A 166,053-nucleotide genomic window follows, 5' to 3' on the forward strand; every position below is an offset into this window, starting at 1 on the left:
GATCAGATCGAGGCGGCCCGCATGGTGCTCGACATGCACAAGAACCTGATCGCGGCCGATGAAGGCAACGAGGCCAAGTTCCGCGACGTGATGGACATCCTCAAGCAGCAGCTTGGGGAAGAGTAGGGCGCTTGTTGACCATCCGGCCTACGCGTCGTCGGTGGCGCTGGCGGGCATCGCGATGCCTTTTTGTTCGCAATAGGCCTTCCAGCTGAAGTCGATGAGCGCCGATTCCATGAGGCCCTGCGTCACCAGGTATTGATCCAACAATTCCCACTTCTCCTCCCGGTATTCGTAGACGTAGGCGAATTTTTGGGTGTCAAAACGGTTGCCGATGCGGATGACCGCGTAGGCGTAGTTGCCGAGAGGGAGATCGGCTTGGTCGACGGAAACGGTAAAGAGCGTGGCATCTTCCCGGTCGATCGCGGGGGGCAACGGCGGACACAGGTCACGCACGGCGTTGCGCAGGTTGCGCCGAATACGCCGATCGTATCGATCGAGTTCATACATCATGCCCTCGGCCGCGTGTTCCCCATGCCAGGACCGGATGGCGGCCGCGATCACGGACTCTTCGGTCGGAGAGAAGGGGCGTGCGCCGGTGCCGAGGGAGGCCTGCGGGCGGTCCGAAGCGAGGGATGGCGGCGTTTCACAGCCGCTGAAAAGCAAGGCGCAACTACACAGGGCGATCAGTTCAACGAAGGGACGGGGCATGGCCGGATGAAAGCTGGAAGGTGAAGGCTGCGGATCGGGCTGTCGATTACGCCGGTGCTACTCGTTCAAAAACCGAACCGGTGTGAGGCCCGTCAGGTAATTTCGGGAGCGGAAATGAAAACCTTTGATCGAGGTTGAACAGATCGCGGGATTGCCCAATCCCAAGTGCGTGAGTTTTCGATGCCTTTACCCCCCGCGGGTCGTGGTCTCCATGACTGCGACGCTTCTCCTGGCCGTTTCGTCCCTGCGCGCGGCTGAACCGACCTTCAGCGATCGCCCGGAGGCGATGGAGTCCGCTTCGGTGCAGTCCTTCATCTCGGTCGACGGCAATCGCTTCGTGAACGAGGCAGGCGAGACGGTGGTGTTCCGCGGGCTGGCGTTCTCGGATCCCGCCTCGCTCCTCGATCGCGGAGTGTGGGGACGGCCCTACTTCGAGGCGGCAAAGAGCTGGGGCGCGAACCTCGTGCGCATCCCGATCCATCCGGCGCATTGGCGGGCGCTGGGCGAGAAGCAGTATCTCGCGATGCTCGATGACGCCGTGCGTTGGTCGGCCGAGCTGGATATGTATGTCATCATCGACTGGCACACCATCGGCAATCCGCTGACGGGCGTGTTTCACGGACCTGACTACATTACGTCGCGGGACGAGACATTCCGTTTCTGGCACACCATCGCCAGCCGCTATCGGGGCAATCCCACGGTCGCGCTTTACGAGCTGTGGAATGAACCCACCAACCGCAACGGCGCCTTTGGCCGCATGCCATGGGGCGAATACAAGGCTTTCATCGAAGACCTGATTTACATGATCAAGCACATCGATGAGGGGGCGGTGCCCATCGTGGCCGGCTTCAACTGGGGCTACGATCTGCGCAATGTGCTGCGTGAGCCGATCGAGGCCGACGGCATCGGTTATGTGGTGCATCCTTACCCGCAAAAGTCGCGGACAAACTGGGAGTATAACTGGGAACAGATCTGGGGTTTCGTGGCGGAGAAGTATCCGCTGGTCGCGACTGAGTTTGGCTTCATGAGCGAGGGTGAGCGCGGTTCGCATGTGCCGGTGATCGGTGACGAGGTTTACGGCGAGGCGATCATCAAGTTCTTCGAAGAGCGCGGCATCTCCTGGACGCCGTGGGTGTTTGATCCGTTGTGGACGCCGAATCTCCTGCTCGACTGGGACTACACCCCGAGCAAACAGGGTGAGTTCTTCCGCGCCAAGATGCTCGAGTTGAACGAGCGCTGAGTTGCGACCTCTCGTAAACAAAGAAGCCCGCTCCGTTCCGGAGCGGGCTTCTTGCGATGGGGCGGAGGTGCTGGATCAGCCTCGACCCTTGCCGTTCTTGGCAGATTTCTTGTCGGACTTTTTGCCCGATTTACCGGTATGCGGCTTGCCGGACTTCTGGTCGGATTTGCCGTGGTCGCGGCGACCGACCTCGCCGCCGAGTTCGCGGTAGATGTCGAGGTTGCGGCCACGATTGATCTCGAGCAGGGCGGCGACCAGATTGGCAACACGCTCGGCCGGGGTGTTGCCGGCGATCACGAAACCGGGGTCGCGGAACTCGACACGGAGGTAGGCCTCGTAGGCGTCGATGTCACCGGCCATGGCGGCGATCTCGGTTTGCAGGCCATCGATGAAGGCGTTGGCCGAATCGAGATCGAGCACGAGGCCGAGGATCTGCTGTTGCTGATCGGCGATCGTCGCGTTGGCGGCGGCGAGCTCGGCGGTGAGGTTGGCGACTGCGGCCTCGGAGGCGGCGAGCTGCGCTTCGAGGTCAGCCTTGTCTGCCATGCACGCGGTCAGCTGGGCGCTGAGGTCGTCGATCTGGGCGTTGGCGGCGGCCAGCGAGGCGCTCAGGTGTTGGTTGGCCGCGAGGGCGAGGTTGAGCTGATTCGAGAGCGCGGAGTTCTCGGCCGTGAGCACCGTGATCTGGCCTTCGAGGTTGGCGACGTCGGCCGCGAGCGCTTGGTTCGCGGCGTTGGCTTCAGCGAGCTGGGCCGTGAGGGTGGTGATGGAGCTGTTGGCGGCGGCGAGTTCGGACTCCAGCGCGGTGATCTGGGCGTTGGCGGCGTTGAGCTCGGCGGCGAGGCCCGCGGTGTTCGCGTTCGCGTCGTTCAACTGCGCTTGCAAGGAAGCGATGGTGGCGTTGGCGGCATCAAGCTGGACCTGCAGCGCGGCACCGTCGTCTTGGCACGCGTCGAGTTGGGCCTGGAGCAGAGCGACGAGGTCGTCGCAATCCGCGAGCTGTTGTTCGAGTTCGGCGATCTTGGCCTCGAACTCCGGCCGCGGATCGAGCGGGTTGGGATCGGAGCCATCGAGCACGCCGTCGCCATCGGTGTCGGGGTTACTCGGATCGGTGCCAAGGGTTTCCTCTTCGGCGTCGGTCAGGCCATCGACGTCGGAGTCGCCGGCTTCACCGAGGATGAAGCCCTCATCGGCGTCGACAGTGATGTCGATGCGGTAGTTGAAGCCGACGATGCCTCCCCAGTCAACGAGGGTGAGGTAGAGGGTGTTGAGGCCCGGGACGAGGGCGGTGCCGGGCGGGGTGAAGTTACCGCGGCCGTCGATCGTGCCGAGTTCTGTATCATTTAGCGCAACGATGCCGCGGTTGTCGGCGTTCATCTGCACAACGATGTCCGGCTCGCCGATCCACCCATCCGGCGCGATGAAGCGGATGCGGTAGAGGGTGGTGGAGTCGATTCCGACGGAGTTATCGGGATCAAAATTGACCCAGCTGGTGGTGCCTTCGATGAGGCCCCAGGGATGGGTGCCGGAAAGGTAGGCGGGCTGCCAGGTGACGCCATTGTCGCGCGAAGCCTCGGCGTAGAGGTCAACATCGCCGATGGTGCCATTGGCGCCCAGGACGGTGAGGGTCTGCAATTCGGCCTTGGCCGAGGATAGAAGTGCGCCAAGGCCGAAGACCAAGGCACAAACCGGACGAACGAATGAGTTTGGGAGTAGTTTCATCGAGTTTTGGTTAGTTGACGCTGGGAAAGTCGCCTTCGATTTTGGGGAAAGACGGCGATGTGGAACGCCGGACATGCGCAATCCGAATTAAGTAGGGGACACGGCCTACGAAGATTTTGGGGGTTGAGGGCGGGCACATCCCGGGGGCATAGGAGATAGGCGATCTAACCGAGCGAAACCCAATAGAATTGCCTGGATAGATATACCTATACGACCGCTAACCCAGTGGGTAGCCGGCGCGGGGGTGGCAAGAGCTCATTGCGGCACTCTGCATCTTTTTCGGCCCTATTAGTAATTTAATAGCAATAGGATACGAAAGGGTCCCTCGAAGAGGGTGCATACGGCCCCCTCGAGCTGTGTGCAGTTCGGTCGAGCGCGGGCTCGGTTATCGGTCGCTGGAAAACTGGCGGCCATACGGGCGCACCTAGCGTCGCCTTTGGCGTCACTGGAGGCGCCGCGGAGGAGGCTGCTGATGGCAGTCGCGACTGCCGGTCCCTCAACGCGCGCGTCGGCAATCCGAGCGCGACGCGCGCGTTGCGGGCCTTATCGTCCCGCCAGCGGCTACTTATTCTTGGGTTTGCCGCCTGGTGACTGGCTGGTTTCGCCGGTGAGGCCGCGGTAGATGTCGAGGTGGCGGCTGCGGTTCATCTCGAGCATGATGCCAACCAGGTTGGCGATCTTTTCGGCTTCGGTTTCACCGGGGATCACGAAACCGGGATCGCGGAACTCAGTGCGAAGGAAGGCCTCGTAGGCGTCGAGGTCGTTGCCGATGGCACTGAGTCGGGCAGCTTGCGCCGCGTTGATTGCTTCAAGATTTTCAATGGCGTTGTTGGCCGACTCCAAGTCGAGCACGAGTCCGGCAATTTGACCTGCCTGCGTGTCGATCGTCTGATTGGCGGAACTCAGCGCGGCGGAGAGGCTGGCCACTTCCGATTGGGAGGAGGCGAGGGCAGTCTGCAATGCGGCGTTGTCGGCTTCACTGGTCGCCAGGGCCGCGGTAAGGTCAGTGATCTCACCGTTGGCGTTGTCGAGGGCGGTTTGTAGCGCGGCACTTTGCGCCTGCGAATCGGTCAGCGACTGACTGAGCGCGGCGATACTGTCGTTGAGCGTGGCGATTTGCCCGTTGGCTGCCGCGAGGTCGGTCGTGAGACCGGTGATCTGGTCGTTGGCCGCAGTGAGGTCGGCCGTGAGCAGGGTGATCTCCTCGTTGGCCGCGGCGAGCTGGGCCTCGAGGGCCGTGTTCGTGTCGGTGGCTGTGGCGAGCTGAGCTTCGAGGTCGGCAACATGGGCTTCGCTGGCGGTCAGATCGGCGGTGACTTCAGCGATGCTGTCGTTGGCCGCGGCGAGCTGGGCCTCGAGTCCGACGATGATCGTGTTGGCTGCGCTCAGTTCGTCTTCGAGGAGGGAGTTGGTCTGCTCCGTTTGTTGGAGATCGACCTGCAGACTTTCGGCCAAGGCGTTGGCGGCATCGAGATCGGCCTGCAGCAGGGCGCTGGCGGCCTCGTTCGCGGCGAGTTGGGCGGTGAGGTCGGCGGTCTCGGCCAAGACGGCGTCGAGTTCCCCTTCCAGCGCGGTAATGGCAGCGGCGTCGGCTTCGGTCTGAGCCATCAGAGCGGCGGCCAAGTCGTCGCAGTCGACCAGCTGCTGCGTCAGGTCCGCGACCCGGGCCCGAAGCTCGGGCTCAGGGTCGGTGGGATTGGAGTCAGCACCGTCTTCGACGCCATCATTGTCGGTATCGGGGACAAGGGGATCGGTGCCGAACGCGACCTCATCGCCGTCGGACAAGTTGTCTCCGTCGGTATCCGGATTGTTCATATCCGTGCCAAGCAGATCTTCCTCGGCGTCGAACAGGCCGTCGCCATCGGAATCGGTGTTCCAAGGGGTTGGCCCCGTGTCTTCGAGGGTGAGCCAAGCACCCGGATCGCCGATGTCGGATGAGGCCGTGCCTGAGGCGCGAATATTGATATTCCGCAGGGCTACGCCCGCGTAGTTGCCGGCGAAGGAAGCGGGAATGGTGTCGGTAATCGTCAAGGACGTGAAGGACACAGGTGTTCCCGACGTCAGTTGCCCCGACCAATTGAAGTTCAAGAGTGCGCGGTCGTCCGGAGCACCGGGGCCGGAAAGGCTGACGCGGGCGTTGCCGTTGGTAACCGTCCCCTCGAGATCCGTGAAACTGAACTGAGCCGAGGAGTTGTAGTAGCGACCAGCCGTGTAGCTGGTGCTGCCGCCGCCAAATTGGGCGCTGAGGGAGGCGTTTTGAACTCCAGCGGGCGGGGTAACCACAAATTTTTTCCCGGCCGGTGCTTCCCACGTCACGGACCAGGTCACGTCACCGGCGGTGCTGAACTGGTAGCTGAAATTGCCGACGGAAGTGTCCTTCAGCAGAGAGCTCGTGGATCCCCCTCCAGAATAATAATCGAGATAGTAGGTGGAAGAGCTCTCGGTGGGCGTAACGGTGTGCTGAATCTGCGCAGACATTACTCCAGCCGCGAAAACGGAAAGGAGGAGGGTTAGGAAGCGTTGAGTCATCATGGGCAGGTGGTTTTCGCATTGGCCTACCGGAGGGAAGAGAGAGGGCTTGGTGTCCGATAGGGGCAGGGAAACACTAGGTGCAATACCCCAGCTTAGTGCCCATGGGTGACCCGTTATCCGGACAGATTCGATGTCGGATTGATCGGCGGTAGGAGACTTTGACGAACGGTTTCGTGGCGCCCGGTCGCTCGGTCCGGGCACAAAAAAGGCGTGCCGCGAGCGGCACGCCTGTAAATGAGTTCGGTATCCGGTGCGTGGTTACACCAGCAGCAGCGCCGGGCTTTCCAGCAGGGTCTTGAGGGCGACCAGGAATTCCGCGCCGACCGCTCCGTCGACCACGCGGTGGTCGCAGGAGAGGGTGAGGTTCATGCGGTGGCCCATCACGATCTGCCCGTTGACGACGACCGGCTTTTCGACGGTGGTGCCGACCGCGAGGATGGCGGCGTTGGGCGGGTTGATGATGGCCTTGAAGCTGTTGATGCCCATCATGCCGAGGTTGCTGACGCAGAAGGTGCCGCCCGTGAATTGGGCGGGGGTGAGCTTCTTGTTCTTGGCGGCCTTGGCGAGGGAGCGGACTTCCTTGCTGATGTCGAAGACCGACTTGTCATGCGCGTCGAACACGACGGGCGTGATCAGACCGTCCGGCATCGCGACCGCGAAGGATACGTTGGCACGGCTGTGGGCGCGCACCTGGCCGCCTTCCCAGGAGCAGTTGACCGCGGGAACCTTACGCAGGGCTTCGGCGCTGGCCTTGAGGATGAGATCGTTGACCGAAAGCTTCACGCCGTCGTCGGCGAGGCCGCCATTCAACTGAGCGCGCAGGGCGAGTAGGGGAGCGGCGTCGACCTCGATATCGAGGTAGAAGTGAGGGATCTGGGTCTTCGACTCGACCAGGCGGCGGGCGATGGTGGCACGCATGCCGGAGACCGGCGTGGTCTTGTCGGCTTGGATCGGACCCTTGCTGCGGTAGCCGCCCGGACCACCGGACTCGGCCGCGGCGATGACATCGGCGCGACGAATGCGGCCACCGGTGCCGGTGCCTTTGACGCGGGCAAGGTCGACGCCCTTTTCCTGGGCGAGCTTGCGGGCGAGCGGGGAGACCTTGAGGCGGGTGCCATCGACCACAGGGGCCGGATTGGCACCTTCGGAAACGGGCGCGGGAGCCGGCTCGGGGGCGGGCGCGGGCGCTGCCTCGGTCTTCGGTGCGTCTTCCTTGGAGGTTTCCTCCTTGGCTTCTTCCTTGGGTTCGGGCGCGGCTTTCTTGGCGGGGGCCTCGACGGTTTCGCCTTCCTGACCCACGGCGCAGAGGGCTTCGCCGATCGCGACCTGTTCGCCTTCGCCGGCGAAGATTTTAAGGAGCGTGCCGTCGAAGAAGCATTCGAGCTCCATCGTGGCCTTGTCGGTTTCGACCTCTGCGAGCATGTCGCCGGCGGCTACCTTCTCGCCTTCCTTCTTCAACCATTTGACCAGCGTGCCCACCGTCATGGTGTCGCTGAGTTTCGGCATTTCGATGATGTCGGCCATGGTGTGTGTCGGTGTTAGGCTTTCAGGGCTTGGCGGGCGGCGACGGCCACGCGGTTGATGTTCGGCAGTTGCTCGACCTCGACGGGTGGGCTGTAGATGGCCGGCGCGTCGATCGTGGTGACGCGGGTGATGGGGGCGTCGAGTTGATCGAAGGCTTCCTCCTGGATCATGAAACCGAGCTGGGCACCGACGGAGGCGAAGGGCTTTTGTTCCTCGACGATGAGCACGCGGTGGGTCTTGGCGACCGAGCGCAGCACGGTGTCGATGTCGAGCGGGCGGATAGAGCGCAGGTCGACGACCTCGATGGAGGCGCCGTCTTCCTTGGCGATCTGCTCGGCGGCGGCGAGGGAGTGCAGCACGGAGCGGCCGTAGGTGACGATGGTGAGGTCGGTGCCCACGCGCTTCACGTCGGCGAGGCCGAGCGGGATGAGCAGGTCCTTGTCGTCGGAGACCTCGCCCTTCTCACCGTAGAGCATCGTGTTCTCGAGGAAGAACACCGGGTCATTGTCGCGGATGGCGCTCTTGAGCAGACCCTTGGCGTCGGCCGGCGTGGCGGGCACGACGACCTTCACGCCCGGGTGATTGGCGAGCACGTTTTCCGGGGTGTGGGAGTGGGTGGCGCCGACGTTGGTGCCGCCGTTGGCGGGGCCACGGATGACGATCGGGCAGTTGATGAGACCACCGGACATGTAACGCACGTTGGCGGCGTTGTTCAGGATCTGGTCAAAGGCGACCGAGTAAAACGACCAGAACATGAGCTCCATGACCGGGCGGACGCCGAGCATGGAGGCGCCGATACCGGTGCCGATGAAGCCGGCTTCGGAGATCGGGGTGTCGACGATGCGCTTGGGGCCGAACTTTTCGAGCAGGCCTTCGGAGACTTTGTAAGCGCCGTTGAATTGGGCGACTTCTTCGCCCATGAGCATGACGTTCTCGTCGCGCTCGAGTTCTTCGGCGAGGGCGTGGCGAACGGCTTCGCGGTAAGTGATTTCAGGCATGGTGGAACGCGAAAAGGTTTAGCTGAAAAAGAGGCGACCCTTGGAGGTGCGCTGGTCCGGGTGATCGGTTTCCCAGTAGACATCGGTTTGGATGTCGGCCGGCGTCGGGAACGGGCTGTCCTCGGCGAACTTGGCGGCGGCTTCGGCCTCCTCGCGGGCAGCGGTGTCGATCTCCTTGATCAGGTCTTCGGTAAGCACGCCTTCGTCGGAGAGCTCGCTCTGGAAGACGGCGATCGGATCCTTGTTCTTGCGATACTCGTCGATCTCGTCGCGGGTGCGATAGGTTTTGTCCGGGTCGGCGACGGAGTGACCGCGGTAGCGGTAGGTGTCGATTTCGACCACGGAAGGTTTGTGATCGTTGCGGGCGAGCTCGAGGCAGTCGTGGATGCAGGCGCGCACCTCGTAGACATCGTGGCCGAGGCACTTGGCCCAGTGGATGCCGTAGCCGGCGGCGCGCTCGGCGAGGCCCGGGCCGGCGGAGGAACGGATCTGCGAGGTGCCCATGGAGTAACGGTTGTTCTCGATGACAAACACGCAGGGCAGGTCCCACAGGCCGGCGAGGTTCATGGCCTCGTGCACGGCACCCTGATTGACGGCGCCGTCGCCCATGAAGGCCATGGCGGCGCCCTTCTTGCCTTGGTATTTCACGCCGTAGGCGAGACCGGTGCCGAGCGGAATCTGGCCGCCGACGATGCCGTGGCCGCCCCAGTAGTTTTTGTCGGGCGCGAAGTAGTGCATCGAGCCGCCTTTGCCCTTGGAGCAGCCGGTGGCCTTGCCGTAGAGCTCGGCCATCAGCGGGCCGGTTTCCATGCCGACGGCGATGGCGTGGCCGTGATCGCGGTAGGCAGTGATGACGTGATCGTGCTCGCCCATCAGCGAACAGCAGCCGACGGCGACTGCTTCCTGACCGATATACAGGTGGAGGAAGCCGCCGATCTTCTTGGCTTGGTAGGCGCGCAGACTGCGCTCCTCAAAACGGCGGATGCGCACCATCTTGCGATAGAGCTCAATTTTGGCGTCGGCCGAGAGCTGCGCGTTGATGGCGGCTTTGGCGGCGTCGGTGGATGGTTGGGATGTCTTATCTTTGCTCACAAGGCAGGGTGAGTTGGTTGGTGAACCGGCGAGTGTTCGGTGGCCCCTAGGTGAGGCAAGTGAATTGTCCGTTGGCGAGGGGACCCGAACGCGGTTTGTGGCTCAACGCGAGGCCGAGGAGGAAAAACGCGGTCGGATCCGTCGCAATGTTTCACGAATCGTCGCAAGGTCCAGCGGCTTGGTCAGATAGTCGTCCATGCCCGCCTCGCGACAACGGGTGCGTTCGTCCTGCGCGGCGTTGGCGGTGAGCGCGATGATGGGAAGGTGGGAGGAGGCTTGGGCGGATTCCAGTTGGCGAATGCGTTGGGTGGCTTCGATGCCGCCTAGTTCGGGCATCTTCAGGTCCATCAGCACCAGGTCGTAGTGGTCGCGTTGCACGGCTTCGATCGCCTGCCGGCCATTGACCGCGAAGTGGGCCTCATGTCCGAGCCGTTGCAGCATCATCTCGGCAAGGCGGCGGTTCAGGCGATCGTCGTCGACCACGAGGATTTTGAGGGCGGAGTTGCTGGTGGTGTCCGCGGGGGGCGCGGTGGGCGCGACGGCGAGCGCGCTGGTGGGTTCGGCGACCATCACGGTCGCGGTGAACAAGGAACCGGACGTTGGTTTGCTGGTGACGGTGATCGTGCCCCCCATCAACTCGCACAAACGTCGGGAAAGGGCGAGGCCGATGCCGGTCCCGCCGAAACGATGGCGGATCGTTTCATTGGCCTGGGTAAAGGGGTTGAACAAGCGGTTGAGGTGTAGCGGATCGATGCCGATGCCGGTGTCGAGCACCTCGATCTGCAGGCGCCAACAGGCCTTGCCGGGCTGGCAGGCGTCGGAGCTCGTGTTCACGCAGCTGGCGGACACCCGCACTTCGACGCTGCCGTGGTTGGTGAACTTCACCGCGTTTGAAACGAGATTGGAAACCACCTGCCGCACCCGGGTCGGGTCCAGACGCAGCCGCGCGGGGAGTCGGGGCGCGATCTGGGTGGTGAGGCGGATGTTCTTCTGCTTCGCGGTTTCTTCAAAAAGTTTCACGGTTTGCCGGACCAAGGCGCCGGGCGCGACGTCCTGCGGATCCAACACGATGTTGCCGGTCTCAATGCGGGAGAAATCGAGCAGGTCGTTGAGCAGCTCGAGCAGCAGGTCGCCCGACGACGTGATCGCCTCCACGCACTCGGCCTGTTTGGCATCGAGTGAGGTGCCCTCAAGGATGCGGGCGAAGCCCAGCATGGCGTGCATGGGCGTGCGGATCTCGTGGCTTACGTCGGCGAGGAAAGTGTCGCGAGCCTTGGTGCGGGCATCGGCCTGGTCGCGAGCGGCGGCCAGTTCCAGCAGGCGCTTTTTATCGCGATCGATGTCGCAAAAGGTGCCGACGATGCGCAAGGGCCGTCCGCGTGGGTCGCGTTCGATCACCTGACCGCGGGCCTGAAACCACTCCCATTCGCCGGAGATCATGCGCAGGCGACCATCGATGCAAAAGACCTCGGTCTCGCCGCGCAGGATGCTGCGCAGGGTGTCCCGCGCGAAACGCTGATCCTCGCGGTGCAGGTGGCGGAGAAACCGCGGCCAATACAACGGACCGGGCCGCACGAGGTGACGCACCTTCTGGCGCAGGGCATCGTTGACCACCGGGCTGAGTTGGCCGGCCTCCCAACGAAAGACGCCCACCGAGACAATGTCGGTGGCCACGCGGTAACTTTCCTCGCTTTGGCGCAGGTCTTTGGTGCGATCGGCCACCACCTTTTCGAGGTCGCGGCGATGCGTTTGCAGCCGGCGCAGGGTCAAGCCGGCGAAGTGCGCCGGGACGCCCAGGCACAGGGCCGCGGCGGCCATCTCGATGAGGCTGCGCATCGCGTCGTCGAAAGCGTTCACGAAGGGGCCAAAGCCGCGCGCGGTGGCGAGCAGACCGTAGCAGATGAAAACGAACAAGCCGATGCCCAGCCCGCGGGAACCGCAGATGACTGTCGCGGCGAGCGCGTAGGGGATGCACAAATACAAACCGACCGGCGTGAGGTGGTAGCCGATCAATGCGATCGCGAGCACGGTGAGCAGGTTGAGCGCGTGGGCGATGCTTAGCGCAATGGCCTGACGCGTCCGATCGAAGGTGCGTTCGGCCAGGGCGATCGGCACGACCAGGAAAACGCCCAGAGTCGACGAGAGGGTGATGCTCAGGATGCGCTCCGCGATATCGAGCATCGTCGCGTTGGCGAGATAGCCCGCGTTTACGATCACGGCCGGAATCACCCAGGCCGTGAGCAGCGCAGGCAGAAAAGCCACGCCGGCGACAAAACGCAGAAACGCGAACGGATCGGTGAACGGATCGCCCTTCACCCAGCGCCGCCAGATGAGCACACCGATCGCCGGGCCGGTGGTGTTGGCGGCGGCCATGAGCAGGCTCCAGGGGCGGAAGCTGAGAAAGGAGTAATCGTTGGCCAGCGCGATCACCGCCCAGTGCGCCAGCAGGAGGGTGGGCAGGCAGGCGAAACCGAGCCGCGAGCGCAGCGCGAGCACGCCGATGCCGGCCGGCAACCAGACGACCGTCACATGGGTCGGCGGCAGCGAGATGAGATTCATCGCGATGAAGGCCGAGGCGATGATCCCACAAAACACGATCGCGTGCAGCACCGTGTCCTGCGCGACCCGTTTCCAATTCAACGCCGCGCCGGCATCGGCAAAGCGGCCGACGGTGGATGAGGACGAGCGGGTGGAAACGGGCATGTTGGCGAAGCAGTAAGGACAAATCAGGGGCCGGCTGTCGATACCCTGCCGACTTGCTTCGGCGATTCGCGCTTACGGTTTAGCCAGACGAAGCGATTTTCTGCTCCACCGTGATGCGCAGTGGGCCGGCGGGATCACAGTCCGCCCGCAAGGCGACAAAACCGTGACGGTGCTCGTCATAAATCGGCCAGAGCGCAGTGCGGTCGGTGTCCGGCAGGGGCAGCTCATCGATGGCCGCGCGGCTAAAGAACCCGAAATGCCCTTCCGCCATGGCTGGGGGCAGCGCGGCGATGGGTTTGGTGCAGCGAAACAGAAACAGCAGCCAATGGGAGCTGCCCTCGTAGGCCTTCTCGGCGATCATGCCGAAGAGGTGCAGATCGGCGGGCGTGATTTCGTGACCGGTCTCCTCCTGGGTCTCCCGCGCGGCACACTCAAAGGGGGACTCCCCGATGGCGGTCTCCAATTTCCCCCCGATCGGCGTCCAACGACCAAGGTTGGGCGCCTTGGCCCGGTGCAGGAGCAGTTGTTCGCCCGCATCATTTTCAATGAAAACCAGGACCGCGACCTTGTAGTCGAGGGGGGGAACGGAGGGAGCAGAAGTGGAATTCATACCTAAAACGCAGGCAACAGACCGGTTTTGAACGTGACGCCATGCATGGTCTCCTCAATGACTTTTTACCCGACGATGATCGCGCGCCCCGTTCTTTTGGTTCTATCGGCACTGGTCGGAACGTGCGGGGTGCTTTGGGCCCAGGAGGAAGCATCCATTCAGGTGTCCGAGGTGCGCTTCAATCCGCGGCGCGACGAAGCCGGTCAGACTTGGTGGGGGGCCGAGGTGGACCTCACGGTGCAGGCCGACGGTGGCGGGCGAGGGCGGTTCAGCGACCGGCTCGGAGTCACGCTGCAATGGGGCGTGGAATCGCCTCAAACCGAGGGCGGTTTCCTATTTCTGCGCGCCACCGCGATCTCGGCCACCGTCGAAGCGGGTCGGGTGGTCTACCGCTTTTATCTGCCGCCAGCGGTCGCCCAACGGGAACGCATCGAAAGCCCGCCGCGGTTCTGGGCGGTGCGAGTGGTTCACGGCAAGACCGTCCTGCCGGACACCCGCGCCAGTGTAGGCCCCGGATTGTCGGGACCAGAGGCACTCGCCAACTTTCGTCGGCAAGTGGCCGCGCGGGCGCCAGCCCAGGATGGCGTCCTGTTGCCGTGGTATCATTCACCGTTCGCCAACGTCGGGGGAGGCGACGCGCCAGTGCCGCTGCGCTTCGAAGCGGTCCCGGCCGGGCACTGATCGCCGCTCGCCCCGATACGCGTCATGAGTTTGCGGATACGAAAGTCCACTTCCTCGCCGGTGCGCGTCATTGAAATCGGGGTCGCGCATCTGGCGGCCGGCCGGATTGGGCGATCTGCGAGTGGGTCGCTGGAAGTGGATGCGACGTGGCGACAAACTTGGACAGGCGTGGAAGGCGAACCGGGACCGGCGCTCGACGAGGCGCTGGCAGATTTGCGCGCCGAGTGGGGCGAAGGCGGTCCGGTGCACGTCGTGATTCCGGGCCACCACGTGTTGACCAAATGCTTGCGCGTGCCGGCGACCGCCGAAGCCCAGCGCGACCGAATCGTGGCGTTTGAGGCCCGCCAGGCGATTCCGTTCCCGCTCGAGGAGGTGGTGTGGGACCACGCGCTGCTCGACGACTCGGGCAAGGAGCTCAGCGTGTTGCTGGCGGCCGCCAAGGCGGATGGGGTGCTGGGCCTGCTGCAGCGGGTGCGGGCACACGGTTTTGAGCCGGTGCGGGTTGTTCCGGCGAGTGTCGCGTTGCTGACCGCTTGGCAACAGCAAGCCGCGGCCGCGGGACCGGCGATGGTGCTCAGTCTCGGCGCGCGCTCGACGCAGATGCTTCTGGTCGACGACGACAGCTGGCAGCTCCGCACGCTCGCGCTCGGCGGCAACATGGTGTCGCGTGCGCTGGCCGAGCGCCTGGAGCAAAGCACGGCTGAAGCCGACCGACTGAAGCAGCAGGTGTTGGGCGCGAAGGTTGACCTGCCCACGGAGTCGCCGGTCGCTCAGGCGGTCCGCGCGGCGACGAAGGCTTACGAACAACGGCTGCTCGTGGAGGTCGCCCGCTCCTTGATGCTGCGGCGACAGGACGACGGCTGGGAACCTGCTGGTGTCTGGGTCACTGGCGGCGCGGCTGCCACGCCGGGCTTGGTCGAGGCCCTGCGCAAACGACTCGGCAAACCCACGGCGACGTGGACGGCCGATTCGTTGATGCCGGCCGAATGGTGGGGTGGGGCCCATGCGGCGATGGGCGAGGGAATGGCGATCAGTTTGCTGCCGGAGTCATTGGCCGCCGCGGCCATGGCGCGCCGTCGTCGGCCTCGTTGGTTTGCGGTCGCAGCGCTTGTGGTGGTCGCGTTGGTTCTGCCGGGTGTGCACTTCCGGCGCCTCGCCCACGCACGGCTGGCGGCAGCTGCAGGAATGCAGCGCCTGGTTGCGCCGCACCAGGTCCTGCAGGCGCAAATCAATGATGACGTGCTGGCGGTCGAGGCCCTCATGCAACAGCACCAGGAGCTTGCCAAACTGGTCGAGGCGCGGGGCGCATGGTCACGGTTATTGAGTGATTTAGGCGAGCGCATCGCGACGGTCGACGACACGTGGTTTGAACGCTTGCAGGTGCTGCCGCCGAGCGACGGCGAGACCACGACGCGCCTGCGTATCTCGGGGCGAATGCTCGATCGCGAGAACCCCTTGGCGCGGGTGAGTCCCGCGTCCTACGAGCGGGCGACCGCCCTGTTGGCGGGGCTGGTGGAGTCACCCTTTGTCAACGCGTTGGAAGGTGAGCGTTTTGATGCCGCCCAGCCCGGCATTCCGCGGTTCGATTTTACCCTGCAGCTCAACCCCGCGATGCCCCTATGAGCGAGCGGCGGAACTTGGCGATGCGATTGATGGGGCCGATGTTCCTTGGCCTGGTCGGAGCGGCGCTTTGGTTTTCCTGGTCAAGTCAGCAGAAGGCGAATGCCGCGCTCCGTCGCTTGAAGACGGCGGAGCGGGATTGGCAGGTTATGAGCCTGGCGGAACCTGTCCCGACGGCGGCGGTGGCGCAGGCATGGGCCGAGCGACGGGGATCGCTGGAACGCGAACTTCACCGAGTGCGACGTGAGCTCGGTGAAAACGTCAACCGCGACCCGGCGCCGACCCAGCGGGCGGAGGCCTTTTTTGCGATCGCGCAGTTTGTGGAAGCTCAACGCGAGATGGCGCGGGCGGCAGGTGTGACTCTGCCGGAAGGCTACGCGCTTGGGTTCTCGACCTACGCCAACAGCGGCCCGCCCGATGCAGAGCTGGCGATCGTGCACCGCCAACTGCGGGTGGCGGAGGCGCTGCTGTCCGTGCTTTGGCGCAGCGGCGCCAAGGAGCTCACGCGCGTGCAACGAGAAGTGCCGGCGAGCAAACTCCACGCCGCTCACGCCACCAGCCGGGCAGGACGTCCGGAGGATTTCCTGCAACAGGCGGCGGGCCGGAGTCTGGCGCGTGCTGGTATTGTGGATACGCTCGCGCTGCGGATCGGATTCATTGGCCGCACCTCCACCTTGCGCCGGTATCTGAACGACCTTGGGCAGCTTCCGCTCCCCTTTATCGTGCGGGCCGTCGAGGTTGAGCCCTTGGGCGCCGATGGCGCGGCGCGAGGCGGGGTGCGCACGCTCGCGGATCTTTTCGGCGAAGAGGTGGCAGCGAGGCCGGCGGAAGGCACCGAAGCGACCGCGGTGCCGGTCATTTCCGCCAACGAATCGGAGTTTCTTGTGACCGTGGAGGTGCTCGATTTTTCTCCGATGGACCAGGCGCCGCATGACCAGGTTGCGGAGGGCTCGCCGTGAAGGCTGCCGTGTTCAAGTCTGCCGACCAAGCGGCGATGCTTGTTGCCGCGCTGTTGTGTGTGGGCAGTGCCTTTTGGGCAGGATGGGGTGAGCGAGCCGTGACCCGCGTGGGGCAAAGGCCGTCGCCACTTGTCGGCTCGGTCGCGGACTTGTCCGGCGGGCCAGCGTGGAAGGTCAGTTCTTCGACGCAGACTTTGGCCCCTCCCAAGCAGGTCTCCGAGTGGGGCTTCGATTTGTTCACGCCGCCGGTGGTGTTTTATGATCGCGCCACGGGGCGATTCACGGTGAGCCCGGCGGAGGTCGAAACCGCGCAGGCCCAGGCGGCGGCCGGGGTTCCGTTTGGGCTCAGCTTGCTCGAAGTCGAACGGCAGAGTTATCCGCTGCAATTGGTCGGATACGCCGGCGAGCCCGGAGCGTATTTTGGCATTTTTCAAAACGAGACCACGGGCGAGGGGCTGGTGGCACAGGCAGGGGAGACGATCGAGAATTTGAACCTGCAGATTCGTTCGCTCGAGGTTCGTCGCGAAGACACGCTCGTGCCCGACAGCATGCCCCTGCGCGATATGGTTGCGGTGGCGGAGGTCTGGGATCCGGAGTCGGCGCAGCTTGTTCGTCTGTCCTCCGCGGGCTGGCGTTGGACCGACGCGCCGGTGGCGCGCGTGCGAGTCTCCGCGACCGGCATGGAGCGGGAGGTGCGTTCAGGCGAAGCGATCGAACTTGAAGGTGTTTCTTTCGAAATCCGGTCGGTCATCGCGGCGCCGCCCAGCATCGTGGTGGGCAAACACCACGACGACGGCACGCGGGAAACGATGACGCTCTGGCCGGAAGATCCGGCATCCGTCCCCTTTGAAAGCAACCGTCCCTTCGCAGCTCCTTAGTCCGATGATCAACCCGTTCCCGATGCCTCTTCCGCTCCGCCAGCCGAAACCGTTCATCCTCGGCGTTACCTTGATTGCGGTGGTGATATGCGGAACCGCCGCTCCCGCGCTGCAGGCACAGAGTGCGACCGAAACCAAGATACGCCTCATGGCCGATGCCCTACGAGCGCGGGACGACGGCGACTTGGAGGCGGCCGAGCGCAATCTGCTGGAATTGGCGCAAATGGCCCCGAACGATCCGGCGGTGGCTCGTTTGTTGAACAGCGTGCAAACGGCGTTGCGCGCCGAGCGGGAGCGCTTGCGCCAAGCGCAGCCGGTCGTGCCAACGGCTCAAAAGATCCCTGCGGCAGCGGAGCACGAGCAGGCTCTCCGTGATGCGGTCGCGGCTAAGGCGGTGATGCAGGCGGAGATCGCTGCGCTCGCAGCGGCGGAGGAACAACGCCAGCGCCAGCTCATCGACGCGGCGCACAGTCAACGCGACGACGCCCGGCGGCTCGCGCGAGACGGGCGCTTCGAGGCGGCGTTGGCCACCCTCGACACGGCGGTCCGTTCGATGCCGGAGAATCCGCTCACCTTGCCCGTGATTCGTGAGCTGGAGGAGGAACGCAAGGCGATCGCGACCGATCAAGCTCGTGCGCTCGAAGCCGCCCGCGTGACAGAGCACGCGCAACGCGCTTCTGCGGTCGGGCGGTCGCCGACGGCGGTCACGGTATCGACTCCGGCCCCGGCCGAGGTGCCGGGCGACCTGTGGCAAGCGGCGCGGAGTTTGTATGCGGTCGGGGATTTTGCGGGAGCTGAGGCCGAGTTGCAGATTTTATTGGCGCGGGAGCCGGATCACCGCGGAGCGCATCGCCTGTTGGCGCGCATCGGCGAGGAGCGAGTCGCCGCCGCGGCCACGCTGCGCGGCCAAACCCGCCAGACCATGATGCAGGAAGTCGGTCTGTCCTGGTCCCGACCGCGTGTCGCGGCAGAGCCAAGCGGTGTCGGGGAAGATGGGGACTCTGGAGAGAACCCGCTCTTTCAAAAGCTGGCGAACATCCGGATCCCGAGTGTGAGCTTCAGTTCGGTCGAGCTGCAGAAAGTGGTCAGCACGTTGAGCGATCTTTCGCGTGAGTTCGATGGAGCGAGTTCCAACGGTGGCGTGAATATACTTGTGATCGATCCGCAGAACCGTCGTCCGCCAGTCAGCCTGACGCTGCGCGATCTTTCGCTGAAACGGGTGCTCGATTTCATCACCGATTCAATCGGTTACCAATACGAAGTTCAGGCCGACGCGGTGGTGGTGCGACCGGGCGGCGAAACCTCGACGCTGGACACGGAGTTCTTCCCGATCACGCGCTCGACGGTCATTCGCATGACGGGCATCGGCGGCGGCCTGGCTTCGGGCGGAGCGCAAGTGGTGGATGATCCGTTTTCCCCGACCCCGGTCAACGCGGTGAGCGCGCCGGGCGGTGGTGGTGAGGCAACGGCCTTGCGGCAATTCTTGCAGCAGGCGGGCGTGGACTTTGAAGGCATCAACGGCGCCAGTCTGGCTTACGACGGCTCGGCGATGATTGTCACGCAAACCAGCCGCAACATTGAGCGCATTCGCAATATTCTGAACCGCTACAACGATGTGCGGCAGGTCGAGATCGAGGCGAAGTTCATGGAGGTGCAGGAAGGTGCTTTGGAGGAGCTCGGTATTCAGTGGGGTGTGACGCACGGCATTCGCGGCGATCCGCGTTACCTCGCGACGGGCGGCACGCAGAATCGCACCCTCAACGACGCCTTCACCAACACGGTGGCGGGCACGGTGGGGAATATCTTCCGTCCGGCGCGGGAACAAATTCTGGATGGTGAGGGCAATGTGGTTCAGCAGCAGTCCGACGCGCTCAACCTCCCCATCGTGAACAACCCGGCCTCGTTGCCCCGTGCGTTGGATCTCGGGGCCGACGCCGGGCCGATTGCCGACATCCAGGGCATGGTGGGCGAGTTTGATGTGAATGCGGTGATTCGAGCGCTGTCGCGCACGGCCGGCTCCGACCTGCTGAGCGCACCGAAGGTGACAGTGCTTTCCGGCAATCCCGCCACCATCACGGTCGCGCAGGAGCTGCGCTATCCCACCAGCTACGGAGAGGTGCGCAGCGAGGTGGGCTCATCGAGCCGCGACAGCTCTTCGGCCGGTGTCACGATCACGGCCGGCACACCGCGGGATTTTGAAACCCGCAAGGTCGGGGTGGAGCTGCGCGTTACGCCGACGGTGGAGGAGGACGACTACTCGATCAGTTTGGATCTGAATCCGAAGGTCACCGAGTTCGAAGGCTTCGTGGAATATGGCGGCCAAAGCGTGGCGATTTCCAATGACACCACGGTAACCGTGCCGTCTGGTTTTTATCAGCCGATCTTTTCGACGCGGGAGGTGTCGACCAAAGTCACGTTGTGGGACGGCGCGACCTTGGTGATGGGTGGCCTCACCCGGGAAGAGGTGAAAACGGTGAGGGACAAGGTGCCGTTCCTGGGCGACATCCCGGGGTTGGGGCGCCTCTTCCGCTCCGAGGGGGAAACGACGCAGAAGCGCAACCTGCTGATCTTCGTCACGGCAAACCTGGTGAGCCCGGGTGGTTCGCCGAAGAAACAGTCGCTGCGGGGGGTGGTGCCGAGCTCCGCCTTTCAAAACGGCACCGTGGTCACCCCGGCCGGCCCGGCAGAACGCGAGTAGGATGGCATTCGTGGGTCGACAAGGCCCGGTCCGTCCGTGAGTGGTCGGCACCGTGGTTTGTCGTTCCGCTTCTTCTCTGAGGTTCGCGATGCTCGTGCTGTGGGGCGCGAGCGGGCTTGGCCGTGCGGCGACGGAAGCGGCGCCGATGTCCGTAGCGGATTCGTTTGTGGTCATCCAGTTGGACAACGACCTCTTCACGGGCTCGGACCGGGATTACACCAATGGCATTCGTATCGCGGCGCTGAATACAGTGGCGGAATCCTCGGTTAATGACCTGCAAGGCGGCTTGTTGCGCTTGGGCGAGAAGTTGGACTCTTCGGTGCTGGGCTGGCTCGGCACGCAACTCGATCCAGCAACCCAATATGAGGTGGGCACGGGCTTGGCGCAGCTCATGTTCACGCCGGAAGACCCGTTCGCGCCGGCGGCGCCGCCCGGGCAGCGCCCCTACGCGGGGTGGCTGGGCATCGAGTATTCGGTGCATGCGAAGAACGCGGAGACCCTGTCTTCGATGATGCTGACCGTCGGTCTGACCGGCGAGGCGGCGTGGGCTGAAAAGGCGCAGGATTTGGTGCACAGGCACATCAGCGGTTCGCCCTTGTTTCGCGGCTGGGACAGCCAGGTGCCCGAGGAGGTGACGCTCAATCTGCACCTCGATCACAAACGCTATTTGGGGCAGTCGGCGGAGGACGGCCTGATGTTCGATGGCTACTGGGAATGGGGTGGTGCCTTGGGCAATTTCCGCACCGACCTCTACACCGGGGCGCTTTTTCGCGCGGGTTGGAATCTGCCGGTGCAATACGTCGCGCCCCGCATCCAATTGGGCAGCTATTCGCACGAGTTCTTTGACCGCTCCCCGGCCCGATCAGGGCGCGAGTGGTCGGTCTATGTGATGGCGGGTGGTCGCGGGACTTGGGTCGTGCACGACATCACGTTGGATGGACCGCTCTATCGAGACTACGCAGGTGCGGTGTCGTCGAAATCGCTCGTCGGTGAAGTGCTGGTGGGCGTGGGATTCCGGTTTCGCCAACTGACCTTTTCGGTCGCGCGGCTGTATCGCACGGCGGAGTTTGGCGGGCAGGACGGCGGGCACCGCTTTGGGTCGGTGCAATTGGGCGCGCGGTTCTGAATTGGGTTCAGCGCTGGCCGCGGAGGCGCGTCCAGGCGAGTCCGAGGTATTCGCGGGTGGCGATGGTGCTGCGTTCGAGGCCGAAGACGCTGAATCGGAACCAACTCGTGCCGGGGTTGCCGATCGGGGCGATGGCGTAGTCTGCTGGCGCGGGCAGGGCGTTGAGGTCGGCGCCGCGGGCGAGTCCAATGGCGCGCGGCATGTGCCAGGCCGAGGTCACGATGAGCACCGGTTCTTCGCCGGCGACGGCTTTGATTTCGTGGGCTTCGTCGTGGGTATCGAGCCCGGCCGGCAGTTCGGTGATGCGGTCTCGTTCGATGCCCAGTTCCACGGCGGCGCGGGCGAGGATGGTCGCGTGGGCGGGTGGGCCGTCGTCCGGAACAGGGCCGCAGACCAGCAGGCGGGCGTCGGGTAGGAGCCGGGCGAGGCGGACGGCTTCGGTGAGGCGGGAAAGACCGGACGGGGACAGGCGACCAAGGGCGGATTGTTGCGGATCGCGGGTGTGACCGCTGCCGAGCACGGCGATAAATTTGGCGGTGGCGAAAGGGGGCGGAACGTGACCGGTCCCGTCGAGGTAGACGGGTGGATTTTGACGCTCGAGGCGGTGCACGAGCCAGTTGGCCAGACCTTCATTGGTCGCGACCATGAGCAGAAGAATTCCGGCGATGGAACTGGTGGCGGCGGCACGGCGTTTGCGGCGGGAGAGCAGGGCGAGCGCCAGCAGTTGCAACAGCAGCACCAGCGAGAGCGGCATGAGCGCGGTGCCGATGATTTTCTTGAGCAGGAAGAGCACGGCGCGGACCTTGGGGCATGGCGCGGCCAAGCGAAAGGGTTTTGGTTTGAGCTGGCGCAACTCGCGCCGCTGACTGCTCGGCCATGTCCACCTGGTTGCTCGTTGATGGTTTTAATCTGGCCTACCGTTGCTTCTTCGCGATCCCCGAGCTGACCCGCTCGGACGGATTCCCGACCAATGCCCTGCACGGCTGGGTGAAGACCATTTGGAAGCTGGAGGACCAGGAAAAGCCGGAGGGCGTGCTGGTGTTCTTCGACCTCGGTGGGGCGCAGGATCGTTTGGCTTTGTTGCCGGACTACAAGGCGCAGCGGGAGGAGATGCCGGAGGCCTTGAGCCAACAGATTCCGGTGATCAAGGAGCTCACGCGCCTGATGGGCCTGGGCGGCATCGAGATCGAGGGCGTGGAGAGCGACGATCTGCTGGCCGCGCAGGCGGTCGCTCTGGAGAAAGCCGGACACACGGTGAAGATCGTGAGTTCGGACAAGGATTTTGCCCAGGTGGTGAGTGAGCGGGTCAACATGATGTTGCCGCCGCCGCCGGGAAATCCGCGGGCCGGTTGGCGGTCGATGGGACCGGCGGAAGTGGAAGCCAAGTTTGGCGTCGGGCCGGCGAAGATCGCCGAATACCTGGCGCTCGTCGGCGACACGGTGGACAACATTCCAGGCGTGGCGGGCGTGGGCCCCAAGACCGCTTCGAAATGGCTCAATGCACACGGTAGTCTCGAAGGGGTGATCGCGGCGGCCGCGGCGGGAGAGCTGAAGCCGGATCGTTTTCGTGAGGTGGTGGTGGCCGATGCCGATCGCCTGCGTATCAACCTGAAGCTGACCACGCTGAACCTCGATCTGCCGGTGCAACCGGCGGTGCGCTCGGCGGCCGACGGAGCTACCCTGGTGCGGCGGCTGGCCGAGTTGGAAATGAAGTCCACAACGGCCGAGGCTGAGAAGCGCTACGGCGGCCCCCAGGGCGAGCTGTTCTAAGTCTCCGTCCCGGCGTCGGCGCGGATGGCACGGCCGACCAGGCGGGCCAGTTCTTCGCCGGAGAAAGGTTTCCCGAGCACGTAGGTGTTGCTGAGCGTGTGCAGCTTTTCGAGGGCGTTCTCGCGGCCGTAGCCGGTGATGATGATGGCCGGAATGGTGGAGCCGGTCTCCCGTAACTTTTGCACCAGGTCGGCACCGGTGAGGTGGGGCATGGTGAGGTCGGTCACGATCGCGGAGAAGCGGTGCACATCGGTTTGGAACGCGGCGACGGCCTCGCGGGGATCGCTGAAGATGCGCGGCACGTAACCGAACTGTTTGAGACGTGTGGACACAAACTGGACGACGGTCGACTCGTCATCCACCACGAGAATCTCACGCGAAGCGCCGGCGTCGATGGTCTCGCTCTCGGCGGGTTCGGGCGCGACGGATTCGCCGCACACGGGGAAATACAATTCAAACGTGGTGCCGGTGCCCGGTTGACTGTGCACACGATGCGCGCCGCGGTGACTGGCCATGATACCCTGCACGGTGGAGAGGCCGAGCCCGGTGCCTTTGCCCTGTTCCTTCGTGGTGAAGAAGGGATCGAAGATGCGCTCCATGGTGGCGGCATCCATGCCGATGCCGTTGTCGGTGACGATGAGCACCATGTAAGGGCCCGGGTGGAGGTCGGGCATTTCGGCGCTGAGTTCCGGGGAGACCTGCAGGGGCTTGAGTTCGACCGAAATGCGACCGGCGTGTTCGTCGATGGCGTGCACCGAGTTGGTGCACAGGTTGAGCACGATCTGGTGAATCTGGGTGGCGTCCGCCATCACCGTGCCCGGCGTGAGATGTTGAATGATCTCGATGAACGACGGGGTCGACGCACGCACCAGTTTGAGTGCTTCCGCGACCGGGACCGAGATGTCGATGGCGGCGAGTTTGGAGTCGGCCTTGCGCGAGAAGGTGAGGATTTGCGAAACGAGATCGCGGGCGCGCAGGCCGGATTTGCGGATGTCGCGGATATCGGCGGCGACACCGGCTTCGGGATCGAGGTCGAGCAGCGCGATCTCGCAGTTGCCGAGTATGCCGGTGAGGATGTTGTTGAAGTCGTGGGCGATGCCCCCGGCGAGGGTGCCGATCGACTCGAGTTTGCGCGCTTGGAAAAGCTGGTCTTCGAGTCGGCGGTGCCGTTCCTGTTCGGCGAGCCAGGCGGTGATGTCCTCCTCCAGGATGAGCTGGAATCGCATGGTGCCATCGGCGCCGCGAATGGGGCTGATGCTGGAGCGGACGTGGACTTGGTGTCCGTCGGCATGACGATTGGTCAATTCACCGGTCCAGGTGGTGCCGGCCTCGAGCGCCGCGCGCAGCTCGGGGCCGCGGCGGTTGAGGACGTGATCCTGGCGCAGGTTGTCCAGGGACGTGCCGATCAGTTCGGACTCGGGTAAACCGGTGAGCTCGCAGGCGCGGCGGTTGGCGAACAGGATGGTGCCGTCGTTCTGGGTGATCAGCACGCTGACCGGGCTTTGATTGATCGCCTGGGACAGGATACGGATCTCCTCCACCTGCTCCTCGAGTTGTTCGTTGATCTCCTTGAGCTCGCCGGTGCGTTGTTTGACGAGGCCCTCGAGGCGATGGTTTTCGCGGCGCTCCAGCATGGTGGAGAACCAAACGGCGAGGCCGATCAGCGTGAGGGCCGTGATGCCGTAGCCGAGATAGGCGAGGTTGCTGCGATACCACGGTGGCAGAACGCGAAAGGAAATGGAGTCAGGCGGCGTCACGTGGTCGCCCACCCGGGCCCGCACCTGCAGGTTGTAGCTGCCCTCGGGCAGGCGGTTGAAGGTCGTGGAACCGGAGGAGCCGCGCGGTTGCCAGTCATCATTCTCACTGAGTTTTACGTCGAAGGTAACGGGCGGATGCAGGTCGGCCCGGGGCGCGGAGTAGTAGACGGTGACCGAGTTGTCCTCGTAAGCGAGATCGGGAAAGTGGTCATCGACGCGAAACACCGAACGATTCGAGACGGGAAACGCGAGGCGCGTGATGACCGCGGAGGAGGGGAGCTGCGGGGTGCGTTTGATCGCGGGGTCGAAGCGGACAATGCGGCGCTCACTGTGGAACCACATCACGCCATCGGCCTCGGCGGTGAACATGTAGGGCCGCAGACCGCTCGGCAAACTCATCGCGAGCGGGGTCCACGGATCCGTGCTCGTATCGTATACATGGATACCGTCGTTGCCGGCCGCCCACACTCGCCCGGCGGCGTCGCGCACGGGCCGGCCGACCACGTAGTTCATATCGGAGAATTGCCGCAGGTGGTCGGTGGCGGGGACAAGCCGTCCGGTGGTTTCGTCATAGCGGAAGAGGTTGTCGCCCACGTTGAAGGCCGCGCGTTCATCGATCGCGTAGGCCTGCACCCAGCCGTCGGGCACGCCTTCGGCGGCGCCGAGCAAGGTGAGGTCGAGTGAGCCGTCCGGTGCGATCTCCAGCCGGCCGAGAGAGCCCGACCCCAATTCGAGCCAAACGACGCCAGCGGGGTCGGAGCAGGAATCAAACGCACCGCGAAAATCGGGTAGTGGCATGGGGTCGAGTCGCAGGTCGCCCGCGGCGTCAAAATCGAGCCACCCGATCTCGCCGGCGGCGGAGTAGAGCCAGCGGCCATCGCGGGGTGGGGCATCGAGGAGGCGGAAGTTGACCGTGTCGTCTCGCGACAACACCCAACGCTCGTTCTTGAAATGGAATATTCCGTCATCGGTGCCGGCCAACACCTGGCCGGTGTTGGTCGAGAGCGAGAAAGCAAAGCCGCGCGGCAGTTCGGTCTCGGCGAAGCCAACCAGGCGGTCGGCGTCGTCGTATTGGCCCCGCAGGATCGTGCCGTTGGATATCATCCACAGTTTGCCTTCGTGCCTTCGCACGTTGACAAAGTCGGCGCCGGCCGGAAGCAGGGATTCGAACGTGGTGACCGGGGAAGGGAGCTCGAGTCGGGTGATGCCTTCTCCCAGCAACGCCCACAGCGCATCCTGGCCGTTGGACACGAGTCGACTGATGCGGGCGATGCGCGGGTCGCGGGTGCGATCAAAAACCTCGAGCAGCTGTCCGGTCGCGTCGAAATACACGACTCCGCCGCCGTCAATGGCCGCGACGAACCGATCGGCGGAAACGGCGTGCAAATCAATGATACTGCTGTCCGCCGCAAGGATGCCCGACCGCACAAAGGGACGCAGGGTTTCACCATCGAAGAGCATGAGACCCTTCGCGTAGGTGCCCACCAGCAAGCCATCCCCGAAGGGCACCGCGCAGGTCACCGCGTCGTCGGCGGTGAGTCGGCGATCGTTGAAGATGGGGGCGGCGGGCTCGCCGCTTTCCACCCGGAAAAGTTGGCCGATCACCCGATCACTCAGGTAGTAGTGGTCGCGAAACTTGAAGATCGCTTCAACCGTGCTCGCCTGACCGAAGACCGTTGCCGGGGTGCCGGGGCGCCACTGCATGATTTTGCCGCTTTCGCTGTGCCAGAACCACTCGCCGTCGACGTCGATGCAGAAGCGCGGAATTGGGGTAAGGTCGCGGACCTCGGCCGGCCAATCGGCCACTTTCTGCAGCGTCCAACTACCGTCGCTGTTGAACCGCACTTCACCGAAACCATTGCGCATACCGGCGTAGATGCGGCCATCGGCCGCGACCCCGACATTTTCCAGCGGTGCGCCCTCGTCGCTCGGGTTGCGATCAAAGACTTCCCAGCGGATGCCGTCGCCGAGGGCGACCTGCTCGGCGGAAATCACCAGGAGGCGGCCGTCCGGCAAGGCGTGCAGGTCACTGGGGGATGAGGTGAGACCAAGCGCGGTCGGACCGAGCACTGTGAACGGAGGCACGCCGGTCTCGAGTTGGCCGGGAGGCGCCGAAGGGATCACGGCGCGGCACAGCGCGGTGGTGATGAGGCACCAAGCGAAGGCTAGCCAGAGCGTCGGGGGGCGAGGCGCTCGACTGGTGGGGAGTTGGGGGGGCTCACTCAAACGGCCAGGTCGAGTCGATTGCGAAAAGGGGAACCGCGGGAAAGGGAGGGGCTATTCCGTGCTGGCGGCGCCGGACGGGTCAAAGATGTAGCCAACGCCATGCACGGTGCGGAACGCATCCAGCGAACGACCGTTGCGTTTGAAGAGATCGCGCACCTTCACGATGTATTGGTCGAGGGATCGGCTCTTCACGTCGGCATGGATGCCCCAGACGGAGTGGATCAAGGCTTTGCGCGTGATGACGATGCCTTCGTGCTCGTGCAGGTAGGAGAGGATGCCGAGCTCCTTGCGGCCGATCTTCTCGGTGTTCTCGTCGAACTGGATCTCCAGGCGTCCGGGATGAACCGTGCCGCCACAGATCTCGAACGGTTCGTCGGAAAGACGCGTATTCTTGGTGACCTTGAGGTCGTCGCGGGATTCCGATCGTCGCAGCACCGCGCGAATGCGCGCGATGAGCTCGGCGTAGCCAAAGGGTTTGGTGACGTAGTCATCGCCGCCAATCTCCAGTCCCTTCACCTTGTTGGTCTCAAGCGAGTTGCCAGTCAGGAAGATGGTGGGGATGGAAATGTCTTCGCGGCGGAGATCCTCGAGCAGGGCGAAGCCCGATTGGTCCGGCAGGTTGATGTCGAGCAACATCAGGTTGGCGAAGTTGCGCTTCAAGAACCGCGTGGCGTGCGCAGCACGGCCGCAGACTTGGGCCTGCATCCCCGCCTCCTCCAAGTGAACGGAAATGAGTTTGGCGAGTTCCTCCTCGTCTTCGACGACGAGAATGAGCGGCTTGGGTTCAGAACGCATGGACGGAATGGGGAAGTAGTGCACGCGATGTGCGGTAGCACGTGAATTTTTTACAAATTTAGCGAATGTCGACTGTCAAAGCAAAGCGGCGGCAGGTTCCGGTGGATTTGCGCGGGCACATCGAGCCGATGGAGGGGCGGGACGGGATCGCGGCAGCGCCGTCGACCGCCCCGAAGATTGGGCTTGAAGGGCGGGGAGGGCGCGTGTGCGGTGCCGGGCGTGTCTGCTTCCACACCTTTGCTCATGCTCGGACTGCCCAAGGGCAGCCTCGAGGAATCGACCAAAGCCCTCTTTGCCAAGGCGGGCTGGCGGATCACCACGAGCTCGCGCTCGTATCGTCCGGCGATCGACGACGCCGAACTCGACGGCCGCTTCGTGCGGGCGCAGGAGGTGAGTCGCTACGTCGAGCACGGCTTTTTTGACTGCGGTCTCACGGGCTGGGACTGGGTGCGTGAAAACGAGTCGGATGTCGTGGAGGTTTGCGACCTGATCTACAGCCGCGCCTCGACGCTGAAGTCGCGCTGGGTGCTGTGTGTGCCCGAGGACTCCCCGGTGCAAAAAGCCGAGGACCTGGCCGGCAAGCGGGTCGCCACCGAGCTCATGGGCACGGTGAAACGCTATTTCGAAGAGAAGGGCGTCGATGCCAAGGTCGAGTTCTCCTGGGGCGCGACCGAGGTCAAGGTGCCCGATTTGGTCGACGCCATCGTCGACATCACCGAGACGGGATCGTCGCTGCGCGCCAACAAACTGCGCATCGTCGACACCCTGCTCGAAACCAACACCAAGCTGATCGCCAACAAGGACAGCTGGGCCAATCCGGAGAAGCGCAAGAAGATCGAGACGATCGCCATGCTGCTGCAAGGCGCGCTCGAAGCCGAAAGCAAGGTGGGCCTCAAAATGAACCTGCCGCAGGCCTCACTCGAGGCCGTGGTCAAGGAGCTGCCTTCGCTGCGCAATCCGACCATTTCGCAGCTCAATGCCGAGGGCTGGGTCGCGCTGGAAACCGTGATCGATGAAAAGGTCGTCCGGCAGATCATTCCGCAACTGAAGGAACTCGGTGCGGAAGGCATTGTGGAGTATCCGCTCAACAAAGTCGTTTACTGATTCGCGATTCCCGCCGGCGCCATTCACGCTTTCTCCACCATGCGCAAAGTTACTCTCGGCCTGCTCCAGCACGCCTGCACCGGCGATCCCAAGGCGAACCTGAAGAAGACGCTTTCGCTCGCTGAAAAAGCGGCGAAAAAAGGCGCCAAGATCATCTGCACCCAGGAGCTGTTTCGCTCGCAGTATTTCTGTCAGAGCGAAGACCATGACAACTTTCTGCTGGCCGAATCCATTCCGGGGCCGAGCACGCAGGCGTTTCAAAAGATCGCCAAGAAGCACGGTGTGGTGATCGTGGCCTCGCTCTTCGAGAAGCGCGCCTCCGGTCTTTACCACAACACCGCAGTCATCATCGACGCCGACGGTGCGTTGTTGGGCATCTATCGCAAGATGCACATCCCGGACGATCCGCTCTTCTACGAGAAGTTCTACTTCACGCCGGGTGACACCGGCTTCCGCGCGTGGGACACCAAATACGGACGCATCGGCGTGTTGGTCTGCTGGGATCAATGGTATCCTGAGGGCGCGCGTCTCACCGCGCTGCAGGGGGCCGAGATCCTTTTCTATCCGACGGCCATCGGTTGGCACCCGGCGGAGAAAGCCGAATACGGTGAAAATCAGCATGGTGCCTGGGAGACCATCCAGCGCAGTCATGCGGTGGCCAACGGCTGCTACGTGGCGGCGGTGAATCGTGTGGGCCTCGAGACCCCCATCGGCGGCGATGGCATCGAGTTCTGGGGGCAGAGTTTTGTGGCCGGCACGAGCGGCCAGATCCTGCAAAAGGCCTCGGTCGATCAGGAGGAAATCCTGCTGGTGCCGATCGAGCTCGGCAAAGTGGACGTGACGCGCACGCACTGGCCGTTCCTGCGGGATCGCCGCATCGACGCCTATGGCGACCTGACCAAGCGCTTCATCGACAACACCTGAACGACCATGGCTGCCCTGCGCGCGGCGAAAGCACGTCCTCAGAAACCGGATACGCCGGCCTCGCTCGGTTTCCGCATGCCCGCGGAATGGGAACCGCAGGAAGCGGTGTGGCTGTCCTGGCCGCACAAAAAAGCCTCCTGGCCCGGTCTCTGGCGCAATATCCCCAGGCACTATGCGGCCTATGTCGCGGCCATCAGCCGCTACGAACAGGTGCGGATCAACTGCGGGGCGCCGTTGCAGGAGAAGGCCAAGGCCTTGTGTGTGAAAGCCGGCGCCGACATGGCCCGGGTCGAGTTCTACGACCACCCGACCAACGACGCGTGGTGCCGCGATCACGGTCCGATTTTTGTGAAGCATCGGAAGACCGGTGAGGTCGCGATCACCGACTGGATGCACAACGCCTGGGGGGGGAAATACCCGCCTTACGATCTGGATAACGAGATCCCGCCGTCGATCGCCCGGGCGCTGAAAATGCGACGATTCGAGAAACCGATGGTGATGGAAGGCGGCTCGATCGACGTGAACGGCAAGGGGCTGTTGCTGACGAGTGAACAGTGCCTGCTGCACCCCAATCGAAATCCAACCATGACCAAGGGGGAGATTGAACGCGCGCTGAAAGACATGCTGGGCGTGCGCAAAATTCTCTGGCTCGGGGAAGGCATCGTGGGCGATGACACGGATGGTCACATCGACGACATCACGCGCTTCTTCCGCCCGGACGGACTCATCACCTGTGTGGAGCGCAATCGTCGGGACCCGAACCACAAGCTGCTGGCGGCCAACTTGGAGCGGATGCGCGACTTCCGGACCCTGCAGGGCAAGCCCATCGACATTGTCGAGCTGCCCATGCCCAAACCGCACTTCATCAAGGGCGAACGGGTGCCGGCCAGTTACGCCAATTTTCTCATCATCAACGATGCGGTGCTGGTGCCCACCTTCGCGCAAAAACGCCGTGACGCCGAGGCCTGTGCAATCATCGCGAGCTGTTTTCCGGGGCGTGAAGTGGTGCCGGTCGATTGCGCTGAAATCATTTGGGGGCTCGGCACGTTGCATTGCCTGTCCCAACAACAACCGGCCTAGTTTCTCTCCGTGCTCCCGATGTCTTTTCGTCCCTTCCTCCTTACGGCGCTGGCCGGCCTTTTGCTTGGCGGCTGTGCCACGCTCGAGGACAAACGCGCGTCGCTGCAGCTGCCGGCTGCCCAGTCGCAGACGAACTACTTTGGCAGAGGAAAGGCGGTTGTGTTCGAGACCCTGGTGCAGGTGCTGGAGAAAATGGATTACACCATCGCCGAGGCCTTGCCCGCCCAGGGGGTGATTGAAGCCTACGGCCGCGTGCTCGAGGGAGATCGCCCCGGGGATTCCAGCCAGTTCCTGATTTCGGCCCGGGTGCGCAACGTCGGCGACGCGGAGACAAGCGTCGAGTTGACCGTGCGTGAAGCCTACGAGGGCAACTTCCGCGCCGGCGCGACGCGCCAGAGTTTCGCGCGGCATGGCCGCTACGACAGCATCTACGAAGCGTTGGAGTCCGCCTTGGGTGAAGATAGCTGGCGCCCGCCGAGTCAGCCCGCCGCGGCTTCACGTGATTGAGCGGATTGTTGGCGTCGTCGCCAAGCCAGGTAGCCGAAACAGCCCAGACCCAACGCGAGGGAGGTGTGCGCCGGCTCCGGCACAGCGGAAAGGGGTGCGGTTTGGGAGAGGTAGCCGGAGGTGAGACTGCGCTCAAAGTTGTAGTATCCTGAATAGCCAAAGCCCCAGTAGTTGAAGGGCACACTGGCGGTCTGGTAGCTCCCTTGCAGCACCCCGTCGGTGATAGCGGCGGCGATGATCTGAGAGCCATCCAGCAACGAAGTTTCCAGTTGGAGATTGAACAAGTAGAGCTCTCCGCCGACCTGCAGGAGCGTGCCGCTTTGGAAGTCGATCTGGTCCTCAGCCTGAAACTGGAGGTAGGGCTCATCCGGCTCCTGATCGAAGTAATAGGGGGCCGATACTGGGTTGAATCCGACGGCAATCTCTACCGGGTCGGGTGGATTGGTCGGCTCCCAGTGATAGAACTCCAAGTTGGTGACTTGCTCCAAGCCCACATCGTAGTCGAGGAAGCCCGTGACCTCGGCACCATCGTCAAAGAACATATCCACAACGTAATATCGCACGATCTGGGCGTTGGCGGCGAGGGTCGTGGCCAGGATCAATGTCGTGTGGCGGAGGAGGGTGCGGATGGTGGTTTGGCATGACATCGCAGCCACCGTAGCAACATCCATCGGAGGGCCGCCTCACCCGAGTGGGGGAGGGGATGTCATTCCGCCGGGGTAGCAGGGCGGCCAGCCGGATGTAATTACCGCTTGCGCTGCCTTCGAAAATCTGGCGATTCTGACCGTTCGCGGCCGTTCCTTTGATCGATCGGTGTCCCGCCGCGGTGCTCCCACCGGTCTTTTTTCTGTCAGTGTAAACCATCAACCCACGCTCCGTTTCGACGGGGCAACCCGGGCAACCAAGACCGTGGAGCGAGTCGCGGAAGTCCGTTACATAAAATGAGTTCCATCATGGAAGAACTCCTCGCGGAGTCGAACTTCACCCTCAATACCGAGGGTTCGATCGTCGAGGGTATCATCACCGAAATCCGCCAGAACGAGGTCATCGTTGATATCGGCGGCAAGTCCGAGGGCGTCGTGCCCGCGCACGAGTTCATCGACCTCGGCGACCTTCAGGTCGGCTCCCCGATCGAAGTGCTGGTCGAAAAAGTCGAGGACAAGGAGGGCAACCCCATCGTCTCCTTCGACAAGGCCCAGCAGAAGAAGAACTGGGAGAACATCCTCACCAAGTTCCCCGAGGGCACCGTGGCTTCCGGCCGCGTCCGCTCCAAGGTCAAGGGCGGCCTGATCGTCTCGATCGGCGTCGACGCCTTCCTGCCGGCTTCGCACATCGACGTGCAGCCGCCGAAGAATTTGGACCAATACGTGGGTCAGACCTACGACTTCAAGGTCCTCAAGATCAACCTCGAGCGGAAGAACATCGTGCTCTCCCGCCGCGAGCTCATCGAAGAGCAGCGCGCCACCAAGCGCCGCGAGCTCCTCGAGTCGATCGAGCCGGGTCAGGTCCGCAAGGGCGTGGTCAAGAACATCACCGACTTCGGTGCGTTCATCGACCTCGACGGCATGGACGGCCTGCTGCACATCACCGACATGAGCTGGGGTCGCATCTCTCACCCGAGCGAAATGCTCCGTCAGGGTGAGGAGATCGAGGTCATGATCATCGAGGTGAACCGCGAGAAGGAGCGTGTCTCCCTCGGCCTCAAGCAGACCACCAACAACCCCTGGGACGAGATCGACAAGAAGTTCCCGGTCGGCTCCAAGATCCACGGCAAGGTCGTCAACCTCGTTCCCTACGGCGCGTTCATCGAGATCGAGCCGGGCGTCGAGGGTCTCGTGCACATCACCGAGATGTCCTGGACCAAGCGCATCTCCAAGCCGTCGGAGCTCCTCCGCGTCGGTCAGGAACTCGAAGCCGTGGTGCTGGGTATCCAGAAGGACGAGCAGAAGATCTCCCTCGGCCTCCGCCAGCTCGAGCCGAACCCGTGGGACATGGTCCGCCACAACTACCCGGTGGGCGCCCGCGTCCATGGCAAGGTGCGCAACATGACCACCTACGGCGCCTTCATCGAACTCGAGGAAGGCATCGACGGTATGGTGCACGTCTCCGACATGTCCTGGACCCGCAAGGTCAACCACCCGTCCGAAGTCCTCAAGAAGGGCGACGAGGTGGACGCCATCGTTCTCGACGTCGACGCCCAGTCGCAGCGCATCAGCCTCGGCATGAAGCAGCTCGCCGACGATCCGTGGTCCGACATCGACGGCCACTTCAAGATCGGCGACGTGGTCAACGGCACCGTCACCAAGCTCACCTCCTTCGGCGCGTTCATCGAGCTCAAGGACGGTATCGACGGTCTCGTGCACATCTCGCAGATCAGCGAGGAGCGCATCGAGAAGGTGAAGGACGTGCTCAAGGCCGGCGACGAAGTCACTGCCCGCGTCATCAAGATCGACCGCGACGAGCGTCGTCTCGGCCTCTCGATCAAGGCGGCCAACTACTCGGAGGACGAACTCGCCGCCGAGACCGCCAGCTTCGAGGCGCTCAACCGCGACACCAGCGGTGATATGATGAACCTCGGCGACATCCTCGACGACGCTGTCGGCAAGGAATAAGCCCGGTCCTTCAACTGATCGTATCCAATCACTCAAGACGCCCCGCCCCGTGCGGGGCGTCTTTGTTTTTGTAGGGAAGGCACGGTGGCCGCGGCATCCGGCCGCGGGGCAGGGCCGTTGGGGCGCCGAGGCTGGAAGCTTCGGCCACGGTGCGGTGCGGCCCGGCCCGGCCGCGAGGCAAGCAGGCGGCCCTAGCGCGCGACCCGCAGGCGGCCGAACAGGGGCCAGTCCCAGTTGTTCAGGCCGCTCGGCCCGGGCCCGGTTTCCAAGATCAGGCGTCGCCCGATCCCGGTCGGGGCGGTGATGACGCGTGCCTGGAATCCGCGGTCCGTCGGTTGGTCGCGCGGGTTGATCACCTCGGCGTGTTGGCTCAGCACGGAACCGTCAGCGTCGACGACGCGCCAGCGCAGATCGTAGCCGTCGGAATTGCCGCCATCGCTCCATGATCCCGGGCGCGGACCGGTCAGCAGCGAAACGGTGCCGACCTCATCAGGCAGCCGGAAGGTCACTTTGGCGTTGGGTGTGAACTGATAAAAAACCGTGCCTTCGAAGGCGAAGCGTTCCGGCGCCACCAGCAGGTCCCAGGCGCTGGGTTGCAGGTCGAAGCCCTCGAGATGTTGCAGCGAGCGGGACGTGAAAAACTCATACCCCGTTCGCTTGGCGGCCGCCGCATCCAGCGTCGTGACGATGGAGGCCGTGGCGGGATCGAGATTCTGGTCACCCACCAGCGCCGACGCGTTCGCGGCGTTGGGGGACCAATAAAAGAGTTGGTGGCTCGCGGGCGTCCAACCGGAGTAACCGTTTACGGTGACGCGCCCGGTGGCCATGGCGGCGGCCCATGCATCGAGGTGCAGGGCGGCGGTCGATTGGTTGGTGTATCCCGGTGCCCACGCCAGGACGGGATGATCGCCGGCTTCGGCCCACGCCTGCACGATGGCGTCCCGCCGGGCATGCAGGTCGGCGACGGGAGTGCGGTGCTGATCGATCGCGACGGTCTCAAGCAGGAGCGTGGCGATGAGCGCGGTCGCCAAACGTGGATGTCCGGCCTTGGCCCAAGTCCACAGCAGCAGGCCGGTCGCGGTGAACAGCAGCGCGTGCACGAGTCCTGCGATGCGTCCCGCCGCCCGAAAGGCCCGTAAGGGTTCAATGACTTCGGCCAACGTCAGCCAGAGTGAGATTTCGCCGGGCCAGGTCGTGAAGACAAGGACCGTGACCAAGGCCGTGGCCGTGAGTGCGGCGGCGAGGCGCAACGGGGCCGTCGCCGACCGCTTGAATCCGAGTGCGAGCGCGAACACTGCACCGATCCAGGGTAGGAATCCGCCCAATAGCAGGCGCTCATCCGCGGCGGCCTCACCGCCGGGCCAACCGGCGGGATAGAGCCAATGTCCGCGGGGCGCGGCAAACCAAGCGCCCAGCGTCGGGGCGAGTTCGGCCAACTCGTTCAAAGGACGACTGACGCCGTGGCCGCGCGCCTGCGAATAAATCCAAAGGCTCACTCCGCCGGCCACCAGCCCGACTCCCGCCAGCATCAGATGGCAGAACTTGACTCGCCGGCCGGTGACGCCGCGACTCTGCCCGCCGGTTTCTGAGTTAACCCCGATGATCCGGCCGAGACCGAAGGCGAGCGTCGCCAACAGGCCGGTGAAGAACGCCAGGTAGGGCGCCGCCGCAAACTGCCAAGCAAGGCCCCCCGTGATCGCGAACCACCGCCATCCCTCGCGAGTCTGGAACCACGCGACGCCGTGCTGCGCGGCCCAAAGCGCAGGGAAGATGGGCAGCAACTGTGGATGTGTCCCCGTTGCCCAAGCCATGGGCAAGCCACCGAATGCGCCCACCGCTAGCGGTGGTGCCCAGCGACGGTCGACGCCGAGCCGGCGGAGTAGGGCGATGCCGGCGAGCATGTTGGCCCCCGCGCACACGAGATACCACACCTGCATGGCGTGTTCGGCGTTTGCGCCGAAGATTCGAGCGATGATGTAGATGGGCAGCGTGCCGAGATGCGTGTCGCTCCAGCCCAGCGTGTGAGTGGTGGGGTAAAACTGCCCCGGACTCAGCCACTCATAGACACCTCGCCACGAAAGGTAGCCGTGTTCCAGGACGAGGTGGTTGAAGCGCCCGTCGCCCAGATCGGCCGGCAGGGCACTGAACCCACTGGTCCAGATCGCTTGGGTGACATGGATGGTGCCCAGCAGCACCCACAGCAGCGGCCAGCAAACAGCGGCGGAAGATAGGCGGCGGGACGGCGACGGCATGGGGCGGAGTGCCCAACAGCACGCAGCGGCGCGGGCGCGGGTGCAACAAAAACGGCCGGGTCGCACGTGGCGACCCGGCCGGGATAAACGTCTACAAAAGCGGAGAGCGGATCAGTTGCGGCGCGCTTCGATGAACTCGCGGATGACCTGTTCGCGGGCGACCCGGCGGTTCTCGATTTCAATCTCCTCCGTGGTGCGCTGCGCGTGGTGTGAAGCCATCGCTTTGCGCATTTTGGAGAGCGCGATATTTTGCAGCTGGCGGATGCGCTCGCGGGTCACGTTGAACTTTTGGCCGACTTCCTCGAGCGTCAGCTCATCGTAGCCGTCGAGGCCAAAGCGGTAACGGAGAATTTCGGCCTCACGCGGCTCGAGCTGGTCGATCATGTGGTGGAGGTCGGACTTCTCGGACGTGTCCTTGAGGGTTTCGAGTGGATCGGCGGTGTTCTCGTCACCGACGATTTCGCCGAAGGTGGTGGAGTCGCCATCTTCGCCGACGGGGGCGTCGAGGGAGGCCGGGCGCACGCTGACACTCTTGAGGTGAGCGACCTTGTTGGTCGGAATCTGCAGCTCGATCGCGATCTCTTCGTCGGTCGGCTCGCGGCCGAGCTCCTCGGTGAGAGCGAGGGCGGTGCGACGCATCTTGGCGATCTTGTCCACGAGGTGGACGGGCAGGCGGATGGTTTTCGACTGGTTCGCAAGGGCGCGCTTGATGGACTGCTTGATCCACCACGCGGCGTAGGTTGAGAGCTTGCCGCCCTTGGTGGGATCGAACCGCTCGACGGCCTTCACGAGGCCGATGTTGCCCTCGCTGATGAGGTCGAGAAGCGGGAGGCCGAAATCCTTGTAGTCCATCGCGATTTTCACGACGAGACGGAGGTTGGCCGAGATCATGTGGTCACGTGCGGCCTTGTCGCCTTTTTGAATGCGCTTGGCCAGTTTTACCTCCTCTTGCGGCGTAAGGAGGGCGGTTTTGCCGATTTCCTGCAGGTAGAGCTGAAGGTGGCTGCGGTCAGAAGGGGCGGGACGTTCGGCCGGAGCGGGCTCGGGGCGCTCGAGGAACGACGGCGGCGTTGCGACATTCACTGTTGGAGCTGCCGCGACGGAGGAGGAGGAGGAACGATCGGTGCGAGCAAAGGTGGTCGAAATGGCCATGGTAGTTGAGGGAATGTGGTTCACGCTAAGAGCGAACGCCTGGCGGATATATTCCAGCAGGCGAGGTGTTCAGACTCGCCTGAATTAGAATGGTTCCAAAGTGACTAACCAAATGGTCAACTATTCGCAACAGATGCGTTGCGAATTTTGGAATATTAGCAGTTTGGATATTGTCCGACCCCTTTAGGAGAGGGACTAATGACCGCCTTTTCGGCTCAGAGTCGGTCGGCCAAACTCACCGCCTTGAAGAGGGCGGAGGCCTTGTTGATGGTCTCGAAAAACTCGGATTCCGGCACACTATCGGCGACGACGCCGGCGCCGGCCTGAATGTGGATCTGGCCGTCCTTCAGCAGGGAGGTGCGCAGCATGATACAGGAGTCCAGGTTACCATCGTAACCAAAGTAGCCGAGGGCGCCGGCGTAAAAGCCGCGTTGGACCGGTTCCTTGGCTGCGATGATTTGCATGGCGCGGATCTTCGGGGCACCGGAAACGGTGCCAGCCGGGAAGGTGGCGCGCATGAGGTCGTAGGCCGTCTTCCCTTCGGCGATGGAGCCCTCGACCTGCGATACGATGTGCATGACGTGGGAGTAGCGCTCGATCACCATCATCTCCGGCACGTGCACGCTGCCAAAGCGGCAAACGCGGCCGATGTCGTTGCGCGCGAGATCGACCAGCATGAGATGCTCGGCACATTCCTTTTCGTCGGCGAGCAGGTCTTTCTCCAACGCGACATCCTCTTCCGGCGTCGCGCCACGTTTGCGAGTGCCGGCAATGGGACGGATTTCGACGCGGTCGCCGGTGAGGCGCACATGCACTTCGGGCGATGCGCCGACGATGGCGTAGTCGACCGTATCGAGGATGAACATGTAGGGCGACGGGTTCACCGTGCGCAGCGCGCGATAGAGATCGAGTGGGGTGCGGTTGAACGGCTGGGAGAAGCGTTGCGACGGCACGACCTGAATGATGTCGCCGGAGCGGATGAACTCCTTGCACTCGTCGACCACCGCCTCGAAGCGCTCCTGGGTGAAGTTGCCCGGCGGCACGGTGACGGGCGGGAGCTCCACCAGCGAGGCGGGGGCAATCTGGTTGGGCTGGGCGAGCAGCGCGGCGAGCTCCTGTAGCTCGGCCACGGCGCGATCGTAGGCGGCGTTGGCGTCGTCGCCGATGTGGGCGTTGACGCAGAGGCGCAGGGTTTGTTTGGCGCGGTCGAAAATCGCGGTGGAATCGACCAGCATAAAATAGATGAGGGGCAGCCCGTGTTCATCGACCGGCGCGGTCGGCACGGTCTTTTCGATACGGGTCACGTATTCGTAGCCCACGAAGCCGACGGCGCCGCCGGTGAAGCGCGGCAGGTCGGGCGACGAGACCGGAGTGATGCCCGCCATCTCCTGCTCGATGAGGGTCAAGGGATCCGCGGGGGTGGCCACGTGTTGCTCAGAACCGTCGGCCAGGCGAACCGACGTGGTTTCGGGCCCGCAGGCGAAAATCTTGCGGGGGCGAATCCCGATGAAGCTGTAGCGAGACAGGTGCTCACCGCCCTCCACTGACTCCAACAGAAACGATGGTCCGGCCTGCTTGAGTTTGGCGTAGGCGGAGACCGGCGTTTCGAGATCGGCCATGAGGTCCGCATACACGGGAACGAGGTTTCCCTGCTGACTGAGCTGGGCAAAGGATTCGCGGGACGGTTTGATGTGCATGGGGCGGACGAGCGGAACCGGTATTGGGTCGGTGCCGGGGGTGGTGGCGCAACCCGAAATTGCTGGCGGCGCACCGTTGCCAATCCGGTTTAACGGCCGGCACAGTTACGGCCCATGCGGCGCAACCGGGCATCTTTCTTCGAACCGATCCCGATGCTGGCTGTGGTTCTGGCGATCCTGTTGCCGTCGGGAGCCGGGGCGGAGGACCGCGAGCTGGCGCGCAGCGAGGCGGTGCTGCTGGCTCTGCGCCGCGGCGACGCCGTCGACGGCGCGGCGTTGATCACCGAGGCGGAGCGGCTGCGGGTCGCCCTGCCGGAAACGGGGGCGGAGGGCCGGCTGCGCGCAGGTTTGGCCGTGGAGCTGAGTTGGGCGTATCGGGAAAACGCCGAGTTCGAGCGCGCCGAAGCGCGGGCGCGGGAAGCGATCCGGCTTGGTGCGACACTGGTCGCGCCGCGGCTGGAGGCGGATGGTCACAACGCCCTTGGGGGCGTGTATTGGCGGCGTGGAGACTTGGGCACGGTGTGGTCGCTTTGGTTGGAAGCCTTGCGGCTGCGGGAGGAGGCTGGCGATCGAGCGGGCGTGGCGGCGTCGTATTCCAACCTCGGTATCCTGCTCGATTCCGAGGGCGATTTCCCGGGGGCCTTGGAATACTACCAACGCGCGCTGGCGATCGACCGGGAGATCGGCAGCGAGCCGGCGGAGATTGCCTCGACGCTCAACAACATCGGAGCGCTGCACGAGCAGATGGGGGAATCCGCGGCGGCGCTCGACTACCATCGCGAGGCGTTGGTGATTCGGGAACAGGTGGGGGACGAACGCGATGTGGCCACGAGCCATAACAACATCGGCTCGGCGCTGGCGGATCTTGGCCGGTTGGACGAAGCCCGCGATGAGCTCGAGCGAGCGCTGAAGATGCGGCGCGAGACCGGCGACCGACCGGGCGAAGCATCGACCTTGGGCGAACTGGCGAAACTCGAACGCTTGGCGGGGCGACTGGACGAAGCGCGTGCTCACGCCACCGCGGGGCTCGCACTCTACCGGGAAATCGCCGAGCCGTGGGGCGAGGCGGATGTGTCCACGCAACTCGGCGAAATTGACCTGGCGTCCGGCCGTCCGGAGGACGCGCTCAACCACTTCGAGCTCGCCCGGTCACGGGCCGAGGAGATCGGCGCGCCCTTGTTGTTGGCCGAGCAATGGGGCGGCCGCGCGCGAGCTTTGGAGGCAATGGGCCGTTGGCAGGCGGCGTTGGACGCGCTGCGGCGGGAAGCGAGGGTGCGCGAACAGATCGCGGGCGATGCTTCACGGCGCCGCGTCGAGTTGCTGGAAATTCGCCACGAAACCCAGCGCAAGGAGCTGGAGGTGGTCCAACTCCGTGCGGCCAATGCCACCGTAGAGCGGGCGTTGAACCAAGCCCGCTCCGAGCGTCAGATGATGTTGTTTGGCGCGGTGGGGCTGGTCTTGTTCGTGGCCGGTCTGGCTTGGGCGTTTCGGCTGCAACGCCGTGCTGCGCGGGAGGCGAACGCGGCGCACGAGCGCTTGCAGGCTTTGTCGGAACAGAAGGACCATTTTCTCCGGGTCGTCGCCCACGACCTGCGCAGCCCGTTGGGTAACGTCCGCTGGATGGCCGGGCTGCTGCGCAAAGAGGCGAGTCGGGTTGATGAGGTGACCAAGGTCGCTGGCATGATCGAGGATGTGTCCGCGCGACTCGTTGCGACGACCGAGAACCTGCTTGATCTCGACCGGATTGAAACCGGCATGGTGAAGCCCCAGTGGCGGCGGGTTGCGCTCGATGAGGTCGTGGCGCGGATGGTGGCCGAGCGCCAAGCAACCGCCGCGCGCAAACAGCAGACGCTCGCCGTGAGAAAGTCGGCGAGCGCGTCCGCGACCGGTTGGTCGGTCGAGACCGACGAGACCTTGGTCGTGCAGATTTTGGACAACCTTATCTCCAACGCGCTGAAGTTCACGCCGGCGGGCGGCACGATCACGGTGAGCCTGAATGACGCCACCGATCGTCTCGCAGTGCACGTGGCCGATAGCGGACCGGGAATTCCGCCGGAGGCCCGCGCGCGTCTCTTTTCGCGCTTTGCGATGGTGGGTAACGCGCCGACTGCCGGCGAGGGGACCCATGGCCTCGGTTTGGCGATTGCCGCGGGATTGGCGCAGACGATTGGCGCGCTCGTGAGCCACGTGGCGGAACCGAATCCGCTGGGCGGCGCGTGTTTTGCAGTCACGTTTCCGCGCCGCTCAAACGGTGACCAAACCGTGACGGACCGCGAAGTGGGTGAGTGAGACCACGTCGTGCAGGTCTAGTTTTTGCAGCGCGTTTTTGCGGTGGGTCTTCACCGTGTTCTCGGAAATCTGCAGGCGTTGGGAGATCTCCTTCACGGTGAAACCACGGGCGGATTCGCCCACGACCTCGCGTTCGCGGGCGGTGAGTAGACCCAGCGCGTCGCCCGAGCTGGCAATGCCGCTGCGCAACAAGGCGAGGGCGCCGGGAGAGTAGTAGGGTTGACCGGCGGCGATCTGTTGCAGCGCGACGACGAGGATGTCGTAGGCCTCGCCCTTCGACACAAAGCCGAGGATGCCGGAGTCGAGCGCGGCGCGAACGGCGGCCCCTTCGCGGCGCGCGGTGACCGCGATCACGCGCAGATCCGGGTTGAGCCGCAGCGCTTCGCCGGCGAGTTCCAAGCCGGATTGGTCGGGCAGGCCCAGATCGCAGATCATCACCTCGGGGCGCTGAGTGGAGAGGAGTTGCCGGGCTTCCGTGGCGCTGGCGGCTTCGCCCACCAACTCGAAGCGGGACTGTCTTTGCACCGCCATGCCGAGCATCTGGCGAATCATCGCCTCATCCTCCACCACCACGGTGCGCAGTTTGGCATCGTCGGAAACGGTTGGTGCGTTGGGTGAGGTGACGGCGTCCACGGGCGCTAGGTTCTTGGGCATTGGCGGCGGGGCGCAACGGCTATCTGCCGATTTGGCTCACCCGATCGGGTGAGGGGCGCCTGACCCGATCGCGCGACGACATGTGATCGCGGTTGGCGATAGGTTGTTTGTATCCCATGAGAACGCTTTCATCTCAGTTCCTTCGCATCACCTGCCTGTCGACCTTGGTCCTGGCGCCGTTACAGGCTCAGTTTCAAATGCCCACGGGTTCCGACGACGAAATTTCGTTTGTCGGCGCCTCAGCCACCCACGGCGTCAGCGGCTATCAGGGCCCTGACGCCGCCACCCGAGGCCACACTTTGATCAGCGACAACGCGCCCTCCGGCGTGGCCTATCAGTTCGTGGCCGGGCGCCCCTATGGCCCGGATTCGGATGGAGCGACCTACGCGTCGCAGGCAACGGCTGCGCAAGGGTTCTCGTCATTCCAGTCCGTATTGGGTTTGCAGGGTTACACGCTCAGCGACGTGACGATTCATTTTGGTCCCAACATGTCGGCCTACGAGTCGAGCTGGAGCCTTGGGCTGGATCGCAATGGTTTGAACAGCTCGACGGGCGCGGCGGTCACGCCCGGCGGCGTGCTGGGGGTCGATCACGAATACGAAGCCTGGTCCGGCAGTTCGATCGAAGACCGCTTCTATTCCGCCGATCCGAATGACGTCTTTTATTACATCGCGATCAACGGACTGCGCGCGATCGATATTGGCTATGCCGACCTCTACATGCGCATCGACTACGGCGACAGCACGTCCGGCAGCGATGACGTGATCCAAGCCTATCACACGGTCTCCGGTGTGAGTATCCATTCCGGTCTCCTCGGCCAACCCGAATACACCATCGCCGACGCGTTCGTGAATGACGTGAACGCGGCCGGCGGTGGCATCCAGGTAATCATTGATTCGGTGCAGGCCGCGGTGACCGGAGCCTACACTTACAACGGCACCTTCGGTAGCCACTTCGCCATCAACGGTCGCCTTTCGGCGGTCAACCTGTCGGCCGTGCCGGAACCGGGCACTTATGCCGCCTGGGCGGCGGCGGCGGCGCTTGGCCTGGCGGTGTGGCGCCGGCGCCGCCAAGCGGCGCTGGCGGGGGAGGCGGCCACTGCGGGCGCGCCGGTCACTCAACCGTGACCGATTTGGCGAGGTTGCGCGGCTTGTCGACGTCGCAGCCTCGCTCGACCGCCACGTAGTAGCTGAACAGCTGTAGTGGAATCGTGGCGACAATCGGGAGCACGGCCTCGTGGCAGGCCGGGATGGTGATGACGTCGTCGGCCAGGCCCTCCGGTAGTTCGGCATCGTCGGTCGTGATTGCGATGATCGGTCCGCCGCGCGCTTTGATTTCCTGCATCGAAGAAACGACCTTGTTGAAGATTTCGTTCTGCGGCACGAGGAAGACGGACGGGCACTCCTCGTTGATCAGGGCGATCGGACCGTGCTTCATCTCGGCCGCCGGGTAGGCCTCGGCGTGGATGTAGGAGATTTCCTTCAGCTTAAGCGCCCCTTCGAGAGCGATGGGGAACAACTCAAGTCGGCCGAGGAAGAGCATGTCGTGAAACTTCGCGTAGCGGCGGGCGATGTCCTTGATGTGGTCGGCTTGCTTCAGCGCTTCGCGCACTTTGTCGGGCGCGTCTTTCAGGGCCTGCACGATCTCAACGCCGTCGCGAAAGCTCATGTCCCGGATGCGGCCGAGATAGAGCGCGAGCATCGCGCCGATCATGAGTTGGGAGGTGAAGGCCTTGGTCGAAGCGACGCCGATCTCGGGGCCTGCGTGCTGATAAATGCCGCCGTCGGCCTCGCGGGCGATGGTCGAGCCGACGACGTTGTTGATCGCAAGCACCTTGAAGCCCTTGCGCTGCGCCTCACGCATGGCGGCGAGCGTGTCGATGGTCTCGCCGGATTGGCTGACGACAAAGAAGAGCGTGCCGGAGAACAGCGGGGTGTTGCGGTAGCGAAACTCGGAGGCATGGTCGCACTCCACCGGAATGCGGGCAAGACGCTCCACGAGATGTTCCGTGACCATGCCGGCATGCAGGGCCGTGCCGCAGGCGCAGAACATGAGCCGGGCGGTCCCGCGCAGTTCGTTGGCCGAAATATTGAGACCGCCGAAGTTAGCGGTCGAACCGTCCTCGGAGAAGCGCCCGCGCATGGCGTTTTCGAGAGCCTGGGGCTGCTCGAAGATCTCCTTCTCCATGAAGTGGGCGTAGTCGCCGAGTTCGGCGTCCTGCACCTTCCAGGTCACTTTGTCGATGACCGGCGACACGTCGGTGTCGTTGATGGTCGAGATCTCGAAGGTCTTGTCCCGGATGCCAACAAGTTCGCCGTCCTTCAGATAGACGACGTTCTGCGTGCGACTGACGAGGGCCGCGACATCTGAGGCAATGACCAGCTCATCCTCGCCGACGCCGAGGATGAGCGGGGAACCCTTGCGGGCGGCGACCAGCTCGCGCGGGCAATCGGCGCACAGCACGCAGAGGCCGTAGGTGCCTTCGACGTGGAAGAGAGTCTTGCGCACGCTTTCAAGGAGGCGGGAGCCGCCGTCGGCCGGATCGGTTTCCTTCTCGTAGTGGTAGGCGATGAGGTTGCAGAGCACCTCGGTGTCGGTTTCGGAGGCGAAGGTGTAGCCTTTCGCAACGAGGAACTTCTTAATCGCGGTGAAGTTTTCGATCACGCCGTTGTGAATGAGCGCGATTTTCCCGTCGGACGAAAGGTGAGGGTGGGCGTTGGCATCCGTGACGCCGCCATGAGTGGCCCAACGGGTGTGACCGATGCCACAGGAGCCGGGCAGGGTGGTGGCGCCGGCTTTTTTCATGAGGCCTTCGACACGTCCGGTTTGTTTGGCTACCTTGAAGGCATTCCCATCCAGAACCGCGACGCCAGCGGAGTCGTAGCCACGATACTCAAGTCGCTTGAGGCCGTCCAAAATGATCGGGGCGGCCTTGGCTCGGCCGACGTAACCTACGATTCCACACATAATTTTAACTTTATTAGGCTGGCGAAACTACGCGTCGCTCCAATCGTGGAGCAAGGCATTAGAACCCCCATTCCCCCGAGATAAGCATGAGCTCAAACAAGAAAGTTGTCGCAGTAGTAATGGGCGGTGGACGAGGCACTCGTCTGCACCCGCTCACCACGGAACGTTGCAAACCGGCCGTGCCGCTGGCCGGAAAATACCGCTTGGTGGATATCCCCATCAGCAACTGCATCAACTCGGGCATCAATCGCATCTTCATCCTCACGCAGTTTCACACCGCCTCGCTGCATCGGCACATCCAGACAACCTACCACTTCGACCCTTTCGGTGGTGGCTTCGTCGATATTCTCTCCGCGGAGCAGACCGAGAAGACCAACGATTGGTATCAGGGCACGGCTGATGCCGTGCGGCGCAACCTGCAGCACTTGCGCAACGAAGACCACGACTTCGTGCTCATCCTCTCCGGCGACCAACTCTACCGCATGGACTTCTCGGACATCATCGAGAAGCACGCCGCGTCCGGCGCCGATGTGACTTTGGCGGCCATGCCGATTCCGGTTTCGAACGTTGAAGGTCTCGGTCTGATGGGCGTCGACGACAACTTGCAGATCGAGAAGTTTGCGGAGAAACCCAAGGACCCCGCCGTCATTGAGGGACTCGCGATGGGCGAGGCGCTGGAGGCGAAACTCGGCAACCCCAACCCGGTCGAGAAGCGCTGCCTCGCTTCGATGGGTATCTACGTTTTCAACCGCAAGGCGCTCGACGATGCGCTGGCCAACGAGATGACCGACTTCGGCAAGGAAGTCATTCCCAGCCTGCTCGGCGAAAAGAAACTCTTCGCTTACGCGTTCGAAGGATACTGGGAGGACATCGGAACCGTGCGGGCTTTCTTCGAGACGAACCTCGCGATCACCGACCCGCTGCCGCCCTTTGATTTCTTCGATGAGGACGCGCCGATCTACACCCACAACCGCGCGCTGCCGCCGTCGAAACTCAACGAGTGTGACCTCAAGAACGTCGTGATCGGCGACGGCTGCATCATTGAAAATTGTCGGATGAATCGCTCGGTGCTGAGCCCGCGCTCATTCGTGCGTGCCGGCTGCCAGCTCGACGAGGTGGTGATGATGGGCAGCGACAGCTACGAAACCGATGAGGAGTTCAAGCGGAACGAAGCCGCGAGTTTGCCGCACCTCGGGTTGGGCAAGGATTGCCGCATCAAGGGCGCCATCATCGACAAGAACACCCGGATCGGCGACCGCGTCGTGCTGTCGCCCGAAGGCAAGCAGGATGGCGTCTACCAGCACGGGGTGGTGATCCGCGATGGCGTGCTGGTGGTGCCGAAAGGCGTCACCATCCCGCACGGTTTCGAACTCTGAGCGGCTCTTGTTTTCCTAGGCGGACTCGGCTGTGGCCCCGGTCGGGCGTGACTCGCCCGGGGTGCTGACTTCGCCGAGGTTACCCACAAGCCAACTCACCAGCGCCAACGCGCTGAGGTGCATCACGCCGCTGGCGACAAAGACTGGCGTGAACGAGATGTTTTCCACGGTCCAGCCGATGGCCTGTTGCGTCAGGATGCCGGCGACGCCGCCGAACGCGCCGGCGAAGCCGGTAACCGAACCCACCACGTGTTTCGGGAACACCTCTGCGGGCAGGGTCATGTTCGCCCATGCCGCGTGCGCGAACATGGCTACGCTGATCATGCCGATCGCGGCCGCGGCGGAGGGTAGGTTGATGATGGACAGCAGGGCGATCGGCATGGTGCAGGAGGCTACGAACATGGTGGACTTGCGGGCCTTGTTCAGTGTCCAGCCGCGGCGGATCAGCCAACCGGGCACCCCACCGCCGGCGAGGTTGCCGAAAGCGAGGGCGACAAACGGAATCCAGCCGTATTTACCCACGCTCGCCAGGTCGAAGCCCCGCTCCTGTTGCAGAAATTTTGGGGTCCAGAAGATGAAGAAATAGGAAATCGGATCAGTCAGCATGCGGGCCGCGATGCACCCCCACACCCGGCGGTTGCTCAGCAAAGTGCGAATCGGGATGGCCGGTTTTTTGGGCTCTTCCACCCCCGGGGTGGCGGAGTCGGATTCAATGTGGGCGAGCTCGGCGGCTTTCAGCCACGGATGTTGTCGCGGCAGGCGAAAGACCACGGCCCAAACCGCGACCCAAATGAGCCCGAGCACGCCCCCGACAATGAAGGCGTAGCGCCAGCCCCAGGACAACGCGATCCACGAGACCAACGGAGCGGCGATCCCCGCACCAATGGCGGTGCCGGCGTTGAAGATGCCGACGGCCATGGCGCGTTCTTTCAGGGGAAACCATTCCGTCACCGCGCGGATCCCGGCCGGGAAACTGGCCGGTTCGGCCGCGCCCAACAGGAAGCGGCAGACCGAGAATTGGGCCGCGGTGCGGGCGAAGGCGTGCAGCATGTTGGCGACGGACCAACCGGACACAAATATGAGGAAGGACCAACGGCTGCCGAGCACGTCGACGAGTCGGCCGCAGACGGCATACATCACGGTATAACTTAGGAGGAAGGCCGAGGTGATGTTGGCGTAGTCGATATCGGTGATGCCCAGCTCGTCCTGAATGGTCTGGGCCAACACCGACAGGGTCTGCCGGTCGAGGTAGTTGAGCTCCGACGCGAGGCAGAGCATGATGACAATATACCAGCGAAGGCCGGGAACTTTCAGGCGGGACATGAGCGGGGCAAAAATCAGAGGTGGTTGGTGGCGATCTGAAAGTCTTGGGTAGCCGCATCCCAGTCCACCGAAACGGGTGGCGGCGGAGGCAGCCCCAGCACCTCCGCCGGCCGGGTGGATCCGCAGGTCCAGGCATCCTCGAAACCGAGTGCGGTGACGCGCATCAGGTGCCGGACGGCGTGATCCATTGTCAGCGCGGAGCCGGCGAGGTTGCCGGCCGGCGGTTGGGAAACTCGGCCGTCGGCCGCGACGTGCGCCGTGATGTCTCCGAGGGTGTGCTCACCCGGCGGCGCGGCGGCGCCCGCCATGGCATCGGTGACGAGGACCGTGCGATCAATTCCCTTGGCGCGAACCATGGCGCGGAGCACATCGTCGGGTAGATGGAACCCGTCGGCGATGAAGGTGGCGATGAGCCGATCGTCGGCCAACTGGGGCCAAAGCACGTTGGCGTGCCGATCCATCGAGCCGGCACAGCCATTGCCAAGGTGCGTGCTCAAGCGGGCGCCCGCTGTCACGGCATCGTGGATACAAGCGGCGGCGGCCGCCGTATGCCCGATCGCCACCGCCACCTGGTGTTCGACCAGGTATTCGATCAAGGGCAAGGCGCCATCAATTTCCGGGGCGAGGGTCACCAGGCGGATTTGGCCGTCGGCCGCCTCCTGCCGCCGGGCAAAGTCCTCAATGCTGGGCGGCGCGACGTGGGCCGGCGGATGGGCGCCCCGCGGGCCGTCGTGCGGCGAGATATAGGGGCCTTCCATGTGGAGGCCGGCCACCATGGGATCGGCGCCGGCGAGGATTTGTCGTGCGCAGGTGGCGAAGTGCTCCAGCGAGGAGGTGATGATGGTCGGCAAGCAGCCGGTTACCCCCGCGGCGCGCATCGCGGCGAAGGAGCGCTGCAAGTCCGCCGGGCTCGTGCCGACCCGATTGTAGTCGACCCCGGCATAGCCGTTGACCTGCAGGTCAAAAAGTCCGGGGCGGGTTTGGATCATGCGTCCTCTCCGCGGATGACGTGTTTCGCCCGGAACTCCGGGCTCAGCATCGACGCGCCGGCTTCGTCGAAGTAGAAATGATTGCCGGGATGCCGCCGCAGGATCGAGGCGGGCGCTTCGGGCGCAATCGGGCCTTCGAGACAGCGGTGCGCCGCCGCCGCTTTGCGCGCATCCGGCACGAGGGTGATCACCGTTTCGACGCACAGCAGCTGCTGCACGGACAGGGTGATGGCGTGGGTGGGCACATCATCCAGGGTCGTAAACCAACCTTCGCCCAATTGCTGACGGCGGCAACCTTCGTCGAGCTCGACCACGAGGTAGGGGGCCGTCGAGTCGAAGTCGGCCGGCGGATCGTTGAAGGCCACATGGCCGTTTTCGCCGATCCCGGCGAAGGCGACATCGATGGGGCCGGACTGCAGGGCGGCGCCGACGCTGGCGGCGGTGGCGGCGGGATCGGTTTCGCCGTCCAAGAGATGGTAGCGGGTGATGCCGGTCGGGGTGACAAGCCGATCGATCAAATAGCGACGGAAGCTGGCCGGATGTTCGATCGGCAGGCCGACGTATTCATCAAGGTGAAACATCTCAACTTGCGTCCAAGCGATATCGGGAGCCGTAACGAGCGCCTCGACGAACTCGATCTGCGAGGCACCCGTCGCGGCGATGATGCGGGCTTCACCGCGGGCGGCGATGGCCGCACGGATGACTTGGGCGGCGTGGCGGGCCGCGGCGCGGGCCGCGGTCGGCCGGTCGGCGTATAAGCGGATCAAGGGAGCGGGCACGGGAGGCATCGGCGCGAGAAGCTATCAGGGAATCCACCAATGAACCGCGAGGGCAAATCGCGTTTCGAGGCCATAATTTTGCATGAAATTTCACCGATCAATTCGGGTGGTGTAGTTATCGGTCGGATACGCAGGGGGAATCTGCCGCCCGCCTGAAAATTCATTCCCGGCCCAAGGTGATTTTCGGACTGGCGGCGCGCCGGTTTGTGCCGCACTTCCAACGCGATGAACGAGGCGGCGATGCAGTCGAAGGCGCGATGCGAAGAGGCATTGGCGGCGCTCGCCGATGGCGATCGGGGACCGATGGCGGGATGGTTGCGGAAGCATTTGAGGCAACAGGTGCTGCCATTCTGGGAACCGCTGTGGAGCGACGCGGGGCGTGGGCTGCCAACCTGTGTGGACGATGCGGGCCGGGTGCTGGCCGACGATCGCTGGTTGTGGAGCCAATGGCGGGCGGTGTGGGTATGCGCGCGGATTTACCAGACAATCGACCGCGACAAGATCTGGCTGGAACGGGCGCGGCTGCTCGCGGAATTTTGCGCGCGTCATGGGTGGGTGGAGGATGCGCCCGGGTGGGCGCTGGTGGTGTCGCCGGACGGGCGGGTGCTGCGTGGACACGAGAGCATCTACGTGGATGCCTTCGCGGTGTATGGTCTGAGCGAGCTCGCGACGGCAAGCGGTGAATCCCACTGGTTGGACTTGGCCCGGCGCACGGCGGATGCGGCCCTGGCGCATTTGCGGGAACCGCCATCGCGTTGGGCTCACTTCCCGTATCCCATTCCCGCCGGACATCAGCCGCACGGCGTGCCGATGATTTGGTCTCTGAAACTGGCTGCGTTGGCGGCGGCGGGCGGCGGCGAAGTTTACGCGGATGCCGCCATGCGTTTTGCGGATCAGGTTTGGTCCGATTTTCACGATCCGATGGAGCAGCGGATATTGGAGACGACGCGCGTCGGGGGTGGAAAAGGCGACGGGGAAGTCGGCGAGGTGACAGTGCCCGGCCATGCGATCGAAGGGCTGTGGTTTCAGGACGTGGTGCGGCGCGGTTTGGCGCGAGGTGGCGAGATCTCGGCGGAGATTATCCGGCGAGCGATGCGCCGACATCTGGAGCTTGGCTGGGACGGAGCCGGCGGCGGTGGTTTGTTGCTGGCGGTGGACGGGGCGGGGAGACCGGTGGCGGACACCGCCTGGGCTTTTGCCGACACGAAGTTGTGGTGGCCGCAGGCGGAGGCGCTGGTCGCCAGCCTGTTGGCATGGCAAGGTGGCGGCGAAGCGTATTGGGTGAATCATTACGCCCGACTGTGGCGCTTGTGCCTTGAACATTACGTTGATTGGGAGCGCGGAGAGTGGCGGCAGAAGCTGCGGCGGGATCTGCAGCCGTTGAGCGGAACCATTGCCTTGCCGGTGAAGGATCCTTTCCATTTGCCGCGAAGCTTGATCCTGCAGATCGAGATGTTGGAAAGCAACGCGCCGCCCCCGTTGACGGGAGGCGGCGCGAGTAAAAGGCGGGCCAGGGAGTAGTGGGATTCAGTTGGCGAAGCGGAACACCGCGACGTCGCCGTCCTTGAAGATGTATTCCTTGCCCTCGAGGCGGTATTTGCCGGCATCACGCGCGGCGGCCACGCTGCCGAGCGACGAGAGATCGTCATAGGCGACGACCTCGGCCTTGATGAAGCCCTTCTCGAAATCGGTGTGAATCACGCCGGCGGCCTGCGGGGCTTTGCAACCGACCGGAATTGTCCAGGCGCGCACTTCTTTTTCGCCAGCGGTGAAGTAGGTCTGCAGTCCGAGCAGGGCGTAGGCCTCGCGGATCAGCATCGACACGCCGGAGTCATTCACGCCGAGATCGGCGAGAAACTCCTTGGCCTCTTCGGGCGAAAGGTCGATGAGCTCGTATTCGATTTTGGCGCTGATCGGCACGTAGGCGGCGTCGTGGTGGGTGCGCACGAACTCGGCGACCTTTTGCACAAAGGGATTCGCATTGGCGTCGGCGAGGTCGTCCTCGGCGACGTTGCAGGCGTAAAGGACAGGCTTGGCGCTGAGGAGTTGGAACAGACGGAGAATCTTCGCTTCAACCTCATCCACCTCGAGCAGGTTGGCGGGTTTACCGTCGTTGAGGTGCGGTTCGAGGCGCTGGAGCAGGGCGAGCTCGGCTTGGGCTTCCTTGTCGCCCCCGCGGGCCTTTTTGGTGCACTTCTCGATGCGTTTGGTCACCGCCTCGTAGTCGGCGAGGATAAGCTCGGTGGTGATGACCTCGATATCGCGCACCGGGTCAACCGACCCCATGTTGTGAATGATGTCGTCGTCCTCGAAACAGCGGACCACATGAATGATGGCGTCGACCTCGCGGATGTTGGCGAGGAACTGGTTGCCCAGGCCTTCACCTTTGGAGGCACCGGCGACGAGACCGGCGATGTCGACGAACTCGATGGCGGCCGGGATGACCACCTGCGTCTTGGCGATCCCCTGCAGCACGGCGAGGCGGGCGTCCGGCACCGTCACGACGCCCACGTTGGGATCGATGGTGCAAAACGGGTAGTTGGCCGCTTCCGCTTTGCGGGAGCGGGTGACCGCGTTAAAGAGAGTAGACTTGCCTACATTGGGCAGACCGACGATTCCGGCTTTCATAAAGTGCCGAGCAGACTCTGGGGAGTCGGGGCTTGACAAGCCATTTGTCGGGCGGTGCATTTCTCAACTTTTCGCAAACAACTAGACCGTTTTAGAAACACTTCCATGGCTCTCAAAATCCGCCTTTCCCGCATCGGCACGACGCACGCACCCGTTTACCACGTGGTGGTTGCGGAGGCTCGCTCCCGCCGTGACGGCCGGGCGACCGAAATCCTCGGCACCTACAATCCTCGCGCCAAGAGCGAACAGCTCACCCTGAATGTGGAGCGCGCCGATTACTGGGTCAGCCAGGGGGCCAAGCCGACCGACACCGCGAAGTCGCTGATCAAGCAGGCCCGAAAGTCGGCCGACGCCACGTCCGAGGCCTAATCGCCCGACCTCGTTCGTTCCCATTACGATTTTCAATCGCCCCGGCTTCGTCCGGGGCGGTTTTGTTTTCGCCACCCTCGACCCGCCGCAATCCACTTTTCGCCATGCCGCTGCACATCGATGTGCTCACCCTGTTCCCGCGCATGCTGGATGGCTTTCTGAGTGAAAGCATTCTGGGCCGCGCGTTGGATGGCGGGCTGTTGAAGGTGGGGGTGCACGACCTGCGCGCCTGGTGCACCGACAAGCATCGCACGGCCGATGATCGACCCTTCGGGGGCGGGGCTGGGATGGTGCTCAAGCCCGAACCAGCGATCGCGGCGATCGAAGCCCTGCAATCGCCTGGCTGCCGGCGCATCTACCTCACCCCAGATGGCACTCCACTCAGCGAAGAAATCGCGCGTGACCTTTCGACCCAGCAGCACCTCGTGTTGTTGAGCGGCCATTACGAGGGAATTGACCAGCGGATTCGCGACGAAGTTATCGATCAGGAGATCAGTATTGGTGACTATGTCCTTACCAATGGGACACTTCCGGCAGCGGTGCTCATCGATGCCCTGGCTCGTTTCATCCCCGGGGTATTGGGCGAGGAAAAGTCATTGACGCACGAATCCTTCACCGGCAAGTTGCTCGACTTTCCTCAATACACGCGTCCCGCCGAATTTCGAGGTAAGTCCGTTCCAGAGGTTTTGCTCTCGGGAAATCACGGCGAAATCGAGAAGTGGCGTCTCGCGCAACGTATCGAGAAGACCCGCCAAGTCCGTCCAGATTTATTTAAGAACTACCGTCATGAATCCCATCATTAAAGAGGTCACCGCTTCGCAGCTGAAGTCGGACATCCCGTCCTTCAAGGTCGGCGATGGCGTCCGCGTTCACACCAAGGTGCGCGAGGGCGACAAGGAGCGTATCCAGGTTTTCGCGGGTATCGTCATCGCTCGCAAGGGCGGCGGCGTGCACGAGACCTTCACCGTTCGCCGCATTTCCTACGGCGAGGGCGTGGAGCGCGTTTTCCCGCTGCACTCCCCGAACATCGACAAGATCGAGCTCGATCGCGAGTCCGTCCCGATGCGCGCCCGGCTCTACTACCTGCGCAACCGCAAGGGTAAGGCGGCTATGGCCATCAAGGCCAAACGCAACGAGTCTGCAAAAGCCTGACGCTTTGCAGTTAAGCGCGTCAACTCGTCGCGCATTTTACATTTAAGGGCGATCCCGCGAGGGGTCGCCTTTTGTTTTTCACACGTTGGACCGGACTTCTGCGTTGCGCCAGTCCCGGTCAACTCGTCGTCTAGCGGGCCCGGCATTCGCCGGCTGATTTATCTAGCTCCATCTGTAGTTACATGAAGTTGAACACCGAGATCCTCTCCGCTGCTGCCAATCAAGCTCGTGGTCTGGCCATTGATGCCATCCACAAGTGCTCTTCCGGCCACTTGGGCCTGCCGCTCGGCGCCGCCGAAATCGGCGCCGTGCTTTACGGCAACGCCTTGGTGCACAATCCGGCGCAACCGCGTTGGCTAAATCGCGATCGTTTTGTCCTCTCGGCCGGCCACGGTTCGATGTTCATCTACAGCTGGCTGCACCTGTCGGGTTACAACGTTTCCAGCGACGACCTGAAAAACTTCCGCCAGCTGCACTCCAAGACCCCGGGCCATCCTGAGTTCGGGGAAACCGACGGTGTCGAATGCACCACGGGTCCGCTCGGGCAGGGTATCGCCAACGCGGTCGGTCTCGCGGTTTCCGGCAAGATGGCCGAGGCCAACTTCAACACCGCTGAGCACACGATCTTCGACCATCACGTGGTGTGCCTTGCCGGCGACGGCTGCATGCAGGAAGGCGTGGCCCTCGAAGCCATTTCCTTCGCCGGCCATCAGCAGCTCGATAACCTGATCGTGATCTACGATTCCAACGACGTCACTCTCGACGCGATGGCCATCAAGACCCAGAGCGACAACGCGGTGGCCCGCTTCAAGTCGATCGGCTGGGACGTGATCTCGTTGCCTGATGGCCACGATCTCGCGGCCATTCTCAAGGCGGTCAACAAGGCCAAGAAGGCCAAGTCCGGTAAGCCGCAGCTCATCATCGCCAAAACCGAGATCGGTCGCGGCATCCCCGAAGTCGCCGGCACCTCCAAGGGCCACGGTGAAGGCGGCGCCAAGTTTGCCGAAAACGCCCGCGCGGGTCTCGGCCTGCCCGCCGACGAGCACTTTTATGTGAGCCCCGAGGTGCGCGAGTATTTCGCCGCCCACAAGAAGCGCCTCGCCCGCCAATACAACAAGTGGAACAAGACCTACAAGGCCTGGGCGGCCGCCAATCCGGAAAAGGCTGCGATTCTCGAGTCGCGCGGCACCGCGCCGGCGACCGCCGACTTGTTGGAGAAGATCCCAGTTTTCCCGGCCGATGCCAAGCTCGCCACCCGCAAGGCGGGCAGCGACGTGTTGCAGCCGATCGCCGAAGCCATGCCGCTGCTCATGTCGGGCAGCGCGGACCTTTACGGCTCCACGCTGAACTACATCAACAGCTCGGTTGACTTCGACGCCGAGAACCGCGCCGGCCGCAACATCCGTTACGGCATCCGTGAGCATGCCATGGCCGGTATCAGCAACGGTATCGCTTACGACGGCATCTTCCACCCGTCCTGCGCCACCTTCCTGGTGTTTGCCGACTACTCGCGTCCGTCGATGCGCATCGCCTCCCTGGCCAAGCTCCCGGTGGTTTACATCTACACCCACGATTCGGTGGGCGTGGGTGAGGACGGCCCGACGCACCAGCCGGTCGAAACGGTTTCCGGTCTCCGCGTTATCCCTAATCTCGATGTGATTCGCCCCGGTGATCCCGAGGAAGTCGCCGGCGCCTTCGCCGCCGCCTTCACTCGCACGGACGGCCCGACGCTGCTCGCGCTCACCCGCCAGGCGATTCCGAACCAGAATGACATCGACGTCGCCACGCGTCGCAGTGGCGTAAGCCAAGGCGCGTATATCGCGGTCAAGGAAACCGAGCCGCTCACGCACATCCTGCTCGCCGCCGGTTCCGAGCTGCAGCACGCGATCGCGGCCGCCCAAACCTTGGGCGCTTCGGTGCGCGTGGTTTCCGTTCCCAGTTTCGAGCGCTTCAACCGCCAATCGGCGGAATACCGCGAGGAAGTGCTCCCGTCCAGCTGCCGCAAGCGCGTTGCCATCGAGGCGGGCGTGACCGGACTCTGGGCGCAATACGTGGGACTTGATGGCAAGGTGATCGGGATCGATCGCTTCGGCCTCAGCGCCCCTGGTGGCACCGCGATGAAGGAGCTCGGTATCACCGCCGATGCGGTCGTCGCTGCCGCGCAATCCCTTGGCTGAGAGGCTCAGCTACAATAATCCCCGGTTTAGTTGGTTCTGATCGGGTGAGGGGAGTTCGCCACGGCGAACTCCCCTCTTTGTTTTGCGAATCGAATGCGCCCGGCGAAGTCGGTGCCGGGTGCACACCGTGAAGACGTCTATCGGCATCACCGCAAAACAGCGCACGACGGTGGCTGAAACCCTCAGTCGGGTTTTGGCCGACGAGCACGTGCTCTCCCGCAAAACCCGCAACGATCATTGGAATCTTGAGGGACCTCGTTTTCACGACCTGCATGTCGTGTTTGAACCGCTTTATTCCGGCATGGAGCAGACAATTCACGGTATCGCCGAACCCATTCGTGCCATTGGTCACCCGTCGTCCGGCGCCATGGAAGGTTTTGTGGCGTTGGCTAAGCTCAAGGAGGACCCGCGGGGGCGTGTGGCCGCCGATGAAATGCTGCAGAACTTGTTCACCGACCATGAATCCATCAGCCTCAGCCTACGGGAGGACATTCCTTTGCTAAAGAGGAGCACGAGGATGTTGGCCGATTTCCTGACCGGCTTGCTGCAAGCGCACAAAAGACGGCGTGGATGCTGCGAGCGACCTTAAGCTGATCCCGCGGCGCCGCCGATTCACTTCATCCGACCCCTACCGAGATCGCCGGCAGGGGTTTTTGGTATGCGGTCGGCGGGAGTGCCGGGGGCGTCACGTGGTTTTTGCAGAGAATTTGATGAAACCACTTGCGGAAATAGTTAGGAGGCTAACTATCAGGCACCTTCTCATTTTACCAATGCCCTTGTTGATGCTCAAAGACCTGCCGCGCTACGAGTGCATGCTCGAATGCGCCAAACGCTTTCCAGATCTGGATCCGGCTGCGGGCAATCTATTTATGAATTTGTTGCGCGCGGCGGATGAGCTGTTCGCGATCAAATCGGCCTTTCTCAATCAGCACAACATTTCCAACGGCCGCTTCACGGTGCTTCTGCTACTCTCAGCTACGGTGGAGGAGGGGAGTGATCGCGCTCCGCCCCGCGCCCCGGCGGAATTGGCGGAGATGGCGGGTGTGACCCGCGCGACCATGACCGGCCTGATCGATACGCTCGAAAAGGATGGCTTTGTGCGCCGCGAACCGGATCCGCGTGACCGCCGCGCCATGCTCGTTCACCTGACGCCGAAGGGGGAGGCCTTCACCGAAGAGCTGCTCCCGGGGTATTTCCGCCGCGTAGCCATGATCATGGCCCCGCTCAATGCCAGAGAACGCAATGAATTACTCCGTCTGTTGCTTAAAGTCCGGCAAGGCATCGCGGATGCTGGTGCCGTGGACCAGCCGCCGGCCCCGACCGTTTAACTTTATCTCCAGTCTCACAACCCGTCGTCATGATTAAGAAATTCTTCATCGCCATCTTTGGATTCGTCGCCGTCGTCGCGGCCCTCGCCGCCGTGAAAGCCGCGCAAATCAAGGAATTGATGTCCGCCAACATGGGGCAACCCACCCCGGCCGTCGCCTCCGCCGTCGCTGAAAAGCAGGAGTGGAATCCCCGCATCGCCTCCATCGGCACCCTCTCGCCAGTTCAGGGTGTCACCATCAGCGCTGAACTCGAGGGCGCGATCGTCGCGCTCCCGGTTGAAAACGGGGCCGCCGTGAAGCAGGGCGATCTCCTCGTCACGCTCGATACCTCGCTGGAGAAGGCTCAACTCGAGGCGACCGAAGCCCGCGCCGAGCTCGCCCGCCTGCAGCTGGATCGCGCCAAAGAACTGCGCGCAAAGAACACCATCAGCCAAGCCGAGCTCGACACGGCCAACGCCCAATACGCTCAGGCCATCGCCGACGTCGCGGCGATCAACGCCACCCTGGCCAAGAAGGCCATCCGCGCACCCTTCGATGGCCGCGTCGGCATTCGCATGGTCAATCTCGGTCAGTTTGTCAGCCGCGGCACGCCTTTGATGCCCCTGCAGAAGCTGGACGAGGTCTACATCGATTTCTTCATCCCGCAGCGCCAGTTCCCGCTCATCGGCATGGGGCAGGAAGTCAACGTGATGGTGGATGCCTTTCCTGGCGAGGTTTTCACGGCGCGTATCACCGCGATCAATCCCGTCGTCGACACCGCCACCCGCAACATCGCGGTGCAGGCCACCTTGCCCAACTCCGATGAGCGTTTGCGCGCCGGCATGTTTGCCCAGTTGGAGGTGGTGTTGCCCGAGGTCGAACAGGTGGTGGTCGTGCCGGCCACGGCCATTTCCTACGCCAGCTACGGCAACTCGGTTTTTGTGATCGAAACGATGCAGGATGCCGATGGGCAGGACTACTTGGGCGTGCGCCAACAGCCCGTGACACTCGGAGCCAAACGCGGCGATCTGGTCGCAATCACCACCGGATTGACCGGTGGCGAGGAGATCGCTTCCACCGGGGTTTTCAAACTGCGCAACGGTCTGGCCATTCAGGTGAACAACGCGGTCCAACCGGCCGCCGAGCTCAATCCGCAACCCGACAACAGCTGAACGCTCGGTTCCGTCCTCCTGCCGACTTCGACCTGACACCGTCCCATGCTTAAACGCAGCTTTACCGATCTCTTCGTGCGCAAGCCGGTGATCGCGCTGGTGGTGAACATCGCCATCCTCGTGGTGGGTTTGGTTTCCTACAACCAGCTCAACACCCGCCAATACCCGCGCAGCGACAGCGCCGTCGTCAACGTGACGACCATCTACTTCGGCGCCAGCGCCGATACCGTGCGCGGCTACATCACCACGCAACTCGAGCGCGCGATCTCCAGCGCCGATGGCATCGATTACATCGAGTCCGAGAGTTTCGCCGGCATGAGCACCATTCGGGTGTATCTACGGCTCAACTACGACACCAACGCCGCCTTGGCCCAGATCTCCGCCAAGATCGACCAGGTGCGCAACGAACTGCCGCCGGAGTCGGAGTCGCCCACCATCAGCGTGGAGACGACCGACAACCAGTTCGCCTCCATGTATCTGAGCTTTTACTCCGAGACGCTCAGCCAGAACCAGATCACCGATTACCTGAATCGCATGGTTCAGCCGCGCCTTGCGGCCATTCCTGGAGTGCAGAAGGCCGACATCCTCGGTGGCCGCGTTTACGCGATGCGCATCTGGTTCAAGCCGGAGGAACTCGCCGCCCGCAACCTGAGCCCGTCGCAGGTGCGGCAGGCGCTGGTGAACAACAACGCCCTGTCCGCCGTCGGCGCGACCAAGGGCAACATGCTGCGCGTGAGTCTGGTGGCCAACACCGACCTGCAGAGCGTGGAAGAATTCCGCAACATGGTCGTGGCCCAACACAACGGCGCGATTGTCCGGCTGGACGACGTGGCGGATGTCGAACTCGGCGCAGAAAGTTATGACGCCGAGGTTCGTTTCGGTGGAACCACGGCCACCTTCATGGGCGTGTGGGTGCTGCCGACCGAGAGCACGGTGGAAGTCATTCAGCGCGTGCGCGCGGCTTTCCCCGATGTGGAGGCCAGTCTGCCGGCCGGGTTGCAGGCCGAGATGGCGTATGACGCCACCGAATACATCAATGACGCGCTGCGCGAGATCCTGACCACACTCATGGAGACGCTGCTCATCGTCATGGTGGTGATTTTCCTCTTCATGGGTTCCCTGCGTTCGGTGCTGATTCCGATCGTGGCCATGCCGCTGTCGCTCATCGGCGCCATGTTCCTCATGTATGTGATGGGCTTCACCATCAATCTGCTGACCCTGCTCTCCATCGTGCTGGCGGTGGGTATCGTGGTGGACGACGCCATCGTCGTGGTGGAGAACGTCGAGCGTCACATTCGCGAAGGACTTACGCCGATCAAGGCCGCCATCGTCGGCGCCCGTGAGTTGGTTGGACCGGTTATTTCAATGACCATCACGCTTGCGTCGGTTTACGCCCCGATCGGCTTCCAGGGCGGTCTGACCGGCGCGCTCTTCCGCGAGTTTGCCTTCACCCTCGCCGGCGCAGTGGCGGTGTCCGGCTTCGTGGCACTCACCCTCTCGCCGATGATGAGCGCTTACATGCTCAAAGGCGGCGACGCCGAAGAGAAGGGCCTCACCGGGGTGATCAACCGGCTCTTCGACCGAGTGCGTGATCGCTACGCTCGCACCCTCGACGGCCTCCTGGAAACCCGTTCGCTCGGGTGGTTCGGCGGCATCCTGCTCGGCCTTTTCCTCACTCCGATTTATTGGCTGGTTTACGCCTCGGATCGCTTCAAGGGCCATCGGCCGCAATGGTCGCCGGTGATCACAGTCACGGCCGTGCTCTTCATGCTGTTGCTCGGTCCGTTCTTCATGATCGCCCAGAAGGAACTGGCGCCGAAGGAAGACCAGGGTGTGCTCATGACCATCATCCAGGGGTCGCCGACGGCCACGATTGAGCAGGCCATGCTGAACACCGAAGAGGTGCAGAAAATTTATGAGGCGCAGCCGGAGTATCAAACCTCCTTCCAGATCACGACGCCCAACTTCGGTTTCGGTGGCATGCTGCTCAAACCGTGGTCACAGCGCAGCCGCAGCGTGATCGAAATCGAGGCGGCGTTGCAGGAAGAGGCGGCAAAGGTTGCCGGCGCCAACGTCATTCTCAACACGCCCGACGCGTTGCCCGCCGGTGGTCAGTTCCCGATCGAGTTCGTGATCCGCTCGACCGACGACCATCGCGAGATGATGGACTACGCCAACCAACTCGTGCTCTACGCCAACACCGAGGCCAACGAGGGCGGCGGTGCCCCGACCTTTTACTTCGCCGATAGCGATCTGAAGTTCGATCTACCGCAGACCACGATCGACATCGACCGGGACAAGGTCGCCTCCATGGGGCTCAATCTCACCGATGTCGCCCGTGACCTCGGCTCGATGTTGGGCGGCGGTTATGTGAACCGTTTCGTCAACGACGGCCGCAGCTACCGGGTGATCCCGCAGGTCGAACGTGGCGAGCGCCTTAATCCCGAGCAGTTGCTGGACTACCATGTGCGTGGTCCACAGGGACAGCTCATCCCGCTGTCCACCATCGCCACGTTGAAGGACACGGTCGAACCGCGGACCCTGAACCGTTTCCAACAGCTCAATGCGGTGAAGATCACGGGCGTCGGCCCGAGCATCGATGCGGCGCTGACCAAACTCGAAGCCAAAGCCGCCGAGGTGCTCCCGGCCGGCTACACGATCGATTACGGTGGTCAGTCGCGCCAGCTCCGTCTCGAGGGCAACGCGCTCTGGCAGGCCGGTCTGCTGGCGCTCATCCTCATCTTCCTGGTGTTGGCGGCGCAGTTTAACTCTTTCCGCGATCCGCTCATCATCCTGCTCGGTTCGGTGCCCTTGGCGCTGGTGGGCGCGATGCTGCCAATCTTCCTTTGGAAGACTTCGCTCAATATCTATTCCCAGATTGGTCTGATCACGCTGGTCGGTCTCATCGCCAAGAACGGCATCCTCATCGTCGAGTTCGCCAACTCCCTCCAGGAGCAGGGCGTCGCCAAAGCCGAAGCGATTCGCCGCGCGGCCGCGACCCGTCTGCGGCCGGTGCTCATGACCTCGGCCGCGACCGTGTTCGGTCATATGATGCTCATCTTTGTCGAGGGGCCGGGCGCCGCGGCGCGAAACAGCATTGGTTGGGTGCTCGTGGTCGGTATGGCCGTCGGCACCTTTTTCACCCTGTTCGTCGTGCCCGCCTTCTACATGCTGATCGCCAGTGAACATAGGACCGCCGACACCGACGATGAAGTCGTTGAAGGCGACCTCCAGCCCGCCAACTCCTGAGTCCCGCTCGCTCACCGCAATGAATTCGTTTCGTTCCATGTTCACGCTTCCGCAACGCGCTCTGGCCACGATGGTCGTGCTGGCTTCCGCCGTCTCGGCCCAGGTCCCCGAGACGCTGGATTTACCGACGGCCATCAGCTACGCGCTCGATAACAACTTCGCGATCCGACAGGCGCGCGAACGCATCCGCGAGCAGGAAGGCCTCATCGTCGAGGTGAAAGGGCAGGTTCTGCCCAACGTCTCGCTCAACTCGAGCTACAGTCACGACTCCGACGGCCTTGTCGGTCCGACCGGCCAGAATCCGAATTGGTCGATCGCGCTTTCCGTGCGCCAACTCGTCTACTCTGGCGGCGGGGTGCAGGCGGCGCTCGATGCCCAGCGCGTCGTGCGGGAAACCGTGCTGCTCGAGTTGCAGTCGATCATCAACGACCAACTCCTGCAGGTCCGCACCAACTTCTACGATGTGCTGCTCGCCCGCGAACAGATCGAGGTGCAGGAGCAGAACGTGAATTTGCTCGAGGAACAGTTGGCCACGGCGCGCAATCGCTTCGAGGCCGGCGCGGTCTCCAACTTCGATGTGCTTCGCGCCGAGGTTGAACTGGCCAACGCGCAGCCGGCGCTCATTCGCGCCCGCAACGCGCTGCGCATTTCCATCGACCAGCTCCGTTATTCGATCGGCTTCGACTCACCGGCCCCGGGCCAGACGGCGGCCACTCCCGAATTTGTCGGTGACCTGGCGATTGCGCCGGTCTCTTACGATCTGGCCGCCGCGATCGACAGCGCCCGCGCCAACCGGCCGGAGCTGGTGCGCCTCGCCAAGCTGGTCGAGGCTCGGGAGGCCGGCGTGACCATCGCCAAAGCCGGCCGTCTGCCGTCCGTTTATGTTTCCGGCGGCTACGCCCTGCGCAAAGCGGGGTTCTCCGAGAGCTTCGACAACTCCCTCGACGGATGGACCGTCGGCGTGTCCTCCAGCTGGGCGATCTGGGATGGCAAGGCCACCCGCGGTCGCATCAACCAGGCCCTGTCCCGCCAAGAGCAGGCCCGCTTGGCCCTCGAAGACGCAACGCTGGCGATCGAGGTCGAGGTGCGCCGCGCATTGTCCGCGCTCAACGAGGCGACCGAACTGGCCGATGCCGCCGAAAAGGTCGTCGAACAGGCCGAGGAAGCGCTGCGCCTGGCGAACGCCCGTTATGGCGCCGGCACGGCCACGCAACTCGAGCTTTTGTCCGCCCAAGTCGCGCTCACCCAGGCCCGCAACAATCAGCTGCAGGCCGCCTACAGCTACAACGTGTCCGCCGCCGCGATGCGTCGTGCCCTCGGCCAAAGTGACGTATTGATTGCGAACTGAGCAAACCGTAGAACTTTGACCGCTAGCTGAGGTCCGACTCAGCCACTCCAGCATGAAACGGCGTCGCGGTATTCTCATCGGGATCGCACTCTTGGTCATCGTGGCCGTGGTGGCCGTCGCGCTTGCGTTCAACGCAAGCTTCCAGACTCGGGTCGTCCAGCGGGTCCTGAGCGAGCAGCCGGACATGGCGGCCAGTCTGTCGCGGGTTTCCGTCGGCTGGAGCACGGTTCGGATCGATGATCTGGCGGTGCGACGTGACGGCATGGTGCTGCGCGCCCCGCGGGTCGAAGCCACCTTGCCGGTCTGGCGTCTGCTGACGAACCGCGTCGAGCTGCGGCGCCTCGTGGCGCACGACTGGGAACTTCAGATCGATCCCGCCGTGGCGATCGCGGCAATGCGGGCGCCGGAACCGCCGGTTGCTTCAAACGCGGCGGAAGCGGGGTGGGGTGGCCTCGCGCGCGCGTTGGGCGGAAGCCTTGTCACGGCCGATGGTGGGCATGCCGCGCCGGGTTTGGGCGGTTTGCTGGACGCGCTCCACCTGCCGTTGGATATCGCGGTCGATGAGCTCGATCTGCGCGGAACCGCGGCATGGCGCCAAGCGGGCCCCGGAGCGGATGGCCACGCCAACGTCGCGGTGACCGGTGGTGGATTGCGGGCGGGAGAAACGGGCACGTTTCATCTTCTGGTCGAAGCCGAGGGCGAACGGGCCACTGCCGCGGGCATTCGTTCGCTGCTCATCGACGCTCGTCTTGGCCTGACGCTGGCCGATGCGCACACACTCGACCATGTGCGTCTCGCCGCCGAACTGGCCGGGCGCCGCGATGAGCGGGCGACTCCCGATCGCTTCGAACTGCAATTTGACCTGCGGGTTGCCGAGGGGTCGCCGCACGCCGCGTTTTCGCTGCGCGACGAGCACAACCGGTTGGTCCACCTCGACCTCCGCCGCGAGGAGAACGACGCGACGCTCAGCGGCACGTGGTCGATCGCGCTCAACGACCGCTCGCTCGGCAGTCTGATGCTGGGGCGCACCCTACCGAGTTTTGCGAGTGAGGGGCAGGGAGCGCTCAGCGCCGCGATTGACCTGAGCAGCGGTTCGGTGGGTGGCACTCTGGCGTTTACGGGCAGCGATTTTGCGGTGCTGATGCCGGAGCTCAGTCAAGTGGGCCCGGTGTCAGGCGAACTGACCTTCGATACCGAGTTGCGGGAAACCGGGCTGCGGCTCACGCAACTGGATCTGGCGGTCAACGGCGCGGCGCCGCTGCTTTCCGCGCACTTGTTGCAGGGCATCGAAGTGGCGCACCAGACCAACGAAATCCGCGTCGCGCAGCCGGATGATCCGGTGTTTTCCCTCAACCTGCTCGGCCTGCCGATTTCGTGGGCCCAACCCTGGTTGGACCCCTACGTGCTCGATGGGCGCCCCGTGCAAGGCGGGTTTGTCGGCATGGTCAGCCCGCACGGGTTGCGGGTGGTGACGACCGACGAGCTGCACTTGCCCGGCATGGTGTTGGCCGAGGAAGGGCGCACGCTGGTGGACGAGATCGATGTGACCTTGCGTGTCGGCGCCGAATTCACCGCCGAGGGATGGCAGGTGGAACTTGATCGCCTGGACCTGCTCGATGCGGAGGGGCCGGTCGCGACCTTCAGCGCGCGCGGCGGCCGCCTCACCCGGGAGAATGACGTCATGAAATTGGCCGGACGTTTTGAATCTAGTTTACGAATCATCGAGCGCGTCCCGCAGCTTGCCTCCGCGCTGGCCCTGCGCACGGGGCGCGTGGAGGGCGAATTTGGATTGGGTCTGGAGGATCGCGTCTCCCTGGCCGCGAGTGTGGCCGCAACAGAGCTCATGCTCGCGGAGGGCCAGCGGATGCCCGATATGCAGGTGGATGGCCGCATCGACCTGTTTCGTGGTGGGGCGATCGAGGCCCATTTACCCATGCGGTTCACCATGGATGATCGCGTTTCCGACCTCACCCTCAACGTCAGCGCGGCGTCGCGCGACACGGGCTGGCAGGCGGAAGGGAGCCTGAGTGGGCCACGGGCCTACGTATCCGATTTACAAGGACTGGGACTGATTCTGGCGGTGGCTCCGGACGCGCCGGCCTCGGTCGAGAACGCACCGACCCCCGCGTCCGGTCCGGTTTGGGCCGGGTGGCAAGGCACCTTCAAGACGGCCATCGGTGAGCTGACCCTGCCCAATGGCCTCGTGTTGGAGAACATTCGCGGCGACATCGAATTGGACGCTTCCCAACTCAACCTCAGTGGCTTGAGCGCCAGCATGGCGGGCGGGGGGGAAGTGCAGATTGACGGCGGGTTGGATTATGATGCGACGCGGGGACAGAATTATGAGGCCAAGGGCCAGATGCGGGCGGAGGGGGTCGACGTCGGCGCGATTCTGCGCGCAATTGATCCGGATCAGGTTCCGACCTTGGAGGGGCGATTGGATTTCAACGCCGATCTGAACAGCGCGGTGAACGACTTGGCGGATCTGGTGGGGCAGGCGGCGATCGAAGCGCGGGTGACCAGTGCCGGCGGCGTCCTGCGCGCGCTGCAGGTCGATGTGCAGCAATACATCGAGGCCGGCCGCACCTTGGCAGTCGTGGGGGGACTGGTGGCCGCGTTGTCCGGCAATCAGGAAATCGGCCGCCGGGCTCAGCGTTTGGAGGCGCTCACACAAGTGGCCGATCAGTTGTCGGCGCTGGCCTTTGATCAGCTCAATCTGGAGCTCAACCGGGCGCCCGGTGGTAATCTGGTGTTGCGCGATCTGGCGGTCATCTCTCCCGGCCTGCGTCTACTCGGCAACGGCAGCATCGTTTATGAGGAGGGCACGCCGATCTGGATGACCCCCCTTGCGCTTACCCTGCAGCTGGCCGCCCGGGAGGAGATCGGCGCCTTGCTCGGCCGACTGAACCTGACAAAACCCGATGCCGACGCGTTAGGCTACCGTCCCCTCGTGCAGGCGGTGCACCTCGACGGTTCGCTCAGCCAGGTGGGAACGGCGGAACTCGGGCGACTGCTCTCGCGTGCGCTGCGCTAGCATTGCCAAGCGCCGGGCGACGCTCAAGCTGGGCGCGTGATCGCCTCCGTCAGCTTTCGTCGTTTCAAGGCTCTGCGTCACACGAGCTTGGAGTTGGCGCCCTTCAACCTGGTCGTGGGGCCCAATGGCTCGGGCAAAACGAGTCTGATCCAGGCCGTGCTGCAGCTCCGGTCCCTCGCCGCGCTGCCCCTGGCCACCACGCCGCCGCCCGCCGATGCGCCGGGTGACGGGCCGGAGATCGAATTCACCTTCGCGGATGCGGGGGCGACCGTCGTGAGCATGCACTGCCGGGAGCATGCCCGCTGCGACGCGCTGCGGCTGGTGGGCGGCGAAGCGGGCCGTTGGCCGGATTTACGGGATCAGGTGCGCGCGGTGCAGGCGTATTTATTTGACCACTACGCCATGGCCGCCCCGGCGCTGGCGGCGCCGGGGCCGGTCGCTCTCGCCACCAACGGCGCCAACCTCGCCGCCGTGTTGCGCTGGTGGGAAACGGCTCACGCCACGCACTTCGCCGCGTTTCGCGAGGACGTGGTCGGGCTGTTCGCGGAGTATGACGACCTGCGGGTCGAAGCCCCGGCGGATCAACAGCTCACGGTGTCTCTGCGGCTGGCGGAAGAAGGGGAGTGGGTCGCGGCGGATTCGCTCTCGCAGGGCACCCTCTACGCACTGGCCTTGTGCGCGCTGGGGCATGACCCGACGCCGGCGCCGATGGTGTGCATCGAGGAACTGGACCGGGGCTTGCATCCGCGACTGCTGCGGCAAGTGCGGGACGTGATCTACCGCCTGTCTTACCCGGCCGACTTTGGTTTGGAACGCCCCCCGGTGCAGGTGATCGCCACCACGCATTCGCCCTACCTGCTTGATCTGTTCCGGGACCATCCGGAGGAGATCGTGATTGCGGGGAAACAGGGACGCGCGGCGGAGTTTTCCCGGTTGGCGGATCGGGCGGATCTGGCGGAACTGCTGGAGGAAGGATCCCTGGGCGACATCTGGTATGCGGGACTGCTGGGCGGCGTGCCCGAAGACCAATGAAGGTGGCGCTGTTGAGTGAATCGCCGGCCGACGAAGCCGCCATCGCGGTCCTGGTGGAGATGGTCATCGGTCGCCGGATTCAGCGGGTCCGGCCCTCGCTGCGAGCGCGCGGCTGGCCCAACGTGCGGCAGGTCCTGCCGGCGGTGGCGCGGCACCTGCATTTCCAGACCGACGCCGAACTGTTGGTCGTGGTGGCGGACAGTGACGACTCGGTCGTGCACACCGCGCAGCATGATCACCATCCGGGCTGCCGGGTCTGCCAACTCCAGGCGGTGTTTCGCAAGGCGACGAAGAACCTGCCGCCGGCCCGCGGGCGCGATCGGGTGCTGCGCGGGATCGGCATTGCGGTGCCGGCGATGGAAGGATGGTATCTGTGCGGTATCGACGAGACGGTGACGGAGGCCGCATGGGTGTCGGGGCAGGTGACCGGTGCCCAGCCCTACAGCCGCTCCGAGCTGAAGGAACGCGTCTATGGCACGCCGCGCCCGACGCTGGCACTTGAAACGGAACACGCGGTCAAGGCCGTGCGGCGCATGGGCGGGGACCTGCGGCGCCTGGAAAATGATTTCCCCGGCTTTGCCGTATTGGCCGATGACCTACGCGAAGCGGCAAGGGTTGTCGCGGCGCGAACGGAAAACCGACCCTAAAGCCTTGAAAAGTCGGCAGGCCGGAGTCGCATTGTCGCAACCCCTTTTTCATGTCCGACGCCCCCCGCTTTACCCGCTCCACCTTGCCGTGGATCGTCGAGGTCTTTGTCGCCGCCATTGCACGCTGTCTGTATCGCGTTCGTTTCGGTGGCAGCGAAAATCTGCCGTCCGGCGGCGCTTTGTTGGCGGCCAATCACCTTTCCTACGTGGATGCGATCGTGTTGCAGCTCGCCTGTCCGCGACCGATCCGTTTTGTCGGCTTCAAAGGCATGCGGGACAGTCACTGGTTGTTCCGCTGGGCCTTCAAGCTGGGCGGGGCTCTGGCCATCACGCCGCAGAACGCGCTCAGCACCACGCGGGCGGTGGTGGAATGCCTCCAACGCGGCGAATACGTGCTGCTCTTTGTGGAGGGCGCGATTTCGCGCACGGGCCAGCTGATGCGCATTCGGGGCGGTTACCAGCTTATGGCGCGCAAGGCCGGGGTGCCGGTGGTGCCGGTGGCGCATGACGGACTGTGGGGCTCGGTGTTTTCCTTCTCGGGCAACCGCTACCTCTTCAAGGCGCCGCGGATGATGCGCACGCACGTTTATGTGGCCTGGGGCAAACCCTTGCGGGCCGAGGACACGCCACCCGAGGTGCTGCGGCGCGAGTTGCTGGACCTCGGCGAATCGGCCTTCCAGCAACGTCCCCAGCTCAAGCGGCATCTCGGTCGTGAGGTGGTGCGGGGGCTGGCGCGGCGGCCCTGGCGTTTGGAGGTCATCGACCGCACCGCCGGTCGTCGCGAGGTGAGAGCGGGGCAGTTGTTGGCCGCGGCGGCGGCGCTCTCGCGGCATGTGCGCCGCACCATACCGGAGCGACGCGTCGGCATCGTGCTGCCGCCCGGTGCGGGCGCCTGCATCGCGAACCTGGCCGTGCTGTGCGCCGGCAAGATTCCGGTGAATCTCAACTTCACCGCCGGTCGGGCCGCGATCGAGACCAGCCTGCGGTTGGGCGAGATTGCCACCATCATTTCGGCCGACGCCGTGAAGGCCAAGGTGAAGGACTTCCCCTGGCCCGAGCGCACGCTCGATTTGAAATCCGAAATGGAGGCGCTCGGCGGCAAGAAGGCGATCCTGCCGTGGCTGCTGGGCGCGTGGGTTCTGCCCAATCAGTGGTTTGCCAATCTGCTGGGACTGCCCAAACGCGGCGATCGCGAAGAGGCCGGCCTGCTCTTCACCAGCGGTAGCTCCGGCGAACCCAAGGGCGTCGTGCTCACCCACCGCAACATCCTCTCCAACTGCTGGCAGATCTCCTCGCTTTGCATCCTGCCCGACACGGCGACGATGTTGGCCTGCCTGCCCATCTTCCACTCCTTCGGATTCACGGTCACCCTGTGGTATCCGATGATGCGCGGCTGCCATGTGGTCACGGTGCCGAGTCCCTTGGATACGCGAAAGATCATCGACTCGATCCGCGAGGAGGAGGCGACGGTGATGATCGCCGCGCCGACTTTCCTGCGCCCGCTGGTCAAGCGCGCCGAACCCCGCGACCTGCGTTCGCTCGATCTGGTGGTTTCGGGGGCGGAGAAGATGCCAATGGATCTCTACGAGGCGGTGAAGGAGAAGTTTCACATCGAGATCATGCAGGGCTACGGTCTCACCGAGACCACCCCGGCCACCAACATCAACCAGCCCAACCCGCTGTTGCCGGATGCCCCTGGGGCGGAAGAGCAGCTGGGCAAACGGCTCGGCTCCGTTGGCCGCATGATGCCGGGCATGACGGCCCGTATTTTGAACCCGGATACAATGGAGGAACAGTCCTTCGGCCAGCCGGGCATTGTGGCCTTTCGCGGCGGCAATGTCTTCGAGGGTTACCTCAAGAATCCGGAAAAGACCGCCGAGGCTTTCCATAACGGTTGGTTTGTCACGGGTGACCTTGGTCGTTTCGACGAGGACGGGTTTCTCAGCATCGAGGGGCGCCTGTCGCGCTTTTCCAAGATCGGCGGCGAGATGGTGCCTCATGGCACCGTGGAACAGCGCATCATCGACCTCTTCGACCTGGATCAAAGTGAGGGTTACGTGATCGCGGTCATGGGCGTGCCCGACGCCAGCAAGGGCGAGGCGCTGGTGCTGCTGACGACCCTGGAACTTTCGGGTGAACAATTGCGGGAGAAGTTGCTCGCCGCCGGGCTGCCCAACCTGTGGGTGCCGAAGTTGGTGCATCGCGTGGAGGCGATCCCGGTGCTCGGCACCGGCAAATTGGACCTCAAGGCGTGCAAGGAGACCGCCTCGGCGGCGGCGAAATCCGCGTAAGGATTGGCGAAAAGCGATTGGCGCCACGCGGTGCGGGAATGCAAACTCCCGACGTGTCCAAAACCCCGCATGCCCGCGCAACCGCGCAACTGAAACGTCAACTCGGTGCCAGCTTCGTCAAAACCGACGAGGCTTCATGCTACGCCGCCTCGTTCGACAGCGGTCGCATGTCCTTCATGCCGCAGGCGGTGATCACGCCGCGCCGTCATGAGCAGGTGGGGGTGGTGCTGCAGCTGGCCAATCGGCGCGGTGTGCCGGTCACGCCGCGCGGGCGGGGCACCACGCTCATGGGCTCGGCGGCGCCGCGTTTGGGGGGGTGGGTCCTGGACCTCACGAAGCTCAAGCGCATCCGCATCGACGACGAAGCCGGTTTCGCGCACGTGCAGGCCGGCGCGGTGGTGGCCGACATCCAGAATGCGGCGGCCGACAAGGGCTGGTTCTATCCGCCCGATCCGTCCTCCAAGGCCTACTGCACCATCGGCGGCAACATCGCCTGCAACGCCGGTGGCATGCATGGCGGCAAATACGGCGTCACCCGCGACTTCATCGTCGCGCTCAAGGGGTATCTGCCGACCGGCGAATACGTGGAGTGGGGCACCGCCACGCGTAAGTTTGCCGCCGGGTTCAATCTGCGCGACCTGTGGATCGGCGGCGAGGGCATGCTCGGTGTCGTGACCGACGCGGTGCTGCGCCTCATCCCGCAACCGGCCGCGCGCTGGACTTTGCTGACCTCGTTTGCGGACGAGGTCGGCGCGTTCAAGGCCGCACGGGCGCTTTTCGGTGCCAAGGTGCAGCCGGCGATCTGCGAGTTCCTCGACCGCTACAGTGTCGCCTGCGCGGAGAGCGCGATGGGCACCACCATTTTTCCCGGCCAACCCGGCAAACCGGTCATCCTGCTGGAACTGGCCGGCAGCGCCGCCGAAGTGCGTGAAACGAGAAAGGCCGTGCTCGCATGGGCCGCGGAACATGCCGTGGGCCACCGCGCCGCGCGGAATCGCACCGAGGCCGAGAGTCTCTGGGCGGTGCGCCGCAAGTGCTCGGGAGCGATGTTCCAAATGGGCGACGCCAAGCTCAACGAGGACGTCACCGTGCCGCTCGCGACCTACGGTAAGTTTGCGCGTTTCCTGGAGAAACTGCGGAAAACCTCGGGCCTCGCGATCCCCACTTTTGGGCACCTCGCGGACGGCAACCTGCACGTGAACATCATGTATCACAAAACCGACCCCGACGAGTGCGCGCGGGCCGAAACGGCGGTGCAGGCGCTGATGGAGCAGGTGGTGGCGCTCGGCGGCGCCATCAGTGGCGAGCACGGCATTGGTCTCGCCAAGACTCCCTTCCTGCGTATCCAACACTCCGAGGCCGCGATCGGAGCGATGCAGGCGGTCAAGCAAGCACTCGACCCCAACGGCATCCTTAATCCCGGCAAGGTCTTCGAGGTCTTCGAGACTTGGAAATGTCCCAAGGTCGTCGCCAGCTTCCCTTGGGATCACAAGTGAGCTTTGCGCCGGCCGATGCGATCAATCGAGGATGCGCACGGTTTCAACCGGCATCTGCCGGTGCAGGGCGACGCGCGTGCGGTCCTGCACGAGCGCAATCTCGACGCCGTTGCTGACCACGATTCGACCGTCCGCTCCAAGATCAAAGGCAGCCACGCCGGAGCTTAGCACATGAGTCTGGCCATCGGCGGTTTGACGCACGAGTTCCCACGATGACGGCACGAGCGATTCGATCGACTCGCCTTTGCGAGCGCGCAAGAGATCGCGCGACTCGATCGCCCGCCCCCAAATGCGGTGATAGGCGAGATCATCGGCGGGACCGAGTCCCGCCCCGCCGGGACGGGAACGGGCGAGCGGCTTGCCGCCAAACATCATCGAGAAAGCGTTTAGGAATCCCACCAACGCGGTCAGCACGTGCCACGGCAACAGGAGCGCCGATTTCAACGCATGGGCGTGGCTGACCTTGCGGGGATCGACGAAGGGGCGCCGGATGTAATACAGCACGCCGGCCGCATCGGTGCGCGGGCACAGGAGGTCATGTCGTTCCGAATCGGCCAGCGTCTCGATCTCTCCGGTGCTCAGATCCAAGCGCTCGATCTGACTCGGTGAGTAGCCAAAAATAATCCCGCGGGCGTCGCGCCCGATGCCACAGGAGTGATAGACCAGCGCTTCGGCGTTGTCGCCACACCACGACGGCGCTTCGTCGACCGAGTCGCCCTCGGTGACTTCGTCCTCATGGTTGGCCTCGGGCTGCCGGATGCAGAGGTTGACGCTGCCGTCGCTCTGCGCCCGGGAGAACGCGAAGCGGCCCGAGGAGGGCTGACGATCCAGGTGGGAGGCGAAGAAGGAGCTCCGGTGCATCAGGCGCTTTTCCTCCTTTCCCGCGAGCGATTGGGTGAACAAGCCGCCCACGCCCGTGGTCGCGAGGGTATAAGCGATCTCGTCGGGGCTGTCTCCGCGGGAAAGCGCGGTGAACTTGGGTCGAGACAACTCGGCCGAGGCGGATTGCCGGCCCCAGGTCGCTTGCCGGTTGAATGGGTTGGCGGGATCGTCATCGCCCGCCTTCCAGCTGTGGCGTCGTTGGGCCTGTTCCTCGCGCGCCACAAGTTCGTCGGCGAACTTGCTCTCGATCTGGCGCACCATTGCGGAAGGCTCTCGCACGTAGAGCTTTCCAGCTGAGATGAACGCGAGGCGCGGTTCGGGCGAGGACACGCCTGAAGCATCCCGCGCGTGCCAGTGTGGTCAAGTCGCGGGCAAGCCCAAATTTAGGTAGGGCGGCAAACCTTGGCCAATTTGGCCTGCGGCGGGATTTTCCATTGCCGGAGGCGAGGGGGCCTCTTCAATCGACCGCTTTTAACCGCCCCGCATGTATCTCAAGGCCCTCAAACTGCACGGCTTTAAGTCGTTTGCCGATCCCACGACTCTTCGCTTCGAACCCGGCGTCACCGCCATCGTGGGTCCCAATGGCTGCGGCAAGTCGAACATCGCCGACGGTATCCGCTGGGTGTTGGGCGAGCAGAGCGCCAAGGCGCTGCGTGGTGGCAAGATGCAGGATGTCATCTTCGAAGGCACCGACTCGCGTCGTCAGGCACAGTTGTGCGAAGTCGCCCTGCTCCTGACCGATTGCGAGAAGCAGCTCGGCAGCGAGTTTCACGAGATCGAGATCATGCGGCGTGTGCACCGCGACGGCGGCAGCGAGTATTTCTTCAACGGCCAGTCGTGCCGCCTGAAGGACATCCAGAAGCTGTTCATGGACACCGGCATTGGCCGGACCAGTTACTCGATCATGGCGCAGGGCCAGATCGACCAGATCCTTTCCTCCAAACCCGAGGAGCGTCGCGCCGTTTTCGAGGAGGCCGCCGGCATCACCAAATACAAGGCCCAGCGGCGCGAGGCGATGAACAAGCTCTCGCTCACCGAGCAAAACCTCGCGCGCGTCGCCGACGTGATCTCGGAGGTCGGGCGCCAGATCGGCAGCCTCAAGCGACAGGCCTCCAAGGCGCTGCGCTACAAGCGCCTCAGCTTTCGCCTGCGTCACCTGAGTCTCGCGCACAGTGCGTTCAATCATGGCCGGCTCGCCGCGACGATCACCGAGCTGCAGGACAAGCTTACCGGCCTGCGCCGCGAGGCCGAAGAGCGTCGTAGCAAACTTGAGAGCGAGCAGGGCGCGTTGGAGGAGAAAAAAGCCGAACGTTCCCGCCTGCACCAGCGGGCACAGGATGCCCAGCAGGCGGTCTTCGACCTGAAGTCCCAACGTGAACAGGCTGAGAACGGTGCCAACTTGGCCAAGATCAAGCGCACCGGGCTGGAGGATCGTCTCGCCTCGTCGCGCGACAATCTCGGTGAGCTCAACATGCAGATGCGCGAGCTGTCCGACCAAGTCGACAGCGGCGCGCAGGACAAGGAGGAGCAACTCACCCTGCTCGGTTCTTCCGACCAACTTTTCCAAAACCGCAACCGCGACCTCGCCATCGCCGAAGCCGAACTCTCGAAACTCGAGGACGAGCTCAAGCAGACCAAGTTTCAGCTCCTCCAGATGGAGAGCACCATCGCCCGACTCCGCACCGACACGACTGGGTTTGAAGTCGAGCAGAAGACCTCCATTCAACGGCACGATCTTTTGGTGCAGCAGCTTGAAGGCGCCCGCCAAGAACAGGCCGCCCTCAACCAGCGGGCCGCCGAGGTTGATCAACGCTTGGAGGAGTCCCGCACCGACAAGGCCCGGCTCGACCAGGCCGCGAGCGAGGCCCAGCAGGCCATCGGCAATGCGACCCGCGAATTCCGTGACGCGCAGCGCGTATTGCAGGATATTGATCGCGGCCTCGCCCAGCGCACCGTTCGCCTGAAACTGCTGCAGCAATTGCAGGAAAAATGGGAAGGCTTCGGCGCCGGCGCCAAGGCCGTGCTGCAGGGCCGGCTCGATGGCGCGCTGCAAGGCGCGACCGCCACCCCGATCACCCAAGGCCTGCAGGTTGACCCCTCGGCCGGCAAAGCAATCGAAGCCTTGCTCGGCTCGGCGGTGGAGGCCATCCACGTCACGGACCTCGAAACCGCGCGACGCGTGCTCGGCCAATTAGAGCGGGACGAGATCGGCAGCGCGGTGCTGCAGGTGGACGGTATGGGCTCGTCGCAAAATGCGAACGGCGAACTGCCGGGCTTTCTGCGTCCGGCCAGTTCGGCGCTGATCAACGTCGATGAGTCCCACCCGTCTTTTGCGCTGCTGGGCGCATGTTACTTGGCCGACGACCTGAACGCCTTTCTCGATTTCTGGTCGGCCAATCCGAACTTCAGTTTCCTGGCCGTCGCGACCCGCAAGGGTGAGATGGTGGATCGTCGCGGTTTGGTTTACGGCGGCTTTAACAAGAAGCCGGAAAACAGCATTGTGCAGCGCGAGATCGACCTGCGCGAAACGGCCAAGGCGATCGCCGACGAGCAGAAGAAGCACGATGACCAGAAGAACGTTATCGAGGAACTGAACGCCCGACTCGTCGCCGCCGAACAGGCTTTGGAAGACCGCCGCAAAGAGGTGCTGGGCGCGACGCAGCTCGTGGCTGAGATTCAGACCGAGCAGCGCAACGCCCAACGCGCGATCGAAGAATCGCAACAGCGCGTCGGCCGGATGGAGCGTGAACTCACGGGCCTGGAGTCGGCTCGCAACGAAGCGCAGGAGCGCTTCGACAAGGCCCAGGCCGGTCTCGCCCAGGCGGAAGGCGAAGCCGTCAACGCGCGCGAACGCATTTCGCAGATGGAGGTGCGTATCGTGGAGATCCGCACCGACCGCGATGTGAAGCGCGACAGCCTCGCTCAGGCCCGACTCGAACTCGCGGAACGTCGCCAAAAGGTCGAGGTGCTCGACCGCGGCATCGCCGACATGGAAAAGCGCCGCGATCAGTTGGCGCAGATCCTCGCGCAACGCCAGCAGGAGATCGAGGTGTGGACCGAGCAGATCTCGTCACTTGAACACGAGGCCGAGTCCAGTCGGCAGCGCGCGGCGCAGATCAGTGAGACGCTGGTGGTCGCGCAGGAGCAGGTGGAAATCGTCCGCCGCAAGCTGGCCGAGGTCGAAGGCGACATTGAGGCGGTGGAGGCGGCCCAACAGGGATTGCGCAGTGCGTCGGAAGGTGCGCAAAGCGAACTGAGTCGCTGCGAAGTCAAATTGGCCGAGGCCAACTCCCGCGCTCAGTTCATCGCCGAGGATGTCACTCGCGAATTTTCGGAAGCGGTGGAGAACCTCGATTGGAAGTCGCTCATGTGGCATTCCGACGAAGACCCGCCGGACATGAAACCGCTCGACCTCGAGGAGGATGACGAAGACGAGGCCCCGGCTGATTCCAACGACGCGGAAAGCGAACACACGCCGCCCGCCGACGGGGAGAGTGCCGCCGCCGAGGCGGAGCCGGCGCCGACCAAAAAGCGCCGTCGGAAAGCCAAGGGACCGAAGGGCGAGCCGACCGAAGCCGATTTGCTGCAGCTCGAAACGACCGACTGGGCCAGCGTGAAGTCGGAGGTCGACGCCCTGCGTCAGCGCCTCAACTCCATGGGGGCGGTGAACCTTGTCGCCATCGAGGAATATGCGGAGCTCAAGCAGCGTTACGACTTTCTCAAGGGCCAGTGCGACGATTTGAACAACGCCAAGACCGAGCTGCTCTCTGCGATCGATGAGATCAACCGCACCTCACAGGAGCAGTTCGCGATTACCTTCGAGCAGATCAAAAAGAACTTCAAATACACCTTCGACACCCTGTTCGGTGGCGGAAAGGCAAACCTCGAGCTGATCGCCGAGGAGGACATTCTTGAGAGCGGCATCGAAATCACCGCGCAACCGCCCGGCACGAAGCTCAAGAGCATCACCTTGTTGTCCGGCGGACAGAAGACGCTCACCGCGGTCGCGCTGCTCTTCGCGCTCTACATGGTGAAACCCTCGCCGTTCTGTTTGTTGGATGAGTTGGACGCACCGCTCGACGAGTCGAACATCGGTCGCTTCACGACCCTGTTGAAGAAGTTCGTCGATTCCTCGCAGTTCATCATCATCACGCACAACAAGCGCACGGTCTCCGCAGCGCAGGCCATTTACGGTGTGACGATGGAAGAGCGCGGTGTTTCGAAGACCGTTTCAATGCGCTTTAACCACGAGAAGGGCGACACGGAGACCGAGGCGCACCCCGTCAACATCGCCGAGGCCGTGCGAGGCACGCAAACGCCGGCCAGCGCCTGACGGCCCGATCAATCGTCATGGGCATGCCGCGAATCAGCTTCAGTTGGAAACCAACCATAAGCGGTCGCGAGCGGTGGCGCTGGGGCCTGTTCATGATGGTGCCGAGCAAATCGGGACGCCGCCAGCGGCTGCGCATCATGGTGCGGGGACTGCTGCTATGGCTCGCGGGCCTGGCCGTCATGGCCTACGTGGCGGCGGCCTCGGCGTTGTTCGTGTGGCTTGATCGGCGTCCCCACAATCTGGTGACGTGGAGCGACTGCCTGCTGGTGCCGGTGCGCTGGGATGAAATCCAACGCAAGCGGGGCGACTCCTACATCACGGCCGGCCTCGCCGCGATGGAGGCGATGAACTGGAGCGAGGCGGTGCTGAAAATCCAGGCGGGCCTGGTCAAGTCGCCCGACAACCGGAGCGGTCGGCAACGGCTGGCCTATTTTTTCATCGCGGCGGGACAGCGGGAGCGGGGACTGAAGCTGTTGTTGGAGGGCATGCAGCGGGGCTTCCCGGGCCGGGAAACCGTCGAGGCGTTCATCGAGATCTGTCTTGCGGGTGAAGACTATGCGCTGGCGCTGGAAGGCCTCGAGTCCTGCCTGCAACAATCCGGCGCCGCCGTGCAGCGCGAACACCAATGGCTGGTGGAGCAAAAGGCGCGGGTGCTGATGGTCGATGGCCGTTATGAAGCGGCGTTGCGTTGGGTCGCCGAGCAGCCGGAAAGTTCGGATCTTTTGGAGGAGGTGCGGGTGGTCGCGTTGCTGAGCCTGAAGCGTTTCGATGACGCCCACGCCGCGCTGGCCGATTGGGGCGCGCGAGCGACGAGCGCGGCGAACAGCGGAGTGCTGCGCATTGGCGTGCGTTTGGCGCGGGAGTCGGGTGACTTGGCGGAAATGCGCGCGCTGCTGGATCGGATGCAGGAGCGGGCGCCGACGGATCCGACGCCATGGATCTACCGCACGGTGCAGGAGTGGTTGGCGGGGAATGAAGCGGCGGCGATGGCGGCACAGGACACCTTTTTCATGCGGTTCGAGACCCGACCGGTCGCGATGCTGCGCATGGCGCAACCGCTGGTCGAAGCGCAGGCCTGGCCGCTCTTTCATCGTTTGGCGGAGCGCGCGCGCCTGCTGGGGGTTTCGGATGTGCGCTGGCAGCAGCTCCAGTTTGAGGCCGCGATGAAGCAGCAGCGCTACGGCGCGGCGCTGGCGCTCGTGGAGGCGATGGAGCCCGAGGACGATTCGACGCCCGCCGCGCGCCGGCTGCGCTTTTGGCGCGATCTCCAACGCGCCTACGCGACACATTTGAGCACCGGCGAGACGAGGGCCGGCGAGGAGTTGCTGCAAATCGCCCGGACGGGCGCGGTGGCTTTGCCGGCCCTGAAGTCGATGGCGGTGACGCACGAACGAGCCGGTCAACCGATGACCGCGCTGCAGCTCATGGAGCTGGCCGCGCAACGCTTTCCGGGGAGCGAAGATGTGCGGAGCGAAACGCAGCGCTTGCGCCAACTGGTCGGCGAGACCGAACGCGTGGCGCTGGCCCTGCCGGAGATCCCGGATGGCGCGCCACTCGATCTCGACGACGTGCGGGGAGAGCAGACCGCCGTCTCGACCGACCACACCCGGCTCCTGGGATCGGCGCGCTTGTTTTTGCAGCGCTGCGATGAGTTGATCGAGGCGCAGAGTTGGGGGGAGTTGGAGGGACTGCTACGGGACCTGCGCCAACAACGGCCGCCGTGGATGAATGCCAACACCGCCGAACTGCTGGTGCGGGAAATTGAACTTAATCTTGGTCAACGCGATTGGCCGGCCTTGCTCACCAACGTGCGTTTCCGGCTCGACGGTTCCCTGAATCGAGCGCTGGAAATCATGAACGTGGTGCGGCGACTCGACGCCGAAGGCGAGCGCGCGGCTGCCCAGCGGGTGCTGGCCGAGGTCGAGCGGCGCTATGAATCCTTCGCTCCGGCGCGGCGTCTGCGCGAGGATTGGGCCACCGCCGACGCGGCGGCAGCCGAGGCGGAAGACGGCGGCTGAACCGCGGCCCGCTGGAGCGAAGGCCGCCGCTCGCGGCATGCCGGACCGATCTTCCGAGGTCGTGATCGTCAGTTGATCAGGTCCGGCGGGACATTGGCCAGAGCTTCTTCGATCGTGGTCACGCCTTCCTTCACCTTGAGCATGGAGTCCTGGTGCAGGGTCTTCATGCCGGTGCGCATGGCGATGCGCTTCAACTCGGCAACCTCGATCTCCTTGTTGATGCCGGCGGTGAGTTCCTCGGAGTTGACCATCAGCTCGTGGATGCCGACGCGGCCCTTGTAGCCGAGTCCGCCGCAGGTCGGGCAACCCTGGGGGTTGGCCTTGAAGATCTGACCGGACCAGCCGATGGCCTTCTCGATGAGCATCTTTTCGCGACCCTCCGGTTCGTAGGCGATTTTGCAATTCTTGCAGACGCGGCGCATGAGGCGCTGCGCGCACACGCAGAGCAGGGACGCCGAAATGTTGAAGGGCTCGACGCCCATTTCACCCATGCGCGAGATGGTGGAGGGCGCGTCATTGGTGTGCAGAGTCGAGACAAGCAAGTGACCCGTCAGCGCGGCTTCCACGGCGATGCCGGCGGTTTCCTCGTCACGAATCTCACCCACCAGAATCACGTCGGGGTCCATACGCAGGTAACAACGCAGGGCGCGGGCAAAGGTGAGGCCGATCTGCCGATTCATCTGCATCTGGTTGAGGCCGGGCAGCGTGTATTCGATCGGGTCCTCAGCCGTCTGGATGTTGATGTCGGGGGAGTTGATCTCGGCGAGGGCGGAGTAAAGCGTCATCGATTTGCCCGAGCCAGTCGGTCCGCAGTGCAGGATCATGCCGTAGGGCTGCTGAATGCAGGCGCGGTATTTCTCCAGATTCTCCTCGGAGAAGCCCAGGGCCGGCAGGGGCAGGGTGGTCTTCTGCTTGTCGAGGATACGCATGACGACCTTCTCGCCATGGTTCATCGGGCCGGTCGCGACACGCAGGTCGATATCGATGTTCTTCTTGGTGTATTTCTTGAAGACGATACGACCGTCCTGGGGCAGGCGGCGCTCGGCGATGTCGAGGTTGCACATGATCTTCAAACGCGTGCAGAGCGCGTTGGAGACCTGTGAGGGCAGGCGCAGCTTTTCGGTGCACAGACCGTCGATGCGGTAGCGGACGATGAGGTCCTTTTCCTGCGGCTCGATGTGAATGTCGGAGGCACCGGAGATGTAGGCATCCTCGATGATGCGATTGGCGAGCTGCACAATCGGGCCGGACTCCTCGTTCTCGAGGTCGGCGGCGCTGACCTCGCTGTCACCGCCGGTGTAGGTCGTGCTGATGACGTCGGCGACATCGGTGATGTCGACGTCGGTTTCGGTGGTGGGGCCCTTCTTGAAGAACTTGTTGACGAGCTCATCAATGAACGAGGCGGAGGCGACTTTGACCTCTTCGATCGTGAGCTCGGTCGCCATCTGGAACGAGTCGCGTTTGGCGTAGTCGAGCGGGTTGCTCATCAACACCGCAACCGAGCTGGGGGAGAGTTGTTTGTGCGGGAAGATGCCTTCACGGCGAATCACCGCATCGCCGACAACCTCGACCAGCTTCTCATCGATCTCGATCTCTTTGGCGTCGGTGACGAGCGGTGTATCCGTGAGACGCGCGATGAACTTCGCGGTGTCGTCGGCGCTGAGCTGGAACTTCGGATCCAGCATGCGCTGGATGAGGGTGGCGGAGTATTCCGCCACTTCGACCAGGAGCTGCAGGTCCTTTTCGGTGAACTGGCCATCGGTGCCGGCTTCGGGCTCCTTGTTGAGCACCTGAATCGCGCCGATTTTGTGGCCACCGGCGTTGAGCGGCACGGTGAGCATCGAGCGCACCTCGAAACCGGTGTTCATTTTCTTGAGCGACTCGGCGTCGGGACCGTCAGCGGTGAAGAAGAGCGGCTCGCCGGACTCGATCACCTTGCCCACGTTGCCGGTGCCGAGTGGCAGGCGTAGTTCGAGCAGCTTTTCGGCGGTTTGGCGGAAGGTGTCCTCCTTCGACGGGTCGTCGCGCCAGAGGGAGGGAGAGTAATAAACGTGGCGGAAGGCGATTTCGTTACCCTCAACCAGGTAGAGGGTCATCGACTGGGCCTGGAGCGCCTCCACGACTTTGGTGGAGGTCAGCTCGATGACGGAGGTGACGTCCTCTTTGCTCGGGGCGGGTTTGGCGATGACCTTGATGAGCAGGTTGCGTCTCAGGGCGCCAGCGACGTTGGGAGCGGCCATGTGGTTCTGGAGGGGGTGAAGTCGGGAGGTGGTGGCGGATGTGGGCTCGCCTCGGGGGCGATTTCCCCACAGCCGTAGTGACTAGGATGTTGAGAGCGTTGCTGTTTAACTGGTTGAGTCAACGTCGCGGAGGGGGCAACGTCGGGGCCGCGGCCGAGCGTCGAGCCGAGGAATTTCTGCGGCGAGAACGGGGCATGACACTCGTCGCGCGCAATTGGCGTAATCCGCGCGACCAGCGCGAGGAGATCGACTTGGTGATGCGGGAAGGCGCGGTGCTCGTGTTTGTGGAGGTCAAAGCGCGGTCGGCCGCAGCCAAGGTGCCGGGCTTTTATGCGGTCGACCGGCGCAAGCGCCGGGTGCTCACGCGGGCCATCAAAGCCTACCTGTGGCGCCTGCGGGAGGAGCCGACCACCCATCGATTTGACGTGGTGGAGCTCGAGCTGGGCGAGGGGGGCGACGTCGCGGCGGCGGCGGTCCGTCACTTCGAGAACGTGCCCTTGGATCGGCCCGTTCGCTGACAATCAGAAAAAAACGTCATCGGGCGGAGCGAGGCAAACGTGGGTTCGGCCTTGCTAGCCACCGGGTTTGGCGTGTCCTGCTTGTTTCTCTATGGCCGATTCTTCCCGCCATCCCTTTCTTCACGGCTTGAGCAAACATCGCGGCGCCCCGCCGACCGCGGTGGTCATTTTTGGCGCCTCGGGCGACCTGACCAAACGCAAGCTCATCCCGGCCGTCTACAATCTTGGGGCCGACAACCTGTTGCCGCCGGACTTCCATCTGATCGGCTACGGCCGCAAGGAAATCGCCGACGATGAGTTCCGGGATCTCGCGGCGGGCGCCATCAACGAGTTCTCCCGCCGCGAGCTGAGCGCTGACGTGTGGGATCGCATCGCGGCCCGGACGACCTACGTTGCCGGCGGCTATGACGATGTCGAAGCGTTCAAGCGGCTGGCCGAGCACCTCGACAAGATCGAGCAGAAGGTCGGCCGCGAAGTGCAGCTGCTGTTCTACATTTCCACCCCGCCCTCCGTCTTCGAGCCGATCCTCGAGAATCTCGGCGCAAGCGGGCTGGCCCGCAAACACGCCGGCAAGGCGCATCATGCCAAGGTCATCATCGAAAAGCCCTTCGGGCGGGACCTCGATTCGGCGCTGGAACTGAACCGCACCATCCGCGGTGTTTTCGACGAGCATCAGGTGTATCGCATCGATCACTACCTGGGCAAAGAGACGGTGCAGGACCTGTTGGTGCAGCGCTTCGCCAATGCGATTTGGGAGCCGCTCTGGAATCGCAATTACATCGACTCCGTCCAGATCACCGTGGCGGAGGAGGTCGGGGTCGGCAGTCGCGGCGGTTACTACGAGCAAAGCGGCGCGCTGCGGGACATGATTCAGAATCACACCATGCAGCTCGTGGCGCTCACGGCGATGGAGCCGCCGGTGTCACTTGATGCCGAGGCGATTCGCGATGAGAAGGTGAAGCTGCTGCGCGCCATCCAGCCGCTCGACGTCTCGCCCGGCGGCGACGTTGCCCGCGCCCAATACGGCGAGGGCATGATGGGCGGCAAGCCGGTCCCGGGCTACCTGGATGAGGACGGCATTGCGTCCGACTCCGGCACCGAGACTTACGCGGCCATCCGGCTTTCCATCAACAACTGGCGCTGGCAAGGCGTGCCGTTTTACCTGCGTTCCGGGAAACGCATGGCACGCCGCGTGACCGAGATCGCGGTCCAGTTCAAACGCCCGCCCGGCACCCTCTTCGCCGGCGGTGGCTTCGATGTCGCGGCCAACACGCTGTCCTTCCAGATCCAGCCCGACGAGGGGCTCAGCATGATCCTCAACGGCAAGGTGCCCGGACTCGAGACGCGCATGCAGCCGGTGAAGATGAACTTCCGCTACAGCACGACCTTCGGCTCCAACACCCCCGAGGCCTACGAGCGTCTTGTGCTCGATGCCATGATCGGCGACGGCACGCTCTTCATCCGCGGCGATGAGGCCGAGACCTCCTGGAAGCTTTACACGCCGGTGCTCGAAGCCTGGGCCAACGCCGGTCGCAGTGGCATGGACTCGTATCCGGCGGGCTCTTGGGGGCCGGCCAACGCCGACTTCCTGCTCGCCACGCAAAAGCACATTTGGCGCAAGCCCTGAACGGAGGAGCCGAGTCATGCCTCTCGTTTTTGAAAAGCTCCCCGGTGTGGAGGTCCCGGTCGGCGACATCAAACACCGCCTCGCCATGTTGTGGGAGGATGCGACCCGGGGCGACGGGCCGAAGCCCTCAGCCAACGAGGTGCGCGCGATGCAGATGAACTTTGTGCTGCACTTCGGCTTCGCCACCCAGCCCGACGATGCGCTTGCGCAATTCGAGACCATCAAGCACTTCGCCCAGCGCTACCCGTGTCGGGTGGTGGTGCTGTGCCCGCTCAAGGAAGACGCTGGCGTCGAGGAGATGCGCGCCAAAGTCTACGGAGAGTGTTTCCTGGGGAAGTCCAAGAGCGACACGCGCTGCGTCGAATTTGTGATGCTGTGCTACCCGCTCAAGTTGCGCTGCTTCCTCGAAAGCCAGGTCTCCATCTGCCTCTCGACCGATCTGCCGCTTTACTACTGGGCGCATCGCTTTTCGGACAGCAGCCGGCTGGCTGACTACCAGTTCATGCTCCAGCACGCCAAGCGTGTCATCTTTGACACCTCGATTGTGCCGGTGGATGCGATGGATTACCCGTGGCCCAATCCCGCCGCCATCCGCGACATGGTGCACGCGCGCCTGCTCCCGGTGCGCCAGTCACTCGGGCAATTCCTGTCCGGTTTCGAACCGGCGAAACTGGTCGAGGGCCTGCGGCAGGTCCGGCTGTATCATAAGTCGCACTACGGTCCGGAAGCCCGCGTTTTGCTCGGTTGGCTGCATGAGCGCTTGGAAAAATGCGGACTGAATCCGGACTGCGCCGAAGTCGTGAAACCCAGCGAAGCCGCGGGTATCGACGATTTCGCGGTCGAGTTTCGTTATGGTGACCAGCGCTATTTCAAGTGGCGGGCGGATATCGCCAAGAATCACGCGGAGTTCGCCGCCGACATGGGCGGCGGTCGCGTTGAACTCACGACCAGCATGCACCTGCTCAAGCCCCCGGCGGCCCTGGCCGAAGCGGTGTTCTTCTAGACTTATTTTTTTGAACCACGAATGGACACGAATGGCTCCACTACCGTTTCGCCGCAGTGAGGTCTTCCTTTTCGCAGTCCTCAGTGCGTAGCCGGTAGGCGACGCGATTCGTGTCCATTCGTGGTTCCAGCCCCTCCCTTTCATGATTGAAAAACAGACGGATTACGGCCGGTTGCTGATCGGCGAGAAACTGGAACTGTTCGCCGAGGCCGTGCGCCTCGCGGTGGCGCACAAGGCGACCAGCGAGAGCACGAACTTCACGTGGGCCTTCACCGGTGGCTCGACCCCGCAGGCGTGGTATCAGTGGGCGGCAGAGACCGATGCCATCCCGGCCGAGGTGCTGGCGACGACGCACTTCACGGTGAGCGACGAACGCTGCGTGCTGCTCGACAGCGACGAGAGTAATTTCGGCAACGCCGAGCGCAAGCTGCTCGCGCCGAAAGCGGTGCCGGTCGACCACCGTCATCCCTGGGTCGTGGCCTATGAACCCGAGCAAGCGGCCGAGGCGTATCGTCGCACCATGCAACTCTTGAACCCGCCGGGCAAAGCTTACGACGTGTGCTTTCTCGGCATGGGCGACGACGCCCACACGGCTTCATTCTTTCCGGGCAGCGAACTGCTCGAAAACGATGGCAGTGTTTTCTTCGCGGCCGTGAATACACCGCAAAAAGGCTGGCGCCTCACCATCACGCCAACGGGGCTGCAGGCCTGCGGTCTCATCGTGGTCATGACCCTCGGTGCGGGTAAAGCGCCCGCGTTGAAGCGCGTGTTGGAAGGCGACGACGCCCTGCTCGACGCGCCGTCGAAGATCCTCAAGACCTGCGCCGACCGCGTGGTGTGGCTCGTCGACGAAGCCGCGGCGAGCGAGCTGAGTTAAGGCCACCGGTCGGTGGTAGCCGGGGTCGTTGACCCGGGCCGGCCACCCCGAGGCTGGCTACCGTTCGACCAGAACGACCGACTGCGGCGCGAGGGTCAGCGTGAAGCTGCCGTCGTCGGCGAGGGGAAGGTTCTCCGGGGTGAGCAGGGCGCTCGTGTTGAGCACGGCAATTTGCTCCGGCGTCGGCTCCTGCGGTTCCCCCATGGCCTGCCAAGCGGTGTAGGCGTTGGCGTGGGTCGCATCCACCCGCCACGCGGTCGCTGCGACCTTATCGCGCGGCGGCGCACCGGTGAAAGAAACGGTGACGGTCGCGTCCTGCACATCTCCGGCCACGTCGTGGAAATTCCACAACAGCACCTGGCCGCTCACGGTGGCCACAGCACCGACATCGGGACGGCCGCGCACGCTATCGGCGATGATATCGGCGGTGGGGATCATACCGGGATTGTCCACGCGGAGGCGTTCGCCCTCGAGGCGCGAGAAGAGCCGGAATGCGTTCAGCACGGGCAGGGCGACCTCGTTGGTGGTGAAGGCGCGCAGGCCGTTGAACCAGGGTTGGTCGTGGAAGGTGAAGGCCCAACTGACCGCACCCTCAAGGCGCACGCCGTGGGAGGCCATGAGGTCCTGTTTGCGCATGAAGGCGGCGGCGCTGTAGGCCGCGAATTGTGAGGTGCGGCGATAGTCGCGTTCCGGATCGAGGGTGGCCGGGCAGCCGGCGCAGCCCTCGGGGTCGGATTCGCCGATGTAGACCGGCAGATCCTTGAACTCGGGGAAGGATGCGATGATGCGGGCGTAGGTATCGATCGTCTTAAGTTGGTTCCGCAGGTTCATCTCGACGCGGTCCTGTTCGTCGAGGCGGGTGGTGCCCTTGGCGTGGAAGGCCACGAAGTCGAGTGGCGCGCCGATCTCGCCCGTGGCGGCATTGAGCCCGGAGCGGCAGTGCTCGAGAAAGGCCTCCATGAAGACATCGCCGTTTTTCCAACCGGGATCCGTGACGTGCGGTCCGCCGACGCGGGCATGGGGCAGGACCGATTTCACGCCGGCGGCGAAATGGTCGTAGAGCATGAAGAACTCTTCCATCGTGCCCTTCCAGTAGGGCGATTCGGGTTCGTTCCAGGGTTCCCACAGCCAGGACTCGGCGCGTTCCTTGCCGTAGCGATCGGCGCAGTGCTGGGCCCAGGCAGCAATGAGGTCCTGCCATTTCTGGTAGTCCTTCGGCGGGTAGAACGCGCCCCCGTCGACCATGTTGCGGGGCAGGCCGCGTTGAGTGAGTTCCGGCGTGTAGGGTTCCGGTTGGGCCGACAGGTCCTGTGGCATGAAGCCGGCCTGGACAAAGGGTTCGGTGTTGTCGCGCGTGAGCTCATCCATGATGCGGTCCATCATGCTCCAGTCGTAGACGGGGTTGCCGTCGGCGTCCTCGGTGTAGACGTTGGTGCTCGACCACTTGAGCGCGAGGGTGCCGTCGCCGCTGGTGAGGAGGTGGTGAACTCGCACGTGGATCGGATTGGGTTCCGCCATCTGGCGGAGCTCCCCAAGCAGGTGTTGGCCTTCCGGGGTGAGCGTGGTGAGGGCCTCGTCGTAGCCGTAGTAGTTCCAGATCGGACGAAGCTCACCGATGGGTTCGTCGGCGTGAACCGTGATCGCGATGGGGTCGGCCGCGAAGGTGGAGCTGACCAAGAGCGAAGAGAACACGAGGGTTCGCAGCGGGGTGGGGCGAAGCGTCATAGACAGAAGTTCGGCGGGTTGCACCGGGTTTGTCGAATGGGGAAACGTTGATCGTTGCCCCGCCAAAAAAAGCCCGCCCCGGGAAGGGGCGGGCCGGGTGAAGCAAGACGGCGCGGGGCGCTCAGTTCAGCCAGAAGCTGAAGTAGACGTAGATACCAAACACGAGAGCGAGCACGGCAATCGTGCCCCACACTTCGGGCGCGCCCCAGGAAGCGCGATTTTCCGCGGCCTGTTCGGGCGAGACCGAGCCATAAGTCAGGCCAGCCATTTGCTCGTCGGTTTGCTGTGGCGCGGTGAGGGAGGCGCCGACCACCACGACAAGGCTGATCGCGAGCAACCAACCGGAGGCGTAGAGGAAGTTGTAGGAACCGATGGCGTGGAGCAGTCCCGTGTCGCCAAAGGCACCGCCGCCATCGAGGGCCTGGATGGTGAGCTTCAACATACCGAGCACGAAACCGACCGTGAGTCCGACGAAGGCGCCACGGGCGTTGATGCGCTTGAAGAAGAGACCGAGCAGGAACACCGCGGTGATGGGCGGAGCGAGGTATCCCTGCACGCTTTGCAGGTATTGGTAGAGACCGCCGCCGGAAACGAGTTTCATGACCGGAATCCAGATGATGCCGGCCACGACCACGAATGATGTCGCAATACGTCCGACGCGCACCAGCTCCTTCTCCGAGCGGCCGGGACGAATCTTGTCGTAGATATCGACGGTGAAGAGCGTGGCACAGGAATTGAAGAGCGAAGCGAGCGAGCTCATCAGCGCGGAGAGCAGTCCTGCCACGACGATACCGCGCAGGCCGGCCGGGAGCAGATTTGCCACCATCGTCGGGAAGACCATGTCGCCGTTGATGCTGCCGTCCTCGCCGAGGGGGATGTTCAGCAGGCCCTTGGAGTGGAGGGCGTAGCCGATCATACCCGGGACGAGGAAGATGAACACCGGCAGGACCTTGAGGAAGCCTCCGAAGATCGCGCCGCGGCGGGCGTCCTGCAGGGACTTCGCGGCGAGGGTGCGCTGCACGATGTATTGATCGGTGCACCAATACCAGATGCCCACCACGGGGGAGGCGATCATGACACCGAGCCACGGAAACTCAGGGTCGCTGAGGGGCCGCCACAGCGCGAACTGGGCGGGGTCGTCGCCGAGCACGGCCTTGAGCTCACCCCAGCCGCCGAGCTGTTGCAGGCCGAAGATGGTGATGAACAGGGAGCCGAAAAGCAGCAGGCCGGTTTGCGCGACCTCAGTATAGACCACCGCGCGCAATCCGCCGATCACGGTGTAGATACCGGTCAGGATCACCGTGGTAAAGGCGCCGACCCAGAAGGCGTTTTCGGGCGAACCGAAGGTGTCCGGCAAAAGGGTCATGAAGACGACCGCGCCGGCGTAGACCGTGACCGACACCTTGGTGAAGACGTAGGCGATGAGCGACACGATCGAGAGCGTCCAGCGCGAGCGGCTGTCGAAACGACGCTCGAGAAACTCGGGCATCGTGAACACCCCGGTGCGGTAGTAGAACGGCACGAAAATCCAGCCCAGCATGAGCATGATCCACGCGTGCAGTTCCCAGTGCGCCTGCGCCATGCCGTTGTTGGCGCCGGAACCGGCGAGTCCGACGATGTGCTCGGAGCCAATGTTGGACGCGAGCAGCGAGCAGCCGACGACGAACCAAGGAATATTGCGACCGGCCAGAAAGTAGTCGGCAGTCGTTTCGGTCTTCCGCGAGCTATACCAAGCAATGCTGGCCAGCACCACGAAGTAGGCGGCGATGATAATCCAATCGAGTGGGGTCATAAGCGGGGGTTAGTGAGGGGTAGGAGTGAAGACAGCTTCCCGCGCAGAACGAGAGCGCGCGGGGCTTTTACCGTTATGCGCAAACTCAGCGGGCAACGTCGTTGAGCGTGCTTGGCGGCAGATTGAGTTTGCGGGCCCAAATGTTGCGGTAGGCGACGGGATTACCGTGGTCCTGCAGGCGGATAGGCAGAACCGGAACATGGTAGTCGTAGTGGGTCAGGCCGCGCCATGCGGTCGGGCCGGCGAGCGGCACGTCGAGCTGCGTAAGCACGCCATTGTGGAAGACCGTCACGCGGGCGGGCGAAACCAGCTTGCCGCCGGCGTCGAAGCGCGGGGCAACGAAGATGATGTCGTAGGTGTTCCACTCGCCCGGAGCGCTGGTGGCGTTCACCAGAGGCGGGTATTGTTTGTAGACCGAGGCGGCCTGGCCGTTCACGTAGGTCGGGTTGTTGTGCGAATCGAGCACCTGCACTTCATAGCGCTCCATGAAAAAGACCCCGCTGTTGCCGCGACCTTGGCTCTTGCCCTTGATCTCGCTCGGGGCGCGCCACTCCACGTGGAGCTGCACGTCGCCAAAGGCTTCCTTGGTGCGGATGTCTCCGGTCTTCGCTTTCACGACGAGGTTGCCGTCGATGATGTCCCACGCCGCCGCGGCGCGGGGGGCGTTGCGCTCCTCGGGCACATTGGCCGATTCCCAGGCGTCGAGGGAGCTGCCGTCGAACAGCACAATCGCATCCGAGGGGACTTCGCCGACCGCGGAGGTGACCACCGCGGGTTGCGGCGTCCAGTATTCGGTCATCTCCGGCGGGGGCAGGCCGCCGTCGGGCATTTGAGCAAAGAGTGCGGAGGCCGAAGCCGTCAGCACAAACGGGCAATAGCGAAGGAAACGCATGGTCACTTTCGAGGTTTAGGGGTTGGAAGGGCTCAGAGCAGGTGTTCTCAATGCACACCTTGCCGCGATGAGTCGAGAGACGTGTTACCGTTGTTTTTGGCCCCGAGCCTTGTGCTGGTGCGAACAAATCGTGCCGATCCCGACGGCGACGCGTTTTGTGCTGCTCACGCACCCGAAGGAGGCGCGTAAGGAAAAAGCGGGGACCGGAAGGCTCACCCACCTTTGCCTGCCCAACAGCGAGATCGTGGTCGGCACCTCGTTTGAGGCCAACGCGCGCGTGCAAGCGCTTTGCGCTGACCCCGCCAACCATGTCGTGTTGCTCTATCCGGGTGAAGCGGCGGTGAACTTGTCCGCCGCGGGCGCGGTTGAAATGCTGCCGACCACGCAGCAACTGGTCGTGTTGCTGCTCGACGCGACGTGGAGTTGTGCGCGCAAGATGCTGCGACTGAGTCCGAACCTGCAGCGGCTGCCCCGCGTGATGTTCACGCCTTCAGGACCGAGCCGTTTTGTGATCAAGCAGCAGCCGATCGAGGGCTGCCTTTCGACCCTCGAGTCGGTCAATGAGGTGCTGCTGGCCTTTCGCGCCGCCGGTCGCGAAACGTATCCGCACGCGGGCCAGTTGCTGGAACTCTTCGATCGCATGCAGCGTTACCAGATCGCCTGCGCGGAGGATCCCGATCGCGGCGGGTATCGACGCAGCGGATACCGTGAGCCGGGCGAGCGCAAACCGATGAGCGCCCGCAGCGTGCAGCGGCGCTCAAATTTTTTCCGCGTCGGCGGTGGTCCAGGCGCCGTCGATGCAGCGCCAGAGTAGATCCGGCAGGGGATTGCGATCGGCGAGGGTGCGCGGCAGGCGGTGCGGGCGCACGTTGTCGTAGCACCGCAGCGCGCCGAAGCGGCGCAGGGACGCCGGCATGCCAACGGCGGTAAAGCCCGGATGACCGCCGGCGGGGAAGGGGCCGCCGTGCATCATGGCGGGCGAAACGGCTACGCCGGTGGGCATCTTGTCGTTGAGGAGACGGCCGATGCGCGGGGCGAGTTCGGCGGTGAGTTGGGCGCACAGGGCGTCGTCGCTGCCGTCCTTCGCGGAATACAGTGAACCCGTGAGGGAGGCGTGCAGGGTGCGATAGACGCGCCGAAGTTCCGCCGCGTCGACGGCGACGACCACGAGCGAGGCCGGGCCGAACATTTCGTGCTGGAAAAAATCTGGGTTGCTCAGGAAGCGGCCGGCCTCGATCCGCAACAGCGCGGCCCGGGGGCGGAATCCGGGTTTGGTGGGCTCCGGGCTGCGTGCCAGCAACACGGCGCCGGCATCACTTAATTTCGCGACCGCGGCGTCGAGGTGTTGCGGCAGTTGCGCGGTGAGCATCGGGCCCGGGTCGTGCCGGGCGAAGCGGGCGACGCTGCGGGCGAGAAACAGATCGAGGTGTTCGCTCCCGATGGTGAGGAGCAGGCCGGGATTGGTGCAGAACTGGCCGACCCCCTGCAGGCAGGAGTCACAGAACGAATCGACCAATTCTTGGGTGCGTTCACGCAGCGCGCCGGGCAGGAGCGCGACCGGGTTCACCCCGCTCATTTCGAAGTAGCCCGGCGTGCCCACGGCGTCGGCGGCGGACTTGATCGCACGCCCGGCGCCTTCGCTGCCGGTGAAACCGATCGCCCCCAGGCGCGGATCGGCGGCGAGGCGGAGTCCGTCCTCGTTGCTGCAGTGGAAAAACAACTGCACGGTCGCCCGCGGAAGGCCGGTGGCCTGCACCGCTTGCAGGGCCAGCTCGGCGAGGCGCGCGGTCGTGCCGGGGTGCGCGGGGTGGGCCTTCGCGATCACGGGATGCCCGGTGGCGATGGCGGCGGCAAAATCGCCGCCGGCGACGCCGTTGTAAGCGAAGGCGAAGTTGTTGGGCCCCATGACCAGCACAGGCTTGCCGAGCGGTTCGAACTGCGCGCGCAGGTTGTTCGCGGTGTCGATGGTTGGCTGGCGCCAATTTTGGTCGCGCGCGCAGGTGGCGGCGTCGCGCAGTTGCTGCAAGGTGCGCGGAATCTCCACCGCGGCGTAGCGCGCCTGCGCCGGCAGGCCGGTCTCGCGTTCGGCCAGGGTCGCGAGCTCGTCGCGGTGTTTGGCGATGAGCTCGGCGTAGCGTTCGAGGAAGCCAGCCAGCTGTTCGGGTGGGCAGTTCCGCAGCTCGCGCGCGGCGCGTCGGCCGGCGGCGAGCAGACGATCTAGATCCGACCAGGGGCTGACGGGGTAGTGTTCCGGCAACGGCTCACCGTTCGCGGGGTTGGCGGCTTGAAACGAAGCCGCCGCCGCGGTGGCCGGACTCCAGTCACCGTCGATCAGCATCGGGTGCAGGCGCATGGGGTCACCATGCGCCAAACCGACGGAATTGCGAGCCGGCCGTCAGCCGACGTCGGCCTGCGTCCAGGTGCCGTCGATGCAGCGCCAGAGTTGGCCGGTCGGATTTTTGTCCTGCAAGGTCGTTGGCAGACGGGACGCGCGCACGGCGTCGTAGCAACGCAGGGCGCCGAAGCGACGGAGCGAGGCAGGAATGCCGACGGCGGTGAAGCCGGGATGACCGCCGGCCGGGAAGGGGCCGCCGTGCACCATGGCGGGCGAGACCGCGACACCGGTCGGCATCTTGTCGTTGAGCAGGCGGCCGGCCTTGGGCGCGATGATCGGCACGAGGCGATCGTAGAGCGCGTCGTCGCTGCCATTGCTGGCGGTGTAGAAGGAGGCGGTGAGGGAGGAGTCGAGGTGCTCGGCGACGGCGGCGAGTTCATCGGCGTCGGCCGCAACCACGACGAGCGAACCCGGACCAAACATTTCGCGTTGGAAGGCCTTCGGATCCTTGAGGAAGGTCGCGCCGTCGACGCGGAGCAGGGCGGGTTGGGCGCGGAAACCGGGTTCCTTGGGCTGGGTGCCGCGACCGATGAGTTGGGCGCCGGCGGCGGTGAGTTCGACCACGGCTTCGTCGAGTTCCTTGGGCAGGGACGGCACGAGCATCACGCCGGACGGCGCGTTGTTGAAGTTCTCCGCCGCCTTGGCGAGGAAGGTCTCGGTGGCCTCGCCGGCGATGGTGAGCAACAGCCCGGGATTGGTGCAGAACTGACCGACGCCGAGCAGGCAGGAGCCGCTGAATTCGGTGGCGAGTTCCTCGGCCTTTTCAGCCAGCGCGCCGGGCAGGAAGGTGACCGGGTTGACGCTGCTGAGCTCGAAGTAGGCGGGTTTGCCGACGGCGTCGGCGGCCGCCTTGATCTTGCGACCGGCGCCTTCGCTGCCGGTGAAACCGATCGCGCCCAGGCGCGGATCGCCGGCCATGCGGTGACCTTCCTCATGGGAGGAACGGTAGTAGAGCTGCACGGTGGCGGCCGGCAGGCCAGCGGTCTTGGCGGCGGCGAGAGCGAGCTCGGCGAGACGCTTGCTGGTGCCGGGGTGCGCCGGGTGGGCTTTGGCGATGACGGCGTGGCCGCTGGCGATGGCGGCGGCGAAGTCACCGCCGGCGATGCCGTTGAAGGCGAAGGGGAAATTGTTGGGACCGATCACGAGCACCGGCTTGGCCAGCGGCTCGAGCTGGGAGCGTAGATTGTTGGCGGTGTCGATCACCGGCATGCGCCAGTCGCCGGCGCGGGCGGCGTTGGCGGCCTGTTTCAACTGACCGGTGGTGCGCGGAATCTCGACCTTGGCGAGGCGCGGCTCGATGGGCAGGCCGGTTTCGGAGTGGGCGAGGGCGGCGAGCTCATCGGTCGCGGCGGTGATGCCATCGGCATAACCGTCCAGAAAGGCACCAATTTTGGCCGGGTCAGTGGCGGCGAGCTCGATCGAGGCGGCGAGGCCGGCATCGAGCATGGCGTCGATCTCGGCAGCGTTGGCGACCGGATAGGTGTCGGCGAACAGCTCACCGGTGTTGGGATTGCTGGGCTGGAAGGTTTTGGCGTCGGCGGCCGGAGCGCGCCATTCGCCGGCGATGAGCATGGGGTGTGCGGTCATGAAATCAGTCAGTGTTTGGGAAAGGAGTCAGATGGTGAAACGACAAGCTGTCGCGCCAAGAGCCATCTCGGTCAAACCCTAGCCCAACTTCGGAGCGCTGAATGAGCAGCGCGAATCGCGAGCTTCGAGGCGTGAAGAAAATCTCGACAAGCCAATGCCCAGCCGGACGCTAGGCAGTCTGCACCAGGAGAGGTGGCAGAGTGGTCGATTGCGGCGGTCTTGAAAACCGCTGGGCTCGCAAGGGTCCCGGGGGTTCGAATCCCTCCCTCTCCGCCATGTGGATTTTGGATCTTAGATTCTCGATTCTGGAATCAGTGCACGAAAGCGCCGGGGACGTTTCGGGAGGGATGAGAACGTGGGTCGACGCAGCGATCCCGTGACTGCGGGATCGCGGAGATGGGCCGGCCGTAGGCTGCCACGCAGTGGGGCGGCGTCAGCCGTCGCCAATCCCTCCCTCTCCGCCATGTGGATTTTGGATTGGGGAGATGACGCCGGCTGGCGGTAGGGCGCTGTGCCCGGATGGTATTGGGTGGGCACGGCCGAGCGGCCGCCGGACTGATTGGAACGGCGGTTTCGGCCAAACCACCCTAGCGGTGCGTGGTGGCGCGCGGGGCTTTGGCGCTCAACTCCTTGGCTCCACTGCCGGGGCGGTAGTGAAACGGGACATACACTTTGCTGGTGACCGGCATGTCTTCGCGGATCGCGGGTTTGAAGGTCCATTGCAGCGCAGCGTCGACTGTGAGGTCGTTTAGGTCGGCGGCGTCGGAGCGCACGATCGCGACGTCGGTTACGGTGCCGGTCCGGTCGACCGAGAGAGCGACCGTAACTTCTGCGTCGAGGTGGGCGAGTTCGGCGGGCACCTCGGGCGAAACGCGGCGGCGGACGCGCGGTGGGGCGGAGGCGATGGTGATCGTGGTGGTGCCATCTGCGCCGAAGTGGATGGGCTGCACGAAGGCGGTCGGCACCGGAGCGCCATCCCGGTAAGCGGGGGCGTAGCGCCAGTCGCGAATGGCGCGGAGACAGGGCATGGCGAGGCTCGGGTCGGTCGCCCGGGATACGGCGGCGTTGATGACCTGGCCCTGCGCGTTGATTTCCACCCAGAGCTCCACCTCGGCCTCGGCCCGGCGGGCGGCGGCGGAGACGGCGGGGAGGCGGTGTTTGAGCACGCGGGGCGCGATATCCACCGGCTCCGGGGATGGGCCCGCGGCGAACCCGAGGGAGATCGGCACAATCAAGAGGGCGAGGAGTTTGCGGGCGTGGAGCATCAGGATGGTTCGGTTGATTGGTCCTTCGGCACGGAGCGCCGGAATCTTCATCTGAACCTGTCCCGAGCGACGCGGGGTGGATTTTCCTGAAAGAAAGCTCGTGGCGGCTTCGTTACAGGTTTCGAGATGGTCGCTGTTGTGTCGGAAAGCCTGAAACACCTCTTGATCGATGGCAGTAACGTCGGTCGAGCGTGGCCGGACTTGGCGAAGCTGTGGCGGCGGAGTTCCGATGCGGCGCAACGTCGCCTCACGGAGCAGGTCCAGATGTGGCACGATGTGATGGGATGGCGGGTGACGGTCGTTTTCGATGGGCGCGGGAGCGAGGTGTCGGTCGATCTGCCGACCGATGAGCCGAGTTTTGTCGTCGCCTATTCGCCACGTCAGGCGACGGCGGATACGGTGATCGAGCAGTGGGTTACCGGATCGCGCGATGTGGCGGCCTGTGTCGTCGCGACTCGCGATCGCGGTTTGGCGGAAACGGTCCGCGCGGCCGGTGCGTCGGTGATCTCCCCGGACGAGTTGCGGCAATGGATCGCCCGCGCGGAGATGACGGCGCGGCGTCGCACCAAGCATTTCGGCCGGGACGAAGGGAGGAGGCAATGAGTCGGATTTCGAGTGGAGCGGCGGATGGCCAGGTGATGGAGCTGCAGGGGCTCTACGGTCCGTTCCAATTTCCGGAACTGCTGCTGCAGAAGATCTGGGCGGAGCGCGCGTTTTGCGCGACGGAGGCCCGGACCGCGGGCGGCGAAGCCGTGCGCATTGACACAGTCGGGCGTTGGAACCGGCAGGGCGGGCCGGATTTTAAAGGGGCGCGGGTCCGGGTAGGGGAGCGTTGGCTGCATGGCGACGTGGAGCTTCACCTGCGCGAGGAGGACTGGCAGGCGCATCGGCACGCGGACGACCCGGCTTATCGCAACGTGGTGCTGCATGTGGTGTTGTTTCCGCCGAAATGTGTCACTTCTCGCGGCGCGGATGGGCGGGCGATTCCGGTGATGGCGATTCTCCCGCTGCTTTGGCACGACCTGGAGGAGTATGCGGCGGACGCGGCGATGAGCGCGATCGCGGCGCGGCCGGCGGATCGTTTGGCGGAGGCGTGGTTGGAGTTGGACGAGGCTGAGCTGAGTGAGCGGGTGCAACGTTTCGCCCGGCGGCGTTGGGACTCGAAAGTCAAATATGCCCGGCTGCGGGTCGAGCGCATGGGCTGGACGGCCGCGTGCCACCACACGGCCTTGGAGATTCTGGGTTACCGTTTCAACCGGGCGCAGATGTTGCAGGTCGCCAGCCGTTGGCCCTTGGAGGCGTGGATGGAGCCGGAATTCGACCCGGAGCAGGTTTTTAGTGCGATGGCGGACCGGTGGTCACTGCAAGGCGTGCGGCCGGCGAATCATCCGCGGCGTCGATTGCAGGCCTATTTGACGTGGGTGGCGCAGGGCGGGGCCCCGTGGCCGGAGTTATTGATAGCGATCGGTCGCGAATGGCCAGACCCGGCTCCGCGCGATGAGGACCCTGGTGTTCGCCCCTGGCGCCGATCGGTCCGCTGGAGTGAATGGCGATCGGTCGTGTTTGAACGGGTGGGCGTGGCGTCAGCGTTGGCGCGCCCGCGGGCCGACAACCTTTGGGGTGACGGATTGCTGCCCCTCCTGGCGGCGCAAGCGGGCGAGGTGAGCGGGGATCGGCTGTTCCCGTGGTGGTTTAACGCGTGGCCCGGCGATCAGCCTGGCGCGATCGCGAAAGCGGCGCGGCTGATCGGCTTGGCCGACGGCAGCACGCGACGACCGCTGGCGTGGGGGCACGTGCAAGCCTTGTTGGGTTGGCAACACGAAGCGGAGTTGCAGGCGGGCGCGGCGGTCCTGCGGCGGACTTGACAACGATTTTGCCCGAGGGATACGTTCGGCCCTCACATTTCAGTTCACTTCCTCTGAAGGTGGGCCTCTGGCCCGCTTTTTTTTTCCACATTTCCCGCAACACAATCGAACCTTATGAGCAGCGAAATTCTATCCGTCCTCGAGTATATGGAGAAGGAGAAGGGCATCGAGCGCGCCGACATGATCTCGGCGATCGTCAATGCTATCAAAACTGCTGCCCAGAAGGGTGTTAACTCGGGCCAGGAACTGAAGATCGAGATCGATCCCAAAAACGGCCAACTGCATGCGTGGTCCATCCTGCGCGTGGTCGATTCCGTCAGCGATCCGAAGCTTGAGATCCACATCGAGAAGGCCGCCGCCCTGCAACCCGGCGCTCAACTCGGCGACCTCATCGAAAAGGAGATCGATCCGTCCTATCTCGGTCGTATCGCAGCCCAGACCGCTCGCCAGGCCATCATGCAGAAGCTGCGTCAGTTCGAGAAGGATCGCATCTACGATGACTTCAAGGACATGGTCGGCAACATCGTCACCGGCACCGTGCGTCGCCGTGAGCGCAACGACATCTATGTTGATCTCGGCAAGGCCGAGGCGCTGCTCATGGGCCGCGAGCAGGTTCCCGGCGAGGAATACCAGCCCGGCGACCGCATCCGCTGCCTCCTCGGCGCGATCGAAAGCACGCCGCGGGGCCCGGAGCTCATGCTGTCTCGCGCCAGCCCCCGTTTTGTCCGCCGTCTTTTTGAGCTCGAAGTCACCGAGATCGCCGATGGCACCGTCAGCATCGAAGCCTTTGCCCGCGAGCCGGGCTACCGCACCAAAATGGCGGTCATCTCCAACGACCCGAAGGTCGATCCCGTCGGCGCCTGCGTCGGCGCGCGCGGTGCTCGCGTGAAGTCGATCGTCCGTGAACTCAACGGCGAGAAGATCGATATCATCAATTATTTCCCGGATCCCGAGCAAATGGTCATGGAGGCGCTCAAGCCCGCCGTGCCCCGCGAGATTCAAATCGACGAACGCGGTCGTCGCATTCTGCTGCGCGTCGCCAACGAAGACCTCGCCATCGCCATCGGTCGCAAGGGCCAGAACGCCCGTCTCACCTCCCGCCTCATCGGTTGGAAAATCGACATTGAGGAATACAAGGAAGAGACCGTCGATGTGCAGGACGAAGCGACCAAGCGCCTCGCTTCGTCGCTCGACGTCTCCTACGAGCTCGCCACCCGCCTCGTCACCGCCGGTTTTGTCTCCCTCGAGATCTTCGAAGGTGTCGAAGCCGACGACCTCGAAGGGCAGGGCTTCTCTTCGGAGGAAGCGTCCTCCATTCTCGCCAAGGTCGCCGCGGCCCAGCACGGCGCCTAATCCCTCCTTCTCTTTTAAGCCTGCCCAAGCCAGCCCCTTTCGCCTAAGTCTGTATCCTAATCTCGCCTGATGAGCATCCGCATTCACGAACTCGCCAAGAAAATCGGCATGGAAAACAAGGCTCTCCTGACCTTGCTCAAAGAGCGCAACTTCGAGGTGAAGAGCGTTTCCAGCACGATTGACAACATCTCGGCCGAAGCGCTCGTGAATGAGTTTGGCAATCAGCCCGATGCAGACGCGACCGAAGCGCCCGCCACGGAAAAACCCGCCGCGGAGCCCGCCAAGGAGGTCAATGACGGCCCCACCGCGCCGTCGCAGGTCAAGCTCCCGCCGGGTGTCTTCGTGAAGTCGGCGGATGACGTCGAACGCGAAAAGGCCGCCAAGGCCGAGCAAGCCCGTCGCGAAGCCGAAGCCAAGGCCGCCGCCGCGCGTGCTCCCTCCGCTCCGGCTCCTGCGCCAGCGGCGCCGCCCCCTCCGCCGCCCGCGCCGACGACTTCCGCGCCGCGCCCCGTTTCCATTCCGCCGCCTCCGGGCCGCGCTCCCACGCCGCCGCCGGTCTCGCGGCCCAGTTCGCCGACGCCTCCGCCGGCTCCGGCCTCGTCCCCAGCTCCGGCTCCGCAAGTTTCCCGCCCCGCGCCCGCGCCGGTGCCGCCGCCGCGCCCACCGGCCAAGGGTCCGGTCGCTCCGCCCGCCGCTCCCTCCGCGCCCGCTCCGGCCGCCGAGGCCGAAGACGGCGAGCTGCGCACCGTGCAGGTGAAGCCGCCGATCATCGTGCGCGAATTCGCCCAGGTGCTGGGCCTCAAACCTTTCAAGCTCATCTCCGAATTGATGGAGCAGGGCGTGTTCGCCTCGATGAACCAAACCATCGAGGAGCCGGTCGCGATCGCGTTGGCTGAGAAGCACAACGTCATCCTCGAGGTGAAGCACCGCGGTGAAGGCCAGCAGCCCAACCAGCCGCCCACGGAGAAGGACATCAAGAAGCAGAAGGAAAAGGCCGCGGAGGAAGAGGAACGCAACCTCGAGACCCGCCCGCCGGTCGTCTGCATTCTCGGCCACGTCGACCACGGCAAGACCTCGCTGCTCGACACCATCCGCAAGGCCAACGTGGTCTCCGGCGAGGCCGGCGGTATCACCCAGCACATCGGTGCGTATCAGGTGATAAAGGACGACGCCAAGATCACCTTCCTCGACACTCCCGGTCACTCCGCCTTCAACAAGATGCGCGCCCGCGGCGCGCAGGTCACCGATATCGCCATCCTCGTGGTGGCGGCCGACGACGGCTTCATGCCGCAGACCGACGAAGCGCTTAAATACATCAAGGAGGCCGACGTTTCCCTCATCGTTGCCGTCAACAAGATGGACGTGAAGGGCGCCAACATCGATCAGGTGAAGACCCAGATGCAGCAGCGCGACATCGCGTCGGAAGACTGGGGCGGCCAGACCATCACCGTGCCGGTCTCCGCCATCAAGGGCGAGGGCATCGACGAGCTGCTCGAGATGATTCACCTCCAGGCCGAGGTGCTCGAACTCAAAGCCAACCCGAAGGCCGCCGCCTCAGGTATCGTCATTGAATCGCAGCTCGACGTGGGTCGCGGCCCGCTCGCGACGGTCATCGTCCAGCGCGGCACGCTCAAGGTCGGCGACGCCATCGTGTGCGGCAAGGAGTGGGCCAAGGTCCGCGCCATGTTCGACGATCAGGGCAAGAACGTGAAGGAAGCCGGCCCCGCCACGCCAGTGCGCGTCATCGGCTGGTCCGGCACGCCCGACAGCGGTGCGACCTTCAAGACGGTCAAGAACGCCCGCGAGGCCGAATCGATCGCCGAAGAGGTGGCCGATGAGCTCAAGAAGAAGATCTCCACCAAGGCCGCTGCGCCGAAGGAAGTTTCCGTCGAAGCACTCTTCGCCAACATCGCCGCGACCCAGGCCAAGACCCTCAAACTCGTCATCAAGAGCGATGTTTACGGTTCCGCCGAGGCGGTCCGGGGCATGCTCGAGGGCATCCAGAGCGACAAGGTTTCCGTCGAGATCGTGGCCAACGAAGTCGGCCTCGTGACCAAGACCGACGTGCAGCGCGCCAGCGCCGCCGGTGCCACCATTCTCGCCTTCAACACCAAGCTGGAGAACGGCGTCACCCCGCAGGCCAAGCACCACGGGGTGCGGATCGAGAGCTACAACATCATTTACGAGCTCATCGATTCCGTGCGCGACATGATGGCCGACCTGCTCGATCCGGAGCTCAAGGAGGTCAAGCTCGGCGCCGCCGAAGTCCGCGAGGTCTTCCCGCTCGCCAAAGGTTTTGTCGCCGGCTGTCTCGTCACTGAAGGCAAGATCATCCGCAACGCCGCCGCGCGCCTGCGCCGCGGCAAGGAAACTGTGCACGAAGGCAAAATCCAGACGCTCAAGCGCTTCAAGGACGACGCCAACGAGATCCGCGCCGGTCTCGAGTGCGGTATCAAGCTCGATGACTTCAACGGTTACGAGAAGGGCGACGTCATCGAAACCTACGAGATTCAAAAAGTCCGCGCCTCGCTCTGAGGCGCTCGTCCGTCCCGTCAACCTGCGCGCCGGTGGAAACCCGCCGGCGCCCTCAACCCGCCGCCCTTTCCATGTCCAATCGCACCGTCCGTATCGCCGAGCTCGTGCAACGGGAGTTGGGCGGGTATTTGCACACCAAATACAAGCAGGAGGCGGTCGCCATCACGGTGGCCGACGTGCAGGTCGCGCCCGATCTGAAGACGGGCAAGATCTACTTTTCCATTTTCGGCAACGAGGAGTCCGTGGCGGAGCAGTTCCGCTGGCTGCTGCGCAAACGCGCCGAGCTGCGCAAGGAGCTGGCCCAACGCATCAAGATCAAGTTTGCGCCCGACTGGGTGTTCCTGCTCGACGAAGCGGTGGAGCGGGGCAATCGCGTGCTCGATATCCTCGATGATCTGGCGCGGGAAGAAAAGGCCGCCGGGGACAACGCGGAGGGTGGATCGTCGTGATGGCGGAGCAGCCCAATTACCCGGCGCTGCATGATGGATTTCGGGCGCTGCTCAACGCCACCCAAGGCAAGACGATCGCGGTCGTGGGTCACGCCCGACCGGACGGCGATTGCATCGGTTCGCAGGTGGCCCTGGCGCGGGTATTGCGGGCGGCGGGACGACGCACGATTTGTGTGAACGCTGACGCCGTGCCGCGGCGACTGGACTTTGTCGCCAAGGGCGAGGCCTTCGTGAACATCGATGGACTCGGCGACGAGGACTGCGTGGCGATCTTTGTGGACTGCGCCGACCGGGAACGTCCGGGCGCCCGTCACGCGGCCCGCTTTCCGGAGGTGCTCGGCAACATCGATCATCACGTCTCCAATCAGGGTTACGCGGTGCAGAACTGTGTCGACCCGACCGCCGCCGCCACCTGTGAAATCCTGGCGGGACTGTTTCTCGATTTTGACCTGCCCATCGACGCGATCACCGCGCAGGCGCTCTATGCCGGTATCCTGACCGATACCGGGCAGTTCCGTTTCGCCTCGACCACCCACCGCACCTTCAAGTTCGCGGCGGAGCTCATGGCGTGCGGGGCCGATCCGGTGGAAGCCGGTTTCGAACTCTACGAACGTGAACCGGCGGGCAAGATGCAGCTGCTGCAACATTTCCTTGCCTCGTTCGAGATGCACGCCGAAGGCCGCATCTGCGTCGGCACGCTCTCGGACGGCGTGTTTGCCGAGACCGGCACCAACCACGAAGACACGGAAGGTTTGGTCGACTACGCCCGGGCCATCGATGGCGTTGTGATCGGTTGCCTGATTGAGGAGCGCGAGGACGGCGTGAAAGCGAGCCTGCGCTCCAAGGAAGCGGTGTATCGGGTGGACCAGATCGCCTCACAATTTAACGGCGGTGGTCACGCCTGCGCGGCAGGCTTGAATGTCAAAGGCATCTCCGCCGCGGAGTTTCGCTCGCAGTTGGTCGCCGCACTCACGGCACGACTGGACGAAGTGCAGGCGGGCGAGGGGATATAAGGCAGCTTTCAACATGCTCGGACCGAAGAAGGAATTCGAGGGCGTCCTCCTGGTGGACAAGCCCACAGACCACACGTCGCACGACGTTGTCGCGCGCCTGCGCGGCAAGCTGAAGATGAAGCGGATCGGCCACGCCGGCACGCTCGACCCCTCGGCCACCGGGCTGCTGGTCATGCTGGTCGGCAAGGCGACCCGCGTCTCGCAATACATGATGAGCGCGGAAAAGGAATACACCGGCACCGTGAAACTCGGCGAGGTCACCAACACGCAGGATGCCGACGGCGAGGTGTTGGAAACGCGTCCGGTCGGCGAACTGAGCGAGGCCGATATCGTCGCCGCGATGAAGACCTTCAAAGGCGACCAGTATCAGACGCCGCCCATGTTTTCCGCCATCAAGATCGACGGTAAACCGCTCTACAAATCCGCCCGCAAAGGCGAGGAAGTGGAGCGCGAGCCGCGCTTCATTCGCGTGATGCAGTTCGACCTCAAACGCTGGGCTGCGCCCGAGATCGATTTTCTGGTGCGGTCCAGCAAGGGCACCTACGTGCGCACCCTGGCGCATGATCTCGGTCAGAAGCTCGGCTGCGGTGGCCACCTCAAAAACCTGCGCCGCACGGCGTCCGGTGATTTGCGAGTCGAGCAGTCGCTGCCGCTTGAGGCCCTGCTCGAAATGCCCTTGCCGGACCTCGAAAAGCGCTTGTTGCCGGTGCATCAGGTCGCGCCCAGCATCGCACTGTGACGCTTCCCGCCCAACTCGACGGCCTGGCTGCGGCGCGCGATTTGCCGCGTAGGCCGCTGCATGTGGCGATCGGGATGTTTGACGGTGTCCATCTGGGGCATCGTGCGGTGGTGGAGGCGGCCGCTGCTTCGGCGCGCCAATCGGGTGGTTTGGCGGTGGCGCTGACCTTTGACCCGCACCCGAGTCGGTTACTGCGACCGGATGCGGCCGTGCCGTTGTTGCAGCCGGCGGGGATTCGGGGACGCCGCCTGGTGGCGGCCGGACTGGACGCGGTCATCACCCAGCCGTTCACGGCCGAGTTTGCCGCCATCGAGGCCGACGACTTTTTGCCCATGCTCATGGCCGCGTTGCCGACCTTGCGCACGATCTACGTCGGCGAGAATTGGCGTTTTGGCCGCGGGCGGCGGGGCGACATTGACCTGCTCACCACCGAGGCCAAACGGCATGGCTTGCGGATCTTCAGCGCCCCCCGGGTTAACTTTGATGGCGAGCCTATCAGCAGCACGCGAATCCGAGCCGCCTTGCGTGAAGGACAGCTCGACCTCGTGAATGCGATGCTTGGCTACACCTACGCCACCGATGGTTTGGTGCGGGAAGGGCAACGGCTCGGGCGCACGATTGGGTTTCCGACCTTGAACATCCCCTGGGCGCCGGAGTGTGCGCCGCGGCTGGGGGTTTACGCGGTGCGGATGCGTCGGGCGGTGCGAACGTCCGGTGATTCCGCATGCTGGCAAGGCGTGGCCAACTACGGCGTGCGTCCGACGGTCGCGGCGGAGGCCGACGCGACGCCGATTCTGGAGGTGCATGCGTTTGCAACCCCGCCGTTTGGACCGGGAGATCACATCGAAGTCGAGTGGTGTGCCTTCCTGCGCGACGAGCGCAAGTTTGACGGAGTGGAGGCGCTGCGGCAGCAGATCGAACAGGACGCCGCGGCGGCGCGGCGCTTTTTTGCGCCCGGGACGTAGTGGCCGCTGCCGGCAAATCGACCGGCTGGCGAAAATTTTTCTTGCGGAGGAGAGGGACGGTTATGCTTACTCCCCGGCTCCCGATTTTCGGACCCTTAGCTCAGTTGGTTAGAGCGCTTCCTTGACATGGAAGAGGTCACAGATTCGAGTTCTGTAGGGTCCACCATCGGTAGGTAAGCAACGAAAGGAGAGGACGTTGCGAAACCGTCTTGAAGTTGGGCGGCTCCCTGCGCTCACTGGCCGCGCTCCATGCTGCAGACCCTGACCATTCGCAATCTCGCCCTCCTAGAGGAGGTGTCGCTTGAGTTCGATGAGGGTTTTACCGTGGTCACGGGTGAAACCGGCGCGGGCAAAAGCATCCTGCTGGGCGCGCTCAGTTTGTTGGCGGGGGAGCGGGTCGAGAAGACCGTGATTCGCCAGGGCGCGGACGCTTGCGAAGTGGAGGCGGCGCTGTGGTTTGCCGATCCGTCTCGGATCGACGCGGTGCTCGCCGCGCTGGACCTTCCGGCCTGCGAGGACGGTGTCTTGCTGCTCAAACGTAGTCTTGCCCGCACGCGCGCGCCCAAAATCAGCGTCAACGGCAGCATGACCACGCTGGGTAACCTGCAACAGCTCGGGGAGGCCTGGATTGATTTTCATGGCCCGAGTGAGCCGCGTCGTTTGCTCAAACCCCAGTGTCAGTTGGAGCTGCTTGATCTTTACGCCCAATCCGGGGAGGCATTGGCGGCGTATCAGGAAAGTTATGACGCTTGGCGAAAGCTGCGAGGCGATCGTGAACGCCTGGTCAAGCAGGACCGGTTGTCGGCGGATCAAATCGAGTTCATGGGCCAGCAGCTCAAGCGGCTCGACGCCCTCGATCTTACGAGCGAGGCCGTTGAGGCCTTGGAGCGTGACTTTACCCGGGTGAGTCGGGCGCAGGAGCTGAGTGAACTGGCGCAGGCGCTCGAAGCGGGGCTCAGCGGCGAGGAGGGCATCGCGCCACAGCTGGCGCCGTTGCTGCGCGCGGCCCGGGAGTTGGCCGAGCTGGATGAGGCGGCGGGAACGCTGGCCGATCGGCTGCAGGCCTCGGCGATCGAGTTGGCCGACCTGGCGGGAGAATACGCCAATCTGGGCGGGCAGTTTTCTTTTGAGCCCGATGAAGTGGAGTCCCTGCACACGCGCATGAACGCGTGGTTGGAGGCGAAGCGGAAGCACGGTGGCGAGCTCGCTGCGGTCACCGCGGCCCGGGAAGACTTGCGGCAGCGCTTGGATAGCCAGGGCGACATCGCAGGTGCCCTGGCCAAGCTCGACCAGCGGATCGCGACCGCGAAGAAGGCGGCGCAGAGCCAGGCGGCGGCGTTGCGGGAGCAGCGGACCAAGGCGGCGGTCAAGCTGTCCAAGGTCGCGGCCAAGTCGATCGCCCGGTTGGGCTTCAAGAAGTCGGAGTTCCGGATCGAAGTCAGTGCGACGGCGGAGCTGGGCCCCAGCGGTGATTCGGCGGTGGAGTTTCTGTTTTCCCCCAACGTGGGCGAGGAGGCGTTGCCCCTGAACCGCATCGCGTCGAGCGGCGAACTGGCGCGGGTGATGTTGGCCTTGAAGACGGTGCTGGCCGACCTCGACGCCGTGCCCGTGCTGGTCTTTGACGAAGTGGATGCCAACGTGGGCGGTGAGATCGGCCGCGTGGTGGGGGAACAAATGGCAGGGATCGGCGCCAATCATCAGGTGTTGTGCGTGACGCACCTGCCGCAGGTGGCCGCGCAGGGGCGGGCGCACTTGGTGGTGGAGAAGGATCAGTCGAAGGACCGGGTTTCCGTTTCGATCACGCCCATCGACGGCGACCGGACGGCGCGCATCGACGAGCTGGCGCGGATGTTGGGTGATCGCAAGGCGGCCAGCGCCCGCGCGCATGCCGAAGAGTTGTTGGGGTAGGACGGGTCTGGGATTGCCCGCGCTTTGGTGAGCTTTGATGCTTGGGGCATGATTCGTCTACCCCGTCGTCTTGGTTTTTCGCTCTTGTTTGCGCTTTGTTTGGGGGCGATCACGTCGCTGGCAGATCCCTTGAAGGTGCTCTATTTCACCAAATCGGCGGGATGGGAGCACGACGTGGTCAAGTGGGCCGAACCTGGTTCGCCGAGTTATTCGGAACGCGTGTTGTTGGCGTTGGGGGCGGGGCACGATATCGCTTTCACCTTCAGCAAGGATGGCAGCTTGTTTTCGCCGGAGTATTTGGACCAGTTCGACGTGGTGTTCTTCTATACCAGCGGGAACTTGGAAATGAGTGGAACTGACAAGGCGCCTCCCATGAGTGCCGCCGGGAAAGTGGCGCTGTTGGATTGGGTGGCGCAGGGCGGTGGGTTCATGGCCGTGCACGCCGGCGCGGACTGCTTCCACACCTACGAACGTTACGATGGCAACCCGCCGCAGGAACTGCGCGGGCATCGCTACGAAACGAATGGCGAGGCGTCCGATCCCTACGTGAAGATGTTGGGCGGTGAGTTCATCAACCACGGACCGCAGCAAGTCGCGACGGCGCGAGTGGTGAGCAACGCCTTTCCCGGCATGGAAAAGCTGGGGGCGGAGATTTCGGTGCTGGAAGAGTGGTATTCATTGAAGGAATACGCGCCGCGCAATCACGTGCTGCTGGTGTTGGAGACCGCTGGTATGGAAGGCTCGGATTATGATCGTCCCGACTACCCGATTGCGTGGGCCAAGGCCTATGGCAAAGGGCGCGTTTACTACAACGCCATGGGGCATCGTGAGGATGTGTGGGATGCCGACTACTATCAGGCGATGTTGGTCGGTGCGCTTGACTGGGTGGGCGGACGTCGTGAGGCGGAGATTGAGCCGAATCTGCTGGAGGCGGCGCCCGGCGCGATGGAGCTCCCGCCGCGGCGGAAGTAAGGCGTGGAGTGGAGGCGGGCCCCGGCGGCCCCGCCGATGTGCGTCAGCCGAGAGGAATCCAGTAGCGCTGCACGAGGCCGGGGTGGACGCGGCCGGGCACTTCGTTTGCGAAGACGCCGCCGTTTTTCAGGATGGCGCCGGCTGAGCCCACGTTGTCGCGGCTGCAGGTGATGAGGGCGCGGGTGATGCCGCGAGCGCGGGCTTGCAACAAGGTGGCGGCGAGGATGGCGGTGGCGTGGCCGCGACGTCGCGCGGACGGTCGCACGCCGTAGCCGATGTGGCCGCCCTCAATGAGCAATTTTTCGTTCAATTCGTGCCGGAGGTTGGAAACGGCCACGACCTCTGTGTCGTTTTCGACCAGCCAATAGGTCGTGTGAGGCACGTAGCCCTCGGGAAGGGCATCGCCACGTGAACAGGCTTCTAGGTTCGCAAGGAAGGCGGAGAAGTCATCTGTGGGAAACGCCAGGACGAACGGCACGAGGTCCTCCCCGCGCTCGCGAAATTCCGCGACGAGGCTCAGGTAGGAGTCGCGCCAGCGGGCAGACGGGGCTTCAAGGGTCGTGCTCATGGAAGCCTAAACGGTCGGGCCGGCCGGCGGGGCAAGTCAGAGGTAGATGCCGCCGCCGAGCAGGCGCGGACCGTCGTAAAGCGCGAGGATCTGGCCGGCGGCGAGTCCGCGTTGGGGTTCGGCGAAGCGGATCGTGGCACTGGTCGGCTCATTGGGATCGGGCGTGAAACTAAGCGGCACGCGCGGATCGCGGTAGCGCACCTTGCCCTCCAGGTCGCAAGCGGTGGTCGGCGGGTGGGGCGTGTTCCAGCGCAGGCTATGCACCTTGACCTCGCCGGTGTGCAAACCCGGGGCGGCGGGGCCGTCGAAGGCCACGAGCAAGGCGCGGTCGGAGGCACGTTTGCCGACGACGACGTAGGCTTTGCCGTCGGTGTTGGAGGGGATGCCGATGCCGCGGCGCTGGCCGAGGGTGTAAAAGTGCAGGCCGCGGTGCTCGCCGAGCACGGTTTCGTCGGTGGCGCGCACGATGGGACCGGGCGCGTCAGGCACGTATTCGCGGAGGAAGTCCGCCATCTTGATCTGACCGATGAAGCAGATGCCCTGGCTGTCCTTCTTGGCCGCGTTGGGCAGTCCGGCGTCGGCCGCCAGGCGACGCAGGTCGGGCTTGAGCAAATGGCCAATCGGGAAACGGGCGCCGGCGAGTTGCGCCTGATTGAGCAGGGCGAGGAAGTAGGTTTGGTCCTTGTTGGGGTCGGCGCCCTCGATGAGTTCGAAGGTGCCGTCGTCGCGTTCGCGGCGCTGCGCGTAGTGACCGGTGGCGACGGCATCGAAACCGTGGTCGCGTGCCCACTGGGCGAATACGCCGAATTTGATGTCTCGGTTGCACATCACATCCGGGTTGGGCGTTTGGCCGCGTTGGTAGCCGTCGAGCAGGTAGGCGACAACGCGATCGCGGTATTCCTCCATGAGGTTGACCACCCGAAAAGGGATGCCGAGGTGCTCGGCGACGGCGCGAGCGTCGACGATGTCCTGCTGCCACGGGCAGTCGCCGATGATTTCGTCCTCGTTGATCCAGTTCTTCATGTAGGCCGCCTCAACGTCGTGCCCGGCCTGCTTCAGCAGCAGCGCGGCGACAGCGCTGTCGACGCCGCCGGAGAGAGCTACGAGGGTGCGGGAGGAAGGCATTTCGGAATTACAGACTATGATTTACGGTCTGGGAATGGGGCAGCGGAGGAAATCGTAAATCGTAAATCATCCGGCTTCATTTCGTCCTGGTTGCGAGCTTGCGTCGATTTGCGCCTTGAGCGCTTCGTGGCTCGGTCGATGCTGTCGAGTCCCAACCGCTCCATGTCTTCCCGCGCCAACCGCATCGTTCAAGCCTGGCTCACGTCGCCCACCTCGGGGGTGTTGGAGCTGGCCCGTGACTGGCGGGCGCGTCATGCGCCGCCGGTGAAGTTTTCCGGTGGCCTGCGGGTCGCCGGTCTGAAGCGCGTGCGCGACCATTCGTTTGGCAACGAAAGCGGGTATTTCGTCAGTCGGACCGGTCGTATCTACTTTTTCCTGCCGGTGGATGCGCATCCCAAGCCGTTTGCGCGGCGGTCGGCGGTTTATCTGGCGGGTGACTTCAACGGTTGGGGCGAGGCCATCGGCCGTGAGGAATGGGAGTTGCGTGAAGCTACGCTCGACCGGCAGCCGGTGCTGTTGTGGTGCGGCGACGCGGAGCCGTTTTTGTCGGGACCGCCGCAACGGTTCAAATTTGTCGATGGCGAAGGACATTGGTATGAGGTGCCGGCCCATGCGCCGAACACGGTTTTTGACGAAGGAGGCAACCGCAACCGTCTGCTCGACCCGGAGCGCACGGGGCAGCACCTGTTCTCCTTTGAGTTGCGGGAGCCGATTGACCTGACCCAATCGTGGCGGGCGCATTGGTCGGGTAGTGATGCCGACCATTCGGTGCCGCTGCGTCCCGGAGAATTTTTCTTCCGACTTGAGTCCAAGCTGCCGCAGGGCGCACGCATCGAGGACGGCGACACCGTGTTTCGCCTGTTCGCCCCTCGGGCAAAAGAAGTGAAGCTGGCGCTGCGCAATCCGGAGGCTTTGGCGGAGGAGCCTGAGCTGCTGGCCATGGAACGATCGGGGGCTGATCCGCTGACCTGGGAGGTCACCGTGGAAGGCAATTTGCACGGTTGGTTTTATCACTATCACGTTGATGGTCCGCGCGATGATTTTGGGCTGTTTGATCCCCTGCAGCCAGTGCTCGACCCCTACGCCTTGGCCGCGGTGGGACGGGAAGGTCCGGGGGTGGTGATCGATCGGAGTCAGGTGCAGCTCGATCCGGCTCGCGATGCGTTTCGCACGCCGGCCTGGCAGGACCTGATTATGTGTGAAGCGCATGTGCGTGATTTGATCGCGCATGCGCCGATCGACCTCGACGAAGAGGAACGGCGGGGCTTCGCCGGCCTGGCGAAGTGGGTGCGCAGTCCGGCGTTCTACCTGCACCGGCTGGGCGTGAATTGCGTCGAGCTGCAACCGATTCAGGAGTTCGATAACGAGACCCGGGCGGACTACCACTGGGGCTACATGACCAACAACTACTTCGCGCCGGAGAGCAGCTACGCGCTCGAGCCGGCGAAGGCGTCGGGCATCGGCGAGTTGCAGGACGTGGTGCGCGCGTTTCACGAGCGAGGCATCGCGGTCGTGCTGGACGTGGTCTACAATCACGTCGGGGTGCCGGGGCACCTCATGTTCGTCGACAAGCTTTATTACTTCGAGTTGGGCGGCGACGGTTCGCTTTCGAATTGGAGCGGTTGCGGCAACGACTTCCGGGCCGATGCGGCGATGGCCATGCGGTTGATCATAGAAAGCTGCACGCACCTGATCGAAACCTACGGCGTGGACGGGTTCCGCTTTGATCTCGCCGAGTTGCTTGGGGTGGAAGTGCTCAAGCAGATCGAGGTCGCCCTCAAGCGAGTGAAGCCTGACGTCGTGTTGATCGCCGAGCCGTGGAGTTTCCGGGGGCACATTGCCGGGGCCCTGAGCGAGACCGGCTGGGCCTCTTGGAACGATGGATACCGCCGGTTCCTCAAGGAATATGTGCGCGGCGGCAGTTCGCGGGAGACCTTCGAATATTACCTTAAGGGGTCGCCCTGGCACTTTGCCCACTGGCCCGCGCAGACCGTCAACTACGTCGAATCACACGATGACCGCACCTGGATTGACGAGATCACCGAAAACGAGGACGGCAACGGTCACCTCGCGACGGCCAACGACCGCCGTCGCACCCACCTGATGGCGGCGGTGCTCTTCAGCTCGATCGGCATCCCGATGATCTCGGCCGGTCAGGATTTCCTGCGGTCGAAGCACGGCGTCAACAACACCTACCTCCGCGGCGACCTGAACGCATTGGACTACCGGCGTATGGAGCGGTTTTCGGGGTCCCACGCGTATTTTGCGGAGTGGATCGCCTTCCGTCGTTCGGAAACCGGACGCCTGCTGCGGCACTATTCGCGGGCCTCGGAGGGATTTTTCCACTTTTGGTTCGCGCCGGACACCGCGGCGGCGGCGGTGCTCTACAACGCCGATCTCTCGGCGGGGACCGATCAATTGCTTTTCCTGATCAATCCGACCCTGCATGACGTCGAAATCGAGGTCGACGACTCCGTCGCGGGCTGGATCTGGCGGCGTTTGGCCGATCACGAGCATTTTGAACGGGCCGATTTGCCCCGCTGGCAAAGTGAACTCGGGGCCCGCCTCTGGGTGCCGGCGCTCGGCTGCGGGCTTTGGCAAAAGGTGGGGAAGGGGACCTGAATCGGCCATGAGCCTGTTTCATCTTCCTGCGACTGATACGGTTAGCTCCGCCGTCGGGCGGTGGCCAAGATACGAACAGGTCACAACAAGCAATGCCCGGGAAAACCCCTTGCCATGCGCAAGGCGCCCGATTTCGCTCTCACTTCCCCGCGCCCGTAGGGTGCGGTTCACCTGAAACAGCATATAACTATCTACACTGGAGAAACCCATGGCAGTAAAAGTTGGCATCAATGGTTTTGGCCGCATCGGGCGCTTGGTCTTCCGCGCTCTCGTTGAGCAGGGCCTGCTCGGCGATACTCTCGACGTTGTGGCCGTGAACGACCTCGTTCCCGCCGACAACCTCGCTTACCTTCTGAAGTATGACTCCACGCAGGGTCGCTTCAACGGCACCGTGAGCAGCAAGAAGTCCTCCCCGGACGTCGCTGAAGATGACGTGCTCGTCGTGAACGGTAAGGAAATCAAGGTCCTCGCGGTTCGCGAGGGTCCCGCCGCTCTCCCGTGGGGTGAGTTGGGTGTCGATCTCGTGATCGAGTCCACCGGTCTCTTCACCGAGGACAAGAAGGCCCAGGGCCACATCGCCGCGGGTGCCAAGAAGGTCATCATCTCGGCTCCGGCCAAGGGTGACGTCGCCACCGTCGTCATGGGCGTGAACGACGCGACCCTCGACGTGGCCAGCACCAACCTCATTTCCAACGCCTCCTGCACCACGAACTGCCTCGCGCCGCTCGTGCACGTGCTCCTCAAGGAAGGTATCGGCATCGAGGAAGGTCTCATGACCACCGTCCACTCCTACACCGCGACCCAGAAGACGGTCGACGGTCCTTCCAAGAAGGACTGGAAGGGTGGCCGCGCCGCCGCGATGAACATCATCCCCTCCACCACCGGTGCCGCCAAGGCCGTGGGCCTCGTTTGCCCCGAGGTGAAGGGCAAGCTCACCGGTATGGCCTTCCGCGTGCCGACCCCGACCGTCTCCGCCGTCGACCTGACCGTAAAGACCGTCAAGGAGACCTCGCTCGCCGAGATCAACGCGCTCCTCAAGACCGCGTCCGAGACCTACCTCAAGGACATCCTCGGCTACACCGAGGACGAGGTCGCCTCCTCCGACTTCATCCACGACAAGCTTTCGTCGATCTACGACGCGGGCTCCTCGATCGAGCTCAACAGCAAGTTCTTCAAGCTGGTGAGCTGGTATGACAACGAGTGGGGCTACTCCAACCGCGTCGTCGATCTCGCCAAGAAGATCGCCGCCGCCCTCTAAGCTCCTTCAACCCTGTTCCGGCCCACGGAACACACAGAATACACGGACCAACCGCAGCCGACGCTTCCGTGTCTTCCGTGTGTTCCGTGGGCCACTTTCATTTTTAACCGTCATGTCCGCCTTCAAATCCATTCGCGATCTCGACCTCGCCGGCAAACGCGTCCTCATCCGCGTCGATTTCAACGTCCCGCAAGACAAGGCCACCGGTGCGATCACCAACAACCAGCGCATCGTCGCCGCGCTGCCGACCGTCCAGCACGCCTTGGACGCCGGAGCCTCTGTCGTGCTCATGAGCCATCTCGGCCGTCCGAATGGTCAGGCGAACCCCAAGTTCACCCTCAAGCCCGTCGCCGACGAGCTCGCCAAACTGCTCGGCCGCGAGGTCCAGTTTGCCAGCGACTGTGTCGGTCCTGCGGTCGAGGCCCAGGCCGCCGCCCTGCAGCCGGGCCAGGTGCTCCTGCTCGAGAACCTGCGTTATCACATCGAGGAAGAGGGCAAGGCCAAGGACGCCGACGGCAACTCCGTCAAAGCCGATCCGGCCGCGGTCGAGGCCTTCCGCGCCAGCCTCACCAAGATGGGCGACGTTTACGTCAACGACGCCTTTGGCACCGCGCACCGCGCGCACTCCTCCATGGTCGGCGTGGCTCTGGCCGAGAAGGCCGCCGGCTTCCTCATGGAAAAGGAGATCAAGGCCTTCAACAAGGTGCTCGATAATCCCGAGAAGCCGCTGCTTGCCATCCTCGGCGGCGCCAAGATCGCCGACAAGATTCCGCTCATCACCAACCTGCTGGAAAAGGCCGACAAGATCATCATCGGCGGCGGCATGGCCTACACCTTCAAAAAGAAGATCAACGGCATGGCCATCGGCAACAGCCTCTTCGACGAGAAGGGCGCCGAGATCGTCGAAGAACTCTCCGCCAAGGCCAAGGAGAAGGGCGTGGAGCTTATCTTCCCGGTCGACTACGTTTGCGCCGACGACTTCAGCCCGGACGCCAACACCCAAAGCGCCACCGACGAGACCGGCATCCCGGACGGTTGGGAAGGCCTCGACGCCGGCCCGAAGTCGATCGAGCTCTACCGCAAGGCCATCCTCGAATCCAAGACCATCATCTGGAATGGTCCGGCGGGCGTGTTTGAATTCGAAAAATTCGCCGGCGCGACCAAGGCCCAGGCCGCGGCCGTCGCTGAAGCGACCGCCAACGGCGCGACCTCCGTGGTCGGAGGCGGTGACACCGCCACGGCTGCCAAGAAGTTCGGCGTGGCCGACAAGGTTTCCCATTGCTCCACCGGTGGAGGCGCCTCCCTCGAGTTCCTCGAAGGCAAGGTCCTTCCCGGCGTCGCGTTCCTGTCGGCCTGAACTCAGCTGGCCGACTTTAAGCTCCAACCCTTCCCAAACTTATGATCCGCAAGAAACTCATCGCCGGTAACTGGAAGATGAACAAGACCTCGGGCGAAGCCGCTGACCTCGTGAAGGACATCGTCGCCGAGGTCGGTCGCAGCAATGACGTCGACGTCGTGGTGTGCCCGCCGTTCACCTCCCTCGAGTCCGTCGGCAAGGCTCTCGATGGCTCCAGCGTTAAGCTCGGTGGCCAGAACATGCATCCGCAACCCAGCGGCGCCTACACGGGCGAAGTCTCCGCCGAGATGCTCCGCTCGCTCTTCGCCAGCTTCGTCATCCTCGGTCACAGCGAACGCCGCACCTACTTCGGTGAGACGGACGCCTTCATCAACCAGAAGGTCACCGCCGCGATCAAGGCCGAGCTCAAGCCCATCCTTTGCGTGGGTGAAACCCTCGCCGAGCGCGAAGCCGAGTCCACGCTGCAGGTCGTGCAGACCCAGCTCGAAGGCGGCCTCGAAGGCGTGACCAAGGAGCAGGCCACCAGCGTCGTCATCGCCTACGAGCCCGTCTGGGCCATCGGCACCGGCAAGGTCGCCACGACCGAGCAGGCGCAGGAGGTGCATGCTTTCATTCGCGGGTTGCTCGGCAAGCTCTTCGGCGCGTCCGTGGGCAACAAGATCCGCATCCTCTACGGCGGTTCGATGAAGCCGGCCAACGCGCCGGAACTGCTCGCGCAGCCCGACATCGACGGCGGTCTCATCGGTGGCGCTTCGCTCGAGTCGCGCAGCTTCGTCGACCTCGTCAACGCCGCCGCCAAAGCGAGCTAAGCGGTTCGACCATTTGTCCTTCTTTCGAAGCCCGGCCCTTTGGTCGGGCTTCTTTATGCCTGCAATTGCCGAAGCGTCCGCCCGATTTCGGCGAGGTAGTTGGGATGCCACAGCTCGTGGTCGGCCTTCGGCACCACCGTGTAGGTGGAGTGCTGGTAGAAATCGCGGATCGACTCCGCGCGGCGGTGCATCTGGGCGTCCTCCTTGGACCCGACAAGCACATCTGCCGGCGTGGCCGGGTTGCCCTCCTGCAGCGAGATCATCCAGCGCTGTGGTTCGTCGTCGTCCTCGAGAAAGAAGGGCGAGATGGAGCCGAGGATGAGGTGTTTGGCTTCGAGCGCGCCCAGATGCGCGTAGAGCGCGCCGAGCGAAAACCCCATCACGATACGGCCTGCCGTCTGGGCGCGGACCTGGCCAAACACCGAGGTGCTGCCAAAGGCCGGTTGCGGGCCTTCCCAGTGCAGTTTCACGAAATCGGTCGCCCAGCCTTCGCTTTGCACGAAGTCGGTGAAGGGACGGAAGCGGCGTTCCGCTCCCGGCATGGGGGGCACGATGGTGAGGGTGGGCATGAGCGGGGAAGGTGAGCACCGGGGCGCAGACGTCAACCGGTGCCCTCCCGCGGAGCCATCAAACCCGCTCCAAGACTTCGCTGACTGGGCGGCGCGGTTTTTGGGGCCAGTTGCCGTCCGCTGGATACCCGACGGTGACGAGCATCACCGGCACGTCGTGGTCCGAGAGGCCGAATTCGGTGCTGAGGGCCGTCGGGTCAAAGCCGCTGAGGGCGCCGCTGGCGTAGCCCATTTCGTTGGCGGCCAACATAAGCACCATGGCGGCCAGGGAGGCCGAACGGAAGGCCTCGTCGCGCTGGAGCTGCGGGTTGTTCTCATGCGCGCCGGTGGCCATGTCTGACCAACCACGTTGCACGCCGGCGGGGAGATCGCCGGCATCGACGGCGGGTTGCAGGCGGGCGAAGAGATGCGGGTAGGCTTCGGTTTGTCCAACGACAATGAAGGTGACCGCGGCGTCCTTCACCTGTTGCTGGCCGTAGGCGACGGCCTGCAGGCGAGATTTGGCCTCGTCGCTCTCGACCGCGATGAAACGCCAGTTTTGGAGGTTGAAGGCGGAGGGCGCGCGGGTGGCGAGGTGTATCAGGTTTTCGATGACGCCGTCCGGCAGGGGACGGCCGGGCTCGAAGCGTCCGGTGGTGGAGCGGGTTTCGAGCAGGTGGGCGAGGGGAGTGTCGGTGGTCGTATTCATGATATGGATTTAGTTTGGCAGGGAGTGGAGTGGGTTAAGCGCAGGGAGGGCTTGCGTTGGAGCAGCAGCACCGCGGCGAGCACGCCGGCCATGCCGACGAGCTGCAGCGGGGCGAAGGTTTCGTTGCGAAACCACCAGCCCAGCAGCAGGGCGGTGAGCGGACTGAGCAGGCCGAGCGCGGACACGGCGGTGGCGCTGAGTTGGCGAATGCCGCGAAACCAAAGCGGGTAGCTCACCAAGGCTCCGGGAATCGCGAGGTAGGCATATCCCGCGAGGTGCTTGGTCTCGAAGGCGGGTAGCCCAGGTTCGAAGGCGTAAGCCACGGGGGCCAACGCCAGGCCGGCGAGGGTGAGCTGCCAGCCACTGGAAACGAGCAGCGGCATGGGCAAGGGATTGCGCCCGGTCAGGTAGGTGCCGAACGCGAGACAGATCGTGCCGGCGGCGGCGGCCAGAAGTCCGAGCCGATCGAGGGACTGCGAGGGACGGCCGAAGATCAGCAGCATACCCAGCACGGCGATCATGGCGGCGGACACGGCGGTCAGTCCGGGGCGGCGCTGGTCGAAGAGCCACGCCAGCGCCATGACCAAGAGCGGCATCAGCGCGCCGACGATGGCGGCGATGCCACCGGGTAGCCGATAGGCGGCGGCAAAGAGCAGCACTTGAAACAGGCCGATGTTGAGGAGCGCATAGAGCGCGAGACGCGGCCAGGCTCCAACCGGCACTTTCCGCCGCTGCAGCAGAATGAGCGCGAGGCCAGCGGGGAGGGTGCGGAGGCAGGCGGCGGTGATCGGGCGATCGGGCGGGAGCAGGTCGGTGGTGACCAAGTAGGTCGATCCCCAGATCATCGGCGCGAGGGCCGTGAGGGCCGGGTCGCTCCACGCCCGGCTTGGCGTAGGCGCGGAGTTGACGTCGACTTCGCCGACGGCCGCGATTCCGGTGGACGAAGCCGACATGGCGAAACCTCAGGCGGCGTTGCGCTGGTGCAGCACGCGGTCGACGGAAGCCGCGCCGCCGCCGGAGACGGTGAGGGCGGCCACCGCGCCGAGCAGGAGCAAGGTGAACTGGATGCCTTCGCCAGCCTGCTGCCCATACCAGTTCATAAAGAATCCGTGTTGCAGTTGCACCGTGAACATCGCGACGGCCATGACGACGCCGAGCGCAATGGCGGCCGGGCGAGTGAGCAGACCGAGCACCAGCAGGATGGGGGCAAAGAATTCGACCAGAATCGCGCCGGCGCCGAGGGCGTAAGGGATGCCCATCTGGCCGGTGAAAAATTGCATCGTGCCGGCAAACCCGTAGCCACCAAACCAGCCCAGCAGCTTCTGCGCGCCGTGCGGGAACATGACCACGGCCACCGCGAGCCGCAGGAAAATGGGGTTGAAGGAGGCCGAGGTGCCGAAGAGCGCATCGCGCAGCAGCTTGGTGGCGGAGAAGGACGTCGGCGCGTCCACAGGGAGGGATGAAACGGTCGTGTGGGACATGTGAAGGGATGGGTTGAAGGTTGGTTCGTTGGGAACGCCGTGACCCTAACGCATCGCCGCACTCGCGCCTAATACCCCGGTGTTGCCATTGGTATACGTTTTTTGCATAACCCGAGCCAATGAAGACCCTGCGCACATTCATGGCGGTGATGGAGGAAGGCAGCGTGAACCGCGCGGCGGCGCGCCTGGGTGTGGCGCAACCAACCCTGTCGAGACAGATCCAAGCGCTGGAACAGGAGGTGGGCGGGCCTTTGTTTGAGCGCGGCTCGTGGGGGGTGCGCCCGACCGACTTGGGGTTCAAGTTGCGTGAAGCAATGGCGCCGGTGCTGAAGGACTACGACCAAGCCTGGGCCGATGTGGCGGCGCACGCGCGGGGGCGGCATACGCAGTTGCGCGTGGGTTACCTCGGCATGGCGGCCAACCGTTTTCTGAGTCCGGCGCTCACGCGGCTGCGCGAGGAGTTTCCGGATTTGAAGCTGTGGCTGTTCGATCAAACCCCGGTCGAACAACTCAAGGCGCTGCGGGCCGGCGAACTCGACGTGGCGCTGATCGGGCAGGAAGGCGCGGCGGTCGGCGAGGATTTCTTTCGGCGGAAGGTGAAGCGCATCGGGGTGTGTGGGGCGCTGCCGGCGGACCATCCGCTCGCCAAACGGACTGAAATCGCGCTCGCGGAGCTGAAGGGGGCGTCGTTCATCGGCGTGGCGGAGACGGCGGTGCCGGGGCGCAACGCCTGGGTGGCCTCACTTTGTGCCAAGGCGGGATTCAAGCCCCGATTTGTGGCGGAGACCAACGAGGTCACGGAGACCTTCATGCGGGTGGTGGGGGATTCCGCGGTGTGCGTGTTGCCCAACTACGTCGACGGCGTGTCGCCGCCTGGGGTGGTGTTTGTGCCACTGGCGGACAAGTTCGCCACCTGGGACTTTTACGTGCTGCGCCAGCGCGGACGCGGCACCCCAGCGATCCGGCGGCTGGTGGAGCTGATCGGCACGGTTTAGGGTGTGTCTGGGAAAGCCGACGTGCCAGCGCTGGGAGCGCAGCCAGTGGAGGACAAGGCGGCAACGCCGGCCTTCGCTGGCTCCGTCCCAGCCCGAAGGGTGAGTGGGAAAAGGGACTGGCGCGGCGTTGCCCTCGACGGCATGGCCCGCTGGGCCACCTCCGTCGCGGACGCCTTGCGCGAGCCCCTTTTCCCGCTCACGCTGGCACCTCGGCTTTCCCAGACACACCCTAAGCGCGCTCAGACTTCGATGAACCGAATCGTGAGCGGGTAGCGGTAGAGCTCATCGTTGGCGGCTTTCACAATCGCGATGATCATGAGCACGAAGGCCGAGACGCCGAGGACGAACAGGAGCAGGGAGCCGAGCCCGAAGAGGAAAATCAGGGGAATGCAGCACAGGCTCCAGATTGCCCAGCTGACGTGAAAATTGAAAGCCTCCGCCGCGTGGGCCGGCACGCTGGTGCCGTCGCGTTTGGTGACGAGGTAGATGATGAGCGGAATCAAAATCGGCGCGCTCAGCACCCAAGCGCCGTGGCTAAGGATGTTGAGCAGACGGTGGGAGGATTCGACGGGCGTGACGTTGATCGTATCGTTCATGGAAATCGGTGGTTGCGGGGTAAAGCACCCGACAGCCTACCGAAAAGTCGCAGGTTTTTGGTCTACAATTGTCCTGCGGGAATGGAATGCGTGGCGAGCTACGCCGCCCGGCTGGCCATGGCCTGTGCGAGGCCGCGCAGAAAGCCGGTGTCACCGGGCAGTCGGGCAAAAGTGGTGAGGGCGGCGGCGGTCTGTTCGGTGATGAAACGCCGCGAGGCATCCAGGCCGTGGATACGCACGTAGGTCGTCTTTTCCGTCGCGGCGTCCTTGCCGGCGGTTTTGCCGAGGGTCGCGGTGTCGGCGGTGGCGTCGAGCACGTCGTCGACGATCTGGAAGGCGAGACCCAGATGGCGTCCGGCGGTGCGCAAGTCGTCGAGTTGCGGGTCGGTCAGTCCGCCGACCATGCCGCCCATGACAAGGGCTGTTTCGATCATGGCCGCGGTTTTGTTGAGATGGATGAACTCGAGTTCCTCCGGCGTGGCGTCGCCCTTGGCTTCGCCCTCGAGATCGGCCATTTGGCCGCCGATCAGGCGCTGGCTACCGGCCGTTTCGGCAAGCTCCCGGACCAGGGCGTGAGCGAGGGCGGGACGGTCCGCATAGGCCTCGGTCAGCAAGGCAAAGGCGTGGGTCAGCAGGGCATCGCCGGCCAGCAGGGCGGTGGCCTCATCGTAGGCCTTGTGGACGGTGGGGCGTCCGCGCCGCAGGTCGTCGTTATCCATGCAGGGCAGGTCGTCGTGAATGAGCGAGTAGGTGTGCAGGCATTCGATGGCGACGGCGGCGGGCAGGGCCTCGTCGCCGGTGCAGCCCCCGAGTTCGGCGGCGGCGAGCAGCAGGGAGGGGCGCAGGCGTTTCCCGCCGGCCTCCAGACTGTAGCGCATGGCGGCGTGCAACCGGGTCGGACGGGTGTCCGCTGCCGGAACATGTTGATCGAGGCCCGCTTCGACGCGCGTGACCAGGGAGTTTAATTTGTTTGTGACTTCCATCGGGGCACCGCTACGGTCCGCTCAACTTTTGTTTCCGCTGCAATGCCGACCCTAGATCTCGTTTGCAAACGCCTATTCGCGGACTCCTCGTGGTTCATCAAGAGCATCGTGGGAGCCCTGCTCTTGGTGGTGCCGCTCGCGCACTTCCTGGCTTTTGGCTACCTGTATGGACTGATCGAGCGGGCCCGGCGCGGAGACGCCGTCGTTTTGCCGGAGTGGGAGGAGTGGCGCCGGCTGTTTTTCGACGGCATTGCGGCCTTCGTGATTTTCCTTGTGCTGGGCGTTGCCCCGCTGGCGGTGGCCTGGCTGCTCACGCTGCCGCTGCAGTGGTTGGGCTGGGGATCGTTTGTTTACCTGCCGATGGTGCCGGTCCTGCTGATTGTGGCGCCCTTGGTGGTGGCGGGGATCTACCAGTATCAAAAACGCGAACTTTATGCGGACGCGTTTCGGATTTCGGTCCTCATGTCGATGCTGCGAGCGACCCGGGCGCGTTTTGCGCTGCCGACGTTGGCGCTGATCGGTTTCACGGTTGCGGGTTACCCGCTCATGACCTTCACGGTTTTTGTGGGCTGGGCGGCGAGCTGGACCTATTATGCGTCCTATTTCCGGTTTGTGGAAGAAACCCGCCGGGGCGGGGTGAAGATTTGATTTTTTGCTGAAGTTCGCCACCTAAGCGCACCATGCCGACCTACGATTATTTCTGCCCGAAGTGTGAACATGAGTTCGAGGCCTTCCAGTCGATGAAGGACGAACCCTTGAAGACCTGCCCGAAGTGCAAAAAGCGCGCGCTGAAACGGCTGGTCGGCGGCGGTTCAGGGCTTATTTTCAAAGGCTCCGGTTTCTATATCACCGATTACAAGAACAAGTCCTCCGGCGGTGCGAAGACCTCGGGCGGCGAAAAACCCGCCAAGTCCGACGCCAAGGCCGCCAGCTAAACTCACCCTCAATCCCGTCAAACCATGTCCAGCCCGCAGACTCCCGCCTCTCCCAGTCTATTTGAAGTGACCCTTGGGGCGGTGCTGAGCCTCCTGCTCGGGGCGGTGATCGCGGCGGGTTACCTGGCGGCGCAACCGGTCGAGACGGTGCGCGCGCTGCCCAAGGAGCCGGATGAGGACAAGGTCTACTATGTGACCGGTTCGGCGCGCAGCTCGCTCGGTCGCCAATGGTTGCGCAAGAAGCAGATGCTGGTGGAGCAGGGCGCGTTTGAGATCGAACTCAATGAAGACGAGCTCAACACGTGGATGGCGTCGTCGAAGTCCAAGCCGGATGGCGAAGAGGAGTCCGGCGGCATCGTGGTCGCCAAAAGCATCAACTTTCGCGTCAAGGACGGCACCTTTCAAATCGGCCTGCCCTGCACCTTCTCGCTGGCCGGCGTCACGCGGGATGTGGTTGTGCAGGCCCAGGGTAGCTTCGAACGCAGTGGCGATCATTTTGCCTTCAAGCCGAGCAAGCTGCTGGTGGGGCAGTTCGACGCGGCGACCCTGCCGGTGGTCGGTGACTTCGTTTATTCGCGCCTGATGGGGCTGCAGGAGATTCCGCCGGAGCTCGTGGAGGCGTGGGGAACCCTGAGCCTTGTCGGGGTCGACGGCGACGTGTTGAAGCTGGCGCGGCGCTGAGCGCTCGCGACGCCCCGCGAAAGGGCCGCTGACCGGGCCTAACCGCGGATGGCGTCGAGCAGGTTGGCGATGCCGACGTGCTCCTGGATGAGGCGCTTGATCACCGGGATCTTATCGCTGTCACCGGGCTGCGTTTTCACCGTCATACCGTGGATCTTGGAGGTGACGGTGAAACTCTCGCCGGAGGCGGTCATGACCGGGATGTTGGTCTGTCTCAGCAACTCGGTCAGTTTGGGCGAGGGAGCGATGTCGTTGGTGAGGATGATGCCCGCCACCGAATCGTGCGGTGCAAGCTGGGCGCCCGAAATCGCCGCGAGCAGGATGTCGTCGCGATCGCCCGGCGTGATGATCACGGTGCCGGCCTGGAGGTGCTCGACGATGCCCTTGGCGGTCATGGCCCCCACTACGAGGCGTTCGACGCGCACGGTGGCGCAGCCGGATTGGGCATTGAGCCACTTGGCTCCGATGTGTTCCGCGATTTGGGACAGGTTGGGATGCGCCAGGACCGGCTGAATGGGCAGCACGCCGAGCAGCGGCACGCCGAGGCGCTTGAGGCCGCGGCCGGCGTAGTCGCGGATCATGTCGATTTTGTCTTCCTCGACTTTGTTGAGGATGGCGCCGACCACCTCGACACCGACTTGGTCGAAGAGCGCTTTGTTGAGGGCGATTTCGTCGATCGGGCGGCCGATGCCGCCGGGGCAAACGATGATGGCTTTGGCTTTGAGCAGCTTGGCGACACGGGCGTTGGAGAGGTCGAAGACGCTGCCGACGCCGGCATGGCCGGTGCCTTCGATCAAGGTGAAATCCTTCTCCCAGGAAACGCGGTCGAAGGCGCGGCAAATCTGGTCTTCCAGGCGCGGCAGCAGTTTCGCCGGATCTTTGAGGTAACGCCGCGTGAAACTGCCGTCGATGGCAACCGGACTCATGCTCTCGATGGGCACGCGCACCTGGTAGATGGTGTCGAGCAGCACGGAGTCTTCGTCGATCTGATGCCCCTGCACCTCGACGAAACGTTGGCCAATGGGCTTGATGAAGCCCACCCGCGGAAAGTGTGCCTGCAAGGCGGCGAACAACCCGAGACAGGTCGTCGTCTTGCCGTCATTCATGCGAGTGGCGGCGACAAAAACGCGTTGCGTCTGGGTGTTGGTGGGGGCGTTCAGGAGCGGCAGGGCCGGCTGTTCGAAGGGATTGGGCGTGGGCAGGAGATCAGGTTGCATGTGGCGGCGTCGGGCCGGGGTATTCAGTTGCCCGGGAAAAGGAGTTCGCGGTCGATGGCTTGCACGCCGCAGACCACGGCGGCGCCGAACACGTCGTGAGCGCTGGAGCCGCGACTGATTTCCGCGGCGGGTTTGGCGAGTCCGGTGACGATCTGGCCGTAGGTGTTGGCGCCGGCGATGTGTTGCACGAGTTTGAAGCCGATGTTGCCGCTGTTGAGGTCGGGGAAGACGAGGACGTTGGCGCGGCCGGCGACCGGCGAGTCGATCTTTTTGGCCGCGGCGACGTAGGCATCGAGGGCGGCGTCGACCTGGATTTCGCCGTCGATTTCGAAATCGAGTTTGGCGGCGGCAGCGCGCTCGCGGGCGAGGCGGGTGGCTTCCCGCATCTTGAGGACGTAAGGGTGCATCGAGCCGCCGTGCGAGGCGAAGCTCAGCATGGCGATGCGGGGCGTTTCGTTGGTGAGATGCCGGGCGATGATACCGGTGGAGATGGCGATGTCGGCGAGTTGCTCAGCGGTTGGATCAGGCAGCACGCCGCAGTCGGCCATGAACAGGGTGCCGGCGCTGCCGATGTCCTTTTCGTCGAAGCTCAGGATCATGAGCGACGAAGCGGTCTGCACCTGGGGCAGCCGGGGGATGATCTGAAAGAGTGGCCGCAGTGCGCTCGAGGCGGTGTTGGTGGCGCCGCCGACCAAGGCGTCGGCCTGGGCGTGGCGAAGCATCATGGTCGCAAAGGTGCTGGGATCGCGCAGGGCTTCGCGTGCACCCTCGAGGGTGAGTCCCTTGGCGGCGCGCAACTCGTGCAGTTCCTCGGCAAAGGGCTCGAGGTCGTCCGATCGCGTGGGGTCAAGCAGGCGAATGCCCTGGACGTTGACGTCGAGTCGGGCGGCGAGCGCCTTCATCTCGGTGCGATCGCCAAGCAGGATCGGCACGCCGAGTCGACGCGTCACCCACTGCCGGGCCGCCTGCATGATGCGCGCGTCCGCGCCTTCCGGGAACACGATGCGTTTCGGATGTCGCTGGAGTTTGGCTGCAAGTCGTTCGAGCAGTGGCATGAGCCTCGCGAAAGTGGTCGGGCGGTGCAGGGCCGTCAATGTCGGGCGCGCGTCTTTGGCGTTCGTGACCACCCGCCAGTCGCACGGCTTCGCTCTTGTAAGGCGCTCAGGCCCGGGCGAGAACTGGGCGGTGTCCCGCAGTTTGAAGAACATCGGCATCGTGTCCGCCGCCACCATGGTGTCGCGCGTGTTGGGGCTCGGCCGGGACATGCTGGTGACGGCGGTGTTCGGCACGAGTGCGTTGGCCTCGGCCTTCGTGACGGCCTTCACCCTGCCGAACCTGTTTCGACGCTTGTTGGGCGAGGGGGCGCTGACGGCTGCGATGGTGCCGACCCTCAATGATGAACTGACCGCCCGCCAAAAGACCGGCGCCTTCGCTTTGATGAATCAGATCGGGAGTTGGCTGGGTCTGGTCACGCTGGTGATCGTGGTGGTGGCGATGCTCACCCTGCAACTGGCGGCGGACGCGCGGTGGCTCGATCGCGTATCGAGTGACCCGGAGCTGGTGGCGCGATGGCGCCTGGCCGCGGAGATCGCGGTGTGGCTGTTCCCATATCTGGTCTTTGTGTGCATGTCGGCGGCGTTCAGCGCGGCGCTGCAAACGCTCGGGCGTTTTCTCGAGCCGGCCTTGTCCCCGATCTGGTTGAACCTTGCGATCATCGGTGCGCTGGGCGGTGCGGTGTGGGGCCTCGGACTCGAAGTCGGCGAAGCGCGCATGCGGTGGTTGTGTGGCGGCGTGCTGGTCGGCGGTTTGCTGCAAATGGTGGTGCCGGGTGGCGCGCTGTTGCGCGAGGGCTGGCGACCGCGGTTGGACCTGAGCCTGAGTCCGGCGGTGCGCGCGGTGCTCACCCTCATGGGGCCCACGGTGTTGGGCTCGGCGGTGTATTTGATCAACTTGTCAGTTTCGCGCTTCATCGGCCTGTCGCTCAATGAGTCGGCCGTGGCGGTGCTGAATCTGGCGACGCGATTGATCGAGTTGCCGATCGGAGTGTTCGCCATCGCGGTGTCGACGGTGGTGTTTCCACTGATCTCCAGTTATGCGGCGAAAGGGGAGTGGGGACGACTGGCGCAGGCCTACCATCGGGGCATGCGTTTGGTGCTGGCCATCAACGTGCCGGCGGCGGTGGGCATCGCGGTGCTGGCGACGCCGATTGTGCGGGTATTGTTTCAGCGCGGGGAGTTTGGCGCGGCCGACACGGCACTGACCACGCCGGTGCTGGTTGTATTCGCGGCGGGACTACCGTTTTTCGCCTACGTCAACCTGATGTTGCGCGCGTTCTACGCCGAGAAGGACACCCGCACGCCGGTGCGGGCCGCGGTGTTGAGTTTTGTGCTCAACGTGACCCTGAGTCTGGCCCTCATGGGGCCGCTCTCGACGATGGGCCTGGCGCTCGCCAGCAACCTCGCGGTGGTGGCGCAGGCGGTTTACCTGCAGCGGGCGCTGACGCGGCGGCGCGGGCAGTTGGGCGTCGCGACGATGATTCCGAGCGTGCTGAAAATTGCCGGCGGGAGTCTGGTGATGGGCGCGGTGCTGTGGGGCGGATTGAGTCTGGTGGCGGTGAGCGCGGCTTCGGTTTGGGCGGACGTGGTGCGGCTGGCGGTCGCGGTGCCCGTCGGTGTCGTGATCTACGCCGCCGTGGTCTGGATGCTGCGTTTGGAAGGCCGTGAAGAATTGTGGAATCTGGTGCGCGGACGGAAGCCGCGCTTGGTCAAGGAAGTAGCGCCATGAAGACCTGGTGGGCGAAAAACTGGTTCATGGTCGGCATGCCGGTCGCGGTGTTGCTGGCTTGGCTCTTGCCCGATGCGGGGGCGAGGGGCGGGCTCTTGCGCACGGAGATCACCACGAAGATCGCGGTGGCGTTTGTCTTCTTCTCCCAAGGGCTGACGCTGCCCGCACAGGCGCTGAAAGACGGTGCGAGCCAGTGGAAATTGCATCTGGCGGTGCAGGCTTTCGGGTTTGGGCTGATGCCGCTGGCGGGCATTGGTTTGGATGCGCTGGTCGGGGCTCAGCTGGCGCCGGATCTGCGCTTGGGATTTCTGTTTTTATGCGTGCTGCCCTCGACCATCGTGATGGCGGTGGCGCTCGCGACCGTCGCTGGAGGGAACGTGGCGGCCTCCATTTTTAATGCGGTGCTTTCCAATGTGCTGGGGGTGTTCCTGACGCCGGCTTGGGTCGCGTTTCTGATGAAATCCACCGGGCAGGCGCAGGCCTTGGGCGACGTGTTGCGGGAGGTGAGTGTGCTGTTGCTTTTGCCTTTGGCGTTTGGGCAGATCGTGCGCCGCTGCGGCGTGGAGTCGTGGGCCGACCGGAACCGCAAGCGCCTCAACAACGCGGCCAACGGCATCATCCTCGTGATCGTTTACGCCGCGTTCTGTAATTCGGTGAAGGCGGATTTATGGTCGTCGCACGGGTGGGGAACCTTCGTGGCGGCGGCGGTGGGCGTGGTCGGATTGCTGGGCCTCGCCCTACTCGGCACCACGTTGGTCGCGCGGGTGCTGGGTTTCGCACCGGCGGAGCGGATCGTGATGGTGATCAGTGCCGCGCAAAAGAGCCTGGCGACCGGGGTGCCGTTGGCGAAAGTCATCTTCGGCGCTCATCCGGGGCTGGGACTGATCCTGCTGCCGATCATGATTTATCACCCCTTGCAGTTGTTCGTCTGCGGCACCTTGGCCGGGCGACACGCCCGCAAGTTTCCGGTGACGGCAGTGTGACAAAAACTGGAGCTGCCGCTTGATCGGCGAGTGCTGACCCGTAAGTTCGCGGCGAAATGGGTCGGACCAGTGATGCAGATTCGCGACTGATGAGCGCCGCACTTTCTCTCATGTGGGAGGAGAGCTATGGCGCGGTTTCGGTCGACGACATCTGCCGGCGGGCAGACGTGCGCAAGGGGAGCTTCTATTATTACTTCGCCTCCAAGTCGGAGTTGGCGGTGCGGGCGCTGGAGCACATGTGGCAGGAGCACAAGGCGATGCTGGACGAAATCTTCGCGACCGAGTTGCGCCCGATTCAGCGGATCCGCCGACGTTGTGAGGAGGCAATCGCCGCCCAAGCCAGAATGAAGGACCAGTATGGTCATGTGTTGGGCTGCCCGCTGTGTTGTTTGGGCTCGGAGATTTGCAACCGCGATGAGGCGATCCGCGACAAGGTCCGTGAGATTCTGGAGCGCAAAACGGCCTATTGGGAACGGGCGATACGCGACGCGCAGGCCGAAGGCAGTTTGGAAGCGGGGGGAGATCCGGCGCAAAAGGCACGGTGCGCGATGGCGTTTTTTGAAGGCATGATCGCGCAGGCACGGCTCCATGACGACCTCTCCCGATTGGATGGATTGGCCGATCGGATGTGCGAGCATTTGGGGGCGCGTCCTGCGGTAAGTGCCTGATAAATAGCTTTTAGGAGCGTTGGGGCGAAGGAGGGAGCAGATTGCGGGAATTTTTCTCGGGACCACTTGCTCTTTTCTAAACCTAGACGATTAGTAAACAAATGAATACAGCAACTCCTTCCATCCCGGCCGTGACCGCGGCCAACTTCGAAACTGAGGTCATCGAAGCCTCTCACCACCGTCTGGTCTTGGTGGATTTTTGGGCCCAGTGGTGCGGCCCCTGCAAGGCCCTTGCGCCGATCCTGCAGGAAGCTCAGCAAGCCCGTGCCGAGACGGTGCAGATCGTGAAAGTCGACGTCGACGCCGAGTCGCGTTTGGCCGGTCTGCACGGGGTCCGCGCGATGCCGACCATGGCCTTCTTCCGCAACCGACAGAAGGTTGACCAGTTGGTCGGATTGCAGTCCCTCGACGCGGTGCTCGCCCGCATCGACGCCAACGCCGGAGCGTGACCCGACGCCCGCGATTCCGTCCCCGTATTTCAACTCCACCATGTCAGCTGCCCAACCCGCCCTCGCCACACCGCTCCGTATCGGCGCGCTCGAAATGCCCAACCGCGTCGTCATGGCGCCGCTCACCCGTTGCCGGGCCGGAGCCGGTCGCGTGCCGACCGAGCTCATGGCCACCTATTACGAGCAACGCGCGTCGGCCGGCCTGATCCTGACCGAGGCCACCTCGGTGACCCCGCTGGGCGTGGGATACCCGGACACCCCTGGCATCTGGAACGACGAGCAGGAAGCGGCGTGGGCTCGCGTCACGGCGGCGGTGCATGCCAAGGGCGGACGCATCTTTCTGCAGCTCTGGCATGTCGGGCGCATCTCCGATCCGCATTACCTCGACGGTCAGCAACCCGTGGCGCCTTCGGCGATCGCCCCGGAAGGTCACGTGAGCGGCATTCGTCCGATGAAGGCCTACGAAACGCCGCGCGCGCTGGAGACGGCGGAAATTCGCGAGGTGGTGGAGGCCTACCGCCAAGGCGCCGAACGGGCGCAGCGGGCTGGTTTTGACGGCGTTGAAATCCACGGCGCCAACGGCTACCTGATCGATCAGTTCCTCGCCGACAACAGCAACCAACGCACCGACGAATATGGCGGTTCGCTCGAGAATCGCGCCCGTTTCCTCCTCGAAGTGACCGACGCCGTGATCGGCGTTTGGGGCGCGGATCGCGTCGGCGTGCACCTCAGCCCGCGCGGCGGTTTCAACGACATCCACGATTCGGCGCCGGAGAAGACCTATGTGCATGCGGCCACCGAACTGGGGCGTCGCGGCCTCGCCTTCCTCTTCGTGCGCGAATCCCTCGAAAGCCCGCGGGTCGCCCCCGCGATGAAAAAGGCGTTTGGCGGACCGTTTATTCTGAACGATCAGATCGATCCGGGGCAGGGCGGTGAGTTGATCACTTCCGGCGACGCCGACGCGGTCTCCTGGGGGCGTCTCTACATCGCGAATCCTGATCTGGCTGAACGCCTCATCCACGGCGCGGCGCTCAACGAGCCCAACGAAGCCACTTTTTACGGCGGCGACGGTGTGGGTTACACCGACTATCCGTTCGTTTCCGACCAAACTTAACCGTTCGAAATCATGGCAACCATCTCCACCGACACGTTGCTCGGCGCCCTTCAGTGGCGCTACGCGACCAAACAATTTGACGCCACTCGTCGGATCGACGACGCGACGTGGTCCGCGCTCGAGGAGTCGCTCGTGCTGGCCCCCTCGTCCTTCGGTCTGCAGCCGTGGAAGTTTTTGGTGATCACCGATCCCGCGATCAAAGAGCAGCTCGTGCCGCTCTCTTGGGGCCAGACCCAACCGCGCGACGCTTCCCATTTTGTCGTGTTCGCGGTCCGCCAGGATCTCGGCGACGATCACCTCGCTCGCTACATCGCGCGCACCGCCGAGGTGCGCGGAATGCAGCCGGCGGACCTCGACGGCTTTCGCAAAGTCATCGCGCAATCGCTCGACGGCGCGCGTGCGGCTGGCCGGCTCGACGCTTGGCAAAGCCAGCAACTCTACATCGCACTCGGCCAGTTCATGGCGGCGGCGGCGCTGATCGGCGTCGACACCTGCCCGATGGAAGGCATCGAGAAGGACAAATATGACGACGTTCTCGGCCTGACCGGCACGCCGTGGACGACGGTGGTCGCTTGCGCGGCCGGTTATCGTTCGGCCGACGACAAATATGCCGAAACGCCCAAGGTGCGCTTCCCGGCCGACGAAGTGATCGAGCGCCGGTAACATTTTGGTCACGCCGCGGGGAAGCCCCCTGCTCGATTGACGTCGAGGTTTTGACTTCGCTCGCGGCGACCCCACCATGGCCCCGTGCACTCACGCCGCGATTTTCTTCGCCAGACCGGTCTTTATTCCGCCGCGTTCTTTGGTCTCCGCTCGCTGGTTTCTTCCCCGCTGCATGCGGCCCTGAAGGATGGCAACGCGCTCCGCGGGTTTGGCCCGCTGCAGGACGATCCGCAAAACCTCCTGCGGGTGGCCCAAGGCTTCACGCGCACGGCATTTTCCTTTGCGGGTGAGGAGATGGACGACGGTCTGCTGGTGCCCGGCAAACACGACGGCATGGCCGCGTTCGCCGGACCGGACGGACTCACCTTGCTGGTCCGCAACCATGAGCTGGAAAGCGCCTGGTTGGACGGCAGCCCCTTTGGGCCGGACAACGGTCGCTTCGGCCGAGTGGACGCAAGTCGCGTTTACGACCGCGGCCATTCGCGCCGCCCGTGCCTCGGCGGGACGACGACACTGGTCTTTGACACCGCGACACAGACCTTCAAAGGCCATCACCTCTCGCTGGCCGGCACGCAGCGCAACTGCGCGGGCGGCCCGACGCCCTGGGGCACCTGGATCACCTGTGAGGAGGTCAATGCCGAACGTGAGCCGGACGAAGAACAGTATCACGGCTACAATTTTGAAGTCGCTCCCTCGGCCGAACCCGGGCTCGTCGAGCCGGTGCCGCTGCGCGACATGGGGCGATTCCGCCACGAGGCGGTGACCGTCGATCCGGTTTCGGGCGCCATCTACGAGACCGAGGATCTGGGGGATGGATTGTTGTATCGGTTCCTGCCGCACGAACCCGGCAAGCTGGCGCGCGGTGGCCGCCTGCAGGCGCTGGCGGTGACGGGTATCGATCAGGCGGATACGCGCAACTGGCCCGGCACCCCGGGCTTTCCGATCGGCCAGCCCCTGGTGGTCGAGTGGATCGATTTGGAAAACGTCGACAGTCCGGTGCTCGACCTGCGTCACCGCGGTCGCGCGGCGGGCGCGGCGGTCTTTGCGCGCGGCGAGGGCGCCTGGTGGGGCGATGGCGCCGGCTACTTTGCCATGACCAACGGTGGACGGAACACCATGGGGCAGATTTTTAAATACACGCCCAGTCCGCACGAAGGCACGCCGGCCGAGGCGACGCATCCCGGCACCTTGGAACTCTTCGCCGAACCCAACGACACGGGGCTGCTGAGCAACTGCGACAATCTCTGCATCGCGCCCTGGGGGGACCTGATCGTATGCGAGGACACGAACGGCACCTGCCGGATCGTGGGCATCACGCCGGCGGGTGAATACTACGTCATCGCGGACAATCCGACGCCGAACCGCGAGTTGGCCGGAGCGTGCTTCTCGCCGGATGGCAGCACGCTCTTCGTGAATGTGCAGAACCCCGGCTACACGGTCGCCATCACCGGTCCGTGGCCGACGGTTTGACGACGGTCATTCGAATACCAGCCGACGCTGGGCCGGCGAAAGTTCGGTGTGTTCGCCGGGGGCGAGTGCGAGTTCGTTGAGGGCCAGCCGACCGATTGCCGCGCGATGCAGTCTCAGGGTGGGGTGACCCACCGCGGCGGTCATGCGGCGGACTTGGCGGTTTTTGCCTTCGGTGAGCACGAGCGAGATCCAAGCGTCCGGGACGTTCTTGCGGTAGCGCACCGGCGGGTCGCGCGGCGGCAGGGTTGGCGAAGGTTCCAGCAAACGGGCTCCGCAAGGCGCGGTGTGGTGGCCACGGATTGTGACACCGGCGGCGAGCTGAGCTAGGGCGTCGGCATCCGGCACCCGTTCGACCTGCGCCCAATACTCGCGCCGGTGGCCGCGGGACGGATCGAGCAAACGCGTGTTGAGGCCGGCTTCGTCGCTCAGGAGGAGCAGCCCCTCGGAGTCCGCATCGAGTCGACCGAGGGGGTAGACGCGCGGAGGCAGCCCAAACTCCGCCAAGGTGCGCCAACGCGACCCTGGCTCTGGCGTAAACTGAGAAAGCACGCCGTAGGGTTTGTAGATCGCGAGCAGCACGGCGGCCAGCAAAGGAGAGCGGGCGAAGGGTTTGCGAGAACGAAGAAAACGCCTCATGGGTATCGCATGCGTGCTGTTCAATTTCCCGCCGCCAACGAAATCGAAGTCTGCGAGGTGCCCGCGCCGACGCCGCCAACCGGCGAGGCCGTTGTCGAGCTCAAGGCCGCGGCGCTCAATCACCGCGACCTGTGGATCAAGCTCGGCCAATATGCCGGCTTGAAGTTCCCCATCGTGCCGGGGTCGGACGGGGCCGGGGTGGTGGTCAGCGGCGGCGAGGCTGCGGGTTTCCGTCCGGGGGATGAGGTGATCATCTATCCTGGGCTCGACTGGGGCGACCATCCACATGCGCAGAGCAAGGCCTTCTCGATTCTCGGTCTGCCGCGCGACGGCACCTTGGCGCAACAGATCTCGATTCCGGCCGGGCAACTGGCGGTGAAGCCGCCGCATCTGACCTGGAACGAAGCCGCCGCCCTGCCTCTGGCCGGACTCACCGCCTATCGCGCGTTGTTCTCGCGGGCGCACCTGCGGGCGGGTGAACGTGTGCTCATCAGCGGCATCGGCGGCGGCGTGGCGCTGTTCGCGCTGCAATACGCGGTCGCGGCCGGAGCGGAGGTGTGGGTGACGTCGAGCAGCGCGGACAAGATAACCCGAGCGAAAGCCTTGGGCGCCAAAGGTGGTTTTGATTACACAGCGGCCGACTGGGCCACGGCGGCCGAGGCCACGGCCGGCGCGTTTGATGTCATTGTCGACAGCGCTGGCGGCGATGGCTTCGGTGCGCTCATCGATGTCGCGGCGCCGGGTGCGCGCATCGTATTCTTTGGCGCCACGCGCGGCGATCCCTCAAGTCTGCCGATGCGAAAGGTGTTTTGGAAGCAGCTCTCGCTGCTGGGCACGACGATGGGCAACGCCGATGATTGGCAAGCCATGCTGGCCTTCGTGGCGGAGCACCAGATCAAGCCGGTGGTGAGCGAGACCTTTACGCTCGATCAGGCACCGGCGGCCTTCGACCTGATGGAGCGGGGCGGCCAATTCGGGAAGATCGTGGTCACGATCTAGCTCGTTTGGTTTCGTTCCCTCGGCTTTGCGATCACCAAGCCGGTGCCGGCGATCATGATGGCGCAGCCGGCGATCATGCCGGAGGTGATTGTTTCGCCGAGCAGGAGCGCGCCCCACAACATGCCGAAGATCGGAATCACGAAGGTGATGGTGGTGACGCGCGTCGGCCCGATATCCGCCATGAGCCGATAGAAGAGAAAATACGCGAGGCCACTGCACACCAAGGCCAGGGTGAGCAGCGCGCCGGCTTGGGTGAGAGTGGGCCAAGCGGTGGGCGGCGCCAACGGCAGGCCGAGCAAGAGCACCGGCGCCACAAACAACTGGCTGAACGCGGCGTTGCCCTGCGCGGGCAGGTGGCTCGCCTTCAGTTTGATGTAGATGCCGGCCAGCGCGTAGCACAGCGGAGCGATGAGGGTGATGATGATCGCGATGACCGTGGTCGGGGTGAGCGCCACATTGCCGAGCTTGTTGGCCAACGTGACGCCGGTGATGCCCAACGCGACGCCGAGTCCGCGACGCAGGTCAAACGCCTCGTCCAACCAGATCGCCGCAAACACCGCGCCGAAGAGCGGCGTGGCGGCGTTGATGATCGAGAGCAACGACGCCGGCAACCACAGGGCCCCCACCGCGAAGCAGATGAAGGGGATCCCGCTCGCGATGAGGCCAACCCGAAAGTAATCCCAGCGATAACGGCGCCATTCCGCGTCGATGCCGCGGGAGGCGAGGTAGGCGGCGACCGCGAGGCCGGCGATGCCCAGGCGCCCGGCGGCGGTGAGCACCGGGCCAAACACGGGCGCGCAGATGCGGATGAAAACAAAGGACGAACCCCAGATCGCGCAGAGCGTGATGAATTTGATCCAATCCTGTGACCTCATGTGTGCTTGTTAGCGGCCATGCGCCGCTCGTGGTCAAGCAGCCACTGCTTGCGCCAAAGCCCGCCACCGTAGCCGGTGAGCTTGCCGTCCGCCGCAATCACGCGGTGGCAGGGAATGATGATGGAAAGGTAGTTCATGCCGTTGGCGCGACCGACGGCGCGGGAGGCGCCGGGACGGCCGAGTGCGGCGGCCATTTGGGAGTAGCTCTGGGTTTCGGCGGGGCCGATGGTGCGCAGGTGGGCCCAGGCGGCTTGTTCAAAAGGCGTGCCGGTGGGCGCGAGCGGCAGGTCAAAGGCCGTGCGTTGGCCGGCGAAGTATTCAGCAAGTTGTGACGCGGCCGCGTCGAGCACGGGGTGGGCGCCGGGCACGACGGTGACCTTCAGGCGCTCGCGCAGGGTGATGAGTTTGCGTTCGAGTCCGCGGCGATCGACGAAGTCCAGCACGTGCAGTCCGGCATCGTCGGCCACGGCGAGCATGCGCCCGAGTGGGGTGGTGAAGCGTTCGGCAAACAGGATGCGTTGGCTGGCGGCGGCATCCTTGGGCGGAGCGCCAAAGAGGCGGCGGACGGCGTCGCGAAAGCCGCTGGCGGATTCAAAACCGCGGGCGAACTGGGCCTCGGTGACATTGCCGTGGTGACCGACCTCGCGCAGCGCCAGACCCATGCGGCGTGCACGGGCGTAGGCCTGGAAAGTCATGCCGTAGTAGCGGCGAAACTGGCGCCGGGCGGTGGAGGGATCGATGCCGCGAGCGCTCAGCTCCTTTTCGGTGATGCGGCCGGTGGGATCGGCCTCGATGGCGTCGCGCAGCGCGGTGACGAGCGGCGGTGGCGGCAGTTCCTGGTCAAGCGGTTTGCAGAGTTTGCAGGGCCGAAAGCCGGCGTGCAGGGCATCGGACGGCGAGGCGTAGAAGGAGATGTTCTCAGGTTTGGGTTTGCGGGCTCCGCAAGTGGGCCGACAGAAAATTCCCGTGGTGTGCACGCCGACGAGAAAAATGCCCTCCGCGGCCGAGTCCCGGTCGTAGAAGGCCCGCATCATGGCATCGCGGGGAGGGAGTTTGGCGGCAAGGGGCGGCATCGGCGCAGGGGCGAGGTGGTAGCTCATGAACCGGAGCTTAGCAAATCGCGGGAGGACCGCGCCGCCGATTTTCGGGCAGAGATGTGGGCGCAGGACGAGAGGCAGGATAGGGTTTTAACCACGAATGGACACGAATGGCTTCGGCTACCGCCTACGCACTGGGGGGCATAAAAAAACCACCGTTTGGGTGCGGTGGTTAAAGAATGGTGGCGAGACCCGGATCCGAGCGGAGCGAGAACCTGAGGCCGAAGCATCGACATTTCGGGTCGAGGGGGACGGCTTGCATGGGTTCAAGGCACAAAAAAACCACCGTTTGGGTGCGGTGGTTAAAGAATGGTGGCGAGACCCGGATCCGAGCGGAGCGAGAACCTGAGGCCGAAGGCCGAAGCATCGACATTTCGGGTCGAGGGGGACGGCTTGCATGGGTTCAAGGCACAAAAAAACCACCGTTTGGGTGCGGTGGTTAAAGAATGGTGGCGAGACCCGGATCCGAGCGGAGCGAGAACCTGAGGCCGAAGGCCGAAGCATCGACATTTCGGGTCGAGGGGGACGGCTTGCATGGGTTCAAGGCACAAAAAAACCACCGTTTGGGTGCGGTGGTTAAAGAATGGTGGCGAGACCCGGAATCGAACCGGGGACACGCGCATTTTCAGTGCGCTGCTCTACCAACTGAGCTATCTCGCCGTCAGAGGAGGGAGGAGAGGACCGATTCAAGGGCGGGTCGTCAATAGGTTTTTGCAGTCGAAAATCGGGTCGGCATTGGAAACCTCAAGGGAGCGATAATCCTTCACGTGCGAGTGAGGAAGGTAGGGCGGGGCCGCTGGGCCCGCCGCGTTGGGTGGGCACGCGAAAGAGCGACGGCGGGGCACGACCCGGTGGATGCGGTCGGCCCGGCGGTCCGACCCTACCTCAGCAGCTCGCGCAGGTCGCCGAGTTCGAGTTTGGCGGCGGCGGCGTCACTGGCTTCGAAGACGTCGGCCAGGAGGGCGCGTTTTTGTTCCTGCAGGCCGAGCACCTTCTCTTCGACGGTGTTGCTGCAGATAAGCTTGTAGCTGGTGACGACGCGGGTCTGGCCGATGCGGTGGGCCCGGTCGGTGGCCTGGGCCTCAACCGCAGGGTTCCACCACGGATCGAAGTGAATCACGGTGTCGGCACCGGTGAGGTTGAGACCGGTGCCACCAGCCTTGAGCGAAAGGAAGAAGACTGGGATTGACTCGTCACCTTGGAAGGCATCGACGGCGGCCTGGCGCTGTTTGGGGTTCATGGCGCCGTCCAGGTAGGCGTAGGGCAGGCCGTCGGCATCGAGTTCGGCGCGGAGCAACGCGAGCAGGGACGTGAATTGGGAGAAAACCAACACGCGGTGACCTTCGTCGACAATCTCGTCCAGGAGCTCGCGGAAGGCGGCGAGTTTGGCCGACCATTCCGGCGCGGCCTCGGGTTGGAGCAGGCGCGGGTCGCAGCAGGTCTGGCGCAGGCGCAGGAGTTGGGTGAGGGTGGCGAGGCGCAGGGCGTTTTCCGATGCGCCGCTGGCTTCGAGGTCGAAGAGCGCGCGTTCGCTGTCTTCCTGAGTTCGCCGATAGAGCGCGGACTGGCTGGGGGTGAGGTCGCAGTAAACAACTTGCTCGATCTTCTCCGGCAGCTCCGGCGCGACGGTGATCTTGGTGCGGCGCAGGATGTAGGGCGCGGTCTGTGCGCGCAGGCGCTCGTCGTGCCAGCGGCGATCGTCCCCGCGGGTGCCGGGTGGGATGGGTTTGAGGAAACCAGGCAACAGGAATTCGAAGAGCGAACGCAGGTCGTCGAGGGAGTTTTCCAAGGGCGTGCCGGTGAGCAGAAATCGGCTGGCGGCGTCGAGGGCGCGCAGGGCCTTGGCGTTGCGGGTGCGGCGATTTTTGATGTGCTGGGCCTCGTCGGCGATGACGGTGCGCCATCGGTTCTGCGCGAAGATGGCGCGGTCGTTGGCGAGCGTGCCGTAGGACGTGATGATCAGATCATGGGACGTCGCGTCGGTGGCGGTGTTGAGGCGGCTGCTGCCGTGGTGGACGAAGACGCGCAGGTGCGGGACGAAGCGCAGGGCCTCGCGGCGCCAGTTTTCGATCAAGGAAGCCGGCGCGATCACGAGCGCAGGCGTTCGGTCATTTTCGCCATGCAGTGCCGCCAGGAGACTCAGTGCCTGCAGGGTTTTACCGAGACCCATTTCGTCGGCGAGGATGCCGCCGAGTTCGTGCTGATGCAGCATGTGGAGCCAGGCGACGCCGAGTTTTTGGTAGGGGCGCAGGCTGTTCTCGAGATCGACGGTCAGCGGGGCCGGCGGCAAGGTGGTGAGGTCGCGGAGAGCGGAACTGCGTCGGCGCCAAGCGGCGGGGGATTGGAAACCGGGGGCGAGGTCCTCGAGCAGGTCGTCGATCTCGGCGGCGCGGCTGGCGGGAATCCGGTGCGTCTGGCGGGCGCCGGGCAGGGCGGTTTGGTCGCCGGCGAGCGCGCTTTGCACGGCGCCGACGCGGCGGGCGGCTTCGCGATCGATGAGGTAGATCTTGTTGCTCGTCTCCACGTAACCACGGCCGGCGGTGAGGGCCGAGCCGATGGCGGCGGGTGGGGCGTCGCCGGCGCGCAGACCGAGCGAGACGTCGAAGCCGTCTTCAGCAACCGTGACCTGCGCGTCGATTTCCGTGAGCACGATCTTGGCGGTGTTGCGCTCGAAGTTGGCGGTGAACTCGGCCTGGAAGTCCTCGCGCAGGGTGGTCAGATGAGCGGCGAGAAAGGCGAGGGTCTTGTGGCGGTCGCGCAGCCACCACTTGCGGTTGGAGGGTTCGAGGCGAAAACCGTGCTCTTTGAGCAGATCGAGGGCCGCTCCGTAGCTGTGCGACTCGCGGGATGGCAAGGTGATGGCGAGGAAGTGTTCGGAGCCGTCGACCGTGAGCGGGGCTAGGTCCCGCTCGCGGGAGATTTTGGATTTTGGATTTTGGATTTTCGGCTGCTCAGTTGGCGGCGGGGTGGTGGCTGCGGCAGGTTTGGGGAGTTCCAGGTGCTCCGACACGCCGCGGAGGATGGGGCCGACCCAGAGCAGGGTTTTTTGCGGGGCATTGACGAAAGCGAAGACGGGCTGGCCGCGCAGCAGGGTGACGAGTTCGCCGAGCTGGGCGCTGGTCAGTTGGAGGAAGAGGACCGGGGCGGGGGCCGCGCCCATGCGTTGCAGGGCGGCGAGGGCGGGCAGGAGCTCGGGTTGCGGTGGCCGGCTCAGGTCAACCTCGACCTTCAGCGCGATGGCGTCACGCGGAGCGGAGGAGGCGAGGTTGGGCGGCAGGAGGAGTCGAATCATGCGAGGGGGCTAGGGAGAAAGAGAAAGATAAAGAGAAAGATAAAGAATATGAGGTTGGGAATAGAGTGGGCGTTCGCATGCTCAGACCGACTGCATGAGCCATGATGTCTTCAACCAGCTGGTCGACGCGCACTACGCGCCGCTCTATCGTTTTGCGCTGAGTTTGGCGCGACGGGAGGCCGATGCGTGCGATCTGGTGCAGCAGACGTTTTTCATCTGGGCCAAGCGGGGGCATCAATTGCGGGAGGACTCGAAGGCGAAAACCTGGCTGTTCACGACGCTCTATCGCGAATTTTTGCGCGGACGCCGGCGCGACCAGCGATCGCAGTCCATCGAAGATCTGCCGCCGGCGGCGCAGGATGTGCCGGCCGAGACGGTCGACCATGCCCGCACAATGGATGGGCATCAGGTGGTCGACGCTTTGCAGGAGGTGGACGAAGTGTTTCGCGCGCCGCTCACCTTGTTTTACCTGCAGGATTTGAGCTACCAGGAGATCGCGGAGGCGCTCGATGTGCCGATCGGGACGGTGATGTCGCGCTTGTCGCGCGGGAAGGCGCAACTGCGCAAGATTTTGGCCCGCAAGGAAGCCGGCGAGTCCGATGCCAACGGCGGGATTGTTGAATTTCCAAAAACCAAGAGCGGGGGGAGCCACCGATGACCAACGAAGAAGCAAAGTTCCTTTTGCAGGGGTATCGTCCGAATGGACAGGATGCCGAGAACGCCGCCATGGCAGAGGCGCTGGCGCAGGCCGAGCGCGATCCGTCACTGCGGGCCTGGTTTGAACGCGAGCGTGAGTTTGACGCGCTCATCGCCGGCAAACTGCGCGACGTGGCGCCGCCGCCGGGGCTGCGCGAGTCGATCCTCGCCGGCACGAAATTGAGCACCCGCGAAGCGCAACCGGATCGGGCGAATCCGGCGTGGTGGCGCGGTTTCTGGGGCGTGTCGCTGGCCGCCGCCGCGGCGGTGCTCGTGGCAACGATGTGGTGGTTCAATCCCGCGCGGGGCCCCACGGTGGTGACGTTGCCGAGTGCGGACCTGTTGTTGAAGACCGCCCTGGCCGATTATCGCGGGGCGCACGAGGAAGGTTTGCACGCCGACAGCCTCGGTCCCTTTGGTGACTGGCTCGAAACCGCTACCACCAAACTGAGCGCGCAGCCGATGCCGGCGTCGCTGCAGGACCTCGCAGAACGCGGGTGCCGCTCGGTCGAAGTGGGGGGGCATCGCCTGTTTGAGATCTGTTTCCTGCGCGAGGGGGAGTGGTATCACGTTTACCTCGCACCGCGTGATGACTTCGACCCGGCGTCGATGCACGACGAGCCGATGTTCCATGAGCAGGGCCGCTTTGTGGCGGCGACCTGGGCGGACCAAAAGTTTGTTTACCTGGTTTCCAGCACTTCGGGCATAGACAGCCTCCGCAGGCTGCTTTGAGTAAGTCATGGGCTCGCTCTCTCGATACTACCGCTGGCTGCACGGCCAGTGGCCGGCCGGCCGGGTGGAGAAGCTGCCCGAGGTGCGGGCGCACGGCAAAACTGCCATTCCGGGCGTGCGGGTGGTCGGTGATCTCACCGGCGTGCCGCTGCTGAAATTCTCCGCTGATTCCGGTGCGCAGGCGGCCGCGGCCATGGCGGACGAGTTGGCGGCCGAAAACGAGGGCGGCAACGGCACCGACGGCCCCCTGGAACTTGCCATCATCGGTGGCGGAGTGGCGGGAATCGCCGCGGCGCTGGAGGCCCAGATGCGCGGGCTGCGTTTTGTGGTGTTCGAGGCGAGTGCTCCCTTTTCCACGATCGCCAACTTTCCCAAGGGCAAGCCGATCTACACCTATCCGACCGACATGAAGCCGGCCGGGGAAATGACCTTCGACGCGGACGTGAAGGAGGACCTGCTGGCCGACCTTGAGCGGCAGCGGTGCGAAGCCGGCATCGAAACCAAGCGAGTGCGTATCGAACGGGTGGAACGGCGTGGCGACCTGCTGCACCTGCACCACGCGGGTGGGAAAGCCTTTGTCGCCCAACGGGTCATCATCGCGATCGGTCGCAGTGGCGATCACCGCAAGCTCGGCGTGCCTGGGGAAGACTTGGACAAGGTTTCCAACCGGCTGCACGATCCGGCGGAGTTTGCCGGTCGCAAAGTGTTGGTGGTGGGCGGGGGAGACTCTGCGCTGGAAGCCACGAGCGCTCTGGCCGCAGCCGGCGCTGACGTGACGCTGAGCTACCGCGGCGAAGCGTTTTCGCGGGCCAAGCCGGAGAACGTGGCGGCGGTCGAGCGCAGCGCGGCGCAAGTGATGTTTAAGTCCACGGTAGCGGCGATTGAACCCGACGCTGTGCGACTGCAGACCCCGGACGGCGAAACACAGATCGAGAACGACGCGGTGTTCACTTTGATCGGACGTGAGGCGCCGTTGGATTTCTTTCGTCGCAGCGGCATTCCGATTCAGGGCGAAACTTCGTGGCTGGGCTGGTTGGGCGTGGCGGCGCTGCTGCTGTTCTGCACCTTCATCTACACGTGGAAGAGCGGTGGGCCGACCGAGTCATGGATCAATCCGGCCGGACTCGCCGCGACGCTGCAGGGGCAGCTCGATGACCGCAGCACGGTGCTGGGCACGATCGCGGTGTCGATGCATTCGCGATCGTTCTACTACACGCTGCTCTACAGCTCGCTCATTCTGTTTTTCGGCATCGATCGCATCCGTCGACGGCGCACGCCCTACGTGCGGCGGCAGACGATCGCGCTCATGCTGGTGCAATGGCTGCCGCTGTTCATCCTGCCCGAGGTGGTGTTGCCCTGGGCGGGTTACAACGGCGCCTTCTCCGGTGGTGGAGCGGGTGAGGCGATCGGCGATGCGCTGTTTGAGAAATACATTCCGCCCGACCAATACGCGGTTGAAATGTGGCCGGAGAACGGCCACCCGCGCGCCTACTGGCGGGCTTACGGCTTCATCCTAGCCTGGCCTCTCAACGTCTACAACGTATTCAACCAGTCACCACACTGGTGGTGGCTTGCGATCGGTTTCCTGCAAACCTGCGTGTTGATTCCGTGGATGGTGCGGCGGTGGGGCAAGGGGGCGTATTGCGGCTGGATCTGTTCCTGTGGCGCACTCGCCGAGACGATGGGCGATCGGCATCGGCACAAGATGCCGCACGGGCCGGTTTGGAATAAGCTGAACCTCATCGGCCAGGTCTTCCTCGCGGCGGCGGTGGCGCTGCTGGTGGTGCGCATCGTGGGCTGGGTGCTGCCAGGCTCGTGGTTTGATCGCGGCTTCAATGTGTTGCTCGAGGGCAAGCTCGATGGCCAGACGACCGGCGGCTGGTTTCTAAGCTACAAGTGGTTCGTCGACGTGTTGTTTGGCGGCATCATCGGGGTCGGGTTTTATTTCAAATATTCCGGGCGGGTGTGGTGTCGCTTTGCCTGTCCGCTGGCGGCGCTCATGCACATCTACGCGCGCTTCTCGCAGTTCCGGATCTTCGCCGACAAGAAAAAGTGCATTTCCTGCAATGTGTGCACCTCGGTGTGCCACCAGGGCATCGATGTCATGAGTTTTGCCAATCGTGGCGTGCCGATGGAGGACCCGCAGTGCGTGCGTTGTTCGGCCTGTGTGCAGAGCTGTCCGACGGCGGTGTTGAGCTTCGGGCGTCTGTTGGCTGACGGAAAACCGCTCTTCGATGAGCTGGAGGCTTCGTCCGTGCGGTTGCGGGAAAACGAGGTGTCTGGCGCGAGAGGTTGAAATCCCGCCGCGTCCGCTTTCCCTCAAGGGCAATGTTGATGCGTTATTTGCGGATGATTTGCGGCGCGGTGGGGTTGTTGTGCGCAACCGGTTTGGTGGCGCAGGTCGTCGCCCGCGAGGGGCGCTGGGCGCACGAAGACAGCGCGCTGCAGCCCGATGAGCGCGTGGTGTGGGGGAAGCTGGCGAATGGCGTGCGTTATGCGCTGTTGCCGCATGGGGCGGTGGAGCAGGCGGCGACGCTGCAGTTGCTGGTGCTGTCCGGCTCGATGGACGAGCGGGACGACGAGCGGGGATTGGCTCACTTCATCGAGCACATGTGTTTTCGCGGCACGACCGCGTTCAGCGAGGAGGAAATGGTGCGCTTCTTCCAGGAGCTGGGCATCGAATACGGCAGCGACGTCAATGCGATCACAACCTTTGACCACACGGCCTACACCTTGGACTTTCGCGATGCCTCGGAAGAGATGCTGGGGCGTGGCCTCGATCTGTTTCGCAGTTTCGCCGATGGGGTTCTGTTCACGCCCGAGTCGATCGAGAACGAGCGCGGGGTGATCCTGAGCGAGCTGCGGGGGCGGGACAACGTGCAGGCGCGGGGGGAACTGTCCTCGTTGCAGACCGCGTTCGACGGCTTGGTTTTTCCTGATCGCACCCCGGGAGGCACGCCGGAGGACATCGCGGCCCTGCGGCATCAGCAGTTCCTGGATTTTTATGAGCGGTGCTACCGGCCCGACCTGATGGTGGTGGTGGCGGCCGGGGATTTTGATCCGGCGACACTGGGTGACATGATCGCGGCGCGCTTCGGCTCGATCGCGGCCCCAACGACGCCGAAGCCCCGACGGGAGACGGGGGAACTGACGGTCAACAACGCGTTGCGCGCGGGCATGTTTCGGATCAGCAATGTCGGCTACGTGCGCGTGACGGCGGCGACGGTCGAAGCCTTGCCGGAGGAGGCGGACAGCAAAGCCGCGCACATAGCGCGAGAGGAGGAAGGTTTTGTGCAGAGCGTGCTGAGCCGCCGCCTGGGCATGGGCCTGTTGCCCACACCGGCGGCGGGGGCGGGTTACGAAGTGCTACTCGGTCATCGTTCCGCGATGGCGAGCGTGATGACCGATGCGAGTGCTTGGAAGCGGCACATTCCCGCCTTGGATGAAACGCTGCGGTCGACCTACGAGAATGGTTTTGAATGGTCGGAGATTGAGCCCTTGCGCGACCGGCAGCGCCGCATGGTCGATTTGATGAAGGACCAGCTTCCGCACGCCGATCCGCACGTGCTTTGCCAATCGCTGGTCGATTCGATCGTCGAACACTCGGTTTTCGTGGGCCCTGAGCAAAACCTCGCATGGACAAGTGAGTGGTTGGACGGGCTGACCTTGGAGAAAGTCAACGCACGGTTTCGCGATCTGTGGGACCTCAACCGCATGACCTGGCATTTGAGCGGTGACCTGCCCGCCGAGTTCGAAGTTTCCGAGGTGCTCGCGGAGTTGCAGAAGGAGCGGAAGAACGACCCCCGGGAACTGCATCCGAGTCGCCGCGAGGAGAAACACTTCGTGCTCAAAGACTGGGGCGAACAGACCGAAGCAGAGCTGGTGCGCGATTTGGACTCGGTCGGTGCGAAGCTCTACAAATATGGCAACGGCGTGCGGCTGAACCTGCTGCCGTCGCCCCATGAACCGGGTGTCGTGCGCATGGTGGTGCGCGTGGGGCCGGGGCTGCTCAACATGCCGGGAAATGAACCGGCGCTGAAGGAGTTTGGACTGCAGACGCTGTTTGCCAGCGGCACCATCAATTATGGCCCGGATGAGTTGCGGGACATCATTGGCGAGCAGTTTCTCGGTTTCGACATCAACACCGATGATTACGACGCGCTGACTTTCCGTGGTATGGCGCAACGCGAAGACCTGACCGCCTTGTTGGGGGTGACGACAGAGTTTTTGAGCGCGCCGAAGTTTGGCACCTACGTGCATCGCAACGAGAAGATGAAGGCGGCGATGTCCCGCGCGTCGAGCGCGGTGGGCATGCAGGAGGGTATGCGCGAGCTGACGAACTACCTGTTCAAAGGCGACGCGCGGTTCACTTGGGGCAACATGGTCGATTACATCGGGCTGAGTTCCGTTGATGTGCGCAAATGGCTGCAGAAACCGCTGACGGAAGGTTATGTCGAAGCCACGATCGTGGGTGACATCGACGAAGCGACCGCGTTGGCTGCGGTGGGCCGCACCTTGGGCCAGCTGGGGCCGCGCGACGTGGAGAAAAAGCTGCCGCGCAACCGGAAGCCGGTTGAGGTCGACGCCCCGCCGGGGTTCAAGCGCATCGAGTTTGTCGGCGAACGCCATCTGGCGGTGGTGACCGGGGTCTGGCCCATCGAAGGCGAACTCACGACCCGCGATCGCGGGGCGCTTTACCTGCTGTCGAAGGTGCTCGAGCTGCACGTGCGCGAAGAGATTCGCAACAACCTCGGCATGGCCTATTCGCCTACGGCGACGTTTGAAGGCTATGACGGTTTTCCGGAGTTCAGTCTCTTGCGCGCGGTGATCGATTGTTCGGCTGACGAAACGACGAAGATTGCCCGCTTGGTGGAGGACATCGCGTGGGAGATCTCGCGTAAAGGCGTGGACGAAGGCGAGTTCATCGGTGCGCGGGGCATTCTCTCCAGTCGCTTGCGGCGGGCATGGATCGAGAACGGTTACATGGTGGAGCGTCTGATGCGCGCGCAGGAGCGCCCGGAATCGGTCGAAGAGTTGCTCGCGCTGAAGGAAGGGCTGGTCGATGAAATCACGCTGGCGGAAGTGAATGCCTGGGCGAAGAAGGTGCTCACCCGGCGCAACAGTCGCACGGCGGCCATCGTGCCGAAGCAGTTCATCGGCCTGTTCCAAACGGACTAAGACGGGTTTCGCGCGCAGAGCCGGATCCTGCGTCGGGCCGCGGTCATTTGCTGAACGGTGCCCGGGGAGGGCGTTGACCGGTGGAAGGACCGGTCCTTCGCTGCGGCATGCGTTTACCCCTACGCTTGTTGGTCGCGACCATGCTGTGCTGTGCGCTGCTGCGCGCCGAGACCGTTTGGTTCTGGCAGGATCCCGCCATTGCGGAGGAACCGCGGGTGATGTTCGCCGCGCAGGATATCCGGGAAGCGCTGGCGGCGCGGGGGCACGAAGTCTGGGAAGGTTCGGCAGCCGAGGCTGAGGCGAAGGGGCTGCGCTACCGGATTTTTCTGGCGTCGCCCAGTGGGCGACAGTTGGAGTCCGAAGCGTTTTCGCTCGGGGTGCATGACGACGGTGTCATGCGGTCCATTTCGGTCCTGGGCGGGGATATCAGCTCGCGCCATGCGGGAATCATGTATGGCGGCATGGAACTGGCCGAGCAGATCCGCTTGCACGACCTCGAGGGGTTGATGCCGGTCGAACGCACACCCTACATGGCGATGCGTGGCGTGAAGTTTAACATCCCGCTCGATGTGCGCACGCCGAGTTACTCCGACATGAGCGACGCGGCGCAGGAGAACATCGCGACGGTTTGGGACTGGGACTTTTGGACCGAGTATTTGGATACGCTCGCACGCTATCGCTACAACTACGTGTCGTTGTGGAGCCTGCATCCCTTCCCGTCGTTGGTGAAGGTGCCGGGTTACGAGAAGATCGCGCTCGATGATGTGCAGCGTTCGACAGTCGCGTGGGAGGAGGACTATCCGACCATCGCGACGGGTTACGATGCGCCGGAGATTCTCGAAAACGTGGAAGTGGTGAAACGCATCACCATCGATGAGAAGATCGACTTCTGGCGTCGCGTCATGGCCTACGCGAAGGATCGCAACATCGACTTTTACATCATCACCTGGAACGTCTTCACCTACGGGACCGGCGGCCAGTATGGCATCACCGATGCGATGGATAATGCGGTGACCATCGATTACTTTCGGAAGAGCGTGGCGGAGTTGCTGCGAACCTATCCGCTCCTGCGGGGAGTGGGCTTGACCACGGGTGAAAATATGCGGGATGAAAGTTTTCAAGCGAAGGAAGACTGGGCCTTCGCGACCTACGGCCAGGGCGTGCTCGATGTGGCCGCCGAGCAGCCGGGACGACCGATTCGTTTCATCCATCGTCAGCACCAAACGCGCGCGCAGGATATCGCCGCAACCTTTGCGCCGCTGGTGGAACATCCGGATATCGATTTCATCTTTTCGTTCAAATACGCGCAGGCCCACGTGATGAGCTCGGTGCGGCAGACCTTTCACGAGACCTTCGTGCCGTCGCTGGGTGACAACCTGAAGACCATCTGGACGCAGCGAAACGACGACACCTACCTGCTGCGCTGGGGCGCCCCGGGCTTCTTTCGTGAGTTCATTCAGAACATTCCCCGGGACGTCACCCAAGGGATGTATTATGGTTCCGATCAATGGGTCTGGGGGCGCGATTGGTTGACGCTTGGCCGAGAGGCGGACGAACCGCGCCAGCTCGAGATCAAGAAGCATTGGTATCACTGGCTGACGTGGGGACGTTTGGGCTACGACCCGGAGGAGAGCGATGAACGCTTCACGGCCCTGCTGGGCGCACGGTTTCCGCAGGTGAACGCCGGGGTTCTGTTTCGGGCCTGGCAGGACGCCTCGATGGTGTATCCGCTTACGACGGGTTTTCACTGGGGGCAGTTCGATTTTCAGTGGTATATCGAAGCCTGCCGCAGTCGGCCGGGCCCGGCGCAGACGGAGAGTGGGTTTCATGATGTGAACCGTTTTATCACACTCGGCGTGCATCCCGGCACGGACAACGTAAGCATTCCTGACTACGTGACGGCAGTGGGCGAGGGACGCGATCCCGGCGGCACGACGCCGCTGGAGGTGGCGGCGGCGTTGCGCGCCCGGGCGGAGTCCGCGCTGACGGGCTTGGCCGTGCTCGACCAATCGCGCGGGTCGATTGACGAGTTGGACGCGACCCTCAACGACATCCGCCTGATGGCGTATTTGGGAAACTACTACAGTCACAAAATTTCCGGCGCGACCGAGTTGGCCTTGTCTCGGGCCACGGGCGACGCCGGGCGGCAAGCGGCCGCGGTGCGGAGTCTGGAGGCGGCGCAGGGCTGGTGGCTGCGTTACACCGCCTTGATTCGCACGCTCTACCGCAACCCGTTTTGGACCAATCGCGTGGGCATCGTCGATTGGGACGAACTCGATGCCGAGGTCGCGCGGGATATCGCGATCGTGCGCGAAGGCTGATTTCCACCCCCAACCCCAAGTCTGACCCCATGAGTGACTCCCGCCGTAATTTTATCAAACACCTTGCCGGTGGCACCGCGATCGCGGCCGCCGGTCTTTCAGCCACCGCGGCGCGCGCCGCGACTTCGCAAGCTGCACCCGGTCAGGGGTTCTACGGCTACATGGGGAGGGGGCCGGACTATCGCGAGTGGCAGGTGATTCCACCGGGACTTAAGATCACCAAGATCGAAACCTTTCTGCGCGAGCAGCTCGCGATGGTCCGGGTGACCGCCAGCGACGGTTCGCAGGGTTGGGGGCAAATCGCGCCTTATGAGGCCAACATTTCGGTGGAGATGTTGCACCAGCGGCTCTCGTGGATCGTTCTGGGCAAAGACGCGAGTGCCATCGATGCGATCAACGATGAGGCGATTGATCGAAACATGAAATACCCCTGGTCCTTTGCCTGCCGCGCGCTGGGCGGCATCGATACGGCGCTGTGGGATCTCTATGGCAAGAAGCTGGGCAAGTCCGTGGCGGAACTGCTCGGCGGCAAGGTGCGACCCTTGCCGGCCTACGGCTCGAGCATGCGCCGGGATATTTCGCCACAGGATGAAGCGGCCCGCATGGCGCGGTTGAAGGACGAGCTCAACTACCGCGCGTTCAAGATCCGCCTCGGCGTGCCCACCGGGCACAACAGTGACGCGGCTCCCGGGCGCAGCGCGGCCATCATTCCGGCGGTGCGCGGGGCGGTGGGGGACGACGTCGAACTGTTTGCCGATGCCAACAGCTGCTACACGCCGGATGTGGCGATCGAGTATGGTCGGCGCCTGCAGGATCATGGTTACGGCATGTTCGAGGAGCCTTGCCCTTACTGGGAGCTGGAGTGGACCAAGGAGGTGACCGAGGCGCTCACGATGGACGTGTCCGGCGGCGAGCAGGACAACGACCTCGCCCAGTGGCGGCGAATGATCGACATGCACGCGGTGGACATCGTCCAACCGGACATCTGCTACATCGGCGGACTCACGCGGGCCTGGCGCGTGGCCAAGCTATCGGAGGCGGCGGGTATCGTGTGCAAGCCGCATGCGGCCAACGTCTCGATGATCACGGTCTTCACCATGCACATGCTCGCGGCGCTGCCGAACGCCGGCGAGGTCGAGTTCTCGATCGAGGATGAGTCAGGCATCGCGCGACAGGCGAAGGCGCTGTTCGACCCGGCGCTGGAGGTGCGCGACGGGAAGGCGGTCATGCCGCAGGAAGGCGCCGGCTGGGGCGTGCACATCAAACCAAGTTGGCTGGAGCAAGCGGAGCACCGGGTGGCGGAGTTGTCGTAGGTCGCATGAGCCAGGGCGGGCACGCTGCTCCGTCGGAAGCATAACGCCCACCGGCGCGGGCCGGTGGGCGTCTTTTGCGCGAGACGCGCACGTGCTATCCGGTGGTGCCGGTGCACAAGGTGTTGGGACCTCAGCTGGTGGTCACGGGTTCCGTATCGTTGGCGGTGACCCAAGCGATGGCTTCCTCCAGTTGGCCATCCTCAAACGTGCGAAACTCACCATCGAGGATCTTGGACCCAAGTTGCATCGCCCACTTGAACCAGGCCTGGGCGCCGACGACGGCGATACGTTTAAAATCGTGGCGGTGTTTTACGCCGAAGCGGGCATCGTCCCACATGGCTCCCAGGTCCCAGCCTTCGAACATTTCGTCGAGCTGCAGGACCAGGTTGACCTTTCCGTGTTCGGCGATCCCGCGCTCGATCTTGGGGGCGAAGTGCAGCTCATAGTCGCGGGCGGAGAGGATGCCGGTGGCGCAAAAAACGAGGGTGTCCTCGGCGGGGGATTTGAGTTGGTCGATCATGGTTGGGGTGGGGGCTTGAGGGTTGAGGGGCAGTGAAGATGGCGGTCAGTTTCGCATGAGGTTTGGGTGGGTCGGGAGCAGGGGCTCCAGCGTTTCAAGGCGGTGCGCGATCGCCGCGATGAAGGATTGGATCGCGTCGTGGTCGAGGTGCTCGATGGTCTCGTTGGCGCCGATCATTTTGCGCACGACCCACCGCTGCAGCATCGACATGCGATCGAAATAAAACGCGCCCCCGAGAATGGCGGCGGCGAAGGCGTGGGCACGCAGGCGAAGCGCGAAGGCGTTGTCGAACTGGTCGCGCGCCTCCTCATCGCGTTTCATACAGGAAATGAACAGCGCGAGCGGGTGGCGCAGCAATGAATCGCGGTGGTGTTCGCAGAAAGCGCCGACGACGGGCTGAATGCCGCCAAGGTGGATGGAGCCGCCCACGACGATGACACCGGCTTTGTGGAGGTCGGGGTGCGGGTGGGTGGTGAGGTCGACCGTTTGCACCTGGCCCGGCAACTGACGGGCAATGCGTTGGGCACACATCTCGGTGAACCCGTGAGTCGAGGCATAGACGATGAGCGTGGACATAATCGCTTCTCCTCGTGTGGCGGAGCGCGATCGTCCGAGACGGGGTGTCCGTAGGGGGCGGACGTGCTTCGCAGCGCACGTCGGAAAGTTACTCAATCAAGCACCCGAAGTCGATGCACTTCTGGTGATTTGGTGGGCATCCCTTGGCCTCCAAGGGGATGCGAAAGCGACAATTTCGCGGCGCCGCTCAGAAGAGCTGGGGCTTGCCCTGGTAATCGATGTAGGTGAGGCGATCGGTCGGCCAATCCCGCAGGGCCCAGTCGATCACCCCGGTGGCGGCGACCTCGGCGGTGATGTCTGCGTTCGGTCCGCCGATCTCGGAGATCAGCCACCCGGGATGCATGTTCAAGATGCGGAAGCCTTCGCGGCCAAGATGGTTGACGAGGATGGAGGCCTGCATGTTGAGCGCCGCCTTGGACATGCAGTAGCCGATGGCACCCACGCGCCAGGACTGGCCGATGCTGCCGGCCTCGGAGGAGATGTTGATGATACGGCGTGTCTGGCTGGCGCGGAGCAGCGGGAGGAACTGTTGGATGCAGCGCAACGGTCCGAGGGTGTTGACCTCGAACTGCGCCTGAATCGTGCCGTCATTCAGGTCGACGTCGTCGAGCACTTGGTCCTGATCGTCGAGATGGATGCCGGCATTGTTGAGCAGAATGTCGAGCGAGGCCGTGTGGCTGGCGGTCACCGCGGCGGCCTGTTTGGCGCTGTCGAGTGAGCGCACGTCAATGGGCACGGGGGTGATGTCGCCGTCGAGGCCGGCGTAGGAAGTCTCGGCCAGGAAGGTGCCGGCAAACACCCGGTAGTGGGCGGCGGCGAATTGGGCGACGAGGGCGCGACCGAGTCCGCGATCGGCGCCGGTGATGAAGATGGTGGGCACGAGTGGGCAGGGATCAGGGCTGCGTCGCGAGTTCGATCACCCGATGAAAGGCGGGCTTGGGCTTGCCCTCGCGATCGAAGAGCAGGGGGTAGTTGGTGCGGCCGCGTGCGGGCCAGTTGTTGAGCCAGGAGTCGGCATCGGTGATGCCCCAGAAGGTGATGCGTTCGATCTTGTCGGCGTGCTTGAGGAGCACCGCGAAGATTTCGGCGTAGCGGTCGGCGAGACGTTCCTGCTCGGCGGGGGGCAAGCCGTCGGGGAAGGGATTGTTTTCCGGCGTGGCCTGGCGGGCGGCGAGGTCGACGTTGGCGCCTTGGGCGCCGAAAAACTGGTCGCGGCCGAGGAAATCGACGTCGAGCTCGGTGATGTGGAGGGGCAGGCCGGTGGACGCGAGATGGAGGATGGATTCCTCAATCTCTTCGACGGTCGGGCGGTGCATGGACCAATGGCCCTGCAGGCCGATGCCGTCGATGCGCACGCCCTTGGCCTTGAAGTCTTCAACCATGGCGACGACGGCGGCGCGGCGACCGGGTTCGGTCATGCCGTAGTCGTTGTAGATGAGTTTGGCCGATTTGGGCATGAACTCGTCGGCGATGCGAAAGGCCTGCTCTTCGAAGTCGTCGCCGATGATTTGGTTGAACTTGGATTTGCGTTTGGAACCGTCGCCCTCGATCGACTCGTTGACGACGTCCCAGAGGTCGATGACGTCGCCCCAATGTTCGGCGTAGAGTTTGGCCCGTTCGCGCATGCGCTCCAGCAGGGCCTCACGGCTGAGGAGATTGCCTTCGTCGTCTTCGTAAACCCAGGACGGTGTTTGGCTGTGCCAGAACAGGCAGTGGCCGATGGTGTAGAGGTCGTGCTTTTGCGCGAAGTCGATGTAGGGCTGCACCCGGTCGAAGTGGTAGACCCCGGGCTCGGGATTGAAGACACCCCACTTCATGGCGTTGGCAGCCGTGACGGTGTCGAATTGCTCGGCGGCGATCTTCAGCGACGGGTGATCGGGGTCGCGCAGGAACCAGCCGTTCACGGTCGAACCGATGCGAAACTTGCCTGCGAAAGCTTCGCGCAGGGTGGTTTCGTGATCGTCGGCGAGGGCTGGCGACGCGGCGGCAAGCGCCAGCAGGCCGAGGGTGGCGACGGACAGGGAGGCGGAAAGGAAGCGGGTGCTACGCAAAGTCATGACCCTCAACCTTCCACCCGCTCACGCGTGGTCTCAAGTCGCCCGCTTGATTTGCGTTAACGCGTAACGGTGCGACCGCTCGCGCGAGGCAGGCCTCGCTTTGGTTGGCGGTGCAGCGTTATTGGCGCAACGTGCCGGCGACCGCTTCGAAGGGTTGGCCGCCGTTGAGCGGAAACACGCGCGGAGTGACGGTGGCGGTCTGGCCATCGTCGGCAAAGCGGATCGCGAGCTCCGGGGTATAGGTGGTCTCGGGCAGGCTGAAGCGCACGGTGAAGGTGTGTTCGTCGGTCCACGTCCCGGCGGCGCCGACGTCTTGATCGGTGCCGGGCATGGGGCGGTTTTCCAGAACCTGAAACGCGGCGGTGCGGCCGGTGAGCCAATCGCCATAGCCGACCGGAATCGCATGGGTGGTGCCGTCGACGGTGCCGTGGAAGGTGGCCTGGTCGCGGCCAAACTCGATGGAGACCGTGGAAAAGCGGGACGCGTTTTCGGGCAAGGTGTAGGTCTTGCCGCTGACTTGGCCCGCGATTGACGAAGTTTTCGCGCCGGCGGGGATGGGGTAGCGGAGGCCGGCCAGGCGGTCGCGCAGGGCGGCCGCGGCGGCGGGGTTCGCCGGCATCGCGACCGGGGCGAGGCCGGGCAGAAGGTGTTTCCAAGCCGCCTGCATCACTCCGGCCATGTCGTTGGTGCCGGAGGTGATGGCGATCACGGCATCGTGTTGGGGCATGATGATGCAAAACTGGCCGAAGCGACCGTCGCCGCGATAAAAGCCGGGGATGCAACGCCAGAACTGGTAACCATAACCCTGGTCCCAATCGCTGCGCGGGTTGCTGCCGTTGGAGGTCTGGCGGCTGCCGGCGGCGGCAACATAGTCGGCCGGGAGCAGGCGTTGGCCGTTCCATTCGCCTTCCTGGAGGTAGAGCTGACCAAACTTGGCGATGTCTTCGGTGGTGGCGCGCATGCCGAAGCCGCCGAAGGCGACGCCGTCTTTGCTCTCGTCCCAATGTGGGCGCTTGATGCCCAGCGGGTCGAACAAACGCGGGGTGAGGTAGTCGACCAGTTTTTCGCCGGTCGTTTTTTGCACGGCGGCGGCGAGCATGTAGCTGGCCGGGGTGTTGTAGAAAAAGTGCGTGCCGGGTTTGTGCGGCACCGGGAGCTTGAGGAAGTCTTCCACCAACGTGGATTCCGGCGAGCCACCCCAGGAGAACATGCGGTCGATCTCGGCGTGATGGCCGGTGTTCATCGCGAGCAGATCGCGGATGCGCATGTTCTGCAGATTGGTGGACGGTTCGTCCGGCGTTTCGTCGGGGAAGATTTCGATGATCGGCGTGTCGAGCGTGAAGCGCCCCTCGGCGATCGCCATGCCGACCGCGGTCGAAGTGAAACTCTTGGAGAGCGAAAAGAAGATATGTTGCGCGTCGGGATGATGCGGCGTCCACCAGCCCTCGGCCACAACCTGGCCGTGGCGCACGAGCATGAAGCTGTGCACGGCTTCGATGTTCGCGTCGACATCATCAATGAAGGCCTGAATGGCGGCGGACGAGACGCCCTGGGCTTCGGGCGTGGCGCTGCGGGGCAGGGACGTTGCGGCGTGGGTCGCGACGGCGGTGAGAAGGAGGGTGAACCAACGGATGAGGGAATGCATGGGGCGGGGGTTGGGGGGAAGCTGATAGCAGAATCGACGAGGGGTGTCGGCGCGAGGGAGGTCAGGTTGACCGTTGAATCCATGGTCGTGCGTAAGGTTGCCAGCATGGCGACCAGGCCTAGGGTGCGCAACGTGTCTCGATCGCGCTTGATGGTTTGTCTGCTCGGCCTCGCGGTGGCGGCCCTCGTCTGGTCTGCTGAGCCGGTGGTCTCGGCCGTGCCGACGGGATTTGCGCATCTCGACACGGTGGCGCCGGACGTCTTGGTGGAGCTGCGCTACGCGACCGCGCAAAATTTTGTCGGCACGCGGGTTGATGGCTACGAAGGCGATCGCGCGATCCTGACGCTGGAGGCGGCGGCGGCCCTCGCCGCGGTGCAGGCTGACTTGGCCGCGAGCGGGTTAAGGCTGAAGGTGTTCGATGCTTACCGGCCCCAGCGGGCGGTGCTGCATTTTGTGCGTTGGGCCCGCGACCAAGCGGATGTGAAGACCAAGCCGGACTACTATCCGGATGTGCCCAAGTCAGAGCTGTTTGAGCGCGGTTACATCGCCTTGGAGTCGGGTCATTCGCGGGGCAGCACGGTCGACCTGACCTTGTGCCGACAGGATGCGGCCGGCGAGTGGCGGGCGTTGGACATGGGCACGCCCTTCGATTTTTTCGGTGCGGCGGCGGCGAGCGTGACGAATTTGATCACTCCGGAGCAGCAGGCGAACCGTCGCTTGCTCCGCGCGGCCATGGAAAAGCGGGGCTGGATTGCCTACGAAGCGGAGTGGTGGCACTTTACCCTTCGCGACGAACCGTATCCGGAAACCTATTTCGATTTCGTGGTCCGATAGTCTTTCTCCCCAATGCCAACCTCGTCCCGTTTTGCCCCATGACTCATGTTCGCCCTCTGCGTCTCACACTGCTCGCGTTGCTCATCACTCCGCTGCTCTCGGCTCAGTCGGTGAGCGAATGGGCGGATGAGATCGTCAAAGCGATCGACCGCCACCAAGCCTTTCCTGCGATCGGGGCTTCGTCGCGCAATGCCTCGGAATTTACGGGCTACCGCGTGCAGCGGGAGGTGGTGAAGAAGCTGGAGGCGGCCGGCGACGAAGTGGTGGGCCACAAAGCCGGAGCGACCTCCACGGCGGCGCAGGTCAAGTTTGGCCTGTTGGAGCCGGTGGCGGGCGAGTTGTTCAAATCGCAGCTCAAGGATACGGCGACCTTTGTGAGCCTGCGGGAGGCCAAGGGCATGGTGATCGAGATGGAGATCGGTTTCGAACTGAAGCTCACCATTCGCAACGAGCCGACCGACGTGGAGGAGCTCAAAAGCTACGTGCGCGAGGTGCGGCCGATCGTCGAGTTGCCCAACATCGATTATGCGGGAGACGAGATCACCGCAGCGGATTTGATCGGTAGCAATGTGGCGGCCCACACCGTGATCGTCGGGCGTCCCAAGGCCTTGGACCTTGTCGACCTGAACGAGTTGGAGGTTTCGCTCGAACGCGGCGGCGAAGTGGTGGCAACGGGCAAAGGCTCGGACGCGATGGGCGACCAATGGGAAGCCCTGCTGTGGTTGGTGCGCAATCGACTGCGCGAGGGCTACGAAGTAAATCGCAATGACCTGCTTATCACCGGTGCGCTGGGGCAGGTGGTCGCCGCGCGGTCCGGTCGCTACGTCGCTGATTTCGGTCGGCTCGGTCGCGTCACGTTCTCGATGCGTTGACCTGATCGACTCAATGCAAGCGTGGGTCGTTGGAGGCGGCTCCGAGGGCGTGGGCGATCAGCTTGTCGATGTCGAATTGGTAGCGTTGATCCGGCAGATTCGGCGACTCGCGATCGAATTGCCGCAATTGCGGCAAGAGCGGTTCGGCGATGTAGCCGAGATGGTCGATCGTTTCCAGCGCGGCTCGCGCGGTGAAGTGCGGGTTATTCGCGGGATCGGCCCAGGCGCCGAGGCGTTCCACGGCAAGCGCGCGGTCGTTGCGGTTGCCGCGGTGACACAGGATCTCGGCGGCGGCGATGGCGACGTCGGGTGACGGATCGTTGAGCAGCTGGCGGATTTGTTCGACGTGCGGATAGGCGACGCGGGGGTGCTGCCATCCGAGGCTGCGCAGCGTCCAGTAGCGAACGCCGGGCTCGGCATCCTGCAGGCGCGCGGCGATGGTGTCCTCCGGCAGCGGAGTGGGCAGGGTGGCCTGGCTCGCGATCGTGGCGAGCCGGTGCACCGGGTAGCGGGATTCGCTCGATGCCCAGTCGTAGGGCGGGCGGTCACCGGCGCGGCGTCTGATTTCACCCTCGGGCAGGAAACCCAGATCACGCGTGGCGATCAGATGCTGAAACAGCGCACTGGACAGTCGGTCTTTGACCGCGACGAGGCTGGGTTCGGCAGCGAGGTTTTGGATTTCGTGCGGGTCGGTGGACAGGTCGTAAAGTTCCTCGGCCGGGGTCGGTTCCCAGAAGGCAGCTTGGGCGGGCGTCAGTTTTTTCTCTTCCCAGCGCTCGTGCCAAATGCGGGTGGTCGGCGTTTGGAACTGATAATCGACGTGCTGGCCGGCGGGCAGATCGGGACGGAAGTTGCGCACGTAAACGTAGCGCCCATCCGTGATGGTGCGCACGAAGTCCGTGCGTTCGTCCATGCGACCACGGAAGCCAAACATGAACTCCGGCGAAGGCGCGATGTGTTCACCGAGGAAGGCATCCCCCTGCATCCATGCGGGCGGCGTGATGCCGGCGAGGCTGAGCAGGGTGGGGGCGAAGTCGACGAAGCTCACGAGCCGATCGCTGGTGCCGCCCGGCACGTAGTCCGCTGGGCGCAGGTGGGCGAATTTCTCCGGGATGTAGACCACAAGCGCGACTTGGAGACCGCGGTTGTTGGGGTTGCGTTTGTGCCCCGGCATGCCCGCACCGTGGTCGCTGTAATAGAAAACGATCGTGTCCTCGGTCAGCCCATCGGCGGCGAGTTCGGCGAGTCGTTGACCGGCAGCGGCGTCGGCGGCGGTCACGGTGTCGTAGTATTGCGCCCAGTCCCGTCGGACTTCGGGCGTGTCGGGATGGTAGGGCGGCACCGTGACGCCAGCCGGGTCGTGCACGGCGCGGTGCGGCCGTTTGCGCAACTGGCTTTCGTGGCTGGCGAAGGCGTTGAAGATCGCGAAAAAGGGCTTTCCGGCGGGTCGATTGCGCCAGTGCGCCTGGTTGGAGGACTCGTGCCAGAGGTCGGCCGGGACGCTGATGTTGTAGTCGGTTTTGGCGTTGTTGGTGCAGTAGTAACCGGCCTCGCGGAGAAAGGTTGGATAGGGGGCTTTGCCTGCTGGCGCGGAGGCAAAACTGCGCATGTGCTGGGTGCCGGTTGACGGTGGGTAGAGTCCGCTGATGAGGGTGGTGCGAGCCGGCGCACAAACCGGCGCGTTGGACCAGGCGCGGGTGTAAAGCAGGCCGCGCTTGGCCAGGGCGTCCACGTTCGGGGTGGTGGCGTAGCGGTCACCGTAGCAGCCCATATGCGGGCCGTGATCTTCGCTGGTGAGCCACAGGATGTTGGGCAAGTCGGCCGCCCGGCCGAGGCAGGCGAACGTCGCGAAGAGACCGAGGACGAGGAGAACGGGGCGGGGCATGGCGGGAGACGGGTTAGGTTTGTTGCGGCTGTTCAGCTTGGCTGCGGAGAGCCTCTCGCTCCTCTTTGAGGGCCTTGATTTGCTCGGCGGTGGGAGCGTGCAGGAATTCGCCGGCGGTGTTTTGGGGTTCACCCGAGAGGCGTTTGATTTCGGCTTCGATCTGCTCAAGGCGGATCTCGACAGCCTCGGCCTGCTCGGCCTTGTCGAAGGCGAGGGTTTCGGCGGTGGGTTGCTCGGATTCGGGCGTTGCGGGAGGGGTTGAGTCGGCGGGCGGCAGGATGGGCTGATCCTCGGGAATTCGCCGCTGGTTCATGATTGAGGGGGAGGCGATTTCGATCCGGGCGCCATGCAGCGCGTCGAGCACGTGGCGGTTGAGGATGGAGCGGGTGGTGAGGAGACTTTTGACCTCGGTCAGCAGACCCGCGACGCGATAGGTGACGGCGTAGTTTCCTAGTTCCGTGATTTGGACAAAGGGCTCAATGAGTCCGGCCTCGGCGGCGGCTTGTTTGAGCAACTCGTCGACCTGGCGGTGGTGCACATCGTAACCGAGCGACAGTTCGGTCGAGACGATCGTGCCAGAAGCGCGAATGGTCGTGACGGGGTGGGTGATTAGGTAGGTGTGGGGGAAAGCGATGAGGTCGCGGTGTTCGGTCTGCACCTCGGTGTCCAACAGCCCGCGCTCGGAGACGCGGCCGAAGTGTTCGTCCACCCGAATGAAGTCGCCGGTGCGAAAAGGTTTGGTGACCCGCAGCATCATGCCGGCGGTGAGGTTGGCCACGATGGTGGTGGACGAGAATGCGAACATGCCGGAGACGACGAGGCCTACCAAGCCGAGGACCTGGTTGCGGCTGCTGTCGCTCACCGGCAGAGAGAGCGCGAGCAAAGCCACCGCGACGAGCGTCAGAAAGACCATCGCGAGCTGGCGCGGCAGTTTGCGCTCGTTGCCCAGTTGGGGGAAGCGGCCCAGCAGTAGCCAGTGCGCGGCGCGCAACACGACTCCGCACACGACAGCGGTGGCAACCAAAGGCCCGAGCGCGGCGAGAAGCTCGGTGACAGCGGACGCGAAGAGCAGGGGCATGGGGCGCAATGTGGAAGGCTCGGCGCGACGGGGCGAAGGTAAAATCACCGGGCCAAAACGAGCCCGCGGTGGCGGCAAGGCCTTGATCGCTCACCTTTTGCCAAAGCATGTGCACCCCTTGAACTGGGGGCGTTTACCTGTTGGCGTCCGTGTCATGCTGCCTAGGATACACGACATCATGCTGGCCCGATGGACAGTAAACCCCGACTGCCGCCACTGGTGGCGCGACGGGCGTGGTCGTGATCTGACAATGGCAAGCTCAAGCCGGCTTGCCCTCGCTGCAGGAGACCGCGCGCGGGCCTGAATCAAAAACCCCCAATGGAGATCAAATCATGGCCGACTATCCCGCTCCCAAAATTCGCAACTTAACCCTGGTCGGCCACGCTTCCGCGGGAAAAACCATGCTCGCCGACGCGATGCTGACCTGCGCGGGTGAGATTGGCCGCATCGGCTCAATCGAGGCCGGCACAACCCAGTCGGATTTTCATCAAAGCGAGAAGGATCACGGTATCTCGGTGCACGCCTCGCTGCTCACGCTGGAGTGGGCGGGGGCCAAGCTCAACGTGCTGGATGCGCCGGGTTACCAGGATTTCGCCGGTGAGGCGCTGAGCGCGCTGCGCGTGGGCGACTCCGCCGTCATTGTCATCAACGCCGGGCAGGGTGTCTCCTCCGGCACCGACCTCATGTGGAAGGCGGCCGATGATTTTCACCTGCCGAAAACCCTGGTCGTCACCGGTATCGATAAACCCAATACGGACTTCGAAGCGGTGCTGGAACAGGCGCGCGGTCACTTTGGCACCAACGTCTTTCCGTTGACGCTGCCGCTCGACAGCGGGCCGGAGTTTCACCGGCTGCTCGATGTCATGCGCAGCGAGGTGCTCACCTTTCGCACCGATGGTTCGGGCGGGTTCACCGAAAGCCCCGCGGAGGGGGCGGATGCGGATCGGGTGAAGGCGCTGCACCGGCAGCTGATCGAGTATGTGGCGGAGTCGGACAACAGCCTCATGGAGCGCTTCTTCGAGCAGGACGGCCTGAGCGAAGAGGAGCTGCGGGCCGGGTTGCATCGGGCATTGGAGGACGGCGTATTCGTGCCGGTGTTCGCGGTCTCCGGGCTCGGCAACATCGGCGTGGCCCGGCTGCTCGACCACATCGCGAAATATGAGTCCTCACCCGTCGATCACCAGAAGGTAAAGGGACGCGATCCGGATGGTCAGGTGGTCGAGGTGGACCTCAACGACCGCGGCACGGTGCTGCATGTTTTCAAGACCATGAATGAACCGGGCGTGGGCGAGTTGTCGCTGTTCCGGGTCTATGCCGGCGAAGTGAAAAGCGGGTTGGAGCTTTTCAATCCGGCGCGGGGCACCTCCGAACGGATCGGGCAGTTGTATTATCTCAATGGGCACAGGCGCACGGCCACGACCGCTCTCGGCGCCGGGGACATCGGTGCGGCCGTGAAACTGCGCGACACGCACACCGGGAATACACTTTGTGATCCGGCCCGGCCGGTGATGTTGCCCGCGGTGAAGTTTCCCAAGCCCAATATTCACGGTGCGCTGGTGTGCGAGTCGCGGGGTGACGAGGACAAATTTGCGATGGGATTGAGCACGTTGCACGAGGAGGACCCGTCCTTTCATCACCGGGTGGATGACGAGGTGCACCAGACCATCGTATCGGGCCAGGGCGAGATCCACCTGCAGGTGACCTTGGAGCGGCTCGTGCGGCGCTTCGGCGTCAAGGTGTCGATGGTTGCGCCGCGGATTCCTTACCGCGAGACCATCACGACCGGCGCCGAGTCAAAATACCGGCATAAGAAACAATCCGGTGGCGCCGGACAGTTTGCCGAGGTGTGGATGCGAATCGCGCCCGGCGAAGTGGGCTCTGGCATCGACTTCAAGCAGTCGCTGGTCGGCACCAATGTGGATCGCGTGTTCGTGCCGTCGGTGGAGAAGGGCGTGAACCAGGCCTGCACCGAAGGCATCCTGGCCGGTTGTCGAATCGTCGACGTGAAGATCGATTTCTACGACGGCAAGATGCACCCGGTGGATTCGAAGGACATCGCATTCCAGATCGCCGGCTATCACGCCTTCAAGGAAGCCTTTGAGCAGGCCGGACCGTGTCTGATGGAGCCCATCTTCGAAATCGTGGTGACGGTGCCGGAGGACTGTGTCGGCGACGTCCTGGGTGACCTGTCTTCGCGCCGCGGCCGCATCATCGGGGTCGATGCCGACGGTCATTTCCAAGCCATCAAAGCGCACGTGCCGCAGCGCGAACTGCACCACTACAGCACGCGCGTGCGTTCACTCACGGCGAGTCGGGGCGTGCACACCGAAACCTACGTGCGCCACGAACGGGTGCCGCGCGAGCTCGAGTCCGTCGTGGTCGCGGAGGCCCGCGCCGCGCGACTGCAGGGCAACGGGCACTGAGTTTCAACCACACCAGGCGCCACCGTTGATGTCGAGGGTGGCGCCGGTGATGAAGCCGTCGTATTCGCTGGCTAGATACACTGCGGCGCGGGCCACGTCCGCGGGCACGCCGGCGCGGCTGAGCGGCAGGCTGGCGATCGTCGCCTGGGCGGAGGCATCAGTGGTGTGGGTGCGATGAAAATCGGTGCCGAGAATGAGTCCGGGCGCGAGGGCGTTGACCCGCACTCCCTGCGGGCCGAGCTCGGCGGCGAGGGCTCGGGTGAAGGTGAGCACGGCACCCTTGGCAGTGGCGTAGGCGAGGGAACCGCCGTGCCCGCCCTTGCGGCCGGCGAGGGAGGCCAGGTTGACGATGCTGGCACCGCCGCCCGACGCGGCCGCCCGGACAAGATGCGGTCGGGCCGCGCGCGTCACCCGCATCATGCTCTCGACATTAAGTGCCATGACTTGCGCCCAGAATGCATCCTCGATCTCCGGCAGATCGTGGCGCGCGACAAGCGAGCCGGCGTTGTTGATCAGCACATCGAGTCCCCCGAGTTTGGCGGTGGCGGCCGCGACGAGGGTGTCGGCGGCATCCGGAGCAGTCAGGTCGGCGGCGGCGGCCCCATAGGTCCGGCCGAGCGCCGTGGCCGTGGCGTGGAGCGCATCGGCGCCGGCAACGCTGGAATGATAGTGCACGAAGACCTCGCAACCGGCCTCCAGCAGCGCCTCGCTGATGGCGAGACCGATTCCCTGTGCCCCGGCGGTGACGAGGGCGCGCTTTCCGGAGAGTTTGGCGGGGAAGGACATGCGGCAAGCCCTAGAGCAAACGGCGTGGCGAAGGCGAGCGTGTCGGTTTCGCGGGGCATGCTCACCGTCGCACAAATTCCCGGAAATTTGCTTGCAAGGAGCAGGCCGGGCTTTGAATTTCCGCCCTCTTCTGCATCCGCCCCTATCGTCTAGCGGTTAGGACAGATCCCTCTCACGGATCAGACCGGGGTTCGATTCCCCGTGGGGGTGCCAGAAATTTTCGAATTGGGATTTTCGAATTACGAATGCCCGAGAGGCCGCGATTGCAGGACGGGCGAGGGGAAGCGCACCCCGGAGGGGTTTGACGAAGCGAGCAACGCGAGCGGAGATGGGGCGACGCAGTGAAACGGAGGCGATCCCGCGCAGCGGGACGAGGCTGCAGGCCGAAGCCATTCCCCGTGGGGGTGCCAGAAATTTTCGAATTGGGATTTTCGAATTACGAATGCCCGAGAGGCCGCGATTGCAGGACGGGCGAGGGGAGGCGAACCCCGGAGGGGTTTGACGAAGCGAGCAACGCGAGCGGAGATGGGGCGACGCAGTGAAACGGAGGCGATCCCGCGCAGCGGGACGAGGCCGCAGGCCGAAGCCATTCCCCGTGGGGGTGCCAGGAGATTTACGAATTCGGAATTACGATTTTCGATTGGTCTTGCGCCTTAAAGCACGCGGAAACCGAGGGGAAGCGGACCCCGGAGGGGTTGTCAGGCCACTCGTAGGCTCGTAGAGACGAAGCGAAGCGAAGATGGGGCGTCACTGACGGTGACGATCCCGCGCAGCGGGACGAGGCCGCAGGCCGAAGCCATTCCCCGTGGGGGTGCCAGGAATTTTCGAATTCGGATGTTCCATTTTCGAATGGCAGTGAGGCAGAAGATGTCGGGCGCGAGCGACGGACCAAACCGTTCTCGTCTTCCGAGGCGGCGATCGCGGGAGCTCGAATGAAAGCAGAGACGCTTGCGGCCGGTAGGTTTGAATCGGCAAACGCCATCGATGACGTCGACACCCTGAGCGAAATTCGACGCATTGCAGGGAAGTTCCCGCCCTTGGCTGCGATCGAGGAATGGGCCCGGTCGCGGAAGCTATGTGAAGCCTGGTTCCACGTCCGAGAATGTCGCAAGCCGCTGGCGAAGTGGCATAGCCCAAGATGCATCATTGCCTCCAGCCCCGGCGAATGCCCCGTAAGTCGTAAAACGGAGCGTTTGGCGTCACTCCGCAGTCGACATCACGGCGCCGCAAAGAAAGCTGAAAGAACCTGGCCCGGAACCGCTTCCAATAAGATGCGGGCTCCGAATTTCGTAGCTCTCTCGCAGCCCTCATCCCCGCGATGGGTTGATGCGCCCTTGTTGCAGTGAAGATACCCCCAGGTCGATCCGTCAGGAATCCGGCGGGGCGAAGCCTTCCCCGGCATCAGTCACAACGCCTGCGCGGTGCAATGACCTTTACCTAGGCTTATCGATGAATGCGATGTTCAGCTAGAGCGTGCACCGAACTGCCGGAAAAAAGGCCAACAAGTCGGCCTGTCTGACTTAAATCGTTAGCAGGAAACTATGAAACGAACATCTATTCTACTCCTCGCCATATTACCTGTGGCTGGCTGCGCTCGATCAGAGATCGCCGCGGACGAAATCATGAAGATGTCGCCAGCCGAGATCGAAGCGGCTCTACCGAATGAACATCCTGCGACCTACTACATGTATGCGGGGCGTCTGTTCGGCGAAGATAAGAAGGACGATGCGGTTTTTTGGTTCTACGTTGGTCAGCTGCGCTACCGAATCCACCTGAAAGCCCGACCCGGAGAGGACCCCAGCGGCGATCCCGCTTTATTCGCTTCGCTGAATGCGACTATCGGTCAGTCCATAAATGAATACGCAGGAGGAGATGTGGATGGTTGGGTTGCGGCAGTTGATCGGGCTTTGAGTTGGGACGAAGAGCACCCGGACGGGTTCACCCCGAAGGGCCAGTTCGCAGAGGTGCGTGCGGAGATTCGGAAGGGCCTCCTTTCGCTGCGTCAGCATCTGACTCAAAATGCGGATCAAATCCGCGAACAGCGAAAAGCCAATGGACTGGAGAACAGAGGCTAACCGACCACCGGGGACAAGGCCGACAAGTCGGCCTGTCTCAGCTTAGACGATGGGCGGAATCAAAATAGACGTTTGGCCTGATGAGGCGCGGAAAGAGAAAATCCGAGTCGGTGTCGATAAAGCGGCATATACCGGTTTCTGGATGTTTTGGACATATCTCGCCCTGCCTTCCATCGACTGGGATTGGCTACTTTCGTTACCGTCCCACGTTTTCGTAGGTCTCGCCATCGTAGTTTTCACGCCGATAGCTTTCGTCGGTTTTTGGATTCAGAAGAGCATCAAGCCCAGAGGACTATGGTGGTCGTTTGGGTTTCTATCTTGGATCGGATGTTTCGCTCTAGCGCTGACCGGATACGGTCTTCCAAGATGAAAAAGCCCATCCAGTTGGTGCAGACAAGGCTGGCAGGCCAGCCTGTCTGACCGCTATCGTTGGGTGAAGAGAGGATCAGCGAATGCGAACGCCGAAACACATTTTGGCACATCGATATGTTCACGCCACCGCTAGTCTGGTCGCGCTTTTTCTATTCGTGCTTGGACCGCTCCCGCTTCTGGCCTGCGCCCTCATTAGCGTCCTCTCGTTCATCACCCGAGTCCCAATCGAGAACCCGATCAAAGCCAGCGCGGCATGGCGTCTTTACCACCGCTTTCTCACTCGAATCGCGTTCCCGCTCGTGGTCATTGTCCTAGTCGTTCCCTACTGGGGGGCGCCTTGGTATTTTGGCGCGGCGGCTTTGGTTTTGGTATCCACCTCGGTTGCCATGTTTCCCGATCTCAAATCCGAAGAGGCACAGGCTTGAGCGAATGAAGCAGATCAGAAACAAAGGACCCAACCAACCAGTGGAGACAACTCCGGGGCTGGCGCCCCTCCGTGTCTCACTTTAGACGTTCGCCAAACTATTATGACTACCGACACGTTTTGGGATATCATCGAGTCAGCTCGCGCCGAAGATTCGGAGCCAGATTCAGTAGCTGCCTCAGTTCAGTCCAAGCTGGAGGAGCTCCCGCTTTCGGAAGTTTTGGGATTCAACGAAGAGCTCGATCGCCGTCGGGCCGAAAGTTACCGATGGGACCTTTGGGCAGTCGCATACATTGTGAACGGCGGCTGCTCCGATGACGGATTTGAGTATTTCCGCGCGTGGTTGATCGCCAAAGGACGTTCGTATTTTGAGGCCGCGTTAGCCGATCCCGTCAGAGCAGCAGACGAGGCGGAGTTCGACGCGAACGAGTGCGAAGATATGCTCTACGTGGCATCTTCCGTTTATCGTGACCGAACCGGAGATTATCCGAAGGGTTCTGGCGTGGCATTCCCGACCAGTCCGATTGGAGATCCTTGGGACGAGGATGACGTGGATTCCCTATTCCCCGAATTGAAAGACCGCTTCTGATGAAAAAAGAAGAGGCGAACCAACCGGTCGAGACAACGCAGGCCGTTGCACGGCCTGCGCGTCTCACCTGAGACGATGGGCGGAATAGAAGAAGTGACGCGTTGTCCGATTTGTGGAGCCGAGCAGAAGCCGAACTCCCGATATCCGAATTACGTCTGCCCGACCTGCAAGCGAGAGACCCGAGATGAAGAAGGAAGGGCCTTGTCCATTTCGAACGCCAATACCCCGGATGGCCTTGTGATATCGGTGGGCGACACGGGGGAAGAACGAGCTTCGCGGGAGGTGTTTATTCGTGGAATCCGTTGTGTCGCCAGAGAAGCTCGATTCGGAGGAGTTGTGATCCAAGCACATGACTAAAGAGCCCATCAAGTCGCCGGAGCCAACGACGGCCAGGGCCGCCGTCGGCCGTTCCGTTGTCCTCCTACCGAACCCCAGTTTTCATTCGCTGGCCGTCGCGGCTCAGCTTTAGCGTTCGGCAAATATCCTAATGCGCCTCCTTTTTCTGATTTCGTTGGTTGTAGCCGGCATGCTGATGACCGGAGCTAGTGCCGAAGCCGAGGGTTTACCTTCCGACTATCGAGAATTAGCGTGGGCAGCGTTAGGAATTCCGCGCTACCCAAATCCCGGATCTGTGGTCAGGTTCTATCGACCGGCTCTTGCAACAGTTGACGGTGCTCAATCTCCGACCCGTTGTCTTTGGGTGGTTCGAGCCGAATGGACGTTGGCGGACAAAGCAGGAAACCTTCCATGGTCTATGAATGTCGGCGCTGTTGTCTTGCGCGGGAACGGAAAGACCGAAGTCGTGGACTTGCACCGAGTGCATTGGGTAGCTGCTGCACCGGACCGAGAATACCAAGAGCCGAACCAACCACCGCAGCCAACTCAGGTCAGCTCAGCTGACCTGAGCGGCTGAGTTCAAACGTTCGACAAACAAGATGAAACTGGTGCGCACCTACCTCCTCCTGACCGGCTTGGCTACGGTGGTCGTTTCGGTTCTTTCGACCTACTACATTTTGGCCGGCAGCGGAGGAACAGAGATTCGCCGCCTTAGAGATTTCGCACGGGTCCAAAACGACCAAGCGATTGTCGATGCGCGCTTCGAAGCGGTTGCTTCTGGATATGATCAGCGATCGACCGATGCCACGATTTTGGTCCTGGGCGTCTACTGCTTGGGCACGCTGAATCTGGGTTTCCTGCTATATCTCGGGACCAGTAAAAAATATAGGTCGAACCAACCGGTCGAGACAACGCAGGCCGTTGCACGGCCTGCGCGTCTCACCTGAAACGTTCGACAAAACCGTGGCCGCATACATCTCCGAATCCCATCGATACTACCGGCTCGCCAAAAAGATCCGAGAACAACTAGGCGAAGATCATACAGCTTCGTATTCAGTCGTTGGTTGCTGCGCGAGTTACCTCGAATCTGTCGCGAACGATGTGATCTTTAGCTGGCAGTTAAACCAGAGAGAAGGATTCCCAAACTTCGAGCTCGATGCTCAACTACAGACTATCGACCTGGATGGATTTCGAGAGAGGATCGGATCATACGACAAGTGGTCACGGATTATTCACCGTGAGCTGGATCCGAAAAGTGTTTCAGACGACCAGCTCGCCAGTTTGCAGCGACTGATTAGACTTCGAAATCGCCTCGTCCATCTTAAGCCCACTGAGCAGATCGAAGGAGAAGCTCAGAGCAGAGGTCCTGAAGAAGTTCTCGGTTACTTGTTCGCGGCCGGCATAATCGAAGATCCATTTGCCTCCGGTGTCTACTGGGCAGACGTCATTACGCACGGGGTATCCGATTGGGCGATAGACCTTGTTACGCAGTTTCTAGGCCATGCGTTTCATACCACATTCTTTGAGCCGTTCGGCATCCAAGTTCTGCGCTGGGAATGCCAGCAGCTAGGAATACTCCAAGAAAAGCAGGCTAACCAATCGGTGCAGACAAGGCCGACAAGTCGGCCTGTCTGACCTCAATCGTTAGCCAAAATGAAAACATTGATCCTATGCATGATGGCTATCACCGGACCGCTGTTGGTCGCACAACCCAACGAAGCGAAGGTGATAGACCATGTTCGTGCGTCCTACCGGGCGTCTGCTCTCGTAGTTCGCGCCGAGCTAAAGAAGGAAGGAGAGGATTATGTCCTCTATCCGTCTGAGAACTGGCGATCCGCACCCGGCTACGAAGCCGGACGGATCATTCTGCCACGTCTAGCACAGTTGGAGTTTCCCGACGGGATCCAAGAGGTGCTGGCCTGCTTCTTCCTGCGAGAGTCAGTCAGCCACTACGAGTTGTTCTACGTGAAGGACGGACGTCTCGATCTAGCACCGAGTCTTCCGCTTCAATCGCTACGAGAGGAGCTAGAAAAGGGCTAACCAACTCCTGAGGCCAACTGAGCAAGTAAAATCAGGCGGCGGCGAGTTGGGTGGCCAGGGGTGAGTGCCGCTGTTGAAGGGCGGCCAGGTAGCGGGTTTCGTCGTAGGGCACGCGGTCGTGCCAGCAGCGCCAGAGGATGCGGATCCATTTAAAAGCCAGCGCACGCAGGATGGTTTGGTGGTTC

Annotated in this window: 131 protein-coding genes and 4 tRNA genes (1 of these 135 cut by a window edge); 83 read left to right on the plus strand and 52 right to left on the minus strand. The window is 63.8% G+C overall.

Features of this window, described 5'->3' with window-relative positions; translation table 11 throughout:
• A protein-coding gene (locus AC0MRV_RS14300) for an STAS domain-containing protein (RefSeq protein ID WP_472765168.1) crosses the window boundary here: on the plus strand, window positions 1–126 show its end. The gene continues 387 nt to the left of window position 1, outside the view; 126 of the gene's 513 nt are visible here — the last part of the coding sequence; its start codon lies beyond the left edge, outside the window; the stop codon is at window positions 124–126.
• 21 nt (window positions 127–147) lie between these two features.
• Here AC0MRV_RS14300 and AC0MRV_RS14305 read toward each other — a convergent pair whose 3' ends face one another.
• Window positions 148–711 carry a hypothetical protein gene (locus tag AC0MRV_RS14305; protein ID WP_472765169.1) on the minus strand — a complete coding sequence of 188 codons (564 nt, stop codon included), beginning with the start codon at window positions 709–711 and terminating at the stop codon, window positions 148–150.
• A 211-nt stretch (window positions 712–922) separates the two neighbouring features.
• Here AC0MRV_RS14305 and AC0MRV_RS14310 point away from each other — a divergent pair, with 211 nt between their 5' ends.
• A complete protein-coding gene (locus tag AC0MRV_RS14310; RefSeq protein ID WP_472765170.1) occupies window positions 923–1,951 on the plus strand; it encodes a glycoside hydrolase family 5 protein in 1,029 nt (342 codons plus the stop codon).
• Between the two features lie 75 nt (window positions 1,952–2,026).
• On the opposite strand, the gene AC0MRV_RS14315 is transcribed toward AC0MRV_RS14310, so the two are convergent.
• From AC0MRV_RS14315 to AC0MRV_RS14345, 7 genes are all read right to left on the minus strand, one after another.
• A complete protein-coding gene (locus tag AC0MRV_RS14315; protein ID WP_472765171.1) occupies window positions 2,027–3,673 on the minus strand; it encodes a hypothetical protein in 1,647 nt (548 codons plus the stop codon).
• A gap of 561 nt (window positions 3,674–4,234) precedes the next feature.
• Window positions 4,235–6,151 carry a hypothetical protein gene (locus AC0MRV_RS14320; RefSeq protein ID WP_472765172.1) on the minus strand — a complete coding sequence of 639 codons (1,917 nt, stop codon included), beginning with the start codon at window positions 6,149–6,151 and terminating at the stop codon, window positions 4,235–4,237.
• A gap of 312 nt (window positions 6,152–6,463) precedes the next feature.
• Entirely contained in the window at window positions 6,464–7,729 is a 1,266-nt protein-coding gene (locus AC0MRV_RS14325; RefSeq protein WP_472765173.1) for a dihydrolipoamide acetyltransferase family protein, read from the minus strand.
• 14 nt (window positions 7,730–7,743) lie between these two features.
• Window positions 7,744–8,727, minus strand: a complete 984-nt coding sequence (locus AC0MRV_RS14330; protein ID WP_472765174.1) for an alpha-ketoacid dehydrogenase subunit beta — start codon at window positions 8,725–8,727, stop codon at window positions 7,744–7,746.
• Between the two features lie 18 nt (window positions 8,728–8,745).
• Window positions 8,746–9,819: a pyruvate dehydrogenase (acetyl-transferring) E1 component subunit alpha gene (gene pdhA, locus AC0MRV_RS14335; protein ID WP_472765175.1), complete on the minus strand. Its 1,074-nt coding sequence runs from the start codon at window positions 9,817–9,819 to the stop codon at window positions 8,746–8,748.
• Between the two features lie 102 nt (window positions 9,820–9,921).
• A complete protein-coding gene (locus AC0MRV_RS14340; protein ID WP_472765176.1) occupies window positions 9,922–12,522 on the minus strand; it encodes a response regulator in 2,601 nt (866 codons plus the stop codon).
• Window positions 12,523–12,601: 79 nt separating this feature from the next.
• Window positions 12,602–13,132: an NUDIX hydrolase gene (locus tag AC0MRV_RS14345; protein WP_472765177.1), complete on the minus strand. Its 531-nt coding sequence runs from the start codon at window positions 13,130–13,132 to the stop codon at window positions 12,602–12,604.
• A gap of 75 nt (window positions 13,133–13,207) precedes the next feature.
• Here AC0MRV_RS14345 and AC0MRV_RS14350 point away from each other — a divergent pair, with 75 nt between their 5' ends.
• The 6 genes from AC0MRV_RS14350 (at window position 13,208) to AC0MRV_RS14375 (ending at window position 21,094) form a co-directional block, all read left to right on the plus strand.
• Complete coding sequence (locus tag AC0MRV_RS14350) at window positions 13,208–13,813, plus strand: hypothetical protein (RefSeq protein WP_472765178.1); 606 nt, start codon at window positions 13,208–13,210, stop codon at window positions 13,811–13,813.
• A 24-nt stretch (window positions 13,814–13,837) separates the two neighbouring features.
• Entirely contained in the window at window positions 13,838–15,436 is a 1,599-nt protein-coding gene (pilM, locus tag AC0MRV_RS14355) for a pilus assembly protein PilM (RefSeq protein WP_472765179.1), read from the plus strand.
• Window positions 15,437–15,474: 38 nt separating this feature from the next.
• A complete protein-coding gene (locus AC0MRV_RS14360) occupies window positions 15,475–16,392 on the plus strand; it encodes a hypothetical protein (RefSeq protein WP_472765180.1) in 918 nt (305 codons plus the stop codon).
• Between the two features lie 194 nt (window positions 16,393–16,586).
• Window positions 16,587–17,270 carry a hypothetical protein gene (locus AC0MRV_RS14365; RefSeq protein ID WP_472765181.1) on the plus strand — a complete coding sequence of 228 codons (684 nt, stop codon included), beginning with the start codon at window positions 16,587–16,589 and terminating at the stop codon, window positions 17,268–17,270.
• A 22-nt stretch (window positions 17,271–17,292) separates the two neighbouring features.
• Window positions 17,293–19,968 carry a type II secretion system protein GspD gene (locus tag AC0MRV_RS14370; protein WP_472765182.1) on the plus strand — a complete coding sequence of 892 codons (2,676 nt, stop codon included), beginning with the start codon at window positions 17,293–17,295 and terminating at the stop codon, window positions 19,966–19,968.
• A gap of 88 nt (window positions 19,969–20,056) precedes the next feature.
• On the plus strand, window positions 20,057–21,094 hold the full coding sequence (locus AC0MRV_RS14375; RefSeq protein ID WP_472765183.1) for a lipid A deacylase LpxR family protein: 1,038 nt from the start codon (window positions 20,057–20,059) through the stop codon (window positions 21,092–21,094).
• Between the two features lie 7 nt (window positions 21,095–21,101).
• Here AC0MRV_RS14375 and AC0MRV_RS14380 read toward each other — a convergent pair whose 3' ends face one another.
• Window positions 21,102–21,917 (minus strand): YdcF family protein, encoded by an 816-nt coding sequence (locus AC0MRV_RS14380; protein ID WP_472765184.1) that lies wholly within the window; start codon window positions 21,915–21,917, stop codon window positions 21,102–21,104.
• 53 nt (window positions 21,918–21,970) lie between these two features.
• On the opposite strand from AC0MRV_RS14380, the gene AC0MRV_RS14385 reads away from it, so the two are divergent.
• On the plus strand, window positions 21,971–22,864 hold the full coding sequence (locus AC0MRV_RS14385; protein WP_472765185.1) for a 5'-3' exonuclease: 894 nt from the start codon (window positions 21,971–21,973) through the stop codon (window positions 22,862–22,864).
• Here the strand turns inward: AC0MRV_RS14385 and AC0MRV_RS14390 are convergent.
• Window positions 22,861–26,847 carry an ATP-binding protein gene (locus AC0MRV_RS14390; RefSeq protein ID WP_472765186.1) on the minus strand — a complete coding sequence of 1,329 codons (3,987 nt, stop codon included), beginning with the start codon at window positions 26,845–26,847 and terminating at the stop codon, window positions 22,861–22,863. The two genes, AC0MRV_RS14385 and AC0MRV_RS14390, sit on opposite strands and share 4 nt — an antisense overlap.
• Before the next feature lie 51 nt (window positions 26,848–26,898).
• Window positions 26,899–27,642: a response regulator transcription factor gene (locus tag AC0MRV_RS14395; protein ID WP_472765187.1), complete on the minus strand. Its 744-nt coding sequence runs from the start codon at window positions 27,640–27,642 to the stop codon at window positions 26,899–26,901.
• A gap of 243 nt (window positions 27,643–27,885) precedes the next feature.
• On the opposite strand from AC0MRV_RS14395, the gene hisG reads away from it, so the two are divergent.
• Genes hisG through AC0MRV_RS14415 form a run of 4 tightly spaced genes read left to right on the plus strand, consistent with a single transcriptional unit; the run spans window position 27,886 to window position 31,257 of the window.
• Window positions 27,886–28,746, plus strand: a complete 861-nt coding sequence (gene hisG, locus AC0MRV_RS14400) for an ATP phosphoribosyltransferase (protein WP_472765188.1) — start codon at window positions 27,886–27,888, stop codon at window positions 28,744–28,746.
• 39 nt (window positions 28,747–28,785) lie between these two features.
• Window positions 28,786–29,670, plus strand: coding sequence for a carbon-nitrogen hydrolase (locus AC0MRV_RS14405; protein WP_472765189.1), 885 nt, complete (start codon window positions 28,786–28,788; stop codon window positions 29,668–29,670).
• 6 nt (window positions 29,671–29,676) lie between these two features.
• Window positions 29,677–30,750 carry an agmatine deiminase family protein gene (locus AC0MRV_RS14410; RefSeq protein ID WP_472765190.1) on the plus strand — a complete coding sequence of 358 codons (1,074 nt, stop codon included), beginning with the start codon at window positions 29,677–29,679 and terminating at the stop codon, window positions 30,748–30,750.
• 18 nt (window positions 30,751–30,768) lie between these two features.
• A complete protein-coding gene (locus tag AC0MRV_RS14415; RefSeq protein WP_472765191.1) occupies window positions 30,769–31,257 on the plus strand; it encodes a hypothetical protein in 489 nt (162 codons plus the stop codon).
• On the opposite strand, the gene AC0MRV_RS14420 is transcribed toward AC0MRV_RS14415, so the two are convergent.
• Window positions 31,230–31,904 (minus strand): hypothetical protein, encoded by a 675-nt coding sequence (locus AC0MRV_RS14420; RefSeq protein ID WP_472765192.1) that lies wholly within the window; start codon window positions 31,902–31,904, stop codon window positions 31,230–31,232. The two genes, AC0MRV_RS14415 and AC0MRV_RS14420, sit on opposite strands and share 28 nt — an antisense overlap.
• Window positions 31,905–32,210: 306 nt before the next feature.
• On the opposite strand from AC0MRV_RS14420, the gene rpsA reads away from it, so the two are divergent.
• The gene (gene rpsA / locus AC0MRV_RS14425; RefSeq protein WP_472765193.1) at window positions 32,211–33,869 is read left to right on the plus strand and encodes a 30S ribosomal protein S1; all 1,659 of its coding nucleotides are present in this window, start codon (window positions 32,211–32,213) and stop codon (window positions 33,867–33,869) included.
• A 191-nt stretch (window positions 33,870–34,060) separates the two neighbouring features.
• On the opposite strand, the gene AC0MRV_RS14430 is transcribed toward rpsA, so the two are convergent.
• From AC0MRV_RS14430 to trpE, 3 genes are all read right to left on the minus strand, one after another.
• Entirely contained in the window at window positions 34,061–36,121 is a 2,061-nt protein-coding gene (locus tag AC0MRV_RS14430; protein WP_472765194.1) for a hypothetical protein, read from the minus strand.
• A gap of 111 nt (window positions 36,122–36,232) precedes the next feature.
• On the minus strand, window positions 36,233–37,273 hold the full coding sequence (locus AC0MRV_RS14435; protein WP_472765195.1) for a sigma-70 family RNA polymerase sigma factor: 1,041 nt from the start codon (window positions 37,271–37,273) through the stop codon (window positions 36,233–36,235).
• 215 nt (window positions 37,274–37,488) lie between these two features.
• Window positions 37,489–38,970: an anthranilate synthase component I gene (trpE, locus tag AC0MRV_RS14440; RefSeq protein WP_472765196.1), complete on the minus strand. Its 1,482-nt coding sequence runs from the start codon at window positions 38,968–38,970 to the stop codon at window positions 37,489–37,491.
• Window positions 38,971–39,123: 153 nt separating this feature from the next.
• Between trpE and AC0MRV_RS14445 the strand changes: the two genes are divergently transcribed.
• Entirely contained in the window at window positions 39,124–41,259 is a 2,136-nt protein-coding gene (locus AC0MRV_RS14445; RefSeq protein ID WP_472765197.1) for an ATP-binding protein, read from the plus strand.
• On the opposite strand, the gene AC0MRV_RS14450 is transcribed toward AC0MRV_RS14445, so the two are convergent.
• Window positions 41,215–41,913, minus strand: coding sequence for a response regulator (locus tag AC0MRV_RS14450; protein ID WP_472765198.1), 699 nt, complete (start codon window positions 41,911–41,913; stop codon window positions 41,215–41,217). The genes AC0MRV_RS14445 and AC0MRV_RS14450 overlap by 45 nt on opposite strands.
• Window positions 41,914–42,029: 116 nt before the next feature.
• Between AC0MRV_RS14450 and AC0MRV_RS14455 the strand changes: the two genes are divergently transcribed.
• A complete protein-coding gene (locus tag AC0MRV_RS14455; RefSeq protein WP_472765199.1) occupies window positions 42,030–43,040 on the plus strand; it encodes a PEP-CTERM sorting domain-containing protein in 1,011 nt (336 codons plus the stop codon).
• Here the strand turns inward: AC0MRV_RS14455 and glmS are convergent.
• Window positions 43,027–44,880 carry a glutamine--fructose-6-phosphate transaminase (isomerizing) gene (gene glmS, locus AC0MRV_RS14460; RefSeq protein WP_472765200.1) on the minus strand — a complete coding sequence of 618 codons (1,854 nt, stop codon included), beginning with the start codon at window positions 44,878–44,880 and terminating at the stop codon, window positions 43,027–43,029. The two genes, AC0MRV_RS14455 and glmS, sit on opposite strands and share 14 nt — an antisense overlap.
• Window positions 44,881–44,966: 86 nt before the next feature.
• On the opposite strand from glmS, the gene AC0MRV_RS14465 reads away from it, so the two are divergent.
• Window positions 44,967–46,256, plus strand: a complete 1,290-nt coding sequence (locus AC0MRV_RS14465) for a glucose-1-phosphate adenylyltransferase (protein ID WP_472765201.1) — start codon at window positions 44,967–44,969, stop codon at window positions 46,254–46,256.
• A 15-nt stretch (window positions 46,257–46,271) separates the two neighbouring features.
• Here the strand turns inward: AC0MRV_RS14465 and AC0MRV_RS14470 are convergent, their stop codons facing one another.
• Genes AC0MRV_RS14470 through AC0MRV_RS14480 form a run of 3 tightly spaced genes read right to left on the minus strand, consistent with a single transcriptional unit; the run spans window position 46,272 to window position 49,356 of the window.
• On the minus strand, window positions 46,272–47,579 hold the full coding sequence (locus AC0MRV_RS14470; protein WP_472765202.1) for an MFS transporter: 1,308 nt from the start codon (window positions 47,577–47,579) through the stop codon (window positions 46,272–46,274).
• A 14-nt stretch (window positions 47,580–47,593) separates the two neighbouring features.
• A complete protein-coding gene (locus AC0MRV_RS14475) occupies window positions 47,594–48,568 on the minus strand; it encodes an N-acetylglucosamine-6-phosphate deacetylase (RefSeq protein WP_472765203.1) in 975 nt (324 codons plus the stop codon).
• Window positions 48,565–49,356: a 6-phosphogluconolactonase gene (locus AC0MRV_RS14480; RefSeq protein WP_472765204.1), complete on the minus strand. Its 792-nt coding sequence runs from the start codon at window positions 49,354–49,356 to the stop codon at window positions 48,565–48,567. Before AC0MRV_RS14480 ends, AC0MRV_RS14475 begins: the two co-directional genes overlap by 4 nt.
• Before the next feature lie 216 nt (window positions 49,357–49,572).
• Here AC0MRV_RS14480 and AC0MRV_RS14485 point away from each other — a divergent pair, with 216 nt between their 5' ends.
• Complete coding sequence (locus AC0MRV_RS14485; RefSeq protein ID WP_472765205.1) at window positions 49,573–50,868, plus strand: AGE family epimerase/isomerase; 1,296 nt, start codon at window positions 49,573–49,575, stop codon at window positions 50,866–50,868.
• Between the two features lie 6 nt (window positions 50,869–50,874).
• Here AC0MRV_RS14485 and ychF read toward each other — a convergent pair whose 3' ends face one another.
• Complete coding sequence (gene ychF / locus AC0MRV_RS14490; RefSeq protein WP_472765206.1) at window positions 50,875–51,975, minus strand: redox-regulated ATPase YchF; 1,101 nt, start codon at window positions 51,973–51,975, stop codon at window positions 50,875–50,877.
• Window positions 51,976–52,080: 105 nt separating this feature from the next.
• On the opposite strand from ychF, the gene rpsP reads away from it, so the two are divergent.
• The 14 genes from rpsP to AC0MRV_RS14560 all read left to right on the plus strand — a co-directional run bounded on the left by rpsP (window position 52,081) and on the right by AC0MRV_RS14560 (window position 71,249).
• On the plus strand, window positions 52,081–52,344 hold the full coding sequence (rpsP, locus tag AC0MRV_RS14495; RefSeq protein ID WP_472765207.1) for a 30S ribosomal protein S16: 264 nt from the start codon (window positions 52,081–52,083) through the stop codon (window positions 52,342–52,344).
• A 104-nt stretch (window positions 52,345–52,448) separates the two neighbouring features.
• Window positions 52,449–53,147: a tRNA (guanosine(37)-N1)-methyltransferase TrmD gene (gene trmD / locus AC0MRV_RS14500; protein WP_472765208.1), complete on the plus strand. Its 699-nt coding sequence runs from the start codon at window positions 52,449–52,451 to the stop codon at window positions 53,145–53,147.
• The gene (gene rplS / locus AC0MRV_RS14505) at window positions 53,131–53,496 is read left to right on the plus strand and encodes a 50S ribosomal protein L19 (protein WP_472765209.1); all 366 of its coding nucleotides are present in this window, start codon (window positions 53,131–53,133) and stop codon (window positions 53,494–53,496) included. Before trmD ends, rplS begins: the two co-directional genes overlap by 17 nt.
• 182 nt (window positions 53,497–53,678) lie before the next feature.
• The gene (tkt, locus tag AC0MRV_RS14510) at window positions 53,679–55,673 is read left to right on the plus strand and encodes a transketolase (RefSeq protein WP_472765210.1); all 1,995 of its coding nucleotides are present in this window, start codon (window positions 53,679–53,681) and stop codon (window positions 55,671–55,673) included.
• Window positions 55,674–55,800: 127 nt separating this feature from the next.
• The gene (locus tag AC0MRV_RS14515) at window positions 55,801–56,262 is read left to right on the plus strand and encodes a Dps family protein (RefSeq protein WP_472765211.1); all 462 of its coding nucleotides are present in this window, start codon (window positions 55,801–55,803) and stop codon (window positions 56,260–56,262) included.
• A 193-nt stretch (window positions 56,263–56,455) separates the two neighbouring features.
• The gene (locus AC0MRV_RS14520; protein WP_472765212.1) at window positions 56,456–57,001 is read left to right on the plus strand and encodes a MarR family transcriptional regulator; all 546 of its coding nucleotides are present in this window, start codon (window positions 56,456–56,458) and stop codon (window positions 56,999–57,001) included.
• Window positions 57,002–57,030: 29 nt separating this feature from the next.
• Window positions 57,031–58,152, plus strand: coding sequence for an efflux RND transporter periplasmic adaptor subunit (locus tag AC0MRV_RS14525; protein WP_472765213.1), 1,122 nt, complete (start codon window positions 57,031–57,033; stop codon window positions 58,150–58,152).
• A 45-nt stretch (window positions 58,153–58,197) separates the two neighbouring features.
• Complete coding sequence (locus AC0MRV_RS14530) at window positions 58,198–61,401, plus strand: efflux RND transporter permease subunit (protein ID WP_472765214.1); 3,204 nt, start codon at window positions 58,198–58,200, stop codon at window positions 61,399–61,401.
• A gap of 37 nt (window positions 61,402–61,438) precedes the next feature.
• Window positions 61,439–62,749: a TolC family protein gene (locus tag AC0MRV_RS14535; RefSeq protein ID WP_472765215.1), complete on the plus strand. Its 1,311-nt coding sequence runs from the start codon at window positions 61,439–61,441 to the stop codon at window positions 62,747–62,749.
• Window positions 62,750–62,801: 52 nt separating this feature from the next.
• Entirely contained in the window at window positions 62,802–65,783 is a 2,982-nt protein-coding gene (locus AC0MRV_RS14540; protein WP_472765216.1) for a hypothetical protein, read from the plus strand.
• Window positions 65,784–65,819: 36 nt separating this feature from the next.
• Entirely contained in the window at window positions 65,820–66,815 is a 996-nt protein-coding gene (locus AC0MRV_RS14545) for an AAA family ATPase (RefSeq protein WP_472765217.1), read from the plus strand.
• Window positions 66,812–67,462 (plus strand): hypothetical protein, encoded by a 651-nt coding sequence (locus AC0MRV_RS14550; protein ID WP_472765218.1) that lies wholly within the window; start codon window positions 66,812–66,814, stop codon window positions 67,460–67,462. Before AC0MRV_RS14545 ends, AC0MRV_RS14550 begins: the two co-directional genes overlap by 4 nt.
• A 50-nt stretch (window positions 67,463–67,512) precedes the next feature.
• Window positions 67,513–69,753, plus strand: coding sequence for an AMP-binding protein (locus AC0MRV_RS14555; protein ID WP_472765219.1), 2,241 nt, complete (start codon window positions 67,513–67,515; stop codon window positions 69,751–69,753).
• Between the two features lie 38 nt (window positions 69,754–69,791).
• Window positions 69,792–71,249 carry an FAD-binding oxidoreductase gene (locus AC0MRV_RS14560; RefSeq protein WP_472765220.1) on the plus strand — a complete coding sequence of 486 codons (1,458 nt, stop codon included), beginning with the start codon at window positions 69,792–69,794 and terminating at the stop codon, window positions 71,247–71,249.
• Window positions 71,250–71,270: 21 nt separating this feature from the next.
• Here AC0MRV_RS14560 and AC0MRV_RS14565 read toward each other — a convergent pair whose 3' ends face one another.
• Entirely contained in the window at window positions 71,271–72,461 is a 1,191-nt protein-coding gene (locus tag AC0MRV_RS14565) for a TolB-like translocation protein (protein WP_472765221.1), read from the minus strand.
• A gap of 154 nt (window positions 72,462–72,615) precedes the next feature.
• On the opposite strand from AC0MRV_RS14565, the gene smc reads away from it, so the two are divergent.
• Both smc and AC0MRV_RS14575 read left to right on the plus strand, forming a co-directional pair.
• Window positions 72,616–76,464, plus strand: coding sequence for a chromosome segregation protein SMC (smc, locus tag AC0MRV_RS14570; protein ID WP_472765222.1), 3,849 nt, complete (start codon window positions 72,616–72,618; stop codon window positions 76,462–76,464).
• Window positions 76,465–76,487: 23 nt separating this feature from the next.
• Window positions 76,488–78,482 carry a tetratricopeptide repeat protein gene (locus AC0MRV_RS14575; RefSeq protein WP_472765223.1) on the plus strand — a complete coding sequence of 665 codons (1,995 nt, stop codon included), beginning with the start codon at window positions 76,488–76,490 and terminating at the stop codon, window positions 78,480–78,482.
• Between the two features lie 68 nt (window positions 78,483–78,550).
• Here the strand turns inward: AC0MRV_RS14575 and AC0MRV_RS14580 are convergent, their stop codons facing one another.
• Window positions 78,551–80,722, minus strand: a complete 2,172-nt coding sequence (locus tag AC0MRV_RS14580; protein ID WP_472765224.1) for an ATPase, T2SS/T4P/T4SS family — start codon at window positions 80,720–80,722, stop codon at window positions 78,551–78,553.
• 86 nt (window positions 80,723–80,808) lie between these two features.
• On the opposite strand from AC0MRV_RS14580, the gene AC0MRV_RS14585 reads away from it, so the two are divergent.
• The 4 genes from AC0MRV_RS14585 (at window position 80,809) to pgl (ending at window position 84,747) form a co-directional block, all read left to right on the plus strand.
• The gene (locus AC0MRV_RS14585) at window positions 80,809–81,240 is read left to right on the plus strand and encodes a YraN family protein (protein WP_472765225.1); all 432 of its coding nucleotides are present in this window, start codon (window positions 80,809–80,811) and stop codon (window positions 81,238–81,240) included.
• A 91-nt stretch (window positions 81,241–81,331) separates the two neighbouring features.
• Complete coding sequence (gene zwf / locus AC0MRV_RS14590) at window positions 81,332–82,867, plus strand: glucose-6-phosphate dehydrogenase (RefSeq protein ID WP_472765226.1); 1,536 nt, start codon at window positions 81,332–81,334, stop codon at window positions 82,865–82,867.
• Window positions 82,868–82,883: 16 nt separating this feature from the next.
• Entirely contained in the window at window positions 82,884–83,870 is a 987-nt protein-coding gene (locus AC0MRV_RS14595) for a hypothetical protein (protein ID WP_472765227.1), read from the plus strand.
• A gap of 142 nt (window positions 83,871–84,012) precedes the next feature.
• Complete coding sequence (gene pgl, locus AC0MRV_RS14600; protein ID WP_472765228.1) at window positions 84,013–84,747, plus strand: 6-phosphogluconolactonase; 735 nt, start codon at window positions 84,013–84,015, stop codon at window positions 84,745–84,747.
• A gap of 57 nt (window positions 84,748–84,804) precedes the next feature.
• Here the strand turns inward: pgl and AC0MRV_RS14605 are convergent, their stop codons facing one another.
• From AC0MRV_RS14605 to AC0MRV_RS14615, 3 genes are all read right to left on the minus strand, one after another.
• The gene (locus AC0MRV_RS14605) at window positions 84,805–86,472 is read right to left on the minus strand and encodes a GH39 family glycosyl hydrolase (RefSeq protein ID WP_472765229.1); all 1,668 of its coding nucleotides are present in this window, start codon (window positions 86,470–86,472) and stop codon (window positions 84,805–84,807) included.
• Between the two features lie 121 nt (window positions 86,473–86,593).
• Window positions 86,594–88,264: a sodium:solute symporter gene (locus tag AC0MRV_RS14610; protein ID WP_472765230.1), complete on the minus strand. Its 1,671-nt coding sequence runs from the start codon at window positions 88,262–88,264 to the stop codon at window positions 86,594–86,596.
• An 85-nt stretch (window positions 88,265–88,349) separates the two neighbouring features.
• Window positions 88,350–89,156: a 3-keto-disaccharide hydrolase gene (locus AC0MRV_RS14615; protein WP_472765231.1), complete on the minus strand. Its 807-nt coding sequence runs from the start codon at window positions 89,154–89,156 to the stop codon at window positions 88,350–88,352.
• A gap of 67 nt (window positions 89,157–89,223) precedes the next feature.
• On the opposite strand from AC0MRV_RS14615, the gene AC0MRV_RS14620 reads away from it, so the two are divergent.
• Window positions 89,224–89,970 (plus strand): tRNA-uridine aminocarboxypropyltransferase, encoded by a 747-nt coding sequence (locus AC0MRV_RS14620; RefSeq protein ID WP_472765232.1) that lies wholly within the window; start codon window positions 89,224–89,226, stop codon window positions 89,968–89,970.
• Here AC0MRV_RS14620 and AC0MRV_RS14625 read toward each other — a convergent pair.
• Together AC0MRV_RS14625 and AC0MRV_RS14630 are read right to left on the minus strand one after the other, a co-directional pair.
• The gene (locus AC0MRV_RS14625; protein ID WP_472765233.1) at window positions 89,914–91,509 is read right to left on the minus strand and encodes an aldehyde dehydrogenase family protein; all 1,596 of its coding nucleotides are present in this window, start codon (window positions 91,507–91,509) and stop codon (window positions 89,914–89,916) included. The genes AC0MRV_RS14620 and AC0MRV_RS14625 overlap by 57 nt on opposite strands.
• A 42-nt stretch (window positions 91,510–91,551) precedes the next feature.
• The gene (locus tag AC0MRV_RS14630; RefSeq protein ID WP_472765234.1) at window positions 91,552–93,138 is read right to left on the minus strand and encodes an aldehyde dehydrogenase family protein; all 1,587 of its coding nucleotides are present in this window, start codon (window positions 93,136–93,138) and stop codon (window positions 91,552–91,554) included.
• Window positions 93,139–93,324: 186 nt separating this feature from the next.
• Between AC0MRV_RS14630 and AC0MRV_RS14635 the strand changes: the two genes are divergently transcribed.
• Window positions 93,325–93,414 (plus strand) — tRNA-Ser (locus AC0MRV_RS14635).
• 311 nt (window positions 93,415–93,725) lie between these two features.
• On the opposite strand, the gene AC0MRV_RS14640 is transcribed toward AC0MRV_RS14635, so the two are convergent.
• A complete protein-coding gene (locus AC0MRV_RS14640) occupies window positions 93,726–94,403 on the minus strand; it encodes an energy transducer TonB (protein ID WP_472765235.1) in 678 nt (225 codons plus the stop codon).
• A 126-nt stretch (window positions 94,404–94,529) separates the two neighbouring features.
• Here AC0MRV_RS14640 and AC0MRV_RS14645 point away from each other — a divergent pair, with 126 nt between their 5' ends.
• The 11 genes from AC0MRV_RS14645 (at window position 94,530) to AC0MRV_RS14695 (ending at window position 106,202) form a co-directional block, all read left to right on the plus strand.
• Window positions 94,530–95,006 (plus strand): NYN domain-containing protein, encoded by a 477-nt coding sequence (locus AC0MRV_RS14645; protein WP_472765236.1) that lies wholly within the window; start codon window positions 94,530–94,532, stop codon window positions 95,004–95,006.
• Window positions 95,003–96,268 (plus strand): DUF2851 family protein, encoded by a 1,266-nt coding sequence (locus AC0MRV_RS14650; RefSeq protein WP_472765237.1) that lies wholly within the window; start codon window positions 95,003–95,005, stop codon window positions 96,266–96,268. Before AC0MRV_RS14645 ends, AC0MRV_RS14650 begins: the two co-directional genes overlap by 4 nt.
• A 114-nt stretch (window positions 96,269–96,382) precedes the next feature.
• Window positions 96,383–97,621: a transcription termination factor NusA gene (gene nusA, locus AC0MRV_RS14655; protein WP_472765238.1), complete on the plus strand. Its 1,239-nt coding sequence runs from the start codon at window positions 96,383–96,385 to the stop codon at window positions 97,619–97,621.
• A gap of 69 nt (window positions 97,622–97,690) precedes the next feature.
• Window positions 97,691–100,156, plus strand: a complete 2,466-nt coding sequence (infB, locus tag AC0MRV_RS14660) for a translation initiation factor IF-2 (protein WP_472765239.1) — start codon at window positions 97,691–97,693, stop codon at window positions 100,154–100,156.
• A gap of 71 nt (window positions 100,157–100,227) precedes the next feature.
• Window positions 100,228–100,605 carry a 30S ribosome-binding factor RbfA gene (gene rbfA / locus AC0MRV_RS14665; protein WP_472765240.1) on the plus strand — a complete coding sequence of 126 codons (378 nt, stop codon included), beginning with the start codon at window positions 100,228–100,230 and terminating at the stop codon, window positions 100,603–100,605.
• A complete protein-coding gene (locus AC0MRV_RS14670; protein ID WP_472765241.1) occupies window positions 100,605–101,618 on the plus strand; it encodes a DHH family phosphoesterase in 1,014 nt (337 codons plus the stop codon). Before rbfA ends, AC0MRV_RS14670 begins: the two co-directional genes overlap by 1 nt.
• 13 nt (window positions 101,619–101,631) lie before the next feature.
• Window positions 101,632–102,357, plus strand: a complete 726-nt coding sequence (gene truB, locus AC0MRV_RS14675; protein ID WP_472765242.1) for a tRNA pseudouridine(55) synthase TruB — start codon at window positions 101,632–101,634, stop codon at window positions 102,355–102,357.
• Window positions 102,354–103,322, plus strand: a complete 969-nt coding sequence (ribF, locus tag AC0MRV_RS14680) for a riboflavin biosynthesis protein RibF (protein ID WP_472765243.1) — start codon at window positions 102,354–102,356, stop codon at window positions 103,320–103,322. The genes truB and ribF overlap by 4 nt, the downstream gene beginning before the upstream one ends.
• A gap of 89 nt (window positions 103,323–103,411) precedes the next feature.
• Window positions 103,412–103,488: transfer RNA gene (locus AC0MRV_RS14685), tRNA-Val, on the plus strand.
• 83 nt (window positions 103,489–103,571) lie between these two features.
• A complete protein-coding gene (gene recN, locus AC0MRV_RS14690; protein ID WP_472765244.1) occupies window positions 103,572–105,230 on the plus strand; it encodes a DNA repair protein RecN in 1,659 nt (552 codons plus the stop codon).
• A 48-nt stretch (window positions 105,231–105,278) separates the two neighbouring features.
• The gene (locus tag AC0MRV_RS14695; protein ID WP_472765245.1) at window positions 105,279–106,202 is read left to right on the plus strand and encodes a ThuA domain-containing protein; all 924 of its coding nucleotides are present in this window, start codon (window positions 105,279–105,281) and stop codon (window positions 106,200–106,202) included.
• Window positions 106,203–106,245: 43 nt separating this feature from the next.
• Here the strand turns inward: AC0MRV_RS14695 and AC0MRV_RS14700 are convergent, their stop codons facing one another.
• Window positions 106,246–106,770, minus strand: a complete 525-nt coding sequence (locus tag AC0MRV_RS14700; protein ID WP_472765246.1) for a GNAT family N-acetyltransferase — start codon at window positions 106,768–106,770, stop codon at window positions 106,246–106,248.
• A 36-nt stretch (window positions 106,771–106,806) separates the two neighbouring features.
• Window positions 106,807–107,895, minus strand: coding sequence for a tRNA 2-thiouridine(34) synthase MnmA (mnmA, locus tag AC0MRV_RS14705; RefSeq protein WP_472765247.1), 1,089 nt, complete (start codon window positions 107,893–107,895; stop codon window positions 106,807–106,809).
• 162 nt (window positions 107,896–108,057) lie between these two features.
• Between mnmA and AC0MRV_RS14710 the strand changes: the two genes are divergently transcribed.
• From AC0MRV_RS14710 to tpiA, 4 genes are all read left to right on the plus strand, one after another.
• Window positions 108,058–110,517 carry a hypothetical protein gene (locus tag AC0MRV_RS14710; protein ID WP_472765248.1) on the plus strand — a complete coding sequence of 820 codons (2,460 nt, stop codon included), beginning with the start codon at window positions 108,058–108,060 and terminating at the stop codon, window positions 110,515–110,517.
• A gap of 208 nt (window positions 110,518–110,725) precedes the next feature.
• Window positions 110,726–111,775, plus strand: a complete 1,050-nt coding sequence (gene gap, locus AC0MRV_RS14715; protein ID WP_472765249.1) for a type I glyceraldehyde-3-phosphate dehydrogenase — start codon at window positions 110,726–110,728, stop codon at window positions 111,773–111,775.
• A 112-nt stretch (window positions 111,776–111,887) separates the two neighbouring features.
• On the plus strand, window positions 111,888–113,132 hold the full coding sequence (pgk, locus tag AC0MRV_RS14720; protein ID WP_472765250.1) for a phosphoglycerate kinase: 1,245 nt from the start codon (window positions 111,888–111,890) through the stop codon (window positions 113,130–113,132).
• A 41-nt stretch (window positions 113,133–113,173) separates the two neighbouring features.
• Window positions 113,174–113,941, plus strand: coding sequence for a triose-phosphate isomerase (gene tpiA, locus AC0MRV_RS14725; protein ID WP_472765251.1), 768 nt, complete (start codon window positions 113,174–113,176; stop codon window positions 113,939–113,941).
• Window positions 113,942–113,994: 53 nt separating this feature from the next.
• Here the strand turns inward: tpiA and AC0MRV_RS14730 are convergent, their stop codons facing one another.
• From AC0MRV_RS14730 to AC0MRV_RS14745, 4 genes are read right to left on the minus strand one after another with little or no spacing between them, the layout of a single operon-like run.
• Window positions 113,995–114,510: an alpha/beta fold hydrolase gene (locus AC0MRV_RS14730; protein ID WP_472765252.1), complete on the minus strand. Its 516-nt coding sequence runs from the start codon at window positions 114,508–114,510 to the stop codon at window positions 113,995–113,997.
• A gap of 58 nt (window positions 114,511–114,568) precedes the next feature.
• The gene (locus AC0MRV_RS14735) at window positions 114,569–115,198 is read right to left on the minus strand and encodes a nitroreductase family protein (protein ID WP_472765253.1); all 630 of its coding nucleotides are present in this window, start codon (window positions 115,196–115,198) and stop codon (window positions 114,569–114,571) included.
• Window positions 115,195–116,151 (minus strand): EamA family transporter, encoded by a 957-nt coding sequence (locus tag AC0MRV_RS14740; protein ID WP_472765254.1) that lies wholly within the window; start codon window positions 116,149–116,151, stop codon window positions 115,195–115,197. Before AC0MRV_RS14740 ends, AC0MRV_RS14735 begins: the two co-directional genes overlap by 4 nt.
• Before the next feature lie 9 nt (window positions 116,152–116,160).
• A complete protein-coding gene (locus tag AC0MRV_RS14745) occupies window positions 116,161–116,679 on the minus strand; it encodes a DoxX family protein (RefSeq protein WP_472765255.1) in 519 nt (172 codons plus the stop codon).
• 119 nt (window positions 116,680–116,798) lie between these two features.
• Between AC0MRV_RS14745 and AC0MRV_RS14750 the strand changes: the two genes are divergently transcribed.
• On the plus strand, window positions 116,799–117,674 hold the full coding sequence (locus AC0MRV_RS14750; RefSeq protein ID WP_472765256.1) for a LysR family transcriptional regulator: 876 nt from the start codon (window positions 116,799–116,801) through the stop codon (window positions 117,672–117,674).
• 239 nt (window positions 117,675–117,913) lie between these two features.
• On the opposite strand, the gene AC0MRV_RS14755 is transcribed toward AC0MRV_RS14750, so the two are convergent.
• Window positions 117,914–118,270 (minus strand): DUF4870 domain-containing protein, encoded by a 357-nt coding sequence (locus AC0MRV_RS14755; RefSeq protein WP_472765257.1) that lies wholly within the window; start codon window positions 118,268–118,270, stop codon window positions 117,914–117,916.
• Window positions 118,271–118,368: 98 nt separating this feature from the next.
• Window positions 118,369–119,253 carry a polyprenyl synthetase family protein gene (locus AC0MRV_RS14760; protein ID WP_472765258.1) on the minus strand — a complete coding sequence of 295 codons (885 nt, stop codon included), beginning with the start codon at window positions 119,251–119,253 and terminating at the stop codon, window positions 118,369–118,371.
• 42 nt (window positions 119,254–119,295) lie between these two features.
• On the opposite strand from AC0MRV_RS14760, the gene AC0MRV_RS14765 reads away from it, so the two are divergent.
• Genes AC0MRV_RS14765 through AC0MRV_RS14775 form a run of 3 tightly spaced genes read left to right on the plus strand, consistent with a single transcriptional unit; the run spans window position 119,296 to window position 120,869 of the window.
• The gene (locus AC0MRV_RS14765; protein WP_472765259.1) at window positions 119,296–119,901 is read left to right on the plus strand and encodes a DUF4013 domain-containing protein; all 606 of its coding nucleotides are present in this window, start codon (window positions 119,296–119,298) and stop codon (window positions 119,899–119,901) included.
• A 32-nt stretch (window positions 119,902–119,933) separates the two neighbouring features.
• Window positions 119,934–120,188, plus strand: a complete 255-nt coding sequence (locus tag AC0MRV_RS14770; protein ID WP_472765260.1) for an FmdB family zinc ribbon protein — start codon at window positions 119,934–119,936, stop codon at window positions 120,186–120,188.
• 24 nt (window positions 120,189–120,212) lie between these two features.
• Window positions 120,213–120,869, plus strand: a complete 657-nt coding sequence (locus AC0MRV_RS14775; protein WP_472765261.1) for a hypothetical protein — start codon at window positions 120,213–120,215, stop codon at window positions 120,867–120,869.
• Window positions 120,870–120,907: 38 nt separating this feature from the next.
• Here AC0MRV_RS14775 and AC0MRV_RS14780 read toward each other — a convergent pair whose 3' ends face one another.
• Together AC0MRV_RS14780 and AC0MRV_RS14785 are read right to left on the minus strand one after the other, a co-directional pair.
• Window positions 120,908–122,086 carry a phosphotransacetylase family protein gene (locus AC0MRV_RS14780; protein WP_472765262.1) on the minus strand — a complete coding sequence of 393 codons (1,179 nt, stop codon included), beginning with the start codon at window positions 122,084–122,086 and terminating at the stop codon, window positions 120,908–120,910.
• A 23-nt stretch (window positions 122,087–122,109) separates the two neighbouring features.
• The gene (locus AC0MRV_RS14785) at window positions 122,110–123,141 is read right to left on the minus strand and encodes a phosphate acyltransferase (RefSeq protein WP_472765263.1); all 1,032 of its coding nucleotides are present in this window, start codon (window positions 123,139–123,141) and stop codon (window positions 122,110–122,112) included.
• A gap of 130 nt (window positions 123,142–123,271) precedes the next feature.
• Between AC0MRV_RS14785 and murJ the strand changes: the two genes are divergently transcribed.
• The 7 genes from murJ to AC0MRV_RS14820 all read left to right on the plus strand — a co-directional run bounded on the left by murJ (window position 123,272) and on the right by AC0MRV_RS14820 (window position 130,217).
• Window positions 123,272–124,870 (plus strand): murein biosynthesis integral membrane protein MurJ, encoded by a 1,599-nt coding sequence (gene murJ, locus AC0MRV_RS14790; RefSeq protein WP_472765264.1) that lies wholly within the window; start codon window positions 123,272–123,274, stop codon window positions 124,868–124,870.
• Complete coding sequence (locus AC0MRV_RS14795; protein ID WP_472765265.1) at window positions 124,867–125,853, plus strand: bile acid:sodium symporter family protein; 987 nt, start codon at window positions 124,867–124,869, stop codon at window positions 125,851–125,853. The genes murJ and AC0MRV_RS14795 overlap by 4 nt, the downstream gene beginning before the upstream one ends.
• Before the next feature lie 89 nt (window positions 125,854–125,942).
• The gene (locus AC0MRV_RS14800) at window positions 125,943–126,521 is read left to right on the plus strand and encodes a TetR/AcrR family transcriptional regulator (RefSeq protein ID WP_472765266.1); all 579 of its coding nucleotides are present in this window, start codon (window positions 125,943–125,945) and stop codon (window positions 126,519–126,521) included.
• Window positions 126,522–126,622: 101 nt separating this feature from the next.
• A complete protein-coding gene (gene trxA, locus AC0MRV_RS14805; RefSeq protein WP_472765267.1) occupies window positions 126,623–126,970 on the plus strand; it encodes a thioredoxin in 348 nt (115 codons plus the stop codon).
• A 40-nt stretch (window positions 126,971–127,010) separates the two neighbouring features.
• The gene (locus AC0MRV_RS14810) at window positions 127,011–128,084 is read left to right on the plus strand and encodes an alkene reductase (protein WP_472765268.1); all 1,074 of its coding nucleotides are present in this window, start codon (window positions 127,011–127,013) and stop codon (window positions 128,082–128,084) included.
• Between the two features lie 12 nt (window positions 128,085–128,096).
• Window positions 128,097–128,747 carry an NAD(P)H-dependent oxidoreductase gene (locus AC0MRV_RS14815; protein ID WP_472765269.1) on the plus strand — a complete coding sequence of 217 codons (651 nt, stop codon included), beginning with the start codon at window positions 128,097–128,099 and terminating at the stop codon, window positions 128,745–128,747.
• Window positions 128,748–128,831: 84 nt separating this feature from the next.
• Window positions 128,832–130,217, plus strand: coding sequence for an alkaline phosphatase PhoX (locus AC0MRV_RS14820; protein WP_472765270.1), 1,386 nt, complete (start codon window positions 128,832–128,834; stop codon window positions 130,215–130,217).
• A 6-nt stretch (window positions 130,218–130,223) separates the two neighbouring features.
• On the opposite strand, the gene AC0MRV_RS14825 is transcribed toward AC0MRV_RS14820, so the two are convergent.
• Window positions 130,224–130,853 carry a pseudouridine synthase gene (locus AC0MRV_RS14825; protein WP_472765271.1) on the minus strand — a complete coding sequence of 210 codons (630 nt, stop codon included), beginning with the start codon at window positions 130,851–130,853 and terminating at the stop codon, window positions 130,224–130,226.
• 9 nt (window positions 130,854–130,862) lie between these two features.
• Between AC0MRV_RS14825 and AC0MRV_RS14830 the strand changes: the two genes are divergently transcribed.
• Window positions 130,863–131,852 (plus strand): zinc-binding dehydrogenase, encoded by a 990-nt coding sequence (locus AC0MRV_RS14830; protein WP_472765272.1) that lies wholly within the window; start codon window positions 130,863–130,865, stop codon window positions 131,850–131,852.
• On the opposite strand, the gene AC0MRV_RS14835 is transcribed toward AC0MRV_RS14830, so the two are convergent.
• From AC0MRV_RS14835 to AC0MRV_RS14850, 4 genes are all read right to left on the minus strand, one after another.
• Window positions 131,849–132,727, minus strand: a complete 879-nt coding sequence (locus tag AC0MRV_RS14835) for a DMT family transporter (RefSeq protein WP_472765273.1) — start codon at window positions 132,725–132,727, stop codon at window positions 131,849–131,851. The genes AC0MRV_RS14830 and AC0MRV_RS14835 overlap by 4 nt on opposite strands.
• A complete protein-coding gene (locus tag AC0MRV_RS14840; RefSeq protein WP_472765274.1) occupies window positions 132,724–133,800 on the minus strand; it encodes a bifunctional transcriptional activator/DNA repair enzyme AdaA in 1,077 nt (358 codons plus the stop codon). Before AC0MRV_RS14840 ends, AC0MRV_RS14835 begins: the two co-directional genes overlap by 4 nt.
• Window positions 133,801–134,408: 608 nt before the next feature.
• Window positions 134,409–134,484: transfer RNA gene (locus AC0MRV_RS14845), tRNA-Phe, on the minus strand.
• Window positions 134,485–134,704: 220 nt separating this feature from the next.
• The gene (locus tag AC0MRV_RS14850; RefSeq protein ID WP_472765275.1) at window positions 134,705–137,116 is read right to left on the minus strand and encodes a DEAD/DEAH box helicase; all 2,412 of its coding nucleotides are present in this window, start codon (window positions 137,114–137,116) and stop codon (window positions 134,705–134,707) included.
• Between the two features lie 94 nt (window positions 137,117–137,210).
• Here AC0MRV_RS14850 and AC0MRV_RS14855 point away from each other — a divergent pair, with 94 nt between their 5' ends.
• From AC0MRV_RS14855 to AC0MRV_RS14880, 6 genes are all read left to right on the plus strand, one after another.
• Complete coding sequence (locus AC0MRV_RS14855) at window positions 137,211–137,774, plus strand: RNA polymerase sigma factor (RefSeq protein WP_472765276.1); 564 nt, start codon at window positions 137,211–137,213, stop codon at window positions 137,772–137,774.
• Window positions 137,771–138,544, plus strand: coding sequence for a hypothetical protein (locus tag AC0MRV_RS14860; RefSeq protein ID WP_472765277.1), 774 nt, complete (start codon window positions 137,771–137,773; stop codon window positions 138,542–138,544). Before AC0MRV_RS14855 ends, AC0MRV_RS14860 begins: the two co-directional genes overlap by 4 nt.
• A 7-nt stretch (window positions 138,545–138,551) precedes the next feature.
• Window positions 138,552–140,840, plus strand: a complete 2,289-nt coding sequence (locus tag AC0MRV_RS14865) for an NAD(P)-binding domain-containing protein (RefSeq protein WP_472765278.1) — start codon at window positions 138,552–138,554, stop codon at window positions 140,838–140,840.
• A 32-nt stretch (window positions 140,841–140,872) separates the two neighbouring features.
• Window positions 140,873–143,722: a M16 family metallopeptidase gene (locus AC0MRV_RS14870; RefSeq protein ID WP_472765279.1), complete on the plus strand. Its 2,850-nt coding sequence runs from the start codon at window positions 140,873–140,875 to the stop codon at window positions 143,720–143,722.
• Between the two features lie 107 nt (window positions 143,723–143,829).
• The gene (locus AC0MRV_RS14875; RefSeq protein ID WP_472765280.1) at window positions 143,830–146,043 is read left to right on the plus strand and encodes a hypothetical protein; all 2,214 of its coding nucleotides are present in this window, start codon (window positions 143,830–143,832) and stop codon (window positions 146,041–146,043) included.
• 29 nt (window positions 146,044–146,072) lie between these two features.
• Window positions 146,073–147,356 (plus strand): mandelate racemase/muconate lactonizing enzyme family protein, encoded by a 1,284-nt coding sequence (locus AC0MRV_RS14880; RefSeq protein ID WP_472765281.1) that lies wholly within the window; start codon window positions 146,073–146,075, stop codon window positions 147,354–147,356.
• Between the two features lie 130 nt (window positions 147,357–147,486).
• Here AC0MRV_RS14880 and AC0MRV_RS14885 read toward each other — a convergent pair whose 3' ends face one another.
• The 5 genes from AC0MRV_RS14885 to AC0MRV_RS14905 all read right to left on the minus strand — a co-directional run bounded on the left by AC0MRV_RS14885 (window position 147,487) and on the right by AC0MRV_RS14905 (window position 152,154).
• Window positions 147,487–147,876, minus strand: a complete 390-nt coding sequence (locus AC0MRV_RS14885) for a SpoIIAA family protein (RefSeq protein ID WP_472765282.1) — start codon at window positions 147,874–147,876, stop codon at window positions 147,487–147,489.
• A gap of 45 nt (window positions 147,877–147,921) precedes the next feature.
• Window positions 147,922–148,452 carry a flavodoxin domain-containing protein gene (locus AC0MRV_RS14890; protein WP_472765283.1) on the minus strand — a complete coding sequence of 177 codons (531 nt, stop codon included), beginning with the start codon at window positions 148,450–148,452 and terminating at the stop codon, window positions 147,922–147,924.
• Window positions 148,453–148,639: 187 nt separating this feature from the next.
• Complete coding sequence (locus tag AC0MRV_RS14895; RefSeq protein WP_472765284.1) at window positions 148,640–149,332, minus strand: SDR family NAD(P)-dependent oxidoreductase; 693 nt, start codon at window positions 149,330–149,332, stop codon at window positions 148,640–148,642.
• 13 nt (window positions 149,333–149,345) lie between these two features.
• Window positions 149,346–150,509, minus strand: a complete 1,164-nt coding sequence (locus AC0MRV_RS14900; protein WP_472765285.1) for an endo-1,4-beta-xylanase — start codon at window positions 150,507–150,509, stop codon at window positions 149,346–149,348.
• Window positions 150,510–150,627: 118 nt separating this feature from the next.
• Window positions 150,628–152,154: a serine hydrolase domain-containing protein gene (locus tag AC0MRV_RS14905; protein WP_472765286.1), complete on the minus strand. Its 1,527-nt coding sequence runs from the start codon at window positions 152,152–152,154 to the stop codon at window positions 150,628–150,630.
• Window positions 152,155–152,286: 132 nt separating this feature from the next.
• Between AC0MRV_RS14905 and AC0MRV_RS14910 the strand changes: the two genes are divergently transcribed.
• Both AC0MRV_RS14910 and AC0MRV_RS14915 read left to right on the plus strand, forming a co-directional pair.
• Window positions 152,287–152,988, plus strand: a complete 702-nt coding sequence (locus AC0MRV_RS14910) for a M15 family metallopeptidase (protein ID WP_472765287.1) — start codon at window positions 152,287–152,289, stop codon at window positions 152,986–152,988.
• Window positions 152,989–153,026: 38 nt separating this feature from the next.
• Window positions 153,027–153,860: a 2-keto-4-pentenoate hydratase gene (locus AC0MRV_RS14915; protein ID WP_472765288.1), complete on the plus strand. Its 834-nt coding sequence runs from the start codon at window positions 153,027–153,029 to the stop codon at window positions 153,858–153,860.
• A 10-nt stretch (window positions 153,861–153,870) separates the two neighbouring features.
• On the opposite strand, the gene AC0MRV_RS14920 is transcribed toward AC0MRV_RS14915, so the two are convergent.
• Both AC0MRV_RS14920 and AC0MRV_RS14925 read right to left on the minus strand, forming a co-directional pair.
• Entirely contained in the window at window positions 153,871–155,745 is a 1,875-nt protein-coding gene (locus AC0MRV_RS14920) for a sulfatase-like hydrolase/transferase (protein ID WP_472765289.1), read from the minus strand.
• A 13-nt stretch (window positions 155,746–155,758) separates the two neighbouring features.
• Window positions 155,759–156,823: a mechanosensitive ion channel family protein gene (locus AC0MRV_RS14925; RefSeq protein ID WP_472765290.1), complete on the minus strand. Its 1,065-nt coding sequence runs from the start codon at window positions 156,821–156,823 to the stop codon at window positions 155,759–155,761.
• Window positions 156,824–157,155: 332 nt separating this feature from the next.
• Between AC0MRV_RS14925 and AC0MRV_RS14930 the strand changes: the two genes are divergently transcribed.
• Window positions 157,156–159,246 (plus strand): elongation factor G, encoded by a 2,091-nt coding sequence (locus AC0MRV_RS14930; RefSeq protein ID WP_472765291.1) that lies wholly within the window; start codon window positions 157,156–157,158, stop codon window positions 159,244–159,246.
• A 3-nt stretch (window positions 159,247–159,249) separates the two neighbouring features.
• Here AC0MRV_RS14930 and AC0MRV_RS14935 read toward each other — a convergent pair whose 3' ends face one another.
• A complete protein-coding gene (locus AC0MRV_RS14935; RefSeq protein ID WP_472765292.1) occupies window positions 159,250–160,032 on the minus strand; it encodes an SDR family NAD(P)-dependent oxidoreductase in 783 nt (260 codons plus the stop codon).
• 138 nt (window positions 160,033–160,170) lie between these two features.
• On the opposite strand from AC0MRV_RS14935, the gene AC0MRV_RS14940 reads away from it, so the two are divergent.
• From AC0MRV_RS14940 to AC0MRV_RS14970, 7 genes are all read left to right on the plus strand, one after another.
• A tRNA-Glu gene (locus AC0MRV_RS14940) sits at window positions 160,171–160,245 on the plus strand.
• A 1,409-nt stretch (window positions 160,246–161,654) separates the two neighbouring features.
• A complete protein-coding gene (locus tag AC0MRV_RS14945; protein ID WP_472765293.1) occupies window positions 161,655–162,107 on the plus strand; it encodes a hypothetical protein in 453 nt (150 codons plus the stop codon).
• 452 nt (window positions 162,108–162,559) lie between these two features.
• Window positions 162,560–162,904 (plus strand): hypothetical protein, encoded by a 345-nt coding sequence (locus AC0MRV_RS14950; protein ID WP_472765294.1) that lies wholly within the window; start codon window positions 162,560–162,562, stop codon window positions 162,902–162,904.
• 102 nt (window positions 162,905–163,006) lie between these two features.
• The gene (locus AC0MRV_RS14955; RefSeq protein WP_472765295.1) at window positions 163,007–163,492 is read left to right on the plus strand and encodes a DUF4240 domain-containing protein; all 486 of its coding nucleotides are present in this window, start codon (window positions 163,007–163,009) and stop codon (window positions 163,490–163,492) included.
• A 935-nt stretch (window positions 163,493–164,427) separates the two neighbouring features.
• Window positions 164,428–164,775: a hypothetical protein gene (locus AC0MRV_RS14960; RefSeq protein WP_472765296.1), complete on the plus strand. Its 348-nt coding sequence runs from the start codon at window positions 164,428–164,430 to the stop codon at window positions 164,773–164,775.
• A 16-nt stretch (window positions 164,776–164,791) separates the two neighbouring features.
• The gene (locus AC0MRV_RS14965) at window positions 164,792–165,463 is read left to right on the plus strand and encodes a hypothetical protein (protein ID WP_472765297.1); all 672 of its coding nucleotides are present in this window, start codon (window positions 164,792–164,794) and stop codon (window positions 165,461–165,463) included.
• 18 nt (window positions 165,464–165,481) lie between these two features.
• Window positions 165,482–165,868: a hypothetical protein gene (locus AC0MRV_RS14970; RefSeq protein ID WP_472765298.1), complete on the plus strand. Its 387-nt coding sequence runs from the start codon at window positions 165,482–165,484 to the stop codon at window positions 165,866–165,868.
• The last annotated feature ends 185 nt before the right edge of the window (window positions 165,869–166,053 follow it).

It is taken from the genome of Actomonas spartinae (genome assembly GCF_051209155.1).
In the GTDB taxonomy this organism is placed as follows: Bacteria; Verrucomicrobiota; Verrucomicrobiia; order Opitutales; family Opitutaceae; genus Actomonas.

Excerpts from the sequence above, each read along its gene's own strand:
- AC0MRV_RS14305 (WP_472765169.1), bottom strand. The coding sequence starts at position 711 with ATGCCCCGTCCCTTCGTTGAACTGATCGCCCTGTGTAGTTGCGCCTTG.
- AC0MRV_RS14310 (WP_472765170.1), top strand. The coding sequence starts at position 923 with ATGACTGCGACGCTTCTCCTGGCCGTTTCGTCCCTGCGCGCGGCTGAA.
- AC0MRV_RS14315 (WP_472765171.1), bottom strand. The coding sequence starts at position 3,673 with ATGAAACTACTCCCAAACTCATTCGTTCGTCCGGTTTGTGCCTTGGTC.
- AC0MRV_RS14320 (WP_472765172.1), bottom strand. The coding sequence starts at position 6,151 with ATGTCTGCGCAGATTCAGCACACCGTTACGCCCACCGAGAGCTCTTCC.
- AC0MRV_RS14325 (WP_472765173.1), bottom strand. The coding sequence starts at position 7,729 with ATGGCCGACATCATCGAAATGCCGAAACTCAGCGACACCATGACGGTG.
- AC0MRV_RS14330 (WP_472765174.1), bottom strand. The coding sequence starts at position 8,727 with ATGCCTGAAATCACTTACCGCGAAGCCGTTCGCCACGCCCTCGCCGAA.
- AC0MRV_RS14340 (WP_472765176.1), bottom strand. The coding sequence starts at position 12,522 with ATGCCCGTTTCCACCCGCTCGTCCTCATCCACCGTCGGCCGCTTTGCC.
- AC0MRV_RS14345 (WP_472765177.1), bottom strand. The coding sequence starts at position 13,132 with ATGAATTCCACTTCTGCTCCCTCCGTTCCCCCCCTCGACTACAAGGTC.
- AC0MRV_RS14350 (WP_472765178.1), top strand. The coding sequence starts at position 13,208 with ATGATCGCGCGCCCCGTTCTTTTGGTTCTATCGGCACTGGTCGGAACG.
- pilM (WP_472765179.1), top strand. The coding sequence starts at position 13,838 with ATGAGTTTGCGGATACGAAAGTCCACTTCCTCGCCGGTGCGCGTCATT.
- AC0MRV_RS14360 (WP_472765180.1), top strand. The coding sequence starts at position 15,475 with ATGTTCCTTGGCCTGGTCGGAGCGGCGCTTTGGTTTTCCTGGTCAAGT.
- AC0MRV_RS14370 (WP_472765182.1), top strand. The coding sequence starts at position 17,293 with ATGCCTCTTCCGCTCCGCCAGCCGAAACCGTTCATCCTCGGCGTTACC.
- AC0MRV_RS14375 (WP_472765183.1), top strand. The coding sequence starts at position 20,057 with ATGCTCGTGCTGTGGGGCGCGAGCGGGCTTGGCCGTGCGGCGACGGAA.
- AC0MRV_RS14385 (WP_472765185.1), top strand. The coding sequence starts at position 21,971 with ATGTCCACCTGGTTGCTCGTTGATGGTTTTAATCTGGCCTACCGTTGC.
- AC0MRV_RS14395 (WP_472765187.1), bottom strand. The coding sequence starts at position 27,642 with ATGCGTTCTGAACCCAAGCCGCTCATTCTCGTCGTCGAAGACGAGGAG.
- hisG (WP_472765188.1), top strand. The coding sequence starts at position 27,886 with ATGCTCGGACTGCCCAAGGGCAGCCTCGAGGAATCGACCAAAGCCCTC.
- AC0MRV_RS14405 (WP_472765189.1), top strand. The coding sequence starts at position 28,786 with ATGCGCAAAGTTACTCTCGGCCTGCTCCAGCACGCCTGCACCGGCGAT.
- AC0MRV_RS14410 (WP_472765190.1), top strand. The coding sequence starts at position 29,677 with ATGGCTGCCCTGCGCGCGGCGAAAGCACGTCCTCAGAAACCGGATACG.
- AC0MRV_RS14415 (WP_472765191.1), top strand. The coding sequence starts at position 30,769 with ATGTCTTTTCGTCCCTTCCTCCTTACGGCGCTGGCCGGCCTTTTGCTT.
- AC0MRV_RS14420 (WP_472765192.1), bottom strand. The coding sequence starts at position 31,904 with ATGTCATGCCAAACCACCATCCGCACCCTCCTCCGCCACACGACATTG.
- rpsA (WP_472765193.1), top strand. The coding sequence starts at position 32,211 with ATGGAAGAACTCCTCGCGGAGTCGAACTTCACCCTCAATACCGAGGGT.
- AC0MRV_RS14430 (WP_472765194.1), bottom strand. The coding sequence starts at position 36,121 with ATGCCGTCGCCGTCCCGCCGCCTATCTTCCGCCGCTGTTTGCTGGCCG.
- AC0MRV_RS14435 (WP_472765195.1), bottom strand. The coding sequence starts at position 37,273 with ATGGCCATTTCGACCACCTTTGCTCGCACCGATCGTTCCTCCTCCTCC.
- trpE (WP_472765196.1), bottom strand. The coding sequence starts at position 38,970 with ATGCACATCAAACCGTCCCGCGAATCCTTTGCCCAGCTCAGTCAGCAG.
- AC0MRV_RS14445 (WP_472765197.1), top strand. The coding sequence starts at position 39,124 with ATGCTGGCTGTGGTTCTGGCGATCCTGTTGCCGTCGGGAGCCGGGGCG.
- AC0MRV_RS14450 (WP_472765198.1), bottom strand. The coding sequence starts at position 41,913 with ATGCCCAAGAACCTAGCGCCCGTGGACGCCGTCACCTCACCCAACGCA.
- AC0MRV_RS14455 (WP_472765199.1), top strand. The coding sequence starts at position 42,030 with ATGAGAACGCTTTCATCTCAGTTCCTTCGCATCACCTGCCTGTCGACC.
- glmS (WP_472765200.1), bottom strand. The coding sequence starts at position 44,880 with ATGTGTGGAATCGTAGGTTACGTCGGCCGAGCCAAGGCCGCCCCGATC.
- AC0MRV_RS14465 (WP_472765201.1), top strand. The coding sequence starts at position 44,967 with ATGAGCTCAAACAAGAAAGTTGTCGCAGTAGTAATGGGCGGTGGACGA.
- AC0MRV_RS14470 (WP_472765202.1), bottom strand. The coding sequence starts at position 47,579 with ATGTCCCGCCTGAAAGTTCCCGGCCTTCGCTGGTATATTGTCATCATG.
- AC0MRV_RS14475 (WP_472765203.1), bottom strand. The coding sequence starts at position 48,568 with ATGATCCAAACCCGCCCCGGACTTTTTGACCTGCAGGTCAACGGCTAT.
- AC0MRV_RS14480 (WP_472765204.1), bottom strand. The coding sequence starts at position 49,356 with ATGCCTCCCGTGCCCGCTCCCTTGATCCGCTTATACGCCGACCGGCCG.
- AC0MRV_RS14485 (WP_472765205.1), top strand. The coding sequence starts at position 49,573 with ATGAACGAGGCGGCGATGCAGTCGAAGGCGCGATGCGAAGAGGCATTG.
- ychF (WP_472765206.1), bottom strand. The coding sequence starts at position 51,975 with ATGAAAGCCGGAATCGTCGGTCTGCCCAATGTAGGCAAGTCTACTCTC.
- rpsP (WP_472765207.1), top strand. The coding sequence starts at position 52,081 with ATGGCTCTCAAAATCCGCCTTTCCCGCATCGGCACGACGCACGCACCC.
- trmD (WP_472765208.1), top strand. The coding sequence starts at position 52,449 with ATGCCGCTGCACATCGATGTGCTCACCCTGTTCCCGCGCATGCTGGAT.
- rplS (WP_472765209.1), top strand. The coding sequence starts at position 53,131 with ATGAATCCCATCATTAAAGAGGTCACCGCTTCGCAGCTGAAGTCGGAC.
- tkt (WP_472765210.1), top strand. The coding sequence starts at position 53,679 with ATGAAGTTGAACACCGAGATCCTCTCCGCTGCTGCCAATCAAGCTCGT.
- AC0MRV_RS14520 (WP_472765212.1), top strand. The coding sequence starts at position 56,456 with ATGCTCAAAGACCTGCCGCGCTACGAGTGCATGCTCGAATGCGCCAAA.
- AC0MRV_RS14525 (WP_472765213.1), top strand. The coding sequence starts at position 57,031 with ATGATTAAGAAATTCTTCATCGCCATCTTTGGATTCGTCGCCGTCGTC.
- AC0MRV_RS14530 (WP_472765214.1), top strand. The coding sequence starts at position 58,198 with ATGCTTAAACGCAGCTTTACCGATCTCTTCGTGCGCAAGCCGGTGATC.
- AC0MRV_RS14535 (WP_472765215.1), top strand. The coding sequence starts at position 61,439 with ATGTTCACGCTTCCGCAACGCGCTCTGGCCACGATGGTCGTGCTGGCT.
- AC0MRV_RS14540 (WP_472765216.1), top strand. The coding sequence starts at position 62,802 with ATGAAACGGCGTCGCGGTATTCTCATCGGGATCGCACTCTTGGTCATC.
- AC0MRV_RS14550 (WP_472765218.1), top strand. The coding sequence starts at position 66,812 with ATGAAGGTGGCGCTGTTGAGTGAATCGCCGGCCGACGAAGCCGCCATC.
- AC0MRV_RS14555 (WP_472765219.1), top strand. The coding sequence starts at position 67,513 with ATGTCCGACGCCCCCCGCTTTACCCGCTCCACCTTGCCGTGGATCGTC.
- AC0MRV_RS14560 (WP_472765220.1), top strand. The coding sequence starts at position 69,792 with ATGCAAACTCCCGACGTGTCCAAAACCCCGCATGCCCGCGCAACCGCG.
- smc (WP_472765222.1), top strand. The coding sequence starts at position 72,616 with ATGTATCTCAAGGCCCTCAAACTGCACGGCTTTAAGTCGTTTGCCGAT.
- AC0MRV_RS14575 (WP_472765223.1), top strand. The coding sequence starts at position 76,488 with ATGCCGCGAATCAGCTTCAGTTGGAAACCAACCATAAGCGGTCGCGAG.
- AC0MRV_RS14580 (WP_472765224.1), bottom strand. The coding sequence starts at position 80,722 with ATGGCCGCTCCCAACGTCGCTGGCGCCCTGAGACGCAACCTGCTCATC.
- AC0MRV_RS14585 (WP_472765225.1), top strand. The coding sequence starts at position 80,809 with ATGTTGAGAGCGTTGCTGTTTAACTGGTTGAGTCAACGTCGCGGAGGG.
- zwf (WP_472765226.1), top strand. The coding sequence starts at position 81,332 with ATGGCCGATTCTTCCCGCCATCCCTTTCTTCACGGCTTGAGCAAACAT.
- AC0MRV_RS14595 (WP_472765227.1), top strand. The coding sequence starts at position 82,884 with ATGCCTCTCGTTTTTGAAAAGCTCCCCGGTGTGGAGGTCCCGGTCGGC.
- pgl (WP_472765228.1), top strand. The coding sequence starts at position 84,013 with ATGATTGAAAAACAGACGGATTACGGCCGGTTGCTGATCGGCGAGAAA.
- AC0MRV_RS14605 (WP_472765229.1), bottom strand. The coding sequence starts at position 86,472 with ATGACGCTTCGCCCCACCCCGCTGCGAACCCTCGTGTTCTCTTCGCTC.
- AC0MRV_RS14610 (WP_472765230.1), bottom strand. The coding sequence starts at position 88,264 with ATGACCCCACTCGATTGGATTATCATCGCCGCCTACTTCGTGGTGCTG.
- AC0MRV_RS14615 (WP_472765231.1), bottom strand. The coding sequence starts at position 89,156 with ATGCGTTTCCTTCGCTATTGCCCGTTTGTGCTGACGGCTTCGGCCTCC.
- AC0MRV_RS14620 (WP_472765232.1), top strand. The coding sequence starts at position 89,224 with ATGAGTCGAGAGACGTGTTACCGTTGTTTTTGGCCCCGAGCCTTGTGC.
- AC0MRV_RS14625 (WP_472765233.1), bottom strand. The coding sequence starts at position 91,509 with ATGCGCCTGCACCCGATGCTGATCGACGGTGACTGGAGTCCGGCCACC.
- AC0MRV_RS14630 (WP_472765234.1), bottom strand. The coding sequence starts at position 93,138 with ATGACCGCACACCCCATGCTCATCGCCGGCGAATGGCGCGCTCCGGCC.
- AC0MRV_RS14640 (WP_472765235.1), bottom strand. The coding sequence starts at position 94,403 with ATGCTCCACGCCCGCAAACTCCTCGCCCTCTTGATTGTGCCGATCTCC.
- AC0MRV_RS14645 (WP_472765236.1), top strand. The coding sequence starts at position 94,530 with ATGGTCGCTGTTGTGTCGGAAAGCCTGAAACACCTCTTGATCGATGGC.
- AC0MRV_RS14650 (WP_472765237.1), top strand. The coding sequence starts at position 95,003 with ATGAGTCGGATTTCGAGTGGAGCGGCGGATGGCCAGGTGATGGAGCTG.
- nusA (WP_472765238.1), top strand. The coding sequence starts at position 96,383 with ATGAGCAGCGAAATTCTATCCGTCCTCGAGTATATGGAGAAGGAGAAG.
- infB (WP_472765239.1), top strand. The coding sequence starts at position 97,691 with ATGAGCATCCGCATTCACGAACTCGCCAAGAAAATCGGCATGGAAAAC.
- rbfA (WP_472765240.1), top strand. The coding sequence starts at position 100,228 with ATGTCCAATCGCACCGTCCGTATCGCCGAGCTCGTGCAACGGGAGTTG.
- AC0MRV_RS14670 (WP_472765241.1), top strand. The coding sequence starts at position 100,605 with ATGGCGGAGCAGCCCAATTACCCGGCGCTGCATGATGGATTTCGGGCG.
- truB (WP_472765242.1), top strand. The coding sequence starts at position 101,632 with ATGCTCGGACCGAAGAAGGAATTCGAGGGCGTCCTCCTGGTGGACAAG.
- recN (WP_472765244.1), top strand. The coding sequence starts at position 103,572 with ATGCTGCAGACCCTGACCATTCGCAATCTCGCCCTCCTAGAGGAGGTG.
- AC0MRV_RS14695 (WP_472765245.1), top strand. The coding sequence starts at position 105,279 with ATGATTCGTCTACCCCGTCGTCTTGGTTTTTCGCTCTTGTTTGCGCTT.
- AC0MRV_RS14700 (WP_472765246.1), bottom strand. The coding sequence starts at position 106,770 with ATGAGCACGACCCTTGAAGCCCCGTCTGCCCGCTGGCGCGACTCCTAC.
- mnmA (WP_472765247.1), bottom strand. The coding sequence starts at position 107,895 with ATGCCTTCCTCCCGCACCCTCGTAGCTCTCTCCGGCGGCGTCGACAGC.
- AC0MRV_RS14710 (WP_472765248.1), top strand. The coding sequence starts at position 108,058 with ATGTCTTCCCGCGCCAACCGCATCGTTCAAGCCTGGCTCACGTCGCCC.
- gap (WP_472765249.1), top strand. The coding sequence starts at position 110,726 with ATGGCAGTAAAAGTTGGCATCAATGGTTTTGGCCGCATCGGGCGCTTG.
- pgk (WP_472765250.1), top strand. The coding sequence starts at position 111,888 with ATGTCCGCCTTCAAATCCATTCGCGATCTCGACCTCGCCGGCAAACGC.
- tpiA (WP_472765251.1), top strand. The coding sequence starts at position 113,174 with ATGATCCGCAAGAAACTCATCGCCGGTAACTGGAAGATGAACAAGACC.
- AC0MRV_RS14730 (WP_472765252.1), bottom strand. The coding sequence starts at position 114,510 with ATGCCCACCCTCACCATCGTGCCCCCCATGCCGGGAGCGGAACGCCGC.
- AC0MRV_RS14735 (WP_472765253.1), bottom strand. The coding sequence starts at position 115,198 with ATGAATACGACCACCGACACTCCCCTCGCCCACCTGCTCGAAACCCGC.
- AC0MRV_RS14740 (WP_472765254.1), bottom strand. The coding sequence starts at position 116,151 with ATGTCGGCTTCGTCCACCGGAATCGCGGCCGTCGGCGAAGTCGACGTC.
- AC0MRV_RS14745 (WP_472765255.1), bottom strand. The coding sequence starts at position 116,679 with ATGTCCCACACGACCGTTTCATCCCTCCCTGTGGACGCGCCGACGTCC.
- AC0MRV_RS14750 (WP_472765256.1), top strand. The coding sequence starts at position 116,799 with ATGAAGACCCTGCGCACATTCATGGCGGTGATGGAGGAAGGCAGCGTG.
- AC0MRV_RS14755 (WP_472765257.1), bottom strand. The coding sequence starts at position 118,270 with ATGAACGATACGATCAACGTCACGCCCGTCGAATCCTCCCACCGTCTG.
- AC0MRV_RS14760 (WP_472765258.1), bottom strand. The coding sequence starts at position 119,253 with ATGGAAGTCACAAACAAATTAAACTCCCTGGTCACGCGCGTCGAAGCG.
- AC0MRV_RS14765 (WP_472765259.1), top strand. The coding sequence starts at position 119,296 with ATGCCGACCCTAGATCTCGTTTGCAAACGCCTATTCGCGGACTCCTCG.
- AC0MRV_RS14770 (WP_472765260.1), top strand. The coding sequence starts at position 119,934 with ATGCCGACCTACGATTATTTCTGCCCGAAGTGTGAACATGAGTTCGAG.
- AC0MRV_RS14775 (WP_472765261.1), top strand. The coding sequence starts at position 120,213 with ATGTCCAGCCCGCAGACTCCCGCCTCTCCCAGTCTATTTGAAGTGACC.
- AC0MRV_RS14780 (WP_472765262.1), bottom strand. The coding sequence starts at position 122,086 with ATGCAACCTGATCTCCTGCCCACGCCCAATCCCTTCGAACAGCCGGCC.
- AC0MRV_RS14785 (WP_472765263.1), bottom strand. The coding sequence starts at position 123,141 with ATGCCACTGCTCGAACGACTTGCAGCCAAACTCCAGCGACATCCGAAA.
- AC0MRV_RS14795 (WP_472765265.1), top strand. The coding sequence starts at position 124,867 with ATGAAGACCTGGTGGGCGAAAAACTGGTTCATGGTCGGCATGCCGGTC.
- AC0MRV_RS14800 (WP_472765266.1), top strand. The coding sequence starts at position 125,943 with ATGAGCGCCGCACTTTCTCTCATGTGGGAGGAGAGCTATGGCGCGGTT.
- trxA (WP_472765267.1), top strand. The coding sequence starts at position 126,623 with ATGAATACAGCAACTCCTTCCATCCCGGCCGTGACCGCGGCCAACTTC.
- AC0MRV_RS14810 (WP_472765268.1), top strand. The coding sequence starts at position 127,011 with ATGTCAGCTGCCCAACCCGCCCTCGCCACACCGCTCCGTATCGGCGCG.
- AC0MRV_RS14815 (WP_472765269.1), top strand. The coding sequence starts at position 128,097 with ATGGCAACCATCTCCACCGACACGTTGCTCGGCGCCCTTCAGTGGCGC.
- AC0MRV_RS14825 (WP_472765271.1), bottom strand. The coding sequence starts at position 130,853 with ATGAGGCGTTTTCTTCGTTCTCGCAAACCCTTCGCCCGCTCTCCTTTG.
- AC0MRV_RS14830 (WP_472765272.1), top strand. The coding sequence starts at position 130,863 with ATGCGTGCTGTTCAATTTCCCGCCGCCAACGAAATCGAAGTCTGCGAG.
- AC0MRV_RS14835 (WP_472765273.1), bottom strand. The coding sequence starts at position 132,727 with ATGAGGTCACAGGATTGGATCAAATTCATCACGCTCTGCGCGATCTGG.
- AC0MRV_RS14840 (WP_472765274.1), bottom strand. The coding sequence starts at position 133,800 with ATGCCGCCCCTTGCCGCCAAACTCCCTCCCCGCGATGCCATGATGCGG.
- AC0MRV_RS14850 (WP_472765275.1), bottom strand. The coding sequence starts at position 137,116 with ATGATTCGACTCCTCCTGCCGCCCAACCTCGCCTCCTCCGCTCCGCGT.
- AC0MRV_RS14855 (WP_472765276.1), top strand. The coding sequence starts at position 137,211 with ATGAGCCATGATGTCTTCAACCAGCTGGTCGACGCGCACTACGCGCCG.
- AC0MRV_RS14860 (WP_472765277.1), top strand. The coding sequence starts at position 137,771 with ATGACCAACGAAGAAGCAAAGTTCCTTTTGCAGGGGTATCGTCCGAAT.
- AC0MRV_RS14865 (WP_472765278.1), top strand. The coding sequence starts at position 138,552 with ATGGGCTCGCTCTCTCGATACTACCGCTGGCTGCACGGCCAGTGGCCG.
- AC0MRV_RS14870 (WP_472765279.1), top strand. The coding sequence starts at position 140,873 with ATGTTGATGCGTTATTTGCGGATGATTTGCGGCGCGGTGGGGTTGTTG.
- AC0MRV_RS14875 (WP_472765280.1), top strand. The coding sequence starts at position 143,830 with ATGCGTTTACCCCTACGCTTGTTGGTCGCGACCATGCTGTGCTGTGCG.
- AC0MRV_RS14880 (WP_472765281.1), top strand. The coding sequence starts at position 146,073 with ATGAGTGACTCCCGCCGTAATTTTATCAAACACCTTGCCGGTGGCACC.
- AC0MRV_RS14885 (WP_472765282.1), bottom strand. The coding sequence starts at position 147,876 with ATGATCGACCAACTCAAATCCCCCGCCGAGGACACCCTCGTTTTTTGC.
- AC0MRV_RS14890 (WP_472765283.1), bottom strand. The coding sequence starts at position 148,452 with ATGTCCACGCTCATCGTCTATGCCTCGACTCACGGGTTCACCGAGATG.
- AC0MRV_RS14900 (WP_472765285.1), bottom strand. The coding sequence starts at position 150,509 with ATGACTTTGCGTAGCACCCGCTTCCTTTCCGCCTCCCTGTCCGTCGCC.
- AC0MRV_RS14905 (WP_472765286.1), bottom strand. The coding sequence starts at position 152,154 with ATGCATTCCCTCATCCGTTGGTTCACCCTCCTTCTCACCGCCGTCGCG.
- AC0MRV_RS14915 (WP_472765288.1), top strand. The coding sequence starts at position 153,027 with ATGACTCATGTTCGCCCTCTGCGTCTCACACTGCTCGCGTTGCTCATC.
- AC0MRV_RS14920 (WP_472765289.1), bottom strand. The coding sequence starts at position 155,745 with ATGCCCCGCCCCGTTCTCCTCGTCCTCGGTCTCTTCGCGACGTTCGCC.
- AC0MRV_RS14925 (WP_472765290.1), bottom strand. The coding sequence starts at position 156,823 with ATGCCCCTGCTCTTCGCGTCCGCTGTCACCGAGCTTCTCGCCGCGCTC.
- AC0MRV_RS14930 (WP_472765291.1), top strand. The coding sequence starts at position 157,156 with ATGGCCGACTATCCCGCTCCCAAAATTCGCAACTTAACCCTGGTCGGC.
- AC0MRV_RS14935 (WP_472765292.1), bottom strand. The coding sequence starts at position 160,032 with ATGTCCTTCCCCGCCAAACTCTCCGGAAAGCGCGCCCTCGTCACCGCC.
- AC0MRV_RS14945 (WP_472765293.1), top strand. The coding sequence starts at position 161,655 with ATGAAGATGTCGCCAGCCGAGATCGAAGCGGCTCTACCGAATGAACAT.
- AC0MRV_RS14950 (WP_472765294.1), top strand. The coding sequence starts at position 162,560 with ATGCGAACGCCGAAACACATTTTGGCACATCGATATGTTCACGCCACC.
- AC0MRV_RS14955 (WP_472765295.1), top strand. The coding sequence starts at position 163,007 with ATGACTACCGACACGTTTTGGGATATCATCGAGTCAGCTCGCGCCGAA.
- AC0MRV_RS14960 (WP_472765296.1), top strand. The coding sequence starts at position 164,428 with ATGAAACTGGTGCGCACCTACCTCCTCCTGACCGGCTTGGCTACGGTG.
- AC0MRV_RS14970 (WP_472765298.1), top strand. The coding sequence starts at position 165,482 with ATGAAAACATTGATCCTATGCATGATGGCTATCACCGGACCGCTGTTG.